This is a genomic window from Erwinia sp. QL-Z3, from assembly GCF_004551645.1.
In the GTDB taxonomy this organism is placed as follows: Bacteria; Pseudomonadota; Gammaproteobacteria; order Enterobacterales; family Enterobacteriaceae; genus Erwinia; species Erwinia billingiae.
Genome location: NZ_CP037950.1, coordinates 3,852,060 through 4,082,745, shown reverse-complemented (window position 1 = coordinate 4,082,745; position 230,686 = coordinate 3,852,060). Strand labels below are relative to the sequence as shown.

Genomic DNA, 230,686 nt, shown 5'->3' with positions numbered 1-230,686 from the left:
AGGCCAAAGGTCAGGGCATTCATAATTGCGCTGGGAATATCAAAGCGCTGCTCTTTCGATTTCTGCGTGTTATCCGGCAAGAAGCGGAAGGCGAGATAAAGCGCCGCCAGGCCGACCGGCACGTTGATCAGGAACAACCATTTCCACGAGGCGACAGATAGCACCGCGGCCGCCACGGTGGGTCCGGCAGCGGTAGATACGGCCACGATCAGCGAGTTGATGCCCATTCCACGCCCGAGAAAGCGCTGCGGATAGATTATCCGAATCAATGCGGTGTTGACGCTCATCAACGCGGCGCCACCAAAGCCCTGTAATACGCGGGCAAAGGTCAGCATTTCCAGCGAGCTGGAAAGGGCGCAAAACAGCGAGGTGCAGGTGAACAGCACCAGACCGGCCTGATAGATACGGCGGTAGCCCAGAATATCGCCGAGGAACGACAGTGACAGCAGCGAGATGATAATGGCCAGCTGATAGGCGTTAACAATCCAGATGGATTCTGCCGGGCTGGCGTGCAGCTCGCGAGCGATGGTCGGCAGCGCCACGTTGGCAATGGCACCGTCAAGCACAGCAACGGTAATGCCTAAGGCAATCGCCATTATCGCGCCGTAGCGCTGCGGGATGGGTAATCCGTCGGGTTGAGTTGTTTGCGGCATGGACCAAATTAGTCAGAAGAGTGAATATCATTATGCTAATGATTTTTCACTGACTATTCCAGGTTGTTACGCGGCGAAAACTATCAGCAGATATGTCAGGGCAATTTACCCACTGAGCATTGCACCTGCCAGGCCGCAAAACGTATACTAGAAATACCGTTCCATTTTTTATAAAACAAAAATAAGGTTCTGTCATGGCGAATGGCGATGTGGATAAACAGCCGGATTCAGTCTCATCGGTGTTGAAGGTTTTCGGTATCCTGCAGGCACTGGGCGAGGATCGTGAGCATGGCATTACCGAGCTTTCACAGCGGGTAATGATGTCGAAGAGTACCGTTTACCGTTTTCTGCAAACGATGAAATCCCTCGGTTATGTGGATCAGGAAGGCGAGTCAGAAAAATATTCGCTGACCCTAAAGCTGTTCGAACTGGGCGCCAAGGCGCTGCAAAATGTCGATTTGATCCGTAGCGCGGACATCCAGATGCGCGACATTTCTCGCCAGACCAAAGAAACCATCCATCTTGGCGCGCTGGAAGAAGACAGCATTGTCTATATTCACAAAATTGACTCCCTGTATAACCTGCGAATGTATTCACGCATTGGCCGCCGTAATCCGTTATACAGCACGGCTATTGGCAAGGTGCTACTTGCCTGGCGTGACGTCTCAGAAGTGAAAGACATCATGGCCAACGTGACCTATAACCGCAGCACGCCCAGAACGGTCGGCAGCACCGAAGCGCTTCTGCCGGTGCTGGAGAAAGTCCGGTCGCAGGGGTATGGGGAAGATAATGAAGAGCAGGAAGAGGGGCTGCGGTGTATCGCGGTACCGGTCTTTGACCGTTTTGGCGTGGTGATTGCCGGGCTGAGTATCTCCTTCCCGACCATCCGTTTCTCTGAGGAAGAGAAAAGCAGCTATGTGGCGATGCTGCATCGTTCTGCAAAACGGCTTTCAGAGCAGATGGGCTATCACGACTACCCGTTCTGACAAAAGGGCCAGAGTTCTCTGGCCCTTATTCACTCAGTTATCGACGACTTCGGTGCTTTTCTTCAGCAACGGGCAATCGGTCACGCCAACAACACCGCTGTCAGTGTGCAGGTACTGTGCGGTAACCATGCCGCGCGCGGTCATGTACTGACACTGTAATCCCAACCCAGCCACATTTTTAGTGCTTCCGGCCAGAACACCGTAACCGGTGACTAACAGGGCAAGCCAGATAATGACCAGCAGCGCAACAATGCGAATTAAAAATCTCATGTATTCCCCTTTATTGTTTGTCAGACAGCAATCCTGGCGTTACCACCTCGCTGCCAGCGTTTATCATAGCAGTAAGCTGCGAGCCTGTACGTACTTAGCGCTGAGGATACACAAAGCCTGGGACAACGGCTGCGCGAAGGTTCTTAAATTTGTGTGAGCTGGCTATCAATTCGCGTCTGACCTGGTAGAATCTTCGCTGGTCTGCATCAGTCAGTATTGCAGTAACACCCGCATTTTTGAGGCATGTATGAACGAAATAACAAATGGCGCGATGGGCTTGGCATCGATGGGGTTTAGCGTAGCGCTGGTGATCGTCGGGCTGATTGCATGGTTTTTTGTCAATCGCGCCAGCGTTAAGGCCAGCCAGCAGGTCCAGTTACTTGAGGCGCTGCTTGAAGAGCAGAAGCGTCAGAATGTGTTATTACGCCGTTTGACCGATTCGGTTGCCGGAAAAGAGAAAGCCGCCAGCACCGAACCGGATAATAAAGATTTCACCCGACTGATCCCTGAACGTTAAGTATTCACTCAAGGAAGCGTGACTATGGCCTGGAAAAATCCCTGGTACGATGCCGATAAATCGCACCATACGCCTGACGGATTCCGCAATCCCGAGCCTGAGCTGCGACAGAATGGCGATCTGAAGCGCTGGCGTAAAGAGCGCAAGGCGGCGGGATTACCTTTCCCGCCGGCTAAAGGTTACGACCATTTCACCCAACGCTGGTGGCAGCGCGCTGACCTGACGGGGATTGACGATGCCATCTGGTGGCTGGGTCATGCCTGCCTGTTGTTGCGCGTTAACAGCCGCTACACGCTCATCGATCCGGTATTATCGCGCAGAGCCTCGCCGGTCAGTTTCTTCGGCCCGGAACGTAAAACCCCCACGGCACTCGAGATTGACGATTTGCCTGCACTGGACTGCGTGCTGATTTCTCACAGCCATTACGATCATCTCGACAGGCCTACCATCAAAAAAATCCTGAAGCGTTTTCCGCAGGTTGAATTTGTGGTGCCATTAGGGCTTGAACGCTGGTTTAAGGCGTTGGGCGCGATGAACGTCACGCCCCTCGACTGGTGGGGCAATAAAGAGGTCGCGGGAATGTCTGTTCATGCTGTGCCTGCGCGTCACTGGAGCATGCGTACGCCGTGGGATCGCAATCGCTCACTGTGGTGCGGTTGGGTGATCCAGGCCGGTGAACTGAATTTCTGGTTTACCGGTGACAGCGGCTACAGCGAAAACCTTTTGGAAATCCCGCGCAGGCTGGGGCCGTTCAATCTGGCCGCCTTACCGGTCGGCGCGTATGCACCAAAATGGTTCATGCGCGGTCAACATATGGATCCTGAACATGCCGTTTCCCTGCACCAATCACTTGGCGCACCGCTGAGCATCCCCATTCACTGGGGTGTTTTTGAACTGGCTGACGAATCCCTGGATGAGCCGCCGATTGTGCTGTCAGAGGCGATGCGCGCAGCAGGATTGGATGAAAGCCGCTTCCAGGCATGGCGAATAGGTGCGAAAAAGTCACTGAATAATATTGCCCAGGATTAATCCTAAAACGGTTAATTTAACATTTGGCTAAAATGAGAGCAGCGTCTAATAAAGCAAATAGACTGATGGTACGACCGGCAATTAATTGATGCCACAAGATGCGTTTAAATGGGGCAGGCGGGAATACAGTTTCCTGATTTTGGTGCAATTAAAATTCATATTGTACCAATAGCTTCTTTTTGCATCCGTTGATCCTCCAAACGTTTATCCCCTGACCGTATCAGGATAATGAAGAATTTTGAGTAAGCTATGCCACATTTATGCAATGAATTCAGCTTATACTCTGCGCTATAGCGGTATAGGTAATAGACTTAAGCAAAGCGGCAGGCTATGATACACCCCTATGTTTTGAGCATGAATGAGACCCGGGGTTAACAGGTTTCGCGTTAAACGTTTCAGCTCTCCATACGTAATGTGCAATATGTGCCTAAGCCGTTTCAATAGTGTGCGACATCTCTATCAGCGTTTAAAAATGACTTGCCATTAATAAACGAATATGTGATAACGCTTTTGGGTAAAACGAGGTACAGTTCTGTTTATGTATGGCATCTTCAGTAAAGAAGTTTTGAGTAAAGACGTTGACGTTGAATACCACTTCCTTGCCGAGCTTTTATATCGTGCCTCATGCAGTAACTTTTTCTGGTTTTTCTGTACGTAAAGCCCACGGGCGAATAAACACTCTAAGGAATTTGCAAAATGGCAAAGATTAAAGGTCAGGTTAAGTGGTTCAACGAGTCTAAAGGTTTTGGTTTCATCACCCCTGCAGACGGCAGCAAAGACGTGTTCGTACACTTCTCTGCAATCCAGGGTAATGGCTTCAAAACTCTGGCTGAAGGCCAGAACGTTGAGTTCGAAATCCAGGACGGCCAGAAAGGCCCTGCTGCAGTGAACGTCACCGCTATCTAATTTTCGATCTGAGCCTGCTACAGCCCGCGTGGCGCGTAATCCAGGCACGAATCTGAATGCAAAAGCTCTGCCAGCAATGGCAGAGCTTTTTCCATTCTGCGGCCAATAAGGTCTGCCGCTGAACGTCACTTTCCGGTAAACTGCCGCCCGGACCGTTTATGGAGAGTTGTTATGTCTTACCTTTGCCCCCTTTGTCATCTGCCCCTGCTGCCGCTGGCAACGGGTTTGCGCTGCGAAAATCAGCACCAGTTTGATCGGGCGAAGGAGGGCTACATCAACCTGTTGCCGGTACAATACAAGCGTTCGAAGCAGCCCGGTGACAGTGCTGATATGATGCTGGCCCGCCGCGAGTTTCTGGATGCCGGGCATTATCAGCCGTTGCAGGAAAGGGTGTGCGAAATCTTCGAACGGATCCTGCCTGTGCACGCGTCGTCAGTGTTAGATATTGGCTGTGGTGAGGGCTACTACACCCACGCTGTCGCCAGCAGGCTGCAGGCGAGGGGAGAGAGTACGGTGTTCGGCCTCGACGTCTCTAAAGTGGCGGTACGCTTTGGTGCCCGGCGTTATCACAATGTAGACTTTTGCGTCGCCTCAAGCCACCGTCTGCCTTTTGCCAAACAGCAATTTGATGCCGTGCTGCGGATATACGCCCCGTGTAAAGCTGAAGAGCTGGCGCGCGTAGTGAAAGAGAGTGGCTATGTACTGACTGTCACTCCTGGCCCGCGTCATCTGATCCAGTTTAAGGCGTTAATTTATCAGGACGTGAAGCTGCATGACGAGACGCCAGAAGAGATGGCCGGTTTTGAGCTGGTCGAACAGCACTCGCTGAATTATCCAATGCAGCTGACCAGCGAGGAGTCCGGCGCTCTGTTGCAGATGACGCCGTTTGCCTGGCGTGCCCGTCCGGAAGTGTGGGGCGTGCTGGCGACCACCACGCAGTTTGACTGTGAAACCGACTTTACTCTGCGACTGTGGCAGCGCAAGAGCGTCGAAGCGGACGTTATCGCGCCGCTGGCGTCCGCTGAGGAAGCCGTCGTCGAGGCTCCAGCCACTGACGACGATACCGAGGGTGAGGGCGTAGCGTAAGCAGCAGCCCTGTGGCTACTGCTGTTGCACCATATAGTGATAAATGCTTTCCAGGTCATCCAGTTTTCTGACGTGGATTAGCAACCGACGGTTTTCAAGTTCGATCACCAGAATTCCGTCTTCAGACAGATTCATCGCTTTGATCCGCCGATAGTCGATAAAGATATTGGCGTAGTAAAACCCTTCGGGTTTGAACAGCAGCTTAGGCAGGCGGATCCAGAACAGATAAACAGACAGGAAGGCCAACGCCATCAGCAGTGTGGTGGTGATCCTCGGGCCCTGATTGTTGACGTTCTGATAAATCAGAATCGCCACCAGGCCAACAAAAATCAGGCTGTCCAGCTTGTTGCGGCGCTTCAGCAGCACCTTTAATTGTGTCGGCCCTTTCCGCCGGTCCATTATAAACTCATCGTAAATCGCATAAGCCAGAAACAGTGCGATAAACAACACGATGACGTAATCAGTAAGTGACATCTTATCTTCCCCTAAAAGAACAGCCGGCATCGTTCAGGCTAAGCGATGCCGGCTGGTCTCTGAAAAGCCGGGGTTTCCCCCGGCTGCAAACCTTACAGACCTAACAGCCCAATCCAGTAGCCGAAGATCCCAATCACGAAGAAGCCGATGATAATCCACAGCGCGTTCACTTTACGACGCAGCAGCCACATACAGCCGAAGGTCAGTAACAGCGGGATTAAGCCCGGCATCAGCTGATCGAGAATCGACTGCACGGTCGTCACGGTGGTTTTACCGGTCTGATCGGTAATGCGCGAGACAACAAGCGGTACGTTTACGTGCGTCCACTTGTTGACCAGCGCCCCCATCACAAACAGGCCCAGGATCGATGCCCCCTCGGTCAGTTTCTGCAGGAAGCCGCCGCCCATATCGCTAACGATATCGACACCTTTACGGTAGCCATACGCCACGCCGTAATAACGCACCAGCAAACGCACCACGTTAAACAGTACGAAGAACAGCAGCGGACCCAGCAGGCTGCCGCTCATGGCAATACCGGCACCCAGTGCCGCGAATACCGGACGCACCGTACCCCAGAAAATCGGGTCGCCTACGCCAGCCAGAGGCCCCATCAGACCCACTTTGATGCCGTTAATTGCGGCGTCATCGATAGGGGCACCGTTTGCACGCTGCTCTTCCATCGCCATGGTCACACCCAGAACCGGTGCAGCAACGTAAGGGTGGGTGTTGAAGAATTCCAGGTGACGTTTGATTGCCTGTTTGCGGTCGTCGTTATTCTCAGGGTAAAGGCGACGGATCACCGGAACCATGGAGTAACAGAAACCCAGCGCCTGCATACGTTCGAAGTTCCACGAACCCTGGAACAGGTTAGAGCGCAGGAATACACCACGCACATCGCCTGGCGTCAGTTTTTTCAGCGGAGCTGAGGTCGTTGTAGTTGTAGTGGTATCAACCATTTTACTCACCCTTTCCCTAATCTAATTCGTTATCAAGGTCGTTGGTCACTGGCCCGGAAGCCTGACCACCCGCCACGCGGTTATATTTCGGTGCCAGCTGGATATACAGCACCGCCATCACCACACCAATCACACCCAGCGCAACCAGGTTAAAGTTGGTGAAGGCCGCGGTAACGAAACCGAGATAGAAGAAAGGCATCAGATAGCCCGCACGCATCATGTTGATCACCATCGCATAACCGACGACAACGATCATACCACCGGCGATATTCAGTCCGTTGGTCACCACATCCGGGATCGATTCAAGCAGACCCTGAACGACGCTGGTACCCACTGACACTGCCACGATGATGGCCGGGATAGCGATACGCATCGCCTGCAGAACCAGTGCCGAGACATGGATCCAGGAAATCGCGGTCAGGTTCCCTTTTTCGGCGGCTTTATCGGCAGCATGCTGGAAGGCAACGGTAATGGTACGAACGATAATCGTCAGTACCTGACCCGCAGCGGCCAGTGGAATTGCCAGGGCAATACCGGCACCTACGCTTTGTCCGCCGGCAATAACCAGGATGGTAGAAATAATAGAGGCGAGGGCGGCATCCGGGGCCACGGCGGCACCGATGTTCATCCAACCCAGGGCGATCATTTCCAGCGTACCACCGATAATAATACCGGTTTTCATATCGCCCAGAACGGCACCAATTAAGGTACAAGCCACAAGTGGACGGTGGAACTGAAATTCATCGAGAATAGATCCCATACCTGCAATACAGGCAATAATAAATATCAGCACAATTTGAAGAGTGGTAATCTCCATTGTACTTCTCCTCTGACATTCGTGAACTGAGTTAAACCTGACAGATCAGGCAATAATAAGTGAAACTTACTGAGCCACTTTGGCTATCAGGTCCATCATCTTCAGGCGCTGGTCACTGGATACTTTACGCACTTCCAGTTCAATGCCACGTTCATTCAGCTTCTTGAATGCCGCAATATCCTTATCGTCAACGGAAACGGCATTGTTAACCTGCGTTTTACCCTGACGGAATGCCATACCACCAATATTGACGCTCGGGATTTTAACCCCTGCTTCAACCAGGCGTTCTACATCGGTAGGGTTGGTAAACAGCAACATTACGCGGTCGCCGCCATATTTCGGGTTATTCCACACGCGGATCATTTTTGCGATATCTACCACGTGGGCAGTCACGCCAGGCGGAGCAACCTGAGTCAGCAGTGTTTTACGCACATGGTCGGCAGCCACTTCGTCACTGACCACGATAATGCGGGTTACGTTGGTTTCTTTGGTCCAGCGAGTTGCCACCTGTCCGTGGATCAGACGGTCATCGATCCTCGCCAGGCCAATGTTCATATAGTCCTTTGGCCCCATCGGTTTCTGGGCTACCGGTGCGGCTTTTACCGGCGCGGCGGCAACAGGTGCGGCCACAACAGGCTCAGGCTCTTTCGCTTTTAACGCTCTGACGCCTTCGCGGCCGGTCTCAACAGCGACGGCGACCAGCCCATCAAAGCTTGGATCGTCATCTCGAGCCATAAAGGCTTCGACCAGCATCGGGATATTGACCCCGGCAATGACTTCATAATTCTCCTTGTCCACGACGATACGACTGGCGGCATTAAACGGACTGCCTCCCCAGGTATCGACAAGGAAAAGGACGCCTTTGCTGGTATCTAAATCGGTCAGTCTCGCCTGATATTTCTCAATCAGGGTTTCCGCATTTTCGCCGGGTACGAAATCAATCCACCCAACGTTTTGCTGTTCCCCAAGGAGCATTTCAGCTGTTTTTATCAGCTGCTCCGCGGCCCAGCCGTGCGTGCCGATCACAATAGCAATAGTCACTTGCTACCCTCCTTATCCAATTTTCAGCGACCCGGTAACACAGATGAGCCGCGCGAGTATCCGGTTTCAGGTTTTACCCTCAACGTGGATTGAACGTGCTGTTATTCTGGTGAGTGAGCAAAACCCCTAAAGTGGTTAGCGGCTTTTACCTGACCCATGGTTAAGACGGGATTTATTTTAGTCTGCGAAAAAATAAATTATGTGACCGTGCTCAGCTATTTAGATGCTGGGTACCCGCTTAAGCGCTATCGCTCAAAAGAGCAGCACGAAAAGCAGACTTTGAATGTAAATGTAATAAAATATTTTGACGAAGTGCAGGTGCCTGTTTACAGTAGTGATCCTTATTTAACACAGGAGTAACGGGCCTCAGCCCTCCCTATGGACTGTCACCGACGTCGCTTAATCACCTCACCGGTTCAACCGGCCAGTTTTACCTTGTCCTCTGACGACAATATTCATCCCCTCTGCGTTAATGTCCGCATCGTGTCCGTTCGAACGCCTGCTGCGCTTTCCCGTACCTGTTTCCGGAGTCTGTAATGGAATTTCTTTTAGACCCCTCGATCTGGGCCGGTCTGCTGACGCTGGTCGTGCTCGAAATCGTCCTGGGTATTGATAACCTGGTCTTTATTGCCATTCTGGCGGAAAAACTGCCGCCGAAGCAGCGTGACAAGGCCCGGCTAATCGGACTCTCGCTGGCGCTGGTCATGCGCCTGGGCTTGCTGTCACTGATTTCCTGGATGGTGACGTTAACCCGTCCGTTGTTCAGTGTAGGTGACTTCAGCTTTGCCGGCAGGGATTTGATCCTGTTGGCAGGCGGGATATTCCTGTTATTCAAAGCCACCATGGAACTGCACGAACGGCTCGAAAACCGTGAGCATGAAGGGGATGGCAACAAAGGCTACGCCAGCTTCTGGGCGGTTGTGGTCCAGATTGTGATCCTCGATGCCGTCTTCTCGCTTGATGCGGTGATCACCGCTGTCGGTATGGTGAACAACCTGGCGATTATGATGACCGCAGTAGTGATTGCCATGGGCGTGATGCTGCTGGCCTCGAAACCGCTGACCAACTTCGTCAACCAGCATCCAACGGTGGTGGTACTGTGCCTGAGCTTCCTGTTGATGATTGGTCTGAGCCTGGTTGCAGAAGGGTTTGGTTTCCATATTCCGAAAGGCTACCTGTACGCAGCGATTGGCTTCTCTATCCTGATTGAGCTGTTTAACCAGATTGCACGGGTTAACTTTATGCGTCATCAGGCGAGAAAGCCGATGCGTGAGCGCACGGCAGAAGCGATCCTTCGTCTGATGGGCGGCCGTCGTGGCCAGGAAAACGTCAGTGCGGAAGGCAGTGAAGTGGCTGCCATCATGCCGCAGGAAGCGTTTAAGGACGAAGAGCGCTACATGATTAACGGCGTGCTGACGCTGGCCTCGCGCTCGGTGCGCAGCATCATGACGCCGCGGGGTGAAATCTCCTGGGTTGATGCCAATCGTCCGCTGGACGAAGTGCGCATGCAGCTGCTGGATACGCCGCACAGCCTGTTCCCGGTTTGCCGTGGAGAGCTGGATGAAATTATCGGCGTGGTGCGTGCGAAAGAGCTGCTGGTGGCATTGGATCACGGCATTGACGTGGCAACCTTCGCTGCCGCCACGCCGCCAATCATCGTGCCGGAAACGCTGGACCCGATAAATCTGCTGGGCGTGTTACGCAGAGCGAAGGGCAGCTTCGTGGTGGTCACCAGTGAATTTGGCGTCGTGCAGGGGTTGATTACGCCGCTGGACGTGCTGGAAGCCATTGCCGGTGAGTTCCCGGATGAAGATGAAACCCCGGACATTATTGCTGACGGTGACGGCTGGCTGGTGAAGGGCGGAACGGATTTGCACTCGCTGCAACAGCTGCTGAACACCCAGGTGCTGGTCAATCCGGAAGACGATCATGCCTCGCTGGCCGGTCTGCTGATCGCGCAGAAAGGGCAGTTGCCGGTTGCCGGTGAAGTGATTGAGTTACCGCCCGTCAGCTTCCAGATTATCGAAGCGACGGATTACCGTATCGATCTGGTGCGTGTGACTCGGGCGCGGGAACGTCATGAAGAAGATGAAGACGAGTAATCGTTGAGAACAGGGGGGAAGGATCCCCCCCTTTGACACTCAGGCTGTAAGAGACAACTTGTGTTGGCTCAGCCATTCCGGGAAGTCGCCTAACGGCATCGGACGCGCATAGAAATACCCCTGCAAGACATCCACGCCTTTCTCCCGCAGATATTCCGCCTGCTCAGCCGTTTCCACGCCTTCAGCCACCAGGCTGATATTCAGGCGCTGGGCCAGAGAGATCACCATATCCGTTACCGTCGCATTGATGGCATCGGTGCCAATCGCCGCGGTAAAGACTTTATCGATCTTCAGCACATCCGGGCTCAATGTTTTCAGGTATGACAGCGAGCTGTGTCCGGTGCCGAAGTCGTCAATTGCCAGCTTCACGCCAATCTTATGCAGATGGGAAACCACGCGCTGATCCATTTCTGGCAGCGAATCACGTTCGGTCAGCTCTACCACCAGCTGCGGCACCGGATTGGCTGGCCACCACAGGCTTTGCAGATCGTCAATAATCTCGCGGTTATGGAAATGGCTGGCGGCAACGTTTATCGCGATATGGAACGTGGGGCAGTTCGGCATCTGCGGCAAATGGCGCACGATTTCACGCAGCACAAAGCGGGTCAGGGGCGCGATAAGATTCTGCCTTTCTGCCATTGGGATAAACACATCCGGCGGGATCCAGCCCTGACGTGGATTGTGCCAGCGAAGCAGCAGCTCTATACCATCACAATCGCCGGTCTTTGAATTGATCAGCGGCTGGCAATAGACCATAAATTCCCGGGCGGTAATGCCGTAACTGATTTGCCAGGAAAGGCTCATACGGTTGGCGGTTGCCAGCCAGACGATATAGCCCATCAACAGGCTTAACAGCAGCGCCAGAGGTAACTGGGATGGCAAGGTCGACAGCGCCAGGCGAGTCGGCGACGGACCGAAAAGGGTGATTGAGAACGGGTAGCGCAGAGACGCCTTCTCATAGCTGACTTCATCGTCGGACGGTAAGGCCTCTTCAATCATCGGGTTACCGTATTCGAGACTTTTGCCGCTAACATTGATCACCGCGCGTTCAACCCATGGCAGCGTTGGCTCAAGCAAATAGGTGCTCATCATCTCGATATTGATGATTTGCAGGATCCCGGAACGGTTGTTGTTATCGTGAGGCGTCCAAAGCAGCATGATAGGCGATCCCTTCAGCAAATGTTCATCGGTGCTGAGGATCATCCGCTGGTTATTTACCGCCAACTCAGGATAGAACTGACTAAAGGAGAGACTGCTTCTGCCAAAGATGCTGGAGCAATACATCTCGTCGTTATCCACCAGCACAATGGAACGCACGGTTTGTAACGATGCCAGCTTTTCAATCAGCGGGAAGCGGATCTGTTCGCAAGGCAAGCCGACCAGGCCAAGCGTATTGTTGGCCGCCACATCGAGCGGGGAAAACAGTCGATCGAAACGTTGAATTGCATTGTCCGCAAACGTACGCGAATGCTGCTCATTCCGCCCTTTTTCTTCCATAAAACGGAAGGTCAACGTAAGAATGAGCACCAACGCGGCAACCACCACAGCGATTAATAATCGCTTACGGCGAAACTGTCCGAAAACTTCCTGGGACATTTGCATCAGTAACCACCCTTAGATCAAGACGCGCACACAGAGACCGAATCGTTGTTATCGGCAAATGAAAAATTAAGTTTAGTCTTAGAAGTGATAAAAGCAGAATTAAGTAAAACAGTCACTTATCCTGCTTTATTCGCCTGAACACTCTAGCGGTTTCCGGCAATATCGGATAGCGGGGGAAAGAAATTTTTTTAGCGAAACGCGTAAAAGTGCCGCCGGAATGGCGGCACCGAAAATCAGCGGGGCAGCAGCTGATTGGAATCAGTCACACTGAACCTTAATTGCCAGACCACCGCGAGACGTTTCACGGTATTTGGCATTCATGTCCTTGCCCGTTTCATACATGGTTTCAATCACTTTATCTAATGACACGCGGGCTTCACTGGTACGGCGCATCGCCATACGCGCAGAGTTGATCGCTTTAACCGAAGCAATGGCATTGCGCTCTATGCAGGGAACCTGAACCTGGCCTGCCACCGGATCACAGGTCAGCCCCAGGTTATGTTCCATGCCAATTTCGGCCGCCACGCAAACCTGCTCCGGGCTGGCACCCAGCAGTTCAGCCAGACCGGCAGCGGCCATTGAGCAGGCGACACCGACTTCGCCCTGGCAACCGACTTCCGCGCCGGAAATAGAGGCGTTCATTTTATAAAGGATACCCACGGCACCGCAGGCAAGGAAATAGCGGATAAAGATATCCGGGCTGACCGGCTCAATAAAATGATCGTAGTAGGCCAGCACGGCAGGCACGATGCCACAGGCACCGTTAGTCGGTGCGGTGACCACGCGACCGCCCGCCGCATTCTCTTCGTTTACCGCCAGCGCAAACATGTTGACCCAGTCGATCACGTTCATCGGGTCTTTAGACAGCTTATCGGAAGAGACCAGCAGACGGCGCAGGGCAGAAGCACGACGAGGCACGCGCAGCGGACCCGGTAACACGCCCTCGGTATTCAGGCCGCGATCGATACAGTCACGCATGCTCTGCCAGATATCAGTGAAATAGGCTTCGATCTCGGCACGGCTGTGCAGCGCCAGCTCGTTCTTCATAATCATGCCGGAGAGAGACAGCCCGGTATGATGGCAGTTATCCAGCATCTCTTTGGCGGAATTGAACGGATAGGGCACGGTCACTTCATCCAGCGTTGACTGGCCGAAGTGCTCTTCATCAACGATAAAACCGCCGCCGATGGAATAATAGGTTTTGCTGAAAATGGCGTTGTCACCCGCCAGCGCAGTGATCCGCATGCCGTTTTCATGCAGCGACAGATTATCGCTGCGGAATACCATGCCACCTTCCCGTGGGAAGTCGACTTCATGGCGGCCATTCGCCAGCAACAGGCGCTGACGCTGTTCGACATCGCGGATAAACGCGGGAATGCCATCGATATCGACGCTTTCCGGCGAGGCGCCGGAGAGCCCCATAATAATGGCGATATCGGTATGGTGACCTTTGCCGGTCAGGGAGAGAGAGCCATAAACGTCCACGGCAACGCGCGTCACGCTATCCAACATGCCGTTAGCAACTAAATCGTCGACAAACAGTTTACCGGCTTTCATCGGCCCCACGGTATGGGAACTGGAAGGACCAATGCCGATTTTAAACATGTCGAAAACGCTAATCACACTACGCTCCTTAACTGAGCCTGAAGTTCGGTAAAATACTGCTTTAATAGTAATCATCCTGAGACGAATGATCGCATGAAATTAACTAATCATTATCAGACAAAAATGTGATGACAGAAGCGGGTCCAGTTGGTATTGCGGCTGATATTTGCCCAATTACAGCTAGGGCAAAAATAGTGGCTGGCCGTTGCACGCACATCTTGCGGTGTTAATGCGGTGCAATATAAATGATTCCCGCGCGTTGTGCAGTGATTTGACGCGAAGAATGTGCGCCAGGTTGGTGAAAAAAACTGCCTGAGGGGGATTGTGTAGCCGTTGTGTCGGAAAATTAGTCAGTTCGGGCGTGGTTTGCCACCTGCAGACTCAACTGACGAATGATCCCGGCGGTCATCCCCCAGATAAAATAGTCTTCAAACCAGGAGAGCCAGACGCGATGCGACGTGCCATAGCGCTGGATATCCAGGGGTGAATAGCGGCCAAGCCGTAACGCTTCCTGCAACGGCATCTCAAACAGGGATTCAACTTCGCCTTCATTAGGATGCCAGTCGAGCGACGGCGAAAGTATGCCGACGACCGGCGTTACCTGAAAACCGGTGCTGCTGGTCACGGCGGGCAAAACGCCCACCACCCGCACGCTGTCCGGTTGAATAGCCACTTCTTCCTGCGCCTCACGAAGCGCGGTGGCAATTAAAGAAGGATCTTCCGGGTCCATCATTCCACCGGGAAATGCCACCTGACCGGCATGCTTACGCAATGTGGCGGAGCGTCGGGTGAGCAACAGGGTCGGGCGGGGGCGATCGACGATTGGCACCAATACGGCAGCCCGGCGGGTGGGCAGTTGATTTGAGGTCACATCGGGTCGTTGCAGCATAAACCGACTGAGAAAATCGTTGAGCGTCAGGTGCGCATCAGACATCCGCTTGCTCCAGACAGGGTAGAATCCGCATTACCTTATCGAACGTCTCCTGGTATTCAGCCTGCTCCTGGCTGTCTGCGACGATCCCGCCGCCAGCCGTGCAGTAGAGGTTTCCCTGTTCGGCGGTCAGCGTGCGAATGGTAATACTGGTATCCATCTTGCCGCACACGCTGAGATAGCCAATGCTGCCACACCAGGCATTTCGTCGGTGCGGTTCCAGCTCATCGATGATTTCCATCGCTCTGACCTTCGGCGCGCCGGTAATTGAGCCGCCGGGGAAACAGGCGCGTAGCAGATCGCAGGCGCTTAACGCCGGTTTCAGTCTGGCGGTGATGGTGCTGACCAGATGATGTACCGCCGGGAAAGGTTCGACCACAAACAGTTCCGGCACGGCAACGCTGCCAGGCTGGGCAACGCGACCAATATCGTTGCGCAGCAGGTCAACAATCATCACGTTTTCCGCGCGGTCCTTAGGCGAATTTGCCAGCTTCTCCGCCTGTAAACGATCGGCCTCGGGATCGCTGAGCCTCGGCAACGTGCCTTTGATCGGCCGGGTTTCAATGCTGTCGCCGGTCATTTTCAGGAAGCGCTCCGGTGACAGGCTGAGAATAGCGCTGCCAGGCAGGCGCAGGAAAGCGCTGAAAGGCGCACGGTTTTGCTCATTCAACCGTTTGAACGCCTGCCACTCATCACCGCTGTAGCTGGCCTGGAAACGCTGAGCAAGGTTGATTTGATAACAGTCACCGCTGTGTAACCACTGCTGAACACGGCGGAATTTCTCACCGTACTCTTCCCGCGTCAGATTGGAACGCCACGGGCTGGTCAGACGGAAGGGCGTGGTGGGTTTACCTGCGCTCAAGGCGTTCAGCCAGTTGAGGCGGTTTTCCCCATCACCATGCACAATTAAGGTCAGTGCCTGCAGATGGTGGTCGGCGATGAGCGCCCAGTCATAAATGCCGACAGCCATGTCCGGCGTCTGTAAATCCTGTAATGCCACTTGCGGCAGTTGCTCAAAACGGCGGCCTAAATCGTAACCAAATAACCCTAACGCACCGCCCTGAAAAGGAAAATCCGGGTGTTCTTCGGCCTGCAATCCACTCTGTTTGAGCGTCTGATCCAGCAAGCTGAGCGGATCGTCTTCACTGGTTTCCACGCCATCGCCGTGCTGGATACGGGTGGTTTTCCCTTGCGTAATCAGCGTGGTGAGCGGATCGGCCACCATAATATCGAAGCGGTTATCGCTGTGATCGGCAAAACCTGAATGCAGCAGCATCGCCCAGGGTTGATGAGCAACAAAACCAAACAGATTCCCAAGGGCTTCCGGCGTATACTTAAGGGGATAACAGACAGGTGACATGATGATTCAGCAAACCAGACCAATAACAGGCGTTAAGCCTGGCATATTTTTTTGCTGCTGGCATCTGTTTGTTGCGCGTGGAATACGCCGCGCGCACGACCAGGAGTGGATATGATTACAGGTTTACCTTCGCTGTCCTATGAGCAGCAGCAACAGGCCGTTGAACGCATCCAGCAGCTGATGTCTGAAGGCATGAGTAGCGGGCAGGCAATCCAACTGGTTGCTGCCGAAATCCGTGAAAACCACACCGGCGAAATGATCACCGCTTCATTCGATGACGACGATGATGAAGACAACAATGAAGATGAAGAGATCAATCAGGATTACGGCGACGAAGACGAAGAAGACGAAAACTATTAATGCGCCTGCTGCGAACAGTCGGTAAAACGCTTTCGCGGCTGATGGTGCTGCTGGCTTGCTGGATACCCGTCATCCCGCAAGCATTAGCGGCCCCGCAGGCGTGGCCTGCCAGCGCCCGCGAACACACCTTTGCACTGACTGAGAACGCGGGCAACTTCCATTACTTCACGCTCGCGCCTGCCGGTGGCCAGGTGACCCGGGCGTTGATTGTCCTGCACGGTCATCCTCGTGACGTGGGCAACACGCTCACCGCGGCTGCGCAAGCAGCCAGCAATACACCAGACGCCAAAAACATCGCCATTGTTGCTCCGCTTTTCCAGGTATCCAGCACGGATGCCAGCCATTGTCACTCGGACGGCCTGCCTGAGGCTTTACCGGAAGACGCGCTGTGGAATTGTCATTCCTGGTTAGATGGCGGAAAGGATAACGCCGGGAACCTGTCGGCCTTTAGCGCATTGGATGAGACTATCGGCGATCTTAAACAGCGTTGGCCGGCTCTGAGCGAAATCACCGTGGCGGGTTTTTCAGCCGGTGGCCAGTTTGTGCAGCACTACATCGCCTTTTCCCATCCTCCCGCAGGCGTGACGCTGCGCTATGTGGTGGCCGATCCAGGAAGCTGGCTCTATTTTGATGCTTTAAATGCGGACGCCTGTCCTGCCGTAAGCGATTATAAATACGGCATGCACAATCTGCCGGCCTGGCTGCCGGACAATCCCATCAAGGCGAGAGACCGTTATCGTTCCGCAGAGGTTCGCTATCTTGAAGGGAGTGACGATCGGGGAAAAGGAAAAGGGCGCTACTGGCGGATACTGGATAAGTCGTGTGCGGCGATGGCACAGGGCGCGTCGAGGCTGGAACGCGGAGAGAATTACGCCCGCTACGATCGGGATGTATTGAAACCTGCCCGACCACACACCCTGGCGATAGTCGCCGGCTGTGCGCATGATGTGCGTTGCGTTTTTCCTTCAGCGGAAGGACGACAGGCGCTGTTTAAGCCTTAGACACCGCCTGCCAACGGCTTACAGAGCCGCAATAATTTTGATTTCGACCAGATACTTCGGGTTCATCAGGTTAGCCTGAACGGTGCAGCGCACGGGGGCATTACCGGGTGAAACCCAGGCATCCCAGGCACGGTTCATCGCCTGAAAATCCTCTTTGTGCACCAGGAAAATCGTCGCATCAAGAATTTTGCTCTTATCTGAACCCACGCGGGTCAGAAGACTGTCAATCACCGCCAGAGCATTGGCGGTCTGCGCTTCCGCGTCTTCATCCAGATTTTCCGGCACGCTGGTGTAATAGACGGTGTCATTGTGGATCACCGCTTCGGACATGCGGTGCTCTACAGGCTCAACTCTTGTGATTTCTTTCGACATTTTAATACCTTACTCATCATTGGTGCCACGCTTCGCATCGCTGCAGGGCATATTTGGAACATTCTGGTTAAAAATATCATCATTCCGCTTAACATGCTGAGACAAATGGCCTTAAGCCACGTCAGCGTAACCCATCCCGCTAAAGACATATCCGAATGTATGGCTTTCATGACGCAGGTTAAAACAATTCACACCCTGACTGTTACTGTCGGCTTACGGACTCCGTAACATCAGGAAAAATCATGGGCGATTACTACTATCTGGAAACCTTAAACGGACCAAGAGCGAGGAGAGTTGTGCATAAGACGGGTTGCATGGACATGACGCGGATTATAAACGACAGACTTTTTCTGGGAACATTTTACACCAGCAATGATGCGTTGAATGTTGCGATAAAAAGACGGCCTGGGGCAATTAAGTGCCTGAGGTGTTGCCCAAAATAAGCGTTTATAAGGCTGCTTGCACAGGGCCTTTTCCAACAACGTAGGGACTCGTTAAACTGGCAGGCCGCATGAAGCGGCCTGGTCGGAACCGGTATCAATCGACAGCGGGATCCTGATATTTGATGTACTGGCGGATCGTGTCGTTGATCTCACGGTTGCTGCCTTCCTCCAGCCCTCGGCTGGCATACTCTTTTGCCAGCGCCTCGAGAACGTCATCAAATTTACCCTTGTAGTTAAGATTGTTGAGCGCGATTTGCTGCCCAAGAATTTCCCTCAGCACCAGGGTCTCAACGTTCAACCTGTTGACGGTCTCCTCAAGCTTTTTAATTCTTTCTTCGTCTGACATAGCCCCTCCACGGTTAAATTATCAGGAAAACCAGCGCGCTGACTGACATTCAAAATAGAATCGCCGAACGTAAAGGTCAATACAATGAGCAGGTTAATTCCTTTTATGTGCCCAACAGCCAGGCGCGAGGCACAGCATTTGACTGGCCGTCACCTAAAGGGTGGAGCGTGGGCGCGGATACTGACATAATTACAGTGTTTTCTAAAACGTAGTGAGGACGTGTGGCAGACGATTTTGCAGCAGATGGCGCGCTGGCGCTGGCAATCCCAGGATTCAAACCGCGTGAACCGCAGCGACAGATGGCGCAGGCGGTCAGTGAAGCTATCGAAAATAAGCATGAACTGGTGGTAGAGGCGGGAACCGGCACCGGGAAAACCTACGCGTATCTGGCGCCGGCGCTGCGATCCGGTAAAAAAGTGATCATCTCCACCGGATCGAAAGCGTTGCAGGATCAGCTCTACAGTCGCGATCTTCCTACCGTCGCAAGAGCGCTGAAATTCAAAGGGCAGGTCGCGCTGTTAAAGGGGCGATCGAACTACCTCTGCCTGGAGCGGCTGGAGCAGCAGTCGATGGTCGGCGGCGAGTTGGCCGTGCAGGCGATGAGCGATCTGGTCCATCTGCGCGGCTGGTCCAGTGAAACGGTCGATGGCGATATCAGCACCTGTGGCGGTGTCGCGGAAGACAGTACCATCTGGCCGATGGTCACCAGCACCAATGACAACTGTCTGGGCAGCGATTGCCCGGTGTATAAAGACTGTTTTGTGGTGAAAGCCCGTCGCAAAGCGATGGATGCCGATGTGGTGGTGGTTAACCATCACCTGTTTCTGGCGGATATGGTGGTGAAAGAGAGTGGTTTTGCTGAACTGATCCCGGAAGCCGACGTGATGATCTTCGATGAAGCCCACCAGGTCCCGGACATTGCCAGCCAGTATTTTGGCCAGCAGCTCTCCAGCAAACAGCTTATCGATTTGGCGAAAGACATCACGATTGCCTACCGCACCGAAGTGCGTGACGTTCAGCAGCTGCAAAAATCCGCCGACCGATTATCACAAAGCGCACAGGATTTCCGCCTGGCGCTGGGCGACCCCGGCTTCCGCGGTAATCTGCGCGATATCATGAACAATCCCAACATTCAGCGTGCGCTGTTGCTGCTGGATGATGCGCTGGAGCTTTGTTATGACGTGGCAAAAATGTCGTTGGGGCGTTCTGCGCTGCTGGACGCCGCCTTTGACCGCGCGGCCCTTTACCGGGGACGTCTGAAGCGTCTGAAAGACGTCACGCAACCGGGTTTCAGCTATTGGTACGAATGCAATTCCCGCCACTTTATTCTGGCGCTGACGCCGCTCTCAGTATCAGATCGTTTTCGCGAAGTGATGGACGAACGTCCGGCAAGCTGGATATTTACCTCCGCCACGCTGGCGGTAAACGAGAAGATGACGCATTTTGTTGAGCGCCTTGGCGTCAGCAGTGCGAAAACGATGATCCTCGAGAGCCCGTTTGATTTCGCCAGCCAGGCACTCCTCTGCGTGCCGCGCAATCTGCCGTCACCCAATCAACCGGGTGGGGCAAAGCAGATGGCGCGGATGCTGCTACCGTTAATTGAAGCCAATAATGGCCGCTGCTTCTTCCTCTGCACGTCGCACCAGATGATGCGCGATCTGGCTGAACAGTTCCGTGCGATGTTAACGCTGCCGGTGCTACTGCAGGGGGAAACCAGTAAAGGTCAGTTGCTGAAGCAGTTTGTTGCTGCCGGCAACGCCTTGCTGGTGGCGACCAGCAGCTTCTGGGAAGGCGTGGACGTGCGCGGCGACGTGCTGTCGCTGGTGATCATCGATAAGCTGCCGTTTACCTCGCCGGATGACCCGCTGTTGAAAGCGCGCATGGAAGACTGCAAGCTGCGCGGCGGCGATCCTTTTGATGAGGTGCAGCTTCCTGACGCGGTGATCACCCTGAAACAGGGTGTGGGTCGATTGATCCGCGATGTGGACGATCGGGGCGTGCTGGTGATCTGCGATAACCGGCTGGTGATGCGTCCTTATGGCGCAGTGTTCCTCAACAGCCTGCCTCCGACCCCCAGAACGCGCGATATTCAGCAGGCGGTTGAATTTCTTAAACCGTCGGCACAACAGTAATCTGTGGCGCACTGTGCTATGCTGCGCGCCGAAAAATCTATCCCGCCAGAGGTGTGTATGTCCCCGCGTATTTTAGCGATTGATACGGCTACCGAAGCCTGTTCAGTTGCGTTGCTGAATGATGAAAACGTCACGGCCCATTTTGAGCTGTGTGCCCGTGAGCACACCCAGCGTATTTTGCCGATGGTGCAGGCATTGCTTCAGCAAGAAAACACCAGGCTTGCGGAGTTAAACGCGCTGGCCTTTGGTCAGGGGCCGGGCAGCTTTACCGGCGTCCGTATCGGCATCGGCATCGCGCAGGGCCTGGCGTTTGGTGCAGAACTGCCGATGATCGGCGTTTCCACGCTGAAAACCATGGCACAAAGTGCCTGGCGTCTGCACGGCGCGACGCGCGTGTTGGCGGCCATTGATGCCCGCATGGGTGAAGTGTATTGGGCCGAGTATCAGCGTGACGCACAGGGCGACTGGCAGGGTGCAGAAACCGAAGCCGTGCTGAAACCAGAAGCCGCGCAAGCCAGAATGGCCGCGCTGACCGGGCGTTGGGCGATGGTAGGAACCGGTTGGAAAGCCTGGCCGCAGCTGGCCGAAAACAGCGGGCTGGAGCTTACCGCTACGGACGTCGAACTGCCTTGCGCGGAAGATATGTTACCGCTGGCCGCCCTGGCTTACGCCGCGGGTCGAATGGTGGCGGTGGAACAGGCTGAACCGACCTATTTGCGTAATGAAGTGACATGGAAAAAATTGCCGGGCCGCGAGTAATCCGGGCAACTATTTATCAGGGAAGCAGTCAGAGTAATCAGTATCCTGGAGAACTTTATGCGTAAACGCGTTTTATTGCAGTTAGGTAGTCTGTTACTGGCCTCTGCACTGCTTTCTGGCTGCATGAGCGTGCCAGATTCGGTGAAAGGCACGTCTCCCACCCCACAGCAGGATTTGGTGCGGGTGATGAACGCGCCGCAAATCTATGTCGGTCAGGAATCTCGCTTCGGCGGGAAAGTGGTCAAAGTGGTGAATAAAGATGGTATGACCCGGCTGGAAATTGCCGCTCAGCGTCTTGATGACACCGCCAGACCGATATTAGGGACGCCGTCTATTGGCCGTATTTATGCCGATATCAAAGGGTTCGTCGATCCTATCGACTTCAACAATCAGATTGTCACCGTGGTCGGGCCGATAAAAGGCACCGAGAAAGGGGAAGTCGGCCAGGCGTCGTATAACTTTATTACTGTCGATGTGACCGGTTATCAGCGCTGGCATCTGACCCAGCAAATTGTCTCGCCACCACAGCCGATCGATCCGTGGATTTGGTACGGTCCACCACGCGGTAGTCGCCATGGTGGATACTGGGGACCGCCGCCGTTCGGTTACTACAATACCGGGCCAGCACAGGTACAAACTATCCTGACGGAATAGACAGATAGCAGACTCTCTTACGACCCGACGGCTTACGTCTTCGGGTCGTTTTTTATTGCCGATCTCAGGATGAGATTATTTTAGTGATGGGCTTCGCAACCTCAAAACAGATAACAGAGCAAACTGGTACGCTGAGTTAAAATAATGTTAAAAGATGCGACTGTTTGAGGCTGCGATGACAACAAATACGACTTTCCGAGGTGTTTCCTTGAATAAGGTTTGGTTAAACCGCTATCCGGCAGATGTTCCGGCAGAGATCACTGCTGACCGCTATACATCGCTGATTGATTTGTTTGAACACGCAGTTAAACGTTACGCAGACCAGCCCGCCTTCATTAATATGGGGCAGGCGATGACCTACCGTAAGCTGGAAGAGCGCAGCCGGGCTTTTGCCGCTTATCTGCAACAGGGGCTGGGCCTGAAAAAGGGCGATCGTGTGGCCCTGATGATGCCTAACCTGTTGCAGTACCCGATCGCGCTGTTTGGCATTCTGCGGGCAGGAATGATTGTGGTTAACGTCAATCCGCTTTACACCCCGCGCGAGCTGGAACATCAGCTGAACGACAGCGGTGCCAGTGCCATCGTCATTGTCTCGAACTTTGCCCACACGCTGGAAAAAGTGGTGGCCAAAACCCAGGTGAAGCACGTAATCCTCACGCGACTGGGCGATCAACTTACGCCGGCGAAAGGCACGCTGGTCAATTTTGTTGTCAAATACATCAAGCGGATGGTGCCGAAATACCATCTGCCCGATGCGATCTCCTTCCGCAGCGCGCTGCATGAGGGCTATCGCATGCAGTATGTGCGCCCGGACATCATTAACGACGATCTGGCGTTCCTGCAATATACCGGCGGGACTACCGGCGTCGCCAAAGGCGCGATGCTTACTCACCGCAATATGCAGGCGAATCTTGAGCAGACCAAAGCCACCTATGGCTCGCTGCTGAAAGAGGGCAAAGAAACGGTGGTCACCGCTTTACCGCTGTACCATATCTTCGCGCTGACGGTGAACTGCATGCTGTTTATCGATTTGGGCGGCGCAAACCTGCTGATCACCAATCCGCGTGATATTCCTGGCTTGGTGAAAGAGCTGTCCAAAGTGCGCTTCACCGCGATTACCGGCGTGAATACGCTGTTTAACGCCTTGCTGAACGATGAAGATTTCCAGAAGCTCGACTTCTCCAGCCTCAGCTTATCAGCCGGTGGCGGCATGTCGGTGCAGAAAGCGGTCGCCGAACGCTGGGAAAAGCTGACCGGGCACTATCTGCTGGAAGGTTACGGCCTGACCGAGTGCTCACCGCTGGTTTCCGTCAATCCCTACGACATTCGCTATCACAGTGGCAGCATTGGTTTGCCGGTGCCTTCCACTGACATCATGCTGGTGGATGATGAAGGCAATGAGGTCGCTGAAGGCGAGCCTGGCGAACTGTGCATCAAAGGACCGCAGGTGATGCTCGGTTACTGGCAACGGCCTGATGCAACTGATGAAGTGTTAAAAAATGGATGGCTTCGCAGCGGTGATATTGTTACCGTTGACCAGGAAGGTTTTATTCGCATTGTCGATCGCAAAAAAGACATGATCCTGGTTTCCGGTTTCAACGTCTATCCTAACGAAATCGAAGATGTTCTGATGCTGCATCCGAAAGTGCGTGAGGCTGCCGCCATTGGTGTTCCTAACGATGTGGCAGGAGAGACGGTGAAAATCTGCGTCGTGAAGAAAGATCCTTCACTGACTAAAGAAGAGCTGATCGCACACTGCAAAAAGAACCTGACGGGCTATAAAGTGCCTAAAATCGTTGAGTTTCGGGATGAGTTACCGAAAACTAACGTCGGCAAAATTCTGCGCCGTGAACTGCGTGATGAAGCGATAAAAGCGGCTAAAGCCAGCTGATTATCGCTGCGCTTTCCGAGAATGCTAAAACGCCGGTCATGCCGGCGTTTTTATTGTGATTAGACTGAGGCCGGAAAGGCCACAGCGAGAGGATCATTTTGAACTACACCATGATAACCACCAACGAGGCGCTGGCTGAACTTTGCCTGACCGCCCGTCAGTTTCCGGCGCTGGCGCTGGATACCGAATTCGTCAGAACCCGCACCTATTATCCTGGCCTTGGCCTGATCCAGATGTATGACGGCGAGAATATCGCGCTGATCGATCCGCTGCCGATCACCGAATGGGCGCCATTCCGCGATCTGCTGCTCGATGAGAAGGTGATCAAGTTCCTGCACGCTGGCAGTGAAGATCTGGAAGTCTTCCTGCATGAATATGGCGTGCTGCCGGTGCCGATGATTGATACGCAGATTCTGGCTGCCTTTATCGGCCGTCCACTTTCCTGCGGATTTGCCACCATTGTTGAATCCTTTACCGGTATCGCGCTGGATAAAAGCGAATCACGCACTGACTGGCTGGCGCGTCCGCTGACCGAGAAGCAGTGTCAGTATGCGGCCGCTGATGTGTTCTACCTGCTGCCGATTGCCCATAAGCTGCTGGCGGAAGCCGAAGAGTCGGGCAGGATTAATGCCGCACTGAACGAATGCAGCCTGCTGTGTCAACGCCGTCAAATGGTGGTGGCCCCACAAGAGGCTTACCGTGACATTACCAATGCCTGGCAACTGCGTCCGCGTCAGCTTGCTGCACTGCGTCTGATGGCGGCATGGCGGCTGGAGCTGGCACGTGAAAAGGACATGGCGGTGAATTTCGTGGTGCGCGAAGAGAACCTGTGGAAAGTGGCGCGCTATATGCCTGGTTCCCTCGGCGAGCTGGATCACCTTGGGCTTGCCGGTCAGGAAATTCGTTTCCACGGTAAAGCGCTGGTGGCGATGGTTGCTCAGGCGAATGCGCTGGAAGAGAGCGAGTTGCCGGAACCGGTCGCTAACCTGATTGATAATTCTGACTACAAGAAAGTCTTCAAAGAGCTGAAAGCGTTGATGGCGGAAGTGGCAGAAAAAGAGGGTATTAGTCAGGAGTTGTTGGCGTCACGTCGTCAGATTAACCAACTGCTGAGCTGGCACTGGAAATTAAAACCACGGGACAGAAAACCCGAGCTGATTGATGGATGGCGGGGCGAACTGCTTCACGACGGGATCGCTGAAATCCTGAAGGCATACTGACCGAGGTTTTCCCCTGCCTGAGAGCAGGGGAAAATCAGGAGCAGGAGAGGATCATTTCGGTGCTTCTTCTGCCTCCGGGAGCGTCACGTTGAGCTCCAGAATCGAAATATCATCGTCCTTTTGATCCAGCTTAACGCTCAGCATTTCCGGATCGATCTTCACGTATTTGCAGATAACTTCCAAAATATCCCTTTTCAGCTGTGGCAGATAGTGGGGCTCACTGTCGCCCCTCCTGCGCTCTGCCACAATGATCTGCAGCCGTTCCTTGGCTATATTGGCTGTCGGCTTTTTACGGGATAAAAAGAAATCGAGTAAGGCCATGGTTTATCCCCCAAACAGGCGTTTCAGGAAACCCTTCTTCTCTTCTTCAATGAAGCGGAAGGGACGTTCTTCACCGAGAATACGGTCAACGGTATCAGCATAGGCTTTGCCTGCATCGGATTCGGCATCCAGAATCACCGGCTCACCCTGGTTAGAGGCGCGCAGCACCGACTGATCTTCCGGGATCACACCCGCCAGTGGAATACGTAAAATTTCCAGCACGTCTTCCATGCTCAGCATGTCGCCACGGTTCACACGACCCGGGTTATAACGCGTCAGCAGCAGGTGCTCTTTAATCGGATCCTGACCATTTTCCGCACGGCGGGATTTGGACGAAAGAATGCCCAAAATGCGGTCTGAATCGCGAACTGAAGAGACTTCCGGGTTAGTGGTAATGATAGCTTCATCGGCGAAATACAGCGCCATCAGTGCGCCGGTTTCGATCCCTGCCGGTGAGTCACAGACAATAAAGTCGAAATCCATCTTACCGAGGTCATTCAGGATTTTTTCAACGCCATCACGCGTTAATGCATCTTTATCACGTGTCTGTGACGCAGGCAGAATGAACAGGTTCTCAGTACGCTTATCTTTGATCAGCGCCTGGTTCAGCGTGGCATCACCCTGAATCACGTTCACAAAGTCATACACCACGCGACGCTCACAACCCATAATCAAATCGAGATTACGCAGGCCGATGTCAAAGTCGATAACCACGGTTTTTTTGCCCTTCTGGGCTAAACCGGTAGCGATGGCCGCGCTGGACGTGGTCTTGCCAACGCCCCCTTTACCCGATGTAACTACAATAATGCGTGCCATAAAATGATTTCCTTAAGAAAAGAAAGGGCTCGTGAGCCTGGCTCAGTTCAGTGTCTGTATAGTCAGGGCGCCGTCTCTTAAACAGAGGCGTGACGCTTTTCCAAAAAATTCAGCCGGAATATGATCCATCATCCAGTATTCACCGGCGATAGAGACCAACTCAGCTGACAAACTGGTACAAAAAATCTGGCAATCACGGTCACCGCTGGCACCAGCCAGTGCACGGCCACGCATCATGCCATAAATATGGATATTGCCATCGGCGACCAGTTCTGCACCGGCGCTGACGCTATTGGTCACGATCAGATCGCAATTCTTGGCATAAATCTGCTGGCCAGAGCGGACTGGCGTATTGATTACCCGGGTTTTAACAGGCGGGAGTTCAGCGGGTTTAACCGGTTCAATCACCTCGACGGCTTGTTTCTGCTCTTTACCTTCCGATAACAGCGGCAGACCGGCGCGAGTAATGATGCGTTTTAACGGTTCATCTTTGCAGCCGCTGACACCAACGATATGCAGACCGGTAGAGGTGACGGCTTGTTGCATCAGTCTCCAGTTAACCTCACTGGTCAGTGAAGCTACGTTCAACACCACCGGAGCATTTTTCAGAAAGGCCGGAGCCTGATTGACTTTATCCTGAAGCGCCTGACGAACCACGTCTGGGTCAGCGTGGTGAAGGTGCACAACAGACAGAGTAAAACTGCTGCCCTTTAACTCGATTGGCGTTTGTGACATCTGTCCCGGCTCAGTCCTGTTAATTCTGGTCCCGGCTAATTTATGTCGTTAAACGAACATATAATCGCGTTGGGACAATATTCCGAAGTTCTGCAAGCATGTTATAGTTACTACTATATCCAGGCAAGTCACCATCCAGGTTAATTCGAGTAAAAAATATGTTTTGTGTGATCTACAGAAGCCCCAAGCGTGACCAGACTTATCTTTATGTCGAAAAAAAAGACGATTTCTCCCGCGTTCCTGCGGAACTGATGCAAGGTTTTGGTAAACCGCAGCTGGCGATGCTGCTGCCGCTGGACGGCACCAAAAAGCTGGCTAACGCGGATCTCACCAAAGTGAAGGCCGCGCTCGAAGAGCAGGGATTTTATTTACAGGTGCCTCCTCCAATCGAAAGTCTGCTTAAGATGCATCTGGAAAAAGAGTAAAAAAGATTAATTAGGAACTATCTGCAAAATATATCGCCGCCGCAACGGCAATCCACTGGATTTAAATTGTGGCGGCGACGGCAAAAAAAGGATGCCCGCATGAAGCTTACATCCCTCAGTAGCATTATTTTTTCCCTGTTATTGGCCGGATGCGCCAGTAAAAACAGCGCAGCCCCTGCGCCGGAAACCCCCGTTCCCGCTAAACCGCCCGCCAGCGCACCTTCCCAGGGCGGCTTTCTGCAGCAGCCCAGCAAAACCACGCTGGCTGCTTCGGGCCGCGACCCGGCTGAATTCCCCGGCTACGTCGAGCAACTGAAAGCGCAGGCGCTACAGCAAGGAATCGACCGCGCCACCGTCGATGCTGCTTTTGCCAATGTGCATTTCGTTGACCACGTAATTACCTCCGATCGGAACCAGTTAGAGAAAAAGGTTACGTTAAGCGATTACCTGTCACGGGTGATGACTGATAAGAAGAACCAACAGGGCCGTGACAATCTGCAGCTATATCAAGGGCAGCTGATGCCGGTCAGCCAGCAGACCGGCGTCCAGCCGCAATATATCGTTGCGCTTTGGGCGATGGAGAGTAGCTTTGGTAAAATTCAGGGCAGAGAAGATGTGATTTCATCGCTCTCGACGCTGGCGTTTGAAGGACGACGCGAAGCGTTCTTCACCAAAGAGCTGATTGCCGCGCTGAAAATTATTCAGCAGCAGCACATTGCGCCAGAGGAGATGAAAGGCTCCTGGGCAGGCGCGATGGGACAGAACCAGTTTATGCCAAGTTCCTTTATGCAGTACGGAGCTGATGGCGATGGTGATGGCAAAATTGATATCTGGAACAACGTCGACGATGTCTTTGCTTCCACCGCCAATTATCTGTCGAAAGAGGGCTGGAAAGCGGGCGAAAGCTGGGGTAGGGAAATTGTGCTGCCGGTTGATTTCGTGACCGGTCAGGCCGGCATCAAAGATGCACAGGCCAAAACCGTCGGCGAGTGGGAGAAACTCGGCGTGCGAATGACCAGCGATAGCGCGCTGCCAGATACCCATCAGCGTGCCTGGATTATTCTGCCGGACGATACGCCAGGCCGTGCATTCATGGTTTATGACAATTTTCGCACCATCATGCACTGGAATCGGTCTTATTATTTCGCCATCAGCATCGGCATGATGGCTGACGCTATTTCGCAATAGCGCGAAGGCAGGAATGGACAAATGGCTCAAACCGGGCCATTCACTCTCAACTCAGGCAGGGGAACAGTATGTATCAGCATCATAACTGGCAGGGCGCTTTGTTGGACTATCCGGTAAGCAAAGTGGTGTGCGTGGGAAGCAACTATGCCAAACACATCAAAGAGATGGGCAGCGCCACGCCCTCTGAGCCTGTGCTGTTTATCAAACCAGAAACCGCGATTTGTGATATCCGCCAGCCGCTGTCGATCCCGAAAGATCTCGGCGCGGTACACCACGAAGTCGAGTTGGCCGTTCTGATTGGCTCAACGCTGAAGCATGCGACCGAAGAGCATGTGGCTAAAGCGATTGCCGGTTACGGTATCGCGCTGGATTTAACCCTGCGTGATGTGCAGGCTGGCTGCAAAAAGGCCGGACAGCCGTGGGAGAAAGCCAAGGGATTTGACAACTCTTGCCCGATTTCAGGCTTTATTCCGGTCAGCGAGTTCGGGGCAGATCCGCAGAATATCGAGCTGAAGCTGGTGGTCAACGGTGAAGTGCGTCAGCACGGCAATACTGAAGACATGATCCACAAAATCCTGCCGCTGATTGCCTATATGAGCAAATTCTTTACCCTGCGCGCCGGTGACGTTATTCTGACCGGCACGCCTGAAGGCGTTGGCCCGATGGCCTCCGGTGATACGCTGGAAGTGTCTCTGGGCGGTCGTGGCGTCGCCACCCGCGTGCTGTAAGACTTGCATCTGAAGCCCGAACTGTTTATAAGGTGCGGGCTTTTACTTAAACGGGACACCGAACATGACTGATACCCCTTTCTGGCAGCGGAAAACGCTGGAACAAATGAGTGATGAGGAATGGGAATCCTTGTGTGACGGTTGTGGCCAGTGCTGTCTTAACAAGCTGCAGGATGCTGACACCGACGAAATCTACTTTACCAACGTCGCGTGTAACCAACTCAACATTAAAACCTGCCAGTGCCGTAACTATGAGCGTCGCTTCGAATATGAAGAAGACTGCATCAAGTTAACGCGCGATAATTTGCCGACTTTCTCCTGGCTGCCGCCGAGCTGTGCCTATCGGGTGCTGGCGGAAGGTAAAAATTTACCGGTCTGGCATCCTTTACGCACCGGCTCTAAATCGGCGATGCATGCCGAGCGTATTTCGGTACGTCATATTGCCGTGCGGGAAAGTGAAGTGCGGGACTGGGAAGACCATATTATTAACCGGCCTCACCGCTGAGCATAAAAAAGCCGCCGCTGAATAAACAGGGCGGGTTTTTTGATCCCACCTGAAAAGTCCGCGTTAAGCCTGAGGCTGACCCGATGGGTCGCTGCCGCCAGGCGCGCCGGGAAGTTGATGACCACCCGGTGGTGCAGGTGGCGGAGCATGCAGGTTGTCCCTTGGGGCACAGCCTGCAAGGACAGCAGAAGAGAGAGCCAGTGCCAGCACAAATACGATTCGTTTCATAACACTCCTTGGACTTTTCTTGCGTATTTTCAGCTTAGTAGCGCAATCACCATCCGACAAATATTTTGCCTGACCATGTGATTTTCAGCCACAAAAAAGCCCGCGAGAGGCGGGCTTGATCTTGCTGGGGTCGCTTAACGCTTAGCGCGAGAACAAATCCCGGCGCTTCGGCTTGAAGGGTTGCGCTATCAATACCAGCACACCCACAATCAGGTACGCGGCAAAGACCACAACTAACCACTGTGGCATGCCCAGCGTCAGAAACGTCCACAGCTTCTCGGTGCAGTCACCTGTTGCTACAAATACGGATGGCAGCCATTTATCCAGTGGCAGCCAGCCTGGGAAACGGGCGGCAAAATCACAGGTGACAAACGGGTTCGGGTGCAGCTGGATCATGGTGTGCTCCCATGAAAGGCGGACGCCTTCCCAGGCGCTGTAGAGCCACACCAGAATGGCGACCCAGCGCAGCGGAGTTTTTGGCGCAATCGCGCCGACCAGGCCAGCACCCATCACGCCAAACAGGGCACAACGCTCATAAATACACATTACGCAGGGTTTCAGCATCATGACATGCTGAAAGTAGAGTGCGGCCATTTCCAGGGCAAAAGCGGTGAAGGCCAGCAGTAACCAGGCACCACGGCCGCGGGAACAGCTATTCAGATATCGCAACATATTCATTCCATGTGAAGGGCGTTCAAACGGCAGTGTAAACTAAATGACTCACCGTGCCAGCCACAGGGGAAGAAATTTTATTGCATAAAATGACTTAAGTTAAACAGAGTGGCAATAAACCTGCTTTTGAGCGATGGCAGCGAGTAAGGCGATTCAGGACGAAAAATGGCCCGTTAAAGCGTCGGCTCTTTTTTCGGATATTTGCGGGATGGGTGCCGTTTTAGGCCAGTGGCGGTCTATGTCATCGCCAGGGCATCTGGTATGATGAGCCCAATATTTGCAGTCATGAACGCAACGGAAACAAAACGCTATGGTCATTAAGGCGCAGAGCCCTGCGGGTTTCGCTGAAGAGTACATTATAGAAAGCATCTGGAACAGTCGCTTCCCGCCGGGTTCGATTTTGCCCGCAGAGCGTGAGCTTTCTGAATTGATTGGTGTCACCCGTACTACCTTGCGTGAAGTGCTCCAACGTCTGGCACGCGATGGCTGGCTAACCATTCAGCACGGCAAACCGACCAAAGTGAATAACTTCTGGGAGACCTCCGGCCTGAGCATTCTGGAAACGCTGGCGCGCCTCGATCACGATAGCGTTCCACAGCTGATCGATAATCTGCTGTCGGTTCGCACCAACATCTCCTCAATCTTTATCCGCCGTGCGATCCGCACCTATCCGGATAAAGCCAAAGAAGTGCTGTTGACCGCGCAGAATGTAGAAGACAAAGCCGAAGCCTATACCGACCTCGATTACAGCATTTTCCGCGGTCTGGCGTTTGCCTCAGGCAACCCTATTTATGGTTTGATCCTGAACGGCCTGAAAGGGCTGTATACGCGGGTAGGACGGCATTATTTTTCCAACCCGGAAGCGCGTCAGCTGGCACGTGATTTTTATCAGCAGTTACTGACCATTTGTCAGAACGAACAGTTTGATAAAATTGTCGATTCCGTCCGTGACTACGGTCGCCGGAGCGGCGAGATCTGGCACGGTATGCAGAATACTATGCCAACGGATTTGCCCCCGCAGCGTCGTTAACAGCAGCGCAAAAAAAAGCCGGTTCAGTTGAACCGGCTTTTTTTATACGCAAAATCTACAGGGTAGAGGTGCGCGGCGGACAGCGATCGAGTAACTCGGTGCTGCCATCGTCGTTAAGCTGCTCAAGATGGATGTCAAAGCCCCACAGACGGTGTACATGCTTCAACACTTCTCTGCGGCTCTTGTCTAACGGCGCACGACTGTTAGGCACATAGCGCAGCGTCAGAGAGCGATCGCCACGCAGGTCAACATCATAGACCTGAATATTCGGTTCAAGGTTACTGAGGTTGTACTGCGCTGAAAGCTGCTGGCGAATAGCCCGATAGCCGGCTTCATCATGGATGGCAGCAATCTCGAGGAAATTATTGCGGTCATCGTCCATTACCGTAAACAGGCGGAAATCGCGCATTACTTTCGGCGACAGGAACTGGCTGATAAAGCTCTCGTCCTTAAACTCGCGCATGGCAAAGTGCATCGTTTCCAGCCAGTCGCTGCCGGCAATATCCGGGAACCAGTAACGATCTTCTTCAGTCGGTTCCTGACAGATACGTTTGATATCCTGGAACATGGCAAAGCCCAGCGCATAAGGGTTGATGCCGTTATACCACTGGCTGTTGTAAGGCGGCTGGAACACCACATTGGTGTGGCTGTGCAGGAACTCCAGCATAAAGCGTTCGGAAACTTTACCCTCGTCATACAAGTGATTGAGGATGGTGTAATGCCAGAATGTTGCCCAGCCCTCATTCATGACCTGAGTCTGTTTCTGCGGATAAAAATACTGGCTGACTTTACGCACAATACGCAAAATCTCACGCTGCCATGATTCCAGCAACGGCGCATTTTTTTCCATAAAATAGAGCAGGTTTTCCTGTGGCTCAGAAGGGTAGCGTGCGGCTTCCGCCTGCGAGGATTCCTTCTCGCGGCGCGGCAAGGTACGCCACAGCATGTTCACCTGGCTTTGCAGATATTCTTCACGGCTCTGCTGGCGAGCGGTCTCTTCCTGCAGGGAGATTTTTTGTGGACGCTTATAGCGGTCGACACCGTAATTCATCAGCGCGTGGCAGGAGTCGAGCAGTTTTTCGACTTCCTCAAGACCGTAGCGCTCTTCGCACTTGGCAATGTAGTTACGGGCGAAGATCAGGTAATCGACAATCGAACTGGCATCGGTCCAGCTGCGGAACAGGTAGTTGTTTCTGAAAAAAGAATTATGCCCATAACAGGCATGAGCCATCACCAGCGCCTGCATGGTTATGGTGTTCTCTTCCATCAGATAGGCGATACAAGGATTGGAGTTAATGACGATTTCATACGCCAGGCCTTGCTGACCATGTTTGTAGCGCTGTTCGGTTTCAATGAATTTTTTGCCGAAGGACCAGTGCGCATAGTTGATAGGCATCCCCACGCTGGAGTAGGCATCCATCATTTGCTCAGATGTGATCACTTCGATCTGATGAGGGTAGGTTTCAAGCCGGTAGAGCTTAGCGACGCGATCGATCTCTTTCAGGTAATCATCAAGCAGATCGAAGGTCCAGTCTGGTCCATCACTGAGTCGTTTGCTGTCCTTTATGGGACCGTCAAAGATAGTCGTCATAGCGCACCCCTTTTTAAAAACCGGTTTTCGACGTTACAACACGTAGCGGCAAAACATCCGTTTTCATGTCGACCTGCCGCTGCACTGCGACCGCAAAGGCAAGCCTGGAATTAAAGCCAATACCTCAATGATAGTTCACTCTCTCTGATTGCTCTGATGAATACAATGGAAATTTTCGACAGAAAATAGAGTCGCCAGGGGAAAATAATTTTAACGTCAGGTGAAATGCGAGAAATGGCTCACAAAACAGAATTATGTGCTGTATATAAGCGAAAGATCTGAACGGATCACTTTCTGCTGAGAAAAGTGAAAAATGCCTGATTTGGACTGATATGCTGCTTTCAACCGCTGTTTGGCAGTATTAAATTCCGAATATAACCGCTCATCTTCTTTTTATTACCCTTCAGAGTAAAAAACATGTGAAATATGTCAGTGCGATGTTGCTGATGTGGTTGCAGTGTTTTAAACCGTAGCACTCGCAGTAATCCAGTTAATTCCTCTTTTCTCAACGGCGGTGGTGCGGTTATGCGAGTTGTCATTCTGGGTAGTGGTGTGGTCGGCGTGGCAAGCGCCTGGTATCTGGCACAGGCCGGGCATGAAGTGACGGTGATTGACCGTCAACCGGGCGTGGCGATGGAAACCAGTGCGGGCAACGCCGGGCAGATTTCTCCGGGTTATGCCGCTCCCTGGGCTGCACCAGGCGTGCCGTTAAAAGCCATTAAATGGATGTTCCAGCGCCATGCACCGCTGGCGATCCGTCCGGATGGCAGTCGTTTTCAGCTGGAGTGGATGTGGCAGATGCTGCGTAACTGCGATATGCACCACTATCAGGAAAACAAAAGCCGCATGGTGCGGATTGCTGAATATAGCCGGGACTGCCTGAAAGCCTTGCGCCAGCAAACCGGTATTGCTTATGAAGGACGGCAGGGCGGCACGCTGCAACTGTTCCGCACCAGTCAGCAGTTTGAAAGCGCCACCAAAGACATCGCCGTGCTGAAAGAGGCCGGTGTACCTTATGAACTGCTGGAAGCGGCGCAGCTGGCGGATGCGGAGCCCGCACTTGCCACCACTCAGCATAAGCTAACCGGGGGTTTGCGCCTGCCGAATGACGAAACGGGCGACTGCCAGCTGTTTACTCAGCGTCTGGCGGAAATGGCCGCCAGCGCTGGCGTGACTTTCCGCTTTAATACCCCGGTTGATGCGTTGCTGCAGGAAGGCAATCAGATTACGGGCGTCAAATGCGGTGCTGAAACGGTGACGGCAGATGCCTATGTGGTGGCCTTCGGCTCTTACTCAACCGCGCTGTTAAACGATATCGTCAAGGTGCCCGTCTACCCGCTGAAAGGCTATTCGCTGACCATTCCGATCAAAAATGAACAGGCTTCACCGGTCTCTACCGTGCTCGACGAAACCTATAAAGTGGCCATCACGCGTTTTGACGATCGTATTCGCGTCGGCGGGATGGCGGAAATTGTTGGCTACAACACTAAGCTGTTGCCAGCCCGGCGGGAAACGCTGGAAATGGTGGTCGGCGACCTTTACCCGGAAGGTGGGCATATTGAGCAGGCGACGTTCTGGACCGGGCTGCGTCCGATGACGCCGGACGGTACGCCAATCGTTGGCCGCACGCCGCTGAAGAATCTTTTCCTCAACACTGGTCACGGAACGCTCGGTTGGACCATGGCCTGCGGTTCCGGGCAGCTGCTTTCTGATATCATCTCCGGACGCACCCCTGCCATTGCTGCAGACGATCTGTCGGTGATGCGTTATCTGCCGGGATTTTACCCGACACCGGGCCACACGCTCCACGCGGCCCGCTGATCTTCCCGTATTGAGAACCAGGAGAAGTTATGTCTCGTCCGATTGTCGCAACTGTCGACACCAGCGCGTTGCGGCATAACCTGGCGGTTGCCCGCCAGGCTGCACCTCATTCCCGTGTGTGGTCCGTGGTGAAAGCGAATGCCTATGGCCACGGTATTGACCGCGTCTGGCAGAGTTTTGCCGCTACGGATGGCTTCGCGTTGTTGAACCTTGAAGAAGCGATCCTGCTGCGCGAGCGCGGCTGGAAGAAGCCGATCCTGCTGCTGGAAGGATTTTTCCATGCTGATGAGCTGGCGATCCTCGACCAGTATCGGCTGACCACCAGCGTGCACAGCAACTGGCAGATCCAGGCGCTGGCAAAAGCGAAGCTCTCTGCACCGCTCGATATCTATCTGAAAGTGAACAGCGGCATGAATCGGCTGGGCTTTGCACCGGAGCAGGTGCAGCAGGCCTGGAACAAGCTGCGCGGTCTGGAAAATGTGGGCGAAATGACGCTGATGGCGCACTTCGCCGAAGCCGAGACCAGCGAAGGCATTGAACAACCGCTCAGACGTATTGAGCAGGCAGCCGAAGGGCTGGATTGCCCGCGTTCACTGGCGAACTCGGCCGCGACGCTGTGGCATCCTCACACGCATCATGACTGGGTTCGGCCGGGTATAATTCTGTATGGCGCGTCACCCAGCGGAAAGTGGCAGGACATCGCCAGCAGTGGGCTGCAACCGGTGATGTCGCTGAACAGCGAAATCATCGCTATCCAGAACTTAAAGACCGGTGACGGAGTCGGTTACGGTTCACGCTATCGTGCTCAGGGCGAACAGCGTATTGGCGTGGTGGCCTGCGGTTATGCGGATGGCTATCCGCGCCATGCGCCAACCGGAACGCCGGTGTGGGTCGATGGCGTGAGAACGCATACCGTTGGCGCGATTTCAATGGACATGATTACCGTGGATTTAACCCCTTGCCTGCAGGCAGGGATTGGGAGTCAGGTTGAACTTTGGGGCAGTAACATCAAGATTGATGAAGTGGCTGAAGCAGCCGGCACGGTAGGTTACGAGCTGATGTGCGCTCTGGCCACCCGCGTGCCGGTCAAAATTAGCTAGTTTTCAACGCGGTCAAAGTACCGCGTACTTTCTTACTGCTGATCCACGCCAGTGAGGTCAGCACCGCACCAATGATCATCATGGCACTGAGCGCAAACTTTTCGTTCAGCGGCAGTGCCATCGCCAGCAAGCCCGCCGATGAACCGCCTGCCATCTGAATAAATCCTGCCAGCGCCGACGCAACGCCCGCCTGCTGTTGATAAGGCTCAAGCGCATAGCTGGTGGCAGGGCCAACGGTAAACGCCAGTCCGGCTACCGAGATCGCCACCGGGAACATATACAGCGCCCAGCTGGTCTGCATCCCGGCCGGAAAAATCAGCATACCGCCCAGCATAGTCAGTGCACCTGCCGCCATCGCCAGACTGCCGATGGCCAGGCAGATGGGGCGGCCCAGCTTACGGATCATTTTATTTACCAGCACGCTGACTAACATGATCCAGAAACCGTTCGCGCCAAAGGCAATCGAGAATTGCAGTGCGGTCAGCTTGCCTTCGGTCATCAGTACCTCCGGTGCCAGCGAAACATAGGTCAGCACCATGCCCATCGCACCGGCATTGGCAAAGGTAAACGCCAGGAAGCGGGGTTCACGCAGTATCTGTGCGTACTGGCGCAAAGGGATCCCTTTCACCGCCAGTGTGCCCGCAGGACGCGTTTCCGGCAGGAAGCGCCAAATCATCAGGCCAATCACCAGCGCATAACCGGTCAGGAACCAGAAAGGCGCCCGCCAGCCATAGGCATCCGCCAGGAAGCCGCCGAGCATCGGTGCCAGCGCCGGAACGATATTTAACGCCCCATTAAGGAAGCCGTAAGCTCTGGCTGCTTCATCACCTTCCAGACGGTCACGGACGCCGCTGAAGGCCACCACAGCCGTACAGCATACGGCACAGCCCTGAACGATACGCGCGGTGAGGAATTGCGGCCAACCGGTCGCCGTCGCCGCCAGAATACTGCCCAGCAGATACAGCAACAGACCGGCAATGGCAATCGGCTTTCTGCCGAAGTTATCGACCAGCGGTCCCGCCACAATCTGACCTAAGCCCATGACCAGCAGAAACAGCGGAATGGTGGTCTGAATCGTGGTCACCGGCGTATTCAAACCGAGAGCGATATCGGGCAGTGTCGGCAGGTAGAGGTCAATGCCCAGCGGCGCCAGAAGCACCAGGCTGAGAAGAAGAAGGGTGAATTTTTGCATCGTGCGTGACGGCATCCGTTTAAAAGCAAGCCGCACAGGGTAGAGATAACGGCTGGAAAAGAAAAGGGGAGTTGGAAGAATTTTATGGAAAGGCGAGAGTCATGCCAACACGGGCGGGCATGACTCTCACTTATCTGACTGTTTTAATAAGCACCATCGCGACGCAGCACCACACCGGCTGTTTTGAACAGGATGGCGATATCGGTCCACAATGCCCAGTTCTTAACGTACCAGGAGTCAAAGTACACGCGGGTGTCGTAGTCGATATCATTACGGCCACTGACCTGCCACAACCCGGTCATGCCCGGTTTGGCCATCAGGTAGTAATCAACGTCACCGGCATAGCGCTCAAGTTCTGCTTCAATGACCGGACGCGGACCCACCAGACTCATTTCGCCCCGCAGCACGTTCCACAGCTGAGGCAGCTCATCAAGACTGGTTTTACGCAGGAACGCCCCGATCTTCGTCACGCGCGGATCGTTTTTCAGCTTAAAGTCTTTATCCCACTCAATACGTGCTTCTTCGCTGGTGGCCAGCAGTTCTTCCAGCACTTCCTTCGAGTTGGTGACCATAGAACGGAACTTCAGGCATTTAAATTTGTGACCATCCTGACCGACGCGTTCATGACCGTAAATCTTGTTACCGCCATCACGGCCCACCATCCAGCAAATCAGACCGAATGCAGGAGCCAGGAACAGCAGCAGCATAGAGGCAACCACCACGTCAAAGGTACGCTTGAGGAAACGGGAAGAACGTTTTGCCAGGTTGTTACTGACCCGCAGGATCATCACTTCATGGCTGAAGATAAAGGACATATCGGTGCCGTACAGCGGCACACCGCGCAGAGTAGGCACCACCGAAACTGAACGACACTTCTTCTTCGACAGCAGCTTCAGCCACTTATCCCGCATCCCTTGCTGCTCATATTCCATGGCCACGATAAACTGGGTGTTTTCCAGGTCAACCGTATCCCAGACAATGTCTTTCGAGGTGATGACCGGAACGCCATTCATACTTTCGGCGCCGGTATGGCCGTTGGGAGCAACAAACGCCGTGACTTCATAGCCCAGCAGCTCTTCACTTTGCAGCGCAGCATAGGCTTCGCGGGCATTTTTGCCGGAACCGATGATGATGGTTTGCTTCTGCCACTGGCCCGCCTTGAGGATGGCATGCTTAACGCTTGAGCGCAGCAGCGGCACCAATACCAGCGCGTAAGCCCAGGTGAAGCTCCACAGCATGCGGGAGAAGTCCCACTTGGAAAAGGCAATCAGCGCCAAATCAAGCAGAGAGAAAATCACCAGGGTTTTAATTATTTCTTTTAATTCAAACCAGAATGGTTTGCGGTAGGTGTAATGACGTAACCGCATCCAAAACCAGGCGGTACAAACCACCGACATAACGAATTGCGCAATGAAGCGAATTTTCACTTCCTGAGGCGGGATAAATATATCTAAGTCACCCCAAATACCTTGCACAGTAGCCGCGGATAAAAACAGGGCCAGATTAATAGAGATTAAATCTGAAAGACTTAACGTGATCTTGGCAATAATGTTTTTTCGGGTGCCGCTAAACGCACGGCGACGGTCATTCAGTACAAGAGTACTTGCCATAGTGCCTGCTCTCTTTTCTTTAAGAATCAGTAACCTGACGAGGTTAATGCACGCGTTCAGGAGTAAAGGTATTGATACTAATTCCACTAGAATCAATAAATTATTCTTGGTAGCTCGCCGCATTCAGAGCGAGAAGAACAAATGGGACAGTAATGAAACATACAGCAGCGTGAATATCACTCTGTTTCACCATGAAGCAGTAGGACGAGTATGCAGGAGTTGTTTGAGTTAGTTAATACGGGAAAATCCTAAAAGTGGCGGGAAAGTGAGCAAAATAAAATTAGGATTAATACGCGTTAACCGAAGCGGTTAAATAGAGAGAAAAGCCAGGCAGTATGACGGTTTAATAACAAAGAGAGGGTATTTAAATGAAGGCTTCACCGCCACGAAAATTCGTCACGGTGAGCAGGGCAGAAAGGATCAGGCCGGTTTTTTTAGTATCCAGCGATCCTGCTGTTTGTCATAATGCCCGATGGCCAGATCAACAGGCTCGCCGTCAATCCACGCCGGTACGCTGGTTTCACCATCCCATCCGTCCAACTGATAGCTCAGGTCGGGGTTGGTCTGACAGGGAATGCTGACGGTCTCCACATTCTGCGCATCCAGCTCTGCATCGATGATTTCATAACGGCCAATCTTGACGATATGTCCCATGATAGTCTCCTCTTTAGTCCAGACACGAACTTTAAGCGTAGACGTTAACGTCAGGAGAGCGAGCATTCAGGACCAGGATTAGTCTTTATCTTAACTATTGACCGGTTATTCTTTCTCTTCGGCTACCCGCACACCAATCTTCACAATCTCGTTGGCTTCTTTCTCTGCCACGGTCCAGATCATGTTTTTCCACTCCACCTGGTCACCCACGACCGGTGCGCCACCGATCATGCCCGCAATCAGATGGCCCAGCGTCTGCTGAACATTCGTCTCTTCATCCAGATCGATGCCGTAAATTTCAGAAACATCATGCAGTCGGGCATCGGCTTGCAGAATAAAGTCGCCGAAGAAACGTTGATCGAGCGATACCGGCGGAGACTGGCTGAAGAGTTTTCCTAACTCCGGCAGGTCTTTCTCGCGACCGATGATGCACAACACGTCGCCTTCCCTCAGGCGGGTATTGCCGGTGGGATGCAGCAGAAGATTATCGCGGAACAGCGCCGCAATCCGGGTTTCCCTCGGCATCTTCAGGTCACGTAATGCGGCACCTACGCACCATTTGTCTGCACCCAACTGGTAGACAAACTGCTCCCAGGGATTTTCTGGATGGATATCCAAACCCACGCGAGAGATTGGCGAAGCCGTAGGTGGGATTACCACGCGGGCTTTTCGCGCGGCATAGCCCAGAGAGGTGCCCTGAACCATCAGGGAAACCAACACCACAAAGAATGCGATATTGAAGAACAGCGACGCGTGCGGCAGTCCGGCCATCATTGGGAACACCGCCAGGATGATCGGCACTGCGCCTCGCAGTCCCACCCAGCTGATGAAAAAGCGCTCGCGGGTACTGAAGCCCCGGAACGGCAACAGGCCAATGTAAACGGACAGCGGGCGGGCAAACAGGATAAGCCAGGCTGACAGCATCATCGCTGGCAGTGCAATGTTCCACAGGTCTTTAGGATTGACCAGCAGCCCCAGCACCAAAAACATGCCAATCTGGCTCAGCCAGGCCATGCCGTCAAAGGTTTGCAGGATGCCGTGACGGTTACGAATAGGGCGGTTACCCAGCAGGAAGCCACACAGATACACCGCCAGAATGCCGCTGCCTTCCAGAACGGTGGTCAGCGCGAATACCAGGATGCCCCCACTAACCGCCAGCAGCGGATAAAGACCGCTGGCCAGGGAGATGCGGTTGATCAGCTGTTGCAACGCCCAGCCCCCACCGAGCCCCAGTACAATCCCCAAACCGAATTGCTGAATCAGATGAACGACAAACATCCAGTCAATGCCGGTCTGGCCTTGCTGGATCATCTCAATCAGGGTAATGGTCAGGAACACGGCCATCGGGTCGTTACTGCCGGATTCGATTTCAAGCGTCGCGCTGACGCGTTCGTTAAGGCCTTTGCCGCCCAGCAGCGAGAATACCGCTGCGGCATCGGTCGACCCAATAATGGCACCCACCAGGAAGCCATCAATCATGTTCAGATTAAACAACCAGGCCGCGGCCATGCCGGTCAGACCTGCGGTAATCAATACGCCGACCGTGGCCAGAGACAATGCCGGGCCCAGCGCCACTTTGAATGAGCTGGCCTGCGTTCGCATGCCGCCATCAAGCAGGATCACCGCTAAGGCAAGGTTACTGATCAGATAGGCGGCCGGGTAGTTATCGAAGACAATTCCGCCGATGCCATCGACGCCAGCCAGCATTCCCAGCGCAAGGAAAATCACCAAAATTGGAATACCAAGCTTTGAAGAGAAGGAACTCAGCAAAATACTCGCAGCAACCAGCACGGAACCGATGATAAACAAACTGTAAATTGCGCTGGCTTCCAAGGGGGCACTCTCCTGTAGGTGGTAAAGGCTTTCTTTAACAGTCTGTTGTAATAACCCGGTGAATGTCAAAACATCGGTGCATTTCATTTAACCAATGTGGACATTTTTCTTAAGGATAGAGAATAACGCAAAAACGAGGCGGGTAAATGCCGTTCAGTGCGCATGAAATGTGGGTTATTTACAGGATTGAATGAAAAAAGTAGAGCAAGAGGGGATTTTAGCACAGTTGAGAGGGGCAATGGTGGAGTAAAGCCAGTAAAAATCTTACTGGCTTAAGGAAAAAAGCGGCGTGATTAGTGGTTCTCTTCAGCCTGTTTGTGGAACAGTGCACGGAATACCGGGTAGATATCTTCCGGCTCGCGAATATGCTGAATAGCAAAGTTATCGAACGTGGCTTGCAGATGCTCATACTCCCGCCACAGGGTCTGGTGAGCGCGTCGGGTTATCTCGATGTAACTGTAATAACGCACCACCGGCAGGATGTTTTTAGCAAGGATCTCATGGCAAAGTGGGGAGTCATCTGCCCAGTTATCGCCATCGGACGCCTGTGCCGCATAAATATTCCATTGCGCCGGGTCGTAACGCTCTTTCACCACTTCATCCATTAACTTCAATGCGCTGGAAACGATAGTGCCGCCGGTTTCCTGCGAATAGAAGAATTCCTGCTCATCGACTTCCTTCGCCTGAGTATGGTGACGTATATACACCACATCGACATTCTTGTAGGTGCGGCTCAGGAAAAGATACAACAGGATATAGAAGCGCTTGGCCATATCTTTGGTGGCCTGATCCATCGAACCTGAAACGTCCATCAGACAGAACATCACCGCCTGACTGGAAGGCTCAGGACGCTTTTCAAAGTTTTTGTAACGCAAGTCAAAGGTGTCGATAAACGGCACGCGCTTGATCCGCGCGCGAAGCTCAGCAATCTCTTTGCGTAAACGGTCTTCTTCCAGCAACTGCGCGGGTTCGGCGTTTTCAATCTCCTTGAGGGCAGTTTCCAGTTCCCCAAGCATGCGGCGCTTACCGGCGGTCATCGCAGTACGACGAGCCAGCGAGTTTTGCAGCGATTTAACCACGCTGATATTTGCCGGCACACCGTTGGCGGTATAGCCCGCACGGTGCACTTTGTACTCGTTGAGCTGACGATGCTGATTTTTCTTCAGGTTTGGCAGCGCCAAATCTTCAAACAGCAGGTCGAGATATTCATCTTTGGAGATATTGAAGACAAACTCATCTGAACCCTCACCGTCCTGACTGGCATTGCCCTGACCACTGCCACCACCGCCGCTGCCACCCTGAGGGCGCTCGACGCGATCGTTTTGCACAAAATGGTCGTTGCCAGGATGGACGCGATGGCGCTGGCCGCCGCGGCCCTGATGGAAACTCGGTTCATTAATGTCATCAATGGGAATAGAAACGGATTCGCCGCTTTCGACGTCAGTTACCGAACGCTTATTGATGGCCTCGGAGATCGACTGTTTTATTTGCGACTTGTAGCGGCGCAAGAAACGCTGGCGATTCACCGCGCTCTTGTTTTTGCCGTTGAGACGCCGATCGATAAAATAGGCCATAACTCCCCCAAACATCGTTGCAAGCAGGGTCGGATTTTACCGACCCCTTGTAAAAAACTTCTCAGGCAACTATCAGGATGATTTTCTGACGCGCAGATACCATTCGCACAGCAGGCGAACCTGTTTGCGGGTGTACCCTTTTTCCATCATGCGATCAACGAAATCATCGTGCTTTTTCTGCTCATCCGTAGAGGTTTTAGCGTTAAAGGAAATGACCGGCAACAGCTCTTCGGTGTTAGAGAACATTTTCTTCTCAATCACCGTCCGCAGTTTCTCGTAACTGGTCCAGTTCGGGTTGCGGCCGCTGTTATGAGCGCGGGCACGCAGCACAAAGTTGACGATTTCATTACGGAAGTCTTTAGGATTACTGATCCCCGCAGGCTTCTCGATTTTTTCCAGTTCCGCATTCAGTGATTCACGGTCAAACAGCTGGCCGGTATCCGGATCGCGGTATTCCTGATCCTGGATCCAGAAATCTGCGTAGGTGACATAACGATCGAAAATGTTCTGCCCGTATTCAGAATAGGATTCCAGATAAGCCGTCTGGATCTCTTTGCCAATAAACTCAGCGTATTTCGGGATCAGATAGCCTTTCAGGTGCTCAAGAAGCTTCTCGGACTGCTCCTGTGGGAACTGCTCACGTTCAATCTGCTGTTCCAGAACATAGAACAGATGTACCGGGTTTGCTGCGACCTCGGCATGATCGAAGTTGAACACCCGCGAGAGGATTTTAAAGGCAAAACGCGTCGACAGACCGTTCATGCCTTCGTCCACACCGGCGTAGTCGCGGTACTCCTGATAGGACTTGGCCTTCGGATCGGTATCCTTCAGGCTTTCGCCATCATACACCCGCATTTTAGAGTAGGTGCTGGAGTTTTCCGGCTCTTTCAAGCGTGAAAGAATCGAGAAGCGAGCCAGGGTTTCCAGGGTGCCCGGCGCGCAAGGCGCATGGGTCAGCTCACTGTGATCCAGCAGTTTGGTGTAGATCTTGATCTCTTCAGAGACCCGCAGGCAGTAAGGCACCTTGACGATATAAACACGGTCAAGGAACGCTTCGTTGTTTTTGTTATTACGGAAGGTGACCCACTCAGATTCGTTGGAGTGCGCCAGGATAATCCCGTTAAACGGCAGGGCGGAAATCCCCTCAGTCCCGTTATAGTTACCTTCCTGAGTCGCGGTCAGCAGTGGGTGGAGCACTTTGATCGGGGCTTTAAACATCTCCACGAATTCCATGATCCCCTGGTTCGCCCGGCACAGTGCACCAGAGTAGCCGTAGGCATCAGGATCGTTTTGCGCGTGGTTTTCGAGTTTACGGATATCAACTTTACCGACCAGCGCGGAAATGTCCTGGTTGTTCTCATCACCAGGTTCAGTTTTGGCAATCGCCAGCTGTTCAAGAATGGACGGCCAGACTTTCACCACCTTAAAGCGGGAAATATCACCGCCAAAATCGTTCAGGCGTTTTGCCGCCCAAGGCGACATGATGGTGCCAAGGTAACGACGAGGCACGCCATACTCTTTCTCAAGAATATTGGCATCCTCCTGCGGATTAAACAGGCACAGCGGATGGTCATTGACCGGGCTGCGCTCGCCATCGGCACTGAGGACATAAATAGGCACTCGCTGCATCAGCGATTTCAGTCGCTCTGCCAGAGAGGATTTACCGCCACCCACCGGACCCAGCAGATAGAGGATCTGTTTCTTCTCCTCTAAACCCTGAGCGGCATGTTTAAGATAGGAAACGATCTGTTCAATCGCTTCTTCCATACCGTAGAACTCTTCAAAAGCAGGGTAGCGTGCAATGACACGGTTAGAGAACAGGCGGGAAAGGCGTGGCTCCTGAGCAGTATCAACCATTTGTGGCTCACCAATAGCCATTAACAGTCTTTCTGCCGCGTTTACGTATGCACTGCGATCCTGCCGACAAACGGTAAGAAATTCCTGCAGTGTGAACTCTTCGTCCTTGGCAGCTTCGTAACGCTGACGATAGTGATCGAATATATTCATAGCGATGCCCGTCCTTTCTTTTTTAGCACAGGTACCAGGAGCCGAATTGAAGTTAGCCCCTGAAGGAACTTATCAATGAGTACAGCAACCCTTATGCCAACCTGACGTTTTTTTATCGGGATACACAAAAATCAGGGTTACTTTGACCGGTAAAAATTAGCTTCTTTCAATAAAGCGTAGTTGGCATTTAAGAAATTTCCTGACCCCCAGGTTATTTTCAATGATATTTCAATAACAAAGTCAGAATCCGGGACAGCGATAACCTTGTCTGATGCGGGTTAGCCGAATTTTGTAAATAAGCCAAAACCCTCAATGAGCGTCCCACCCCCTAAAATTGATTCTACGTGCTACAGAACGTGTAAATTTTTAACCAAAGCCCGGTTGACTGATAAACTAGCCTCTTGATTGTTATATTTATGGAATGAATTAATTGTGAACTATTTCAAAGTTAGCGCGCTTGCTGTGCTTTTACCTTGCTCTTTTGCTGCCTTCACGGCAACGGCCAACCCGCTTACCCTTGGTGCCTCGGTGATTTACAGCCAGAGCCCGTATAAAGGAGGCGAGGGGCGTTACTACCCATTCCCTATTGTTAACTACGAAGGCGACAGCTTCTATGTCCGCAGCCTGACCGCCGGTTATTACCTGTGGAAGGACCAGCAGGATCAGCTTTCTCTGACGATCCTCGGTTCACCGCAAAACTTCGATCCCGATGACACCAAAGACAAGCGTCTGAAGGCGTTAGATAAACGCCATATGACCATGATGGGCGGTGTGACTTACCGTCATACGGCGGATTGGGGGATTGTGCGTACCGTGTTGGCTGGCGATCTGCTGGGCAACAGTGATGGCTTCATTTGGGATGCAACCTACCTTTATCGCTTCCAGTTTGGCGATCTGAGCCTGACGCCGGGCATTGGTGCGCTTTACAGCAGCGACAACCAGAATGACTACTATTATGGTGTGTCGAAGAGCGAATCACGTCGCAGCGGGCTGAGCAGCTATCAGGCTGATGGCAGCTGGAACCCGTATCTGGAACTGACGGCGGCCTACAGCATCAACCAGAGCTGGAACGCCACGCTGTCTGGACGCTATACCCGATTAAGTTCTGAAGTGAAAGACAGTCCAATGGTGGACAATAATTCTCAGGTCACAATCTGGACCGGAGTCAGTTACACCTTCTGATCCGCTTTCATTGCACTAAATAAGGGCGCTTTGCGCCCTTTTGCACGATTGTGGCGATCAAAATCAGTGCAGGAGGTTCAAATGAGCAAATCCGTTATTTTTTCCGGTGATTCCCGTATACCTGCCATCGGTCAGGGAACCTGGTACATGGGCGAAAACGCCAACCAACGCAAACAAGAGGTCGCTGCATTACAGGCCGGTCTCGAGTTGGGCCTGAAGCTTATCGACACGGCGGAAATGTATGCCGAAGGCGGTGCCGAGGAAGTGGTGGGTGAAGCGCTGCAAGGCCGACGCGAAAGCGCCTGGTTAGTATCAAAGGTCTACCCGTGGAATGCCGGTGCTGTCGATGCGGTAGACGCCTGTGAAAGAAGCCTGCGGCGTTTAAAGACCGATTATCTGGATCTTTATCTGCTGCACTGGCGGGGAAATGTGCCGCTGGAGGAAACCATCCTTGCAATGCAGTCGCTACAACGTCAGGGAAAAATTTTACGTTGGGGAGTGTCGAATTTTGACAGCGACGATTTGAGCGAGTTGTTGTCAGAGGAGGGCGGCACGGACTGTGCGGCAAATCAGGTCCTGTATCACCTCGCATCACGCGGGATCGAATACGATCTTATTCCAGACTGCCAACAGCAGCAGATACCCATAATGGCCTATTGCCCGCTGGCTCAGGCAGGGAAACTACGCCATGCACTGCTCACGCACCCGGTGCTTACGGCAATTGCACAACAAAAGGGCATCAGCGTGGCTCAGGTATTGTTGGCTTGGGCGATCCGTAAAGAAGGGATAGTTGCTATTCCTAAAGCCAGTTCGATAGCGCATGTCGCTGAAAATGGCGCTGCGCTGGAGGTGACGTTAAGCAATGAAGAGTTGGGGATGATCAATCAGGCTTTCCCACCACCGACAGAAAAAATGCCGTTAGACGTGGTTTAAACACGCCAGGGGAAGAGTGATTTCCCCTGGGTGCGTCTGCATGACTTATCAACTACCTTTTCGTACCCGGATCGTCGCGGCAAGGCGCGAAGGGGATTCCCCAGCGCTGACCATCGGCTGAGAAATATGGGCCGTCTCAACACAAACCATCGTTTTGTAACCTTCGTTCGCCATATCTCCCATACTGCAGGAGAGTTCCGGACCCGGATTCCAGGTGACAACGTCACTTTGATGGTGGTGATAAACTTCAATTACTCGCTTACCGATTTTGTCGTTGATAACGCTACAATCTTCCGGTTGCGTATGAATACGGTCAACACGATCGGGATAGGTTTGTTTGCCGTCCGGTGAGCTGCCGACGCTGCCGTTAGCCACTTTATCGATAAAGCTGTTACCTAAGCCAGTCACTTCCACACCGTCAATATCGGCTACGCAGAAATAGCTGTGCAGGGCAGCAGTCGCCTCGAAGTCACCGTGGGCTTCCAGTTCAATCTCACAACGGTCAGCAAAGCGGAAACGGGCAAACAGCGTGAAGTCATGCGGCCACAACTTTTTCGTCTGCTCATTACTTTCCAGCACCAGCGTCAGCATCACGCTGTCGTCGTTTTCATCATGCGCCGACAACGTCCAGGGAAGCGTTCGGGCGAAACCGTGCGCCGGTTCACCTGCCGGACCGAACCATGGCCAGCAGATCGGCACGCCACCACGAATCGCTTTGCCGGCCGTCCAGGCGGTTTTCTCGCTCAGCCAAATCACCGGCTTTTCGTCAGCGGGCTGCCAGGCTATCAGCTGGGCACCCTGTAGGGTGACGGCGGCACGAACTTTAGGATGTGCGATCACCACAACGGGCAGGTCGCCAATTTTTCGCTGGGAAATATAGGGCGTTATCTGGGTAATAACCGGAAGCGAAAAGATTTTTTCGTTCATCTGTTTTCCTTAGCGTCAGCCAAAAAAAAGGGCGACCGTAGTCGCCCTCATCATCAGTTCACGTCGCTTATTTAGCGATGTGAGCAACCAGGTCCAGGACCTTGTTGGAGTAACCAGTTTCGTTATCGTACCAGGAAACCAGTTTGACGAAAGTGTCGCTCAGTGCGATACCGGCTTTCGCATCGAAGATAGAAGTCAGCGTTTCACCGTTGAAATCGGTAGAAACCACTTCGTCTTCGGTGTAGCCCAGAACGCCTTTCATTTCGCCTTCAGCGGCGGCTTTGATTGCTGCACAAATTTCTTTGTAAGAAGCAGGCTTAGCCAGACGTGCAGTCAGGTCAACAACGGAAACGTTAGGGGTAGGAACGCGGAACGCCATACCCGTCAGTTTGCCGTTCAGCTCAGGGATCACTTTACCTACTGCTTTAGCAGCACCGGTAGATGAAGGGATGATGTTCTGAGATGCGCCGCGGCCGCCGCGCCAGTCTTTGTGAGACGGGCCATCAACGGTTTTCTGAGTTGCGGTAGTTGCGTGAACAGTGGTCATCAGTGCTTCAACGATGCCGAACTTGTCGTTGATAACTTTAGCCAGTGGTGCCAGGCAGTTAGTGGTGCAAGATGCGTTAGAAACGATATCCTGGCCAGCGTAAGATTTGTGGTTTACGCCCATCACGAACATTGGGGTGTCATCTTTCGATGGACCAGTCAGCACGACTTTTTTGGCGCCAGCTTCAATGTGTTTACGCGCGGTTTCGTCGGTCAGGAAGATACCTGTTGCTTCAGCAACAACATCAACACCGATTTCGCCCCACTTCAGGTTAGCTGGATCACGTTCAGCGGTAACACGGATGGTTTTGCCGTTAACAACCAGATGGCCGTCTTTAACTTCTACCGTGCCGTCGAAACGACCGTGAGTAGAGTCATACTTCAGCATGTAAGCCATGTACTCTGCGTCCAGCAGATCGTTGATTGCAACGATTTCTACATCAGAACGCTGCTGAGCAGCACGGAAAACGATGCGACCGATACGGCCAAAACCGTTGATACCTACTTTGATAGTCATATATTCCACCAGCTGTTGTTAGTGAATAAAAGGTTGGCTGTAAAATTACAAAAACCTTACCAGGCGTCAAGCGGAATCGCTTCAATAGTTGCGACAAATCAAACCTTCACACAGGAATATTCGTCAAAAAGCACATTCCGTGACCACCACTAAACCTTGATCTTGGGTCGTCTTGCCCGAATATAAAGGGGTGATGAATTCAAAGGGTGATCTGAATCACATTTTCGTCTTCGGATCACTTTCAGACTCCGCCTGAGAAGAAAAAAAGCCCTGACGTTGTTAAGTATTTGTTAGAATACTAGCCGATATTTTCAGTTTCACACTGCCAGAGACCCCTAAAATGGCTAAAGACCCGAACGAATTTACTCCAGAGACCGACCTGAACGAGATGCAGCGCTATGTGACGCAGCAGCGTGGCACCGAGCCGCCTTTCTCAGGCAAGCTGTTACACAACAAAGGCGAGGGGATTTATCACTGCCTTGTGTGTAATTCACCGCTGTTCCTGTCGGAATCCAAATATGATTCTGGCTGCGGCTGGCCGAGTTTTTACCAGCCTTATCATGATGATTCTATTAAGTATATTGAAGATGAATCTCATGGTATGCAGCGCATTGAAATCCGCTGTGGCAACTGTGATGCCCATCTGGGACATGTGTTCCCGGACGGCCCACAACCAACTGGCGAGCGCTATTGCGTGAACTCCGCGTCGTTAAGCTTCTCCGACGACGATGGTAATAACATTAAGGGATAACGGCGATGGAACTTGATGAGATGATCGGCACGCTGACCCCGGAAGTCTATCAACGGTTGGTGACCGCGGTTGAAACCGGGAAATGGGCCGATGGCGTCGCGCTTACGCCAGAGCAGAAAGAGAACAGCCTGCAGTTAGTGATGCTCTGGCAGGCTCGCCATAACGATAATCCGCAACATATGAGTGTGGGTAAGGGCGGCGAGATGGTGATGAAGAGTAAAAAACAGCTCAAAGAAGAGTTTGGCATCACCGATGATCACGTGACTCGCATCAAGCTCCAGTAATTATTCCTGCAGGAATAAGCTGCGACGAAGGGGCTCATTGTGGCCCCTAAAATGCCACTGACGACGTTTGAGGGGATCTTTAAAGAACGATCGCCCCTTTAGTCGCCATTTCTTCCAGAGCGCGTTCAGCGTCGCCTGCGGCCAGGTTTACACCCCGACAGCCGGCAGAGAGCACCGTGACGGTATAGCCCAGCGCGAGCGCGTCCAGCACGCTGTACTTCACGCAGTAATCCGTCGCCAGCCCCATCACGGTCAATGCGGTAATCCCCTGCGCTTTTAATACGCTATCCAGACGCGTTTTCTTGCGCCGGCCGTTATCAAAAAAACCACTGTAACTGTCTATCAGGGGATCGTCACCCTTGTAGACACGCTCAGTGATATAGCGTTGCTCCAGCGCTGGATGTAGCTCCGCACCATAGCTGTGCTGGATACAATGATCGGGCCACCAGACCTGCGGCAATCCCGCCAGTTCGCCTTCGGTCCAGGGTTGATGTCCTGCATTCGACGCAAAGCTGCCGTGACTGGCAGGGTGCCAGTCAATCGTGGCTACCACAGGCTGCTGTCGCTGGCTGAACTCTGCCGCATACAGGTTGGCAATCGCGAGGGTGTCATCGCCATCCTTCACCGCCAGCGCGCCACCGCTGCAAAAGTCATTCTGTAAGTCAATCAGAAGCAGAGCCTGCCGGGTAGCCATCATTTTTTATCACTTCTCGTCAGGAGTCAGTTCACCGCGCAGATTGAGCTGCATCAGTCGCCGCACCTCATCACTGGAGAGGTTCTGGCTGAGCAGGAAGTGCAGCTTGGTCAGCGTCGCTTCCACCGTTAAATCATAGCCACTGATCACACCCGCCAGCGCCAGCGCATTGCCCGTGGCGTAACCGCCCATATTCACTTTACCGGACATACACTGCGTCAGGTTTACCACCACAATGCCCCGCGCGGAAGCTTCTTTCAGTTCTTTCAGGAAAGCCGGGTTCTGTGGGGCATTGCCGACGCCATAAGAGCGCAGGATCAGTGCCTTCACCGGTTGTAGCAGGAAGTTGCTGACCACGTCCGAGGAAATACCCGGATAGATGGTGACTACACCAATCGGCTGAGGGGTAATCGGATGAACGATTAATTCGCCATCCCTGGTAGGTGCGGGTGGTGTATTAAGGCGACGAATATGAATACCGGCTTCCAGCAAGGGAGCCAGATTCGGTGAAGCAAAGGCGTTGAATCCATCGGCATGTGCTTTGGTGGTACGGTTTCCGCGGTACAGGGTGTTGTTGAAGAACAACGCCACTTCATTAATTGGATAATTAGCGGCGACGAAAAGGGCGTTTAGCAGGTTTTGCTGCCCATCCGAACGCAGCTGTTCAAGCGGAATTTGTGACCCTGTCACGATTACCGGCTTGGCAAGATTCTCCAGCATAAATGACAATGCCGAAGCAGTGAACGCCATGGTGTCGGTGCCATGCAGGATCACAAAGCCGTCGTATTGATCGTAATTTTTACGAATATCATCCGCAATCGATTGCCAGTCCAGCGGCGTCATGTCTGAAGAATCAATCAGCGGCTGGTATTCATGAATGGTGAAGTCGGGCATTTCGGCGCGATGGAACTCTGGCATATTGGCCAGCTGTTGCTGCAAATGTCCGGAAACAGGGATGAAGCCCTGATCGGAACGCTGCATGCCAATGGTTCCGCCGGTATAGGCGACGTAAATAGATTTCTTTTGCATGAATTCACTCAGGCTTGCCGAAAAGGCGAAGTATAAGGGGAAAGAAGAGGAAAAGCAGCCCGACCAGATGGCCGGGCTGGATGTTTTATTTCACCTGCGCGCAGGTCAGGCACATCGCATAGCGGTTTTGCGGATCGTTCAGGTTATCAAACAGACCCGGCTGGTTTCTCATTGACGCCATTACGTCGACCATCGGTGCCGGCATCCAGGCCTTAAGGGTTTCAGGCAGTGCGGCACGCACAGATACGTCCATCTGGCTGAACAGCAGATCCATAAAGTTTGGATCGTCCTGATACCAGCTCAGTTTGGCGTCCTTCAGTTTTGCCAGCTCGGCGGCTTTGGCGACGGCATCGTCGAAATCACCCATCGCATCCACCAGACCGTTAGCCTTGGCATCCGTACCCGTCCAGACGTGGCCCTGAGCAATCTGATCGATCTGCTCTGGCGTCTTGTTACGGGAATGAGCGACCAGACCGAGGAAGTTCTTATAGCCGTTCTCGATGCTCATCTGCATCATCTGCTGCACTTCCGGCGGTAACGCCTTAGTGGTAGAAATATCAGCCAGAGGCGAGGTGGACACGCCATCGGTGTGCACGCCAATTGAATCCAGCGTGTTCTCAACGGTGTTAATCACGCCGAAGATGCCGATAGAGCCGGTCAAGGTGCTTGGGCTGGCGATGATGTAGTTAGCTGGCGTGGAAATCCAGTAACCACCCGATGCCGCCATGCCACCCATGGAAACCACCACCGGTTTCCCGGCTTCTTTCGCTGCTGCCAGCTCTTCACGGATCGTTTCGGAGGCCGTCACGCTGCCGCCTGGGCTGTTGACGCGGAAGACAATCGCTTTGATTTTAGGATCAAGGCGGGCTTCACGGATCTCCATGGCCGTCGTGTCGCCACCGACGCTACCCGCGGTTTCGTCACCATCCATGATGGCGCCGCTGGCCATGATCACCGCGATATTGCCGTCTGTTGAGCCGTTATCCTTCACCTGGTAATCGTAGATGCTGGTGCCTTTGTAATCTTTAGCCTGCTTATCCCAGCCGAAAATTTTGGTCAGCTGTTGATCGACCAGCGAGCGGGAAGCCAGTTCATCAACCAGTTTGCTGTCTTTGGCATACACCGCAGTATCGCCGCCGACTTTTTGCAGTCCATCCAGCACGCCCTGCGCGCCAGGGAACAGCTGTTCCGGCGTAATCTGGCGGTTAGCCGAAACGGTATTGAGGTAGTTCTGCCACAGCTCACCAATCCAGCGGCTGTCTGCATCACGGGCAGCAGGGGACATATCGTCACGCAGGAAAGGTTCAACTGCGGATTTATAGGTACCGACACGGAAGACATGTGAGCTGACTTTCAGCTTATCCAGCAGCGATTTGTAGTACAGGCCGTTAGTGGCAAAGCCGTGAAGGTCAACGGTTCCCTGCGGAGAAAGGTAGATTTTGTTGGCGAAGCTGGCGAGATAATATTGCGCCTGGCTGTAGCTGTCGCCGGTGGCATAAATCTGCTTGCCGCTGTCACGGAATTCGCGCAGCGCTTTGCCGATGTACTGCAGGGAAGGCTGATCGGCCCCGGCGAAGTCACGCAGATCTAACACCATACCGGTGATATTGGCGTCACCTTTGGCCTGACGGATGGCATCGACAACGTCAAACAACGAGTTCTCTTTCAGCTTGTCGCTGCTGGAGCCCAGTAACTGACGCCCGATCTTACTGAGCTTATTGCTGACGGAAGGCTTATCAACCACCACGCCATTCAGATCAACAATCAGCGCACCTTTTTGCGGTTCCGCAGGGGTTGAAGAGCTGCTGAACTGGAAATAGATGCCCGTGCAGATCAGGATCAGCACCACTAAAAACAGGTTGAGAATAAATTCCCGGACGAAATTCAGTAATCGCCAGGTCCATTTAAAAAATCCAGCGATAAATCGCCACAAAGTGCGCATATTATCTCCATAATCGCGATAAAAAAGCCCGGAAAAGGGGCGATGCCAGCGGGCTGAGCGGCCCAAACCGGGTGGGAATGCTGACATCCTAAATAGCAGGGGCCAAATTGTCAGCAGGAAAAAGCGGAATGCTGTAACAAATCATCATCCTGTGCTAGTTTCAGCTAAATGAAACTCATTATCAGGAGGAATTATGGACGCTCTGGATTTATTGGTTAACCGCCGTTCCGCGTCACGTTTAAGCGAGCCGGCACCCGCCGGAGAGGCCCTTGAGAACATCATGCGAGCCGGCATGCGCGCACCAGACCACGGCACGATGCAGCCATGGCGTTTTATCGTCATCGAGAATGAAGGCCGTGAGCGTTTCAGCGCATTACTGGAAAATGCTGCGCGTGAAGATCGCATGGAAGAGAAGGCGATTGAAAAAGCGAAGCAGTCGCCTTTCCGTGCACCGATGATCATCACCGTGGTGGCACATTGTGAAGAGAACGCGAAGGTTCCGCATTGGGAACAGGTTGTCTCAGCAGGCTGTGCGGTGATGGCCATGCAGATGGCGGCTCTTGCTCAGGGCTTCAACGGCATCTGGCGCAGCGGTGCCTGGACTGAGCATCAGGATGTGCGTCAGGCATTCGACTGTCGCGAGCAGGATGTGATTGTCGGTTTCCTCTACCTTGGCACGCCGCAGCTAAAATCTTCCACCACGGTTATTCCTCCCGATACGGCGCCATTTATCCGTTATTTCTGAGTGACAACGCTCTTCTGAACGGTCAGGGTGAACGCCAGCCCTGATTTTTGTCGGGATAATGAGCGAACGGTCGCGGAAAAATACCCTGAGACTTACTCCCGCCAGACGAAAGCGCTACCATATTGCCGGTAAACCAGGAGGGAGGTTGCCCATGAGTGAGAACGCGATACGCCTGACGCAGTACAGCCATGGCGCTGGCTGCGGCTGTAAGATTTCACCCAGCGTGCTGGAGACCATACTGCACAGCGATCATCCGCTGCGCAGCGATCCCAATCTGCTGGTGGGCAACGAAACGCGGGATGACGCGGCGGTCTACGATCTGGGGAACGGCACGGCGGTGGTCAGCACCACCGACTTCTTTATGCCAATCGTCGACGATCCGTTCGATTTTGGCCGTATCGCCGCGACCAATGCCATCAGTGATATCTACGCGATGGGCGGTAAGCCAATTATGGCAATTGCGATCCTTGGCTGGCCGCTGGACAAGCTGGCGCCTGAAATTGCCCGAAAAGTGATTGAAGGGGGGCGCAGCGTCTGTGCCAGGGCTGGGATTTCACTGGCGGGCGGTCATTCCATTGACGCACCCGAGCCGATTTTTGGTCTTGCCGTCACCGGCGTGATCGCACCTGATAAAGTGAAAAAGAACAGCTCTGCGCAGGCCGGCTGTAAACTCTTCCTCACGAAACCGCTTGGCATTGGCGTGCTGACCACCGCGGAAAAACGCGCAAAACTTAAGCCTGAACATCAAGGGCTGGCAACGGAAGTGATGTGCCAGCTGAACAGCGCGGGCGCGGTTTTCGCCGACATCGACGGGGTAACCGCGATGACTGACGTGACCGGCTTTGGCCTGATGGGCCACCTCAGCGAGATCTGCACCGGCTCCAACCTGCATGCCAATGTCTGGTTTGATCGGGTGCCAAGACTGGCTGGCGTCGACGAATACATTGCGCAAGGCTGCGTGCCGGGCGGCACGGACCGTAATTTTGCCAGCTACGGCCATTTATTGGGCGCAATGCGTGACGAACAGCGTAAACTGCTATGCGATCCCCAAACCTCAGGTGGCCTGCTGTTAGCGGTCAGACCTGAAGCGGAAGCGGTTGTTATCGAAAGCGCCGGGGCAATGGGGATCACCCTCACGGCTATCGGGGAACTGCTGCCGGCTAGTGCCGGACGTGCGTTAATTGAATTAGTTTCCTGAAGGAAGTCACTGCCGGATGCGTTTGTTTATTGCCGAAAAACCCAGTCTTGCCCGCGCTATCGCGGATGTCCTCCCTAAACCTCATCGCCGGGGCGACGGCTTTATTGCCTGCGGCCAGGATCAGATGGTCACCTGGTGCGTCGGTCACCTGTTGGAGCAGGCGCAACCAGACAGTTACAACAGCCGTTTTGCGCGTTGGTCACTGGCCGATCTGCCCATCGTGCCGGAAAAATGGCAGCTAAAACCGCGTCCCTCAGTGGCAAAACAGCTGAACGTCATTAAAGGCTTGCTGGAGCAGGCGACGGAAGTGGTTCACGCAGGTGACCCGGACCGTGAAGGTCAGCTACTGGTGGACGAGGTGCTGGACTATCTGTCTCTGCCGCCGGAAAAGCGCGCCAATGTTCAGCGCTGCCTGATTAACGATCTCAATCCCTCCGCCGTGGAGCGTGCCGTCAGCCGCTTGCGCGAGAATAAAGAATTTATCCCGCTGTGTGTTTCCGCCCTGGCGAGAGCACGGGCCGACTGGCTGTACGGCATCAACATGACGCGCGCCTACACTTTGCTGGGCCGTAACGCCGGCTACGATGGCCTGCTGTCCGTGGGACGTGTCCAGACGCCCGTTCTGGGGCTGGTGGTTCGCCGTGATGAGGAGATCGAAAACTTCATCGCCAAAGACTTCTTTGAAGTCAAAGCCCATATCGTCACACCGAAAGATGAACGCTTTGTTGCCTTATGGCAGCCCAGCGATTCTTGTGAACCCTATCAGGATGAAGAAGGGCGTTTGCTGCACCGTCCGCTGGCGGATCATGTGCTGGCGCGGATTGGTGGTCAACCGGCCAATGTCACCAGCTATAACGATAAAAGAGAGAATGACACCGCACCCTTGCCGTTCTCCCTTTCCAGCCTGCAGATTGAAGCCGGGAAACGCTTTGGCATGAGCGCACAAACGGTGCTGGATACCTGCCAGAAGCTGTATGAAACCCACAAGCTGATCACCTATCCACGTTCCGACAGTCGCTATCTGCCCGATGAGCACTTTGCCGGACGCCATGCGGTACTCAACGCCATCAATGCCCATCAACCCGATCTGACGCCGCCCGCGGATTTTGACAGCGATCGCCGTAATCGCTGCTGGGATGACAAAAAGGTCGATGCTCACCACGCTATCGTCCCGACAGCCAGAAGTTCTCAGGTCAGGCTGACCGAGAACGAAAGCACGATTTATCGTCTGATTGCCACGCAATACCTGATGCAGTTCTGCCCTGATGCCGTGTACCGCAAATGCGTGATCGAGCTGGATATTGCCGGCGGGAAATTTGTCGCCAAGGCTCGCTTCCTGGCGGAGGCCGGCTGGCGATCGCTGTTGGGCAGTAAAGAACGCGATGAGGAAAATGACGGCACGCCGCTGCCGGTGGTTGCCAAAGGTGACGAGCTGTTATGTGAACGGGGAGAAGTGGTAGAGAAGCAGACTCAGCCGCCGCGACCGTTCACCGATGCGACCTTATTATCTGCGATGACCGGCATTGCGCGATTTGTTCAGGATAAAGATCTAAAGAAAGTGCTGCGTGCGACCGATGGTTTAGGGACAGAAGCTACGCGCGCCGGGATTATTGAATTGTTGTTCAAGCGCGCCTTTTTGTTTAAAAAAGGGCGCTATATTCACTCCAGTCCCGCCGGGCGGGCGCTGATCCACTCGCTGCCAGAAATGGCGGCGCGTCCCGACATGACCGCCCATTGGGAATCCACGCTGACTAAAATCAGTGAAAAGCAGTGCCGCTACCAGGACTTTATGTTGCCGCTGGTTGAGACGCTGCATAATCTGATTTATCAGGCACGGCAGCAACCTGCTGCGCATGCCTTCCGTGGGCTTCCGGCGGCTGAACCGAAAAAGCCGCGCCGTAAGGCGACTAAAGCGAAGGAAACTGAGTGATGAAATTATCAGGCGCATTAATGCTGGCCGGGATGTTGCTGGTGAGCCCATTGCATGCCGCCGGTGAGGGCTGGAATCTCGGCACTGGCCACGGCAATAACGGCGGTAATCATAGCGGTAACAATCAGGGAAATAACAGCAACAGCCCGAATGCGGATGTGGTGGTGGATATGCCGCCGGAAGTCTGGACGCAAGGGCAGAACAACAATCAGCCGCCGTGCAATACCTGCTGCACCTACGAAAATCGGAGCTATACCGAAGGATCGGTGGTGAAGATGGAAGGGGTGTTATTACAGTGTTCGCGGGATGAAAAATCTTACGGGACTAATAACCTGATCTGGAAAACCATCAAGTAATCCACCGTTAAGCATTCTGAGATAGTAACCACAGAAGCCCGTGCCTCTGTGGTTATTTTTCACGATGACCTGACGGTCTGAAGCAAGCGAAACTTACTTCGCCTCATCCAGGTTGAACTGTGCCCAGATTGGCGCATGGTCTGAAGGCTTTTCCATACTGCGAATATCATAGTCGATGCCGGTTGCCACACAGCGGGCAGCCAGAGGCTGACTGGCCAGCACCAGATCGATACGCAGTCCACGGTTATCATCAAACCCTTTTGAGCGGTAATCAAACCACGAGAAGCGATCGTTAGCTTCCGCATTCTCTGCGCGCCAGGTATCCACCAGTCCCCAACCCATCAGACGGTCCATCCACTCACGCTCTTCTGGCAGGAATGAACATTTGCCGGTGCGCAGCCAGCGCTTGCGGTTATCTTCACCAATACCGATATCCAGGTCAGTGGCGCTGATGTTCATGTCGCCCATAATCACCACCGGATTTGTCGGTTTCTGATCGTTTTCCAGGTAGCTCTGCAGATCGCGGTAGAACTTCTCTTTTGCCGGGAATTTAGTCGGGTGGTCGCGGCTTTCGCCCTGTGGGAAGTAGCCGTTAAGCACGGTCAGGGTACCCACAGGCGTGGCAATGTCGGCCATAATCATCCGGCGCTGAGATTCCTCATCATCGCCGGCAAAACCGCGACGTACGGCAAGAGGCTCGTCTTTAGTTAACAGGGCAACGCCATAGTGACCTTTCTGGCCATGATAGAAGACGTGATAACCCAGCTTTGACACTTCTTCCAACGGGAACATATCGTCATGCACTTTGGTTTCTTGCAGGCCAATCACGTCTGGCTGGTGCTGCTCAATGATGGCGGCAAGCTGATGCGGACGGGCGCGCAGCCCATTGATATTAAAAGAAACAAATTTCATTGTGCTGACCAGATATCGAAGGAAACAGGGTTGGGATGGTAGCAAAAAAAGCGGGAGTTAAAAACCTATTTAGTGGAGGGAGTCGGTAGGGTAAAGGGAAGTAAAAGACGTGAGGGGTTGGTTGGGTTGGGGCTGATTGGGTAAGTGGATGGGAGGGTGGTCAAGGGAATTGAAAAAGTTGGTTAGGTAGGGATTTGGTGGTTTATGCAGAAGGTGAAAAGTTCGCGGCTGCGGAGCAGGAAGTATTTTTCGTCGCTTTGCGACTCACCCTTCGGGTCAAACCTTCGAGGTCGAAGCTTCTCATCCTCCCCCGTGGGGAATATGGAAAAGGGTACTTTGCATAGGAGTGCGGGAGATAAATGAGATGGTGGTGGGGGAAGGATTCGAACCTTCGAAGTCGATGACGGCAGATTTACAGTCTGATCCCTTTGGCCACTCGGGAACCCCACCACAGGGTTTTGCTTTATTTCTCAATTACTGCGCTTCAGTCACTGGCCTTACTGCTGTGCCTGTAAGCGGGGCGCATCATATCAAATGAGAGGAGGCTGTAAAGCCTGAATTTAACGAAAAAGGTTTGTTTGCCGCTTTTTTATTCTGGCTGCTGCTTTGTCATACAAAACAGCAGCCTTGCTACAAATGAAATGCGTTGCTGCTTATAGAATAATGGTGCGGTTGCCGTAAACAAATACACGTTGCGCCAGTACCTGATACAGCGCGCGGCTTAACGCGTTCTTCTCAACGTCACGGCCTGCACGCATCATATCTTCTGCCGTGTAGGTGTGATCAACGTGGATGACGTCCTGCATGATGATCGGACCTTCATCAAGATTATCATTCACATAGTGTGCCGTCGCACCGATGATTTTCACGCCGCGCTCATACGCCTGATGATAAGGACGTGCACCAATAAAGGCGGGCAGGAACGAATGATGAATGTTGATGATCTGATTTGGGTAACGCTGCACGAATCCTGGGGTCAGTACACGCATATACTTGGCCAGAACCACGTAATCAGGCTGGTAGCGATCGATCTCTGCCGCCATATTGTTATCGTGATCTTCGCGGGAAAGCCCTTCATGGCTGACCAGGATAAACGGAATATCAAAACGCTCAACCAGCGTGCGCAAGGTTTCGTGGTTACCAATCACCGCAGCGATCTCAACATCCAACCCGCCGTAGGTGCTCTTCATCAGCAAATCACCCAGACAATGGGCTTCTTTGGTAACCAGAATAACGATACGGCGACGACCCGCTGAATTTAACTCGCGAATGGAGCCGGTTGGCAGCGCACTGTCCAGGTCCGCCAACAGCGTGGTGTCGTTAAATATCCCTTCCAGCTCGGTACGCATGAAAAAGCGTCCGGTGCGATGATCGACGAACTCATTGTTCTGTACGATATTCAGCTCGTGCTTGTAGCAAATATTGGTGATCTTGGCGATCAGACCTTTTGCGTCTGGGCAGATGGTCCGTAATACTTTTCGTTGCAGTGTTTGCGCTTGCATTGCAGTGGTGATCCTGTCGAAGCAATTCTTTATAAGATCAGCGACCTTACTGGCCGCAGCATTTCTTGAATTTTTTGCCGGAGCCGCAGGGGCAGCGGTCATTTCGCCCTGTTTCAGGGTAAGTGCCGTCAATATAGTACCAGCGTTGTTCTACCCGGACAAAGCGGGAACGCTCATGAATAAAGCTTTCGCGCTGATTTTCAGAGAAACGAGCAAAGAATGTCACAAACCCTTCGGATTTATCCCCAGGTTCTTCTGCCGAAATAATCTGTAAACTCAACCAGCGGGTCGCCTCAAAGCTTTGCTCAAGGCTGGCATGAAAACGTTGCGGATCGCAGGAGGGATGCCAGGTGGCGACCAAATAGTCGGCATCTTTCAGCACATAGGCAGTGTAGCGCGAACGCATTAAGGCTTCTGGTATGGCAGGAATGTCGTCACCTTTAAGAAAGGGCTGGCAACATACGCTATACTGCATTCCGCTTCCGCACGGGCAAAGTTCTGACACGTTGACTCCAGTGAGTGTAAAAGTCGAAAGATTTTGGGCGTCATGGTAACCGAGCAGTCACGATGATGCCATTTGTAAGTTAAGCAATCGTCAGGGGTAGAATGAGACAGGTAAAAATTGGACTGGCACTGGGATCGGGTGCCGCCAAGGGATGGGCGCATATTGGTGTTATCAATGCGCTGGAGCGGGCTGGGATTAAAGTCGATGTGGTCGCGGGGTGCTCCGTTGGGGCGCTGGTGGGCGCAGCGTATGCCAGTAAACGTCTTCCCATCCTCGAAACCTGGGTTCGTTCCTTCAGCTATTGGGATGTGATCCGCCTGATGGATTTCTCGTGGCGTCGCGGTGGCCTGCTGCGGGGAGAACGGGTGTTCAACCACGTTCGCCGGCTGGTTAATCACGAAAACATTGAAGAGTGCGATCTGCCTTTCGGCGCGGTGGCGACCAACCTCAGCACCGGGCGTGAGCTGTGGCTGACTGAAGGCGATCTGCATATGGCGGTGCGGGCGTCATGCAGCATGCCCGGTCTGTTAGCCCCGGTAGCCTATAACGGTTACTGGCTGGTGGACGGCGCGGTGGTCAATCCGGTGCCGGTGTCGCTGACCCGGGCACTGGGCGCCGATATCGTTATTGCCGTTGACCTGCAACACGACGCGCACCTGATGCAACAGGATCTGCTGTCAGTGACGCCGCAATCCGCAGATGAAGTCGAAGCTGCAGCAACCAGCTGGGGAGGGCGCCTGCGTCAGAGCCTCGCCAGAGTAGCCCACCGCAAGGTTAATCAAACGCCTGGCGCGATGGAAATCATGTCCACCTCTATTCAGGTGCTTGAGAACCGGTTGAAGAGAAATCGTATGGCAGGCGATCCGCCAGACGTATTGATCCAGCCATTCTGCCCTCAGATTTCCACACTGGATTTCCATCGCGCAGAAGAGGCTATCGAGGCGGGTAAGCTGGCGGTAGAGAAGAAGATGGATGAATTACTGCCGCTGGTTCGTCAAGCTGCGTTTCCGGATGAGTGAAATATGACTCTTCAGGCAATTCTTAGAGGCGAGAATGTGGATTATGAGCCACTATTGACTAATCCGGTGTACAGGGGGGGATGATGGACAAGCCATTAAGCGGAAAAAAGATTCTGATTGTTGAAGACGAAGTCGTTTTCCGCTCTCTTCTTGACAACTATCTAGCGGCTCTTGGGGCTGAGATAATGCTGGCAGACGATGGACTGCAAGCGCTTGAAAAACTCAATGAGTCTGCGCATGACCTGATGATTTGCGACCTGGCTATGCCAAAGATGGACGGGTTGAAGCTGGTTGAACATATGCGTAGTAAAGGCAACACCATGCCGATACTGGTGATCTCCGCAACGGAAAACATGGCTGACATTGCCCAGGTGTTACGCCTCGGGGTGCAGGACGTGTTGTTAAAACCGCTGAAAGATCTGGCCCGCTTACGCGAGGCCGTCTACGAATGCCTTTATCCATCGATGTTCACTTCAAAAGTGGAAGAAGACGAACAGCTATTCCAGGACTGGGATGCGCTGGTGCGGGATCCGAATGCCGCGTCGAAACTGCTTAAGCAACTGCAGCCGCCTGTACAGCAGGTTATCGCCAACTGTCGCATCAATTACCGTCAGCTGACGATGGCCGAAGAGCCGGGCCTGGTATTGGATATCGCCGCGCTGTCCGAGAAAGATCTGGCATTCTATTGCCTGGACGTGACCCGCGCGGGCGATAATGGCGTGCTGGCCGCTTTATTACTGCGCGCGCTGTTCAACGGACTGTTGCAGGATCAATTATCAGGCCAGTCGCCACGACTGCCTGAATTAAATGGCTTGTTAAAACAGGTCAATTTGCTGTTACGCCAGGCCAATCTAAAAGGGCAGTTCCCACTGCTGGTCGGCTATTACCATCAAGGATTAAAGAATTTGATCCTCGTTTCCGCTGGTTTAAACGCCACCCTTAACGTCAACACCCATCAAATTCAACTCAGCAACGGTGTTCCACTTGGTACATTGGGCAGCACCCACCTAAATCAAATAAGCCAGCGTTGTGAAGCCTGGCAATGCCAGGTTTGGGGCGCTGGTGGCAGGCTGCGCCTGATGTTGTCCACGGATTAACCACTCGTCAGAAATCCTGTTTGCTGCTGGCAGACAGGGCCAAAGATAAGCTTTACACTTGGGTAATAGTCTTAATTTTTGCTGAAAGGGTTCATCCAGGATAAATCCGTCAGGGTTCCACTGGTATACTCATCTCGTTTTTAACTCGACATATCAAGTAATAACTTGAACGGCCTATAAAGAGAGGTACTTAGATGTCTGCCTATAAGTCCAAAGTAAAAAAAGCGGTTATCCCTGTAGCTGGTTTGGGAACGCGTATGTTGCCTGCAACCAAAGCCATTCCAAAAGAAATGTTGCCACTGGTTGATAAGCCGTTAATTCAGTATGTCGTTAACGAATGTATCGCAGCTGGGATCACTGAGATTGTGCTGGTAACGCACTCCTCTAAAAACGCCATCGAAAACCACTTCGACACCAGTTTCGAGCTGGAATCGATGTTGGAAAAACGTGTTAAGCGTCAGTTGCTGGAAGAAATCCAGTCTATCTGCCCGCCACACGTAACCATCATGCAGGTCCGTCAGGGTCTGGCTAAAGGTCTGGGCCACGCAGTAATGTGTGCTTACCCGGTTGTCGGTGACGAACCTTTCGCCGTTATCCTGCCTGACGTAATCATCGATGAATACGAATCAAACCTGGCTACTGAGAACCTGGCCGATATGATGCGTCGTTTCGATGAAACCGGCCGCAGCCAGATCATGGTTGAGCCAGTTGCTGACGTAACAGCTTACGGTGTGGTTGACTGCCAGGGTGCTGAACTGTCTGCTGGTCAGAGCGCACCGATGGTCGGTGTGGTTGAGAAGCCTAAAGCGGATAAAGCCCCTTCAAACCTGGCGGTTGTTGGCCGTTATGTTCTGTCTGCTGATATCTGGCCACTGCTGGCGAAAACGCCTCCAGGTGCAGGTGATGAAATTCAGCTGACTGACTCCATCGCTATGCTGATGGAAAAATCGACTGTAGAAGCTTATCACCTGAAAGGCGTGAGCCATGACTGTGGTAACAAGCTGGGCTACATGCAGGCTTTCGTTGAATACGGCGTACGTCACGATTCTCTGGGTAGCGACTTTAAAGAGTGGCTCGAAAGCACTGTTGGCAATAGTAAGTAAATTTAATTTCTAACCGGGACAATTCAATGAAAGTCACCGTATTTGGTATCGGCTATGTTGGTCTGGTTCAGGCTGCGGTTCTGGCCGAAGTCGGACATGACGTTCTTTGTATCGATGTCGACGCAAGTAAAGTCGAGAATCTGAAGAAAGGGATCATTCCTATTTTTGAACCGGGCCTGACGCCTCTGGTGATGCAGAACTATGAGAGCGGTCGCCTCAAGTTCTCCACCAACGCGGAAGAAGGTGTGAATCACGGTACGATGCAGTTTATCGCCGTGGGAACACCTCCGGATGAAGACGGCTCTGCGGATCTGAAATATGTTACCGCTGTAGCACGCACCATCGCAGAACACATGCAGGATCACAAAGTTGTGATCGACAAGTCTACGGTTCCTGTTGGAACGGCAGACCGTGTTCGTGCGGTAATGGAAGAGACGCTGAAAGCACGTGGTGCTGAGATTGCGTTTGATGTGGTGTCTAACCCTGAATTCCTCAAGGAAGGTGCAGCAGTCAGCGACTGTATGCGTCCTGAGCGTATTGTTGTGGGTACAGACAATGATGAAGTTGTTGAGCTGCTGCGCGAGCTGTACGAGCCCTTCAACCGCAATCATGATCGCATGATTTTAATGGATATTCGTAGTGCTGAGCTGACCAAGTATGCGGCAAACTGCATGCTGGCCACTAAAATCAGCTTTATGAATGAGATCTCCAACCTGGCAGAACGCCTGGGTGCAGATATCGAGAAAGTGCGTCAGGGCATTGGTTCTGACTCCCGTATCGGTTACTCCTTCATCTATCCTGGCTGCGGCTATGGCGGATCCTGCTTCCCGAAAGACGTTCAGGCGCTGATCCGCACTGCAGAACAGATTGGTTACAAGCCACGTCTGTTGCAGGCGGTTGAAGACGTCAACGATTCGCAGAAGAACAAGCTGCCAACCTTCATCAAACGTCATTTCGGTGACAATCTGCAGGGCAAAACTTTTGCACTGTGGGGGCTTTCTTTCAAGCCAAACACCGATGACATGCGTGAAGCGTCAAGCCGTGTGCTGATGGAAGCACTCTGGCAGGCAGGTGCTTCCGTTCAGGCTTTCGACCCGGAAGCAATGGACGAAGCACAGCGCGTCTATGGCCATCGCAGCGATTTGAAGCTGATGGGAACCAAAGAAGCCGCTCTGCAAGGTGCTGATGGCCTGGTCATCTGTACCGAATGGCAGAACTTCCGTGCACCGGATTTTGATGTCATTAAAAATGCTCTGAAAGAACCCGTGATTTTTGATGGTCGTAACCTGTATGATCCAGAAAGAATCAGTAAGCGCGGTTTTGTTTATTATGCAATCGGCCGCGGCGCTTCTATCCAAATTGCATAACTAACGAGGGCAGTATGAAATATCTGGTAACCGGCGCAGCAGGATTTATTGGCTTCCACGTAGCGGAGCGCCTGCTGTCCGCCGGTCACCAGGTTGTCGGTATCGACAACCTGAATGACTATTATGACGTTAACCTGAAACTTGCCCGCCTCAAACTTCTTGAGCCTCATGCGCAGTTTACCTTTATCAAGCTGGATCTTGCTGACAGAGAGGGCATCGCCCAACTGTTCCGCGACCAGGCTTTTGAGCGTGTTATTCATTTGGGTGCTCAGGCTGGTGTACGTTATTCGCTCGATAATCCTTTAGCTTATGCAGATGCGAATCTGATTGGTCACCTGAATATTCTTGAAGGGTGCCGACATAATCACATTGGCCACTTATTGTATGCCTCATCCAGTTCCGTTTATGGGCTGAACAATAAGATGCCATTCTCTACCGATGACTCCGTTGACCATCCTGTGTCGCTGTATGCGGCAACCAAGAAGGCCAACGAATTAATGTCCCACACCTATTCTCACCTGTACGGTATTCCAACCACCGGGCTGCGGTTCTTCACCGTATATGGCCCATGGGGAAGGCCGGACATGGCTTTATTTAAGTTCACCCGCGCCATGCTGGCCGGAGAACAAATTGATGTCTACAACAATGGCCAGATGCGCCGCGACTTCACCTACATTGATGATATCGCCGAAGCGATTGTTCGCCTGCAGGATGTGATCCCGCAAGCGAACCCAGACTGGACCGTTGAGCAGGGGAGCCCTGCAAGCAGCTCAGCGCCGTATTGCGTATACAATATTGGTAACAGCAACCCTGTCACGCTGATGGCGTATATAGAGGCGCTGGAGAAGGCGTTAGGCATCAGTGCGAAGAAGAACATGCTGCCAATGCAACCGGGTGACGTGCTGGAAACCAGCGCTGATACTCGTGCGCTGTTTAATGCCATTGGCTTTAAACCTCAAACCGGTGTCGAAGAAGGGATTGCTAACTTTGTCAGTTGGTATCGTTCTTTCTATAAGGTCTGAACGATCGGCAGCGTAGGATAAAGGGGCTGAGGCTCCTTTTTTTTTTGCTTTGGGAAAAGTGATGGCTTGAAAATGGGTAATAAAAAACCCATCGCAAGGATGGGTTTCTCAGAAGCACTTGAAGTCACGATTACAGCAGGAAATCGTCCAGCTGCTTACCTTGTTCTTCGATAGCTTTTTTGATCACGGCTGGAGTACGACCCTGACCTGTCCAGGTTTTCGCTTCGCCATTTTCATCAGTATATTTGTATTTGGCCGGACGGGCAGCGCGTTTTGCTTTGCCTGGTGCTTTAACAGCGGCCAGGGTGGACAGCAATTCGTTAGGATCGATGCCATCAGCAATCAGCATTTCGCGATACTGCTGCAGCTTGCGTGTGCGTTCCTGGTTTTCAGCCTGAGCATGGCTTTCTTCTTCGCGGCGCTCATTAACAACAACTTCCAGTTTTTCCAGCATCTCTTCCAGCGTTTCCAGGGTACATTCTCTGGCTTGAGCACGCAGGGTACGAATGTTGTTCAAAATTTTAAGTGCTTCGCTCATTATATGAATCTCAAAAATTATAAAGGTGGGAGAATTGTTCTGCCCGATAATAATAGAGTGCGTAAATACGAACTGCAATAGTTAATTTTGTAAGGATTTCAGAATAAGGAAAATCCGCCAACTGCCCCTGTTGTAATTAATCCGCATAAAAGGCTGGCTGCTAAAAATAATGCCTGCTTTGTAATCGCTATCAGATGTAAGACAAAGCCCGACGGGCGTTCACGCCTTGTATAATAAAATCAGCCAGGTAAACCGCGGACATTTTTTCAGGTTTACAGCAATATCTTTCAGGAAATTCCGCGAATATTAGCAGAGTCGATTTAGCCTTTTTATTCGTTTAATGCCTAAAAGTGACAAAGACTGGAAAAACTAAATCTGGAAAAAGAAGGGATATTTCAACAACATTGTCAGCAGGTTGTACATTTTCTCACGCCCGTCGCGTCACCGTTGCGTGATGATTAAAGCCCTTTCGACCGTAGTACCCTGTGGTACAATTCTGAGCATTCTTCGAAACATTCCTAAGGGAGCGAGCGCAAATGGCTCAGCTGTATTTCTACTATTCCGCGATGAACGCCGGCAAATCTACCGCCCTGTTGCAGTCGTCTTATAACTACCAGGAGCGGGGGATGCGGACTATCGTCTACACCGCCGAGATTGACAACCGATTCGGTTCGGGCAAGGTGAGTTCGAGAATAGGCCTGTCTTCACCCGCGAAATTGTATAATAACGAGTCGGCACTTTTTGATGAGATTAGCGCTCAGCATCTGCTGGAACCGGTTCACTGTGTGTTAGTCGATGAAAGCCAGTTTCTTACCCGTGAACAGGTAAAAGCCTTATCTGATGTAGTAGATAATCTGGATATACCTGTACTCTGTTATGGATTGCGTACAGATTTTCGCGGTGAATTATTTACCGGTAGCCAGTACTTATTAGCCTGGTCAGATAAGCTGGTTGAATTAAAAACCGTTTGTCACTGCGGAAGAAAAGCGGGAATGGTATTAAGGTTAGATCAAAATGGCGCACCTTTTAAAGAAGGTGAACAGGTTGTCATTGGTGGCAATGAGCGTTACGTGTCCGTCTGTAGAAAGCATTACAAAGCAGCGATAGAGCAGGGATGTTTACAGGCAGTACATGGTAAGAACGGGATTAAATAAAGACCGTCATCCAGGTAGTTTATGAGAAAACTAAGCCTGCATGTTATTTCAAAGGTTGATTAGTTTTTCTTACGAATTGCGCCAATAAAAAACCCGCCGGTTGGCGGGTTTTTTTTAAGCAACTTTTACTTTTTCACTTTCTTTTCGACTTGCTTAACCGCGACCGGTTGGGCTTCAATCGCTTCGGCGATGTTGGCAAACACTTCCTGGTACTCAACGCCGTAGAAAGTATCCAGCATGATTTGTTTTAGCTCAGCAATCAGCGGATAGCGTGGGTTAGCACCGGTACACTGGTCATCGAAGGCATCTTCAGCCAGCTTATCGACTTTCGCCAGGAAATCAGCTTCCTGTACGCCAGCCTCGCGGATTGATTTAGGGATACCCAGTTGCGCTTTCATCTCTTCCAGCCAGGCCAGCAGTTTCTCAATTTTCTGCGCCGTACGGTCACCAGGTGCGCTCAGACGCAGATGGTCAGCCACTTCGGCATAACGACGACGAGCCTGCGGACGATCGTACTGACTGAATGCTGTCTGTTTGGTTGGGTTATCGTTAGCGTTATAGCGGATAACGTTACAAATCAGCAGGGCGTTAGCCAGACCGTGTGGAATATGGAACTCTGAACCCAGTTTGTGGGCCATTGAGTGGCAAACCCCAAGGAAGGCGTTGGCAAACGCGATACCGGCGATGGTGGCAGCATTGTGCACACGCTCACGGGCTACCGGGTTTTTCGCGCCTTCGTTGTAACTGGCCGGCAGGTTTTCCTGCAACAGTTTCAGCGCTTGCAGCGCCTGACCATCAGAGTACTCATTGGCCAGCACAGACACATAGGCTTCCAGAGAGTGGGTAACCGCATCCAGACCGCCGAAGGCACAGAGTGACTTAGGCATGTTCATCACCAGGTTGGCATCGACAATCGCCATGTCCGGGGTCAGGGCATAGTCAGCCAGCGGATATTTCTGGCCAGTTGCATCGTCGGTCACTACCGCAAATGGTGTCACTTCTGAACCGGTACCGGAGGTGGTAGTGATAGCAATCATTTTTGCTTTCACGCCCATTTTCGGGAATTTGTAGATGCGTTTACGGATATCCATAAAGCGCAGCGCCAGTTCTTCAAAGTGGGTTTCCGGATGTTCGTACATCACCCACATGATTTTCGCGGCGTCCATCGGTGAACCGCCGCCCAGGGCGATAATCACATCAGGTTTGAAGGAGTTCATCTGCTCAGCCCCTTTACGCACAATGCTCAGCGTTGGGTCAGCTTCTACTTCGAAGAACACTTCAGTTTCAATGCCGTGAGATTTCAGCACTGACACCACCTGATCGGCGTAACCGTTGTTGAACAGATAGCGGTCAGTGACGATAAAGGCGCGTTTTGCTCCATCGGTCGCCACTTCTTCAAGAGCGATAGGCAATGAGCCGCGACGGAAGTAGATAGACTTAGGAAGTTTATGCCACAACATATTCTCTGCTCGCTTAGCCACGGTTTTCTTGTTGATCAGATGTTTAGGTCCGACGTTTTCAGAAATGGAGTTACCACCCCAGGAACCACAGCCCAGCGTCAGAGACGGCGCCAGTTTAAAGTTGTACAGGTCACCGATACCACCCTGTGAAGCCGGGGTGTTAATCAGGATACGTGCGGTCTTCATTTTGTCGCCGAAGTAGTTAACACGCTCACGCTCGTTATCCTGGTCGGTGTACAGACAAGAGGTGTGACCGATACCGCCCATAGCGACCAGTTTTTCCGCTTTGCTAACCGCATCGTGGAAATCTTTCGCACGGTACATGGCAAGGGTAGGAGAGAGTTTTTCATGGGCGAAGGGCTCGGATTCATCAACCAGCTGCACTTCGCCAATCAGAATCTTGGTGCTTGGAGGCACGTTGATGCCGGCCATCTCGGCAATTTTCACCGCTGGCTGGCCCACGATAGCGGCATTCAGCCCACCGTTTTTCAGGATGATATCCTGCACAGCTTTTAAATCGCTGCCCTGCAGCATGTAGCCGCCGTGGCTGGCGAAACGCTCGCGAACCGCGTCATAAGCGGAGTCGACCACGATGACGGACTGCTCAGACGCACAGATTACGCCGTTATCGAAGGTTTTGGACATCAGGATAGATGCCACAGCACGCTTGATATCTGCCGTTTCATCGATAACTACCGGGGTATTACCTGCACCCACACCAATTGCTGGTTTACCGGAGCTGTAGGCCGCTTTAACCATGCCTGGACCACCGGTCGCAAGGATCAGGTTTATCTCTGGGTGGTGCATCAGCTGGTTTGACAGCTCAACAGACGGGGCATCGATCCAGCCGATGATATCTTTTGGCGCACCGGCGGCGATAGCAGCCTGCAGCACAATATCGGCCGCTTTATTGGTCGCGTCTTTCGCTCTTGGATGTGGTGAGAAGATAATGCCGTTACGGGTTTTGAGGCTGATCAGCGCTTTGAAGATGGCGGTAGAAGTTGGGTTAGTCGTTGGCACGATACCGCAGATCAGGCCGATAGGTTCAGCGATAGTGATGGTGCCGAAGGTCTCATCAGTACCGAGAATACCGCAGGTTTTTTCGTCTTTGTAAGCGTTATAGATGTATTCGGAAGCGAAGTGGTTTTTGATAACTTTGTCTTCAACGATCCCCATACCGGATTCCGCAACGGCCATTTTGGCCAGTGGAATGCGTGCATCTGCTGCAGCTAACGCTGCGGCACGGAAAATTTTGTCGACCTGCTCTTGAGTGAAGTTGGCGTATTCGCGCTGTGCTTTTTTAACACGTTCAACAAGTGCGTTAAGTTCAGCAACATTAGTAACGGCCATAATGCATCTCCTGATGGAAGTTAAACTCTATTAGTAAACAAGTCAGAATCAGGAAGTATAGTCATGCGTTGTTAATGTGTTGTGATCTCGCTGTGACTAACTTGAATTCCTGCTAAAAAGTTCTACAGGTTTACTGAAAGAGTCTGCACCTGACTTTACTCACCACGACCAGGGCATCGACTTACCACTCCATTTGGTGATTCAAAGCTTACTCACTTAGAGGTAAGCCAATTTTGATTTAGATCATCTTTACCCCAAGCTGACACCTTTCAGCAGCAACAATTATCGCCTTTGCGAGGATGGGGTTTGAATAAGTGTCGTTACGTTTTGCGCGGCAGATCTTAAGAACCTTATGCAGCCTGAAAGACAGTGAAAAGCACTGATAAATGCGCGTTAATCCAGATGAAAATTCGAAGTAATGCCATGGCAAACCCAGGGGTTTTCCCGTACATTAGCCGCCAGTAAATTGGCCCTTTCAGGAGCATCACGTGAATCCGGCACTTTTAGACCTTTCCGGCTATATCAAATTTTTTGTTGGGCTGTTTGCTCTGGTGAATCCGGTGGGGATCATTCCGGTGTTTATCAGCATGACCAGTTATCAGGTTGCAGCTGCCCGTAATAAAACCAATCTGACCGCCAACGTATCGGTGGCGATTATCCTCTGGACCTCGCTGTTTCTCGGTGATGGCATCCTGCATATCTTTGGCATCTCTATCGATTCCTTCCGTATTGCCGGCGGGATCCTGGTGGTGACGATTGCGATGTCTATGATCAGCGGGAAACTGGGCGAAGATAAGCAGAACAAACAAGAAAAATCAGAGTCTGCAATCAGAGAAAGTATTGGCGTGGTTCCGCTGGCGTTACCTTTAATGGCTGGGCCGGGTGCGATCAGCTCAACCATCGTCTGGAGTACCCGTTATCACAGCTGGCAAAACCTGTTGGGATTCAGCGTGGCAATTGCGCTGTTTGCGTTCTGCTGCTGGCTGTTATTCAGGGCTGCCCCTCTGATGGTCAGAGTGCTGGGTCAGACGGGTATAAACGTCATCACCCGTATTATGGGCCTGTTGCTGATGGCATTAGGTATTGAGTTTGTGGTCACCGGATTGCGGGCTTTATTCCCGGGATTAGTCACGTAAATAAACCCACACTGAAAAACCCCCTGAAAAGCGCATAATCTGCGCTTTTTTTTTGGCTGCAACAAAATGAAGCACCAAATCAGTGCAAATGAGCCTTTTTAAGCACTGTGTTAGTGCAATTATTCATTTCGCTTAACTTGCCGTTGCGGTTATTAATGTAATTACTGCAAACGTCTGCAACTCCCTCACCCAGCAATGCTTATTGATGAATTGTTACTTTTTTAACACTGTATATCGCCGTGTCAGTTGCGCATTACCAGATTTATATCCTGCAAAAAACCATTAATGTAATATCTAAAGCTGAAAACAGCGCAAAGTTAAGAAATTAGATTAAATTTTGCACTATGACACCAGTCAAAGTGGGTGTTTTATAGGCGTTAATGCACTTAACTATCTATTTATCATTAGGTTGTGTGTTAATTTCACTTGTTAAATAACATTTCATCATATTAATTAGTTGTGATAAAAGAGAATTAGGTAACATTTTTGTCATTTTGCTTTGGCGTAAAAATCAGCGTTCTGATAGTTTTCGAATGCTTTGTTTAAAACTGGCATCGGATGTGCAATTGACTACCACTTTTTCCGATTTGGCTGCCGATCCACGAACACAGGTTATCAACGCTTAATGAAATGCATTCCGTTTTCCCGTCAGCATCTGAGTCAGGCCGTTATCTTGAGTTTGACTATCGGTACCGGCAGCGCAATGGCCGCTTCAGTACCCGCAGGCATTAACCTGGCCGCACAGCAGTCCATGGTGATAAACAACGGCACGGAAGTGTCTTCACTGGATCCGCAAAAAGTTGAGGGTGTGCCGGAAAGCAACATCATTCTGAACCTGCTGGAAGGTCTGACAACCACTGACAACAACGGGCATGTGGTTCCGGGCGTGGCGGAAAGCTGGCAAAGCGAGCAGGGGAAAGTCTGGACGTTCACCCTGCGTGCCGACGCAAAGTGGAGCAATGGTGAGCCTGTCACCGCCGCTGATTTTGTCTACAGCTGGCAGCGTCTGGTCGATCCAAAAACGGCTTCGCCTTATGCCAGCTACCTGCAATATGCCCACATTGAAAATATCGATGACATTCTGGCGGGGAAGAAGCCGGCCAGTGAGCTGGGCGTGAAGGCGCTGGACGACCGCCACCTTCAGGTGACCCTGAGCGAACCCGTTCCTTATTTTATCGCCCTAACCGCGCATACCTCGCTGAAGCCGGTCTATCGCAAGGCGATAGAGCAGTGGGGCGAGCAGTGGACACTGCCGGGGCACTATGTTGGTAACGGCGCTTATACGCTAGGTGAGTGGGTGATTAACGAGAAGATCGTGGTCAAGCGCAACCCGCTGTATTGGAACAATGCCAAATCGGTGATTGAAACCGCCACCTTCCTGCCGATCGCGTCAGAGTCCGGCGACGTTAACCGCTACCGTAGCGGTGAAATCGACATGACCAACAGCGCTTTACCGCCGGATTTATTCCCAACGCTGAAGAAAACGCTGGGCACGCAGGTGCGCATCAGCCCGCTGCTTTGCACCTTCTATTATGAGCTGAACAACAAACGCGCGCCGTTTAACGATCCCCGGGTACGTACCGCGGTGAAGTTGACGCTCGACCGCAGCATCATCACCGACAAAATTATGGGCCAGGGACAGATCCCGGCCGGTGGCTTCACGCCGCCGTTTATTGATGGTGCCGAATTAACCCAGCCAGACTGGATGAAGCTGACTCAGCAGCAGCGTAACGAGCAGGCCAAAAAACTGCTGGCGGAAGCCGGTTACAGCAGCGCGAAACCACTGACCTTCAGCCTGCTCTACAACACCTCTGATGTGAATAAAAAGCAGGCCATTGCCGCTGCATCAATGTGGAGTAAAAACCTGGGGGCCAAAGTCTCGCTGGATAACCAGGAATGGAAAACCATGCTCGATACCCGTCATCAGGGGAATTTCGACGTGGCGCGTGCAACCTGGTGTTCGGATTACAACGAGCCCTCGACTTTCCTCAACGCCATGTTAAGCAACTCTTCCAGCAATACGGCGTTTTATAAAAGCGACAAATTCGATGCGCTGATCGCGAAATCACTGACCGTTTCTGATCGTGAGCGTCCGGCCGTTTATCAGCAGGCTGAACAGCAGCTCGATCGTGATTCGGCTATCGTGCCGGTTTATTATCGCGTCAGCGCACGCTTGGTAAAACCCTGGGTTGGCGGGTTTACCGGCAAAGATCCTCAGGATCTGACCGACGTGAAGTATTTTTACATCGTTAAGCATTGAGATTGGGCGAACGTTTTCGACCGATCGCAAAGAAAGAAACAGGCAGGGTAAAGCACCATCACCAGGCGGATCCACGTTCCGGTTCGCCAGGCAAATAACCCGATAACGGGGGTAGCTGATGATTATTCAGACCACATTAGCAATGATAAAAACTGGAGTAGGTAACTCATGACCAACATCACGAAAAAAAGCCTGATTGCTCTTGGCATTATGACTGCGCTGGCAGGCAATCTGGCTATGGCTGCTACGGTGCCTGCGGGCGTCGATTTAGCGGCAAAACAGGAGCTGGTAAAGGGCAATGGCGATGAAGTTCAGTCCCTTGACCCACACAAAATTGAAGGTGTGCCTGAATCCAACGTCAGCCGTGACCTGCTCGAAGGTCTGGTGATCAGTGATACTCAGGGGCATCCAATCCCTGGCGTGGCAGAAAGCTGGGAAAACAAAGACGGCAAAGTCTGGACGTTCCATCTGCGTAAGAATGCCAAATGGTCCAACGGTGAGCCTGTAACCGCGCAGGACTTCGTTTATAGCTGGCAACGCCTGGCCGATCCTAAAACCGCGTCGCCCTATGCCAGTTACCTGCAATACGGTCATCTTGAAAACATCGATGACATCATCGCCGGCAAGAAAAGCCCTGACACACTGGGCGTGAAGGCGCTGGATGCCAACACCTTACAGGTGACGCTGAGCGAAGCGGTTCCTTACTTCTTCAAATTACTGATCCACCCATCCATGTCTCCGGTTTACAAACCAGCCGTGGACAAATTCGGTGAGAAGTGGACTCAGCCGGAAAACTGGGTCGGTAACGGCGCGTTCAAATTACAGGCGCACGTGATCAACGAACGTATTGTGGTCGTGCGTAACCCGGACTACTGGGACAACGCCAACACCAAACTGGATAAAGTGACTTTCCTGCCAATTTCGTCTGAAGTCAGCGACGTTAACCGCTACTTCAGTAACGATGGCAGCGACATGACCTACAACAACATGCCAATCGAGCTGTTCAAAAAACTGCAGCGCGATAACCCGAAAGAGCTGCATGTTGATCCGTACCTGTGTACTTACTACTACGAAATCAACAACCAGAAAGCACCATTCACCGACCCACGCGTTCGTGAAGCGCTGAAGCTGGGCCTGGACCGTGACATCATGGTTAACAAGGTGCTGGCACAGGGTCAGCTGCCGGCCTACAGCTACACGCCGCCAGCCACCGACGGTGCCAACCTGACCAAACCAGAGTGGTTCAGCTGGTCTCAGGACAAACGTAATGCCGAAGCGAAAAAACTGCTGGCGGAAGCGGGCTACACTGCCGACAAGCCACTGACCTTCGAGCTGCTGTATAACACTTCCGATCTGCACAAAAAGCTGGCGATTGCCGCCTCGTCGATCTGGAAGAAAAACCTCGGCGTGAACATCAAGCTGAACAACCAGGAGTGGAAAACCTTCCTGGATACGCGTCACCAGGGCAACTTTGACGTTTCCCGTGCCGCATGGTGTGCGGACTACAACGAACCTAGCTCGTTCCTGAACACCATGATCTCTGACAGCAGCTCCAACACGGCTCACTATAAGTCAGCGGCATTCGATAAAGTGATGGCCGATTCTGCGAAAGCCAGTGATGAGAAAAGCCGTAGCGACCTGTACGCCAAAGCTGAGCAAATCCTTGATAAAGACTCAGCAATCGTTCCGGTCTACTACTACGTGAACGCCCGTCTGGTGAAAACCTACGTCGGTGGCTACACCGGTAAAGATGCGCTGGACAACGTGTACGACAAAAATCTGTATATCATCAAGCATTAATCGCAACAATTTGGGGGAAGGGCGACCTTCCCCCAGCGTGTATATTTTAAGCAGTGCTGAGGCACAAGCCAGCAGGTACGGGCAATGGTAAAATTCATCTTTCGTCGTTTTCTGGAAGCGATTCCGACGTTACTTATTCTGATTACTATCTCCTTCTTTATGATGCGCTTAGCACCGGGAAGTCCTTTTACCGGTGAACGCACGCTGTCGCCTGAGGTGATGGCCAATATCGAAGCCAAATACCATCTGAACGATCCGATCTGGAAGCAGTACACCAACTATCTGGTGCAGCTGGCCCACGGTGATTTCGGTCCTTCGTTCAAATACAAAGACTATTCGGTTAACTATCTTGTCGGCCATGCGTTCCCGGTCTCCGCAAAACTGGGACTGGCTGCATTTCTTCTCGCGGTGATCCTCGGGGTAGCTGCTGGCGTCATCGCCGCATTAAAGCAGAACACCAAGTGGGACTTTGTGGTGATGGGGGTGGCAATGACCGGCGTGGTGATACCCAGCTTCGTGGTTGCGCCGTTGCTGGTTCTGATCTTTGCGATAGCGTTGAAATGGCTGCCGGGCGGTGGCTGGAACGGTGGCGAGGTCAAATATATGATCCTGCCGATGGTCGCTCTGTCACTGGCCTATATCGCCAGCATCGCGCGTATTACCCGCGGCTCAATGATTGAGGTTTTGCACTCTAACTTTATCCGTACGGCACGCGCCAAAGGGTTACCGATGCGCCGCATCGTGCTGCGCCATGCGCTGAAACCCGCCATGCTGCCGGTGCTCTCATACCTCGGCCCGGCCTTTGTCGGGATCATCACCGGTTCGATGGTGATCGAAACCATTTATGGTCTGCCGGGTATCGGTCAGCTGTTTGTGAATGGCGCATTAAACCGCGACTACTCGCTGGTGCTGAGCCTGACCATTCTGGTTGGTGTGCTGACCATTCTGTTCAATGCGATTGTTGACGTGCTGTATGCCGTTATCGATCCGAAAATTCGTTATTAATCGCGGAGCTCGCCATGATGTTGAGTAAGAAAAAGAGCGAAGCTCTCGAAGCCTTCAGCGAAAAGCTGGAAATAGAAGGCCGTAGCCTGTGGCAGGATGCGCGTCGACGCTTTATCCACAACCGTGCCGCCTTAGCCAGCCTGGTCGTGCTGCTGTTGATTGCCCTGTTTGTCATCTTTGCGCCGATGTTGTCGTCCTTTACCTATGACGATACCGACTGGGGCATGATGTCAGCTGCGCCGGATATGGTGTCAAAACACTACTTCGGCACCGATTCATCGGGCCGCGATCTGCTGGTGCGTGTGGCGATTGGCGGACGTATCTCGCTGATGGTGGGGATTGCCTCCGCGCTGGTGGCCGTGCTGGTCGGCACGCTGTACGGCTCGCTGGCAGGCTATCTGGGCGGCAAAACCGACTCGGTGATGATGCGCCTGCTGGAAATCCTTAACTCCTTCCCGTTCATGTTCTTCGTGATCCTGTTGGTGACCTTCTTCGGCCGCAATATTCTGCTGATTTTCGTCGCTATCGGCCTGGTTTCCTGGCTGGATATGGCGCGTATTGTGCGCGGCCAAACCCTGAGCCTGAAGCGCAAAGAGTTTATCGAAGCTGCCCACGTTGGCGGTGTCTCCACCTTCAGCATCGTACTGCGTCACATCGTGCCGAACGTACTGGGTGTGGTGGTGGTGTACGCCTCGCTGCTGGTGCCAAGCATGATCCTGTTTGAGTCCTTCCTGAGCTTCCTTGGATTGGGCACCCAGGAGCCGCTAAGTAGCTGGGGCGCGCTGCTGAGCGACGGGGCGAACTCCATGGAAGTCTCGCCATGGCTGCTGATGTTCCCGGCCGGTTTCCTGGTGGTGACGCTGTTCTGTTTCAACTTTATCGGCGATGGCCTGCGTGATGCCCTCGACCCGAAAGATCGTTAAGGAGTTTCCCGATGAGCGTAATTGAAATGCAGCCAGCAATGGCAAAAAAAGCGGGAACCGACCTTCTGCTGGACGTAAAAGATCTGCGCGTCACCTTTGGTACGCCAGACGGTGATGTCACTGCCGTGAACGATTTGAACTTCAATCTGCGTGCCGGTGAAACCCTTGGCATCGTGGGTGAGTCCGGTTCCGGAAAATCCCAGACGGCCTTTGCCCTGATGGGGCTGTTGGCGAACAACGGCCGTATTGGCGGCTCTGCGCTGTTTAATGGCAATGAAATCCTCAATCTGCCAGAGAATAAGCTGAACAGACTGCGTGCCGAGCAGATTGCGATGATCTTCCAGGACCCGATGACCTCACTGAACCCGTATATGAAGGTCGGTGAACAGCTGATGGAAGTGCTGAAGCTGCACAAGGGCATGAACAGTGCTCAGGCCTTCGAAGAGTCAGTGCGTATGCTGGATGCGGTGAAAATGCCGGAAGCGCGCAAGCGAATGAAAATGTATCCACATGAATTCTCCGGCGGCATGCGCCAGCGCGTAATGATTGCCATGGCGCTGCTGTGCAAGCCGAAGCTGCTGATTGCAGATGAGCCGACCACCGCGCTGGATGTGACGGTGCAGGCGCAGATCATGACGCTGCTGAACGATCTGAAGCGCGAATTCAATACCGCCATCATTATGATCACCCACGATCTGGGCGTCGTCGCCGGGATCTGTGACCGCGTGCTGGTAATGTATGCCGGAAGAACGATGGAATATGGCACTGCGCGTGACGTGTTCTATCAGCCAACGCATCCTTACTCGATTGGTTTACTGAATGCGGTGCCCCGTCTGGATGCAGAGGAAGGTGACTCGTTAGTGACCATCTCCGGTAATCCACCAAACCTGCTGCGTTTACCAAAAGGCTGTCCGTTCCAGCCTCGTTGCCAACATGCGATGGAAATCTGTTCCACCGCGCCGCCGCTGGAGCCATTTGGTGAAGGACGCCTGCGTGCCTGCTTTAAACCCGTGGAGGAGCTGGTATGAGCGCGGTAGCCGAAAAGAAAGTTCTGTTAGAAATTGCCGATCTCAAAGTCCATTTTGATATCAAAGACGGTAAGCAGTGGTTCTGGCAGCCGTCAAAAACCCTGAAAGCCGTAGATGGTGTCAGCCTGCGCCTGTACGAAGGTGAGACGTTAGGCGTGGTTGGTGAATCAGGTTGCGGCAAGTCGACGCTGGCTCGCGCCATCATCGGACTGGTCAAGGCTACCGAAGGGCGCGTTGCCTGGCTGGGTCGCGATCTGCTGGGGCAGAGTGAAGAAGAGTGGCGCAGAGCGCGCAGCGATATCCAGATGATTTTCCAGGATCCGCTGGCTTCACTGAATCCACGTATGAACATTGGCGATATCATCGCTGAGCCATTGCGCACCTACCATCCTAAAATGCCGCGCCAGGAAGTGAAGGAGCGGGTAAAAACGATGATGATGAAGGTGGGCCTGCTGCCAAACCTGATCAACCGTTATCCCCATGAATTCTCCGGCGGCCAGTGTCAGCGAATCGGTATTGCCCGTGCGTTGATCCTCGAGCCAAAACTGATCATCTGTGATGAACCGGTTTCTGCGCTGGACGTATCGATTCAGGCGCAGGTGGTCAATCTGTTGCAGAAACTGCAGCGTGAAATGGGCCTGTCACTGATCTTCATCGCGCATGACCTGGCGGTGGTTAAGCATATTTCCGACCGCGTTCTGGTGATGTATCTGGGCCATGCGGTGGAGCTGGGTACCTATAAAGAGGTGTATCAGAATCCACAGCATCCTTACACCAGAGCCTTGATGTCAGCCGTGCCGATCCCCGATCCGGACCTGGAAAAAAACAAGGTGATTCAGCTGCTGGAAGGGGAACTGCCTTCGCCAATCAATCCGCCGTCAGGCTGCGTATTCAGAACGCGCTGCCCGATTGCCGGACCGGAATGCGCGATAACCCGTCCGTTGCTGGAGGGAAGCTTCCATCATGCGGTGTCCTGTCTGAAGGTCGATCCGCTATAAGCCAAACGAAAAAGGCCGGGCAATTTGCCCGGCCTTTTAACTGTCTGCGCTGAAAAAATTATTCACGCCACAGGATATGGCACAGCTTGTTGTCTTTCTCACGGCACAGCAGCACGCGGGCAAAGACATCATTGATCGGCTCGCCATCAGCATCGCCCAGACCAATCACCACTTCACAGAAGAAGTCCGGGTTCAGATCATAATCCACATGCTCAGACCAGTCTTCTGAAGGATCGAAGAGTTCGGCGCCGCCGCGCTCCTCAAACTGAAGATTGAACAAAATGATATCGGCTGGATCAAGATTATCCCCCGCCAGCTCCAGGAAAATATCGTAGGCCTGTTCAAGGGTTTCATCTTCGGTAAGGCGGTTATTTAAATCCATAACATTTCCCATAATGCCCCTGCGGGCGCTGTGCAATTCCGCTCGTTTTACAGCAACGGACTAAAGAAGTAAAACAGTCGTTCAACAATACGCTGCCAGTAGGCACGTCTTGACCAACGCTGGCCATCAACCAGCCGCGATCGGGCGATATAATCGTCCTGTACGCGGGCCAGATCGCCACCAAAACCATCATCGTCAATCACCATAGTGATTTCAAAATTCAGCCACAGGCTGCGCATATCGAGATTCACCGTGCCCACCAGACTGAGCTGACCATCGACCAGCACGCTCTTGGTATGCAGCAGACCGTCTTCAAACTGGTAAATCTTCACGCCGGCGGCCAGCAGCTCGGCAAAAAAGGCCCGGCTCGCCCAGCCAACCAGCATTGAATCGTTATGGCGCGGCACAATAATGCTGACGTCGACGCCGCGCAGCGCGGCGGTGCAGATGGCATGCAGTAAATCATCGCTGGGCACAAAGTAGGGCGTGGTCATAATCAGCTGCTCACGGGCGGCATACACCGCGGTAAGCAACGCCTGATGGATCAGGTCTTCCGGGAAGCCGGGCCCGGAAGCGATCACCTGGATGGTATGACCGCTTTCCTCTTCAAACGGCATGATGTTGCCGTCGGGCGGTGGCGGCAAAATGCGTTTACCGGTCTCAATCTCCCAGTCACAGGAGTAGATGATGCCCATGGCGGTGGCAACGGGGCCTTCCATACGGGCCATCAAATCGAACCACTGACCTACGCCGGCATCCTGCTTAAAGTAACGCGGATCGACCAGGTTCATACTGCCGGTATACGCGATGTAATTATCAATTAGCACGATTTTGCGGTGCTGACGCAGATCCATGCGGCGTAAAAACACGCGCCACAGGCTGACCTTAAGTGACTCCACCACATCCACACCGGCATTGCGCATCATTGCCGCCCACGGGCTACGGAAGAACTGCACGCTACCGGCTGAATCCAGCATCAGTCGGCAATGCACGCCACGACGCGCTGCGGCCATCAGGCATTCTGCAACTTCATCGGCCAGGCCGCCAGGCTGCCAGATATAGAACACCATCTCGATATTATGGCGTGCCAACTGGATATCACGCACTAACGCCTTAAGCGTTTCATCGGTAGACGTGAGCAGCTGCAGCTGATTGCCTTTCACGCCGGCAATGCCCTGACGATTTTCACACAGCTGGAACAGGGAACGTGCCACATCGCTGTTTTCATGCGAGAAGATGTGGTGACAGGACTTTAAATCATTCAGCCACCGGGCGGTTGACGGCCACATGGTGCGGGCGCGCTCGGCGCGGCGTTTACCCAGATGCAGCTCACCGAACGACAGATAGGCGATGATCCCTACAAGCGGCAGAATATAAATAATCAGTAGCCAGGCCATGGCAGACGGTACGGCGCGGCGCTTCATCAGGATACGTAGCGTAACCCCGGCGATCAGCAGCCAGTAGCCAAATACCAGCAGCCAGCTGAGTACTGAATAAAATGTCGTCATGTAAGTGGAAGTCCTGTTCACGCTTGAATAGAGGGAGTTTACGTGTTGATGACAGCAGGCGAAACCTTTTCCTTTTTAAAGTCATCGGACCTGGCGGGCATTAAGAAAGGTCTATAATGCGGCGCGAGTTTTTCAAGCGAAGAGGGCAAGATGAGACGGAGTAGAAATGAAGTTGCACGCTGGCGCATGTCACGGCAGATTCAGCGGCGCAGAGCACGCTGGCTGGAAGGGCAATCCCGCAGATATGGCCGGATGCATCTCATCCGCCACCAGGTGAGCCAGCAACAACGCCGGTCTATTCTTTTCATTACCCAGATCCCTTGAAATAATTTGCCGGGACGATCGCTTTCCAGGTAATGTACCCGGCAAACACCAGGCGCGTCATTAAATAGGCGTTTGTCGGCTTCAACTCGGTGACAAGGGGTGACGAGAACGTGTTTTGATGTTAGGGTGTTGTCTCTTAAGCAAAAAAAGTAGGTTTCTATCTCTAAGTTAAAATACCAATGCCCATCATGTTGCGGCAGCCAGTTTCGTTTCTCCATGCACAATGTCACCAGCAAGAATCCCCACGGCGCGCTCTGCATCTTCTGCAAATCCATAATGACAGTGAGTTACTCTTTATTGCCTGTCTCATAATGCAGAACAGATAATGCGTGCCGACCATCGCTGAGCAGAACCCTCAAATCAGCTCTGCGATGTCATTTTTATTTTTACATCTGTGATAACCCCTCCACGTTAATTACGCCACCTCCCATAAAGAGCTTGATTCGTTTTACGCAATAAGAGCCGAACGTAAGCAAGAGAGGGGAAAAACCGATAGGGATCAGGGCATGATCACAGGCATTAATTATGTAAGTAATGATACCTATTCTCATCATCAAAATGGCCCGTATAATGGCTGCGGCATTTTTTCGAAACAGAAGTTCCTGGGGATGTGGAGAGTTTGATGAGTAAGATGCAGCCCGGAGGGTTGGCGATGATCATTTCCGCCAATGTTTCAGAAAACATAGGTAAAATTGTCGAACTGATCAATTTTTTAGGCCCAAGTAAAAGCGATATCAGTGGTGAGGTCGCTCCCGCCTGGTACGTGAAGTGTGAGTCAGGACTTCTAACAACGGAAGGGAGCAATATTATGCGTGCGGGCATTTTTAGCCGGCGTTTAATGCCCCTCAGTGGCCAGGACAAACTTCATACGCAACTCCGACAAGTGGAGAGGGTGAATGACTGAAGGCACCAGGTTGTTGAAACCGTAGAAATGCAAATGCGGCTCCACCACGTTTAGCCCCCGGCAAGAGCGCCCATTCCGTCTGCTCTCCCCAATATGCCATCGAACCCGCTAACCCACCGCAGCCCTATTCATAGGTCAATTATCCGCCCTTTCATTGCCCGTTACTGATGCGCCGGCTGACGATATAAACGTGAATATGAAATGATGAGCCAGAAAAACGGTGGGTACTTAGATGTGTACCGATTGGATTTTCTGGCTCTATTCAATCATCACAACCGATTGAATATCCTGATTTATCCGCGTAATCAGAACACGCGTTTGAAAGGCTTCACCGCAACCTGCTTATACACGCCTGCGGCGATATAAGGGTCATCCTGCGCCCAGGACTGCGCCTCTTCCAGTGACGGGAACTCAGCAATAACCGTTGAGCCGCTAAAGCCCGCTTTGCCTGGCTCGTTACTGTCCACCACTGGCATTGGGCCAGCCACAATCAGCCGACCTTCATCCTGCAATAGTTGCAGACGCGCAAGGTGAGCAGGGCGTACAGCGGTACGCTTCTCGAGAGAATCAGCATTGTCTTCCGCGTAAATTACATAGAGCACGTTTACAACTCCTGTCAGGTCAATATCGTCGGCACTCACGTTAAGTGATCGTTAACCAATCTGCAAACTAAAGCGCACTCTGGCTTGATTAGGCGCAGCTCAGGGCGTTTTTCTTGTTAAATCGCCGCGGTTAAGCCGAGAGGTTGTTGAAACTGATTGCTATTTGCATTTACAATTGCGCTTCAACACTAACAGCAGAAATATTATGACGACGCTTGCAGAACATTCTTTACCCCGCCGTATTTCACTGCCGACGCTGTTCTCATTAGGACTGCATGCCGCGGTGATTGGGGGGATCCTTTATGCTTCTTTTCACCAGGTTGTTGAAGTGCCCAAAGCGTCTCAGCCGATTAGCGTCTCCCTGGTCGCACCTGAAGTGCAGCCGGAACCTCAGCCTGCACCGCAACCTGCGCCCGAGCCAGTCGCAGAGCCCGAGCCAGAACCGGTGCCTGAACCTGCACCAGAACCGCCGAAGCCTGAGCCGGTGCCAATCCCTAAACCGGTGCCGAAGCCCAAGCCTAAACCGGTGAAGAAGGAAGTGGTAAAACCGAAGAAAGAGGTTAAGCCGCACACTGAACCGCGTCAGGCTTCGCCGTTCAACAACGAGAAGACGGCGGTGGCGCCTAAGCCTTCAACCGCGCCGAAAACGTCGCCAGCGCCATCCACAGCGGTTTCTACCGGACCTAAGGCCCTGAGCGTTGGCAAGCCTGCCTATCCCGCACGTGCCTTTGCACTGCGGATGGAAGGCCGGGTGCGTGTGCAGTTCGACGTAGACAGTTCTGGTGAGGTGGGTAACATTCGCATTCTGTCGGCTGAGCCGCGCAATATGTTTGAGCGTGAAGTGAAGCAGGCGATGAAGAAATGGCGTTATGAAGCCAATAAGCCGGGCAAAGACATGACCATGAATATCGTGTTCAAGATTAACGGCGGCAGCAGCATCGAATAGAAAAAGGCGGGGAGACCCGCCTTTTTGTTGTCCGATCAACAGGTAAACCCGACAACCTTAACCCTGTTCGACGTAGCTGAAGTTGCTTTTCCCTTCAGGCAGCGGACGCGATTTCCCGGCACCATCAACGGCAACATAGACAAATACCGCTTCCGTGGTGCAGTAGCGCTGACCAATGGGTTCAGAAGAGACTTTCTTGATCCACACTTCGATATTGATGGTGATCGAGCTGGTGCCGGTGCGGATGCAACGTGCGTGACAGCTCACCACATCGCCAACGGCAACCGGCTTCAGAAAGGTCATGCCATCGGCCCGCACGGTCACCACGCGACCACCGGCAATCTCTTTCGCCAGGATCGCACCACCCATATCCATTTGTGACATCAGCCAGCCACCAAAAATATCGCCATTGGCGTTGGTATCAGCAGGCATGGCTAGCGTACGCAGCACCATCTCGCCCTGCGGCACTCTGTTGTTGTCATCATTCATTGTCAGGCTTCTCAGTAAAAAAGGGCAAAAAGCCCGGACGATTGCCGGGCTCTGTGATTATTTTTCTTCTTGTGGCATAAGACGATAAATATACAGACCGCTGACGACGGTAAAGAGCAGGGTGAGTCCGGTCAGACCGAACACTTTAAAATTAACCCAAAACTCCTGAGATAACCAAAACGCCACGTAGATATTTGCCAGACCGCAGGCGAAGAAGAAAATCGCCCAGGCAATATTCAGTTTTTTCCAGGCGAAAGACGGCAGGGTCAGCTCTTTACCCAACATGCTCTGGATCAACGGCTGCTTCATCCAGAACTGGCTGAACAGCAACGCAACGGCAAATAACGTGTAGATCACGGTCACTTTCCACTTGATGAACTCATCGTTATGGAACACCAGCGTCAGGGTGCCAAACACGGCAACCAGCACGAAAGTGATAATGGTCATTTTTTCCAGCTTGCGATACAGCACCCAACTGATGACTAAGGTCAGCGCGGTAGCGGCGATTAAGGCGCCTGAGGCGACAAAAATATCGTACAGCTTATAGAAGATGAAAAAGACCACGAGTGGAAGGAAATCGAGTAACTGCTTCATAAAGGCTTCCGGATACCAGGCTTAGAAATTACGTAGCGACTGCGAGCCCTGAAGCTCGCAGCGGCCATTAACGTAATAGCATATACAGGCGATAGAGGTAAATGATCAGTATCGCTGAGACAAGGTTACTGAGCGCGTTCAGTAACACCGAGGCGACATTGGCCGGCAGGATGGTCAGTGAAGAGGCGAGGAACAGCACCACCACTTTAGCCAGCAGCCAGACGGCAATCGCCGGAGCAACCACCTTCATCTGGCTCCATACCAGACGGGTACTGGTCCGCATGGCGGCAAAGATACCGACCTTCTCTGTTGACAGGATCACCGGTGCCAGCGACAGCACCACGGCCAGAATTAGTCCGGGTACAACCAGCGCCATAAACCCAAGCTGAATAATCAGCGTCATCAGGAACACCAGCAGCAGCAAGCGTGGCAGCGTCGGTGCAGAGGCACCAATCGCACGCAGTGCACTGACGCGCTGACCGGCTGACACCATCGGCAGCAGGCTGAGCATACCGCCGAGCAGCAAAGTGTTGCCTACCAGCGAGGCAAAGGTGCCGGCCGCAGAGGCTTTCAGCAGGACGCGTTGCTGATCGGGCGACATATTTTGCACCATTTCGATCAGGCTCATGCCAGAACCATTGTCACCGTCGGTCAGGATCGATAACTGATCGGCGCCAGGCGTGAGCGCATGACCAATCAGCACGGTAATAAAAGAGGTGAGCAGTGCCATCAGAATGATGGTAACCAGTTGATGGCGGAAAAAATTCCCCGTGTCACGGTATAACGAACCTGCCGTGAATGACATGTAGACTCCTTGAACAGCCGATTATTGCGATCCGGCGATTGTACATGGTCTGCGGGCAACCTGGCACCCTGACTTACATAACTTTCGATTAAAGAAGGTATTAGCGGTCAGTAAAGCGCATTTTTCAGCGCACTCCAATTTACCGTGATTTGACCCGCAGAGGGGAAAGACTGGCGACGCGGTGTTGAATAAAGCCAGAAAATTGATCTAAATCAACTCTATGTTTTTTAAGGACTTTGAAAGAATTGATTTGGGTGATCTTTGCAAAAATTAACGTAAAACTGTCGCCAATAAAAACAACGATTGCGCGATAGCGTATTTTTTTGCAAAGGAGTGGATATGAAAGTGAAAGCGTTGGTTCTGGCGGTGGTGGCATTACTGCCCGTGGCGGCTTCTGCTCATCAGGCAGGGGATTTCTTTATGCGTGCAGGCTCTGCCACGGTTCGACCTACCGGTGGATCGGATAACGTGCTTGGCCTCGGAGAATTCGACGTCAGTAATAATACCCAGCTTGGTTTGACGTTTACCTACATGGCGACCGACAACATTGGTATTGAACTGCTTGGCGCGACGCCGTTCCGCCATAAGGTCGGCCTGGGTGCTACCGGGACGCTGGCTACCGTTCATCAGCTGCCGCCAACGCTGATGGCACAATGGTATTTCATGGGCAATACCAGCAAAGTACAGCCGTATATGGGCATCGGTGTTAACTACACCATGTTCTATGATAACGATTTCAACCAGACAGGTCGTGACGCAGGATTAAGTAATCTGAGCGTGAAAAACTCGTGGGGACTCGCCGGTCAGGTGGGCCTGGATTATCAACTGACCCCGGACTGGATGCTGAATGCGTCGGTGTGGTACATGGACATCGACACCAAAGTCGGCTTCGATTCCCCTGCCGGCCATCAGAGCATCGATACGCGCATCAACCCAGTGGTGTTCTTCTTCGGTGCGGGATACCGTTTCTAATCTGCTGCTCAAAATGAAAAAAGGCGCTAATCAGCGCCTTTTGTTTTCAGCAGACAAAAATTACTTAATCTGCATATTGTTGGTTACAGCGGTAACGCCTTTAACAGTACGGGTCACCTGCACCGCACGGTTAGCTGCTGCTGAGCTGGAAACGAAGCCGCTCAGCTGTACGCGACCCTTAAAGGTTTCTACGTTGATTTCAGTAGATTTCAGGTCTTTAGCATTAAGCAGTTCGGATTTCACTTTAGTGGTAATCACGGTGTCATCGAGGTAACCGCCAGTGCCTTCTTTCGTTGGCGTAGGCGCACAGGCGCTGACTGTGATAGCGACAACAGCCGCAATAACCATACCCGTCAGGACTTTAAACAACTTCATTGTAATCTCCCTGTCATTCACTATTTGGCTTAAGCCGTGTGTACAGAATCGCTCTGTCTCAGAAGCTTAGCCAGAGTCCGGAATATTTCCAGCGCAGGATGTAATAAAGAGTGAAAAAATAATGCCTTACCCGGACGGATAAGGCATTTAAGGCAAATTAACGCGTGGCCGCTTTCAGCGAGCTGACGAAAGCCTTCAGTTCAGCCAGCATCACCGGTGGGTTGGCATGGTTTTTCTCGATGATCTTCACCACGGCAGAACCGGAGATAGCACCGGCCGCACCGGCCTGCAGCGCCTCTGTGACCTGGCCTGGCTCAGAGATACCAAAGCCCTGAATGGGAGGAGCGGCATGATACTCGTGCAGCTTATCCACCAGATGCTGCAGCGAATGGCTGACGCCACGGCTTTCCGTGCCGGTTACGCCCGCACGGGACAGCAGGTAGGTGTAGCCACGGCCATGAGAAGCAATCTCACGCAGCAGGTCATCACTGGCGTTAGGCGGACAGATAAAGATCGGTGCCACGTTGTGACGCATGGCTGACTGACGGAACGGAGCAGACTCTTCAATCGGCACGTCGGCGACCAGCACCGAATCCACACCCACTTCTTCGCAACGCGCATAGAAGTTATCGATGCCGTTGGAGAATACCAGGTTGGCGTACATCAGCAGACCAATCGGGATCTCCGGATATTTCTGGCGAATGGTTTTCAGCATTTCAAAGCATTGTGATGGTGTCACGCCGGCCGCGAAGGCACGCAGGGCTGCACCCTGAATCGTTGGTCCATCCGCCAGCGGATCCGAGAATGGGATGCCTAACTCCAGCGCATCTGCGCCGCCTTCTACCAGCGCATCAATGATCTGCAGGGAGAGTTCCGGCGTGGGATCGCCCAGCGTCACGAAAGGGACAAACGCACCTTCTTTCTTCTCAGCAAGGCGTTTAAAAAGCAGGTCGTAACGCTCCATTAAATTTCTCCCTTAGCGGTCAGAATGTCATGAACGGTGAAGATATCTTTATCGCCGCGTCCGGAAAGATTTACCACCAGAAGCTGTTCTTTCTCTGGCGCGTCACGCATCATTTTCAAGGCGTGGGCAAGGGCGTGGGAAGATTCCAGCGCCGGGATGATACCTTCGCTGCGACAGAGGATTTTAAAGGCATCCATCGCTTCATCATCGGTAATCGAAACATATTCCGCACGACCGATGCTGTTCAGATAGGCGTGCTGCGGGCCGACTGAAGGGAAGTCGAGGCCTGCAGAAATGGAGTAGGACTCTTCAATCTGTCCATCCTCGGTCTGCATCATTGGCGACTTCATGCCAAAGTAGATGCCCACGCGGCCATGTTTTAACGGCGCGCCGTGCTCACCAGACTCAATACCGTGACCGGCTGGCTCGACACCAATCAGGCCGACCGACGCGTCATCGATGAAATCAGCAAACATTCCGATAGCGTTCGAGCCGCCACCGACACAGGCGATCACCGCATCCGGCAGGCGACCTTCGCGATCGAGGATCTGCGCTTTAGTCTCTTCACCAATCATGCGCTGGAATTCGCGAACGATAGTGGGGAACGGGTGCGGGCCCGCAGCGGTGCCAAGCATATAGTGTGCAGTATCATAGCTGCCGGACCAGTCGCGCAGCGCCTCATTACAGGCATCTTTCAGCGTTGACGAACCGCTGTGTACCGGGATCACTTCTGCACCCATCAGACGCATTCTGAAGACGTTAGGCGACTGACGTTCGATGTCCTTGGCGCCCATATAAATGCGGCATTTCAGACCCAGTAACGCGCTGGCTAAGGCAGAAGCAACGCCGTGCTGTCCGGCGCCGGTCTCCGCGATGATTTCGGTTTTGCCCATGCGCTTGGCCAGCAACGCCTGTCCCAACACCTGGTTGGTCTTGTGCGCGCCACCGTGCAGCAAATCTTCACGTTTCAGGTACAAACGGGTTTTGGTGCCCGCGGTAAGGTTCTTACACAGCGTCAGCGCGGTAGGGCGACCGGCATAGTTTTTCAGCAGGTCGGTAAATTCAGCCTGAAATTCCGGGTCGCGCTGGGCGCTGACAAAGGCTTCTTCCAGCTGATTCAGGGCTGGCATCAGGATTTGCGGCACATACATGCCGCCAAACTCACCAAAATAGGGATTTAATAAGGTCATTTCGCTTCTCTTATCGTTACAGGGGCCGCAGTTTGTCGCCGCCCCAACGGTCAGTACGCCTTCAGGGTATGGAACACCGAGGCAATCTTCGAGGCATCTTTAATTCCAGGGGCACTTTCCACCCCGGAATTGAAATCAAGACCGGCACAGCCGAGCTGGGCGGCTTCAACACAGTTGTCTGCACCCAGACCACCGGCAAGCAGCACATTGTTCAGCGATTCGCCCTGCAGCAGGGACCAGTCAAAGCGTTTGCCGCTGCCGCCGTTACCGTTATCCAACACGTAACGATCGATGTGTGGCCAGTCACGGGCAGGGAGCGATTCTTTGATGCTGAAGGCTTTCCAGATCTTCACCGTTTCAGGCAGTTCGGCGCGCAAGGCGGCAACAAATGCCGGGTCTTCATCGCCGTGCAGTTGCACCGCCTGCAGGTTAAGGGCATCAGCATAAGTGACAATGTCACTGACGGTGTTATTACGGAACACGCCAACGTACTTCAGCGGTGCGCCAGCCATGACCAGACGGGCCTGCTCAACATCTACCTGACGAGGAGAACCTTCGGCGAAGATCAGTCCGCCAAAAATGGCACCGGCTTCATGCGCGCTGCGGGCATCTTCTTCACGCGTCAGCCCACAGACTTTGTTGTCACCGAGGATCACCCTGCGAATCGCAGCAGAGAGGTCGTCTTCGGACATCAGGGCAGAGCCAATCAGGAAGCCGTTAGCAAAATGGCTAAGGTCGCGCACCTGAGAATAACGGTTAATACCGGATTCACTGATCACCGTAACGCCATGCGCCACTTTAGGCGCGAGGCGACGCGTGCGATCCAAGTCGATCGACAGGTCGCGCAAATCGCGGTTGTTGATGCCGATGACTTTTGCGCCTAATGCGGTAGCGCGTTCAAGCTCTTCATCACTGATCACTTCCGTCAGCACGCCCATATTCAGGCTGTGCGCCACGGCCGCTAGCTGGCGGTACTGGTCATCATTCAATACTGAAAGCATCAGTAAGATGGCATCAGCCTGATAGAAACGTGCCAGGTACACCTGATACGGATCGATCATAAAGTCTTTACACAGTACCGGCTGGGTGATCGCGGCACTGACGATTGGCAGGAAATCAAAACTTCCCTGGAAATATTTCTCGTCGGTCAGTACTGAAACCGCAGACGCGTAGTGCTTGTAGATCCCGGCGATGGTCGCAGGATCAAAGTCTTCGCGGATCAGCCCTTTGGACGGCGAGGCTTTTTTGCATTCAAGAATGAAAACGGTCCTGGCGCCCTGCAGCGCATGGTAAAAGCTGCGGGTGGACGGTTTGACGTCATTTTGAAAGGAGGACAGCGGCTGCTGTTGCTGGCGTTCGCTCAACCAGACCGCTTTGTCCTGCACAATTTTATTCAGTACGGTTTCCTGCATGATTATCCTCTTGCTGCCAGAGCGACAACGCGCTCGTAAGCCTGACCACTCCGTATGGTGCGCAGCGCGTGCTGAGCATTCTCACGTAAATCTTCATGACCAAAAATTTTCAATAGCAGAGCGACGTTAGCGGCAACCGCTTCTTCGTGCGCGCGCTCGCCTTTACCCTGGAGTAATCGGGTCAGAATGTCACGGTTTTCTTCCGGCGTTCCACCTGCCAGCGCCTCCTGCGGGTAGCTGTTCAGACCAAAGTCTTCTGGCGTCAGCTGGTAGCTGGTAATTTCGCCTTCGCGCAGTTCCGCAACGTGGGTTGCGCTGTGCAACGCCACTTCATCCATGCCGCCGCCGTGAACCACCGCAGCACGCTGATAGCCTAACACTTTCAATGTCTGCGCAATCGGCAGCACCAGCTCAGGGCTGTAAACGCCAATCACCGCCAGTGGCGGACGCGCCGGGTTGATCAGCGGACCAAGCACGTTGAATATTGTGCGGGTCTTTAACTGCTGGCGAACCGGCATCGCATGGCGGAAGCCGGTGTGATACTGCGGCGCAAACAGGAAGCAGACATTCAGATCATCCAGCGCCTGACGAGCCTGCTCAGCCGGCAGATCCAGACTGATGCCGAAAGCGGCCAGCAAATCAGAGGAACCGGATTTGCTGGAGACGCTGCGGTTACCGTGCTTGGCGACTTTCAGGCCGCAGGCCGCGGCCACAAAGGCGCTGGCGGTCGAAATATTAATGCTGTTGCTGCCGTCACCACCGGTACCGACGATATCGGCAAAGGCATACTCCGGGCGCGGGAAGGGTTTCGCATCTTCCAGCAGTGCGGTTGCGGCACCGGCAATTTCCTCCGGACGTTCGCCGCGGACTTTCATCGCAATCAGCGCGGCGGCCAACTGAGTGGGTTCCAGCTGTCCGGTAATAATGGCTGAAAACAGCTGGTGGCTTTCCGCCTGCGTCAGGGTGTTGGCCTGGTAAAGTTTTTCAAGAATAGCGTTCATCAGTGTCTCCTTGTTTTACGCCAGCGCCCAGGCGAGTGTTTGTTCCAGCAAAATTGCGCCTTGCGTGGTGAGAATGGATTCCGGATGGAACTGGAAGCCACAAACCCGGTCCTTATCGTGACGAACGGCCATCACCATGCCATTAAAGGTGGCGTTAACCGTCAGCTCTTCTGGCACGTTGCTGCCGACCAGCGAGTGATAGCGGGCGACGGGCAGTGGGTTGGTCAACCCGGCAAACATGCCGCAATCGTCATGCGCAATCGCCGACGCCTTACCGTGCAGGATTTCGCCTGCCTGGCCCACATGGCCGCCGTAAGCCTCCACAATCGCCTGGTGGCCTAAGCAAATGCCGATAATCGGCAGGCGGCCGCGCAGGCGGGTCAGCATTTCTGGCATACAGCCCGCTTCAGACGGCGCGCCAGGGCCAGGTGACAGCATCAGCACCGGATTTTCCATGCTCTGCAGGCGTTCAATCAGCGTATCTGCAGGCACGTTGTTCCGATAAATCACCACGTTATGGCCAAAGGCGCGTAACTGGTCGACGAGGTTGTAAGTAAACGAGTCAATATTGTCGAGCAGCAGAATATCGGCCATCAGAAAATCTCCTTGCAGTGATGTGCGGTTGCGATAGCGCGCAACACTGCGCGAGCTTTATTGCGGCTCTCATCGGCTTCAGCCTGAGGCACAGAGTCCAGAACCACGCCGGCGCCGGCCTGAACCGTTGCCACGCCGTCTTCCACATAGGCTGAACGGATAACAATACAGGTATCCAGATCGCCGCTGGCGGTGAAGTAGCCCACCGCGCCACCGTAGCTACCGCGACGGGTGCCTTCCGCGCCGGCAATCAGCTGCATCGCACGCACTTTCGGCGCGCCGCTCAGCGTGCCCATATTCATGCAGGCGCTGTAAGCGTGCAGCACATCCAGATCTTCACGCAGGGTTCCCACCACGCGTGACACCAGATGCATCACAAACGAGTAGCGGTCGACTTTGGTCAGGTCGGCAACGTAGCGGCTGCCGGGTTCACAAATCCGGGCCAGGTCGTTACGCGCCAGGTCAACCAGCATCAGATGCTCAGCCAGCTCTTTATGGTCAGTCCGCATTTCCAGCTCGATGCGGCTGTCCAGATCGCGATTCAGGGACCCATCCGCGTGGCGACCGCGTGGGCGCGTACCGGCAATAGGATAGATTTCAATTTGACGGCTGATGGCATCATATTTCAGCGAGCTTTCTGGTGACGCGCCGAACAGACTGAAGTCCTGATCCTGCATAAAGAACATATAAGGACTTGGGTTGCTGTTTTTCAGCGTGTCATAAGCGGCCAGCGGAGAAGGGCAAGGCAGCGAGAAGCGGCGGGAAGGCACCACCTGGAAGATCTCTCCAATGCGGATAGCGTCCTGCATCTGGCGAACCACTGCGCAATACTCTTCATCACTCTGGTTGACGCTCAGCGCCATCTCTTCAACCTGCTGAACCGGCAGCGGGTGAGCAGGTTGCAACATCTGAGCGTGTAACTGTTCGATACGGCTTTGCAGACGTAAGAACTCGTTTGGGGCAGGCGTAAACAAAGAAGCCTGCAGGCGCGCCGTCTGGTTTTGATGGTCAATCACCAGCAGGGTTTCGGCCAGATAGAAGCAGTAATCCGGGCAGCGTTGCTGGTTCTCCAGCGCCGGCAGGTCTTCAAAACTGGCGACCAGGTCATAGGCGAACAGACCGCCTAACAGCACAGCTTTGCGCTCTTCTGCCGGGCTGTTAACCAGCTGCGGGATCAGGCGCAGCGCATCAAACACCGAGGTGGCTTTCAGGCGGGAATCTTCATCCTGCACTTCGGTGTTGGCCGGGAAGGTCAGTTCGCGCCCATCGGGGCGGACGGTGCTGATGACCGAAGCTGGCAGTGCGGCATCAAGCAAAGGCAGGATGGCGCGGCCATTCTCTGAAAGCGCCTGAACGGTCACGCTGTTTCCCAGCGCCTTGATGCGCAGCGCGCTGTCGACGATCAGCAGGCTTTGCAGATTTTTTTTGCTGTCGATGTCAGCAGACTCAAGCAGCAGCGTAGCCGGGCGCGCACCACACAACTGATGAAACACGGCGGCCGGATCCTCGCGATAAGGTGCGTTGCCGGTAATCAACTTCACTGTAGGTTTGGCATTTTGCATGAGGTCTGTTCTCTACATTTTACTAAAAAAAAGGCCCGCTTTTGGCGGGCCTGGGTATCTGCACAACGTCTGGTTGCGTGCATGACTCCTTCGCCCATTCAGGGAGAAGTGCGCCACCAACCAGTCATCATCGTCTGTGTCATAGTCATGATTGCGATACCCTTTCATGTGAACTTGCGTACTAGTTAACTGGTTCGCGGTAAAAAAGTCAATACTCTTTTTCCCCGCGCAGATAATTCTGGGTATCATGCTGCGACATTTATCCGCCAACGCCGGAGCCGTTTTGACCGATCCAACCCCGCTGAATCCCTACCCAATTTATGATCTACACAGCCACACCCGTGCTTCCGATGGGCTGCTTACGCCTGAAGAGCTGGTATTGCGGGCGGTAGAGCATCGCGTTGGCGTGCTGGCAATTACCGACCACGACACCATTGACGGTGTGCAGCCCGCGCGTGAGGCGATTGCTAAGCATCAGCTGCCACTGAAGTTAATGGCCGGGGTGGAAGTCTCGACGCTGTGGGAAAACCACGAGATTCATATTGTCGGCCTGGGCGTCGATTGCGCCAGCCCGATCCTGACCGAATTTCTACAGCAGCAAACCGAACGCCGCATGGCGAGAGCCGAACTGATTGCTGAGCGTTTAGAGAAAGCACATATCCCCGATGCGCTGGCCGGCGCGCTGGCGCTGGCAGAAGGTGGCGCCATCACCCGTGGACACTTTGCCCGCTTCCTGATTGCGCAGGGCAAGGCCGATAATATGGCGCAGGTTTTCAAAAACTACCTGGCCCGCGGCAAAACCGGTTACGCTCCGCCACAGTGGTGTACAATTAAACAAGCCATTGATGCCATTCATCATTCTGGCGGGCGCACCGTACTGGCCCATCCAGGTCGATACGGGCTTTCTGCCAAGTGGCTGAAGCGACTGATCGCTCACTTCAGTGAAGAGGGCGGCGATGCGATGGAAGTGGCTCAGTGTCAGCAGGCGCCGAACGAGCGCACGCAGCTGGCACGTTATGCACAGGATTATCAACTCGCGGCCTCGCAAGGCTCTGATTTCCATCAGCCTTGCCCGTGGATCGAGTTGGGAAAAAAATTATGGCTTCCGGGTGGCGTCGAAGCAGTCTGGCTTCGCTTCCCGGAAATCGCACCCGAGTGATCTCTCTGCGGTGCGTCAGATAAGAGGTTAGTTATGAGTCAATTTTTCTATATTCATCCGGAAAACCCGCAGCCAAGACTGATTAAGCAGGCCGTTGAGTTACTGAATAAAGGCAGCGTGATTGTCTACCCGACGGATTCGGGGTATGCGCTGGGATGTAAGCTGGAAGATAAAAGTGCGATGGAACGGATTTGTAAGATCAGGAAGCTGGATGGTAACCACAACTTCACGCTGGTTTGCCGCGACCTGTCTGAGTTATCGACCTATGCGCATGTGGACAACACCGCTTTCAGGCTGATCAAAAACAATACGCCAGGCAACTACACCTTCATTCTGAAGGCGACCAAAGAGGTGCCACGCCGTTTAATGAACGACAAGCGTAAGACGATTGGACTGCGTGTACCGTCGAATCCGATTGCGCTGGCGCTGCTGGAAGCACTGAATGAGCCGATGATGTCGACGTCGTTGATGTTACCCGGTAATGACTTTACCGAGTCGGATCCGGAAGCCATTCAGGACAGCATTGGTAAGCTGGTGGAGTTGATTATTCACGGCGGCTATCTTGGGCAGCATCCCACCACGGTGATCGACCTTACCGAAAATACGCCAGAAGTTGTGCGTGAGGGTGTCGGCGACGTCCAGCCGTTCTTATAATATTAGCGGGCTCACCAAAGGAATTATTCTTCGGTGGGCCCGGATTTAATAAGCTTCATTTAATCGTCCGTTAAATGTGTGAATCCATCTTATTTGCGTTAAGTCGTCGACTTGGTCAGCCAGTCCTTAAAGTCTTCATACGGAATATAAAGCGAGACATCCTTAAGAGGAACTGCTGAATTCTTGTGGCGTTTTATCTCTTTGGTGAAGCCAACGATCACACCGCCAATGGTGTCATCGTGATTATAAACGGCACCGCCTGACATCCCTTTTACCACGCCCGCATTCGAAACCATCGCCACGCATGGGCGTTTATTCCATTCATTACGAATACCAGTCAGGGCCAGATTTACCCCAGACGATTCCACCGGCATGGCGCTAATAAAGCTGTAGCCGTACATCTTTACCGGGTCGCCAATTTCGCCATTACGGAATTTGGGTAAGGATTTAAGATCGTTCTTATGATAAATAATCGCGAGGTCGCAATAGGGATGGTAGGCCTTTACTTTTTCTACAGAAAGCTTCGCCACGTGGGCCGCGGTGAGGCTGTACTCAGGGGTGATGGGGATGCTGGTGCCAAGCGCGCCGATGCCCAGGATGGTGGGGATCCCGGTAAAGTTCATATCGACACGTTTCATGGCTTCACTGCTGTACTCATATTTACCGACAGAGCAGCCGGTCAGCATTAGCACAGCTAATGCCGGAAGGGTCATTATAGTTTTCATGATGATCACACTTAGTCGGACACGTCAGTAAATCCCTGGTGAAGATAGATGACGTGTAATGCCGATGCTGACACAAGTTCAGCGTATTTTTTTGAGGAGTCGGGCTCCTCTTTTATTAATAAACTAGCAATAAGTCTTATGTTTTAAATTTTACGTACTTAAACTAAATTATAATATTTATTTAACAATCCAGTTAATTCATTACCGAATTGCTTGAGTGAATTCTACACAAACTTATTAATGCCGCAAATATAATAAATGCACGGCAGAGTTAAAAATAGTGATGATCAAGATTTAACTCAACCTTCTATATAATTGGTCTGAATATTTTGATTTAACCTGACTTATATCAAGGTGCATTTTAATTACGACAGAACAATCTGCTATTGTTGCATTTAAAAGTGGTGTTAACAGCTATCGATACTTTTAAAGCTGGTTGAGTCAGCTACATGATGGTCTATTTGGCTTTATCTTCATGCGAAAACGAGCGCTGGCGGGCGTTAAGGCTTAATGACAAGGATCATTATTATCGGCGAAATCCATCTAATATTATTTAACAGGTTAGTAACATTGGTTATTTTTTCCAATGAAATCATTAGCGTGACAGCGGGTTTGTGGCAAGCCTCTGTTAAGTCAGACAAATGAGTCTGTCCGGCGGTAATGGCTGATTGCGTTGTCGCCGCGACGGTAAAACGGCCTGTTTCGTTGCGGTGAAACTGATGTATCTGCGAGGGTGTTGAAACACGCGCATACCGTTATCAATAGAAGTCAACTTAGTGTAGAATGCGCTTCCCCTGAAAAAGGGCAGAGGATCGGTGGTGTGCATCGCGCAGGGCGCGGCACAGCAACCTCTGCTGCTGTCACGGGCCACTTGAATAGCATGACGCCTGGGAAGGCGACACAGAGGTTAGCGCCATGAGCGAAAAATTACAGAAAGTATTAGCACGCGCCGGACACGGTTCCCGCCGCGAAATTGAAACCATGATTTCTGCCGGACGCGTCAGCGTGGACGGCAAACTCGCCACGCTGGGTGACCGCGTGGACTCCAGCCCTTCTATTAAGATCCGCGTTGATGGCCATCTGGTCTCCGTAGCAGAATCCACCGCAGAAGTTTGTCGTGTACTGGCGTACTACAAGCCAGAAGGCGAGCTTTGCACGCGTAACGATCCTGAAGGGCGTCCTACCGTATTTGACCGTTTACCCAAACTGCGCGGCGCGCGCTGGATTGCCGTTGGCCGTCTGGATGTGAACACCTGCGGTCTGCTGCTGTTTACCACTGATGGTGAACTGGCCAACCGTCTGATGCACCCAAGCCGTGAAGTTGAAAGGGAATATGCCGTGCGCGTATTCGGCGCCATTGATGATGATAAAATCCGTCAGCTGAGCCGTGGCGTTCAGCTGGAAGATGGCCCGGCCTCTTTCAAAACCCTGAAATTCACCGGCGGTGAAGGCATCAACCAGTGGTACACCGTTACCCTGACCGAAGGCCGTAACCGCGAAGTGCGTCGTCTGTGGGAATCCGTCGGCGTGCAGGTTAGCCGTCTGATCCGTACCCGTTACGGCGACATCCAGTTACCGAAAGGCTTGCCACGTGGCGGTTGGACTGAGCTGGAGCTGGCTCCAACCAACTATCTGCGTGAACTGGTCGACTTGCCGCCAGAAATCACCAGTAAAGTTGCGGTAGAAAAAGATCGCCGTCGCACCAAAGCCAACCAGATCCGCCGTGCGGTTAAGCGCCACTCGCAAGTTGCGCCGGGTAGCCGTCGCCCTTCGGGCAAAGCATCCGGTAAAGCGGCTGCGGCTAAACCCGCAGGCAAATCTTCAGCGCGTACCTCAGGCAAACCGTCCGCTAAACGGGGTTAAACGCCGGTAACCTGACCTGAAGAAAAAACCCCCTGATGTTTTGCATCAGGGGGTTTTTTATTTGCTAGCAGGCACGACATTCGTTACCAGTCGATGCCTTGCTGAGCCTGAATGCCGGCATCAAAAGCATGCCTCGTCGGTCGCATCTCGGTAATGGTATCTGCAAGATCCAGAATGTCACGGTGACAACCTCTGCCAGTGATAATCACGCTTTGATGAGCAGGGCGATTAGTCAGCGCGGTGAGGACCTCTTCCAGCGGCAGGTAATCAAAACTGACCATATAGGTCAGCTCATCCAGCACCACCAAATCCAACGTCTCATCTTGCAGCATGCGCTTGCCGTGCTGCCACACCTGCAAACAGGCTGCTGTATCGGTTTCGCGGTTCTGGGTGTCCCAGGTAAAGCCAGTGGCCATCACCTGAAACTCGACGCCATGCGGCTCCAGCAAATTCCGCTCGCCGTTAGGCCATTCACCTTTAATGAACTGGATCACACCCGCGCGTTTCTGGTGGCCAACCGCACGTGTGGCGGTGCCAAATGCTGCAGTGGTTTTGCCTTTGCCGTTTCCGGTAAAGACCATCAAAATGCCGCGCACTTCCGTCGCTGAGGCGATACGCGCATCGACTTTTTCTTTTAACTTTTGCTGGCGCTGCTGGTGCCGATCTTCTGTCATTATTCGGCTGCTCCAGGTTTACGTCCAGGTTGGGCATCGTAGCTGATCCCGGTTTTACGCTTGCTGTCATCGCCCATCAGGAACAGATACAGCGGCATGATATCAGCCGGCGTTTTCAGCTTGTTGGCATCTTCTTCCGGGAAGGCACTGGCGCGCATTTTGGTGCGCGTGCCGCCAGGATTGATGCAATTAACCCGCAAATGTTTGCTGTCGTATTCGTCAGCCAGCACCTGCATCATGCCTTCAGTGGCGAATTTCGACACGGAGTAAGCTCCCCATCCGGCGCGGCCCTGGCGTCCCACGCTGGACGTGGTAAACACCAGCGAGGCGCAAGAGGATTTAAGCAGCAACGGCAGCAGCGCCTGGGTCAGAAAGAAAGTGGCATCAATGTTGACGCGCATCACCTGCTGCCAGACCTGAGGATCCTGCTTTTCCATGGACACAATATCGCCCAGCAGGCCGGCATTGTGCAGCACACCATCGAGGCGCGGCACATGTTGCGCCACCTCTGCGGCCAACTGCTGGCAACGCGCGGGAGAAGCCTGCTCTAAATCCAGAATGAACCACTGCGGTGCCGGCTTACCGGTCGCCGCAATGTCATCGGCCACGGCCTGCAGTTTCTCTGCATTACGGCCCAACAGGACGACCTCAGCACCATAACGTGCATAGGTCACGGCGGCCTCGCGGCCAATTCCATCGCTGGCTCCGGTGACCAGAATGATTCGGCCAGTGAGCAGGTTGTCTTTAGGTTGATAGTACACGTTGAATTCCTCTGGCGGTGGTGATGGATCGCGCTGGCAGCTTCGCTGCTAAGCCATTGCCCGCAATAGATAATGTGCTTTATGCCCTAAATTGGTGAGCAGTTCAATCTTCAATAAGGGTAAAAGCGTGCGGCAGGAAGGGGATTCGGGCGACTCCTGGCCGTGACTCGGCTACAATAGCTGCTGATATAATACGATGTTAAATAAGGCGGAATGAGTGGATTTACTCTCTTATTATGGGCTTTTTCTGGCCAAAACGGTCACCGTAGTGGTTGCTATCGCAGCAATTGCCATTCTGATCACTAACCTGGCGATGCGCAAGCGTGCTCAGGGCGGGCAGTTAAAGCTGACTCACCTGGGTGAAAACTACCAGGAAATGAAAGATGACATGATGCTGGCAAAAATGAAGCATCAGGATCAAAAACTGTGGCACAAAGAGCAAAAGAAGAAGGATAAACAGGAAGCAAAAGCCGCCAAACAACGGGCGAAGCAGGGCCTGAAAAGCGAGAGTACTAAGCCTACGCTGTACGTGCTGGATTTCAAAGGCAGCATGGATGCCCATGAAGTCAGCTCGCTGCGTGAAGAAGTCTCTGCCGTAATGGCGGTGGCGAAACCGCAGGACGAAGTGCTGCTGCGTCTGGAAAGCCCGGGCGGCGTTGTACATGGTTACGGTCTGGCGTCTTCACAGCTTCAGCGCCTGCGGGATAAAGGTATTCGCCTGACCGTCGCCGTAGACAAAGTTGCCGCCAGCGGTGGTTATATGATGGCGTGTGTGGCCGATCGTATCGTTGCGGCGCCATTCTCCATTGTCGGTTCGATTGGGGTGGTGGCGCAAATCCCTAACTTCAATCGCTTACTGAAGCGCAATGAAATTGATGTAGAGCTGCACACGGCTGGCGAGTACAAGCGCACGCTGACGTTGTTTGGTGAGAACACGGAACAGGGGCGTGAGAAATTCCGTGAAGATCTGAATGAAACGCATCTGCTGTTCAAACAGTTTGTGCATCAGATGCGTCCTTCTCTGGATATCGACAGCGTTGCCACCGGCGAACACTGGTTCGGTACTCAGGCACTTGAGAAAGGGCTGGTTGATGCCATCGGCACCAGTGATGATTTGATTATCGATCAGATGGCCAATCATGAGGTGATTTCCGTTCGGTTCACCCGTCGTAAGAAAATGATCGACCGTTTTACCCAGAGTGCCGCCGGTAGCGCAGAACGTCTGCTGCTGCGTCTCTGGCAGCGTGGTGAAAAACCCCTGCTGTAAAAGACACTGCGCCCGCTCAGCGGGCGCGGTTAAGCGATCCGGTACAGGGGAGAGAGCTCAACCGCCAGATACTTGAACACGTTAAACACCACCGTACTTTTCTCGCCAGGTAATCCCTGTTCATCTAAAAAGTAGTCGCCGCGAAATATCAGCACGTCCCCTTTCTGTTCCACATCGGTCGCCACTAATCCTGGGAAGACATCCTTATGCCCGGCAATCAGCTCATTGGCAATCACCAGCAGGGCGGGACGATCTATCGTCTGGGTCTGATTCACGTTTTCTCTCCTTTATAGTAGGCGTGTGCGTAAGAGTATATTACGTCCGCGCTTAACAATTCCACATGCTTTATAGGTGTATGCGCCAGCCGACTCTTTTTAGCCGACTTTCTGGCGTAAATCGCGGGCAGATGCTAATTAAGTTGCGTATCGAATTTTATCAGGTACAGTGTGGGCGTTTCGGGTTCCGGGCGTAAAACTAGCTTTACGCAATGTTTGAAATGCACAGAACAGGTTGTAAAAAGTGTCGTTAATCAGCAGGTTGGCTTCTTAAGCAGGGAGCATCAACAGAGCAGAAAGCGTCGGGTTGAAAATTATTTCCCCGGTCGCCATATCGTTAACGCGTCTCGCTTGCTCTGGCAAACGGCACATTTTACTCTCGGATGTTTTAATCAGGTAAAGGTAAATATGGGCAAAGCTCTCGTAATAGTTGAGTCCCCGGCAAAAGCCAAAACGATCAATAAATATCTTGGAAATGACTACGTGGTGAAGTCCAGCGTCGGTCATATCCGGGATTTGCCGACCAGTGGATCAACAGTTAAAAAGAGCGCTGACTCTACAACCAGTAAACCAGCAAAAAAAGTCAAAAAGGACGAGAAAGCGGCGCTTGTCAGCCGCATGGGCGTCGATCCTTTTCATGGTTGGGAAGCGGATTACCAAATCCTTCCTGGCAAAGAGAAAGTGGTTGCAGAGCTGAAGGCTCTGGCCGAAAACGCTGACCACATCTATCTCGCAACGGACCTTGACCGCGAAGGGGAAGCCATTGCCTGGCACCTGCGGGAAGTGATCGGTGGCGATGACTCACGCTTCAGCCGCGTGGTGTTTAACGAAATCACCAAGAATGCGATTCGTCAGGCGTTTGAAAAGCCGGGTGAACTGAATATTGACCGTGTGAATGCGCAACAGGCACGCCGGTTTATGGACCGCGTAGTGGGCTATATGGTTTCCCCGCTGCTGTGGAAAAAAATTGCCCGTGGACTGTCTGCCGGCCGCGTCCAGTCTGTGGCCGTGCGTCTGGTGGTTGAGCGTGAGCGCGAAATTAAAGCGTTCACCCCAGAAGAATACTGGGAACTGCACGCCGACCTGAACACGCCGAAAGGCACCGGTCTGCCGATGGAAGTCACGCATCAGCATGACAAGCCATTCCGCCCGGTCAACGGCGAGCAGACCCATGCTGCGGTTAGTCTGCTGGAAAAAGCCCGCTATGTGGTGGCCGATCGTGAAGATAAGCCAACCAGCAGCAAGCCAGGCGCGCCGTTTATCACCTCCACGCTGCAACAGGCGGCAAGTACCCGTTTGGGTTACGGCGTGAAGAAAACCATGATGATGGCACAGCGTTTGTATGAAGCGGGTCACATCACTTACATGCGTACTGATTCAACGAATTTGAGCCAGGATGCGGTTAGCATGGTTCGCGGCTACATTGAAACTGAGTTTGGCGCGAAGTACCTGCCGAAAGCCGCCAATGTGTACAGCAGCAAAGAAAACTCGCAGGAAGCGCACGAAGCGATTCGTCCTTCTGATGTGGCTATTCAGTCCGAGCAGTTGAAGGATATGGAAGCCGATGCGCAGAAATTATATCAGCTGATCTGGCGCCAGTTTGTCGCCTGTCAGATGATGCCAGCGCAGTATGACTCCACCACGCTGACCGTGGCGGCTGGAGACTTCAAACTGAAGGCCAAAGGCCGTACGCTGCGTTTTGATGGCTGGACGGCGGTGATGCCTGCGCTGCGTAAAGGCGATGAAGACCGGACCTTACCACCGGTTGAAGTGGGCGAAGAGCTGAAGCTGCAACAGCTGAAGCCAAGTCAGCACTTCACCAAGCCACCGGCTCGCTTCAGCGAAGCGTCGCTGGTGCGCGAGCTGGAAAAACGCGGTATCGGTCGTCCTTCTACCTATGCGTCGATTATCTCGACCATTCAGGATCGTGGTTACGTCCGCGTTGAGAGCCGTCGTTTCTATGCGGAGAAAATGGGTGAAATCGTTACCGATCGTCTGGAAGCTAACTTCCGCGAGCTGATGAACTACGATTTTACCGCGCATATGGAAGACAACCTCGATAAGGTTGCGAATAACGAAGCGCAGTGGAAAGGCGTGCTGGATCAGTTCTTTGCTGACTTCAGCCAGCAGCTGGAAAAAGCGGATAAGGATCCTGAAGAGGGCGGCATGCAGCCGAACCAGATGATCCTGACCTCGATCGACTGCCCGACCTGTAACCGCAAAATGGGTATCCGTACCGCAAGTACCGGTGTGTTCCTCGGCTGTTCAGGTTATGCATTACCACCCAAAGAGCGTTGTAAGCAGACCATCAACTTAATCCCTGAGAATGAAGTGCTGAATATTCTTGAGGGTGATGATGCTGAAACCAACGCGCTGCGTGCCCGTCATCGTTGCCAGAAGTGTGGCACTGCGATGGACAGCTATCTGATCGATAACCAGCGTAAGCTGCACGTCTGTGGTAACAATCCAGGCTGTGATGGTTACGAGATCGAACAGGGTGAATTCCGCATCAAGGGCTACGATGGCCCGATTGTTGAGTGCGAAAAATGTGGTTCTGAAATGCACCTGAAAATGGGACGTTTCGGTAAGTACATGGCCTGTACCAACGAGGAATGCAAAAACACCCGTAAGATCCTGCGTAATGGCGATGTTGCACCACCGAAAGAAGATCCGGTGCCGTTGCCAGAACTGATCTGTGAGAAGTCAGATGCGTATTTCGTGCTGCGTGACGGTGCTGCTGGCGTGTTCCTGGCCGCCAACACCTTCCCGAAATCACGTGAAACTCGTGCGCCGCTGGTGGAAGAGCTGCAACGCTTCCGCGATCGTCTGCCTGAAAAACTGAGCTACCTGGCCGATGCGCCGGTCAGCGATGAAGAAGGCAACAAAGCGGTCGTGCGTTTCAGCCGCAAAACCAAACAGCAGTACGTCAGTACCGAGAAAGACGGGAAGGCGACGGGTTGGTCAGCGTTTTACGTTGATGGCAAATGGGAAGTCGCCAGCAAAGCGACCGCGACCAAAGCCGCTCCGGTTAAAGCTGCCGCCAATAAAGCCACGGCCACCAAAGCCACTGCGAAAAAAGCGGCGAAGAAGTAATCTGATGGGCCAGCGCCAGCTGGCCCTTTCTTCCTCCACTGCGCCTTGCTGAGCTATACATCTCCCCTGATTTTGTTATAGTTGTTATAGATATCCCTTTCCTTATTATAAAATCGCATTAGACCGGACTCCCCACTGCTGCAGCGATGTTTTCACCGCTTTCTGCATGGACTTCGGCGCGTAGCTTCAAACCTCAGATGGAATGAAAAATGAAATTGCAGCAGCTGCGTTACATTGTTGAAGTGGTCAATCACAACCTGAACGTCTCCTCCACCGCAGAAGGGCTCTACACCTCTCAACCGGGCATCAGTAAGCAGGTGCGCATGCTGGAGGATGAGCTGGGGATCCAGATTTTTGCCCGCAGTGGCAAACACCTGACTCAGGTGACGCCGGCAGGGCAAGAAATTATCCGTATCGCCCGTGAAGTGCTGTCTAAAGTCGATGCCATTAAGTCTGTCGCCGGTGAGCATACCTGGCCTGATAAAGGTTCGCTGTATGTAGCCACCACGCACACCCAGGCACGCTATGCGCTGCCTAACGTAATTAAAGGCTTTATTGAACGCTATCCTCGCGTGTCGCTGCATATGCATCAGGGCTCGCCAACGCAGATTGCTGAAGCCGTTTCTAAAGGCAACGCGGACTTTGCGATTGCCACAGAAGCGCTGCATTTGTACGATGATTTGATCATGCTCCCTTGCTATCACTGGAACCGGGCGATAGTCGTTACCCCCGATCATCCGCTGGCGGGTAAGGCCAAAGTATCGATTGAAGAACTTGCAGAATACCCATTAGTCACCTATACGTTCGGATTTACGGGCCGTTCAGAACTGGACACTGCCTTTAACCGTGCAGGGCTGACGCCACGGATAGTCTTTACTGCCACCGATGCGGATGTGATTAAAACCTATGTACGCCTGGGACTGGGTGTTGGGGTGATTGCGAGCATGGCGGTCGATCCGGTTTCCGATCCTGACCTGGTAAGGATTGAAGCAACTGATGTATTTAGCTTCAGTACGACCAAAATCGGTTTCCGCCGCAGCACCTTCCTGCGCAGCTATATGTATGACTTTATCCAACGATTCGCACCGCACCTGACGCGCGATGTGGTTGATACTGCAGTAGGTTTACGCTCCAATGAAGACATTGAAGCGATGTTTAAAGACATTAAACTTCCTGCAAGATAATTTCCCCCGTGAATATTAGTGTTATGTCAAGGGCCGCTCATGCGGCCCTTTTTATTTCAATGGACCTTTAAATTGCTCTTAACGATTAACCCTTTTTATTCTTTTTACGTAAATGAAACATGTATCACATGTTTTCTGATTGTTATTCATTAAATGAGAATTGGTACACACTTTTGGTCGACGGACTTTGCGTCTGTCTAGGATGATTCTCATACTCTTGTTATAGAACAGCGGAGAAGGGCGGTTCTTAAGGGAAGGTAAAGAAAACTCTAGTTTTAAATGGATCTGAAAGCTGATGAGATCAATGTTATTTGGGTTAAGGCGTAATTAATTGACTTAAGTTTGATTAATCACAAAGGATATAGTTTTTCTTGTTTGATAAATGCCATTAATCGTTTTGTTCAATAAAAATTACTGGATTTCGCTCAGAATAATGTTTAGGATTCATCCTAATTTCTGATTGGTTCAAACAATCGTTTTCAATGAGAGTGATTATCAAAAACTATGAACACTAAATTAACAGTACAACCCGTTTTCGGTCATAAGACCATGAAAGTTCAGCGTAGCGCTAACATGAAACGCAAAGCCTGGCTGGCAGTATTCGCTGGTTCAGCGGTGTTTTGGATTGCAGCTGCATTCATGATTTGGCGTGTGTGGGGTTAACTATGCATCTTCAGACTTGCAATCAGAAGTCACAGCAAACCAGCAAGATGAAAGACCGCTTTTGCAAAGGCAAATCTTCCGATGAAGTCATTGTTCCAGAGTCATGGGGCCTGAGTGAATTGCAGCGCAGTTTTATAGATTCAATGATCGACAAGAAAACCAAATAATAATAAGCGTCTAATTCTTTCTTCGGCCAGTTGGCTGAAAATTATAATACAAATAGTTACCTACGTTGCAATTGGCCACCTAATCTGGCCGGGCACTTTACTGCCTGAATGATGGGAAAACCATCAAAAAAACGGTGAAATCATTCGCATTTAGCAATGGTTTATATGAAGTACGTTTTTAAGGTCGCAGAGACCTGGGGAGTGCAAATGAATTTAACTCAAATGACCTGGTTCAGTACCTGGACTTTTTCCGCCTTATTCTGGACAAGCGCCGTCTGGGCAGGATTATTGATGCATCTTTAATGCATACATAAACAAACGAATTTATATAGAAACGCCTCACTGGCTAGTACAGTGGGGCGTTTTTGTTTTTACCGGTTGTTTCCAATGTTGTCGTTTCGTGTTGTTATCAAAACGTTACCTTTCGTTTGTACTATCTTTAAATCAGACCCTGTAATAACTCAGGTTATGATTTGAGTTGAAAAAAGGAGGAGTAATGTCGTCGACCCTACATAATAAAGCCAGGACAACACTGGATGTTAAAGGCCAACGTTATAGCTACTACAGTTTGCCCCGCGTCGCGGAGCAACTGGGTGACCTGACACGTTTGCCTAAATCCCTGAAAGTCCTGATGGAAAACCTGCTTCGTTGGCAGGATGAAGACTCAGTCACTGAAGCCGATATCGTGGCGCTGGCCGGCTGGCTAAAACAGGCGCATGCCGATCGTGAAATTGCTTATCGTCCGGCGCGGGTGCTGATGCAGGACTTTACCGGCGTGCCGGCAGTCGTCGATCTGGCGGCGATGCGCGAGGCGGTTAAACGGCTGGGTGGCGATGTTGCCAAGGTGAATCCGTTATCGCCCGTCGATCTGGTGATTGACCACTCGGTCACCGTGGATCGCTTTGGTGACGACGATGCGTTTGAAGAAAACGTCCGGCTGGAGATGGAACGTAACCATGAGCGTTACGTTTTCTTACGCTGGGGGCAGAAAGCCTTTAATAAATTTAGCGTGGTTCCGCCAGGCACCGGAATTTGCCATCAGGTCAATCTGGAATATCTCGGCAAAGCGGTATGGCATGAGCAGCAAGATGGTGAAGAGCTTGCTTATCCAGATACCCTTGTGGGGACCGATTCCCACACCACAATGATCAATGCGCTGGGCGTTCTCGGTTGGGGCGTCGGTGGGATTGAGGCCGAAGCCGCAATGCTCGGCCAACCGGTCTCGATGCTGATCCCGGACGTGGTCGGCTTTAAGCTTACCGGCAAACTTAAACCCGGCATCACCGCCACTGACTTAGTGCTGACCGTTACGCAAATGCTGCGTAAACATGGGGTGGTAGGCAAATTCGTCGAGTTTTATGGCGACGGGCTGGACGACCTCCCGCTGGCTGACCGCGCGACCATTGCCAATATGGCGCCAGAATACGGTGCAACCTGTGGCTTCTTCCCGGTGGATGCGGTTACGCTGGGATATATGACCCTGACAGGCAGAAGTAGCGAACAGGTCTCGCTGGTTGAAGCCTATGCCAAAGCTCAGGGAATGTGGCGCAACCCTGGCGATGAACCGGTGTTCACCAGCTCGCTGGCGCTGGACATGAATGAAGTCGAAGCCAGTCTGGCCGGACCGAAACGTCCTCAGGATCGTGTGGCGCTGGGCGATGTGCCTAAAGCCTTCCAGGCCAGTAACGAGCTTGAAATCAATCAGTCGCAGAAACAGCACAAGGCCATTACCTATACCGACAGCAAAACCGGCCTGCAGCAAACGTTGAAAGACGGTGCTGTGGTTATCTCCGCCATCACCTCCTGTACCAATACCTCAAACCCAAGCGTATTAATGGCCGCCGGATTACTGGCGAAGAAAGCCGTTTCGCTGGGCCTGAAACGCCAGCCCTGGGCGAAAGCGTCCCTTGCGCCGGGTTCCAAAGTGGTTTCGGATTATCTCGCGACCGCAGGCTTAACAACCTATCTGGATCAGCTGGGTTTTAACCTTGTGGGCTATGGCTGTACCACCTGTATCGGTAACTCAGGCCCGCTGCCTGACGAAGTGGAAACCGCCATCAAACAGGGCGATTTGACCGTTGGCGCCGTATTGTCCGGCAACCGTAACTTCGAAGGTCGTATTCACCCTTATGTGAAAACGAACTGGCTGGCATCACCGCCATTAGTGGTGGCTTATGCGCTCGCCGGTAACATGAATATCAACCTGCAACAGGATCCCATCGGGCAAGATAAGGCCGGTAATCCGGTCTACCTGAAAGATATCTGGCCTTCGCCGGAAGAGATTGCCGAAGCTGTGCAGCTGGTGTCGACCGATATGTTCCATAAAGAGTACGCCGAGGTGTTTGAAGGCACGCCAGAATGGCAGCAAATCAAAGTCAGCGAAGCCGCGACCTATGACTGGGATGAAGGATCGACCTATATTCGCCTGTCACCGTTCTTTGATCATATGGGCAAAGTGCCCGATCCGGTTAAAGACATTAAAGGTGCGCGGATCCTGGCAATGCTGGGCGATTCGGTGACCACTGACCACATCTCTCCTGCGGGCAGTATCAAAGCGGAAAGTCCGGCAGGGCGCTATTTACTCGATCATGGCGTAGAACGTAACGACTTCAACTCCTACGGTTCGCGTCGTGGTAACCATGAAGTGATGATGCGCGGGACCTTCGCGAACATTCGTATTCGCAACGAAATGGTGCCGGGTGTGGAAGGTGGCGTAACCCGATTTGTGCCGGGTGATGAGCAGTTAGCCATTTACGATGCGGCGATGAAATATCAGCAGCAAGGTACGCCTCTGGCCGTCATCGCGGGTAAAGAGTACGGATCCGGCTCAAGTCGTGACTGGGCCGCCAAAGGACCGCGTTTGTTGGGTGTACGCGTGGTGATCTCTGAATCCTTCGAACGTATCCACCGATCCAACCTGATCGGTATGGGGATCCTGCCGCTGGAATTCCCGCAGGGCGTAACCCGTAAAACGTTGGGATTAACCGGCGACGAATGGATTGACGTGGAAAATCTGACGCAGCTTAAGCCTGGCGGAACGGTGAACGTGACGCTGACCTATGCTGATGGCCGCAAGGAAGTGCTGGAAACCCGCTGCCGCATCGATACCGGCAATGAACTGACCTATTACAAAAACGATGGCATTTTGCACTATGTCATCCGTAATATGCTGGACGCGTAGTCATCAAAAGCAATCTGAAATGAAAAAGGGCCGATCTCAGTCGGCCCTTTTTTTGTGCTAATCGCGGCTCAGTCTTTTGACAGCAGATGGCCCATTTTGGCCGCCTTGGTATCCAGATAGTGCGCGTTTTCGGGATTACGCCCGACGATCAGCGGGACGCGTTCAACGATGTTGATCCCGGCTTCGCTGAGGATCTCAACTTTCCGCGGATTATTGGTCAGCAGACGCACTTCGTTCACGCCTAACAGCTTGAACATATCGGCGCACAGGGTGAAGTCGCGTTCATCAGCAGCAAAGCCAAGCTGGTGGTTAGCTTCAACCGTGTCATAGCCTTTATCCTGCAAGGCATAGGCGCGGATCTTGTTTAGCAAACCAATATTGCGTCCTTCCTGACGATGGTAGAGCAGCACGCCCCGTCCTTCTTCGGCGATGTGGTTCAGTGCAGCTTCAAGCTGGAAGCCACAGTCACAGCGCAGGCTGAACAGCGCATCGCCGGTCAGACATTCAGAATGTACGCGAGCAAGTACCGCATCGCTGTTGGTAATATCTCCATAAACCAGTGCCACATGATCGTGACCGGTTGCCAGTTCTTCAAAACCAACCATCAGGAAATCTCCCCATGGCGTGGGCAGTTTGGCTTCTGCTACCCGTTTAAGCTGCATGTGACTCTCCAGAACCATCAAGTGTTGCGCTATCATCATGGTAGCGCGCTGTCAGCAAACTGACACAATTCATAACGCTTATTTTGCCACAATCAGGGCGAAGGCGGTTAACGAGTTAGAGCGATTGTAGTGATACCGCACAATTATCACCTTGTCAGTCAGTATGTTATTATTTTTTATCATAAACTTATCTTGTTTTGATCAAACACTTGGTTCGGTAAAGGATGACTATGAGAGAAATTGCGCTGCGCACCACATTGGGTGCACTGATATTGCTTATTATGCCAGCAGCCGTCTGGCTATCGGGTTGGCACTGGCAACCGGTTGAAATGGGCATCGGTTATAAAATGCTGTTCTGGTTGACCGAAACGGTGACCAGCCCGTGGGGAACGCTGACCAGTGCGGTGCTGTGTGGCTGGTTTTTATGGTGCCTGCGTTTTCGTTTCAAACCGGCACTCCTGTTGCTGGTGATTGTGATTTCGGCCATTCTGGTCGGGCAGTATGCCAAGAGCTTTATAAAGGAGCAGGTGCAGGAGCCTCGTCCTTATGTTCTGTGGCTTGAACACAGTAATGGGCTTGATGAAAAAACGTTCTACGAGCAGAAACGCCCGGAACGCAGCACGTTGGTGCGCAATGCACTGATCAACAATACGCAGCTGCCTGACTGGTTAAAGCAACATTGGGAATTTGAGACCGGTTATGCGTTTCCCTCAGGCCATACGATGTTTGCCGCCAGCTGGGCATTGCTGGGGATTGGGCTGCTCTGGCCGCGTCGCCGCATCGTCACGGTGGTGATATTAGTGGCGTGGGCCGTCGGTGTGATGGGCAGTCGACTGGTGCTGGGCATGCATTGGCCACAGGATCTGATTACCGCTACCGCGATCAGCTGGGCGCTGGTTACCCTGGCAACCTGGCTGGTGCAGCGCTATTGCGGACCGTTGACCGTGCCGCCGCAGGAAGAGCAGGAAATCGAGCAGCGCGATGCGGAGTGATTGAATTTCTGGCTTTTGTCCCCATAACTGAGGGATGTGCAGGAATTTTTCATGGTCTCCGCGTTTCCAGACGCATCGGACAAGCAACAGCGCTTTTTTTTTGGCATAATTCATCTGGTTAACACCAGACTATGGGATGGACTGTGAAATATTTGCTGATTTTTTTACTGGTATTGGTGATCTTTATCATCTCTATTACGCTTGGGGCGCACAACGATCAGGTTGTTTCATTCAACTACCTGTTAGCGCAGGGAGAATACCGCATATCCACGCTGCTGGCCGTACTGTTTGCCGTCGGATTCTTACTTGGTTGGGCTATTTGCGGTCTGTTCTGGCTGCGCGTACGTGTTTCACTGGGCCACACTCAGCGTAAATTAAAACGCCTTCAGCAACAGCTGGGGCAGGCAGAAGAGACCGTGACAGTGTCACAAGTCCCTGCCGTTAAGGAATAATCTCTTATGTTGGAACTGCTGTTTCTGTTATTACCTGTTGCCGCCGCCTACGGCTGGTATATGGGGCGCCGTAGTGCGCAACAGGACAAGCAACAGGAAGCAAGCCGCCTGTCACGCGATTATGTGGCGGGCGTTAACTTCCTGCTCTCCAATCAGCAGGACAAAGCGGTCGATCTGTTCCTTGATATGCTGAAAGAGGACAGTGGCACCGTTGAAGCGCACCTGACGTTAGGCAACCTTTTCCGCTCGCGTGGCGAAGTTGACCGCGCTATCCGTATCCACCAGGCATTAATGGAAAGTGCCTCACTCACTTACGATCAGCGCCTGTTAGCGGTACAACAGCTGGGCCGCGACTATATGGCCGCCGGCTTTTACGATCGTGCAGAAGAGATGTTCAGCCAGCTGGTAGATGAAACGGATTTCCGCGTGGGTGCCTTACAACAGCTGTTGATCATCCATCAGGCAACCAGCGACTGGCCTAAAGCGATTGAAGTGGCCGAGCGCCTGGTGAAGCTGGGCAAAGATAAGCAGCGGATGGAAATTGCGCATTTCTATTGCGAACTGGCCTTGCAGGCAATGGGCAGTGACGATCTCGATCGCGCAATGGGCCTGCTGCGGAAGGGTGAGTCAGCCGACCGGCAGAGCGCACGCGTGTCAATCATGATGGGCCGTATCCATATGGCCAAAGGCGAGTATGCCAAAGCCGTTGGGCACCTGCAGCGCGTGCTTGAGCAGGATAAAGAGCTAGTCAGTGAAACGCTGGAAATGCTGGAAACCTGTTATCAGCAGCTCGATCAGCCGAATGCCTGGGCAGAGTACCTCAAGCGTTGCGTGGAAGAGAATACCGGAGCGGCGGCAGAGCTGTACCTGTCTGATGTGATTGAACATGACGAGGGCGGGGAAGTGGCTCAGTTGTATATCAATCGTCAGCTTCAGCGCCATCCGACGATGCGGGTGTTCCATCGTTTGATGGATTATCACCTGCATGAAGCGGAAGATGGCAGGGCGAAAGAGAGCCTGATGGTGCTGCGTGATATGGTTGGCGAGCAAATCCGCACCAAGCCCCGTTATCGCTGCCACAAATGTGGCTTCACCGCCCATGCACTTTACTGGCATTGTCCTTCATGCCGTGCGTGGTCTTCGGTAAAACCTATTCGCGGTCTCGACGGCCAGTAACCCGTAATTGGGTCACTGGCCTGTTTTACACCCCAACTTTAGTTACAACATACTAAATAATATTATTAATAACATACCTGTGGCATCGGCGTTGTTTGCGGTCTGACAGGGCAGGCTCACGAAAACTGACGCGCCAACCTGTGATTTTGCCGATGTCGCAGGTAGAATGCTTGCCGTTTATCTCTTGTGCCAAAGGCGCATCACTCTTAAGAGGGCTCTTCTATGCAATCACTTTCGGTCACCGGTTCCCCCATTCTGGTCGCGCTGGATTATAACGATCGCGCTGCCGCTATGGCTTTTGTGGATCGTATTGACCCACAGAGCTGCCGGTTGAAAGTAGGCAAAGAGATGTTCACCCTTTTCGGACCTGAGCTGGTGAAAGACCTGCACAAGCGGGGTTTTGACGTCTTCCTCGACCTGAAATTCCACGATATCCCTAATACTACCGCGCACGCCGTTGCGGCGGCCGCAGAGCTGGGTGTCTGGATGGTCAATGTCCACGCCAGCGGCGGAGCGCGGATGATGACCGCCGCGCGTGAGGCGCTTCTGCCTTTTGGCAAAGATGCGCCGCAGCTGATTGCCGTCACCGTGCTGACCAGCATGGAGGCTTCAGACCTGAAAGATATTGGTATCGATGCGTCCCCGGCTGACCATGCCGAGCGTTTAGCGCGTCTGACCCAGCATTGCGGGCTGGACGGTGTGGTTTGCTCAGCGCATGAAGCGGTTCGCTTTAAACAGGCTTTTGGCTCAGACTTCAAGCTGGTGACGCCGGGGATTCGTCCTGCAGGCAGCGACGCGGGCGACCAGCGTCGGATCATGACGCCGCAACAGGCGCAGCAGGCTGGCGTGGATTATATGGTGATCGGGCGTCCAATTACCCAATCGGCCGATCCGCAAGCCACGCTGAAAACCATTCTTGCATCATTACAGGAGGCATAATGGCCGATAATAACAGTCGCCTCGTTTACTCGACGGAGTCAGGCCGTATTGATGAGCCTAAGCAGGAAGTCCAGCGGCCTAAGGGCGACGGCATCGTGCGGCTGCAACGGCAAACCAGCGGCAGAAAGGGCAAGGGTGTTTGCCTGATTACCGGGCTGGAGATGAATGATGTAGAAATCGAAAAGCTGGCGGCGGAATTGAAGAAAAAATGTGGCTGCGGCGGCTCGGTGAAAGAGGGCGTGATTGAAATACAGGGCGACAAGCGCGACCTGTTAAAAACGTTACTTGAAGCAAAGGGTTTGAAGGTGAAGCTGGCAGGAGGCTGAAGCGACATCGTTGCAGCACTCCCCCTAAGGCGGGTCATCTTAAGCCATATTAAAGGCCGCGAATTTCGCGGCCTTTTGCTGTAGATGCATTGCATAGTCTGAATTTATTATGGTTATTATTTGCTGATTTGGTGGCCGATAATACCACCAACAGCGGCACCACCCACGGTACCCAGTCCGCTACCGTTGGACAGAATATTTCCGCCAATAGCACCAGCACCAGCACCAATTGCCGTATTACGATCGCGTTTAGACCAGTTCGAGCATGCGCTCAGTGAAAGCACCAGAGTTGCGGCTAACACGCCAGCGGTAATACGTTTTGCGGTCATTGACATCATCAATTCTCCTTAATGTCTTTTACAGAGATATCTTTCTCAGTATAGCGTCTGCTTTGCGTTGAAGGCCCAATCCGGGCATATTTATGAGTGGTTTATCTCACTTAAAGGAAATTAACCGCTATAAAAAATGCTGTGCATAGCCCGCAGTTGGAACGCAATTAATCGCTGACAACAGAGCGGATATAGATAGAAGTCTAACTATAACCTCGGGTTCTATTGCCTTTCTGTATTGTATTCACCGCTGATCATCTTCACAGGTAAAAAATCCTAAATGCTTAGACATTTCTGGTCCTAAAACGCATTCCCCTGAACCATCCAGTTTCCGCCATCAAATCGCGCACCCCGTTCCCTGAGATGCATGGCCACTGAAACACTCTGTTAGCGATCGTTTCGTTGCGCTAACCGGGCATGTTTAACGACCTCATCAACCACCGTCAGCGTCAATACCCGATCGCCCTGATACCAGCGTCCGTTCTGCGGCTTCCAGCCCTCTGCCAGCAGACGTTCGGCAGTGTCACTGATTGGCTGTCCAATCATCGCATCAATCTCTTCAGGTTGCGTCTGCCGTGAGGCGTTCTGCGCCTTGGTTTTATGGATATCGCAGCTCACGCCATCGGTCATCTGCGTACAGCCGCTTGCCTCGAGTTGAGCGCGATATTTAGCACTAATGGCATAGGCTGGCCCGGCAGACATTGCGGTAATCGCCAGGATCAACAGCGCGCGTGAAAGGTAACGGCTTGGGATGTGGGTCATTTTGTACCTCGGTTTATTGCATTCAGTTAATCAGCAATCAGAGACCATGCGCACGGCCATTAGGGCTGTTATGCGCTGATGCCTGGGCATTCTCTGCGCCACGACCCTGATGGCCAATGCTGCCTTTGTTATGGCCCGCTTTGTCGTGGCGGTTACCGGTGTGGCTAATCTGGAAGGCTGAGACGTAAGGAACCGCCACCTGTACGCCGGGCATCGTCGCAGCAAGTTGCGCGGCGGTTGTTACCTGCGTAACGCCGTTGATCGTTACTGAAACCTGCGTTGACGGGTTTAGGGTTGATGCCGCGACGTTGATAGTTGGCACGCGCTGGTTAACTGCAACAGGTGCAACCGGCGTTTTTTGTAATACTGTCATATAGACATTGATGCGGGTTGGCGTTCGCTGTGGTACCGACTGAGGCACGGCCTGCGGTACTAAAGGCTGCAATTGCGCGATCGGCGTTTGTTGCTGGATCTGCGGAGTAGTCTGTGGCACGGCTTGCGGTACTGAAGGCTGCAATTGCGCGATCGGCGTTTGTTGCTGGATCTGCGGAGTAGTCTGCGGCACGGCCTGCGGTACTGAAGGCTGCAATTGAGCGACCGGCGTTTGTTGTTGGATCTGTGGAGTAGTCTGCGGCACGCTTTGCAGTACTGATGGCTGCAACTGAGCAACTGGTGTTTTTTGTTGTATCTGTGGCGTGGCCTGTGGAATTGCCTGCGGAACATTCATCCGCTGTGGTACTGATTGCACCATTGCAACAGGAGTTTTCTGCGGTGTGCGTTGTGGTGAAATCTGCGGCACCTGTGGCTGTTTTGATGGAACTGCGTCAGGAGTTGCGTAGCCTACGCCCTGGGTATTTTTAGCATTGGTGTATGAATTGCCAAAATTGTTGTTAATTGAATCAGACAACGCGCCACCTGTTAAACCAGTGAGTGACGGTGATTCTGGTGCCGCAACAGCAGCAAAGGTTGAAACAGTGGCAACAGCCAGGGCGAGCATTTTGATACTGGTTTTCATTTTCAGGTATTCCGTAATTTGGGTTTGTGCGCATTCATGACGGCCAGATTCCGCATTTGACGGTGATAACAGGGCATCAACATCTAACCGAAACTTATTTCACTGCCCGGAAAAAGCCCCCTGATACCTGCCAGGCATTCAGGGGGAAAGCTCACCAGGAATGAAAACGATGGAAACAATGTCGGAATGGAATCGACATGCCATTTCTCGTCGGTGCGCAAATTACGCCGTTTAGGATTGGTTTAAGTTGATATAAATCAATCGCGAGTGGAAACGATTACACTCGTAAAGTAATGTCTTATTTTGTAAAGAGAAAAATGTTTACGCACTGTTTTTGATTATTCGTGCGCAGAGGGGATCCCTGTTGTTCACGCATTTACTGGCCTACAGCGAGTTCCTGCCGGGCATCCAGCGAATAGCTCCATAGCCAGTCCGTAAGTCGCGGGGGAAAATGGAGAAAATGGGGCTGGAGAAGAAAAATGTTAGAACAGTTAAAACAACAGGTATTGGAAGCCAATCTGGCGCTGCCAAAACACGGTCTGGTGGTCTTTACCTGGGGTAACGTCAGTGCGCTGGATCGCGACAGTGGGCTGATGGTGATTAAACCGTCGGGTGTCAGCTATGACGTTATGCAGCGTGACGATATGGTGGTGGTTAACGTCGCCACGGGGGAGGTGGTTGAAGGCAGCAAACGACCTTCGTCTGATACTGATACCCATCGCGCGCTCTATCAGGCCTGGCCTGAGGTAGGCAGTATCGTCCATACCCATTCCCGCCATGCGACGATCTGGGCCCAGGCTGGCCGCGATATCCCTGCCTGGGGAACCACCCATGCGGATGATTTCTACGGCGCCATTCCCTGCACCCGACAAATGACGCCTGAAGAGATTCAGACGCGATACGAGTGGGAAACCGGGCAAGTGATTATCGAAACCTTCCAGCAGCGTGAAATCGATCCGCTGGCGGTTCCTGCGGTGCTGGTGAATTCGCATGGGCCATTCTGTTGGGGCAAAACAGCAGATGAGGCCGTTCACTCAGCCGTGGTGTTGGAAGAAGTGGCCTACATGGGGATCTTCAGTCAGCAACTCACGGCCAACCTGCCTGCCATCCAGCAACCACTGCTGGATAATCACTATTTGCGTAAGCACGGCACTAACGCCTGGTATGGTCAGAAAAAATAATTTTATCAGGCCCGTTAACGTAATTCAGGCAAACGTTTTGTCTGAATTACGGTCTGGCAATATTTAGCACTATTTTTCGCTTGACTGCTCATCCTGCCCACCTGTTTTATCTTAAAAATCAAAACCAGATTTTGTGATTACCCGCTCTGGATTACGCTGGAACCGCGCTTAAGCGCTCCCATAACCAGAGGATAAGATAATGACAGTAATTAATCAGACTACATGCAGGTTGTTTAGCGAAGTTGGACAAACCACACAGCTCTCCGCGTACTACGAGGAAGGGCGTCGCACCATGTGGATGTTACTTCGCGCGCAACCGCGTCCAAGCTTCAATCACGAGCTGATCGAAGAGATCATGAACCTCAGTTATGCCGCTCAGCGTTCTGGCTTACCCATCGACTTTTGGGTGACCGGTTCGCTGGTTCCGACGATGTTTAACGCCGGTGGCGATCTGCGGTTCTTTGTTGAATCGATTAAAAATGGACGGCGTGAAGCACTGAGGGCGTATGCCCGGGCCTGCGTGGACTGCATTCATGCCGCCGCACGCGGCTTTGATACCGGCGCAGTCAGTATTGCTATGATTGAAGGCAGCGCTTTGGGTGGTGGCTTCGAGGCTGCATTGGCCCACCACTTTATCCTGGCGCAAAACACCGCCCGCATGGGCTTCCCGGAAATTGCGTTCAACCTGTTTCCTGGCATGGGGGGCTATTCACTGGTCGCCCGTCGTTCAGGGATGAAACTGGCGGAAGAGCTGATCTGTGAAGGGGAGTCACATACCGCCGAATGGTTTGAACAACGAGGACTGGTCGATAAGCTGTTCCAGCCGGGTGATGGTTACCAGGCGACGCGTACGTTTATCGACACCATGAAGCCAAAACTGAACGGCGTGAAGGCGATGCTGAAAGCGCGTCAGCGTGTGTTACAGCTGACGCGCGCAGAGCTGATGGATATCACGGAAGACTGGGTAGACTTCGCGTTCACCATTGAACCGAAAGATATTGCCTATATGGAACGTCTGGTACAGTTGCAGAACCGTCACAGTGCGCAGGTTTTACGTAAAGTCGGCTAAGCATTAGTCCGGTTCGCCAGCCAGTGCTCGATATCGTCGGCGGGCATGGGTCTGGCATATAAATAACCCTGGCGGGTATCCACACCACTCGCCAGGACAAAGGCCTCTTCCTCTTTGGTTTCGATCCCTTCAGCAATAACCTGCAAATCCAGCGCCTTCGCCACCGCCACAATCGCCTTAACTAACGACTGCGATACCGGCTGATCGTTTACGTTGCGGACAAAACTCTGGTCGAGCTTAATTGCGTCAATGGGCACGCGAGCCAGCTGTGAAAGCGAGGAATATCCGGTACCGAAGTCGTCCAGATGCACCTCTGCGCCCAGCTGCTGGAACTGCAACATCAACGCCAGCGCCTTTTCTTCATTTTCGATCAGGCAACTTTCAGTCAGTTCAATATCAATCGGGCAGCGTGACAGATTCAACTGCTCCAGCGCCAGTTTCAGATCGGTATAAATACTCTGATCGGTCAGCTGACGGGCGGAGACATTCACCGCCACGCGTAAATCGATGCCTTTCTCCCGCCAGCGAACGACCTGTTCAAGCGCAGTCAGCATCACCCAGCGACCGAGCGGCACAATTAATCCCGACTCTTCGGCATAAGAGATAAAATCACCTGGTGGCACCAGACCACGTTCCGGCGAAAGCCAGCGCACCAGCGCCTCCACGCTTTTCACCTCGCCATTTCCGTCAACTTTTGGCTGATAATGGATAATCAGCTGATTCTGATCCAGCGCTTTGCGCAGGTTGGTATCCAGCCATAGATATTCAAATACCCGTTGGTTCATTTCGGCAGAGAAGATGCAGAATTTACCACGACCATTTTCTTTGGCTGTATACATGGCGGTGTCAGCATTGCGCATCAGGCTTTCTTTATCTTCGCCGTGCTGCGGGCTGACCGCGATGCCAATGGAGCAACCTGAATAGACTTCAATCAGGCCGATACGGAACGGCTGTTTCAGACGATCGAGGATGCGCGATGCCATCGCTTCCAGTGAAGCCTGACTGGCGGCGGTGGCCAGCACGATGAATTCATCACCGCCCAGGCGAGCCAGGGTCTGATCTTTATCCAGACAGCTTAAAATCGCCAGCGAGACCGCCTGCAACAGCTGATCGCCAAACATGTGCCCGTAGGCATCGTTGACCTTCTTAAAGTTGTCGAGGTCGAGATAGACGATGCCAATCTGCTGCTCAACACGCTGTTCCAGCGCCTCAGCGATAGCGTGGTTAATCGCATTGCGGTTTGGCAGGCCGGTAATGGTGTCGGTATTCGCCAGCACGCGCAGGCGCTCCTGAGCGCGACGTTCTTCAGTAATGTCTGTCCCTGAGCAGATCAGGTAGATCTCATTTTTCCCGCTGCCGCTGTGGACAAATTTATTGCGGAACAGGAACAGGCGCTGGCCCTTTTTGGTTTTGATCCAGCGTTCAACTTCGTAAGAGCTGCCATCGCGGAAAAAGCCGCTGATATTACGGCGGGACGACGAGGCTTCCTGCTTGGTCATAAACAGCTGGAACACATTACGGCCAATGACTTCTTGTTCTTTCAGGCCGGTATATTCTTCGCTCAATCGATTAAAGCGCTGAATGTTGCCGCGCTGATCGACAATCACAATCACCGAATTGGCTTCAGAAACCACCTGTTCGGCAAATGAGAGTCCCAGTACCAGATCGCGCGCCACGGCGGAGGTATCTCCCCACGCAGACGCGCTGCCGGCCCATGAGGTTTGGTTAACTCTTCTGCCGACCAGATGCATAGAAAGAGGCTCACCGTACAGGGACAGTGTCAGGTTAACGCTGGACGTAATTACCGTCATGCTGCGGATCAGGCTGGCCTGTGGGCCAGTCAGCGCCACGGCGATATGTGTACTTGCCTGTTCATCCTCAGCAAAAAGGAGTGCATCGCTGTCTGCCATTAAACGCCAATGAGGGCTGGTGGTACCAAAATAGGTATAAAGTAATGATTGCCCCGGTTCATCGGTCATCTGGTGTCTCCTTGAGGGATGCAATGAAGGCTGTATCTTCTTATTTTAGCAACAGTATTCGGCAACCAGTATAATCTCAAGGTGTATCTCAGATATATTTTTCGAGCAGAAATTAACGGGGAGAATAAAATGCCCCGATCTGGCGATCGGGGGCGGGGATTAGCAGGGGCATTTGCCTAACTTCCCAGCTTTGCTCGGGAAGCGGGCATCAAGACAGTAGCGATGAAACTCTTTCTCTGTCATAGGTTTAGTCTGAGGATGTTGCTGATTCATGTGCCGAAGATAACCAGGATAATCCTGTACGCCCACCATCAGACGGAAGGTTTGCGCCACACGTGACATAAGAAGGCGTAACGTTAATTTCTCTGGTGATTTTGTGCTATTCATCGCCAGGCAGCGATAAATGATCAGAGAACGTCGTTTAGGTATCGCATAAATAGCATCAGACATGGCGAGCCTCACTGCGCAAGGAAACGGCGGTTTCGTGAGTGGTCGGTGTTGCGCTGTTCAGCGCGCGACGGATCACGAAGAAGGCAGAAATCAACATTGTCACCGCCACCAGCATAAAGAAGGCGCAGAGCGCGGCGTTGATTTGATTGCTGAAGACGATGGTTTGCATATCTGCCACGGATTTTGCCGGGGCAATAATGATGCCGTTATCGATCCCTTTAGAGAACTTATTGGCCTGCGCCAGGAAACCAATGCTCGGCTTCTCATGGAAAATCTTCTGCCAGCCCGCGGTCATCGAGGTGATAAACAGCCAGACGGTCGGCAGGATGGTCACCCAGGCATAACGCTGCTTCTTCATTTTGAACAACACCACGGTGCCGAGGATCAAAGCCATCGACGCCAGCATCTGGTTACCAATGCCGAACAGCGGCCACAGCGTGTTGATGCCGCCCAGCGGATCGACCACGCCCTGATAAACGAAGAAGCCCCAGCCGGCCACCGCCACCGTAGTGCCGGCCATATTGCCTAACCAGGAACGGTTGTTGGCCAATGAAGGCACCACCACGCCGACCAAATCCTGCACCATAAAACGACAGGCGCGCGTGCCGGCATCGACCGCAGTAAGAATAAACAGCGCTTCGAACAGGATTGCGAAGTGATACCAGAACGCCATCATCACCCGGCTGTTAAACACTTCGGTAATGATATGCGCCATGCCTACCGCGAAGGTTGGCGCACCGCCGGCACGTGAGAGGATAGTGCTTTCGCCTACGTCCCGGGCAATGCCGGTCAGCATTTCAGGCGTCACCACAAAGCCCCAGCTGTTGATCGCCTGCGAGGCGGTTTCCACCGTGGTGCCAATTAATGCGGCGGGTGAGTTCATCGCGAAGTACACGCCAGGTTCAATCACCGAGGCGCAAATCAACGCCATGATGGCTACGAAAGACTCCATCAGCATCGCGCCGTAGCCGATAAAACGAATATGGCTCTCACGCTCAATCAGCTTCGGCGTGGTCCCGCTGGAAACCAGCGCATGGAACCCGGAGATCGCGCCGCAGGCGATGGTGATAAACAGGAACGGGAACAAGGCACCGGAAAACACCGGGCCGCTACCGTCGATAAAGCGGGTTACCGCCGGCATTTTCATTTCCGGCATGGCAAACAGAATCCCAACCGCGAGGCCCGCAATAACGCCTATTTTCAGGAAGGTAGACAGATAATCACGCGGCGCCAGTAACAGCCACACCGGCAGAACCGAAGCAATAAAGCCGTAAATAACCAGCACCCAGGTCAGGGTCGTGCCTTTCAGCGTGAAGAACGGTCCCCAGTAGGGATGTTGCGCGATATCACCGCCATAGATAATCGCTGCCATCATCAGCACAAAGCCAATCAGTGACACTTCCGCGATTTTTCCGGGGCGAATAAAACGCATATAAATGCCCATAAACAGCGCAATCGGGATGGTTGCCGCGATGGTGAACAATCCCCACGGACTGTTTGCCAGCGCCTTAACCACCACCAGCGCGAGGGCGGAAAGAATAATGATCATCACGCCCAACGCCCCGAGCATGGTGACCACACCGGCAAAGGCACCGAGCTCCTGTTTAGCCATTTCACCGAGTGAGCGTCCGTCTCTGCGGGTCGAAATAAACAGGATCAGGAAGTCCTGCACCGCACCGGCCATCATCACGCCCACCAGGATCCAGATGGTGCCGGGCAGAAAGCCCATCTGCGCGGCGAGGATCGGCCCAACCAGCGGACCGGCACCGGCGATGGCGGCAAAATGGTGGCCGAACAGCACCCATTTATTGGTGGGAACATAATCCAGACCATCGTTATTGCATTCCGCCGGTGTGCGGCGACGGTCGTCTAACTCAAAGATATTTTTAGCGATAAACAGGCTGTAAAAACGGTAAGCAATGCTGTAGCACGCGATGGAAGCCACCACCAACCACAATGCATTAACATGTTCGCCACGGCTGAGCGCCAGCATAGCAAACGCCCCGGCTCCGATTAACGCCACCGCGGACCAGGTGACGCCGGTTTTGACGTTTTTCATCACATTACTCCTTGCAGGATCCATAAGAAGGACTGAACAAGAACTTAAAGTAATGTAATTGTTTGTTAATGAAAGCGAAGGCAGGGAGAAGTGTGAGGCGAGAAGCTTTTTTTCTGTTGCGGAGGAGGGGAAGAGATGTCAGGTGGGATAACGGACGCTATCCCACCTGAAAAGCCGTTACGCTACCGGGCGTGCAACCACGCTGCGGTTTTCCATACGGACTTCAGCAATGGTCACTTCGATCAAATCGGTCACGCGGTAAGCCACTTCACCTTTGATCTGCACGGTGCCATTTTCCTGGCTGCATACCAGCTCATCACGCACGGCGTGGATGAACGGTGCCGGAATAAAGGCAACCGCGCCGTTCGCCGTCAGACGGACGCGCATGCCGCCGCGAGAAACGTCGATGACTTCTGCACCGAAACGCTGGTCGGTGCCCGCCGCGCTCTGCAGGAAGCGCGAGTACAGCCAGTCACCAACGTCACGTTCCGCCATGCGGTTCTGACGGCGACGTTCGCCCATCTTCACCGTGATGTCATCATTTGGACGGCGGGCTTCTTCCCCTTTGATCATCGCTTTAAGCAGGCGATGGTTGATCATATCGCCATACTTACGGATCGGTGATGTCCAGGTGGCATACGCCTCCAGACCCAGGCCAAAGTGCGGGCCCGGCTCGGTGCTGACTTCAGCAAACGACTGGAAACGACGGATGCGGCTGTCCAGGAACTGTGTCGGCTGTGAATCCAGCTCGCGGCGCAGTTCGCGGAAGCCTGACAGGGTGGCGATCGCCAGCGGATCCACTTTCAGGCCGTGGTTTTCCAGCATGGTGGCCGCCAGTTCCGCTTTCTCGGCATCAAAGCCCAGATGGATGTTGTAGATGCCGAAGCCCAGTTTCTGACGCAGCACGGTGCCGGCACAGATATTGGCGGTGATCATCGCTTCTTCCACAATGCGGTTAGCAATGCGGCGGTGCTCAGCCACGATATCCAGCACTTCGCCTTTCTCGCCCAACAGGAAGCGGAAATCAGGGCGATCTTTGAACACCAGCGCATGGGTTTGACGCCATTCGCTGCGCGCCAGGCACAGGCGATGCAGCAGACGGATCTGCGCCGCAATCGCGTCGTTCTCAGGCTGCCATTCGCTGGCACCGTCGCTTTCCAGCCAGTCGGAGACGTTGTCGTAAGCCAGTTTCGCTTTGGACTCAATCCACGCGGCAAAGAAGTGAATCTCTTCACTCAGGGTGCCGTCTGCTGCCACGTTCACGCGGCAAGCCAGCACCGGGCGGCGCTCGTTCGGGCGCAGCGAACAGATGTCATCAGACAGCTGACGCGGCAACATTGGGATGTTGAAGCCCGGCAGATAGTTAGTGAATGAACGCTCAGCGGCAATGGCATCCAGCTCGCTACCGGCAGCCACATAGGCGGTCGGATCGGCGATGGCGATGGTCAGACGCAGCGCACCGTCGGCGGCTTCTTCCACATACAGCGCATCATCCATATCTTCTGTGCTGGCGCTGTCGATGGTAACGAATTCAAGGGCAGTGAGGTCTTCACGTTCCAGCTGCTCGTCCAGCATCTCGCCGGCGGTGGCGTCTGGCGCCTCACGCTCAAGATTGTGACGGGAGAGGGTGACCCACCAGGGGGCTAAGTGATCGTCAGCCGTGGTGATAAACGCCGTCAGTTCAGCGTAGAAAGTGCGATCGCCTTTCAGCGGGTGGCGGCGCATTTCCGCCACGGCCCAGTCGCCATTCTGGAAATCATGCGTCACGTTACGATCGGCACGACACTGAATCGCGTCTTTCATCAGGGGATGATCGGGAACGATCGACAGGCGATCGTCTTTGCGCTGTACGCGGCCAACAAAACGGGTCAGGAAAGGCTCAATCAGCTTTTCCGGATCGGCAACTTCACGATCCTTATCGGTTTGCAGGACGGCGACCACGCGATCGCCGTGCATGACTTTTTTCATGAACGGCGGTGGAATGAAGTAACTTTTTTGTGCGTCGACTTCCAGGAAGCCAAAGCCTTTTTCGGTGCCTTTCACTACCCCTTCAACACGCGGCGTCTGGGAGTGGAGTTTCTCTTTGAGCTGCGCGAGCAGCGGGTTATCCTGGAACATAATCTCAACAGTTTTCGTGGCCTAAGAGCGGCAGACAGTTTTACGCGATTAACCGCTTCGCGGCAAGTAAAAAGCCGGGAAACCCGGCTTTGATTAATTTCTGAAAACGCAGTGAACTCAGGCGATGCGCAGGCCCGGTTTCGCCTCGGAGAAGGTGATTTTCACCGGCACCGATTTGGAGGTTGGCGTCCCGCTGCCGTCACCGAAGCTGGAAAGGGGAACCAGCGGATTGGTTTCCGGATAATAGGCGGCAAGGTTGCCCTGAGGAATATTGTAAGAGACCAACTTGAAGTTGAACACTTTACGGATAATACCGTCATTCCACAGGGTTTCGATATCGACATCATCGCCGGCGGTGAAGCCCATTTTTGCCATATCGTCCGGGTGCATAAACAGCACTTCGCGCTGACCATAAACGCCACGATAACGGTCATCAAGGCCGTAGATGGTGGTGTTGTACTGGTCATGCGAACGCAGCGTCTGCAGGGTGAACGGCACCTCAACATCGCCCAACTGCGGGAACAGAGAGTCCGGCAAGCGTGCGCTGCTGAACTGGGCCTTATTGTTCAGGGTGTTGAAGCGGAATTCGGCTGCGGCATTGCCGAGGTAGAATCCGCCTTTAATGTCGCACTTCTTATTGAAGTCGGCGAAGCCCGGAATGGTGGCGGCGATATGGTCACGGATCTTGTTGTAATCGGCGGCCAGTTCCAGCCAGTCCAGCTTCTGATTGCCGAGCACGGCGTTGGCGATGCCGGCGACAATCGCCGTTTCTGAACGCTGGGTATCGGCAATCGGTTTGCCCACGCCTTCAGAGGCGTGAACCATACTGAAGGAGTCTTCAACGGTGATGAACTGCGGACCGGACGCCTGGATATCCTGCTCGGTACGGCCAATGGTTGGCAGGATCAGCGCATCAACCGCACCCGGGCACAGGTGGCTGCGATTCAGTTTGGTGCTGATTTGCACCGTCAGTTCGCAGCGACGCAGCGCTTCTTCAGTGCGCGGGCTGTCCGGTGCCGCAGCGGCAAGGTTGCCACCCAACGCAATTAGCACTTTAATTTCATTTCGCAGCATCGCTTCCAGCGCTTCAACGGTGTTATGACCGATGTTGCGTGGCGGCTCGAAGCCAAAATGCGCCGCCATGCTGTCGAGGAAGGCCTTGGAAGGCTTTTCATCGATGCCCATGGTACGGTTGCCCTGCACATTACTGTGGCCACGCACCGGACAAAGGCCCGCGCCTTTTTTTCCTAACTGTCCAAACAGCAGTTGCAGGTTGGTGATTTCACGCACCGTATCAACCGAGTGTTTGTGCTGGGTAATGCCCATTGCCCAGGTACAGATCACCCGCTCGGCGCTTTGGTAAATCGCCGCCGCTTCCCGGATTTGCTGCTCGGTAAGCCCCGACTGCTGGACAATTTGCGCCCAGTCTGTCGCTTCAACCACCGCCAGATATTCTTCCATCCCTTCGGTTTTGGCATTGATGAACACTTCATCAAACAGGCCTTTTTCACCGGCGGCAATCAGTTCGTTATGGGATTGCGACAGGGCTTTGACCATGCCACGGATCGCCGCCATATCACCACCGAGGTTCGGCTGGTAATATGTCGAGCTGATGGTGCCGGCTTTGCTGGTGACCACTTCCAGCGGTTTTTGCGGATCGGCAAAGCGTTCCAGACCGCGTTCGCGCAGGGTATTGAAGGTGACGATTTTCGCGCCGTGATCGGCAGCGTGACGCAGGCTGTGCAGCATACGTGGATGGTTGGTGCCCGGGTTCTGACCGAAGACGAAAATCGCATCAGCATGGTCAAAATCGTCCAGACGGATGGTGCCTTTACCCACGCCAATGCTGCGTTTAAGGCCGGTGCCGCTGGCTTCATGACACATATTGGAGCAGTCAGGGAAGTTATTGCTGCCGTTCATGCGACCAAACAGCTGATACAGCCAGGACGCTTCATTACTGGCGCGGCCAGAAGTATACAACTCCATTTGATCCGGATTGTCCATCGCCTTGATATGTTTGGCGATCAGTTTGAAGGCATCATCCCAGCTAATCGGTTCGTAGTGATCCGTTTCGCGGTTATACCGCAAGGGTTCAGTCAAACGCCCCTGATACTCAAGGAAGTAGTCACTCTGCTGATACAGGGAAGCGACGCTGTACTTTTCAAAGAAGCTGGCATCGACATAACGGCGGGTCGCTTCCCAGGTCACCGCTTTCGCGCCGTTTTCGCAGAAGCTGAAGGTGCTTTTATTGTCATCACCCCAGGCGCAGCCCGGGCAGTCAAAGCCTTTGGCTTTGTTCATGCGCATCAGGTTACGCATGTTTTTAAGGACTTGTTTGCTGTCAAAGACAAAACGGGTGGTGGCTTCAAGAGATCCCCAGCCGCCTGCCGCAGCCTTGTACGGCTTAATTTCAGTTTTAAATTTCATTGGGCTTCACAGGTGTCTTAATTGTTTTAGAGTTGTTAAGAAACTATTGCTTCTTTTGTCGGATTAGTCTGCAACCCGGTAAAAAAATTGTCTAATTGATTGGTTTAATGGTGCGATAGGCGCTGTTTATCGCAAAAGCGTGAACTGACTCAAAGAATCGCCCGTCGCATTGTGTATTTACCAGACTCCTTGCCAGGAACAGGCTAATAATTAACCTTTCTTCAGTGACGACGAGGTGCCTGTGAAAGAATTTGCCAGCAAAATCCATGCGTTCGGCAAGGCGCTGATGATGCCGATTTCGGTAATCGCCGCCGCCGGTATTTTCCTTGGTGTGGCGGCTGCGATGCAGAACCCGGCGATCACTGGCGAAGCCTTTGCCAGCCTGCATACGCCGCAGTTAATCATTGGTTTTATTCGTAAGGTGGCCGGGGCGCTGTTTGCCAATCTGCCGTTGTTCTTTGCGGTAGCCAGCGCCATTGGCCTGGCGAAGGCCGAAAAACCTACGGCGGCGTTTGCGGCGGTGATCGGCTTTATCGCCATGCATGTTGGGGTAAGCGCCACGCTGGGTGCGCAGGGACTGACTGCGGCAACCACCACGCCAGACGCGTTGCAGGCCAAAGGCATGGCGCAGACGGCCGCGATGATGACCTCCGCCGAATACATTCAGATGCTGGGCATCTTTACTTACAATATGAGCGTGCTGGGTGGGGTAATTTCCGGGCTGTTGACGGTAATGATTCATAACCGTTTCTATACCACGCAGTTGCCAACGGCAATCAGCTTCTTTGGCGGCAGGCGGCTGGTGCCGATTATCACCGTGCTGGTGCTGCCGCTGGTGGGTGTGTTGCTGGCGATGATCTGGCCGACCATCGGCGCAGGCATTGCCTGGGTTGGCGAGCTGATTGGTAAAAGCGGCCAGTATGGCGCATTCCTTTATGGCACCAGTGAGCGGCTGCTCATCCCAACCGGTCTGCACCATATTCTGAATGAAACGGTGCGCTTTACCCCCATCGGCGGGGTGGCGACCGTAAACAATGAGACCATTGTCGGCGCGCTGAACATCTTCAACACCGCCTTAACCCATCCGGGTTCGATCCCCGATGAAACGGTACAAAATGCCACTAAGTTCCTCGCCCAGGGCAAAATTCCGGTAATGATGTTTGGTCTGCCTGCCGCCGCGCTGGCGATGTACCACACCGCGCGACCGGAGCATAAGCAGCGTGTGAAAGCCCTGGTGCTGGCGGGTGCGCTTACCTCCTTCACCACCGGGATCACCGAGCCGCTGGAATTCTGCTTTATCTTTGTCTCGCCGGTGCTCTATCTGTTCCACGCGGTGCTCAGCGGGCTCTCATTTATGCTGATGTCCGCGCTGCATTTGATGATTGGCAACATCCAGGGGGGCGCCATCGATCTGGTGGTGTTCGGTATTCTCGGCGGCAGTAAAACGCAGTGGTGGTGGGCCATCGTGCTCGGACTGATTTATGTGCCGGTTTACTACTATGGCTTTAAGTTTGTCATCACCAAAATGCGTGTTGAAACGCCAGGGCGGGAGTCGGATGAAGCCGAAACCGTGCCGCAAAAAGTCAGCCCCGACCAGCGAACCCAGGTGATCATCAGCGGCCTTGGCGGCGAAGCCAATATAGAGGACGTCGATTGCTGTTTCACCCGCCTCCGTGTGCGGGTAAAGGAAATGCGGGAAGTGGTCGATCAAACCTTACTGTCGACGGGTGCCAATGGCGTTAACCGGGTCAGCGATCATGATGTGCAGGTAATTTACGGTCCGCAGGTGGAAAAAATTGCCCATGAGGTAAAAACAGCGCTGGGCGTTGGCTGAAATCTGCCGATAAAAAAATACCGGCTGCGAAGCCGGTATGATGAACAGCATCTTGTGAAGACTGTTAAGGGGAGTAAACTTCAGCGGGTTTTCCAGAAAATAGCCCGCTCATTCAATCTGATAACGCGAATGCCAGCATTAAGGACCGCCTTCACCACATGAAAGTTAACAACGATGGACATTAAACAGCTTATCTATCTGGTCAATCTGGAGCGCGAGCGCCACTTTGGTCGTGCGGCGGAAGCCAGCTTTGTCAGTCAGCCTACGCTGTCGATGCGTCTGAAGAATCTGGAAAAAGAGCTGGGATTATCGCTGATCAACCGCAGCAATAACTTTGATGGCTTCACCGCAGAAGGTGAGCGCGTGCTCTCCTGGGCGCGTGAAATCGTCTCGGTATATCAGGGACTGAAACTGGAAGTGGAATCACTCAAGCACGGCGTGAAAGGTACGCTGCGCATCGGCGTGGTGCCGCAGTGCAGTATTTCCCTGCCGTTGATGCTGAAGGGCATCAGCGAACGCTATCCCCAGCTGGATTATCGCGTCGCGGTGTTAAGCGCGGACCAATTGCTGGATGCGCTTAACAGCCACACGGTGGATGTCGGCATCGGTTTCTTTGAGCTGGCCACCCTGCGCGAGCTGCATTTTCAGGCTGAACCCTTGCGGGATGACGGCGTGGAAGTGGTGTTTCATCCGCAGCATTTTCCCCAGCTGGTTGGGGACACGCCGCTGGAATTGAGCGATCTTGCCGATGTACCGCTGTGCCTTGCCGAGCAGACGCGCTATTTCCGCCGCTATCTGGATACGCATTTTCGTGAAGCGGATATCCGGCTGCGCGTGGTGCTGGAAACCACCTCGATATTTCAGCTGGTGCAGGGGATTCAGGTGGGGCTGGGCTGTCTGATTTCGCCATGCGGCCATTTGCTGCCGGAAATGACCCCGGAACTGCACAGCCGCAAGCTGGCGATTGCGCCGATGTCACGTCAGGCTGCGGTGGTGATTGCTGAACCGGGCAGGGCGACGCCGCTTGCGCAGCACTTCTTCGATGAGGTGCGTCGCTGGTTAAGCGAAGGACAGGGCGGAAGGCTATCCGCCCCGAGTTTAACGGGCTGAATCCACTGCGGGCGCGGTGGAGCCCAAAGCCTGCATCAGGCGATTGTTCCACGCCGCCAGCGCGATACTTTGCACAATACTGAACACCGCGCGATCGCTAAAACCGGCTTCTTTCAGCGGTTGTAGGTGGGCGGCACTGAACCGCTCAGGAGAGCGGGTCAACTGGGCCGCGCAGTGGATCACCGCTTTTTGTTCCGCTGTGGCTTTATTCAGCGCCTGTTCCACGCCTTCAAGCAACGCTTCACGTAACGACGCATCGGCAAACTGCTGGAAACAGAGCGGGCTTCCGTTAATGCGTGCACTGACGGCGGAGGCCAGCCGACCGGCTTCAGTGCCGGTCACGTCCTGCATCGCGTTGAGTAAATTTCCCCAGCCATACAACGCTTCACCATCGTGGGCCAGCAGCCAGGCGCTATCACGCAACAGTTCCTGAGGCTGGCACCAGGTTAAGGCTTCCAGCTGACTGGCGGAGGCGTAACGTAACTCAACCGGCGGTAAAAACGGGCGCCAGGCGTCCCGATGCTGGAAGCAGTCGGACTCCGCATCTTCTGGCAGGGTAACGCCGGGGATCCAGCGCACCGGCAACGCCAGCAGGGCATTCATGCCCGCCACAATACGCGCCTGATAGCTGACAAAACCGATCAGCTGATGGAAGGTGACGATATCCGGTGCCGTTAATCCCACTTCATCCAGACGGGCCAGCGCCACGTTGTCGACCAGGGTTGGCTGGCTAGCCAGTTGACGGGCGTATTCGGTGATCTGGGTAAGGCGTCGATTGCTCTCGCGGGAAGAGTCGGGGCCGGACAGGGGATTCAGACGCGCGGCATAGTGGTTACACAAGCGCTGAATGCCGGTGACCTGAGCCACGGTCAGCGCGGTGCTCAGACGATCGTAAATGGTCAGCGTATGGGTTTTGCTGGTGGTCAGCTGCTGCGGCAACAGCAGCTGATACAAATCTCGCGAAGCCAGCATCGCAGGCTGACATTGGCTGATGGTCGGCCCTAAGGTGTCGGCATACTGCTGAGCCAGACCAAGCAGAAAGCGGTCTTCAATCTCGGCCGCTTCTGGAAACAGCGGCGCAGCATGGGGCGTTAATGTGGACTGCGTTTCATGATACCAGTGGCTGTTGCCGGGAAAACGGCGCTGTTCCATGATCATTCCTTTTCAAGTTAACCGGCCCGGTGAACCAAAGAAAGAGGGGTATGCGCGTCAACGGGCCTGAAGAGCCTGACTATCCTCGCGCAAGCGCTGAGGTGAACCAAAGAATGATCGGTGCTAACACATAGCGGAATGGTATAACGGCGCGGGAGTGGGCGTGAACCGTGCAGAAATCAGACATTCCGCACGGTTCTGGCAAAGCTTAGCGGAATTTATGCCAGGTCTTTACGCCAGGCGTCGGCTTTTAACGGTTCGCCGAAGTGGCTGTTAATCAGGCGTTTGGTCAGATCGTGGAGCGGGCAGGCCAGCACCTCTGCCGTGCTGCCGCGTTCCACCACTTCGCCCTGGTGCATCACAATCACCTGGTCGCTGATGTGCTTCATCATCCCCAGATGCTGGGTAACGTAGATATACGAAATTCCGTGCTTATCCTGCAGCTCCAGCATCAGATTGATCAGCTGCGAACGCATCGACATATCCAGCGACGCCATCGCCTCATCGGCAATAATCACTTTGGGTTGCAGGATCAGCGCACGCGCCAGGCCAACACGCTGTTTCTGACCCGGTGCCAGCATATGTGGATAGTACGCCGCATGATCGCGCAGCAGGCCGACCTGGCGCAGCGTGGCAATAATCCGTTTCTCGCGTGCTTCCGTAGAGAGTTCGGTGTTTAAGCGCAGCGGAAAATCGAGGATCTGGCCAATGCGCTGGCGCGGATTAAGCGAGGTTGACGGGTCCTGAAAAATCATCCGGATACGCTGGCTGCGATAACCATAATCGCCATACTCCAGCGGATGGTCGTCGATCAGAATATCGCCGGTGCTGGGCGCCACCATGCCGCTGAGCATTTTCGCCAGCGTTGATTTGCCCGAGCCGTTTTCACCAATAATTGCCAGCGTTTGCCGCTCTCTCAGCGTAAAGCTGACCTCTTTGACCGCCTCAACATGCTGACGACGAAACAGCCCGGTGCGATAGCGGAACGTTTTGCTGAGATTGCGCACTTCCAGTAGCGTTTCAACCATTACTGACTCTCCATGTTAAGTGGGAAGTGGCAGGCAAACAGATGGGATTTGGCGCCGGACAACCTTGGCGTTTCAATACACTTCTTCTGCGCATAGGGGCAACGCGGCCCCAGCCGACAGCCGATCGGCAAGTGTTCCAGTGACGGGATGGCACCGGGCAAGGTGTTCAGCCGGCTTTTATGGGGCATCGCAAGACCAAAATCGGGCATCGCGCGGATCAGCGCCTGAGTATAAGGATGGTGCGGCGCGATAATCAGCGCTTCGCTCGGGGCGGTCTCGACCGTTTGCCCGCAATACATCACGTTAATGCGGTCGGCCCAGTGACTGAGCATCTGCAAGTCATGGCTGATCAGCAGAATAGTGGTGTTGTTGTTTTGGTTCAGACGCGCCAGCAGGCGGAAAATCTGGGCCTGAGTGGTCGGTTCCATGGCGTTGGTGGGTTCATCCGCAATCAGCAGGCGCGGCTGGTTTGCCAGCGCGATGGCAATCATCACTTTCTGGCACTCGCCGTCGGTCAGCTCATACGGGAAGCTGCCCATAATATCTTTATGATCCTTGATGCCGACGCGGTGCAACAATTCAATCGCCCGGCGGTGACGCCAGCGGAATCGCTGATACCAGCGACCCTTGTAGGTCCATCCGGGAATGGCCTGCACGATTTGCTGGCCAATGCTTTCGGACGGATCCAGACAGGACTGCGGCTCCTGGAAAATCATCGAGACGTTGTGGCCGATGATCTTACGTCTTTCACGCGGGGAGAGATGCAGCAGATCGATATCATCAAAACGCATCCGATCGGCGGTGACACGCCAGTTATCTTTTGTCACGCCGCAGATCGCTTTCGCAATCAGGCTTTTGCCGGAACCCGATTCGCCCACCAGCCCGCGCACTTCGCCTTCGGTCAGCGTGATGCTGACGCGGTCCACCGCCTTCACCGGACCGTCGGCGGTCATAAATTCAATCGTCAGGTTACGAATATCAAGCAACGGCATCTATTCAACTCCCGCAACGATGGCCCGACGAATACCGTCACCCAACAGGTTAACGATTAGCACGCTGAGCATAATCGCCGCGCCAGGCAGCATCACCGTCCACGGGGCAACATAGATCAGTTCCAGCGCATCGCCCAGCATCGCGCCCCATTCGGGTGAAGGGAGCTGGGCACCCAGATCCAGGAACCCCAGCGCGGCAATATCGAGGATCGCCATCGACAGGGCGCGGGTAAATTCAGAAACCAGCAGGGCGAGGATATTCGGCAGGATGGCATACCAGAGAATATTCAGGCTGCTTGCGCCGTCCAGCCTGGCGGCAATCACATAGTCTTTCTCCAGCTCGTCATGCACCGCGGTATAAATGGCGCGAACCAGCCGGGGAATGATCGCCAGGAACACCGCCAGCAGGGCATGTTCGAGGCGCGGCCCGAGAAACGCCACCACGATAATCGCCAGTAACAGCGACGGGATGGAAAGCAGCGTATCGAGGATATGGTTCATTATCGCCGAGCGTAATCCTTTGGTCAGGCCGGCCAGCACCCCTAAAACCATGGCACATGCTGCAGCAAAAAACGTGACCAGGATCGCTGAACCGACGGTCGGCGCAGCGCCGCTTATCAGGCGGCTGAGAATATCCCGCCCGAGATCGTCCGTGCCGAGGAAGAACGACACGTCGCCATAACGCGACCAGGAAGGTGGCAGCAATTGGTAACCGAGGAACTGTTGATCCAGCCCGTAAGGCGCCAGCAAGCGGCCAAAGATGCAAATCAGCAGCAGCGCAATAAAGGCATAGAAACCGACCATCGCGCTGGTGTCGTGATAGAACAGACGCCAGGCGTTGCGTAGCGTGCTGGGGAGCCGCTCTTCGGCATAAATATTATCAGCGGGCATGTGATGCCACGTGATGCGGGGTAATCAGGCCTGGGCGTGGGTTAAATTCTTTATTCATATCAGTAATTTGCTCTCTTTTATGCTTCGCGCGGGCTCAATGTCAGGCTATCCGCCACCGGCAGCGTCACAAGCGCGACGCGGGTGAAGATCGGCCCGTACAACTCAGCATAGGCGATTATCCTTCTATATCACTGTCGCAGGCAAGGGAACGCAGAGAACAATTTCACTGATGGATTACAGAAGCTTACGAACGCTGGCGGAATATTGTTAACGCCAGCGCATGCGACGGTTGCTTTTAGCGGACGCGATTTCCCGCGTTTTTGCATGTGAAGTGGCGAGGAATAAAATCATCTCAGCCCGCCGAAATTATTTTTCAGACGTGTTGGTTTTTAATCTAATAACGCCATCCCAAGAAAAAATTTTTGGAAAAACGCTTCCCACTATTTAGCTGATGTAAATCAGGGCACTGTAAAGACATCAACGCCTTAAGTTTTTCATTACCCTCTCTTTGATAATAAATATCATGCAAGATTTAATTTTATTAAAATCCATACTATTCAGTATGTTGTGAATTTTATCTGGCCGGAAAGGAATATTTTATCGCAGCCTGCGGTGATAAGTTGGCAGTGCAGTAATGGCATTTAAGTGCTAGCGGAAAAATGAATGAAAAAACCATGCCAGGATTAATCTTAATCGTCCATTTATTCCTGCAATATCCAAAGTAATTGTTAAATGCCATCTACGATGATTGTACTGATGAAATAAAGTGAACCCCATCCTGCACGGGAAATTAATATTTAAATTAAGGGGCACAACATCAACCTGAGAGGATCATCATGACGCATTTAGAAAACTATCTCGCCTGGGTAAAAGATGCCCATGCGATGGAAATGCAGGCTGAAAGCATGCTGGAGAAAATGTCCGATCGGCTTGAGCACTATCCCGACCTTAAGGCGCGTATCGACCAGCATATTGAGGAAACCCGGCAGCAGCAGGGGCTGGTCCAGTCCGTCATCGACCGTTACGACACCTCCAGTTCCACCTTCAAGGACGCGATGGGCAAACTGACGGCCATGGGTCAGGCGATGGGCGGGATGATGGCCGATGATGAAGTGGTGAAAGGTGCCATCAGCGGGTATGTCTTTGAGAACCTCGAAATCGCGAGCTACACCTCGCTGATTGCGGCGGCAAAACTGGTCGGTGACGCCGAAGGCGTGCGTGTTTTCACCCAAATTCGTGAGCAGGAAATCGCCATGTCCGAATGGTGTCTGCAGCATCTCCCTGACGTCACAGAACAATTTATGATCCGCTCCGCCACCCCCGGCGTGGAAGCAAAAAAATAAGCCTGTTCCTTTATGCCCGCTACGGTGGGCATTTTTTCGTTATTAATACTGGTTATCCGGAGTAAGCAATGTTCAGACATGTAAAACAACTGCAGTATACGGTTCGCGTGGCAGGCCCAAATCCGGGGCTGGCAAATCTGTTGCTGGAACAGTTTGGTGGACCTCAGGGAGAACTTGCGGCGGCCTGCCGTTACTTCACTCAGGGACTGGGTGATGAGGATCCGGGACGCAAAGATATGCTGATGGATATTGCGACCGAGGAACTGAGCCATCTGGAAATTATTGGTTCGCTGGTCGGGATGCTGAACAAAGGCGCCAAGGGTGACCTGGCAGAAGGCACCGAGAAGGAAGGGGATCTGTACCGCAGTATTACCGGCAACGGCAATGACAGCCATCTGACTGCGCTGCTGTACGGAGGCGGACCGGCGTTAACCAATTCTGCCGGGGTTCCCTGGACTGCGGCATACGTCGATACCATCGGCGAAGTTACCGCTGACCTGCGTTCCAATATTGCTGCCGAAGCAAGAGCGAAGATTTTATATGAACGCCTGATCAATATGACCGACGATCCGGGCGTTAAGGATGCGCTTGGCTTCCTGATGACCCGTGAAGTCGCGCACCAGATTTCCTTCGAAAAAGCGCTCTATTCCATCCGCAATAACTTCCCACCGGGCAAACTCCCGCCGATTGAGAAATACGCCAGTGCCTATTACAACATGTCTGCCGACGGGGACGTCAGAGGCAGTTGGAACTCGGATGAAAACTTCGATTACGTTGCCGATCCGGCCCCTGCCGTGGAGGGCGGAGACGGAACGGCAAGCGTGACGCTTCCTGCGAAACAGCAGGCGGCGTTGGATGCCCTTGCGGCCCGAACAGCCTCCGATCCCCAGGTCAATCCGGTGACCGGTGCCGATATTGGTGCCGTCCCACCGATTGAAAATGAAACGGCATCGGAACCGCCAGCCGGCAAGCCGGCGAAAAAATAGCATTCAGTGCAAGGGCAGGGAAGCCTTTAAGGGCGACGGGTTAAATCCATTTGGACTTTCTGAGCTTCCGCCACATCAGCACGCACAATAACAGCGTGCCGACCAGCGTTGCCGGATAGCCATAGCGCGCCTGCAGTTCCGGCATATGGGTAAAATTCATGCCGTACATGCTGAATACCACCGTTGGAACCACCAAAATGGCACCCCAACCGGCCAGCTTTTTCACCACCTCATTCTGCTGAACCGTCACCAGCGCCAGATTCACATGCATGGCGCTGGTCAGCATTTCCCGCATGTCATCGGTATCCGCCACCACATGGCTGGCATGATCCTGCACGTCACGAATATAGGCCCGCAGCGGTTTGGGAATGATGTGTTCATGAATGCGGATCAGCTGGGTGCAGATTTCCTCAACCGGCGCGGCGGCATTCTTCAGTGCCAGCAGATGACGTCGCATGCTGTAAACAACCTGCACCGCGTCCCGATCAAAATCGCTGCGGAACATTGATTCTTCCATATCGCTGATTTTTTCGCCCAGCGCGGCAGTCAGTTCGGAATAACGATCGGTAATGAAATCGAGGATGCAATACAGCGGATAGCCCGGACCATGCGACAGCATCTCCGGATTCTGCGCGGCGCGGGCGCGGACCGGGGCATAGCTTTCAGACGCGCCGTGGCGGATGGTAATCAGAAAGTTTTTACCGGCAAAGAGATGCGTTTCGCCAAAGCTGAAGTCACCTTCATGCTCCTTCACCGTTTTCACTACGATAAACAGGGAGTCGCCGTACTGCTCGATCTTAGGGCGCTGATGGGCAGTCAGGGCGTCTTCGACTGCCAGCTCATGCAGGCCGAACTCTTCCTGCACCTTATACATAAAATCGGGCTCGGGCTGGTAAAGACCCAGCCAGACAAAGGCGTCAGGCTCTTTGATCACCTCGCTAATATCTTCCATGTCCACGACTTCATCCTGCCGGCCAGGCCGGTAAACCATGCTGTTGATTATCATATTGTTCCGGGGAGTGCTGCTGAGATGCTAACAGCATAATGCCTGTTGTGCGTTTATGCCTTCTGACAATGACAGGATTCAGTCCGCCAGGCTGGCTTTTATGATGGCAGCCAACTTTAGGAAAGCAGGTTCAAGCTCTTGCTCATCCATATGAGCAAATCCCAGCAGTAATCCCCTTGATGTCACCGTGCCGACAAAATAGCGCGATAAGGGCCGCACCAGCAGGCCACTGTTGTTGGCTTGCCGTGCAATGTCAGCATCATCGCTATCAATGGGCAGTTGCAAAATCAGATGAAGACCGGCGTTACTGTTGTACAGCCCCAGGGCATCGATCCCCATAACGCGGGTAATCAAATCGACCAGAATCTGCCTGCGGCGTCCATAGAGCTGGCGCATCTTGCGAATATGCGCCGCGTAATATCCTTCACCAATAAATTCGGCCAGCGCCGCCTGAACCTGCAGGTGTCCACCGCGATACAGTTCACTGTGCATCTTTTTAAGCGGTGCTGAGAGCGTTTTGGGCAACACCACATAGCCGAGCCGCAGTGCCGGATAAAGGGTTTTACTGAAGGTGCCGATATAGATAACCGGACTGTTCTCTTCAAGTCCCTGCAAGGAGGGAACGGGCTGGCCGGAAAAACGGAACTCACTGTCATAATCATCTTCAACGATCCAACTCCCTGAGGTCCGGGCGATCGACAACAGGTGCTGTCTGCGACTCAGGCTCATCACCGACCCCAAAGGATACTGATGAGACGGGGTGACGAAGATAAGCTTGGGCGAGGCACCCACCTTCTGCTCGGGAATAAGACCCTGTTCATCCACCGACATCGGCGTAATGCCGACGTCGTTGATGCGCAGGATATTCTTTATTCCCCAATACCCCGGCTCCTCGGTCCATGCGCTGTCACCGGGATTGCACAACGAACGCGTCACCAGGTCCAGCGCCTGATGAATACCTTGGGTGATGAGGATCTGATCGGGCGTACATTGCACCCCACGCGCCGTCCGCAGATAGTCGGTCAGGGCCACCTTCAGCACCTCCGCGCCGCCGGTGGAATCGTAGGTCAGGTGCTGCGGAAGGGGATGACGTACCTGACGATCCTGGAACTTCTTCATCACCCGATGAGGAAAATGAATGACGTCCGGTACGCCGGGAAGAAAAGGCCCCCACTGGCTGGGACTTGCGCTGGCATGATGCAGCAACTGCAGGCATCGGTCTGAAAGCACCGAACGATCTTCTGCCACGGGGTGTTCGGCATTGACCGACGCCTGGGGCCGGGCATCCAGATTATCCAGTACGCTGTGGGTGACGAACGTTCCATTGCTTTGCTGGGTAGAAATATACCCTTCGGCCTGCAATTGCTCATACACCCGCAGCACGGTATTGCGGGAGATCTCAAGTTCGTTTGCCAGATCGCGCGTCGGCGGCATGCGGGCAGCGGGGTTGAGGTTGCCATTCAGAATCGACTCAGAGATCGCCGAATAGAGTCGCTTATGCAGTTTTTCTTCCACACGGTGAAAAAATGCCTGTCTGATCACATCTCCAGCAAGTGAACGCATTTGGATCCTATAAATAAAACAGTCTGGCTCTCGTTTAAGGTACCAAACGCTGACAGATTGTCTCTGGTATTACAAACACTTTGTAAAGAGATGAGGCAATGACTATGAACAATAACGAGCTGCAGCAGCGTCGTCTGAGTGCCACTCCGCGCGGTGTTGGCGTCATGTGTGATTTTTACGCTGCGTCGGCTGAAAACAGCACGATCACCGACGTCGAAGGGAAGACCTATATCGATTTTGCGGCGGGCATTGCGGTTCTGAACACCGGCCATCGGCATCCCCGGCTGGTGAAGGCGATGGAGCAGCAGCTGCAAGCCTTCACCCATACCGCCTATCAAATTGTGCCTTACGAGAGCTACGTTTCGCTGGCTGAGAAAATTAATGCTGCCGTGCCGATCCCCGGCCCACTGAAAACCGCCTTCTTCTCAACCGGAGCGGAAGCGGTGGAAAACGCCATTAAGATTGCACGCGCGCATACCGGGCGTCCGGGCGTTATCGCCTTTAGCGGCGGTTTCCACGGTCGCACCTACATGACGATGGCCCTGACCGGTAAAGTGGCGCCCTATAAAAAAGGGTTTGGCCCATTCCCCGGATCCGTTTACCACGTGCCGTATCCTTCCGAGCTGCAAAACATTTCAACAGCCGATGCTTTGATCGCCATTGAACGTCTGTTTAAAGCGGATATTGATCCCAGCCAGGTGGCCGCCATTATATTTGAGCCGGTACAGGGTGAAGGCGGATTTAATGTCGCGCCTGCTGAGCTTATCGCCGCCATTCGTCATCTTTGTGATGAGCACGGCATCGTGATGATTGCCGATGAAGTGCAGAGCGGTTTTGCCCGCACCGGGAAACTCTTCGCCATGGATCATTATGCCCATCAGCCAGACCTGATGACCATGGCCAAGAGCCTGGCGGGAGGGATGCCGCTGTCAGGTGTGGTGGGTAAGGCAGAAATAATGGATGCGCCGTCACCGGGCGGATTAGGCGGCACCTATGCCGGCAACCCACTGGCGGTTGCTGCTGCCCATGCGGTGCTGGATGTTATTGACGATGAAAAACTCTGCCAGCGTGCGGACGTTCTTGGCGACCGTTTACGTGTTGCGCTGGTGGAATGCAAAGAGTCCTGTGCGGAACTGGTGCAGGTGCGCGGCCTGGGTTCGATGATTGCGGCGGAATTTTGTGATGCGGAGACGGGTGCGCCTTCAGCAACCTTTGCCCAGCAGATCCAGAAACGCGCGCTGGAACAGGGGCTGCTGCTACTCACCTGTGGTCAATATGGCAATGTGATCCGCTTCCTTTATCCCTTGACCATTCCCGACGACCAGTTTGATGCCGCCCTCGAAATCCTTAAATCGGTGATAAAAAGCTGAAGGACTAACGCTTCCTCATTCCCTGTGCCGGAATACTTCGCTCACACGAGCGCCGACGAGTGTTATTACTCGTCGGTTTTTTTTATCCCGCTTTCCTTAGCAAGCCATTAACAAAAGTGTGACATACGCAATATACATATAACTTATTATGTTTTATAAATTAGTCACTATCGCCTGCGATTATGCCCCAACAGAGAGCGACATATGGAACAGACATCTGAAAAAAATAGCCATAACCATCAACCTGAAAGCAAAGAGCAGTTCAACCGGTCAATCGGTCTGATTTCCAACTTTGCGCTCGGTTTTACCTACCTTTCTCCTTTAACCGCCGTGTACTCGCTCTTTGCACTGGCCATTACCTTAGCCGGGCCGCCCGCAGTGTGGTGGATCCTGATTGTTGCCTGTGGTCAGCTACTGGTTGCCTTAGTATTTGGTGAAGTGGCATCGCAATATCCGATCACCGGAGGCCTTTACCCGTGGGCGAGACGGCTGTGGGGCAAAAAGTTTGCCTGGATTACTGCCTGGATCTACCTGTGGGCGCTGGTGGTGACCATCACCTCAATTGCGGAATACACCTCGACCTTCGTGGCGTCGCTATTTCACTTTGTTCAGTCACCGCTCAATTTGCTGATGACCTCAGTGGTGCTGTTATTGATGATGATGGGCGTCAACATGTCGGGGACGAAGAACCTGGCGCGGGTGGCAAAAATAGGTTTTTGGTGTGAAATCGTCAGCGTTATCGCGCTGGGGATTTATCTGTTGATCTTCCACCGGTCGCAGCCGTTCTCTGTGGTGTTTGATTCAATGGGCATGTTGGCAAAGGACGGCAGCTATACCACCGCATTTATGTCGGCGTCGCTGATGGGCCTGTTTATGTTTTTCGGTTTCGAAGCCTGCGGCAATGTGGCGGAAGAGGTTAAGAACCCCGGCAAGCAGATCCCGGTAGCGATGATCCTGAGTATTATATTCGGCGCAATTTCGGCCGTAATTTCCGTCATGGGATATTTGCTGTCTTCACCCGATCTGGCCAGCATTGTCTCCGGTAAAACCGCCGATCCTATCCCGGTGATCCTTAATGAAGCATTGGGCAGCACCGGCGCCACCGTTTTCATCGTCATCGCCATCATCGCCATGCTGTCGTGTATTCTTTCGCTTCAGGCTGCGCTGAGCCGTCTTATCTTCTCTTTCTCACGCGATAAAATGCTGCCGGGCAGTCAGTGGATGTCCAGAATCTCTAAAAATAGCGTGCCGGACAATGCCATGCTGGTCAGTTGCATTCTGCCGGTGATCATCTGCGTCTGGGTCTATTTCCAGCCGGATAACCTCTCGCGGATCACCGCTTTTGCCGTGATTGGCATTTACATCTCTTTCCAACTGGTGGTGCTTGCCGCGTTACGTCAGCGCCTGAAAGGCTGGAAGCCAGCAGGGGAATGGTCGTTGGGTGCATGGGGCATCCTGGTGAATGTCTTCGCCTTACTTTATGGTCTCTGCGGCATCTGGCTGCTGGCGCAGCCTGCTGATAGCGCGGGCTTCCTGGACCGCTGGACGGTGTTGATTGGACTCGCAGTCGTGCTGCTGACCGGGCTGGTTTATATGACTGTCGCAAACCCGTTCGGTCGTTCAAGCGCGCCGGAAAACGATGCTATCGAATATGCCAGCAAGCTCAGAGCAAAAGAGGAGTTCTGAGGGCTGCCGGGCTGATGTTCTTATAAGACGTGCGACTAAAACCGTAGCCTGACGCTACGGTTTTTTTGCACTGCATGACGTGGGAGGGTGACTCGTTTGGCGCGGCGCAATGCGTTTGCACGTCGTGCAGGATTACAGCCAGTACAGTACCGCATAGCTGTTTTGGTAAGCCCGTTGTTGCGCTTCACCCTTAAACAGTTCGCCAATGCGCAGCCGGGGATTTGACGAAAAAATGATGCGGCCTTCAAGGTTAGTCAGGACGACTTTTTCGTTCGCACACAACGGCAGCAGTTCTTCCTCAATCCGACTCACCAGAATATCCAGCGCGGCAACCCCCAAAACGTTTCCTGCAACCCGAACGGGTACCGCAACGGTCAGCGTCAGCGAGGTATTGCAGATATAGTCAACGTAAGGGCCATGGATATAGGGTTTACCTTCGGCGATCGGGGTTTGGAACCAGGCAAAGGTGCGGAAATCCAGCCGTTGCTGGGTAGACTGATCGAGGTCCAGACTGACCTGTTTTAAGCCGTTATCTTTTTTATACCACCATTCCAGCACCCAGTATTCGCCCACTGAGGCGGTGCTTTCAATGTGGCTGGCAACGCCAGCGCCCGAGCAGTAGGGGTTTTCATCCAGCGTCAGTTTGATGATCGGTTGAATGGCCGCTTTTACGCCTGTTTCCAGCAATGCTTCGGGCCCCGGTTGCGGATGAGCGGAAAGGCAATGGGCGATCTTCTCAGCTAATAAACCGGTACTGTCGACAGATGACTGAAAGATGTCGTCAATTTTGAGGGTTAGCGCATGAATGTGCTCTGAATAATTCATTTTCGACATTGCCTATACGGGTTATTTTTCAGAAGGGTAATTCATTTTCTTTTCTAATAAATAGACGGTGAAGGTATCAATCAGCTGCGAAGCGGCTTGAACGGTTGCCTGTTCTGAATGCGAGGCCAGGGCATCGGTAAGCGTGGCATAAAGCCCGGTTACCTCACGATGCACGTCATCAGAGCGATAAAGCACCGCAATCAACGACGCCCATTCGGCCTGCAGTTGCAGTTCCTGATTTGCCAGCCTGGCAGATTGTGAACTTGCCGCGATGGCAAGCAGGCAACGCATGTCGGCCTGCGTTCGCTGTTCCGGGCTTTCTGCCGAGGCCAGCAATGCCGTAAATTCACGCAGTCGCTGCAAATCTACGTCGGTCATCCTACGTGAGGCCAGCCTGGCGCTGTGGCTGATAACAGCACTGTGCATCTCTCCCAGATCGGAAAGATAATCGGTACTGATGCCCCTGAAAGGGTGGAGGTTCCTGCCAGAATGCAGAACATTTTCACAGACAAAACTGCCGCCATTTCGGCCCCGGACGGTGTGTATCAGTTCATTAGCCCGCAGGGTATTTAGCGCTTCCCGGATGGTAATGTGCGACACGCCCATCATCTTTGCCAAATCCGTTTCATTCGGCAGCTGTTCGTGCGGTTCTAACAGTCCGGTAACAATGGCATTGGAGAGCCGCTGAACAATCTGATCAGAACGGCTGGCCTGTCCTATCGGTGCGAAAATTACCGCGTGAGTAATCATAATCTTCTCTGAAAATCCCTTATGCAGGCCGCCATACTTAACATAAACCACCCTGGCAAGGAAGCAGTAAATAGGGGCGTCTTTTGCCAGGCATACCGCAGAAATGGGGTGTGAAATCCGTTATTTACCGCAGGCCTGATGCCAATTCACTGCATCGGGTTTCCCCCAAAATGCCAGAGGGAAGGGCAATATTGTAATCATTTTGTTAAAAATGCGAGGCGCTTCATGTTGTCAGGAGAGAGTCATTGAAAAAAACCACGCCAATATATATTACATAATATCTTATATGTATTAACCGACGTGGAGAATGCGATGCAAATCTTACAGCACTTTATCAACGGACAGTATGTCCCGAATCAGCGGGAGGATTTTTTTGAGCTGATCAGTCCGGTTGATGGTGAAACCTATGCCATTTCACCAGACGGGGGAACGGCGGAGGTGGATCTTGCCTATGCTGCGGCTGAAGAGGCGTTTGCGGTGTGGAAAAAGTCCACGCCTGCCCAGCGGCAAAAGGCGCTGCTTGGTCTGGCAGATGAAATTGAACGAAACGTGACGCGACTGGCCGAGTTGCAGAGTAAAGAAACAGGACAGCTCAGGCATTTTATTGAGAAAGAAGAGATCGCAGCGTCATGCGATGCCATCCGCTTTTTTGCCGGCGCCGCGCGTTGCCTGGAAGGTAAAGCCGCCGGCGAATACGCAGAGGGATTCACCTCGGTGATCCGCCGCGAGCCGCTGGGGATTGTCGGGCAGGTCACGCCATGGAATTACCCCTTTATGATGGCGGTCTGGAAGATCGCCCCGGCATTAGCGGCAGGGAATACGGTGGTGTTGAAGCCAAGTGATACCACGCCCATCAGCACACTTTTGCTGGCGGAATTAGCGGCGCCATTCTTCCCAGCGGGCGCCTTTAACGTGGTGCTGGGAAAAGCCAATACCGGATCGCTGGTGGTGTCGAATCCTGTCGCCTCACTGGTGTCGATCACCGGCTCGGTGCGGGCTGGCCTGCAGGTCGCTGCGTCTGCCGCCGCCAACCTCACTAAATCCCACCTTGAGCTGGGTGGCAAAGCGCCGGTGATCGTGTTTGCCGACGCCGATATGAACAAAGCCGTGGACATCATCACCACCGCCGGATTTTTCAATGCGGGGCAGGACTGCACGGCGGCAACCCGCATCCTCGTTGAGGATTCGGCCTATCAGGATTTCCTGGAAAAACTGGTGTCGCGAACGCGGGAGATCACATTTGGCCTGCCTGATGACCGCGACGCCCTTTACGGATCGCTGAACAGTCGCAGTCAGCTCGAGCAGGTTAAAGGCTTTATTGAACGCCTGCCGTCACACGCCACCATTGAAGCCGGCGGCCATCCGGGCCAGGGGCCTGGCTTCTACTTTGAACCCACCATTATTTCCGGTCTGCAACAGCACGACGAAGCCATACAGCATGAGGTTTTTGGCCCGGTGATGACCATCCAGCGCTTCTCTGACGAGGCGGATGCGCTGAATAAAGCGAATGACGTCGAATATGGTCTTGCCGCCAGCATCTGGACCAGCAGCCATGCCCGCGCGCAGCGATTCAGTATCGATCTGGAGTTTGGCACGGTGTGGATCAACAACCACATCCCGCTGTGTGCAGAAATGCCCCATGGAGGGTTCAAAAAATCGGGTTACGGCAAGGACCTGTCGTCCTATTCCCTCGATGAGTACACCCGCATAAAACACATTATGTGCGACATCAACGATTAGAGGCTCACCATGAAATTACTAAAAATCGCGGCAATGACGGTTGTGCTGAGTTCATTTAGCGTACTGGCAGAAGAGTCACCGCAATCGGTGGTTAACGATTATATGGCCGCCTGGAATGGACACAACGCGTCGCAGGCGTCGCGTTATCTGGCTAACGATGTCATTTATTATGACGCGGCAACGGGTTCACCCGTTAACGGCAAGGACAGGGCAGAAAAAGAGGTGATTGGCGCGTTTATTCATGCGGTGCCCGACCTGCAATGGAAAATGACCAGCAAGCCCGTTTACAACAAAGACACCATTGCCTTTCAGTGGACGTTTACAGGAACCAATTCGGGTGAGTGGGCGGGGAGTCCTGCAACAAATAACAAAATCAAATTTGAAGGCGTCAGCTTTATTAAGGTGGTAAAGGGCAAAATTACCTATCAGGGCGATTATTACGATTCAAAAAAACTGGATGCTGAGCTGCAATCCTCGAAGTGATAACGCCACCTTGACGCTCTTTTCCATCAGGCGCGGCGGAAAAGAGTGGGTCACATTTAAGCATTTTGCTTCACCCGATAATTAACAGACTTTAAAGGTTAAAAATGTCCATTACCCGACGTGATTTTCTTAACGGTGTTGCGCTGACGGTCGTTGCCGGGTTAACGCCCTGGGATCTGGCCAGGGCGGAAGAAAACGGTATAGCTGAGAAAGCCGGGGAGTATTATCCTCCCTCTTTGATGGGGTTGCGCGGAAATCACCCCGGTTCATTTGAGATGGCGCATGCCCTCGGACGTGAGCACCAAAAATTCGACTTCGATTCCCTGACGGTTGAGGAAGAATACGATCTGGTGATCGTGGGTGGCGGCATCAGCGGTCTTGCGTCCGCTTGTTTCTGGCAGCAGGTGGCAGGCAAAGATAAAAAGATCCTGATCCTCGATAATCATGACGATTTTGGCGGACATGCTAAACGCAACGAATTTACTGCGGGAAAAAGCACACTGATTGGATACGGTGGCAGTGAATCCTTTCAATCGCCAAAACATAATTTCAGTCCTGAAGTGAATAAACTGCTGGCCGATGTCGGCATCAGCGTCGTTAAAATGAAAGCGGGCTTTGACCAAAACTTTTATCCCGACCTGAATCTGAGTCGTGGGGTATTCTTCGATAAAAAGAACTTCGGGGAAACCCGCATAGTCAGCGGCGATCCGGGACGGGCAGTATCAGACGATATTCCCGCTGACAGACTGAACGGCCGTAAAATTGAAGATTTCATCAACGATTTCCCGCTCGGTGAAACCGACAAAGCCGCGTTAATCGAACTGCATGTCAGACCAAAAGACTATCTGCCGGGGATGAAAGTCGACGAAAAACTCGCGTGGATGGATAAGCACAGTTACAGCGAATTTCTCTCTGAAAAAGTCGGTCTGAGCAAAATGGCGTTGCTCTATTTTCAGCAGCGTACCAATGATTTTTTCGCCATCGGCATTGAGGGCATTTCCTGCAGTGACGCACGGGTATGTGCCTTGCCAGGCATGGAGGCAATGCATCTGCCGCCGCTGGATGAGGAATCCCTTGCCGATCTGGAAGAACCCTACACCTATCATTTCCCGGATGGCAATGCAGGCCTGACGCGGATGCTGGTCAGGCATCTGATACCGGATGCGTTACCCGGAGAGTCGATGGCAGACGCCGTGACCTCAACGCTTGATTACAGCCGTCTGGACACGAAAGAAAATAGCACGCGTCTGCGCCTGAACAGCATCGTAATCAATGCGAAAAATACCGACAACGGCGTTATCGTCACCTATATCCATCAGGGACACCCTTATCGCGTACGCGGTCGCAATAGCATCATGGCCGGTTATAACATGATGATTCCGTTCCTCGTCCCCGAAACGCCGGAGGAACAGAAAGCCTATTTGCGAATGAACGTTAAGGCGCCACTGGTGTATACCAACGTGGCCATCCGCAACTGGCGATCCTTTACCGATCTGGGGATCCATGAATTTTATTCTCCTGCCGCGCCGTACAGCCGGGTCAAACTTGATTATCCCGTCAGTATGGGGAAATACCATCACCCGCAAAATGCGGATGACCCGATGATTATTCATATGGTCTACGTTCCCACCTATCCCGGCAGTAACCTCACCGCCCGCGAGCAGTTTCAACGCGGACGTGCCTGGTTATTAGGAACAACCTTCGAGACTCACGAACAGATGATCCGTGAGCAGTTGCAGGAAATGCTCGGCTCGACAGGATTTGATCATCAACGGGATATTGCGGGCATCACGGTTAACCGTTGGGCCCATGGCTACGCCTATTATGCCAGTTCACTTTTCGATGACATGGATAAAATGCCGGAGATCATCAAAGAAGCACGCAAGCCTATTGGGCGTATCGCCATCGCCAATTCTGACTCCGACTGGAGTGCTTATGCTCATGCAGCCATTGATCAGGCATGGCGAGCCGTCAATGAACTGAAGAACCTGGGTTAACGCCATGATTAAAATTATCCTGACAAGCGCATTGATTATCTCTGCCAGCAGTTTCGCCGCGTCTCCAGAGGGAGAGTATGTGGCGCGTATTTCGGACTGCGTCGCATGCCATACCAAAGAGGGCGGCGATGTAATGGCGGGAGGTAAACGATTTCATACTCCCCTAGGGGATATTTTTTCAACCAACATTACGCCGGATGTGAAAGAAGGAATCGGTTTATACAGTTATGCGGATTTTGAAAAAGCGGTCAGAAAAGGCGTGGCCCGTGATGGGCATTATCTTTATCCGGCGATGCCCTATCCGTCATATGCCAAAATGAACGATGAAGATATGCACGCGCTCTACACCTATTTCAAACAGGATGTGAAGGCATCCGCACAAAAAAATAGTCCGGGAGAAATACCGTGGATATTCTCTCCGCGTTGGCCACTGGGTATCTGGAACTGGATGTTCACCGATAGCAACGAAGAGGTTAACACCCCGGCGGGAGTCGACGACGGGGTAATTCAGCGCGGTAAATACCTTGTCGAAGGTCCTGGCCATTGTGGTGCCTGCCATACGCCAAGGGGGATTGGCATGCAGGAAAAATCGTACGACAGTTCTGATGCTACCTTCCTGAGTGGTGCGATGATTGATGGTTGGTATGCACCCTCGCTCAGGAATGGGGCTATTCCGGCTGAAGAAATAAAAGATTTACTGAAAACAGGGCGAAGCAAGCACTCCGCTATTTCGGGCCCGATGAGCGACGTTGTGACACAAAGTACCCAGTATCTGAATAACAATGACCTGAATGCCATCAGCAGTTACCTGGTCAGCCTCAGCGGTAAAAAACCGGCCTCACATACCCATGCGGCTGCAACGCAAACTCGCGGGGCGATCGCTGCAGGCGGTTCCGGGCAGACGCTCTATTTGCGTTATTGCTCAACCTGTCACGGTACAACCGGGCAGGGAACCGATGACAATGTCCCTTCATTGGTGAATAACCCGTCTGTCAGCGCTGAGGAGCCCGACAATCTGATCAAGGTCATCGCGTTCGGCACAGAAACACCGGTCACCCAGGGAAACATTCCCTACAAAATGCCTGCTTATCATGGCCTGCTTCAGCCACAGCAGATGCGGGATATTGTCAATTACGTCAGAGGTCAGTGGGGGAACCCTCCCCATCCGGTTGATGAAGACCACATTAAGGACGTTTTAAACGCGGATAAACAATAACTGTACAGGCCGGGAAGGTGGGAGGTGATCGGCCGGGAAGAGCGCGGGAAGACAATCTGGGAAATTTCAGATATTTGAGAGAAAAATTGAGTGAGCTATCAATGTCGTTGAATATAGCTAGCAATTACAACACGGAGCTAACTCATGAACACTTTCCCTAAAATTGTCTTTCTATCGCTTTTCGCCGCCTCCTGCACAGCCGGTGCTGCGCAAACTGCGCCCGTTGCCAATCCGCTCAGCGTCCATGTCCTCAACCTGGAAACGGGTACGCCAACGCCGGGCGTGGAAGTTGAACTCCAACAGCGCCAAAAAGACAACTGGGTTAACCTGGCGTCAGGCAAAACGGATAGCCATGGGCGCATCGCTGCACTGTTTCCGCAGGATAAGCCGATGACTGAAGGCGATTACAAGGTGGTATTCAAAACCGGCGATTACTATAAGAGCGCGGGCAAGCCAACGTTTTTCCCTGAGATCCCGGTGTTGTTCCATGTGGAAAATGGCGGGCATTACCATATCCCGTTACTTCTGAGCCAGTACGGTTATTCGACCTATCGCGGTAACTAACGGAAACCGTCTTGTTTACCGAGCGGTCTTTTTTCGCAAATGGGCCCGTTGCCTGAGGTGACGGGCCCTTTTGGGTCAGAGGCTCAGGATGCGGTACGGAAAACGGCCACCATGTCCCGAAGGTGAGCCGCACGGTGTGCCAGATCATCTGCAGAGGTGGCCGATTCCTCAACCAGCACGGCGTTTTGTTGGGTTACCTGATCCATTTGATTTACGGCGATATTAATCTGCGTTATACCGCTGCTTTGCTCAGCGGATGAGGTTGAAATATCGCGGATCAATTGTGAGGTCTGCTCAATGGCCTCCACGCTCTGCCTGACCCTATCTCCTGCATTCTTAGCCATAGCGATCCCCTCATGAGCATGATCAACCGACTGCTCAATTAACCCTTTAATCTCTTTCGCTGCAGCAGCCGAACGTTGCGCAAGGGCGCGTACTTCAGAGGCGACCACCGCAAATCCTTTGCCTGATTCCCCGGCACGCGCCGCTTCAACCGCGGCATTCAGCGCCAGAATATTGGTCTGGAAAGCGATGCCGTCAATCACGCTGGTAATCTCTTCAATTTTTCCGGAACTGCCGCGGATCTTATGCATTGTTTCCATCACGGATTCCATGGCATTCCCACTGAGAAGGGCAGCATTGGTTGCCGATTCTGCCATGGTGGACGCGTAGCGGGTATTTTCTGCGTTATGACTAATGATGGACGCTAACTGCTCCATACTCGCGGCAGTCTCAGCAAGCGAAGCCGCCTGCTGTTCGGTACGAGAAGAGAGATCGCCGTTACCGCTGGCTATCTCTTCGGAAGAGGTTGCGATGGTGACAGCATTGGATTTGATGCCCGATACAAGCTCTGCCAAACGGTTCTGCATCAGTAGCAACGCGTTTAACAACGTGGACATCTCATTCGTTCCTGTCACCGTAAATGAGGTCGTTAAATCGCCTGCAGCCACTTTGCTTGCCGCATTAACCGCCAATTCCACCGGTCCGGTGACCGATCGCGAAATCATAACCGCCGTATACACCGCGAGTAACGCGATACTGAATAAGCCGGCCAGCAGCCAAAATTGAGCATGGCGTTTTTCGGTTGCCTGACTTTCCAGCATCTGGGACAGTTTATCCGCGCTATTCGACCCTAACTCTGCGTAACGGTTTATTGACTGGGTGAAAACGCGAATGTATTCGTCGGGCGCGACGGTAACGCTTTTACTGACAAAGATATGCTCCGCCAGTTGCAGGGCGTCATTGGCCTGCTTATTCGCATCCTGATCTGAACGGGCAAAGATTTCACGCAGGCTGGGTTCGATAGTGAACACTTTTTCCATATTGCTATTGAACTGTGCGAGGGCGGTTTTGCCACTTTCGATTTGAAACGCCATACGACTGCGATCCGCGTCGGTGACGTTATTGCCCGCAGCAATCACAGACGCGCCACTGGCTCTGATTTGTCCGAGGGTTTCGGTCAGCTGAGGTAAGCGACTAAAAATACTGATAATAAACTGATAAGTATTGAGATCGGCATCCAGCGTTAAGCCATAAAAATCCAGCACATTCTGATTCGCTATCAGCAGTTTTTGAATCAGGCTGGCGTGGCGCTGCAGGCTGTCAGACAGGCTCAGTCTCCCGGCTAAAATATCGTTTTGCAACTGCTGCCAATCATCATTGAACGTCGCCAAACTGGTCAGCGGCTGGGCAGTGTTATCCACCTGCTTGAGGTCGGTGATGATCGTTGTGAGATCCCGGCTGGCATCTTCAGCCAACGCCAGGCGAGGCGCGTTGTCAGGTTTATGTTGAGAAATCGCAATGGCGCTTTCGGCGCGGTGACGCTGGATTTTATTAAGCAGCGTCAGCATTTTTTTCTCTACCGGAATGCCGCTGAGTTCAATTTTTTTTGCATCAATAGCCTGACTGCCGCTTTGAATGAATAAAGCCGTGGGCAAAAAAAACAGAATCGCTGAAAACAGCCCAAGCAGTAAAAACTTAGCAGGCAAACTGGTGCGGTTAAGTAGGTTTTTCATTCTTATTTCCTGGTGTAAGAGTACTGATTGTTTTTGGTCAGACAGACCCATTAGGCAATTTTTTTAGTTATTTTTTATCCATTAACATCAATCTTTGCAGGTGTGGATACGCTAATTTTTATCTTTTAGTGGATGCTTCAGAGGTTTATTCATCCTCCCCGCTTAATCAGAAAAATTGTATTATAGGTGGCGATCAGGGAATTGACAGGTGAATAAACGACTAAATTTACTGGAGGTAAAAATAAAGCCAAATTAATTTTTAGTATTGTTTTTCAGGGTGTTATGGTTTTATTTTTCGGGCCTTTGCGACGTTGCGCGCTCTATCAGTGAGAAACAATCATTCATTATCAGCCTAAGGAATTGCTGAGGCGCGGATGAAGGGCGGGAAATGGACTTTAATTTTGGATAGGGTTCAATACAACATTACAAGCCTCAGGAACCCTGTGAGCAGAACGGCTTATTTTTTCTTTTGAGACAAAAGGGCAAAATTAGGATGCTCTCCGGCCAGTAACAAAAGCAATTCGTATTCTCCCTGGCTGAGCGGGGTTGGATTCTTTCCCGTCTCTTTCATCTGCCAGACCCGCAGGCTGAGATCGAAACGCTCTGCGGCAGTTTGCTGAGAGAAGCCGGCGGCGATCCTGAGTTCACGAATGTTATGCTTTACGGCCACCGGCCGTTCTATAAGTTGATTTCTCATAAAGATTTTCCTGATGCCTCTCGCAGGGTGGCGCCGGTTATGTCGTTGTTAATACGTCATTTTATATTCGCGTCTGACTGTATTCTGCGGAGGCAATTTTATGTGTTTGGGGTTGTAGTGTAGGTATTCCCTGGTGCTGTCATTACAAATGATAAGGGTTATCGCTTAACTACATAGTGCACTTTATAATAGCGTGCTACTTATGTCGTATGTCTATTGTGGCACTCAACTGAAAAAAGTAAAACATTCCCGTGATTAAATAAATGTATCGTCTCCGTATAAATATTTCGTTAAAGAAAATGAAAACGTCATCCGTCAAACTGCATTTACTCTTCGCGGGAAAATGGCGGCGTGGCTTCAGGAGAAGTTGCGGGGCAGTGTGAAACCCCGGCGTTTTATTGAGATCGAGAGGTGAACAATGTCAGGACAACCGCACTAAGCAGCAACAGACCGCTCAGTCCAAACGCGCTCAGCCAGCCCAGATGATCAAACACCATCCCGCCAGCCGTTGACCCCAGGGCGATCGACAGCTGTACGACGGCCACCATCAGACCGCCGCCTGCCTCGGCATTCTCCGGCAGCGTCCGTGCAATCCATGTCCACCATCCCGTTGGTGCGGCAGTTGCAAGCATTCCCCAAAGCCCTAATAGCGGCGCAACCAACCAGACGTTGTGACCCGCTAGCATTAACAGTCCGGCGATAATGGCCATAAGAAAAGGGATGGCAATGAGCGTCGGGTAAAACCGCGCGTTGAGAAAGAGGGAAACGATTAACGTCCCAACCAAACCTGAAACACCGATAATAAGCAAAATCAGTGATAAGCCGGACGGGTTTACCTGAGTGACGGTTTCCAGAAACGGGCGCACATAGGTAAATAAGGTAAACTGCCCCATAAAAAATAAACCACACGCCAGCATACCAATTAAAACAACAGGACGGCTTAATAGCCTAAAAACGCTCCCGCGAGGCTGATTTGTCTTATTACCGGGCATATCTGGCAGACTCAAGCATTGCCAGATGAAGGCGACCAGCGCAACAGGGACAATGCAGATGAAGGCGCCGCGCCACCCGATGGTTGCGCCAAGATAGCTCCCCAAGGGGGCTGCCACGACAGTCGCCAGCGCATTGCCGCCATTAAAAATAGCCAGCGCATGGGATACCCGATGCGAGGGCACCAGACGAATGGCCGTTGCCGCAGACAGAGACCAGAATCCACCGATGGCAATACCAATCAGCGCACGTCCTGACATATAGACCAGATAGCTGGAAGCCTGCGCGATGATCATCCCCGATATGGCCATTAATACCGTCATCCCCAGCAGAAGGTGTTTGCGGTTAATATTGGCGGCAATGTCAGAAATTGTCAGACTGGTCAATACCGCCAGTGCGCCGGAGATGGCGATTCCAAGCCCAGCCAGCCCTTCGGTGACGTCTAAATCGTTGGCAACCGGCGTGAGCAGGCTGACCGGCAAAAATTCAGAAGCAACCAGGACGAAAGCGCAGAGGGTCATCGCAAAAATACCATTCCAGTTTGCACGCTGCGGGTTAAGGGATGTTTTAACTATCGACATAGTATTAACTTCTCTAAATATCAGTCCCGAATGAGAAACCGCCTGTCGCTGACAGGAGGTTTTATAAACCAATCATTCTCGGGAGGTTAACGTAAGCGGGTTTTAAAGAACGTATCAAAGCGGGTGAAAGGTATCTTACCGGCAACGTTGTCGTATAAATCGACATGGTTAGCGCCCGGGACAATCACCAGTTCTTTATCTTTGCTGCCAACCGCCTTAAAGGCATCTTCCGCAAAATAGCGTGAATGGGCTTTTTCACCGGTAACAATTAACGTTGGAATCGTGATTTCATTGGCATAGCTCAGCAATGGCATATTCATAAACGATAAGGGCGTTGTGGCTGTCCAGGCACCGGCAGAGTTAACCGAACGCGGATGGAACCCGCGCGGCATACGGTAATAATCGAAGAACTCTTTCAACACCGGATTGGGATTTGCGGGTAAGGTTTCCGGTAGAATACGTTCGGAAGTCGTTACTTTCCCGCTCTCATCAACGTAAATATCATGACCCGCATAGGCGGTTTTGCCGCTTTCTGCATCCTTCCAACGCTGCTCGTTCAGATAGTGTAATACCGCACGGCGATCGGCCGTTGAATAGCGGTCTTTTCCGTCGCCAACACCATGGCCCATGGCGCGGCTCATGTCGTACATAACGCTGGTCGCGACCGCTTTGACGCGGGTATCCATTGCTGCTGCATTCAGCGCCATACCTCCCCAGCCGCAGATGCCGAGAATACCGATGCGGTTGCGATCGACCTCTTTTTGTAAACCAAGGAAATCTACCGCAGCACTAAAGTCTTCGGTATTGATATCCGGAGAGGCAACATTGCGGGGCGAGCCGCCGCTTTCCCCGGTATAGGAGGGATCAAAGGCCAGGGTAACAAACCCATCTTCTGCCAGAGTCTGCGCGTATAAACCGCTGGATTGCTCTTTAACTGCGCCAAAGGGACCGCTGACCGCAATTGCCGCAAGCTTGCGGTCTCCACGATCTTTAGGAATATACAGATCGCCGACCAGAGTGATCCCGTAACGGGTTGGGAAGGTCACCTTACGATGTTCGACCTTACTGCTTTCAACAAAGGTTTTGTCCCATTTCGCCACCATCGACACGGGCGCATTTGGATTGGTTGATTCAGCGTGACTCATTGTTGTAACACCACTTAATGACGTGCATAGCAGTAATGCGGGTATAACAGCTGTGACTTTACGGGTGAAAATTTTCATAAAAGACTCCCCTTGAAAAACACGGTGTGAATGCAGTTTCCGCAAGGGAAGGCGCTGCATTTGAGCTCGAAAGGGGGATTATACTTAGCGTAAATAGTGCTGATTAGACGGTGAAGAGTGCTAGGATTCATACCCTATTGGTATAGATCGAGATGCACGGAGACGGTGATGGCCAAACGGGAAAACTACAATGAGCTTTACCTGTTTATGCAGGTGGTGCGGGAAGGCAGTTTTACTGCCGCAGCGCAGCGGCTTGGGCTCGCTCAGTCTGGCATTAGCCGTTCTGTCCGCGAGCTTGAGGAAAGGTTAGGGGTACAACTTTTGGTCCGTACCACACGCAGGCTATCGCTGACCCAGGCCGGTGAGCAGCTCTACAAGACGGCGGAGACCGGATTCGATGCTCTGAATAGTGGACTGGCCACACTGGCACATTATCGTCAGACGCCTTCTGGCACCGTGCGTATTAATGCCAGCCAGCATGCCATAGATAAAGTCCTCCTGCCCAAGCTGGCGGTTTTTCAACAACGTTATCCGGATATCCGGCTGGAACTGATCAGCGAAAGCCGGTTTGTCGATATCATTGCGGAAAGATTCGATGCTGGCATACGCCTTGGTCCTGAGGTCGGACAGGGCATGATCGCGGTGCGGATTACGCCCGATATGGAGATGGCGATTGTTGCTACACCTGAACATTTTCGTCGTTATGGTTTTCCACAAACTCCTGAGGATTTAGTGGCCCATCCCTGTATTGCCTACCAGTTTGCCGACGGCAGCGTGTATGCATGGGAACTTAACCAGCAGGCAAAAAAAATCACCCACCGGCCTCAGGGACAATGGGCCTTTTCTGACAGTTATATGGAGGCCGAAGCCGCCAGGCGTGGTCTTGGATTGGCATATGTTCCAGAGGAACTGGTATCCGATGATCTGCAGCGGGGGAGATTGGTCAGAGTGTTACAGCGTTTCAGCCAACGCCTCGACGGTTCATTCCTCTATTATCCGCATCGGAATGTGTCACCGGCATTAAGAATCGTGATTGATGCATTAAAAACCTGAAGGTTGAGGGTGGGGGTATTGGTGAAGCCGTTCCCCTCTGGCAAACTGTCCGCTATCGTCCATCACTGAAGGCGTTAAGGTCTTTCTGGGGGAATAATTTATCCTGTCAGTTTTCGCCCATATCAGTTATAACGTCATGTCATAATATACCCCGGTACCCTATATGAGGATGTATGCCACACTCCCCCGAAGATAAGAAACGCGCGCTAAACAGAATAAAAAGGATTCAGGGGCAATGCGAAGGGATACAGCGTTCGCTGGAAGCGGGTGCGGATTGTGCCCCGGTACTGATGCAAATGGCAGCAGTCAGAGGCGCGATGAATGGCCTGATGACCGAAATCCTCGAAAGCTATATAAAAGAAGAGTTTGCCGGGAAACTGAAGCCTGACAGCGAGGCGGGTGAAGATATCGGTGAGCTGGTCAAGCTGGTCAAATCCTACTTCAAATAACGTCCTGTTAGTATGTTCAGTCATCTCAATGCAGGCAGCCAACCCACAGGCTGCTTTATGCCCAAAAATCAGCGCATCTTCTCAGTCAGCCAAAAATCAGGGGCACCCGCCAGAATATCGTCACAACCCTTCAGCGACATTTAAATTCTTTTTATAACAATCAATTAATTCATTAAGCACTATTTAATACCCAGAGCCTATATACCCCGTAGGGGTATGCGATCTATACTCTTCCCCATGATGAATCATTCATCCCTGCAGAGAGCGGCGAAACTGAGACTCACGATCTCTCCCTCCGCTTCCTCTAACCCTATTTATGTGGAGTGCAATATATGAAATCTCGTGCTGCGGTTGCGTTTGGTCCAGGCAAGCCTTTAGAAATTGTCGAGCTCGATGTTGAGCCGCCGCGTGCTGGCGAAGTGCTGGTGAAAATCAGCCACACCGGCGTGTGTCATACCGATGCCTTCACCTTGTCTGGCGACGATCCTGAAGGGGTGTTCCCTGCAGTGCTGGGCCATGAAGGTGCAGGTGTGGTGGTTGAAGTGGGTGAAGGGGTCACCAGCGTTAAGCCAGGCGATCACGTCATCCCGCTGTACACCGCTGAATGTGGCGAGTGCCTGTTCTGTAAATCCGGCAAAACCAATCTGTGTACCGCCGTCCGTGCCACCCAGGGCAAAGGCCTGATGCCAGATGGCACCACGCGTTTCTCCTATAACGGCCAGCCTATCTATCACTATATGGGCTGTTCAACATTCAGCGAGTACACCGTGGTTGCTGAAGTCTCGCTGGCGAAGATCAATCCGGAAGCCAATCACGAGCACGTTTGCCTGTTGGGTTGTGGCGTGACCACCGGTATTGGTGCGGTTCACAATACGGCTAAAGTGCAGGCAGGCGATTCGGTAGCAATCTTTGGCCTGGGCGGTATCGGCCTTGCAGCGATTCAGGGCGCGCGTCAGGCGAAAGCGGGTCGCATCATTGCTATCGACACCAACCCAGGCAAGTTTGAGCTGGCTAAACAATTCGGCGCGACCGACTGCATTAACCCAAACGATTTCGACAAGCCCATTCAGGAAGTCATTATTGAAATGACCGGCTGGGGTGTTGATCACTCATTTGAATGTATTGGCAATGTGAACGTGATGCGTGCCGCGCTTGAGTCTTCACACCGTGGTTGGGGTCAGTCCATCATTATTGGCGTCGCCGGTGCAGGTAAAGAGATCTCCACGCGTCCGTTCCAGTTGGTAACCGGTCGTCAGTGGAAAGGCTCGGCGTTCGGTGGCGTTAAAGGCCGCAGTCAGTTGCCTGGAATGGTTGAAGACGCGATGAAAGGGGATATTGAGCTTGAGCCGTTTGTCACGCATACCATGGGTCTGGATGACATCAACGATGCATTCGATCTGATGCACGAAGGTAAATCTATCCGCACCGTTATCCATTACTGATATCAGCCCGTCTTTTGAGGTAATGATCGCCCCTAAAATAACCGCTGCTTAGACCTGTTACCGGTTACCCCTGCTGGGAGTAACCGGTTTTTTTATGCCTGAAAGTCATGCGTAGTGGATGCCCGTAATAGCCAGGTGGTGTGTTATCTCACGGATAAATACCAACCCTGCCAGCACCTGTAGTGCATCCGTCGATAATGACAGCGGATGGTAGGAAAGTTCATCGGCCAGTTTAGTAAATGCCGCTTCAATAGGCTCCGGCGTGGCGGGGGATTCGCCCGCAAGATAGCTGTCACAGATGGCCCGTAATAAAGGACCGTGGCTGATCGCCGCACCGTGAATCGGTTGGATTGTCGAATCAGATTCAATAATCTCTTCGGTTCGGTAAATCATCATTTCAAGATGCCAGGCGGTGAGCGACGTCTCGGCGGTAATGCCGGACAGGATGTAATCCAGTCCTTTCGCCACATCAATTCGTTTCCCCGAATCTGGCCAGATAAACTGTGTGCTTTCAGGCAATAGCGAATATTCGACATTAAACATTTTTACACTCTCTTGCGATTTCAAAATACCAACTCGTCCAATGCATATTCTGCATGCAGCGGATTGCCGACTTATGCCTGACGTACGGAGTTTTCTCGATTTCGCCGCCGATCGCTTTGGTTCCGGGCGACGTTAACTCTTCGTCACCCGCAGACCGGCATTATATAGCGATATCGTCGTTGAGATTGACCTGAGATCGCAGGGCAATCTCTCTGCGCCAGGCATCAACCCGTGGCGGCCAGTGCATTCCCTTGACGATGGATAATGAACGCAGCAGGGGGAAAAGGCGAATATCGGTCAGTGATAATGTCTCACTGTCACGCTTCGTCACTGATATTAACGTTTCCAGCGCGGCAAGTTTCTCATTCATTTCCGCAACCAGCGAATCGGTTTGTTCAAGTAAAGACGGGAACGGGCCAAAAACAGCTTCTTTCTTAGCGGTAAAATACTGCCTTGCTGGCGCTTGACGAAACTCTTCAAAATCTGAACTCGCCCAGCGCGGGATCGCCAGTTGATAAATGCGTGTCGAAGCGTCATCCATCCAGCTTTCAATCGCTGAGTTTACAGATCCAGTCAGCATCGGCGAACCGTAGGTGGCATCAATATAGTTAACGATATCCAGACTCTCACCAATCGCCTCCTTGCTCTCGGTGACCAGCACTGGCAGCATTTTTTTCCCAATGAGTCGCGTTGGCGTGGCTTCATCATCATTTGGCAGCGTAACGATTTCACAGGCAACGTCTTTTAAGCCAAAAATCATGCGTGAACGCACGCAGAACGGGCAGTGATCGTAAACATACAGTTTCATAGCAGTGTCTTTTTTGGTCTGTTGAAGGAGTTTAGCGGGTAAAGCCATCGAAGGGTTTCATATACACGGCACCGAATGGGTTCAATCGTGCACGAATTTCATCATCCGGCTCACCGTAAACCGTCAGGCCGGTGATGGTGACCAAAGAGAGGAAGGCTTCGGCGAAAGGCGCGAACGTGATGTCGACATGGCTTACCACATCCTGCTGGCGATAACGCTCAACAATGTGGGCCGTTTTCTGGTCGTCGCTGACGCTGTAAACATAGCTGAGGGTGCCGGGCTCTTTGCTGGTGGCTTCGACCACACGGGAAACTAACTCTTTAAACGCCGGAAATTGTCCGTCATTGACGGCCAGGTGGAATACGCAGGTAATTTCATTTTTCATGAAGATCTCCAGAGATCGGGGAGGAGGCGGAAGTACAACGGAGAAAGCGGGGAGTGCGCACTGAAGTGGCACAGGCCGTTACGGACAAAGACATAACGGCCGGCATGGCTGCATCTCAGCCCGATTTTTTCAGCGTCTCAGCAAAAATCTCACCTGAAATTGCCCAGTTGTCGGTGGTGACGTCGTTGAAAATGACGTAGACATACTGTGGATCAACGTTGGCATGGGTGGCGATAGCGTCGGTCACCGCTTTAGCGATAGCCGGTTTGGCATCATCACGACCGTCGAACATCTGAATATTAACTACTGGCATGGTTAGACCCCTTCAAAAGTAGATGAACTGTCAGAACACCTGACGTTGAAGAAATCCTACGCCGAACGTGGAAGTGGATAAACAGGCTGAAAGGGCACAGAGTGTAGAATTAAATTCTACAATCACGCGAAGGCCTTTTGTCCGGCTAACGCGATAAGCTCATCAATGATAAAGCGCACGCCGGGCAGTAAATGACGGGCGCGTGGCCAGATCACATTCAGCTCGGTGGGGGCGGGATTGCAGGCCGAAAGTATCGGCACTAACTTGCCGCTTTGTATATGAGGCCGCAACAATGCTTGCGGAAACTGAATCAGGCCCGCGCCGGCAATGCAGGCATCGATCATCGCATCGCCATCACTTATTTGATGAAAAGGTGTGGGCTTAAGTCTGACATCTCTCCCCTCAGCATCACGAATCAACCAGCTGAGCGGTGCACCACCGCGCCAGGCGAGCACACAGCGATGATGATTGAGATCGTCCAGTGTCTCCGGCTTGCCGTAAGCCGACAGATAGTCAGGAGACGCGCAAATGATCAGCTGCTGGTCGTTCAGCTTGCGGGCGATAAGATCGGTGGTGTCTTTTACTGCGCCAAAACGAATCGCGAGATCGAAGCCAATATCCAGTGGGTCGATGATGCGGTCATTAAAGATGATCGTCAGCTTCAGGTGGGGATAGCGCTTTGTCATATCCATCAAAATCGGCATCATTACCGATCGGCCAAATGCCGCCGGCAAATCCATCCTCACCGTGCCCGTGGGTTCCGTCAGCTTAGAGCGCAATGCCATCTCGGCCATTTGCAGCGTTTCCAGCGCGCTCTGGCAACTGGCGAGATAGGCTTCACCTTCCGTCGTCAGGCTGATTTTTCGGGTGGTACGGTGGAACAGCGCGGTACCCAGATTATGTTCAAGGCGCTGAATACTTTTCCCAATTGCCGATTTCGACACCCCCAGCTGTTCAGCGGCTTCGGTAAAGCTGTTGGAGTTTGCCGCCGTCACAAAATGAACGATGCTGTTGAAGGATTCTGTGGAAATAACTGCTGGCATAGTGGGCGCCCGGATGAAAATCAGTGAGTTACTTTAGCGTAAACGCTAATTACCTACACGTTAATGATGACAGTGAAAAAGATAAATCAGGCAGGAAGAACAACAGGAGAAATGAATTGTTGAGAATAGAGGGGCCGTTAATAACAAGCCGCCTGGCGGCGGCCTGAAGAGGTTTTACTTTGCAATGATGAAGCGCTGGTCGTCATCAATGTAGGTTTTTTCGCCTGCTGGCGCTTCAATTGAGCCAAAGTTCATGTGTGCCCTCAATTTCCACGAGTCGGGGATCTGCCAGGCAGTCTTCACATCGCTGTCTATCAGGGGATTGTAGTGCTGCAGGTTAGCGCCAATGCCTTTTTCGGCCAGTGCCAGCCATACGGCGTACTGTGCAATGCCGGTACTGTGTTCAGACCAGACCGGGAAATTATCGGCATAAGAAGCAAACTGCTCCTGAAGCGTTTTCACCACGTCCTGATCTTCGAAAAACAGCACCGAGCCTGCTGCAGCGGCAAAGCCATCGACTTTGGCAGAGGTTCCCGCAAAGTGATCCGCCGGTACGATTTTTCTTAGCTGCTCACGGGTGATTTCCCAGAAACGGTTATGCTCATTTCCCAGCAGGATAACGATACGGGAACTTTGGGAGTTAAAGGCAGAAGGGGCCTGTTTCACCGCCTCTTTGATCGTATCGATCAGTTCTTCATCCGCGACAGGAATATCTTTACCCAGTGCATAAATAGTCCGGCGTTGTTTTGCCAGGGCCAGAAAGTGATTAGACATCGTATTTTCCTGTTGCTGAGTAGTATCGAAATGCATTTCCGTGGAATTTTCATTCCCGCTTTTGAAAATGCTGCTGAGTAGTTTGCTGAACATAGACAGGTATTCCTTCCGAAGTCACTGTGCGGGCAGAATTTAACGCTATCAGGGCCGCCGGACGGGCGACCCGAAGCGTTTTATTATTTAATCAGCTCTGCGGTCATGTGCACGAAATTGTTAGAGCTTGCTTCGGTGATTTTATATTTTGCACCGAGTTCCTGTGCCTGGGCGGCGATTTGTGCTTCTGCACCATCCAGAGAAGAGGCTGAAGCGGTGATGCTTTGCGCAAAGCTACCGAAAGAAATTGTAGAGAAGGCAATAATCGCAACTAAATTTTTGACTGATTTCATGATCGTTTCCTGAGTTTTTTTTATTCATAATGAGGCGTTCTGCCTCGATGTGAAGAATGATACTCCTGATGATTATTTTGCGAAAGGCGGGTTATTTGCTGGTGTTTGTCAAAATATCTGAATGAGATTTGGGTGTGTTAACTGCTGCTACAACGTGGGCTAACGTTAATACCCTAAGGGTGACCGCTTCACCCGCCACCACGCGTCCATCCCATCCCAGCCACTGCCGTTCCGCTGGTTCGCGCGATCGGTGATCCTCGAGTAGGGTTAGTTAAAGGCTAACTATCGGGAGAAAAAGTGATGGCAGAAGAATCCGTGACCCACGAACTGGCGCTGCTGGATAAATACTGGCGTGCTGCAAACTATCTTTCGGTGGGGCAGATTTACCTGATGGGTAATCCGTTATTACGCAATCCTCTTTTGCCAGAGCACATCAAGCCCCGCCTGCTTGGGCACTGGGGAACCACGCCCGGCCTGAATTTTATTTACGCCCATTTGAACCGCATTATCCGTCAGCGCGATCGGGACCTGCTGTTTATCTGTGGGCCGGGCCACGGTGGGCCCGCGATGGTGGCAAACACCTGGCTTGAAGGCAGTTACAGTGAAATTTACCCCGACGTCAGCGAAGACGAAGCGGGTATGCAGCGACTGTTTAAACAGTTTTCATTTCCCGGCGGCATTCCCAGTCATGCAGCACCGGAAACGCCGGGTTCAATCAATGAAGGGGGCGAGCTGGGGTATTCTTTATCCCATGCCTTTGGCGCCGCTTTCGATCATCCCGAACTGATTGTGCCTTGTGTGATTGGTGACGGTGAAGCGGAAACCGGGCCGCTCGCCTCAAGCTGGCACGGTATAAAATTTCTTAATGCCCAGCGTGATGGCGCGGTACTGCCCATCTTGCATCTTAATGGCTATAAAATTGCCAGCCCGACCATTCTCGGGCGCAGCAGTGACGATGACCTCACACAGCTGTTTAGCGGCTATGGCTATGAGCCGCTGTTTGTCTCGGGGCACGAACCTGCCGACATGCATCAGCAAATGGCATCGGCACTGGATTCGGCTTTCTCCAAAATTGCCGATATCCAGCAGGAAGCCCGTTCGGGTAATGGCTCAGAGACTGTTCCACGATGGCCAATGATTGTGTTTCGCAGCCCGAAAGGCTGGACCGGGCCAAAAGAGGTAGATGGCAAAAAGGTCGAGGATTTCTGGCGTGCGCATCAGGTGCCGGTCTCGGCCTGTCGGGAAAACGACGCGCATCGGGAAATTTTAGAGAACTGGATGCGCAGTTATCAGCCGCAGGAACTGTTTGACGATAATGGCTCACTGATAGCTGAACTCCGCGCGCTGGTGCCTGCGGCGAATAAACGGATGGGGTCGTCACCTTATGCCAACGGCGGTCGCCTTCGTCGCGAGCTGAGCGCACCCGATATCCATGCGTTCGCGCTGGAGACCGGTCAGCCAGGCAGCACAACCGGCGGCGCTACGGAACAGTTGGGTCATTATCTCGCGGAGATATTCCACCGCAATCCTGATAATTTCCGTCTTTTTGGTCCGGATGAAACCGCATCGAACCGGCTCACCCCGGTATTCGACGCCACCAGCCGCAGCTGGATGGCGCCGCTGAAGACATATGATGAGCAGTTAGCCCGCGATGGCAGAGTGATGGAGATCCTCAGCGAACATCAGTGTCAGGGCTGGTTGGAGGGCTATCTTCTGACGGGCCGTCACGGCCTGTTTAACTGCTATGAAGCGTTTATTCATATCGTAGATTCGATGTTCAACCAGCACGCGAAATGGCTGAAGGTGACGCGCAAACTGGGGTGGCGCAAGCCGGTGTCGTCGCTGAATTATCTGCTTTCTTCACACGTCTGGCGGCAGGACCACAACGGTTACAGCCATCAGGATCCCGGCTTTATCGATCATGTTGCCAATAAGAAAGCCGACATCGTGCGGATTTACCTGCCGCCGGATGCCAACACGCTGCTGTGGGTAGGCGATCACTGTCTGCGCACCTGGGATCGCATTAATGTGATCGTGGCCGGCAAGCAGCCTTCACCGCAATGGCTGGATATGCCAGCTGCGATTGCCCATTGCGAAGCCGGTATGAGTGAGTGGCGTTGGGCGAGCAGTGAGGGCGAACCTGATGTGGTGATGGCCTGTGCCGGCGATGTGCCAACGCTGGAAACGCTGGCGGCAGTCGACCTGTTAGGTGAGATTTTGCCGGAATTACGCGTCCGCGTGGTTAATGTGGTCGACCTGCTGGCATTGCAAACCCAGCAGCAACATCCTCATGGCAAATCTGAGACGGAGTTTGATGCGCTGTTCACCCGCGATAAGCCGGTCGTTTTCGCTTTCCATGGTTATCCCAACCTGGTTCACCGACTGACCTATCAGCGTAACAATCATCATAACTTCCACGTGCATGGATTTAATGAAGAGGGGACCACCACTACGCCATTTGATATGACGGTGCTGAATGAGCTGGATCGTTATCACCTGGCGCTGTCGGCCATCCGCCATGTTCCGGGAGTGGCCGACCGTCATCCACAGGCCGTTGACGATCTGCAGCAACGTCTGCAGAAACACCATCATTACGTGCGCGAATATGGCGAAGACCTGCCGGAAATTCAGCACTGGGTGTGGTCGGGCACAAAAAAATAAACCGCCGGGCGGCGGTTCAGGTCAGCATAATGCGTGAGAATTTTCAGCAAGCCGCATCAGGATTTCCAGCGTTAAGGCCTTCTGATTACGATGACTTTTTATGCCACTTATCATCGTCGCCTTTTTCGTACTGATGCTTAACCGCCGCCCAGGCCACTTTATGGGCCACTTCTTCCCGCGAGCTGTCATCCTTGCGGTCTTTTTTATCTTTATACTCATTCCAGGCACTGTTAAATGCGGCCATATAAATGTCCTGGGCATGAGCAGGAAGCACATGCTGAACGCTGTCGGGTAAGGCACTTCGTGAATCGTAGGGCATGACTGACCTCCTTTAATCGATGCCTAAAGTCTGGCGCAGTCAGGCGATTTTTCAAGCTGCCCTGCGATTGCGCCTAGCGGACGGCGTTCCATTCCTTATGCTTCAGCGGCGTCAACGCGGCACCCAGAATATCGGCCAGCACGTTTACCGTGATCACCAGACCGCCCACCATCATCACCCCGGCGGAAATCGCCGCGTAATCCTGCTGACGAATGGCATCCACCAGCCAGCGACCAAGTCCCGGCCAGCTGAACACCACTTCGGTAATCATCGCCAGCGTTAGCATGGTGGAAAATTGCAGGCCCAGGCGTGGGATCACCGGTGGCAGGGCGTTATGCAGCACGTGGCGGCGAATGATGGTAAACCGTGACAGGCCGCGGGTGGCAGCCGCCTTAATATAGTTCTGCTCCATCACTTCGCGGGTACTGATGCGCAGCAGACGCACTACTTCCGTGGTCGGCGCGACGGCGAGGGCGGTGACCGGCAAAATCAGGTGCATCAGTGCACTGACCAGCATCTCATGGCGCCACGGCGAAGGACTGATCCAAGCATCAATCAGCGCGAAGCCGGTGACATTCTTCACCGGGTACAGCAGGTCAAAGCGCCCAGAAACCGGCAGCCAGCCGAGGTTCAGCGAGAAGAACAGCGTCAGTAGCAGCGCCAGCCAGAATACCGGCATCGAAAAACCCAGCAACGCCAGCGCGCTGATGGTTTTATCCTGCCATTTATTGCGCATCACGCCGGCGGCAATTCCCAGCGGAATACCAATAAACATCGCCAGCGCGAAAGCCATAATGCACAGCTCCAGCGTGGCGGGAAACACCTCGCGGATCTGCTGACCAATTGGTTCGCCGTTAATGCTTGAAACGCCAAAGTCCAGCTGGAACAGGCCTTTGTACCAGAAGAAGAAGGCGTCTGAGAGCGAGGCCCCTTGTAAAGGCGCATGCGGCGTAAAGTAACTGAGGCTGAAGCCCACCAGCGTCAGCATAAACAGGGTAACCAGCCACAGCACCAGGCGTCGCAGCGTATAAATCACCATGGTTATTTCTCCTCGCCTTTATCACGGTGCACGCCGGCAAACGACGCGTTACCGAACGGGCTCAACACCAGGCCCTGAATATCGTGGCGATAGGCCTGCAGGCGAAGGGAATAGGCCAGAGGCAGCACCGGCAGCGACTGGGCAAGCATGCGTTGTGCCTGATCGTAATAGTCAATGCGCGAAGCCAGCTGCTGAGAAAGCAACGCCTTATGCAGCACCTCGTCAAAGGCCGGGTCGCACCAGTGAGCATAGTTGGTCTGCGAGCCGATCGCCGCGCAGCTTAACAGCGGACGGAAGAAGCTGTCCGGGTCGTTACTGTCCGTCGACCAGCCCGTCAGCGTCAGGTCATGATTCATCTGCATCAGGCGCGCTTCCTGGAACCGGCCTTCAACCGAGACGATGGTTACCGTGACGCCGATTTGCGCCAGATCGGCCTGAATCAGCTCAGCCGTTTTTAACGGGCTGGGATTCCACGACTGGGACGCTGACGGCACCCATAAATTCAGATGCAGATCGGTCACGCCCAGCGCCTTTAGCTCTTCACGGGCTTTTTTCGGATTATATTCGGTCACTCTGGCTTCATTATCGTAAGCCCAGGACGCGCGCGGCAGAATAGATGCCGCGGTTTCCGCCGTGCCGTAATAAATGGATTCCATCAGACGTTCGTTGTTGATCGCCAGCGCCAGCGCCTGACGCACCTCAACGCGATCCAGCGGCGCTTTGCGGGTGTTAAACGCCAGATAGGCAATATTCATCCCCGGACGCAAGGTCAGACGCAGACGCGGATCGTCGCGCAGAATCGAAATCTGGCTGGCGGCAGGATAGGCCAGCACGTCGCACTCGCCGGTCAGTAACTTCGACAGGCGGCCCGTACCGCCAGCGCCCATATCAATCACTACCTGCGGCATGCGCGGCAGGCCTTTCCAGTACTCCGGATTACGCGCCAGACGGATATATTGCCCGGTGCGATAGCTGCTTAACATAAACGGACCGGTGCCGACCGGCTGGCGATCCATCTGTTCCTGGCGATCTTCCTTGGTCAAGCGATCGGCATATTCGGCGGAAAGCACCGGCGCATAATGGGTGGCGATGTGCCAGAGGAATGAGGCGTCCGGGTTGTGCAGGCGGATCTCAACGGTATTTTTATCCAGCTTCTTCACGCTTTGCACGGCATCGGCGAACTGCAGGCTGTCGAAATAGGGATAGCTGCCGCCATTGACGTTATGCCACGGCGACTGGCGGTCAAAAATGCGCTGAAAGCTGAACACCACATCGTCGGCATTCAGCGTGCGGGTAGGGGAGAACCAGGCTGTTTTCTGGAAATGGACATTGTCCCGCAGATGAAAACGGTAGGTGGCGCCGTTATCCAGCACTTCCCAGCTTTGCGCCAGTTCCGGGATCAGCCGGTAGGTATAGGGGTCAACATCCAGCAGACGGTCATACAGCTGGGCCGCCAGCGTATCAACCACCAGGCCGCCGCTGGCTAACTGTGGGTTAAAGGTGGTGACCGCGCCGTTGACGCAATAGACAAAACCGCTCTGACGAATATCGCCGGGCGAAGCGGACCAGGTTGAGGCACTGAACAGGCTCAGCCCCAGCAGAAGCGTGGAGAATAATGTGCGCATAAGTCATCTGAAAAATCAGGCAATAGTCAGAGTGTACCGCACTCTCCGGTCTGCCCCAAAGTTTGCCGGGATAACTGACGTTTTTTCCGACAAAAAGGGAATAAAAGGTTTCCCTGCACTGTTCAGGGGTGTTCAGAATACGCCCAATGTTACTATGGTAATGAGAAATATTCTCAACAAAGTACTTTACAGTTGATACTGCGAATGATTATTATTCTCCTGCGCTTCGACGGTGGCTCTACCGAAGAAGAGCACGACATTGCTCACATTGCTTCCAGTATTTTTTAGCCCGCCTCGAGCGGGCTTTTTTTTGTCTGCCGTCAGGGCTTACTTATCGACATTGATGCCGTGCTTTTTCATCATCGCGCGCAGCTGGTGATAGGTAACGCCCAGTAATTCCGCCGCGCGACGCTGGCTATAGCGGGCCTGAGCCAGGCTTTTATCCAGCAGATCTTTCTCCTGCTGATTCTGCCAGCGGCGCAGATCCAGAGGTAAATCAGGCAGGCTGCCAGCCTCAGCCACTTCAGTCTCCCTGGCAGGCTGCTGGCGCTTAAAAGGGTTGATAATGATGCTGTCCAGCTCCTGATCGACTTCGCTATGGCGATAGACCGAGCGCTCAACCACATTCTTTAACTCGCGGACGTTACCCGGCCAGCCGTAGTCCAGCAGGATCTGCTTTGCCTGCGCCGAAAAGCCGGGGAACAGCGGCAGGCCAAGCTCGCGGCACATCTGAATGGCAAAATGCTCGGCCATCACCAGAATATCGCTGCGTCGTTCGCGCAATGGCGGCAACTGAACCACATCAAACGCCAGGCGATCGAGCAGGTCGGCGCGGAATTTCCCCTCCTGCGCCAGCAGCGGCAAATCATCGTTGGTGGCACAGACCAGCCGCACGCTCACCTGCAGCGGCTGGCTGCCGCCAACGCGCTCCAAATGCCCGTACTCAATTACTCGCAGCAGTTTTTCCTGTACCAGCATCGGTGCGGTGGCCAGCTCATCGAGGAATAGGGTGCCGCCATCAGCACGTTCGAAGCGGCCCAGATGGCGCTTTTGCGCGCCGGTAAAGGCGCCGGCTTCATGGCCGAACAGTTCCGAATCCAGCAGGTTTTCATTCAGCGCCGCACAGTTGAGGGAGATAAACGGCCCCTGCCAGCGGTCGGACAGGTAATGCAGACGGCTGGCGATCAGCTCTTTCCCGGTTCCCCGCTCGCCAATGACCAACACCGGCTTGTTCAACGGCGCCAGACGGGAAACCTGCTCAAGCACTTCGAGAAAGTTATTTGACTCGCCGAGCAGCGTCTCGTTATTTTCGCTCATGAAATTCACCAGATGTTAGTTATTTACACCACATTAACCAATCGGCATCAGCCTGTAAACAGTGAGAATGCCCATAAATCAATAAGATAAAAGTTGGCACGCGATTTGAATAGGTAATAGCGTCGACGCAGATGACTGCGCACATTCAATAAGACACTACCGAGGACTTTGATTATGGGTATTTTTTCTCGCTTTGCCGATATCGTGAACGCCAATATCAATTCGCTGCTGGAGAAAGCAGAGGATCCGCAAAAGCTGGTACGCCTGATGATTCAGGAAATGGAAGACACGCTGGTCGAAGTGCGCTCGACCTCCGCCCGTGCGCTGGCAGAAAAGAAACAGCTGGTGCGTCGTATCGACCAGGCTGAAGTACAGCAGACCGAATGGCAGGACAAAGCCGAGCTGGCGCTGCGTAAAGAGAAAGACGATCTGGCCCGTGCGGCGCTGATCGAAAAACAGAAGCTGACCGAGCTGATTGTGTCACTGAAGCGTGAAGCTGAGCAGGTTGAAGAGACGCTGACCCGTATGAAAGGCGAAATTGGCGAGCTGGAGAAAAAACTCACCGAAACCCGCGCCCGTCAGCAGGCCCTGACCTTACGCCATCAGGCCGCTTCTTCTTCACGTGACGTGCGTCGTCAGCTGGACAGCGGTAAAATTGATGAAGCGATGGCCCGTTTCGAATCCTTTGAACGCCGTATCGATCATATGGAAGCCGAAGCAGAAAGCCAGAGCTTTGGTAAAAAGAAAACGCTGGATCAGGAATTTGCTGACCTGCACGCCGATGATGAAATCAGTGAGCAGCTGGCGGCGTTAAAAGCCAAAATGAACCGCAGTGAGTAATGCCTGTGCCCGGCATCCCTGGCTGGATGCCCGTTCCTGAAAATGTTCAGGTCGATATTTCAAGGAGAATGAATGAGCGCGTTATTTCTGGCCATACCCCTGACGATTTTCGTGCTGTTTGTGGCACCGATCTGGTTATGGCTTCATTACAGCAACCGTCAGAACAACGGCGCTGAGCTGTCACAAGGTGAACTGCAGCGTTTGCAGCAGTTAACTCAGGATGCTAAACGGATGCGTGAGCGTGTGCAGGCGCTGGAAGAAATTCTGGATGCAGAGCACCCGAACTGGAGGCAGCCATGAGCGGCGTAACCATTAAGGGCAAAAAGCTTTACCGCATTCCTGCTCGCGGCAAAGTGAAGGGCGTTTGCGCCGGCGTGGCCGAATATCTGGATATCCCGGTACGTCTGGTGCGGGTGATTGTGGTGCTGTCGATGTTCTTTGGCCTGTTTTTCTTCACCCTGATCGCCTATTTCGGCCTGGCGTTTGTGCTGGATGAGATGCCAGATGAACTGGACAGAAATGGCGAAAGAGCGCCAACTGCGCACCAGCTGCTGGATCAACTGGGCGCCGAGCTGAACGGTGGCGAAGCCAGCCTGAGGAACATGGAGCGTTACGTTACCTCGGAAACCTTCAGCGTCCGCAGCCGTTTTCGTCAGCTATAATCCCTCTGAGCGGGCTCGTTCGCGGGCCTTTCTCTTCTTTTCAGGAGTACATTTATGCGTAACTGGCAATCATCTGTAAAAAGTAACGCCGCGCCCGCGTTCAAGAGGGTGGGGAAATTTGTGCTGATTAGCGCACTGACTTACGGACCTGGCGGTCTGGCCGGTTGGGCGGTTAAATCTGTCGCCCACCGTCCGCTGAAAATCTTCCTTGCCTGGGCACTGGAACCCTTACTGCGTCGTGCCGTGCGTGGCGCTACCGCCCGCTGGAATAAGTCTAAAACCTTGCCTTAATTTGCTACACTTGCCGTCCCGAATACTGCTGTAAACAGAACAATAAAAGGTGCCGACACCACAATGAACCGACTTCAAAATGAATTGCTGTCGCTGGTGAATCGGGGCGCGGATCGCCACCTGCGCCTTGCTGTCACTGGCCTCAGCCGCAGCGGGAAAACCGCTTTTATCACCTCTCTGGTTAATCAACTCCTCAACGTCAATTCCGGCGCGCGCCTGCCGATGTTTTCCGCCGTTCGCGAAGAGCGGCTGTTAGGCGTTAAGCGCGTGCCACAGCGTGATATGGGCATTCAGCGCTTCACCTACGACGAAGGTCTCTCCCAGCTTTATGCGTCGCCGCCGGACTGGCCAACGCCAACCCGCGGCGTCAGCGAAATGCGTCTGGCGCTGCGCTATCGCTCACGAGAATCGCTGCTGCGGCATTTCAAAGATACTTCAACGCTCTATCTGGAAATTGTCGACTATCCCGGCGAGTGGCTGCTGGATTTGCCGATGCTGGCCCAGGATTACCTCGGCTGGTCGCGGCAGATGACCGGTTTGTTGCAGGGCGATCGCGCCAGCTGGTCTGAACGCTGGAAAACCCTGTGCCAAGGTCTGGATCCGCTGGCACCGGCTGATGAAAATCGGCTGGGTGAAATTGCGGCGGCCTGGACAGAATACCTGCTGAAATGTAAGCAGGAAGGCCTGCATTTTATTCAGCCCGGTCGCTTTGTGCTGCCCGGCGATATGGCCGGCGCGCCCGCGCTGCAGTTCTTCCCGTGGCCACAGCTGGATGAGAGTCATGAAGCCCGGTTGGCGCAGGCGGATGCCAGTACCAACATCGGTATGCTGCGCGCGCGCTTTAACTACTATTGCCAGCATGTGGTCAAAGGTTTCTATAAAAACTACTTCCTGAAATTCGACCGCCAGATCGTGCTGGTCGACTGTCTGCAACCGCTGAACAGTGGCCCGCAGGCGTTTAACGATATGCGCCTCGCGTTGACCCAGTTGATGCAGAGCTTCTCCTACGGCCAGCGCACGCTGTTTCGCCGCCTGTTCTCGCCGGTAATCGATAAGCTGCTGTTTGCCGCCACCAAATCCGATCACGTCACCGCGGATCAGCACGCCAATCTGGTGTCACTGCTGCAGCAGCTGGTGCAGGACGCCTGGCAGAACGCGGCGTTTGAAGGCATCACCATGGACTGTATGGGCCTGGCCTCGGTGCAGGCGACCCAAAGTGGCTTGGTGGATCATCAGGGTGAGAAGATCCCGGCATTGCGCGGTCATCGCCTGGCGGATAATGAACCGCTCACCGTCTATCCCGGTGAAGTGCCGCCACGCCTGCCGGGCAATGCATTCTGGCAGCAACAGGGTTTTCACTTTGAACAATTCCGGCCACAGGATTTGGATGTGGATCGTCCACTGCCGCACATCAGGATGGATGCCGCGCTGGAGTTTTTACTGGGAGATAAATTGCGATGAATACGCCAATTAAACCTCGAATTGATTTTGCTAAGCCACTGGAAGCCGAAACGCTGCCGAATCTGAAGGCGGCACAGGCATTTGAGCAGCAGAATGCGGTTTTCGTCCCGGAAGATCCCGATCTTGAGCCTGTCGAAGAGGGCGAAGGTGAACGCGTGGTTGAAGCGGCCCTGCGGCCAAAACGCAGTCTGTGGCGCAAAATGGTCAAGGCCGGTCTGGCAGTGCTGGGGGCAAGCGTGGTCGCGCAGGGCGTGCAGTGGGCGCACAATGCCTGGCTCCAGCAGGACTGGATAGCGATGGGCGGCTGTGTCGCCGGTGGATTAATTGTGTTTGCCGGCGCGGGTTCACTGATTGCCGAATGGCGTCGCCTGTATCGCCTGCGTGAGCGTGCGGAAGAAAGGGATGTGGCGCGGGAATTACTCGCCAGTCACGGCATGGGCAAAGGGCGGGCGTTCTGTGAAAAGCTGGCCAGACAGGCCGGGCTGGATCAGGGACACCCGGCGCTGCAACGCTGGCATGCCTCGCTGCATGAAACCCACAACGATCGCGAAATCGTTGGTCTGTATGCCCAGCTGGTTCAACCGGTGTTAGATCGTCAGGCCAGGCGTGAAATTGGCCGTAGTTCGGCTGAGTCGACCCTGATGATCGCCGTCAGCCCGCTGGCGCTGGTGGCGATGGCGTTTATCGCCTGGCGAAACCTGCGTCTGGTGAACCGTATCGCCGCCATTTATGGCATTGAATTGGGCTACTTTAGCCGTATCCGCCTGTTCCGTCTGGTGCTGCTTAATATCGCGTTTGCCGGTGCGTCCGAACTGGTCAGGGAAGTGGGGATGGACTGGATGTCTCAGGATCTGGCCGCGCGCTTTTCCGCCCGTGCCGCGCAGGGGATTGGTGCCGGGCTGCTGACCGCCAGGTTGGGGATCAAAACCATGGAATTGTGCCGTCCGCTGCCGTGGATTGAAGGTGACAAACCCCGTCTGGGTGATTTCCGTCGCGATCTGATTGTCCAGCTGAAAGAAACCCTGCAGAAAGGGCCAGTAACCCCCGAAAAATAGTCGAAAGTTTACGCGCCAACCCGGATTATTGCTGGGTTGGTGCGCATTCAGCACGGTCCCTGTCAACTTTTCATTCCAGACCACTACTGGCGCTCACGCCGATAGAGTATCATCAGACAAAGCCCGAATAATGAAAGGTTGCCCCTTATGCGTCTGGAAGTTTTTTGCCAGGACCGACTTGGTCTTACCCGCGAATTGCTCGATCTCCTGGTGGAGCGAAACATCGATTTGCGCGGAATTGAAATTGCCTCAATCGGGCGCATCTACCTCAACTTCAGTCCGGTTGAATTTGAATTGTTCAGCCAGCTGATGGCAGAAATCCGCCGTATTCCCAGCGTAACCGATGTCAGAACGGTCAACTTCCTTCCTTCGGAACGTGAACACCGTGCGCTCAGCGCGCTGCTGGTCGCGCTGCCGGAACCGGTGTTTTCTATCGATATGAAAAGCAAAGTGGAGCTGGCGAACCCGGCGGCACAGGGATTGTTTGCGCTCAACGAAGAGAAGATGCGTAATTTTGGCGCCGGTGCATTGATCCCCGGTTTCAACTTTCAACGCTGGCTGGAGAATGAGCGCATTGAACCTCAGGCTCACCATGTGGTGATTCAGGGGCGCGATTTCCTGATGGAGATCACCCCGATTTACGCCGCGGGTGAGGTGGTTAACCCGGTGGGTGCGGTGGTCATGTTGAAATCCACCGCCAGAATGGGCCAGCAGTTGCAAAACCTGGCGGTGAATGACGACAGCGAATTTGACCACATCGTCGCGGTGACGCCGAAAATGCGTCAGGTGGTCGATCAGGCGCGCAAACTGGCGATGCTTGATGCACCGTTGCTGATTGTCGGCGATACCGGCACCGGCAAAGATATGCTGGCCCGTGCCTGTCATCTGCGCAGTGCGCGGGGCAAAAAGCCGTTCCTGGCGCTGAACTGCGCCTCGTTGCCGGACGATGTGGCCGAAAGCGAACTGTTTGGCCATGCGGCCGGGGCCTATCCGAACGCGCTGGAAGGCAAGAAGGGCTTCTTCGAACAGGCCAGCGGCGGCTCCGTGCTACTGGATGAAATTGGCGAAATGACCCCAAGGATGCAGACCAAGCTGCTGCGTTTCCTCAATGACGGCACCTTCCGCCGCGTGGGCGAAGAACATGAAGTGCATGTGGATGTGCGGGTGATCTGTGCCACGCAGAAGAATCTGACCGAAATGGTGCATCGCGGGGAGTTCCGCGAAGATCTGTTCTACCGCCTCAATGTCCTGACGCTAAACCTGCCACCGCTGCGCGATCGACCGCAGGATATTCTGCCGTTGACCGAAATGTTTGTGGCCCGGTTTGCCGATGAGCAGGGCGTGGCCAGACCAAAACTCGCGCCACAGCTGAATGCGTTCCTCAGCCGTTATACTTGGCCGGGTAACGTGCGCCAGTTAAAGAATGCGTTGTATCGGGCGCTGACTCAGCTTGAAGGTCATGAACTGCGTCCGCAGGATATCATCCTGCCGGAGTTCGCCATGGAGATGCCGTTAGGCGAGGAAGTGATGGAAGGGTCGCTGGATGAGATTACCAGCCGCTTTGAGCGTTCAATCTTAACCCGGCTTTATCTCTCGTATCCCAGCACGCGCAAACTGGCAAAACGACTGGGCGTGTCTCACACCGCAATTGCCAATAAACTGCGTGAATACGGGCTGAGCCAAAAGAAAGTGGATCCAGAGAGTAAATAAAAAAGCAGGGCGGAAACACGCCGCCCTGCCTTAACACGTCGCGGTGACGAGGGGAGGTAGACTCCCTTCACGCAACGTTTGCCATTATTTTAAGGCAGCAAGCGCGGCGTCATATTCCGGTTCGGTGGTAATTTCGTTAACCAACTGACTGTAAATGACCTTGTCCTGCTCATCCAGAATCACCACTGCGCGCGCCGCCAGACCTTTCAACGGGCCATCAGCAATCGCCACACCATAATCCTGTTTGAAATCACTGCCACGCAGCGTGGAAAGGGTGACCACGTTGCTTAAGCCTTCAGAGCCGCAGAAGCGGGACTGAGCAAAAGGTAAGTCGGCAGAGATACACAGCACGACCGTGTTGCTCACTTCACCTGCCAGCTGGTTAAATTTGCGTACGGAAGTGGCACACACGCCGGTATCGACGCTTGGGAAGATGTTAAGCACTTTACGCTTGCCGGCATACTGAGTCAGCGAGACTTCCGACAGGTCTTTAGCGACCAGTGTAAATGGCTTAGCGACTTCGCCCTTCTCGGGGATCTGACCTGCAACGGCAACCGGGTTGCCTTGAAAATGAACTGTCTGAGACATAATTTTTCCTTATAAGCGCAGTAAACCCAGCACTGAGTGTATGTCATGCTAGCGATCGCACACAGATAAATCCGTAACAAACAGCGTATCAGAGCACGTCTTCGTTCAGTTCAGGCCAGGCCACCGCAGGGACTGCCTCAAGTTTTGGGGTCGCAAACAGGAAGCCCTGGAAATGACTGATCCCGGCGGACTCCAGCCACATCCACTCTTCCGGCTGCTCGACACCTTCCGCAATCACCCCGATGTTCAGCGACTGACAACACTTAATGATGGCGTGCACAATCGCCTGTTTTGGGCCGCTTTTATGCACGTCATTAATAATGTAGCGATCGATTTTGACGCGGTCCGGTTGGAACCGGGCCAGCAGTAATAAACCGGCGGATCCAGCACCAAAATCATCAATGGCCAGATTGAAGCCTGCGGCTCTTAACTGTTTTATGGCCAGCGAAAACTCGTCCGGGCGCGAGATAACTTCGTTTTCGGTTACCTCAATCACGATTTGCTCGGGCACTAAGCCGTTGGCATCGATCTGCTGGATCAGGAAATCTACCGCATTGGGCACCATCACCAGTGACATCGGCAGTAAATTAATGGAAAGCGTCAGTCCCTCGATGCCCATTTTTTTAGCCAGTTCAAACACCACTTTCTTGGACTTGATATCCAGTTCGTAAAGTTCATTACGAGGCAGGGTGTCGAAATAGTCCAGCGGGCTCAGGCCGGAAGCATTACGCATCAGCGCTTCAAGAGAAACGATCTTTTGTGACAGTGGATCGACGATCGGCTGGAAGGCAAAGCTGTATCCCTGTTCAGGGAACTGGCGTTCATTTGTGTCAGGCTCAACCTCGCTGACAAAGTTCCAGTTAACGGCAGGCGGAATTTCAAAATACTCTTCACTTTCACGCGCCTCGACAAAAGAGCGCAGAAACTGTAACGCGCGGTCGTCGTAAGTCAGTTGATACTTAGAGGTCCCTTTATCCAACACCGCCTGCAGCACCGTATCGCGATCGTGAAGGCGCAAATCGAACAGTTCCATTCCGGCATTGCCAAAGCGGCGGGAAGGGGCATAGTCGCGCATCAACTCGACCAGATTATGGTGACGTTTATCGAGGCAAATATGGTCGTAAATGGTTTTAACGGCCTGTTCAGGGCCTTCCAGCAGCTGGAAGAAATGGGTGCCGTTAAACAGCAGGATCCCGGTAACCTCGTTTAATTCATTATTTTTATTGGCTTTTAATAAGAGGTTCTTCAGTGCTTTGACCGGAACATCATCACAAATATGGCTGCGGTAGAGAAGAGTAGACAGCATTGAGGATTCCATAAAATTGTTTTTATATAGTCAGGATGTTGAGTGCCATGGTCTGACAGCGGTTCCAGTATAGAGGTTTTTTATTCGGATGAGAATGTTGTTCAAATTTTGACTGGCAGGCAACAGGTCAGAGAAATATCGGCATGAAACGCTGGAATACTTTTCAGGCAATTAATTAAATATAATTAATACTTTCAAGAGGGTGCCGTAAATAATATTCCCGGTTTGTGCAGAATGTCTATAATGATAAAGGCACGTATAGGAAGTATCTGTATCTGCTTATTCCGGGTTTTTTGAACCCTTATCTGATGATAAAATGTTGAGTCTGGCCAGTCTGATACGGAGGAGATGTGCAGGGCAAAGATAAAGATTATCCTTCAGAAATCTATGCGGTGATTGGCAGAGCGGTATCTGCATTGTTGGAAGCGGGCGAGCCTTTGGAAAAGAAGAATGTGTTAATTATGCTGCAAGCCCACAGCACGGCAACCCGTGATGAGCATCTTCAATCTATCTATCAGCAGGCCTTCCGATATCTGCTGGAAAGTTTTCACTAAATCTGACCGGTAAAACCGCAATTGCTAGCAATTATCATTCACTGCTAGCAATTGACGAGTCTCTTATGCGTCGTCTGGCGTACGGCCTACGACCACTTCCAGCGCCTGGCGGTAGATATCCAACTGAACCACATCGGACGTCGTTTCCAGTTTCTCAATAAGCTTGAGGATAATCGCCTTGTTATTAACATGCTGTCCTTTGGTGGCAATCTCGCGGATTACCATGCCGATGACAGCCGTTTCCTGCGCGAGGACGTCACCTTCTGCCTGAAAGAACGAGAGGATTTCGGATTCTGTGCTTTGCTGTTGCATGTGTAAGACCTTATAAAGTAACAAAAACTGGCGTAATGCCAGCGTAAAATTAAATCAATGTTTTTTGCTGCCGTCTGGTGGCCCTTGATTTACAAGGGGCCGTTTCTTGTCACGATTGTGAACTTGATGACGGGGTAGTGGCGTGCCGGCAGAAGCATAGTTTCTCACTTCACTTACCGCCAGTCGGTAAGCACGCTTTTGTCGCGGGTCCGTTTCCATTTCGGACTGGAGCCTCAGCTGCTTGATCAACGCAGCATTACTGATTGCCGCATCTTCCTTAAGCAAGACCATCACTGCTTCGCCCAGTAGAATATCAACCCGTTTTTCTTCGTCGTTTTTATCCATACCAACATCTCTGAATCATTAAGACTGCGTTCAGCCCCGGCGGCCGAATAGCAGACCAATCAGTTCGTGGTAGTGTTGCTCCTGCTCCGGACCTGACGCCAGTTCCAGCCGGGTGAGCAGTTTAGAACAAAGTGATTTACGGTTAAGATTTTTGCCTGAACGCAAAATCTCCACCACTATCTGGCCCAATGTTTCCTGCTGAGAAGGCAACACGGCCTCATTAAAATAACGACTGATGTCATTTTCAGTCTTTGGGTGCGATCCGCCCTGATGCATTAAGCTGCCCTCTCAGTCATAAAGTTCAAATTTTATCCACGTTTTCGGCGTTAAAGTTATACATGTAAAGCAAGCTTGTACAGAATTTCCGGGTTATCCAGGGATGCTATTTTAGGCATAAAGTGCTAGCTATTTGTTATCAGGGAGTTACAAAGAGAATTTTTAGTGTTGCTGCGGCGACGACAGCCTGTTTTGCAGAAAAACTGGATGCATTTCAAGCGGTGAGGGGATTTGGGAGGGATGGGAAATACAGGGGGAAGGAGCAGAGCCGCCTCCCCGGATACAGGCTGTTTACTTTTCCGCTTCGTCAGACTGTGATGAGCGTGGTCGGTTATCAGCGCCACGGGATTCTGGATCGTTCTGGCTATCCGAAGCCGTAACCGCATTTTTTGCAGGAGTGCCGGCATGGTGGTTCTTTTGCGTAACCAGCCATTTTCTCGTCTGCGCGATCTGCAACAGCCTGTCATCGTCGTCTTCATCAACGGCCATTACCTGCAGTTGGTGCAGTAATGCTGCCGGACTTATTTCTTGCCTGCTGAAGATAAGACTCATCGCTGCTTCGCCAAGCATAACGTGGTGCTCCTGATCTTCGTCAGTAATAGTCAAAACGAACCTCCCTCACTGATGCTGAATAATGATTAACCCCTGTTATTTTAAAACAGGATCGGCAATTTGTGAAATTGGCTCACACATTGCCAAACCCTTCCAGTCAGGACTATGTTGATGGTGTATTTTCACTTTCTTCCCCGCAATAAGGATTTGTTGATGAGAGCAGTAAAGGTGTACCCGGAAGCCTGGCCATTGCATACGCCTTTTGTGATTGCCCGTGGCTCACGCAACGAGGCCGGTGTGGTGGTGGTGGAACTGGAGGAAGGGGGAATTAAAGGGGTCGGTGAATGCACGCCGTATCCCCGTTACGGAGAAACTGAAGCGTCGGTGCTGGCGCAAATTGCGGCGTTATACACTCAGCTTGAACAGGGAATGACCCGCGAACAGCTTCAGCAGGCGCTTCCTGCTGGCGCGGCGCGTAATGCGATTGACTCCGCGCTGTGGGATTTGCAGGCCAGAAAGCTGTCCACCAACCTCTGGCATCTGACCGGGACCACGCAACCCTTCATTATCGATATGGCGCAAACCGTCAGTATTGATGCGCCGGAAATGATGGCCAGCTCGGCGCTGGCGCTGTGGGAAAATGGCGCAAGGCTGCTGAAAATCAAAATGGATAATGCGTTGATCACCGAAAGGCTGGTGGCGATCAGAACCGCCGTGCCGCAGGCAACGCTGATCGTTGATGCTAACGAATCCTGGCACAGTGAAGGACTGGCTGCGCGCTGTCAGCTGCTGGCTGACCTTGGCGTGGCGATGCTGGAGCAGCCGCTGCCGGCGGGCGATGACGCCTCGCTGGCAAACTTCATCCATCCGTTGCCGGTTTGTGCCGATGAGAGTTGCCACACCCGTGAAAGCCTGGCGGGGTTGAAAGGTCGCTATGAGATGGTCAACATCAAACTGGATAAAACCGGCGGTCTGACCGAAGCGCTGGCCCTGGCGCAGGAAGCCAGAGCGGCCGGCTTTGAGATCATGCTGGGATGCATGCTTTGTACTTCACGTGCCATCGCCGCCGCGCTGCCGTTGGTTAATTCGGCCCGTTTTATCGATCTGGATGGGCCCACCTGGCTGGCGGTGGATGTGGACCCGGCGCTACCTTTCAGCTGCGGCCGGATCGCTTTTTAAGGCTGCCAGCTGAGGAGATCGACCATGGCGCCGAGATATTTCTCCGTCGATTCATCGGCGGAGATCGGCGGCAATTCAGCGGTGATCACCGGCAGGCTCAGGTCGGCACACCAGCTGCCAAAAGAACCCGGGGTGGCATAACCGACGCTGGTCACCAGCGGCAGTTCCATCTTCTTCGCCAGCCAGTGACCTAACGGGCTGGTATCCGGATCTTCAATGCAGGCCAGCGGCTCGTGGAAGGTGACGATCCAACTCGGCTTCAGCGCATGAATCAAATCACATAAGGCCTGCGTTTCGGGTTCTGACGCCGGTTTTTCGCCGGTAGACAGCACAACATCCCGCTCATCGGCCTCGCTGTTCCAGCGATAGACCGTGTCGCCCGGCTGCCAGTTAGCCGCGGGGAAGTTGCGGTTCAAATCCACGCCGCGTGAATTGGCCCGCAGCCCCAGCTGGCAACCGTCGGGATTCACCGCCAGCACCACATGATGTCGGCGATGCGGTTCCAGCAAGGTGCGCATCGCACAGGAGAGCGTCACCACCGCAGCCGTCTCATCACCGTGCGTTCCCGCCAGGATCAATCCGCTGTCTTCGTCAGCCGCCGGAGCAGGAAACCATAACAGCGGCGCACCGAGTACCGAGGCACCATAAACCTTACTGACTGCATCAAGCTTGCCGCGTAACGGGCGCGGATGGATCGGGGACATGATTTTACACTCCTGGACGGTTTATCTAACCTGGAAGGTTTGTCTAACCTGGACGGTCTACTTAAAACTAGCGTAAACGCGCCGGGAACAAAAGGGCTGTCAGGTCACGGTTTTCCGAACCCATGACCAATGTAGCGAAAAATGCTATTTATCTATCAACGATTTGCGCTAAAGTCGGAATATCTGCCCGTTTAATTGCCCCTACGTTGAGGTGTCCTGATGAACAATTCCTCCCGTTTCACGCTGGCTATGCTGGCGCTGGCTGTCACTGCTTCTGTCTCTGCTGCTGAGGTTCCGCCCGGAACGGCACTGGCCTCACGTCAGGAAATTGTCCGTCATATAAAAGACGAGCCTGCCTCGCTCGATCCGGCAAAAGCGGTTGGCCTGCCCGAAATTCAGGTGATCCGCGATCTGTTCGAGGGCCTGACCAATCAGGATGCCAAAGGCAACATTATTCCCGGCGTGGCAACGCAGTGGCAGACCACCGATAACAAAACCTGGATTTTCACCCTGCGTAAGGACGCCAAATGGTCGAATGGCGATCCGGTGACCGCCAATGATTTTGTGTATAGCTGGCGCAGGTTAGTCGACCCGAAAATCGGCTCTACGTTTGCCTGGTTTGCGGAGCTGGCCGGCATCCAGAACGCCGGAGCGATCACCAAAGGGCAGATGACGCCGGATAAGCTTGGCGTCACCGCACTGGACGATCATCGTCTTAAGGTCTCGCTGGATAAACCGGTGCCGTATTTCGTCAGCCTGACCGCCAACTTCAGCCTCTATCCGGTACCGGAAAAGGTGATTGAAAAAGCAGGGAAAGAGTGGGTGCAGCCGGGTACGCTGGTCGGCAACGGCGCGTATAAGCTGCAGGAGCGTGTGGTCAATGAAAAGCTGGTGCTGGTGCGCAACGACCACTATTGGGATAACGCCCACAGCGTGCTGACCAAAGTCACCTTTGTGCCGATCAACGAAGAATCCAGCGCCACCAAACGCTACCGCGCTGACGATATTGATATCACCGAATCCTTCCCGAAAAATATGTACAGCATGTTGAAGAAGGATCTGCCGGGCCAGGTCTACACGCCGGATCAGCTGGGAACCTACTACTACGCGTTTAATACCACCAAGGGGCCGACGGCCGACGTGCGCGTACGTAAGGCGCTTACGTGGAGTATTGATCGCAAAATCATCGCCGAGAAAGTATTGGGAACCGGCGAGAAGCCGGCCTGGCACTTTACGGCCGATGTGACGGCGGGCTTCAAACCGAAACCCGGTTTCCTGCAGCAGCATTCTCAGGAAGAGCTGAACCAGCAGGCAAAAGCGTTGCTGGCCGCCGCGGGCTATGGCCCAAACCATCCGCTGGATCTGACCTTGCTGTATAACAGCTCAGAGAATAACCAGAAGGTGGCCATTGCGGTCGCCTCCATGTGGAAGAAGAATCTTGGGGTGTCGGTTAAGCTGCAAAATCAGGAATGGAAAACCTATATCGACAGCCGTAACACCGGCAACTTTGATGTGATCCGCGCGTCCTGGGTGGGGGATTACAACGAGCCGTCGACCTTCCTCAGCCTGCTGACCTCGACTCACAGCGGCAACATCGCGAAGTTCAAAAGCCCGGAATATGATGCGCTGATTGATAAAGCCAGTCGGGAAACCAACAGCGAAGCGCGTAACGGCGATTACAACCGTGCCGAGCAGATCATTGCCGACCAGTCGCCTATTGCGCCAATTTATCAGTACACCAATGGACGTCTGATTAAGCCGTGGGTGAAAGGCTATCCGATCACCAACCCGGAAGATGTGGCCTACAGCCGCACGATGTACATCATTAAGCACTGATGACCGGCCGGCGCGGGGCTTTCGCTGCCGCGCCGGCAAGCTGATTGTGTAATAAGCCAGCAAATTAGCCAATTGTTCATGGCATCGGATGAGATGTTGATAACGGATACTGTTCCGGTCAACGTTGTTCTTCAACCCGGATCAGGTACTTTATGCTGAAGTCAGTTTGCTTACTTACTGCGTCTCTGTTGCTGTCAGGCTGTGCCCTGAAGCAATATCCTTCCTCACCTCCTGTCAGTAACGTTCAGGCGACCACCCTGGACTGCACCGGCATCGAGTCACAAATCGCCTCGCAGCAACAAACCCAGGCAAAAATCAATAAAACCGGCGAGTTCGACGGCCTTACGGTGCTTGGATTTATCGGTGATTTTGGCATCGGCAATGGCGTGGCAAAAAGCCTGGCACAAAAGCATGCTGACCAGCGCATGACCCAGCTGAAAGCGCTGGAGCAAACCAAGTGTCAGGGTGGCGCGCAGAGCTGACGGTTTCCTGCCGGGTGTAATGAATATTTGCCTTTCTCCGCTCGGGTTGCCGGGCGGGCGCGTATCTGTTCGCATATTGACATGCTTTTTAACGCTCCCAGGAATATGGCCATTTTGCAACGACGAGCGGGCAGGCTAGACTGTATCGTATTGATTATGCTTAATGCGGAGCAGTTGTGGACGTTATTGAAGGCAAGGCGTTACAGATATCGGATGCCATAATTTCCTGTCAGCTGGATGGCAAAGGCGGGTTAATCCCCATCGACGACAAAGATGTGATTCATTGCGACAGACCTTGCTGGTTGCATTTGAATTACACCCATCGCGAGAGTGCCGACTGGCTGGTTTCAACGCCGCTATTACCTGATTCGGTGCGCGATGCGCTCGGGGGCGACAGTATGCGGCCACGGGTCAACCGCCTGGGCGATGGCACGATGATTACGCTGCGCAGCGTGAATCTGAACAGCGAATCCCGCCCCGATCAGCTGGTGGTTATTCGGGTGTTTATTAATGACAAGCTGATTGTTTCTACCCGCCAGCGCAAGGTATTCGCCATTGATGAAGTGCTGACCGATCTGCAAAACGGCAACGGTCCGTTAAACGGCGGCGGCTGGCTGGTGGACGTGTGTGATGCGTTGACCGATCACACCAGTGAATTTATTGAAGAACTGCATGATAAAATTATCGACCTGGAAGATGCGGTGGTCGATCAGCAGATCCCACCCCGTGGTGAACTGGCGTTAATTCGTAAACAGCTGATTATCATGCGCCGCTACATGTCGCCGCAACGTGATGTGTTTTCCCGCATCGCCAGCGAGCGTCTGCCGTGGATGAGCGACGACGACCGCCGCAGAATGCAGGATATCGCTGACAGGTTAGGGCGCGGGCTGGACGATCTGGATGCCAGCGTGTCGAGAACTGCGGTGTTGTCGGATGAAATCAGCACGGTGATGGCGGAGTCGATGAACCGCAGAACCTACACCATGTCGCTAATGGCGATGGTGTTCCTGCCAACCACCTTCCTGACCGGCTTGTTTGGGGTGAACCTCGGTGGCATTCCGGGTGGAAGTTGGGGATACGGATTTGGCACCTTCTGCTTCCTGCTGGTGGTGTTGGTGCTTGGCGTTGCGTGGTGGTTAAAAAGACGTAAATGGTTGTGAGATGATGGAAAAATCAGCCTGAAAAAGATAAAAAGGTCGCTTAAAACTGACCCAAATCAATATTCACCGGGCAGCGTTGGGGCAAACTCTTTCCCGCAGGTGAATGCAACGTCAAGCGATGGGCGTTGCGCTCCATATTGTCTTACTTCCTTTTTATTTGAATTACTGCATAGCACATTGATTCGTACAAGCCGGGGATTCCCGGCTTTTTTTTGTCCATTTGCCAGCTCAGGCTGGGGTGCCTATGCTTTAAGGACATGCCACGTCTGAGGAGGAAGACATGTTACTCAACACAATGGACACTCCACACGCATCCGATCCCATTCCGACCGACCCGGTCCCGATCCCTGAACCGATCCCAACCCCACAACCGATGCCGGATCCGCCGATCGATCCCGATCCAATTTTAGATCCGCCACCCTATGCCTGATGGCGATGCCTGCCCCTCACCGGGCAGGTTGGCTGACAGGGACGTCATCCTTAGCTTCTGGCGCTGCCCGCCACCAGGATTATTTAAACCTGCACTAAAAACCCGTATACTCCCCGCCAGAAAAGTGTCCAACCAGGAAATCGACCGTCGACCCGCTTCGACGTTATGAGAAGTCGCTATGAATCAAACAGATACAAGAAAAGAATCGCTCGAATACAACAAGTTGCAGAAACGTCTGCGCAGAAACGTTGGCAACGCCATCATCGACTACAACATGATTGAAGAAAATGATGTGGTGATGGCCTGTATGAGCGGCGGCAAAGATTCATTCGCCATGTTGGATATCCTGCTGAATTTAAAAAAGGTCGCCCCCATTCATTTCGACGTGGTGGCGGTTAACCTCGACCAAAAACAACCCGGTTTCCCCGAGCATATTTTGCCGGCGTATTTCGAGAAACTGGATATTCCTTATTACATCGTCGATAAAGACACCTATTCCGTCGTCAGAGAGAAGATCCCTGAAGGCAAAACCACCTGCGGTCTGTGTTCCCGCCTGCGTCGCGGCACGCTTTACTCTTTTGCCGAGCGGATTGGCGCCACCAAAATCGCGCTGGGCCACCATATGGATGACATCGTTGAGACGCTGTTCCTCAACATCTTCCACGGCGCGCGCATGAAGGCGATGCCGCCGAAGCTGCGTTCAGACGACGGACGCAACGTGGTGATCCGCCCGCTGGCGTACTGCCGCGAGAAAGACCTGATTGAATACTCGGAACACAAAGCCTTCCCAATCATTCCGTGCAACCTTTGCGGGTCGCAGGAAAATCTGCAGCGTCAGGCGATCAAATCGATGCTGACCGACTGGGATAAGAAAGAACCTGGCCGCGTGGAAAGCGTGTTTAAATCGATTCAGAACGTCAGCCCAAGCCAGCTGGCTGACCGCAATCTGTTCGACTTTGTTAACCTGCCGCTGGATCGTGAAGGCGACAGGGAAGAGTACGCGTTTTCCGAAGCGACGGTTTCTTCGACCAACATCGACAAATCCATGTTTATCGATGTGACTAACCTCTAATCTTTTTATTAAGCGGCGACGGTTGCCGCTTAATCTTCCTTAGCTGGCCGGTTACCCACCCGGCCGCCACCTGCGGGCAGGGTTTTCTGCTACACTCAGCGCCAATCCGCCCGCCGGTTTTATCAGAGAGTAATGTGTGACTTCTTTTGCAACCCTGACAGCCCTGCCAGCCAGCCAGATCGATAATCTGAATGAGCTTGGCTACCATACGATGACCCCAGTCCAGGCGGCCGCTTTGCCGGCGATCCTGGAAGGGAAGGACGTTCGCGCTCAGGCCAAAACCGGCAGCGGAAAAACGGCCGCCTTTGGCCTCGGCGTGCTGCATCGCATTGATGTGACCCAGTTTGTCACGCAATCGCTGGTGTTATGCCCAACGCGTGAACTGGCTGACCAGGTGGCGAAAGAGCTGCGTCGTCTGGCCCGTTTTGCCGCGAATATCAAAATTCTGACCCTGTGCGGCGGCCAGCCAATGGGTGCTCAGCGTGATTCGCTGGTGCATGCGCCGCATATCGTGGTCGGTACGCCAGGCCGTATCCTTGATCACCTTAAGCGCGAAACGCTGAAACTGGATCAGATCGGCACCCTGGTGCTGGATGAAGCGGACCGGATGCTGGAAATGGGCTTCCGCGAAGATATTGAAGAAATCATCAAATACTGTCCGGCATCGCGCCAGACGCTACTGTTCTCGGCAACCTGGCCGCAGGATATCGCGCGCATCAGCCAGAATATTCAGCGTGAGCCGGTCGCGGTTGAAACCGACGTGGTATCTGACTTACCGACTATCGACCAGCGCTTTTATGAAGCCGGCGCGCGTGAAAAGTTAACCGCGCTGATCGGTCTGTTGAGCGATGAGAAACCAAGCTCCTGCGTGGTGTTCTGTAACACCAAACGCGAATGTGACGACGTCGCTTATGCGCTGGACAGCGCCAAAATCAGCGCACTGGCGCTGCACGGCGATTTAGAACAGCGCGATCGTGATCAGGTATTGATTCAGTTCGCTAACGGCAGCTGCCGCGTGCTGGTCGCCACCGATGTTGCCGCGCGTGGGCTGGACATTAAATCCCTGGCGATGGTGGTTAACTATCAACTCTCCTTTGACCCGGAAGTGCATGTCCACCGTATTGGCCGTACCGCGCGTGCCGGCGCAGAAGGGTGCGCAATCAGCTTTGTAGCGCCAGATGAGATGGTGCGAGCCCATGCGCTGGAAGATTTCCTGCAGATGAAGCTGAGCTGGCATAAGGTGTCCGAGCTGAAATCGGTTGCCGCACAGCCGCTGCTGGCCGAAATGGCGACCCTGAGCCTGGACGGTGGCCGTAAGGCGAAAATCCGTCCTGGCGACATTCTCGGGGCACTGACCGGCGATGCCGGTCTGAGCAGCGACGTGATTGGTAAAATCGATATCGCGCCAACCCAGGCGTATGTCGCAATCCGTCAGGACACCGCGCGTCAGGCGATGAAGCAGTTACAGCAGGTGAAAATTAAAGGCAAATCTTGCCGGGCGCGCTTGCTGAAATAGCCGCTTTATCACCCGCAATAAAAAAGGCCTGAGCGAATCAGGCCTTTTTTTATCAGTGGGTAAACATCAGATTTTATGCACTTCAGGCGGTTGCGCCAGCAATGGTTCGGCGTCGGCCATCAGCGTTTTGAAGTGCGGCTGTCCGCCATGAATTTCGACTGCTTCGGCATTTTTCCAGGTTTCGTGGAACAGAAACACGTTCCCGTCTTCAACACTGCGATACAGATCGTAATGCAGGCAACCCGCTTCAGCACGGGCCGGTTTGACACCGTTGTTCAGCACTTTTTTTAACTCATCCGCTTTGCCAGGCCGGGCAGTGAACTTTGCCACGATGAGGATATTTTTATCGGTCATCCACTTCTCCTTTTAGTTACCTTGCCAGTCAGGCCGGAAATCCCACCTGACCCTGTAAACTGCTGCTTTAGATACGCATTCTTTGCCATCTTCATTCACTTTCAGGCGATGCATCAACGCATCATGCCACATTTGTCAGGCGACTACAGGCCGCGTGCGCACAGGCTGATAAATTGGCAGGCGTTTATTGCATCTCGACCGACGTCACGCCTTTAATCTCTAACAACGCGTCATAAATCTGATGCGGAGCGATATTGCGTGACAATGTCACGTCAATCGTCATTTCACACAGCCCGGTTTCAACATCCCGGTTAACCACCGATACCTGGCCGGTGCGAACGCGCTCCTTTTCTAACGCGATTAACACCAGCGGCACGCTTTTGGGCTTAAGGTGGAAGATCAGGGTGTGGTGGCGGCCAATAAGCCAGTGGCTGATGCGGCGAAACGTCTCCAGCACGATCAGCGCCAGCAGGGTGCCATAAATGCCAATTTCATACAGTCCGCTACCAATCACCAGACCGATGGCGGCGGTGACCCACAGGCCTGCCGCGGTGGTCAGGCCTTTAACCACCTGCTTTTGAATAATGATGGTGCCGGCACCGAGGAAGCCCATGCCGCTGACGACCTGAGCGGCGATACGGCTGGGATCCAGACCAATATGCGTCTGAGCAATAATGTCATCAAAACCGTACTTAGAGACGATCATAAACATCGCGCTGCCAATGCCGACGAGAATATGGGTGCGTAAACCGGCCTCTTTAGCGCGGAGCTGGCGCTCAAGGCCGATCAATCCTCCCAACGCTCCCGCTAAGGCGATACGCAGCAGCAGATCCATTAACATAGATTATCCTTCTGATTTGTAGGCACTTTCAGTTGCTTAATTTTACCCGTTATAAAATGAGACGGCAGGCTATTGCTATTTCAGGCATTTTAATTTGGTAAATATTCGTGACAGCTATCGACCCGCCTGGGATCGTAGCTTATGCTGGCTTTCTGCATAATTACCGTTCCCCGGAGAATAAATGAAAGCAGCGACCTTTCTGCTTGTCGGTTGTGCGCTGTTGCTGTCCGCTTGCAGCAGCAATGAAGCCGACAACGAACCGCCGCAACAGGCTACCAGTGCGCATGTGCCACCTCGCGTGGTGATGTCCGACTTAGCGTCCAGCACCTGTGCAAACGCCGGAGGAACCTTAGCCTTATCTCGTCAGTTAGACGGCAGCTCTGTTGGCATGTGCCAGCTGGCAAATGGCCGACGCTGTGGTGAAAATGCGCTGGCAAGCGGCACCTGCGCACGGTAATACCGGCCAGAGATCCTGACCGGTTCAGCGCATTCAGTCCGCCGTAAGTTCATTCGGGCAGGGTTGATTATTGGTCAGCTGCCTGAGGTTTTCCAGCGTGGTTTCCGCAATGCTGGTCAGCGCTTCAGCGGTCAGGAACGCCTGATGACCGGTAAACAACACGTTATGGCAGGATGAGAGGCGGCGGAAGATATCATCCTGAATCACGTCATTCGATTTATCTTCAAAGAACAGATCGCGCTCGTTCTCATACACGTCCATTCCCAGCGAACCAATCTTTTGCAGCTTCAGTGCATCAATCGCCGCCTGCGAGTCAATCAGCCCGCCGCGGCTGGTGTTGATGATCATCACACCATCTTTCATTTTCTGAAATGCTGACATATCCAGTAAATGATGATTTTCGGGCGTTAACGGGCAGTGCAGGGAGATGACGTCCGATTGCTTAAACAGCGTGTCGATATCGACATATTCGGCACCCAGCTCAATGGCCAGTGGATTCGGATAGGGATCGAACGCCAGCAGCTTCATGCCGAAGCCTTTCAGGATGCGCAGCGTGGCCAGACCGATCTTACCGGTACCCACCACACCGGCCGTGCGGCCGTGCATATTGAAGCCGATCAATCCTTCCAGGGAAAAGTTAGCATCACGGGTGCGCTGATAGGCGCGGTGGATTCGGCGGTTAAGCGTCATCATCATGCCGACGGCATGTTCCGCCACCGCTTCCGGGGAATAGGCCGGTACGCGAACGACCTTAATGCCCAGCTCTTTCGCCGCAGCCAGATCGACGTTGTTAAAGCCGGCGCAACGCAGTGCGATAAACTTGATGCCCAGTTCGGCAAGCTCTTCCAGCACCACGCGGCTGCCGTCGTCGTTAACGAAGATGCAGATGCCATCGCAGCCCACCGCCGTTTTGGCCGTTTTTTCAGTCAGCAGAAAGTCGAAAAATTCCAGTTCATAGCCGTAGTCTTCATTGACCTGCTCAAGGTATTTCCGGTCGTACTGTTTCGTACTGTACACCGCAAGTTTCATGATCTCTCTCCTGTGACCGTAAAGGGAATAGCGCTGACAGCATAGTAACAATAATTCTCAATACGCGGCGACCCTGAGATGACGGACGGCGGATATTTGCGCTGAATGCGTTGATTATCTGTTAAAAACTTCTCCCTTGTGACATTCCGTGCCATCATTTCACCCTATGATATTCACGGATGGAGCGGAATGTTGACTGGCCTTTCGCGTGGCTGGAAGGTAGCGATAGCGATCGTGCTGGTCGTTGTGCTGCTGATTGCCAGCCTGTTGCTGACTGTAACCCACTGGCTTCCGCGGCTGGCTGGGGTGTGGCTGCCTGCCAACACCGCTCTGGTGCTGGACAGCAATCCCCGCTGGCAGTCCGGTAAGCTCCAGATCCCGGGCGTGCGCTACCGCGTAGGCGACTGTGAACTTGCCGCCGTTCAGGATCTGTCACTGGGCCGCGCAAACGGACGTTGGGCGGTCAATGCCGCGACGGTGCAGGTCGACAGCACCTGTGCCAGCCAGCTCCCGGCCAGTGAAACGCCTTCGGCACCGCGTTCCATCGCCGACTGGCAGGCCATGCTGCCGGGTGCGGATATCACCATCAACAGTCTGGCTATTTCGCCGTGGCAAAGCTGGGGTGGAGAGCTGAAGCTCAACCTCGACAGCGCGCGACAGATCGTCCGTTACCGCAGTCCGAATCTCTCGCTGGACGCTGAACTCAGCGGCCAGCAGCTGGCGATCCATTCGCTGACCGTTAAAGCCCCAGGCGTCCCCGAGCCAATTACGGTTGCCGGCACGCTCAACCTGCCAAAAATCCCTGACACCTTGCCTGATGCCGGAAAACTGACTGCCGATATGACGCTGCAGGGCATTCCTGCGCCGCTCAACATCAATCTGGACTGGCAACAGCAGCAGGGGCAACTGGTGGTGCATCAGCAGGGCGATGATGCGCCGCTGGTGACCTTGCCATGGGCCATCTCAGACCAACAGATCCTGATCCAGCAAGGGCAATGGCGCTGGCCTTATGCGGCGCAACCGTTGTCCGGCGGCATTACCCTGGCACTGAAAAACTGGAAGCAGGGGATTCCGGCAACCGAGATCATCGGCCGACTCAACGTGCTCACCCAGGGAAGAGGCGGCAAAGGCAACGTGGTGTTGTCGCTGGGGCCGGGCCATCTTGACTGGACCAACAGCCAGCTGCCATTCCGCCTGACCGGCGAAAGTAAACTGGCGCAGCTGCAATTCTACGCCGGGCTGCCTGGCGAGGTTCAGGGGCCGCTGCTGGACCCAACGCTGCTGTTACAGCCGGGCGCGTTGCTGCGAATGCGCGGGCGATTGCTTTCGACGCTGGAAGTCGATGAGGCGCGCTGGCCGCTGGCCGGGGTGAAAGTCTCATCCGCCGGCATTGACGGACGCCTGCAGGCCATTCTTACCGCACACGATCCGCAGATGGGGCGTTTTAAGCTGCATCTGGATGGTCGGGCCAACGACTTCTGGCCAGATAAAGGTCAGTGGTTCTGGCGCTATTGGGGCGAGGGCTATATGGCGCCGCTGTCGGCGAAATGGGACATGAATGGCAAGGGCCGCTGGCAGGATTCATTGATTGAGCTGACGTCGCTTTCAACCGGCTTTGATCAAATCAGTTATGGCAACGTTAACGTTCGTGCGCCGCGTTTAACGCTGGCGGCGCCGGTATCGTGGCAGCGTGATGTTGAGCATCCTGCCTTTGCAGGGAAATTCCGCCTGGATGCGCAGCAAACCACCTTCAGCAGCGGCGGTTATCTGCCGCCTTCGACGCTGACCCTGGCGGTGAAAGGGCAGGATCCGGCGGCATTCCTCTATAACGGCAGCTTGCAGGCAGAGGATATTGGCCCCGTTCGCGTTCAGGGCCGCTGGGACGGCGAACGTTTGCGCGGTCAGGCCTGGTGGCCGCAACAATCGCTGTCGGTTTTCCAGCCGCTGCTCAGTAATGACCTGAAGATGAAAATCCAGGGCGGAACCCTCAAGGCGCAGGTTGCCTTCTCCGCCGCCGCCGATCAGGGCTTCGAGGCCGGAGGTCACTGGGTGGTGAACAACGGTAGCGTATGGATGCCGGACAACGAAATTAACGGTATCGACTTTTCGCTGCCGTTCAGGCTGAAGGCGCACCAGTGGTATTTCGGTGCCAAAGGGCCGGTCTCGCTGCGGATTAAAGAGGTGAAAAATCAGTTTGCCTTGCAGAATATCACCGCCGATTTGCAGGGCTGGTATCCATGGAGCGATCGCCAGCCGCTGCGCTTAAGCAACGTTGCTGTTGAGGTGCTGGGCGGCCAGCTCAGCATGGAAAGTCTGCAGATGCCGCAGACCGAAGCCGCGACGCTGCGCTTACGAAATATCAGCATGAGCGAACTGGTCACGGCGATGAAGCCCAAACAGATTGCCATGTCCGGTCATATTAATGGCGCACTGCCGCTGTGGCTGACCAATTCCCACTGGCTGATCAAAGACGGCTGGATTGCCAATAACGGGCCTCTGACCGTCAGGATGGATAAGGATTTTGCCGATGCCATCGCCAGCAACAATATTGCGGCCGGCGCCGCAATAGACTGGCTGCGCTATATGGAGATCACCCGCAGCTGGGCGACCGTCGACATTGATAATCTGGGGGCGATGACCATGAAGGCGCAGGTCAACGGCACCAGCCGCTTTAGCGACAAAAACCAGCGGGTGACGCTGAACTACACCCAGCGCGAAAACCTGTTCCAGCTGTGGCGCAGCCTGCGCTTTGGCGATAATTTGCAATCGTGGGTAGAGCAAAACGCTGCACTGCCGACTCAAAAGGAAACGACCGATGAAACGCATTAGCCTGCTGATGCCTGCCGGGATTTTGCTGCTTAGCGGCTGCGTCCCGCGTATTGAGGTGGCTGCGCCAAAAGAGCCGATCACCATCAATATGAACGTGAAAATTGAGCATGAGATCCATATCAAGGTCGATAAAGACGTTGAGGCGCTGTTAAAAAATCAGAGCGGACTGTTCTGAGGGGACGATGATGAAAAAGCTAAAAGCGCTGGCGCTGGTGTTCCTGTTGTTGTCACCGGCAGCGATGGCCCTGACGCTGGATGAGGCCCGTCAGCAAGGCCTGGTCGGCGAAACCTTAAGCGGCTACATCGCTGCCGTTACCCAGAACGCTGACGCTCAGGCCCTGGTCGATCGTATCAACCAGGGCCGTCAGCAGCAGTATCAGGCACTGGCGCTGCGCAATAATATGACCGCCGCTGAAGTCGGGCGCATCGCCGGACAAAAGCTGGTTGAGCGCGCTGCCGCCGGGCAATACGTGCGCGGCATCAACGGTCAGTGGCTGAAGAAAGGGCAATAAAAAACCGGTCCCTTGCGGTGACCGGCTTTTATTCAGGCTTACCCTTTACGGCAAGATCACGACTTAAGCAGCAACGATCTGCTTCAGCACGTCTTTTGCATCGTTAGCGGCTTTGGTCGCCACTTCCGGACCGTAAGCGATGCCTTCAGCGAAGACGAACTCAACGTCTGACATACCCAGGAAACCGAGGAACAGTTTCAGGTAAGGGGTCAGCAGATCGCTTGGGGTATCTTTATGGATGCCACCACGGCTGGAAATCACGACCACTTTCTTACCGGTGATCAGGCCTTCCGGGCCGTTTTCGCTGTAGCGGAACGTCACGCCAGCACGGGCAACCAGGTCAAAGTAGTTTTTCAGCTGCGTTGGGATGTTGAAGTTGTACATGGGGGCAGTGATCACGATGGTGTCGTGAGCCTGAATTTCAGCAATCAGTTCGTTGGACAGATCCAATGCTTCCTGCTGACGTGGGGTCAGAGTGGCATCAGAAGGGCGCAGCGCGCCAACCAGTTCACCATCCAGTACCGGGATTGGGTTCATTGCCAGGTCACGTACGGTGATTTCGTCGCTACCGTGAGCGGCTTTCCACTCTGCAATAAAGTGATCGGCCAGCTGATTTGACTGAGAATAACCGGCAAGAATACTGGATTTCAGAACTAAAACTTTGCTCATGATAATTTCCTGTGTGATACGTGAAAGGGATTTCACTCAATGATTTACACTCTAGGGGTAAACATCCCTCAGTGATAGTGCAATATTCTGAGGCCTATGTTCGAATTTACTGAACAAGGTTAACGGCAGGGAGTCATGGCTAAGTGGTTGTCTGTGCTACACTACGCAAAATTTTTATCCTTCGAATCATCTGTTGTTTGCCGGAGTGACGGCGATTAGCGAGTTTATACCTTTATGTCGACAACACCTCAATCTCCCCTGACCGCGCTCTTCCCACGCCTGGACTCGCTGATGCTGCGCGATCGCCAGCGTCTGCTGAAGCGCCTGCACGGGGCTAAAAAAGTCAGCAAGCCTGAGGCGATGCAGGCGATCGCTGACGAGCTGGCGGCGGAAATTACCGTAGCTGAACAGCGTGTGGCCAGCCGTCGTGCGGCCACGCCGACGATTCGCTACCCGGAAAATTTGCCGGTCAGTCAGAAGAAGCAGGACATTGCCGACGCGATCCGCGATAACCAGGTGGTGATCGTCGCCGGTGAAACCGGCTCAGGTAAAACCACCCAGCTGCCGAAGATTTGTCTGGAGCTGGGCCGGGGCATTACCGGGCTGATTGGCCACACGCAGCCCCGACGTCTGGCGGCGCGCACCGTGGCCGATCGCATCGCCGACGAGCTGGAAACCAGCCTCGGTGGCTGCATTGGCTATAAGGTGCGTTTTAACGATCAAGTCAGCGACACCACTCAGGTCAAGCTGATGACCGACGGTATTCTGCTGGCGGAGATCCAGCAGGACCGGCTGCTGTTGCAGTACGACACCATCATTATTGATGAAGCGCATGAACGCAGTCTGAACATCGACTTTTTACTCGGCTATCTGCGTGAGCTGCTGCCGCGTCGCCCGGATTTAAAAGTGATCATCACCTCGGCGACCATCGATCCGCAGCGCTTCTCCAAACATTTCCACAATGCGCCGGTAATCGAAGTCTCCGGCCGCACCTATCCGGTGGAGGTTCGCTATCGTCCGGTGGTGGAAGACGCGGATGATACCGATCGCGATCAGCTGCAGGCCATTTTCGATGCGGTCGATGAGCTGGGGCAGGAGAGCCGTGGCGATATCCTGATCTTTATGAGCGGTGAACGGGAAATCCGCGACACGGCGGATGCCTTAAACCGCCGCGATCTTCCTCATACCGAAATTCTGCCGCTGTATGCGCGCCTGTCGAATGCTGAGCAGAACCGCGTGTTCCAGTCGCACACCGGCCGCCGTATCGTGCTGGCCACCAACGTGGCGGAAACCTCGCTGACCGTACCGGGCATCAAATACGTCATCGATCCCGGTACCGCGCGTATCAGCCGCTACAGCTTCCGCACCAAGGTTCAGCGTCTGCCGATCGAGCCGGTGTCACAGGCCTCGGCCAATCAACGTAAGGGCCGTTGCGGTCGTGTCTCTGAAGGGATCTGTATTCGTCTCTATTCAGAAGACGATTTCATTAACCGCCCGGAATTTACCGACCCGGAAATTCTGCGCACCAACCTGGCGTCAGTCATTCTGCAGATGACGGCGTTGGGACTGGGCGATATCGCCGCGTTTCCGTTTGTCGAAGCGCCGGACAAGCGCAACATCCAGGATGGCGTCAAGCTACTGGAAGAGCTGGGTGCCATCACCCAAAGCGAGGATCAGCATTATAAGCTGACCCCGTCGGGCCGCTCGCTGGCGCAGCTACCGGTCGATCCACGACTGGCCAAAATGGTGCTGGAAGCGCAGCGCTATGCCTGTACGCGCGAAGTGATGATCATCACCTCGGCGCTGTCCATTCAGGACCCGCGCGAGCGTCCGGCAGACAAGCAGCAGGCGTCAGACGAGAAGCATCGCCGCTTTGCCGACAAAGAGTCCGATTTCCTCTCCTTTGTGAACCTGTGGGATTACCTGCAGGAGCAGCAGAAAGCGTTGTCGTCCAGCCAGTTCCGCCGCTTGTGTAAGATGGAATACCTTAACTATCTGCGCGTGCGCGAGTGGCAGGATATCTACACCCAGCTGCGTCAGGTGGTGCGTGAACAGGGCATCCCATTGAACAGCGAGCCCGCCGATTTCCGTGGCGTGCATACCGCGCTGCTAACCGGTTTGCTGTCGCATATCGGTCAGAAAGACGCCGATAAGCAGGAATATACCGGCGCGCGTAACGCCCGTTTCTCGATCTTCCCTGGCTCGGGGCTGTTTAAGAAGCCGCCGAAATGGACCATCGTCGCGGAGCTGGTGGAAACCAGCCGGCTGTGGGGCCGCATTGCCGCACGTATCGATCCGGAGTGGATCGAGCCGGTGGCTCAGCATCTGATCAAACGCAGCTACAGCGAACCGCACTGGGAGAAAGCGCAGGGCGCGGTAATGGCCAGTGAAAAAGTCACCCTGTATGGCTTGCCGATTGTTGCCGCACGCAAGGTGAACTACAGCCAGATCGATCCGGTCCTGTCCCGTGAGCTGTTTATCCGTAACGCGCTGGTGGAAGGGGAATGGCAGACGCGTCACGCGTTCTTCAAAGCCAACCTCAAGCTGCGTGAAGAAGTGGAAGAGCTGGAGCATAAGTCCCGCCGTCGCGACATTCTGGTGGATGACGAGACGCTGTTCGCCTTTTACGATATGCGCATTCCGCAGGACGTGGTGTCTGCCCGGCATTTCGACAGCTGGTGGAAGCTAACCAGCCGCGAACAGCCTGAACTGCTGAACTTCGCCAAAGAGATGCTGATTAAAGAGGGCGCCAGCAACGTCAGCAAGCTGGATTACCCGAACGTCTGGCAACAGGGCAACCTCAAGCTGCGCCTGAGCTACCAGTTTGAGCCCGGCACCGAAGCCGATGGCGTGACGGTGCACGTGCCGTTACCGTTGCTGAATCAGGTTGAGGAGAACGGCTTCGAGTGGCAAATTCCGGGCGTGCGCCGCGAGTTGATTATCGCGCTGATCAAATCGCTGCCAAAACCCGTTCGCCGCAATCTGGTGCCCGCGCCAAACTATGCGGATGCCTTCCTTGGCCGGGTGACGCCAATGGAATTGCCGCTGCTGGAGTCGCTGGAACGCGAATTCCGGCGTATGACCGGGATTACCATTGACCGTGAAGCCTGGCAGTGGGATCAGGTGCCCGATCACCTGAAAATCACCTACCGGGTGGTGGATGAAAACAACCGCAAGCTGAACGAAGGGCGCGATCTCGCCGCGCTGAAGCTGGCGCTGAAAGGAAAAGTGCAGGAAACGCTTTCGCTGGTCGCCGATGACGGGCTGGAGCAGAGCGGTCTGCATATCTGGAGCTTTGGCGACCTGCCGGATCATTTTGAGCAGAAGCGCGGAAATTACAGCGTGAAGGCCTGGCCGGCGTTGGTGGATGAGAAAGACAGCGTGGCGATCCGCCTGTTTGACTCGCAGCATGAGCAGCAGAAGGCCATGTGGCGCGGCCAGCGGCGTTTGCTGCTGCTTAATATTCCGTCGCCGATCAAATATCTGCATGAAAAGCTGCCGAACAAAGCCAAGCTGGGGCTCTATTTCAACCCGTATGGCAAGGTGCTGGATCTGATTGATGACTGCATTGCCTGTGGTATTGATAAGCTGATTGATGAACACGGCGGCCCAACCTGGCAGGAAGCGGGTTACAACAAACTGCATGATAAGGTTCGCGCCGAGCTGAACGACACGGTGGTCGACATCGCGAAAAAGGTCGAGCAGATCCTCACCGCGGTGTTCAATATCAACAAACGTCTGAAAGGGCGCGTGGATATGAGTATGGCGCTGGCGCTGTCTGACGTTAAGGCGCAGTTAGGCGGCCTGGTGTACAAAGGCTTTGTCACCCAGAACGGCTGGAAGCGACTGTCGGATACCTTGCGTTATCTGACGGCAATGGAGCGCCGGCTGGAAAAAATGCCGATCGATCCGCACAGCGATCGCGCCAGAATGCTGAAAATTGAAAAAATTCAGCAGGCCTGGTCCACCTGGTACAACAAGTTGCCCGCCGTTCGCCGCGAAGATGAAGACGTGAAGGACGTGCGTTGGATGATTGAAGAGTTGCGGGTGAGCTATTTTGCCCAGCAGCTTGGCACGCCCTATCCGGTTTCGGAGAAGCGTATCCAGCAGGCGATGGATGAGATCGTGATTTAACCGCGTGTGGTAAATGAAAACAGGCTGCATCTGCAGCCTGTTTTGATCGTTATCGCGCGAGCGTTTGCGCGCCGTCTAACGTTACGCCTTATGCACCTTCAAACCTGCCAGCGTCTGACCGACTGGCATCATCTCCAGCGTATTGATATTGACGTGCTTAGGCAGGTTCGCCACCCAGTACACCGCTTCGGTCACGTCCTCTGCCGTTAACGGTTCCGCGCCGTCATACACGCTATCCGCTTTGGCATCGTCGCCCTTGAAGCGCACGTTAGAAAACTCGGTGCCGCCAACCAGGCCTGGTTCAATATTGGTGACGCGCAGCGCGGTGCCATGCAAATCGGCGCGCAGATTCAGGCTGAACTGACGCACGAAGGCTTTGGTGGCGCCATACACGTTGCCGCCGGCGTAAGGCCAGCTGCCGGCAATCGAACCGATATTGATGATGTGGCCAACGTTGCGTTCAACCATGGCCGGCAACACCGCGCGGGTCATATACACCAGGCCTTTGTTATTGGTGTCGATCATCAGATCCCAGTCATCGACGTTGGCTTTATGCGCCGGCTCGATGCCCAACGCCAGACCGGCGTTGTTGACCAACACGTCGATATTGCGCCAGTCGGCGGGCAGGCTGGCCAGCGCTTCTTCAATACCGGCACGGTTGCACACGTCCAGTTGCAGGGTATAAACAGCGTCACCCAGCTCCTCTTTCAGCGCCTGTAAACGCTCCTGACGGCGGCCGGTGGCGATCACTTTATGCCCCTGAGCAATAAAGCGGCGGGTGATATCTTCTCCGAATCCTGCGGTAGCGCCAGTAACAAATACAATCATCTCACTGTTCCTCAAGGTATTTTCAATTCCAGCCACCTTACCATTTCAAAGGTAAGCTGATAAGGACGAAAAGGTTATGATTTATTTACTAAACCGATCTGCACACTGTTGGTGCGTTTAATTCGCACGCTGCCTTTTTTTAGTGCGCCTTTTTGCCGCGCAGTGCCAATAGTTGCGGTGTTTAAATAATAATCCCTCAATGCAACCGTTTGCGGAGGAAAGCAACCGGTTGCGCACACGATTAACTGGCAGGCAGACATGAGCTTGTCATAAAACCCCATTAACTTGTTGATTATTAATCATAAATAACGCTATCGCGATCTGGCATAACAATTGCAATTTGAAATAAAGGTCATCACCTGCAATAACAAAAGAAAGGGTTGAACTCTTTCCCCAAGGAATCGCTATGTCAGTTACCTGTACTCAGGCTATTCGCGGAAGCTTTTTTGATATTACTGCCGTTGTGGACATGCCGACGCAGCTTCCCGAACAGGCTCGTTATATTGAAGATGGATTGCTGCTGCTGAACGGCGGTGAAATCGTATCGCTGCAGCCGTGGGAAGAAGGGCGCCTTCAGCTTGCCGACGACGTTCCCGTGCTCGACTATCGCGGCAAGCTGATCGTTCCCGGTTTTGTCGATACGCATATTCACTACCCGCAAACCGAAATGATCGGTGCCTATGGCGAGCAGCTGCTGGAATGGCTGCAGCAGTACACCTTCCCGGTGGAGAGCCAGTACCATTGCCCGCAGCACGCCGCCAAAATGTCGGCCTTCTTCCTGCGCCAGCTGCTGAGCAATGGCACCACCACGGCGCTGGTGTTTGGCACCGTGCATCCCGAGTCGGTCGATGCGCTGTTTACCGCCGCCGACGGGCTGGGGATGCGGCTGATTGCCGGTAAGGTAATGATGGATCGCAATGCGCCAGATTACCTGACCGAAACGCCGGAGCAGAGCTATCAACAAACGCGTGCGCTGATTGAGCGCTGGCACAACAAGGGTCGCCTCAGCTATGCGCTGACGCCACGCTTTGCGCCGACCTCTTCGCCGGAACTGCTGAGCAAGGTCAGCCAGCTGAAGGCCGAATTTCCGGATACCTGGATGCATACCCACCTCAGCGAAAATCCGCAGGAAATTGAATGGGTGAAGTCGCTGTTCCCGGCGCATAAAAATTATCTCGATGTGTATGACGCCTATCAGCTGACCGGTCGCCGCAGCGTCTTTGCACATTGCCTGCATCTGGAAGAGGAAGAGTGGGATTGCCTGCACAAAACCGACTCCGCCGTGGCATTTTGCCCGACCTCCAACCTGTTTTTGGGCAGCGGCCTGTTCGACCTGAACACCTGCTGGCAGAAAAGGGTGAAAATGGGTGTGGGTACCGATGTCGGCGCAGGGACCACCTTTAGCATGCTGCAAACGCTGGGCGAGGCCTACAAAGTGGGCCAGCTCCAGCGCTACAAGCTGGCGGCCTGTGAAGCCTTCTATCATGCCACGCTGGGCGGCGCGCATGCGCTGGATCTGGACAGCCGCATCGGCAACTTCAGCCCCGGAAAAGAAGCCGACTTCGTGGTGCTGGATCCGGCGGTTTCCGCCTTACAACAGATGCGCCATGCCAACAGCAAAGATATCTGGGAAAAACTCTTTGTGCTGATGACGCTGGGCGACGATCGCAATATCGCTGCAACCTGGGTAAACGGGCAGTGCGTCTGGCAGACACTCAGTGAGGTAAAAGCCGCATGATCCAATTTTTACTGAATCAGACGCTGGTGACCGAAGAGTCGCTGGATCCCAATCTGACCGTGCTGAACTACCTGCGTCAGAATAAACGCCGAAGCGGCACCAAAGAAGGCTGTGCCTCGGGTGACTGTGGCGCCTGTACGGTCACCCTGGGCCGGGTGGAAAACGGCGAAATGGTGTATGAAACCGCTAACAGCTGCCTGACCTTTGTCAGCAGCCTGCAGGGCAAACAGCTGATCACCGTCGAGGATTTAAAGCAGGGCAATAAACTGCACTCGGTGCAGCGGGCGATGGTGGATTGCCACGCGTCACAGTGCGGATTCTGCACGCCCGGCTTTGTGATGTCGCTGTTCACGCTGCAAAAAAACAGCGATGGCTGGCAGCATAAGCAGGCTGAACAGGCGCTGGCGGGCAACTTATGCCGCTGCACCGGCTACCGTCCAATTGTCGATGCCGCGCGCCAGGCCTGCGAACAGCCTGAAGTTGACAGTTTCCAGTTGCAGAGTGCGGACACGGCGAAGCGCCTGAGCGCGCTGAAAAACACGGAGCTGCAAACCCTGACCTTCAAGGGCAACCGCTGCTATGTGCCGAAAACCGTGGCACAGCTGGCCGGGTTGCTGCAGGAATTTCCGCAGGCGAAGCTGCTGGCCGGCGGCACCGATCTGGCGCTGCAGGTTACGCAGTTCTACAAACCGTTACCGCTGATGATCGCCCTTGAGCAGATTGATGAGCTGAAAGCGTGCCAGATAGCTGAGCACGAGATTGTGCTGGGCGCCGGTGCGTCTCTGCATCATTGCTATCAGCTGCTGGCAGCGCACATTCCGCCGTTCTCCGAGATGCTGGAGCGCTTTGCCTCATTGCAGATCCGCCATCAGGGCACGCTGGGCGGCAACATCGCCAACGGTTCGCCGATCGGTGATACGCCGCCGATGCTCCTGGCGCTGAATGCCTCGCTGGAACTGCAACACGGCCAGCGCGTTCGTCGTCTGCCGCTGAAGGAGTTCTTCCTTTCCTATCGCAAAACCGCCTTACAGGAAGGGGAATTTATCCGCGCGATCGTTATCCCTAAAGTGACGCTGTCACAAACATTCGCCGCGTGGAAAGTCTCCAAACGGCTGGAAGATGATATCTCGGCGGTGTTTGCCGCGCTGCTGGTCGACACCGACAGCAGCGGCGTGGTGACCGAAGCACGCATCGCCTTTGGCGGCATGGCCGAAATTGCCAAACGTGCCAGCCATAGCGAACGGCTGCTGATGGGTAAACCGCTGACGCTGACGTCAATCGAACAGGCCTGTGCCGCCCTTGAGCAGGACTTCAAACCGCTGAGCGATTTCCGCGCCAGCGCGGATTACCGCCTGCAAATCGCCAAAAACTTATTACGCCGTTTCTATGCTTCCCGTTCGGGTGAGCTGACGTTGCTGGAGGTATCGCGCTATGTCTCATAATCGACCGGTAGTGGCAGAAGACGTGATCGCCCGGCAATACCGGGAAGGGATCCAGAGCGGCGTGGGCAAAAGTAACAAGCACGAAAGCGCCGATAAACATGTCTCCGGTGAAGCCCTGTACATCGATGACAAGCTCGAGCTGCCGGGCATGCTGCATCTCTGCCCACGGCTGAGTGAACACGCCCATGCGCGCATTCTGCATATCAATGTTGAACCCTGCTACGCCATTCCCGGTGTGGTGCAGGTGTTAACCTGGCATCAGGTGCCGGGCGAGCTGGATATCGGCCCACTGGAGCCGGGCGATCCGCTGCTGGCGAAGGAGGTGGTGGAGTACGCCGGTCAGGTGGTGCTTGCCGTGGCGGCTGAAACGCCCGACGCGGCGCGGCAGGCTGCCGAAGCCGCCATCATTGAGTATGAGGTGCTGACGCCCATGCTCGACGTCAAGGAAGCGCTGGAAAAGCAGCACTTTGTCCAGCAGCCGCATGTTCATCAGCGCGGTGATGCGCAGGCCGCGCTGGCGCGTGCCGCTCACCGTTTACAGGGTGAATTCCATATCGGTGGTCAGGAACATTTCTACCTCGAAACGCAGGTGGCGATGGTCATTCCCGGAGAAGACAACTCGCTGCAGGTCTTTTCTTCCACGCAAAACCCGACGGAAGTGCAGAAGCTGGTGGCCTCGGTGATGGGCATCACCATGAATAAAGTCACCATCGATATGCGCCGCATGGGTGGCGGCTTCGGCGGCAAAGAGACCCAGGCGGCGGGCGTGGCCTGTTTGTGTGCCGTGGCGGCGAGGATGACCAACCGTCCGGTGAAAATGCGTCTGGCGCGGCGCGACGATATGCGCATGACCGGCAAGCGCCATCCGTTCTTCGTGCGCTATGACATCGGCGTGGATGAGACCGGACGATTCTGCGGCGTGGAAATCGATCTGGCGGGTAACTGCGGCTATTCGCTGGACCTGTCAGGCTCCATTATCGATCGTGCGATGTTCCATGCGGACAACGCCTACTATCTCGGCGATGCGCGGGTTACCGGTTATCGCTGCCGGACCAACATCGCGTCGAACACCGCCTATCGCGGCTTCGGCGGTCCGCAGGGCATGGTGGCGATTGAACAGATCATGGATCACATCGCCCGTGAACTGAAACTGGATCCGCTTGAAGTGCGTAAGCGCAACTATTACGGCAAGGAAGAGCGCAATATCACCCATTACCACCAGAAGGTTGAAGACAATCTGATGGCGGAAATGACTGAACAGCTGGAAGTCAGTGCGTCTTATGCCCAGCGGCGTGAAGAGATCCGCGCCTTCAATGCGGCCAGCCCGTATCTGAAACGCGGGCTGGCGCTGACGCCGGTCAAATTCGGCATCTCCTTTACCTCAAGCTTCCTGAACCAGGCGGGCGCACTGATCCTGATCTACACCGACGGCACCGTGCAGTTAAACCACGGCGGTACCGAGATGGGCCAGGGGTTAAACACCAAGGTGGCGCAGATTGTCGCCGAAGTGCTGCAGATCGATGTCGATCAGATTCAGATCACCGCCACCGATACCGGAAAAGTGCCGAACACCTCACCGACGGCGGCCTCCAGCGGCACCGATCTTAACGGTAAAGCGGCGCAGAATGCGGCGGAAATCCTGCGAGACCGCCTGACCGAAATGCTCTGTAAGCTGCACAGCTGCAGCGTCGAAGAGGTGACTTTCAGCAACGGCATCGTGCGGGTAAAAGACCAGCACTTCACCTTCCCGGACGTGGCGCAAATGGCGTGGTTTAACCAGGTGCCGCTATCGGCAACCGGCTATTACAAGGTGCCGGGCGTTCACTACGATCGCCAGGCCGGGCGCGGCACGCCGTTCTATTACTTCGCCTATGGTGCGGCCTGCGCCGAGGTCATTATCGACACCCTGACCGGGGAATATCGCCTGTTGCGGGCGGACATTCTGCATGACGTGGGCGCATCGCTGAACCCGGCGATCGACATCGGTCAGGTGGAAGGCGGTTTTGTGCAGGGCGTCGGCTGGCTGACCTGCGAAGAGCTGGTGTGGAACGACAAAGGGCGCTTAATGACCGATGGCCCGGCGAGTTACAAAATTCCCGCCATTGGCGACGTGCCGGCAGATATGCGGGTGACGCTGGTTGAAAACCGTAAGAACCCCAAAGATACGGTGTTCCATTCGAAAGCCGTGGGTGAACCGCCGTTTATGCTGGGCATCGCGGCCTGGTGCGCCTTGCAGGATGCGGTATCCAGCGTCAGCAACTATCAGCAACATCCGCTGCTGGATGCGCCCGCGACGCCGGAAAGGGTGTTCTGGGGCGCGGATAAACTCAGAGCCGGGGTGACCGATGCGCACTGATGACTGGATTATGGTGTTGGCGCAGCTGCATGAGCGGCGCGAACCCTGCGTGCTGCTCACCGTGCTGGACGAAAAAGGCTCGGTGCCACGCGATCGCGGCAGCAAAATGGTGGTGTCTGCGAGCAAAACCTGGCTGACCATTGGCGGCGGCCATCTGGAATTTAAGTGCGTTGCCACCGCCAGAGAGATGTTAAGCGCCAGGCAGGCGCAGCCCTACAGCGAGCATTTCAATCTGGGCGCAAAGTTGGGTCAGTGCTGCGGCGGCATGACCACCGTACTGTTTGAGCCGTTGCTGCAGATCCAGCCGCAAATCGTGGTATTTGGTGCCGGGCACGTCGGTCAGGCGCTGGTGAATCTGCTGGCGACGTTACCCTGTAACGTATTTTGGGTGGATGAACGCCGCGAGCAGTTTTCCAGCGTGCCGGAAGGAGTCACCGTTTGCTGCCTGGACGATCCCACCGAGCAGGTGGATTTGATGCCGCCAGACAGCTATTTTGTGGTGATGACCCATCATCATCCGCGCGACTTAGAACTGTGTGAAGCGATCCTTAAGCGCGGCGATTATCGTTATTTTGGCGTGATTGGATCGCAAACCAAGCGTCAGCGTTTCGACTATCGCCTTGAAGGTAAAGGCTTCACCCGGCAGCAGCTGGACAGCATGCGCTGCCCGATTGGCCTGCCGGATATCACCGGCAAACTGCCGGCGGAGATTGCCGTGGCGGTGGCGGGAGAAATTATTGCCACTTATCAACGGGCTGATACTGATTGAGTTGGCTTAGGCGGATTAACCGCCTATGCTGAAGGTCACCCATGACAAGGAGATCTGCGATGCAAGCCAATCCGTTCAGTCAGCCAAGTACACTGCCTTATCAGGCACCGCCGTTCGATCGGATTTCCGATGCCGACTACCGTCCCGCACTGGAACAGGCAATGGCCGAAAAGCGTGCGGAAGTGCAGCAGATTGCCGAAAACCCCGACGCACCGAGCTTCGAAAATACCTATGAAGCGCTGGAAAAGTGCGGGCTGATGCTGCGCCGCGTCGAGAATGTCTTTGGCGCGATGACCTCCGCCAACACCAACGCCACCTTACAGGCGCTGGATGAAGAGATGTCGCCACGGCTTGCCGCGTTGAATGATGAAATCCGGCTGAACAGCAAACTGTTTGCCCGCCTGGACAGCGTTTATCAGCAGCGCGAATCGCTGGAGCTGCCGGCCGAAGCGCTCAGGCTGGTCGAGGTGGTCTGGCAGACCTTCCAGTTGGCCGGTGCCAGCCTCAGTGACGATCAAAAGACCGCACTGAAAGCCCTCAATCAACAGTCCGCCACCTTAAGCACCCAGTTTACCAATCGCCTGCTGGCTGGCACCAAAGCCGGTGGCTTAAGCCTCAGCAGCGCCGATTCCCTTGCCGGGTTAAGCGAAGCCGAGCTGACCGTCGCAGCCCAGGCCGCAGCGGAGCGCGGCCTGCAGGGACAATGGTGGCTGGCACTGCAAAACACCACGCAACAGCCGGTATTGCAGGATTTGAGCGATCGCCAGACGCGCGAAAATTTATTCGATCTCGCGTGGCGTCGAACGGAGAAAGGCGATGCGAATGACACCCGCGAACTAATCGTCAAACTGGCTGCGGTCCGCGCGGAACAGGCGCAGCTGCTCGGTTTCAGCAGCTTTGCCGAATGGAAGTTGCAGGATCAGATGGCGAAAACCCCGGACGCCGCGCTGGCGTTTATGCGGGCAATCGTGCCTGCTGCCACCGCCCGCGCAAAACGCGAAGCGGCCGATATCCAGGCGCTGATCGACCAACAGCAGGGCGGGTTTACGCTTGAGCCCTGGGACTGGTTGTTCTATGCCGAACAGGTTCGTCGGGCGAAATACGATCTCGATGAAAGCCAGATCAAGCCGTACTTTGAAGTCACGTCGGTGCTGGAAAACGGCGTGTTTTATGCCGCCACCCAGTTGTTTGGCATTACCTTTGCCCGTCGCGACGATATCCCGGTATGGCATCCCGACGTCACCGTGTATGAAATTATCGACAACAATGGTTTGCCGATGGCGTTGTTCTACACCGACTTCTTTAAGCGCGAGAGCAAGGGCGGCGGTGCCTGGATGAGTAATTTTGTCGACCAGTCGAAACTGCTGGGCACCCATCCGGTGATCTATAACGTCTGCAACTACAGCAAACCGGCCGAAGGGCAACCGGCGCTGATCGCCTGGGACGATGTGATCACACTGTTCCACGAATTTGGCCATACGCTGCATGGTCTGTTTGCTGAACAGACTTATCCAACGCTGTCCGGCACCAATACGCCACGGGATTTCGTCGAGTTCCCGTCGCAGATAAATGAGCACTGGGCCAGCAATGAAAAGGTGTATATGAATTACGCCCGCCATTATCAAACCGGTGAGCCGATGCCGCAGGCGCTGCGCGACAAAATTGTTAAAGCCAGCAAGTTTAATAAAGGCTATGACATGACCGAACTGCTGGCGGCGGCGTTGCTGGATCTCCACTGGCACAGTCTGGGCGCGGAGGATAAACCCGCAGACGTGGCGGCGTTTGAGCAACAGGCGTTGCAGGCGGACAACATCAATTTGCCACAGGTTCCGCCGCGCTATCGCTCAAGCTATTTCCAGCATATCTGGGGGAATGGCTATGCCGCGGGCTATTACGCCTATATCTGGACGCAGATGCTGGCAGACGATGGCTTCGAATGGTTTAACGAGCAGGGCGGATTAACCGCGGAAAACGGTCAAATCTTCCGTGAGAAAATCCTGTCGAAGGGTAACAGCGAAGATTTGAAGCAGTTGTATGCTGACTGGCGCGGGCAGGATCCGGTGATTGAACCGATGCTGATTAATCGCGGCCTGAAAGAAGCCTGATAGCGGCGTTTAACCGGGGCGGTAAGGGGGAACGGCTCTCACAGTCTGAGGATCGTTTCTCCCTTTCCGCCCCGTTTTATTATCAGGCCAGCGGACCCCCCTGAATGGTGTCGCACATGCCATGGATAATGCGCTCACCGGTTTCGCTCTTCAGATCTTCGTACCACTGTTGCGTGACGTCCATCTCTTTACCGTGGGTCACGTCGCAGCGTTTACGGGCTTTCAACACCAGATCCTTGACCCGATCCGCACGCTTAAACTGATAGCGCAGCAGCGCGTCTTCAATGCCTAAGGCGTTCGTTTGCAGGCAATTCGCCAGCACCACCGCATCTTCCATCGCCGCACAGCCGCCCTGACCGATATCCGGCGTGGTGCTGTGAGCCGCATCACCCAGCAGCGCCACACGACCTTTAACCAGCTCCGGGAACGGATCGATATCGTGGATCTCCACGCGGTTAGTGGTTTCCGGGTTAATCTGCCCAATCAGTTTTTGCACCGGCGATGCCCAACCGCTGAAGTAGCGGCTGAGATCGTCGCGCACGCTGCTGCGATCTTCCGCTAATCCTGCCGGTAGCGGCACATCAAAGAAGAAGTAGAAACGGTTATTGGCCACCGGCATCAGCGACACGCGTTTACCTTCGCCGACAAAGGTCGTCCACTGCTCAGCCGGCGCAATGCTTTCATCAATATCTACCAGCCCGTTCCAGTTAACGTAGCCGGCATAGCGCCGCTCAACCGTGCGGCCCAGTACATATTTGCGCACCACCGAGTGGGTGCCGTCACAGGCAATCAGCAGGTCGCCATGGGCTTCGCTGCCATCTTCAAACCAGGCCGTTACGCCATTTTCATCCTGCTCCACGCGGGCGACGCGTTTGCCAAACTGGACTTTTTCGCGACCGTAGGTGTCCAGCAGCATCGCCTGCAACTCCGCGCGGGCGACCGGATAGGGGCGCTCGCCAGAATCTGCCACCAACGGATCGAGGCTGAACTGCGTCAGCGTGGTGCCCGACTGAAAATCGTTATAGGCCATCGCACGCATCGGGCCGCCAAGCTTGCGCAGGGGCTCTTTCATCCCAAGGAAATTCAGGCACTTTACGCCGTTCGGCCAGATGGAAATGGCGGCGCCAACCGGCTTGATCTCTTTAACGGCTTCAAACACCTCGGTCTGAATGCCGAAACGGTGCAGGGCAATCGCTGTGCACATGCCGCCAATGCCGGCACCAATGATAATCGCTTTCATCTGTCTCTCCTTTCTGTCATAAGATTTATTAAGCAATTTCTATACCAATTTCTTATGACCGCTCAGGTGGCGTCAGCGGCGGATTTTTGCGTCAGTGAAACGATAGTTTCACTGAAATCCTGCATTATTGTGATGCATTGCACCATGATGGTGAGTTGCAGGTGAAACGCCTGCAATTATGCCGCACGAAACGTTGGCAAATTCGGCGATCTTTGTCACAGTAATGGCAACCCTCTCCCGGAGATACCCCCATGGCCATTATTGCCTGCCTGCATGCCGCACGAAGTAACATCGACGTATTTGAAACCGCTCTGCGTTCGCTGGATTTTGGTGATATTCAGCTGCTGCACCGGGTTGAGGATGGCTTGTTCGAGCAGGCCGTGGCAGCCAATGAAGTAACACCTGCCATCGCCGCCGCCACGCGACTGGCCATTGAGGAACTGTGCGAGCACGCCGATGCGGTGATCGTCACCTGCACCACCCTGGGCGTGGTGGCCTGGGATGCAAAGCAGTTCAGCAAGCCGGTATTGCGCGTGGATGCCACGCTGGCCAAGGTCGCCTCACGCTATCACGGCTCAATTTTGGTGCTCTGCACCGCGCACAGTACGCTGGAAGCCACAAAGCAGCTTTTCGAGGCCTTTATTCCCGGCGAACGTCTGGCCGTGGAGCTGATCCCGCGCGCCTGGGCTTACTTTAACCATGACGATATTGAAGGCTATCACCGCGAAATTGCTCACTATATTCAGCAGCGCCCCGAATGTTCGCTGGGCTGCATCGTGCTGGCACAGGCCTCGATGGCCGGGGCGGAGAAATATATCAACAGCACGCTGGCGGTGCTGACCGGGCCTCAGGTCTGTCTGCAGGCCGCTATCGAAACCATCTTGTAAAACAAAGTTAATGAAACGTTAAAAAAGTCTCAACCTGAGCCGGAAAGTGTTTTATGCTGACGGCACAACAGGTTACGCCTTACTACAGGGATTTTTTATGTTCGATCTGACGCTCTTCATTTTGCTGGTTCTGGCCGGTCTCAGCTACTTCAGTAACAACCTAACGGTGGCGATTGCGCTGCTGGTGCTGATTATTGTGCGCATGACGCCGCTTAACACCTTCTTTCCGTGGATTGAAAAACAGGGCGTGACGGTGGGGATCATCATTCTGACCATCGGCGTGATGGCACCGATTGCCAGCGGCACCATTCCCAGTACCACCTTGATGCATTCCTTTCTGCACTGGAAATCCCTGCTGGCTATCGCTATCGGGATCTTTGTTTCCTGGGTAGGCGGCCGTGGCGTCACGCTGATGAGCAGCCAGCCAAGCGTGGTCGGCGGTTTACTGATCGGCACCATCATTGGCGTATCGCTGTTCCGTGGCGTGCCGGTCGGTCCGTTAATCGCCGCAGGTCTGGTTTCATTATTTATCGGCAAAATGTAGCCAGCGTCCCGGCGGACGGTCTGCTATTATTGCGCTCTTTTTTAGATGCGAGAAATGACCGGTGAGTAATAAACAAGACAAGCGTGCGAAACGCGCCAAAACCAAAGCGAAACAGGCGAATAACAAGCGTTCGCGCGGCAAGCAGCTGGATGCCGTTGGCCGTCAGAGCTATATCGCCACGCCTGAGATGCTGGCGCTGTTTGCCACGCTGCCGCCGCTGGACGAGAACGGCGAGATGCCGTTTGTTGCCGACGTTTATCGCTGGTCGGATGAAGAGTACGGTTTTGAAGGCAACGGCAGCAGTGAAGAAGACATGTTGCAGGTTGGCGCACTGTGCGTGTTGTATATTCACTGGCGCACCAGCGGTCAAACCTCACTGATGCAGAACGACATGATCGAAGCCGCTATTCGTCTTACCGAAGACAATGAGGCGTTCAAAACGCAGTATGCCGCAGCAGTTGCTGCCGCACAGGCTGAATAAAACCGACCATCCGCAGAGGGGCAACAGGTCATGGCTTCAACTCCGACAATGACTGATATTGCCAGAGAAGCCGGCGTGGGTGTGGCAACGGTCGATCGGGTGATCAATCAACGGGCACCCGTCAAAGTCGCAACCCGTCAACGCGTGCTGGCGGCAGCGCGAACGCTGGGCTTTATCTCTGACAAAATCAGCCTCTCTGCAGATTCACCGCCATCCTGCCGTACCGCCTATATTTTGCTCGACTCCGGAGCGGTTTTTTACCGCGAGTTCAGTGAACAGCTGCTGTTGCATACTGCGCGCTGCGATCGGCTCGCCAACGATCCCGAGTTGATTTATCTCAACGTCAATGCCACGGAATCCATCGCTGCAACCCTTATTGCCCTTAGCGACCGGGTCGATGTGATTGGCCTGGTGGCCATCGATCATCCGCTGGTGAATCAGGCCATTGGCGTCGCCCGCGAGAAGGGCGTGCGCGTCTATAGCCTGTTTAGCGAGCTGACCGCCAGCGGCTGCGCCGGCTATATCGGCCTCGATAACCGTAAGGCGGGGCGTACCGCGGCCTGGGCGCTATCCCGTTTGTGCCAACAGCCGGGCAAGATTGGCATTCTGCTGGGCGATCACCGTTTTCTCTGTCAGGAAACCTCGGAGATCAGCTTCCGCTCCTATTTCCGTGAAAAAACCAGCGGGTTCACGATTCTGGAACCGCTGCGCTGTCATGAGGACGATCGCCTGGCTGAACAGGCCACGCGCGATCTGCTGGCAAACCATCCCGATCTCGTTGCGCTGTATGTGCCCAGCGGCGGCGTGGAAGGGGTGGTTAACGCCTTGCTGGCGGAAAAGCAGCGCAGCCACCGGCTGCTGACCGTGGTGTGTCACGGTCCCATTGCCAGCGCACAGCGTGCGTTGCTGGAGGGCGTGGTGGAGGTGTTTATCTGGCACCGGATGGCAACGCTGGCAGCGGGGATCACCGGGGCGATTGCCGAGGATTTTGACAGCCAGGCGCGCGGCAATCAGCAACGCTATCTGCCGTTCGAACTGATGACCTTAGAAAACTTCTGAGTGCCGAAAAAATGATACCGCCACGGCCTGCCCGTGACGGTTGACCAAGAGGCTAGCGAGTCCAGGCGTCTTCCCGACCCGTAGCGACGCTTTAACGCATTATCGTTCCCCGTCTCGCGCCGTGCTCCAGTACCGTATGATGCATTACGTCTTATCAGAAACCGACGCTGCGCAGATAGTGCAGGCTGGCGGTGACATCTTTTAAGCTGCCCGCCACATCGCGCGGATCGCGCTCCTGTTCGATGGTGATCCAACCTTGCCAGCCCAGCTCGGCGAGCAGGGCTCTCACCGCCGGGTAATCGACATCGCCACTGCCCAGTGGACACATCACGCCCGCGGCACAGGCGCTGAAGAAATCCTGTTGCTGTTTGATGGCCGTTTCAAATACTGCCTTATTCACATCTTTAAAGTGCAGATAGTCGATGCGGTCGGCATATTTTCGTAACCAGGTCACCGGATCTAATCCGGCGTAATAGAGGTGGCCGGTATCGAGGCACAGTCCGGCTTCGGCCGCCGGGATATCACTGGCGATACGATCGATTTCATCACCAAACTCAATAAACCCGCCCGCATGCGGATGGATCACCGGCCGCACGCCATATTCCTGCCAGGCAATGCGGCTCAGCTCGCGGATATTGGCGACCATGCGCTGCCAGTCGGCTTCCGGCAGGCGTTTGGCACGATCCGACTGGCCGGCACAGCGGGCGCGCTCTGCGTCGCCGAAGTCGATGATCACCAGGTAAGGCGGTGGCACGTCGCTGTCCGCACTGCTGACCGGGACCTTTTGCAGATTGGCGCAAATGGCATGGGTCAGTTCCACCATCTTGCTGAAGTTGGCTTCGGACATCAGGTCATCAAACAGCGTGCCGGCCACCAGCGACAGCTGATGGCTTTCCAGCGCCTGCTTAAGGGCCACAGGATCGGTTGGAAGGTAGCCCCACGGACCGAGTTCAATGCTGCGGTAGCCCGCTTCACGCGCTTCGGTCAGCACTTTATTCCACGGTGGCAGGAACGGGTTTTTAGGATCGTCGACGCCCCAGCTGCAGGGGGCATTAGCGATTGAATAGGTTCGTGTCATTATTCTGTCCTGTAAGGAAAAGAGTCTTAATGAAACGAGCCTATTTTATATGGAATCAATTTTCCATTTAAAGAATAAATGAAATATTGATTCTTTGAAGTCCATCATAGTTTGATAGGTTATGATGGTAATTTGATAGAAAATGATAGATTTATTGGTGGCCGGTGCCTTTCGCTTAGCGCAGATGTGAACGCCTGAGCTGAAGCTGGTCGTGATGCTGGTATTGCCGTGGCTCGCTGTCAGGTGCGGTCAGACGAAAAACCGCCTCCTGCAACATATCGCTCAACGGCTGAGCGAAGGTCGTGAGCTGATAACGGCTGGAGCCTGCCAGCTCGATATTGTCATAACCGACGATGCCTAAGTGATGATCGGGCGCGGTGCTGGCCAACGCATCCAGCACGCCAATGGCAAGGATATCGTTCTCGCAGAACATCGCCTCAGCCCAGGCCTGTTGCGGGGTGGACGTCAGGTATTGATGATAAGCGTTATAGCCGCTGGCCCGGTTGTAATGGTTGGCCTTCAGCAGCGTAATCCCGGCTTCAGCCACGCCAAGTTCCACCAGCCGATCGCGATAGCCTTCGAACCTTAACAGCTGGGTGGATTCGGTATCCGGGCCTTTCATATAACTGAAACGCCGGTAGCCCTGCTGATGGAGGAGGTCGGCGGTGTGATAGCCGGCCTGATAGCCATCGGTATTGATAATCTGAATGTAGGGATTGTCATCGTTGCGGCAAAGTTGAACCAACGGAATGCGGTGAATATCGCGGGCGAGGGCGATCAGCTCATCGCTCAACAGCGTGCCGAGAAACAGTAAGCCATCAACCTGCAGCTGATCGGCCAGCGTCAGCACCGCTTCTTCGCTTTTTTGCGCGCTGATATTGATCAACAGCGCCATATACCCCCGCAGCTGCAGCTGCTGAGTCACCTGATCCAGCAAGGTCAGCAGGTTGGGATTGAGCATTTCATCGACCACCACACCAATCAGATGCGAGCTTCGCTTCGACAAACTTCGCGCCAGCAGGTTAGGGCGGTAACCCAAATCTTTCGCCGCCTGCTGCACCCGCGCCATGGCGGTTTCCGAGATCGACGCGCCATCGGTGAATGCCCGTGATACGGTCCATTTAGACACGCCAGCGCGTTTCGCCACATCGCTGGCGGTGACCTTACGTGCAAGAGGCTGGTGGGGCATTTTTTCGCTCATTGTCTCTGCTCATTTACAACCAGGACACCAGTGTAATGCACAATGCGATCCGCTTTATGCAACCGGGTGCAAAAAAGTTGATTACTGTGATCGGGTCGCTGTATTCATCATGCTGGCGTTTACTTCTTTCCCATCCTCCCGGAAAGTCAGGCCGTTATCTGCGCTGTTTACCCACATTTGCACCCGGTTGCACTGTTCATTTTGCACCCGGTTGCAAACATCAGCGGAGAGTCTCTTACCCCGTATAAACCCGATAAAAGAGGTCGTTATGTTGAATGGAGAGAAAAAAATTGCCCGTCCGCTGCGCTGGGCGATGGTTGGCGGTGGCAGATTAAGCCAGGTCGGGTATAAACACCGCGGCGGTGCGCTACGTGATAACACTGCGTATCAGCTGGTGGCAGGTGCCTTTGATATTGATGCGCCGCGCGGACGTGATTTCGGCGTCAACATTGGCGTGGAGGCCAGCCGTTGTTATGACAGCTATCCGGAAATGTTTGCTGAAGAGGCGAAGCGCGCCGATGGCATTGAAGTGGTGACCATCGCCACGCCAAACGGCACGCATTACGAGATCACCAAAGCCGCGCTGAATGCCGGGCTGCATGTGATTTGCGAAAAGCCGCTGTTCTTCACCAGTGCCGAAGTAAAAGAAGTGAAGCAGCTGGCCGAAGAGAAGGGGCTGATCGTTGGCGTCACCTACGGCTATTCAGGCCATCAGATGCTGCTGCAAATGCGCAAAATGATCGCGCAGGGGGATATTGGCGACGTGCGCATGGTGGAATTGCAATATACCCACGGTTTCAGCGCCAATGACAGCGCCGACAAATTCTCCGATGCCCAGAAATGGCGGGTGGATCCGAAGATTGCCGGGCCAAGTTTTGTGTTGGGCGATCTCTCCACCCATACCTTCTATATCTCGCAGCTGGTGCTGCCGGAGCTAAAGCTGCAATCGTTGCTGTGCGACCGGCAGAGCTTTATCTCCTCCCGCGCGCCGCTGGAGGATAACGCCATGGTGCTGATGCATTATCACGGTGGCGCGGTCGGCCGCTTGTGGACCTCGGCGATTAACGCCGGTTCGATGAACAGCCAGTTTATTCGCGTGGTGGGATCAAAGGCCAGCCTGCAATGGGGCGATTACCAGCCAAACGAACTGGTGTATGAAGTTCAGGGTCAGCCGAACCAAGTGATGCACCACGGCATGCCGTATCTGGATGAATCGGCCATAGCCGACGATCGTCTGGGCGCGTTGCACACCGAAGGCCTGATTGATTCCTGGTCGAATATCTATCTGAAGTTTGCCGTCGCCATTGATGCGAAACAGCGTGGCGATGAGGCTGCGCTGGCTGAAATGGTCTATCCGGGTATTGATGCGGGGCTGGACGGCGTGCGTTGGGTGGAGAACTGCGTGCGCTCGGCGGACAGCGGCGCGGTGTGGGTGAACTTCGAGTAAGGTAAACAGGGCGGATTGCTCCGCCCTTAACAGCTTAACCTGGGTAGATTCCCCGGTCTTTACGGGCCATCAGAATGCGTTCGCAGGCCACGATATAGGCAGCGGTACGCAGGCTGCACGATTTCTCGCTGGCTTTATCCCAGACGTGGATCATCGCTTCGGTCATGATTTTATCCATACGATCGTTGATCTCACTTTCGCTCCAGAAGAAGCTGGCCATATCCTGCACCCATTCGAAGTAACTGACCGTTACGCCGCCGGCATTACAGATGACATCCGGCACCACGGTGACGCCGCGTGATGTCAGCATATCGTCCGCATCCGGATAGGTCGGGCCGTTAGCGCCTTCCAGCACCAGCTTACAGCTGAGGATCTCAGCGCGCTCACGGGTGATCTGTCCTTCCAGCGCAGCAGGGATAAGAATATCCATTTGCGTGGACCAGAACGCTTCGCTGGCAATTTCTTCCGCGCCAGGGAAGCCCGCAATATTTTTGTTGCTGGCCTGCCACTCGCTGAGTGCGGTTAAATCGATGCCATTGGCGTTGAATAAGGTCGCGGAGTGATCCTGAATCACCACCACACGCGCACCCGCCGCCACAAACAACCGTGCGGCTTCACTGCCAACGTTACCGAAGCCCTGAACGGCGATTTTCGCGCCTTCAATTTCGATGCCGGACCGGCGGGCAACTTCACGGCCGGTAATATACACGCCACGGCCGGTGGCCTTTTCACGGCCTAACGAACCGCCGAGGTGGATAGGTTTGCCGGTGACAACCCCGGTAATGGTGGTGCCGTGATTCATGGAATAGGTATCCATCATCCACGCCATCACTTTTGCATTGGTGCCGACATCCGGCGCAGGAATGTCTTTCTGCGGTCCAATAATCAGCCCGATTTCGCTGGTATAGCGACGGGTCAGACGTTCCAGTTCACCTTCGGACAGTTTAAAAGGATCGACACGAATGCCGCCTTTGGCACCGCCATAAGGCAGGTTTACCGCAGCACACTTAATGGTCATCCAGGCTGACAGCGCCATCACTTCATTCAAATCGACGTTAGGGTGATAACGCACGCCGCCTTTACCCGGTCCGCGGGAAAGGTTGTGCTGCACGCGGAAACCTTCGAAGTGGCGGATGCTGCCATCGTCCATCTGCAGCGGGATATCAACAATCAGCGCGCGTTTAGGATGGCGGAGTGTATCAATCCAGCGGGTAAGGTCGCCGAGGTAAGGGGCGACGCGGTCGATTTGCTGCAGGTAGGTAGACCAGGCCGTTGTGCTGCCTTCTGAAACGTAAGATAGCTTATCCATAACAAACCTTTCATTAATTAGTTATATGTACTGCGAAACCAGCGAGTGGTTAGTTGATACGACTTCTTCGCGACAGAATCTACCACTAAAACGACGTTTCCAAATCGTTAATTTAGTGTGAAATTTGTGGTTGGGGCCGGGTTTGGCAGGGCAGAAGCGAATAAATACTTACCCGCGAGGGCAGTTAAACAGAGAAGGTGAGAATTATTCTCATAGTTATGCAGTAAAAGTGCATAGTCGCCGCTTTGGCTTTATTTATCAGAACTTTGAATGCGATCAAATTATGCAATTTGAGGAAAGGGCTCGGACAACAATTTGTCGGAGAAGGGTCAGGACCGCAAATGACTGAAGTGATGGACACATTTCTTGTTACATTATAACAGCCATTTTTTTGCCGCTGCGTTAAACTCCGCCTTCTTTACTTTGTCTGACATTCTGCTAACGCATTTCTGTGGCAGTTTTCAGAACACTTACGCTCTGTTCCTGGCATGACATTCACCGGCATTAATGAAGAACCAGATGAAAAAACTGCATTTTCTGACCCAACACCGGGTCTGTTGTTTTATTGCTTTATACATTGGGATCCTGCTTAACCTACCGATCTTTTTCCGCCGTTTCCACCAGTTGCAGCATGACGCGATCCTGTCGACAGGCATCGAGCTGGTGGCCGCGTTTATGCTGGTCCTGTTTACCACCTTGCTGTTATCAATGACCGGGCGCTGGCTGTTCAGAATACTGACCACGCTGCTGGTGGTGTTCTCGGTTGCTGCCAGCTATTACATGATCTTCTTCAATGTTGATATCGGCTACGGCATTATCGCCTCGGTGATGGCTACCGACAGCCTGGACCTTTCGAAAGAGTCCGTTGGCTGGCACTTTATGGTGTGGGTGGTACTGGTGAGCGTCCTGCCGGTATTGATGTTATGGCTGACGCCGATGCCGGAAGCCTCGTTGCGCATAAAAAACGGCAAGGCGTTTCTGCGTCGTGCTGGGGTGATGCTGGCTGCGGCTGCCTGTTGCTGGGTGCCGCTGAAAGTGATGGGTGACCACCAGGATCAGCAGGATAAACAAAACAACCGCATGATGGCCAGCTATGGCGGCGTGGTTGCCGGAACCTACTCCCCGTCCAACTGGCTTTCGGGTATGGGGCTGCTGGCCTACAGCAGCTGGAGCCAGGCCGAGGACAGCCGCAATCTGTTCGACCCTGCGGCCCACTTCACCTATACGCCACCGAAGGACGTGAAGGATCTGTACGTGGTGTTTGTGATTGGTGAAAGTGCCCGTCGCGATCATATGGGGCTTTACGGTTACGACCGGGATAACACGCCGAATCTGGATAAAGAGCCAAACCTGGCCGCATTGCAGGGCTATTCCTGCGACACCTCAACCAAGCTTTCGCTGCGTTGTATGTTTGTCAGAGAAGGCGGCGCGTCTGAGGCACCTCAGCGCACGCTGAAAGAGATGAACGTGTTCTCGGTATTGAAAAAGCAGGGCTTCTCGTCAGAACTGTTCTCAATGCAGAGCGAGGCGTGGTTCTACAACAAAGTGATGGCGGATGATTATGCGCTGCGCGAAACCATCCAGTCTGAGAAGCGTAATGTCGGCAAGCCGATTGATGATATGGCGCTGGTTAACGAGCTTAAAGACTCCATCGATCGCCATCCGCAGGGCAAACATCTGGTGATCCTGCATACCAAAGGCTCGCACTATCTTTACACCGAACGCTATCCACGCTCGTTCGCGCGCTACAAGCCGGAGTGCCAGGGCATTGATGACCAGTGTTCTACCGAAGAAATGGTCAATTCCTACGATAACAGTCTGCTGTACACAGACCACGTATTGGAACAGGTGTTCAACCAGCTGCGGGACAAAAACGCGATTGTGTTTTATGCCTCGGATCACGGCGAATCCATCTCGAAAAATATGCACTTCCACGGCACACCGCGTGATGTCGCGCCGATGGCACAGCGCAGCGTTCCGATTATGGTATGGGCCTCGGATAAGTTCCTGCAACAGCCTGACAACGCCACGGCTTTCCAGCAGTTGAAAAAGCTGGCGAAGGATAAAACCCCGGTGTTCCACGAGAAGCTGTTCGACAGCATCCTCGGGTGTATTGGCTATACCTCGCCAGACGGCGGCATCAACGAATTACGCAACTGGTGCCACGTTAACCCGTAAGCCACACGCGTCACGTTAATCCGTCATTTTAAGGGAGGCCTCCGGGCCTCCCTGACTTTTTCATCGCGGTAAAATGTGTCTTAATCCTTTGTTATACGCTTTTAGTCACCTGTCGTTGATTATTTGCTGCATGAAGAGTGAGCAAACAACGGGGCTAAACGCGATCCTTTCGCCGATAGCTTTGCCTGAACCGGCACAAGCGGGTATTCTACTGCCCATATTTACTGTGACAGTATCAATTGAGGTCGACATGATTATTAAACCACGCATCCGTGGCTTTATCTGTGTTACTGCCCATCCGGCGGGTTGCAAAGCTAACGTTGAAAAACAAATCGAGTACGTGACCAGCCACGGCAAAATTGCCAATGGTCCGAAAAAGGTACTGGTGATTGGTGCTTCAACCGGTTACGGCCTTGCTGCCCGTATCTCTGCGGCGTTCGGTTGCGAAGCCGATACGCTGGGCGTGTTCTTTGAACGTGCTGGCGAAGAAACCAAACCGGCTACCGCTGGCTGGTACAACTCTGCCGCCTTTGAAGAGCTGGCTGAAGCGAAAGGCCTGTATGCAAAAAGCATCAACGGCGACGCTTACTCTGACGCCGTGAAGCAGAAGACTATTGAGCTGATCAAACAGGACCTGGGTCAGGTTGACCTGGTGGTTTACAGCCTGGCGTCTCCACGTCGTACTCACCCTAAAACCGGTGAAGTGTTCAACTCAACGCTGAAGCCAGTGGGTAAGACCCTGACCACGCGCGGCCTGAACACCGACAAAGAAACCATCTCCGACATCACGCTGGAACCGGCAACGCAGGAAGAGATCGACGGTACTGTTGCGGTTATGGGTGGTGAAGACTGGCAGATGTGGATTGACGATCTGAAAGCCGCAGGCGTTCTGGCTGATGGCGCGAAGACCACTGCCTTTACCTACCTGGGCGAGCAGATCACCCATGACATCTACTGGAACGGCTCCATCGGGGAAGCGAAGAAGGATCTGGACAAGCGCGTTCTGACCATTCGTGACACCCTGGCGGAAAAAGGCGGCGACGCGCGCGTTTCCGTGCTGAAAGCGGTCGTGACTCAGGCGAGTTCTGCCATCCCAGTGATGCCGCTGTATCTGTCATTGCTGTTTAAAGTGATGAAAGAGAAGGGTACGCACGAAGGCTGCATAGAGCAGGTTTACGGCCTGTTCAAGGACAGCCTGTACGGCGCATCGCCAATTCTGGATGACGTCGGCCGTCTGCGCGCGGACTACAAAGAGCTGACCCCAGAAGTGCAGGATGAAGTGGTAAAACTGTGGCCAACGGTGACCAACGAAAACCTGAACGAAATCTCTGATTTCGTCGGCTACAAAACCGAATTTATGCACCTGTTCGGTTTCGGCCTGCCGGGCGTGGACTACGATGCTGACGTTAACCCAGACGTTAAGATCAAAAATCTGGTGCAGATGTAATTCCTGTTCTGCATGCATAAAAAAGCCTGTCTTCGGACAGGCTTTTTTTTGGCTTAAACGTTTCCCTGGCAGGCGACAACAGGAAACTTCCGATGGTGTTGCCGCTGTATTTCGTCAGTCCGTTCAGCCCGCCACGGCAAGCGGTTCAAGCATGCTCGCCATCGCCTTGAGGTTTGCCGAACCATTGCCTTTTCGCCAAATCAGCCAGATATCCAGATGCCCACGATCGTCAGCCACTGGCCAGGCCATCACGCTGTCTCTGCCTGGCATATTCTCCAGCATACTCTTCGGGATCATCGCCAGGCCGGCACCGGCACTGACGCACGCCACGATGCCATGATACGACTCCATCTCGAAAATTTTGCCTGGCGCGGCGTTATCCAGCGCAAACCAGTTTTCAAACAGCCGCCGGTAAGAGCAGTTGGCGCGAAAAGCATAGATCGTCGAGCCGTTGATATCGGCTGCGCGGCTCACCGGCGGATGATTTAGGGAGGAGATCAGCACCATCTCTTCAGCGAAGGCCGCCACGCCTTCCAGCTGTGGGTGCTTCGGCGGCCCATCAATAAACACCGCGCTGAATCGGCCAGACAGCAGGCCATCGGTCATATCGCCAGACGGACCGGTGGAGAGATCCAGTTCCACCCCTGGCCACGCCTGATGATAGCGGGCGATCAGCGGAGGAAGGCGAACGGCGGCGGTGCTTTCGATGGCGCCCAGGGTGAAAATCCCGGCGGGATGCTGACTGGAGACCCGCTCACGGGCTTCCTCGGTCAGGGCCAGAATGCGGATGGCGTAATCCAGCAAGGTTCGGCCCGCGTCAGTAATATGCAGGCGTAACTTCTCGCGGCTGAACAGCATCACCCCGAGTTCGTCCTCCAGCTGGCGTAAGCGCGTGGAGATATTTGACGGCACGCGATGCAGTCGCTCAGCGGCAGCGGTAACGCTCCCTTCCTCCGCGATGGCGCGGAACACTTCCAGCTGGGTCAGATCCATAACATTCTCAATATGAGTAAGATATTTTCATTATTATTCATTTTTAAAGAAAGCTCCGCAAGCCTATGATGATGACATCAAGGTAATCCCTTTGCTTCGGGCAATGATGCCCACGGATCAGGAGAATTTTATGAACGCAACTACAGGTGCAGTCTCACGCAATCCCTTTACTGGCGACGTGTCACGTAACACGCCTTTTGCCTCCGCAGCCGATGTCGATACGGCGCTGCAGCAGACCTGGTCCGCTTTCCAGGGCTGGCGCGTCACCGATATCTCCGCCCGCAGCGCGCTGTTGCGGAATATCGCTGGCGGCCTGCGTCAACATGCCCGCGAGCTGGCAGAGATGATGACCGATGAAATGGGTAAGCCGGTGACGCAAGGTCTGGCTGAAGTCGAAAAAAGCGCGCGTCTGTGCGAATGGTATGCCGAGCAGGGCCCGGAATTCCTCAAGCCTGAGCCGACGCTGGTTGAGAACAATAAAGCCTTTGTGCAGTATCTGCCGCTGGGCCCGATTCTGGCCGTAATGCCGTGGAACTTCCCGGTCTGGCAAGTGCTGCGTGGCGCGGTCCCTATCATCTTGGCAGGTAACAGCTACCTGTTGAAACCTGCACCAAACGTGATGGGCTCAGCACTGCTGCTGCAATCGGTGCTGACTGCAGCCGGCGTGCCGGAAGGCTTGTTCAAAGTAGTGAATGCCGATAATGACGCGGTGGCTAAAATCATTAACGATCGCCGTGTTGCTGCGGTGACCTTAACGGGCAGCGTGCGTGCGGGTGCGGCAATTGCCGGTCTGGCGGGTGCGGCAATCAAGAAAAGCGTGCTGGAGCTGGGCGGTGCCGATGCCTTTATCGTACTGGCCGATGCCGACATTGATGCAGCCGTAAAAGGGGCAATTTCAGGCCGTTTTGCCAACAGCGGACAAATCTGTATTGCCGCGAAACGCATCATCGTTGAATCTGCGGTCTTCGAGGAGTTCCGTGACAAGTTTGTCGCCGCGGTAAAAGCGATGAAAGTGGGCGATCCGCGCGAAGAAGACACCTATATCGGCCCAATGGCGCGCTTCGATCTGCGTGATGAGCTGGATTCTCAGGTGCAGGCAACGCTGAAAGAAGGGGCCGAGTGCCTGTTAGGCGGCCATGTGATCCCAGGCGAGGCCAACTTCTATGCGCCGACCGTGTTAAGCAACGTGAAGCCCGGCATGACCAGCTTTAAGCAGGAGCTGTTTGGCCCGGTCGCCTCGCTGATTGTGGCCAAAGACGCCGCTGATGCCATTGCGATGGCTAACGACTCTGAGTTCGGCCTGGGCGGCAGCCTGTGGAGCAAGGATCTGGAAAAAGCACGCGAACTGGCGGGCCAGATTGAAACCGGCGGCGTGTTTATCAACTCGCCAAGCTTCTCGGATCCCCGTGTGCCGATTGGTGGCGTAAAGCACAGCGGATTTGGTCGTGAGCTGTCCCACTTCGGTATCCGCGAGTTCACCAATGCTCAGACGGTGTGGCAGGAAGCATAAATCGTTTTGTTAACGCGATGTAAGCCGGTGGATGCCCGTCCATCGGCTTTTTTTCGGCGTTTGAATCACTTAATGTCACATTTACAAACACAAAGTCATTAAGTTAACTAACCTTTTACAGTCGGGCACGTCGGCTTTTCCCTTCGCCGTGCACATTTTGTAAAAGGAGCCTGTGAATGTCATCTCATGCACCATCCCGTAATTCCGCCCTGGCTGTTGCCCTTTATTCGCTGTTGAATCCCGTGCCTCTTGGCTTTTTTGTTGCCGCCTGGATGTTCGATATTATTTATATCTACAGCACGGAGATCGTCTGGACCCGGGCCGCCAGCTGGCTGATTGCTTTTGGTCTGGTGATCGCCATTATCCCCCGTCTGATCAATCTGGTTCAGGTGTGGGTGGGGCATTCCTATCCGCAGGGATCGGCAATCAAAATTCATTTCTGGGCCTGGCTGCTGGCGATTGTGCTGGCGGTATTCAACGCCTTTGTTCACAGCCGTGATGCCTTTGCCGTCGTGCCGACTGGCGCAATCCTTTCCACGCTGGTGGTGCTACTGCTGCTGTTTGCGAATGTTCAGCTGGCTTTACGTACCCGCACTCAGGAGGTTTTATGATCCCTAAATCACTGATCCTCTCGTTGCTGGCCGTCTCAATTACCCTGGTCATTTCAGGCTGTGATGATGGCGCGAAAATCGATCCCTCCCGGCAGACCGGGGCAAATCCTGAACTTCCGGCAGCCAAAAACTTCCTGATCCCGCCGATGCAGGTGCCTGCGGGTGCCGCGTGGAAAGAGGGCGAAAAGCCAAAGGTGGCGGAAGGGCTGAACATCGAGAAAATTGCCGACGGCCTGCAACATCCACGGCAGCTTTATACTTTGCCGAACGGCGATATTCTGGTGGTTGAAGGCAGCGGGCCAAAAGCGCCGACCACCCAGCCAAAACAGCTGATCACCGGCCTCATTAAAAATGCGTCCGGCAAAGGCGGTGCGGGCGGCAACCGGATCACGCTGCTCAGAAACAGCAACGGCGATGGGAAAACCTGGGAAAAACACGTTTTCCTCGAAGGTCTTTATTCGCCGTTTGGTATCCAGCTGATTGGCGACAACCTGTATGTCGCCAACGCCGATGCGATTCGAAAATATCCGTATAAAAGCGGGGAAACGAAGATCGGTGACGCCGGCACCGAGCTGACCGAGCTGCCGGGCGGCCCAATCAATCACCACTGGACCAAGTCGCTGCTGGCCAGCCCGGACGGCAGTAAGCTGTATGCGGGGATTGGCTCCAACAGTAACATTACCGAGAACGGCATTGGCGCTGAATACCGCCGCGCGGACATTCTGGAAGTCGATGTTGCTTCCGGTGCCAGCCGTATTTACGCCAGCGGATTGCGCAATCCAACCGGTCTGCAATGGGAACCGAAAACCGGCAAGTTGTGGGCGATCGTCAACGAACGTGACGAGATCGGTGCCGATTTAGTGCCGGACTATATGACCTCAGTGCAGGAGGGCGGTTTCTACGGCTGGCCTTACAGTTACTACGGCCAGCATATCGACCAACGCGTCAGCCCGCAGCGTCCGGACCTGGTCGCCAAAGCGCTCAAGCCAGATTATGCCCTGAGTTCGCACGTAGCCCCGCTGGGATTGTGGTTCTACCAGGGCGATAACCTGGCAGACTATCGCGGTGGCGCCTTTATCAGTGAACACGGCAGCTGGAACCGTAAACCGTTGAATGGCTATCAGGTTGTCTGGGTTGCCTTTAAAGACGGCAAGCCGGTGGGCCAGCCTAAACCGGTGGTGACCGGATTCCTGACTGATGACCAGAAAGAGGTGCGCGGGTTGCCTGTCGGGCTAACCATGGATCGGCAGGGGGGATTACTGATTGCGGATGATGCCGGCAATGTGGTCTGGCGGGTAACCGCCGCAGCGAAACCCTGAGGATCTGGCGGCCCGTGCAAAGCGTTAAACGCGGGTCGATTTTCTGATTTTATAAAGCCGGTGGAGATAATCCCCGGCTTTTTTAGTGGCTGATTTGACTTCATCGCCTGGCAGTTCACCCCGTTGGCCTTGCTGTCGAGAATCTGATGCTCCGCCAGGGTGATTAAATCAGGTCAGACTCTTTGATTTTATCTAACCCAATTTCTTGCAGGTCGATATCGTAAATTTCGGCTTGCTGTTGCACCAGCGTGATGACCCGATGGAATGCCGAGAGATAACCGGTCTGAAAATCCTCATTACGGGTGCCTGTCGAAGCAACCTGCTGAGCCTTAGCATCCAGAGCCAGTTCGCTAAGCGCTTCTCCGAGTGTGGCAACCAAAGCTTCATATGCATTGAATTCCATTATTTACGCTCCTTAAGAATGTCTTTGGCAATCGACATATAAGCTTCATGTCGTTTAACATCTTGCTGCCAGTGATGCATTAAGTTTTCCTGATGCTGCGATGTTAAAGTATCCCAGCGCGGTACGTGAACTTTCCGCTTTATCGGATCATTCAAATACTCGGTGTGTTCAGTTATTTGCTTTGCATGCTTACTGATTGCTTTATCCAGGTTTTGGTCAGGTAACTTAGAGTACTGTTCATATTGCTTTGGGTATCGTTGTTTAGCTGCATTAGCCAGCGAATTCGCAGTGAGGACATCAGACTTAGCTAGCTTAGATAACCGTTCAGCCTCACTCAACGTACTTAATCGACCAAGTCCAAGTCCAGCTGCCACTGAGGCGATAGCAATCGCCGTACCAGCAGTGTTGCTATTCAGCACCTGCTTATAACCTGCCGGAGCATCTCCTCCAAGTTGTTGAGCTGTTTTGGAAAAATCTTCAGTGTTCCCATTATATAGACCTCCAGCAGCCAATAAGCGACCTGCTGCTTTACTGTTTATTGTCCTTGCAGTCTGTGCATGTTGCTTTGGTTCTGCACAGTAATTGCCATGATGGATACGTTCAGTCGGTGAGGCCTTAATACCACCTCGTCTGATAACCGCATCGTTGTAACCATCAATAACTTCGCAGACAAACCATTCGTGATACCGGTTCGGGGCTTCACAAACCAGATTACCTTTATCATCAACATAAAAAGGATTGTTGTAAGGACTCCAATCCTCCATAAAGTTAATGCCTATCAGCCAGCCTATTTGAAGAGATTCTTTGACGGTATCGTAAACCTGATCGCTGTATCCTGCTTGAGCGGGTTGCCAGGTTTGAGGGTTAGAAAATAAACGCGTTGGTAATTCGAAGGACCAGAAATGGCTGTAGTGGTTTTGATTAAGGTCATAATACTTCTTTGTCTGATCCATTGCTCTGTCAGGCGATAAAATGAAAGGGTAATCCTCGGGGGTTAACTCCCATTCAAGATCGCTATATCTATAAAGTAAAAACATACGGCACCTGCTAATCCTTGCGGGTGAGATTGAACGAATTTTCATCCTATCTCATTTCTGACTTAACTAAAAATCCACCCCTTCGCGTGCTCTACCTATCTGATAATTAACATCAAAAAAGGAAGGTGTGCAGGTGAGCTATCCGGCGGCCCGTGCCAAGCGTTAACAAATTAGCTTGTGATCAAGATATATCATAGATATATTTTAGCCCAAGCCAGTTGGCGCGTAATCACGGGTTCGCCACCCCATTTGGGAGAATGATCTTGTCTGAGTTCGCTGAAAAAAGTCGTCGCATCCCGCGCCGCGTAAGAAATGAACTGCGTTTTCGCCCGTTAGAAGTGGTCTCGAAGGAATTTATTGCCGGCAACTTCTACCGCATCGAATTTGGTGGCGAAGCCCTTGAAGGCTTCACTTCGCAAGGTTTTGATGATCACATTAAAGTCTTTTTCCCCGATCCTAAGACCGGTGAGTTTCACCTGCCGGAAATCACCGAGGATGGCGTGGTGTGGAAAGACGGCGTCCGGCCGGTCGCGCGTGATTACACGCCGTTGTTCTTTGATGGCCAGTCAACGCTGACGCTCGATTTCTATCTTCATCAGTCCGGCGTGGCCAGCGACTGGGCGGCGAAAGCGCAACCGGGCGACAAGCTGGCGGTCGGCGGCCCACGCGGTTCGCTGGTGGTGCCAGAGGATTATGATTTCCAGCTGTATGTCTGCGATGAAACCGGGCTTCCCGCCTTTAAGCGCCGTCTGGCAACAATGAGCGGCAGCAAGATTAGGCTGTTTGCCTGGGCTGATGAAGCCACCGGCACAGCATACCTGCCAGAGTTGGACGGGGTTGACGTCTGCTGGTTAGGCAGCGGCAACATGAATACCGCAATCGCCACGGATTTGATCGGCAAGCTGGATCAGATTGCCTTGCCAGATGAAGACTATTTTATCTGGCTGACCGGTGAGGGCGCAGCCGTCAAACTGCTGAGCGATTACTTTACCGGCCAACGGCAAAAAGAAGCCGACTTTGTGCGCGCGGTCGCTTACTGGCATCAGAAATAAGCACATGAAACTCTCCCCGCAATCGCCTCAGGATCCGGCCCAGCAGGAAGCCTGTGCCAAAGTACGCAGAAAACGGCGCGAAAAAATGCTGGATGCCAGCGATATCCGGCTGCTGATCCTGCACTTTATCGCGCAGGGTGCAGCGCATGGCTACGAGCTGATAAAGTCGATTGAGGAGCTATCGAAAGGCGAGTATTCGCCCAGCCCGGGCATCATCTACCCCAATCTGACGCTGCTGGAAGAGATGGACTGCATTCGGGTTAAGGATCCGCAGGCCGCGCGCAAGGCGTATGCTCTGGAGAAGGAAGGGGAACGCCAGCTCGAACAGGCTAAGGATAGCCTGCAAGCCATCATCGGCAGGCTGACCTCGATGGCGGTGCTGGTCAATAACCGCAGCATTCCGGAAATTGAGCGTGCCATTCATAATATGAAAATGGCCCTCAACACCCGCTTGTCCCATCCCGAGCTTTCCCAAGCCACGCTGTATGACATTATCGATGCGCTGGATGAAGCGGCCAAAAAGATTGAACGCAGCTGATTGTGGTCATGCCAATCATCAACGGTTAAGGGGTGAAATAAACCCTTAACCAGCCCTAATGTTACCGGTAACTATGCCGATAAATGTGATTTGTGTCACATTTAACAGGGTGCTGATATGTCAGTTTTCAACCGCATTAAAACCTCCTCTTTCCTGCTGTGTAGCATTGTCGCCTTCGGGGCATTACAGCTTATTGCAGGTGCTCTCTTTCTCTCTTCCCTTAGCGACAATAAAGACAGTTTTGAAACAGCCAGTTCGGCAAACGACAAGGTAATGGCGTTAACCAACGCCTGGTATGCGTTGAACGCCGCGCGCGCCGACAGCAATCGCGTCCTGATCTGGCTGCAGAAAGACGGGCCATCAAGCAGCAAAATCGAAGGCATGGTGCAGCATGGCAAAGAACAGATTGCGCTGGCAGACCGTTGGTTTAAGGATTACCAGTCAGGTCCGGCCATTCCTGGTCTGGATCCGGCGTTAAACGATCGGTTGGCCGCCACCTATCAGGTTTATTCCACGCAGCTATCGACGTTGATTGGCATTGCCGCTAACCGCGATATGCCGGGTCTGTTTGGGCTGAATATCGCCAACGATCAGCTGGCGATGGAAGCGGACTATAACCACTGGCGCGATGCGATCAGCAAGCTGTCCAAACAGGCGTCGACCCGCAGTAATCAGGCATTTGCCACCATGCTTTGGCTGCTCGGTTCCATTCTGCTGATTGTGGTGTTCTTTATTGGCCTGTGCTGGCGGGTAATGAGCCGGGTGTTAATTCAGCCA

Annotated in this window: 214 protein-coding genes, 1 tRNA gene, 1 other RNA gene, 1 pseudogene and 1 other annotated feature (2 of these 218 only partly in view); of the genes and pseudogenes, 114 read left to right on the top strand and 103 right to left on the bottom strand. The window is 53.5% G+C overall.

The genetic code is table 11. The annotated features are described in order from the left end of the window. A protein-coding gene (locus tag E2F51_RS19530) for an MFS transporter (RefSeq protein WP_013202486.1) crosses the window boundary here: on the bottom strand, positions 1-653 show its beginning. 724 nt of this gene lie to the left of the window's left edge; 653 of the gene's 1,377 nt are visible here — the first part of the coding sequence; the start codon lies at positions 651-653; its stop codon lies beyond the left edge, outside the window. 194 nt (positions 654-847) lie between these two features. On the opposite strand from E2F51_RS19530, the gene kdgR reads away from it, so the two are divergent. Continuing rightward, the gene (gene kdgR / locus E2F51_RS19525) at positions 848-1,639 is read left to right on the top strand and encodes a DNA-binding transcriptional regulator KdgR (protein WP_105759778.1); all 792 of its coding nucleotides are present in this window, start codon (positions 848-850) and stop codon (positions 1,637-1,639) included. Between the two features lie 33 nt (positions 1,640-1,672). Here kdgR and E2F51_RS19520 read toward each other — a convergent pair whose 3' ends face one another. After that, on the bottom strand, positions 1,673-1,909 hold the full coding sequence (locus E2F51_RS19520) for a YobH family protein (protein ID WP_013202484.1): 237 nt from the start codon (positions 1,907-1,909) through the stop codon (positions 1,673-1,675). Between the two features lie 247 nt (positions 1,910-2,156). Here E2F51_RS19520 and E2F51_RS19515 point away from each other — a divergent pair, with 247 nt between their 5' ends. The 5 genes from E2F51_RS19515 to rlmA all read left to right on the top strand — a co-directional run bounded on the left by E2F51_RS19515 (position 2,157) and on the right by rlmA (position 5,447). Next, a complete protein-coding gene (locus E2F51_RS19515; RefSeq protein ID WP_134824292.1) occupies positions 2,157-2,426 on the top strand; it encodes a YebO family protein in 270 nt (89 codons plus the stop codon). A 24-nt stretch (positions 2,427-2,450) separates the two neighbouring features. Next, positions 2,451-3,455: an MBL fold metallo-hydrolase gene (locus tag E2F51_RS19510; RefSeq protein ID WP_134824291.1), complete on the top strand. Its 1,005-nt coding sequence runs from the start codon at positions 2,451-2,453 to the stop codon at positions 3,453-3,455. A 538-nt stretch (positions 3,456-3,993) separates the two neighbouring features. Continuing rightward, positions 3,994-4,113 carry a DUF2627 domain-containing protein gene (locus E2F51_RS19505; protein WP_013202481.1) on the top strand — a complete coding sequence of 40 codons (120 nt, stop codon included), beginning with the start codon at positions 3,994-3,996 and terminating at the stop codon, positions 4,111-4,113. Between the two features lie 38 nt (positions 4,114-4,151). Next, positions 4,152-4,361, top strand: coding sequence for a transcription antiterminator/RNA stability regulator CspE (gene cspE, locus E2F51_RS19500; protein WP_001062678.1), 210 nt, complete (start codon positions 4,152-4,154; stop codon positions 4,359-4,361). Positions 4,362-4,532: 171 nt separating this feature from the next. Next, positions 4,533-5,447, top strand: a complete 915-nt coding sequence (gene rlmA, locus E2F51_RS19495) for a 23S rRNA (guanine(745)-N(1))-methyltransferase (protein WP_134824290.1) — start codon at positions 4,533-4,535, stop codon at positions 5,445-5,447. Between the two features lie 15 nt (positions 5,448-5,462). Here rlmA and E2F51_RS19490 read toward each other — a convergent pair whose 3' ends face one another. The 4 genes from E2F51_RS19490 to manX all read right to left on the bottom strand — a co-directional run bounded on the left by E2F51_RS19490 (position 5,463) and on the right by manX (position 8,735). Beyond that, positions 5,463-5,921, bottom strand: a complete 459-nt coding sequence (locus E2F51_RS19490; RefSeq protein WP_134824289.1) for a DUF986 family protein — start codon at positions 5,919-5,921, stop codon at positions 5,463-5,465. 92 nt (positions 5,922-6,013) lie between these two features. After that, on the bottom strand, positions 6,014-6,877 hold the full coding sequence (locus E2F51_RS19485; protein ID WP_013202478.1) for a PTS mannose transporter subunit IID: 864 nt from the start codon (positions 6,875-6,877) through the stop codon (positions 6,014-6,016). Positions 6,878-6,893: 16 nt separating this feature from the next. Further along, a complete protein-coding gene (locus E2F51_RS19480) occupies positions 6,894-7,694 on the bottom strand; it encodes a PTS mannose/fructose/sorbose transporter subunit IIC (RefSeq protein ID WP_013202477.1) in 801 nt (266 codons plus the stop codon). A 66-nt stretch (positions 7,695-7,760) separates the two neighbouring features. Further along, entirely contained in the window at positions 7,761-8,735 is a 975-nt protein-coding gene (gene manX, locus E2F51_RS19475; protein ID WP_134824288.1) for a PTS mannose transporter subunit IIAB, read from the bottom strand. A gap of 536 nt (positions 8,736-9,271) precedes the next feature. On the opposite strand from manX, the gene E2F51_RS19470 reads away from it, so the two are divergent. Then, on the top strand, positions 9,272-10,837 hold the full coding sequence (locus E2F51_RS19470) for a TerC family protein (protein WP_013202475.1): 1,566 nt from the start codon (positions 9,272-9,274) through the stop codon (positions 10,835-10,837). 39 nt (positions 10,838-10,876) lie between these two features. Here E2F51_RS19470 and E2F51_RS19465 read toward each other — a convergent pair whose 3' ends face one another. The 4 genes from E2F51_RS19465 to pabB all read right to left on the bottom strand — a co-directional run bounded on the left by E2F51_RS19465 (position 10,877) and on the right by pabB (position 16,335). Further along, on the bottom strand, positions 10,877-12,439 hold the full coding sequence (locus tag E2F51_RS19465) for an EAL domain-containing protein (protein WP_134824287.1): 1,563 nt from the start codon (positions 12,437-12,439) through the stop codon (positions 10,877-10,879). Positions 12,440-12,697: 258 nt separating this feature from the next. Further along, complete coding sequence (locus E2F51_RS19460; RefSeq protein ID WP_134824286.1) at positions 12,698-14,062, bottom strand: L-serine ammonia-lyase; 1,365 nt, start codon at positions 14,060-14,062, stop codon at positions 12,698-12,700. Positions 14,063-14,390: 328 nt separating this feature from the next. Next, a complete protein-coding gene (locus E2F51_RS19455; RefSeq protein WP_013202472.1) occupies positions 14,391-14,978 on the bottom strand; it encodes a CoA pyrophosphatase in 588 nt (195 codons plus the stop codon). Then, complete coding sequence (gene pabB, locus E2F51_RS19450; protein WP_013202471.1) at positions 14,971-16,335, bottom strand: aminodeoxychorismate synthase component 1; 1,365 nt, start codon at positions 16,333-16,335, stop codon at positions 14,971-14,973. Before pabB ends, E2F51_RS19455 begins: the two co-directional genes overlap by 8 nt. 111 nt (positions 16,336-16,446) lie before the next feature. On the opposite strand from pabB, the gene E2F51_RS19445 reads away from it, so the two are divergent. After that, positions 16,447-16,695 (top strand): YoaH family protein, encoded by a 249-nt coding sequence (locus tag E2F51_RS19445; RefSeq protein ID WP_013202470.1) that lies wholly within the window; start codon positions 16,447-16,449, stop codon positions 16,693-16,695. Continuing rightward, on the top strand, positions 16,695-17,696 hold the full coding sequence (locus E2F51_RS19440) for a hypothetical protein (RefSeq protein WP_134824285.1): 1,002 nt from the start codon (positions 16,695-16,697) through the stop codon (positions 17,694-17,696). The genes E2F51_RS19445 and E2F51_RS19440 overlap by 1 nt, the downstream gene beginning before the upstream one ends. Before the next feature lie 18 nt (positions 17,697-17,714). Here the strand turns inward: E2F51_RS19440 and E2F51_RS19435 are convergent, their stop codons facing one another. Further along, a complete protein-coding gene (locus tag E2F51_RS19435; protein WP_013202468.1) occupies positions 17,715-18,068 on the bottom strand; it encodes a RidA family protein in 354 nt (117 codons plus the stop codon). Between the two features lie 537 nt (positions 18,069-18,605). Further along, positions 18,606-18,857, bottom strand: coding sequence for a hypothetical protein (locus tag E2F51_RS19430; protein ID WP_134824284.1), 252 nt, complete (start codon positions 18,855-18,857; stop codon positions 18,606-18,608). 221 nt (positions 18,858-19,078) lie between these two features. Between E2F51_RS19430 and E2F51_RS19425 the strand changes: the two genes are divergently transcribed. The 5 genes from E2F51_RS19425 to rnd all read left to right on the top strand — a co-directional run bounded on the left by E2F51_RS19425 (position 19,079) and on the right by rnd (position 25,513). Then, positions 19,079-20,989 carry an ATP-dependent DNA helicase gene (locus E2F51_RS19425; protein ID WP_013202466.1) on the top strand — a complete coding sequence of 637 codons (1,911 nt, stop codon included), beginning with the start codon at positions 19,079-19,081 and terminating at the stop codon, positions 20,987-20,989. 57 nt (positions 20,990-21,046) lie between these two features. Beyond that, a complete protein-coding gene (gene tsaB / locus E2F51_RS19420; RefSeq protein ID WP_209215452.1) occupies positions 21,047-21,748 on the top strand; it encodes a tRNA (adenosine(37)-N6)-threonylcarbamoyltransferase complex dimerization subunit type 1 TsaB in 702 nt (233 codons plus the stop codon). Positions 21,749-21,805: 57 nt separating this feature from the next. Continuing rightward, a complete protein-coding gene (locus tag E2F51_RS19415; RefSeq protein ID WP_013202464.1) occupies positions 21,806-22,402 on the top strand; it encodes a Slp family lipoprotein in 597 nt (198 codons plus the stop codon). A 208-nt stretch (positions 22,403-22,610) separates the two neighbouring features. Next, positions 22,611-24,293, top strand: a complete 1,683-nt coding sequence (gene fadD, locus E2F51_RS19410) for a long-chain-fatty-acid--CoA ligase FadD (RefSeq protein ID WP_134824282.1) — start codon at positions 22,611-22,613, stop codon at positions 24,291-24,293. A gap of 110 nt (positions 24,294-24,403) precedes the next feature. Continuing rightward, positions 24,404-25,513, top strand: a complete 1,110-nt coding sequence (rnd, locus tag E2F51_RS19405) for a ribonuclease D (RefSeq protein ID WP_134824918.1) — start codon at positions 24,404-24,406, stop codon at positions 25,511-25,513. A 51-nt stretch (positions 25,514-25,564) separates the two neighbouring features. Here rnd and minE read toward each other — a convergent pair whose 3' ends face one another. From minE to minC, 3 genes are read right to left on the bottom strand one after another with little or no spacing between them, the layout of a single operon-like run. Continuing rightward, positions 25,565-25,834, bottom strand: a complete 270-nt coding sequence (gene minE, locus E2F51_RS19400; RefSeq protein WP_013202461.1) for a cell division topological specificity factor MinE — start codon at positions 25,832-25,834, stop codon at positions 25,565-25,567. Between the two features lie 3 nt (positions 25,835-25,837). Further along, on the bottom strand, positions 25,838-26,650 hold the full coding sequence (gene minD / locus E2F51_RS19395) for a septum site-determining protein MinD (protein WP_013202460.1): 813 nt from the start codon (positions 26,648-26,650) through the stop codon (positions 25,838-25,840). A 42-nt stretch (positions 26,651-26,692) separates the two neighbouring features. After that, complete coding sequence (gene minC / locus E2F51_RS19390) at positions 26,693-27,385, bottom strand: septum site-determining protein MinC (RefSeq protein WP_013202459.1); 693 nt, start codon at positions 27,383-27,385, stop codon at positions 26,693-26,695. A gap of 158 nt (positions 27,386-27,543) precedes the next feature. Between minC and E2F51_RS19385 the strand changes: the two genes are divergently transcribed. From E2F51_RS19385 to E2F51_RS19370, 4 genes are all read left to right on the top strand, one after another. After that, entirely contained in the window at positions 27,544-27,810 is a 267-nt protein-coding gene (locus E2F51_RS19385) for a YcgL domain-containing protein (protein WP_013202458.1), read from the top strand. 99 nt (positions 27,811-27,909) lie between these two features. Further along, positions 27,910-28,998, top strand: coding sequence for a lytic transglycosylase domain-containing protein (locus E2F51_RS19380; protein WP_134824281.1), 1,089 nt, complete (start codon positions 27,910-27,912; stop codon positions 28,996-28,998). Between the two features lie 68 nt (positions 28,999-29,066). Next, complete coding sequence (locus E2F51_RS19375) at positions 29,067-29,726, top strand: fumarylacetoacetate hydrolase family protein (protein WP_105759763.1); 660 nt, start codon at positions 29,067-29,069, stop codon at positions 29,724-29,726. Between the two features lie 64 nt (positions 29,727-29,790). Continuing rightward, complete coding sequence (locus tag E2F51_RS19370) at positions 29,791-30,231, top strand: YcgN family cysteine cluster protein (protein ID WP_013202455.1); 441 nt, start codon at positions 29,791-29,793, stop codon at positions 30,229-30,231. Positions 30,232-30,294: 63 nt separating this feature from the next. On the opposite strand, the gene E2F51_RS23895 is transcribed toward E2F51_RS19370, so the two are convergent. Beyond that, the gene (locus E2F51_RS23895; protein WP_167738416.1) at positions 30,295-30,459 is read right to left on the bottom strand and encodes a hypothetical protein; all 165 of its coding nucleotides are present in this window, start codon (positions 30,457-30,459) and stop codon (positions 30,295-30,297) included. A 141-nt stretch (positions 30,460-30,600) separates the two neighbouring features. Further along, positions 30,601-31,131: a disulfide bond formation protein DsbB gene (dsbB, locus tag E2F51_RS19365; RefSeq protein ID WP_013202453.1), complete on the bottom strand. Its 531-nt coding sequence runs from the start codon at positions 31,129-31,131 to the stop codon at positions 30,601-30,603. Positions 31,132-31,441: 310 nt separating this feature from the next. On the opposite strand from dsbB, the gene fadR reads away from it, so the two are divergent. Further along, positions 31,442-32,161 carry a fatty acid metabolism transcriptional regulator FadR gene (fadR, locus tag E2F51_RS19360; RefSeq protein WP_013202452.1) on the top strand — a complete coding sequence of 240 codons (720 nt, stop codon included), beginning with the start codon at positions 31,442-31,444 and terminating at the stop codon, positions 32,159-32,161. A 55-nt stretch (positions 32,162-32,216) separates the two neighbouring features. Here fadR and E2F51_RS19355 read toward each other — a convergent pair whose 3' ends face one another. Beyond that, positions 32,217-33,752, bottom strand: a complete 1,536-nt coding sequence (locus E2F51_RS19355) for a SpoVR family protein (protein ID WP_013202451.1) — start codon at positions 33,750-33,752, stop codon at positions 32,217-32,219. A 525-nt stretch (positions 33,753-34,277) separates the two neighbouring features. On the opposite strand from E2F51_RS19355, the gene E2F51_RS19350 reads away from it, so the two are divergent. After that, on the top strand, positions 34,278-35,573 hold the full coding sequence (locus E2F51_RS19350) for a D-amino acid dehydrogenase (RefSeq protein ID WP_013202450.1): 1,296 nt from the start codon (positions 34,278-34,280) through the stop codon (positions 35,571-35,573). 29 nt (positions 35,574-35,602) lie between these two features. Beyond that, the gene (gene dadX / locus E2F51_RS19345) at positions 35,603-36,673 is read left to right on the top strand and encodes a catabolic alanine racemase DadX (RefSeq protein ID WP_134824280.1); all 1,071 of its coding nucleotides are present in this window, start codon (positions 35,603-35,605) and stop codon (positions 36,671-36,673) included. On the opposite strand, the gene E2F51_RS19340 is transcribed toward dadX, so the two are convergent. The 6 genes from E2F51_RS19340 to yeaG all read right to left on the bottom strand — a co-directional run bounded on the left by E2F51_RS19340 (position 36,666) and on the right by yeaG (position 45,543). Then, the gene (locus tag E2F51_RS19340) at positions 36,666-37,865 is read right to left on the bottom strand and encodes a multidrug effflux MFS transporter (protein ID WP_134824279.1); all 1,200 of its coding nucleotides are present in this window, start codon (positions 37,863-37,865) and stop codon (positions 36,666-36,668) included. The two genes, dadX and E2F51_RS19340, sit on opposite strands and share 8 nt — an antisense overlap. 143 nt (positions 37,866-38,008) lie before the next feature. Continuing rightward, positions 38,009-39,475 carry an undecaprenyl-phosphate galactose phosphotransferase WbaP gene (gene wbaP / locus E2F51_RS19335; RefSeq protein ID WP_053142792.1) on the bottom strand — a complete coding sequence of 489 codons (1,467 nt, stop codon included), beginning with the start codon at positions 39,473-39,475 and terminating at the stop codon, positions 38,009-38,011. A gap of 420 nt (positions 39,476-39,895) precedes the next feature. Further along, positions 39,896-40,129 carry a DUF1480 family protein gene (locus E2F51_RS19330; RefSeq protein WP_013202446.1) on the bottom strand — a complete coding sequence of 78 codons (234 nt, stop codon included), beginning with the start codon at positions 40,127-40,129 and terminating at the stop codon, positions 39,896-39,898. 105 nt (positions 40,130-40,234) lie between these two features. Then, complete coding sequence (locus E2F51_RS19325; RefSeq protein WP_013202445.1) at positions 40,235-41,962, bottom strand: potassium/proton antiporter; 1,728 nt, start codon at positions 41,960-41,962, stop codon at positions 40,235-40,237. Positions 41,963-42,255: 293 nt separating this feature from the next. Next, the gene (locus E2F51_RS19320; RefSeq protein WP_013202444.1) at positions 42,256-43,536 is read right to left on the bottom strand and encodes a YeaH/YhbH family protein; all 1,281 of its coding nucleotides are present in this window, start codon (positions 43,534-43,536) and stop codon (positions 42,256-42,258) included. A 72-nt stretch (positions 43,537-43,608) separates the two neighbouring features. Next, complete coding sequence (gene yeaG / locus E2F51_RS19315; protein WP_013202443.1) at positions 43,609-45,543, bottom strand: protein kinase YeaG; 1,935 nt, start codon at positions 45,541-45,543, stop codon at positions 43,609-43,611. Positions 45,544-45,975: 432 nt separating this feature from the next. On the opposite strand from yeaG, the gene E2F51_RS19310 reads away from it, so the two are divergent. Together E2F51_RS19310 and E2F51_RS19305 are read left to right on the top strand one after the other, a co-directional pair. Beyond that, positions 45,976-46,725, top strand: a complete 750-nt coding sequence (locus tag E2F51_RS19310; RefSeq protein ID WP_013202442.1) for a MipA/OmpV family protein — start codon at positions 45,976-45,978, stop codon at positions 46,723-46,725. 81 nt (positions 46,726-46,806) lie between these two features. Next, on the top strand, positions 46,807-47,658 hold the full coding sequence (locus E2F51_RS19305) for an aldo/keto reductase (protein WP_134824278.1): 852 nt from the start codon (positions 46,807-46,809) through the stop codon (positions 47,656-47,658). A 48-nt stretch (positions 47,659-47,706) separates the two neighbouring features. Here the strand turns inward: E2F51_RS19305 and E2F51_RS19300 are convergent, their stop codons facing one another. Both E2F51_RS19300 and gapA read right to left on the bottom strand, forming a co-directional pair. Then, on the bottom strand, positions 47,707-48,585 hold the full coding sequence (locus tag E2F51_RS19300) for a D-hexose-6-phosphate mutarotase (RefSeq protein WP_134824277.1): 879 nt from the start codon (positions 48,583-48,585) through the stop codon (positions 47,707-47,709). A 67-nt stretch (positions 48,586-48,652) separates the two neighbouring features. Then, positions 48,653-49,648, bottom strand: a complete 996-nt coding sequence (gene gapA, locus E2F51_RS19295) for a glyceraldehyde-3-phosphate dehydrogenase (RefSeq protein WP_013202439.1) — start codon at positions 49,646-49,648, stop codon at positions 48,653-48,655. Between the two features lie 340 nt (positions 49,649-49,988). On the opposite strand from gapA, the gene msrB reads away from it, so the two are divergent. Together msrB and E2F51_RS19285 are read left to right on the top strand one after the other, a co-directional pair. Further along, the gene (gene msrB, locus E2F51_RS19290; RefSeq protein ID WP_013202438.1) at positions 49,989-50,399 is read left to right on the top strand and encodes a peptide-methionine (R)-S-oxide reductase MsrB; all 411 of its coding nucleotides are present in this window, start codon (positions 49,989-49,991) and stop codon (positions 50,397-50,399) included. Between the two features lie 5 nt (positions 50,400-50,404). Then, complete coding sequence (locus tag E2F51_RS19285; protein ID WP_013202437.1) at positions 50,405-50,683, top strand: YeaC family protein; 279 nt, start codon at positions 50,405-50,407, stop codon at positions 50,681-50,683. A 79-nt stretch (positions 50,684-50,762) separates the two neighbouring features. Here E2F51_RS19285 and pncA read toward each other — a convergent pair whose 3' ends face one another. From pncA to sppA, 3 genes are all read right to left on the bottom strand, one after another. Beyond that, positions 50,763-51,377, bottom strand: coding sequence for a bifunctional nicotinamidase/pyrazinamidase (gene pncA / locus E2F51_RS19280; protein ID WP_041692329.1), 615 nt, complete (start codon positions 51,375-51,377; stop codon positions 50,763-50,765). Positions 51,378-51,386: 9 nt separating this feature from the next. Further along, positions 51,387-52,406, bottom strand: coding sequence for an asparaginase (ansA, locus tag E2F51_RS19275; protein ID WP_134824276.1), 1,020 nt, complete (start codon positions 52,404-52,406; stop codon positions 51,387-51,389). A gap of 85 nt (positions 52,407-52,491) precedes the next feature. Continuing rightward, positions 52,492-54,348 carry a signal peptide peptidase SppA gene (sppA, locus tag E2F51_RS19270; RefSeq protein WP_134824275.1) on the bottom strand — a complete coding sequence of 619 codons (1,857 nt, stop codon included), beginning with the start codon at positions 54,346-54,348 and terminating at the stop codon, positions 52,492-52,494. Between the two features lie 193 nt (positions 54,349-54,541). Here sppA and E2F51_RS19265 point away from each other — a divergent pair, with 193 nt between their 5' ends. The 4 genes from E2F51_RS19265 (at position 54,542) to E2F51_RS19250 (ending at position 58,577) form a co-directional block, all read left to right on the top strand. Further along, on the top strand, positions 54,542-55,093 hold the full coding sequence (locus E2F51_RS19265; RefSeq protein ID WP_013202433.1) for an NAD(P)H nitroreductase: 552 nt from the start codon (positions 54,542-54,544) through the stop codon (positions 55,091-55,093). A 151-nt stretch (positions 55,094-55,244) separates the two neighbouring features. Continuing rightward, complete coding sequence (selD, locus tag E2F51_RS19260; protein ID WP_134824274.1) at positions 55,245-56,291, top strand: selenide, water dikinase SelD; 1,047 nt, start codon at positions 55,245-55,247, stop codon at positions 56,289-56,291. 16 nt (positions 56,292-56,307) lie between these two features. After that, positions 56,308-58,221 carry a DNA topoisomerase III gene (locus E2F51_RS19255; RefSeq protein ID WP_013202431.1) on the top strand — a complete coding sequence of 638 codons (1,914 nt, stop codon included), beginning with the start codon at positions 56,308-56,310 and terminating at the stop codon, positions 58,219-58,221. Continuing rightward, positions 58,221-58,577 carry a YnjH family protein gene (locus E2F51_RS19250; protein ID WP_134824917.1) on the top strand — a complete coding sequence of 119 codons (357 nt, stop codon included), beginning with the start codon at positions 58,221-58,223 and terminating at the stop codon, positions 58,575-58,577. Before E2F51_RS19255 ends, E2F51_RS19250 begins: the two co-directional genes overlap by 1 nt. Positions 58,578-58,670: 93 nt before the next feature. On the opposite strand, the gene xthA is transcribed toward E2F51_RS19250, so the two are convergent. The 5 genes from xthA to E2F51_RS19225 all read right to left on the bottom strand — a co-directional run bounded on the left by xthA (position 58,671) and on the right by E2F51_RS19225 (position 61,496). Further along, on the bottom strand, positions 58,671-59,489 hold the full coding sequence (gene xthA, locus E2F51_RS19245) for an exodeoxyribonuclease III (RefSeq protein WP_013202429.1): 819 nt from the start codon (positions 59,487-59,489) through the stop codon (positions 58,671-58,673). A 228-nt stretch (positions 59,490-59,717) separates the two neighbouring features. Further along, positions 59,718-59,814, bottom strand: a non-coding RNA gene (locus tag E2F51_RS19240) — RtT sRNA. Positions 59,815-59,854: 40 nt separating this feature from the next. Further along, positions 59,855-59,939, bottom strand: a tRNA-Tyr gene (locus tag E2F51_RS19235). Positions 59,940-60,142: 203 nt separating this feature from the next. Continuing rightward, positions 60,143-60,991 (bottom strand): formyltetrahydrofolate deformylase, encoded by an 849-nt coding sequence (purU, locus tag E2F51_RS19230; RefSeq protein ID WP_013202428.1) that lies wholly within the window; start codon positions 60,989-60,991, stop codon positions 60,143-60,145. 46 nt (positions 60,992-61,037) lie between these two features. After that, on the bottom strand, positions 61,038-61,496 hold the full coding sequence (locus E2F51_RS19225; protein WP_013202427.1) for a YchJ family protein: 459 nt from the start codon (positions 61,494-61,496) through the stop codon (positions 61,038-61,040). 101 nt (positions 61,497-61,597) lie between these two features. On the opposite strand from E2F51_RS19225, the gene rssA reads away from it, so the two are divergent. The 5 genes from rssA (at position 61,598) to E2F51_RS19200 (ending at position 67,104) form a co-directional block, all read left to right on the top strand. After that, positions 61,598-62,515: a patatin-like phospholipase RssA gene (rssA, locus tag E2F51_RS19220; RefSeq protein WP_134824273.1), complete on the top strand. Its 918-nt coding sequence runs from the start codon at positions 61,598-61,600 to the stop codon at positions 62,513-62,515. Positions 62,516-62,598: 83 nt separating this feature from the next. After that, positions 62,599-63,612 (top strand): two-component system response regulator RssB, encoded by a 1,014-nt coding sequence (gene rssB, locus E2F51_RS19215; RefSeq protein ID WP_013202425.1) that lies wholly within the window; start codon positions 62,599-62,601, stop codon positions 63,610-63,612. Positions 63,613-63,806: 194 nt separating this feature from the next. Continuing rightward, positions 63,807-64,715: a UTP--glucose-1-phosphate uridylyltransferase GalU gene (gene galU / locus E2F51_RS19210; protein ID WP_053142807.1), complete on the top strand. Its 909-nt coding sequence runs from the start codon at positions 63,807-63,809 to the stop codon at positions 64,713-64,715. A 26-nt stretch (positions 64,716-64,741) separates the two neighbouring features. Continuing rightward, complete coding sequence (locus E2F51_RS19205; protein ID WP_053142809.1) at positions 64,742-66,082, top strand: UDP-glucose/GDP-mannose dehydrogenase family protein; 1,341 nt, start codon at positions 64,742-64,744, stop codon at positions 66,080-66,082. 14 nt (positions 66,083-66,096) lie between these two features. Next, positions 66,097-67,104, top strand: a complete 1,008-nt coding sequence (locus E2F51_RS19200) for an NAD-dependent epimerase (protein WP_134824272.1) — start codon at positions 66,097-66,099, stop codon at positions 67,102-67,104. 130 nt (positions 67,105-67,234) lie between these two features. Here the strand turns inward: E2F51_RS19200 and hns are convergent, their stop codons facing one another. Further along, complete coding sequence (gene hns / locus E2F51_RS19195; protein ID WP_013202421.1) at positions 67,235-67,642, bottom strand: histone-like nucleoid-structuring protein H-NS; 408 nt, start codon at positions 67,640-67,642, stop codon at positions 67,235-67,237. A gap of 536 nt (positions 67,643-68,178) precedes the next feature. On the opposite strand from hns, the gene tdk reads away from it, so the two are divergent. After that, a complete protein-coding gene (tdk, locus tag E2F51_RS19190) occupies positions 68,179-68,796 on the top strand; it encodes a thymidine kinase (protein ID WP_013202420.1) in 618 nt (205 codons plus the stop codon). Between the two features lie 125 nt (positions 68,797-68,921). Here the strand turns inward: tdk and adhE are convergent, their stop codons facing one another. Then, the gene (gene adhE, locus E2F51_RS19185; protein WP_134824271.1) at positions 68,922-71,606 is read right to left on the bottom strand and encodes a bifunctional acetaldehyde-CoA/alcohol dehydrogenase; all 2,685 of its coding nucleotides are present in this window, start codon (positions 71,604-71,606) and stop codon (positions 68,922-68,924) included. Positions 71,607-72,094: 488 nt separating this feature from the next. Between adhE and E2F51_RS19180 the strand changes: the two genes are divergently transcribed. The 7 genes from E2F51_RS19180 to oppF all read left to right on the top strand — a co-directional run bounded on the left by E2F51_RS19180 (position 72,095) and on the right by oppF (position 80,756). After that, complete coding sequence (locus tag E2F51_RS19180; protein ID WP_013202418.1) at positions 72,095-72,742, top strand: YchE family NAAT transporter; 648 nt, start codon at positions 72,095-72,097, stop codon at positions 72,740-72,742. Positions 72,743-73,445: 703 nt separating this feature from the next. Further along, on the top strand, positions 73,446-75,002 hold the full coding sequence (locus E2F51_RS19175) for an ABC transporter substrate-binding protein (protein WP_371732192.1): 1,557 nt from the start codon (positions 73,446-73,448) through the stop codon (positions 75,000-75,002). A 168-nt stretch (positions 75,003-75,170) separates the two neighbouring features. Then, a complete protein-coding gene (oppA, locus tag E2F51_RS19170) occupies positions 75,171-76,802 on the top strand; it encodes an oligopeptide ABC transporter substrate-binding protein OppA (RefSeq protein ID WP_013202416.1) in 1,632 nt (543 codons plus the stop codon). Between the two features lie 84 nt (positions 76,803-76,886). Further along, positions 76,887-77,807: an oligopeptide ABC transporter permease OppB gene (gene oppB, locus E2F51_RS19165; protein ID WP_013202415.1), complete on the top strand. Its 921-nt coding sequence runs from the start codon at positions 76,887-76,889 to the stop codon at positions 77,805-77,807. Between the two features lie 14 nt (positions 77,808-77,821). Then, complete coding sequence (gene oppC / locus E2F51_RS19160; protein WP_053142822.1) at positions 77,822-78,730, top strand: oligopeptide ABC transporter permease OppC; 909 nt, start codon at positions 77,822-77,824, stop codon at positions 78,728-78,730. An 11-nt stretch (positions 78,731-78,741) separates the two neighbouring features. Continuing rightward, on the top strand, positions 78,742-79,758 hold the full coding sequence (locus E2F51_RS19155) for an ABC transporter ATP-binding protein (protein ID WP_013202413.1): 1,017 nt from the start codon (positions 78,742-78,744) through the stop codon (positions 79,756-79,758). Continuing rightward, positions 79,755-80,756 carry a murein tripeptide/oligopeptide ABC transporter ATP binding protein OppF gene (gene oppF / locus E2F51_RS19150; RefSeq protein ID WP_134824269.1) on the top strand — a complete coding sequence of 334 codons (1,002 nt, stop codon included), beginning with the start codon at positions 79,755-79,757 and terminating at the stop codon, positions 80,754-80,756. The genes E2F51_RS19155 and oppF overlap by 4 nt, the downstream gene beginning before the upstream one ends. Before the next feature lie 58 nt (positions 80,757-80,814). Here oppF and E2F51_RS19145 read toward each other — a convergent pair whose 3' ends face one another. Continuing rightward, positions 80,815-81,138, bottom strand: coding sequence for an HI1450 family dsDNA-mimic protein (locus E2F51_RS19145; protein ID WP_041692021.1), 324 nt, complete (start codon positions 81,136-81,138; stop codon positions 80,815-80,817). Positions 81,139-81,185: 47 nt separating this feature from the next. Next, positions 81,186-82,646, bottom strand: a complete 1,461-nt coding sequence (gene cls, locus E2F51_RS19140; protein ID WP_134824268.1) for a cardiolipin synthase — start codon at positions 82,644-82,646, stop codon at positions 81,186-81,188. A gap of 150 nt (positions 82,647-82,796) precedes the next feature. Between cls and E2F51_RS19135 the strand changes: the two genes are divergently transcribed. Next, entirely contained in the window at positions 82,797-82,970 is a 174-nt protein-coding gene (locus tag E2F51_RS19135) for a YciY family protein (RefSeq protein WP_134824267.1), read from the top strand. Positions 82,971-83,592: 622 nt separating this feature from the next. Continuing rightward, positions 83,593-83,874 (top strand): hypothetical protein, encoded by a 282-nt coding sequence (locus E2F51_RS19125; protein WP_134824266.1) that lies wholly within the window; start codon positions 83,593-83,595, stop codon positions 83,872-83,874. A gap of 305 nt (positions 83,875-84,179) precedes the next feature. Here the strand turns inward: E2F51_RS19125 and E2F51_RS19120 are convergent, their stop codons facing one another. After that, the gene (locus E2F51_RS19120; RefSeq protein WP_013202408.1) at positions 84,180-84,476 is read right to left on the bottom strand and encodes a YciI family protein; all 297 of its coding nucleotides are present in this window, start codon (positions 84,474-84,476) and stop codon (positions 84,180-84,182) included. Positions 84,477-84,681: 205 nt separating this feature from the next. Here E2F51_RS19120 and tonB point away from each other — a divergent pair, with 205 nt between their 5' ends. Continuing rightward, positions 84,682-85,422, top strand: coding sequence for a TonB system transport protein TonB (gene tonB, locus E2F51_RS19115; protein WP_134824265.1), 741 nt, complete (start codon positions 84,682-84,684; stop codon positions 85,420-85,422). A 57-nt stretch (positions 85,423-85,479) separates the two neighbouring features. Here the strand turns inward: tonB and yciA are convergent, their stop codons facing one another. The 3 genes from yciA to E2F51_RS19100 form a co-directional block, all read right to left on the bottom strand. Further along, complete coding sequence (gene yciA, locus E2F51_RS19110) at positions 85,480-85,911, bottom strand: acyl-CoA thioester hydrolase YciA (RefSeq protein WP_013202406.1); 432 nt, start codon at positions 85,909-85,911, stop codon at positions 85,480-85,482. Positions 85,912-85,968: 57 nt separating this feature from the next. Then, the gene (locus E2F51_RS19105) at positions 85,969-86,505 is read right to left on the bottom strand and encodes a septation protein A (RefSeq protein WP_013202405.1); all 537 of its coding nucleotides are present in this window, start codon (positions 86,503-86,505) and stop codon (positions 85,969-85,971) included. A gap of 67 nt (positions 86,506-86,572) precedes the next feature. Further along, complete coding sequence (locus E2F51_RS19100) at positions 86,573-87,310, bottom strand: YciC family protein (protein ID WP_053142834.1); 738 nt, start codon at positions 87,308-87,310, stop codon at positions 86,573-86,575. A 339-nt stretch (positions 87,311-87,649) separates the two neighbouring features. Here E2F51_RS19100 and ompW point away from each other — a divergent pair, with 339 nt between their 5' ends. After that, the gene (gene ompW, locus E2F51_RS19095) at positions 87,650-88,282 is read left to right on the top strand and encodes an outer membrane protein OmpW (RefSeq protein ID WP_013202403.1); all 633 of its coding nucleotides are present in this window, start codon (positions 87,650-87,652) and stop codon (positions 88,280-88,282) included. Between the two features lie 60 nt (positions 88,283-88,342). On the opposite strand, the gene E2F51_RS19090 is transcribed toward ompW, so the two are convergent. From E2F51_RS19090 to E2F51_RS19060, 6 genes and pseudogenes are all read right to left on the bottom strand, one after another. Continuing rightward, on the bottom strand, positions 88,343-88,657 hold the full coding sequence (locus E2F51_RS19090) for a BON domain-containing protein (RefSeq protein ID WP_013202402.1): 315 nt from the start codon (positions 88,655-88,657) through the stop codon (positions 88,343-88,345). A gap of 157 nt (positions 88,658-88,814) precedes the next feature. Next, positions 88,815-89,621: a tryptophan synthase subunit alpha gene (trpA, locus tag E2F51_RS19085; RefSeq protein WP_013202401.1), complete on the bottom strand. Its 807-nt coding sequence runs from the start codon at positions 89,619-89,621 to the stop codon at positions 88,815-88,817. Then, entirely contained in the window at positions 89,621-90,811 is a 1,191-nt protein-coding gene (gene trpB / locus E2F51_RS19080) for a tryptophan synthase subunit beta (RefSeq protein WP_013202400.1), read from the bottom strand. Before trpB ends, trpA begins: the two co-directional genes overlap by 1 nt. A gap of 50 nt (positions 90,812-90,861) precedes the next feature. Next, the gene (gene trpCF, locus E2F51_RS19075) at positions 90,862-92,223 is read right to left on the bottom strand and encodes a bifunctional indole-3-glycerol-phosphate synthase TrpC/phosphoribosylanthranilate isomerase TrpF (RefSeq protein ID WP_134824264.1); all 1,362 of its coding nucleotides are present in this window, start codon (positions 92,221-92,223) and stop codon (positions 90,862-90,864) included. 2 nt (positions 92,224-92,225) lie between these two features. Then, a pseudogene (gene trpD, locus E2F51_RS24120) lies at positions 92,226-93,818 on the bottom strand (bifunctional anthranilate synthase glutamate amidotransferase component TrpG/anthranilate phosphoribosyltransferase TrpD). Further along, the gene (locus tag E2F51_RS19060; RefSeq protein ID WP_134824263.1) at positions 93,818-95,380 is read right to left on the bottom strand and encodes an anthranilate synthase component 1; all 1,563 of its coding nucleotides are present in this window, start codon (positions 95,378-95,380) and stop codon (positions 93,818-93,820) included. The pseudogene trpD and the gene E2F51_RS19060 overlap by 1 nt, the downstream one beginning before the upstream one ends. 25 nt (positions 95,381-95,405) lie before the next feature. Continuing rightward, positions 95,406-95,505 (bottom strand) — a sequence feature (Trp leader region). A gap of 122 nt (positions 95,506-95,627) precedes the next feature. On the opposite strand from E2F51_RS19060, the gene E2F51_RS19055 reads away from it, so the two are divergent. Both E2F51_RS19055 and E2F51_RS19050 read left to right on the top strand, forming a co-directional pair. Further along, complete coding sequence (locus tag E2F51_RS19055) at positions 95,628-96,539, top strand: PHP domain-containing protein (RefSeq protein ID WP_013202394.1); 912 nt, start codon at positions 95,628-95,630, stop codon at positions 96,537-96,539. Positions 96,540-96,572: 33 nt separating this feature from the next. Continuing rightward, positions 96,573-97,193, top strand: coding sequence for an L-threonylcarbamoyladenylate synthase (locus E2F51_RS19050; protein ID WP_134824262.1), 621 nt, complete (start codon positions 96,573-96,575; stop codon positions 97,191-97,193). A gap of 98 nt (positions 97,194-97,291) precedes the next feature. On the opposite strand, the gene E2F51_RS19045 is transcribed toward E2F51_RS19050, so the two are convergent. Further along, positions 97,292-97,918 carry a trypsin-like peptidase domain-containing protein gene (locus E2F51_RS19045; RefSeq protein WP_041692018.1) on the bottom strand — a complete coding sequence of 209 codons (627 nt, stop codon included), beginning with the start codon at positions 97,916-97,918 and terminating at the stop codon, positions 97,292-97,294. Between the two features lie 915 nt (positions 97,919-98,833). On the opposite strand from E2F51_RS19045, the gene rluB reads away from it, so the two are divergent. After that, complete coding sequence (gene rluB / locus E2F51_RS19040) at positions 98,834-99,781, top strand: 23S rRNA pseudouridine(2605) synthase RluB (RefSeq protein ID WP_013202391.1); 948 nt, start codon at positions 98,834-98,836, stop codon at positions 99,779-99,781. An 83-nt stretch (positions 99,782-99,864) separates the two neighbouring features. Here rluB and cobO read toward each other — a convergent pair whose 3' ends face one another. Continuing rightward, a complete protein-coding gene (cobO, locus tag E2F51_RS19035) occupies positions 99,865-100,455 on the bottom strand; it encodes a cob(I)yrinic acid a,c-diamide adenosyltransferase (protein WP_013202390.1) in 591 nt (196 codons plus the stop codon). Next, positions 100,455-101,216 (bottom strand): YciK family oxidoreductase, encoded by a 762-nt coding sequence (locus E2F51_RS19030; protein WP_013202389.1) that lies wholly within the window; start codon positions 101,214-101,216, stop codon positions 100,455-100,457. The genes cobO and E2F51_RS19030 overlap by 1 nt, the downstream gene beginning before the upstream one ends. Positions 101,217-101,433: 217 nt before the next feature. Between E2F51_RS19030 and sohB the strand changes: the two genes are divergently transcribed. After that, a complete protein-coding gene (gene sohB / locus E2F51_RS19025) occupies positions 101,434-102,483 on the top strand; it encodes a protease SohB (RefSeq protein ID WP_013202388.1) in 1,050 nt (349 codons plus the stop codon). 29 nt (positions 102,484-102,512) lie between these two features. On the opposite strand, the gene E2F51_RS19020 is transcribed toward sohB, so the two are convergent. Then, positions 102,513-102,758 (bottom strand): YciN family protein, encoded by a 246-nt coding sequence (locus tag E2F51_RS19020; RefSeq protein ID WP_013202387.1) that lies wholly within the window; start codon positions 102,756-102,758, stop codon positions 102,513-102,515. Positions 102,759-103,166: 408 nt separating this feature from the next. Between E2F51_RS19020 and topA the strand changes: the two genes are divergently transcribed. The 4 genes from topA to acnA all read left to right on the top strand — a co-directional run bounded on the left by topA (position 103,167) and on the right by acnA (position 111,046). Further along, positions 103,167-105,851: a type I DNA topoisomerase gene (gene topA / locus E2F51_RS19015; RefSeq protein ID WP_134824261.1), complete on the top strand. Its 2,685-nt coding sequence runs from the start codon at positions 103,167-103,169 to the stop codon at positions 105,849-105,851. A 209-nt stretch (positions 105,852-106,060) separates the two neighbouring features. Beyond that, entirely contained in the window at positions 106,061-107,035 is a 975-nt protein-coding gene (gene cysB, locus E2F51_RS19010) for an HTH-type transcriptional regulator CysB (RefSeq protein ID WP_053142852.1), read from the top strand. Between the two features lie 504 nt (positions 107,036-107,539). After that, positions 107,540-107,698 (top strand): YmiA family putative membrane protein, encoded by a 159-nt coding sequence (locus E2F51_RS19005; RefSeq protein WP_013202384.1) that lies wholly within the window; start codon positions 107,540-107,542, stop codon positions 107,696-107,698. 663 nt (positions 107,699-108,361) lie between these two features. Further along, positions 108,362-111,046 (top strand): aconitate hydratase AcnA, encoded by a 2,685-nt coding sequence (acnA, locus tag E2F51_RS19000; protein ID WP_134824260.1) that lies wholly within the window; start codon positions 108,362-108,364, stop codon positions 111,044-111,046. Positions 111,047-111,114: 68 nt separating this feature from the next. Here acnA and ribA read toward each other — a convergent pair whose 3' ends face one another. Then, a complete protein-coding gene (gene ribA, locus E2F51_RS18995) occupies positions 111,115-111,708 on the bottom strand; it encodes a GTP cyclohydrolase II (RefSeq protein WP_013202380.1) in 594 nt (197 codons plus the stop codon). A gap of 230 nt (positions 111,709-111,938) precedes the next feature. Between ribA and pgpB the strand changes: the two genes are divergently transcribed. The 5 genes from pgpB to yciH all read left to right on the top strand — a co-directional run bounded on the left by pgpB (position 111,939) and on the right by yciH (position 115,593). Then, a complete protein-coding gene (pgpB, locus tag E2F51_RS18990; protein ID WP_134824259.1) occupies positions 111,939-112,700 on the top strand; it encodes a phosphatidylglycerophosphatase B in 762 nt (253 codons plus the stop codon). Between the two features lie 143 nt (positions 112,701-112,843). Beyond that, positions 112,844-113,152: a LapA family protein gene (locus E2F51_RS18985; RefSeq protein ID WP_134824258.1), complete on the top strand. Its 309-nt coding sequence runs from the start codon at positions 112,844-112,846 to the stop codon at positions 113,150-113,152. Between the two features lie 6 nt (positions 113,153-113,158). Continuing rightward, positions 113,159-114,328: a lipopolysaccharide assembly protein LapB gene (lapB, locus tag E2F51_RS18980; protein WP_013202377.1), complete on the top strand. Its 1,170-nt coding sequence runs from the start codon at positions 113,159-113,161 to the stop codon at positions 114,326-114,328. Between the two features lie 222 nt (positions 114,329-114,550). Continuing rightward, positions 114,551-115,267 carry an orotidine-5'-phosphate decarboxylase gene (gene pyrF, locus E2F51_RS18975; RefSeq protein ID WP_134824257.1) on the top strand — a complete coding sequence of 239 codons (717 nt, stop codon included), beginning with the start codon at positions 114,551-114,553 and terminating at the stop codon, positions 115,265-115,267. Beyond that, positions 115,267-115,593 carry a stress response translation initiation inhibitor YciH gene (gene yciH, locus E2F51_RS18970; protein ID WP_134824256.1) on the top strand — a complete coding sequence of 109 codons (327 nt, stop codon included), beginning with the start codon at positions 115,267-115,269 and terminating at the stop codon, positions 115,591-115,593. The genes pyrF and yciH overlap by 1 nt, the downstream gene beginning before the upstream one ends. Positions 115,594-115,709: 116 nt before the next feature. On the opposite strand, the gene osmB is transcribed toward yciH, so the two are convergent. From osmB to E2F51_RS18955, 3 genes are all read right to left on the bottom strand, one after another. After that, positions 115,710-115,928, bottom strand: coding sequence for an osmotically-inducible lipoprotein OsmB (gene osmB, locus E2F51_RS18965; protein WP_013202374.1), 219 nt, complete (start codon positions 115,926-115,928; stop codon positions 115,710-115,712). A 381-nt stretch (positions 115,929-116,309) separates the two neighbouring features. Continuing rightward, positions 116,310-116,684 carry a hypothetical protein gene (locus E2F51_RS24330; protein WP_013202373.1) on the bottom strand — a complete coding sequence of 125 codons (375 nt, stop codon included), beginning with the start codon at positions 116,682-116,684 and terminating at the stop codon, positions 116,310-116,312. A 37-nt stretch (positions 116,685-116,721) separates the two neighbouring features. Beyond that, the gene (locus tag E2F51_RS18955) at positions 116,722-117,699 is read right to left on the bottom strand and encodes a hypothetical protein (protein WP_134824255.1); all 978 of its coding nucleotides are present in this window, start codon (positions 117,697-117,699) and stop codon (positions 116,722-116,724) included. Positions 117,700-118,178: 479 nt separating this feature from the next. Here E2F51_RS18955 and araD point away from each other — a divergent pair, with 479 nt between their 5' ends. Then, complete coding sequence (gene araD, locus E2F51_RS18950) at positions 118,179-118,880, top strand: L-ribulose-5-phosphate 4-epimerase (protein WP_053142864.1); 702 nt, start codon at positions 118,179-118,181, stop codon at positions 118,878-118,880. Positions 118,881-119,079: 199 nt separating this feature from the next. After that, positions 119,080-119,949: a crotonase/enoyl-CoA hydratase family protein gene (locus E2F51_RS18945; RefSeq protein WP_013202370.1), complete on the top strand. Its 870-nt coding sequence runs from the start codon at positions 119,080-119,082 to the stop codon at positions 119,947-119,949. Here E2F51_RS18945 and pdeR read toward each other — a convergent pair. From pdeR to E2F51_RS18920, 5 genes are all read right to left on the bottom strand, one after another. After that, on the bottom strand, positions 119,946-121,928 hold the full coding sequence (pdeR, locus tag E2F51_RS18940) for a cyclic di-GMP phosphodiesterase (RefSeq protein ID WP_013202369.1): 1,983 nt from the start codon (positions 121,926-121,928) through the stop codon (positions 119,946-119,948). The two genes, E2F51_RS18945 and pdeR, sit on opposite strands and share 4 nt — an antisense overlap. Positions 121,929-122,087: 159 nt before the next feature. Further along, positions 122,088-122,378 carry a YbdD/YjiX family protein gene (locus E2F51_RS18935; RefSeq protein WP_013202368.1) on the bottom strand — a complete coding sequence of 97 codons (291 nt, stop codon included), beginning with the start codon at positions 122,376-122,378 and terminating at the stop codon, positions 122,088-122,090. Beyond that, positions 122,371-124,437, bottom strand: coding sequence for a carbon starvation CstA family protein (locus E2F51_RS18930; RefSeq protein WP_134824254.1), 2,067 nt, complete (start codon positions 124,435-124,437; stop codon positions 122,371-122,373). The genes E2F51_RS18935 and E2F51_RS18930 overlap by 8 nt, the downstream gene beginning before the upstream one ends. A 177-nt stretch (positions 124,438-124,614) precedes the next feature. Further along, entirely contained in the window at positions 124,615-126,555 is a 1,941-nt protein-coding gene (locus tag E2F51_RS18925; RefSeq protein WP_013202366.1) for an exoribonuclease II, read from the bottom strand. Positions 126,556-126,672: 117 nt separating this feature from the next. Continuing rightward, on the bottom strand, positions 126,673-128,982 hold the full coding sequence (locus E2F51_RS18920) for an FdhF/YdeP family oxidoreductase (RefSeq protein WP_134824253.1): 2,310 nt from the start codon (positions 128,980-128,982) through the stop codon (positions 126,673-126,675). Between the two features lie 286 nt (positions 128,983-129,268). Here E2F51_RS18920 and E2F51_RS18915 point away from each other — a divergent pair, with 286 nt between their 5' ends. Next, on the top strand, positions 129,269-130,816 hold the full coding sequence (locus tag E2F51_RS18915) for a PTS transporter subunit EIIC (protein WP_371732191.1): 1,548 nt from the start codon (positions 129,269-129,271) through the stop codon (positions 130,814-130,816). Between the two features lie 174 nt (positions 130,817-130,990). Further along, complete coding sequence (locus tag E2F51_RS18910) at positions 130,991-131,926, top strand: LysR family transcriptional regulator (protein WP_105759731.1); 936 nt, start codon at positions 130,991-130,993, stop codon at positions 131,924-131,926. Here E2F51_RS18910 and E2F51_RS18905 read toward each other — a convergent pair. The 4 genes from E2F51_RS18905 to sapC all read right to left on the bottom strand — a co-directional run bounded on the left by E2F51_RS18905 (position 131,915) and on the right by sapC (position 135,989). Further along, complete coding sequence (locus E2F51_RS18905) at positions 131,915-133,078, bottom strand: oxidoreductase (RefSeq protein WP_134824251.1); 1,164 nt, start codon at positions 133,076-133,078, stop codon at positions 131,915-131,917. The two genes, E2F51_RS18910 and E2F51_RS18905, sit on opposite strands and share 12 nt — an antisense overlap. A 218-nt stretch (positions 133,079-133,296) precedes the next feature. Next, positions 133,297-134,106 (bottom strand): putrescine export ABC transporter ATP-binding protein SapF, encoded by an 810-nt coding sequence (sapF, locus tag E2F51_RS18900; protein WP_013202361.1) that lies wholly within the window; start codon positions 134,104-134,106, stop codon positions 133,297-133,299. Further along, complete coding sequence (gene sapD, locus E2F51_RS18895; RefSeq protein WP_134824250.1) at positions 134,106-135,098, bottom strand: putrescine export ABC transporter ATP-binding protein SapD; 993 nt, start codon at positions 135,096-135,098, stop codon at positions 134,106-134,108. Before sapD ends, sapF begins: the two co-directional genes overlap by 1 nt. Then, positions 135,099-135,989, bottom strand: coding sequence for a putrescine export ABC transporter permease SapC (gene sapC, locus E2F51_RS18890; RefSeq protein WP_013202359.1), 891 nt, complete (start codon positions 135,987-135,989; stop codon positions 135,099-135,101). 836 nt (positions 135,990-136,825) lie between these two features. Between sapC and E2F51_RS18885 the strand changes: the two genes are divergently transcribed. Next, positions 136,826-137,332 carry a ferritin-like domain-containing protein gene (locus E2F51_RS18885; RefSeq protein ID WP_013202357.1) on the top strand — a complete coding sequence of 169 codons (507 nt, stop codon included), beginning with the start codon at positions 136,826-136,828 and terminating at the stop codon, positions 137,330-137,332. A gap of 68 nt (positions 137,333-137,400) precedes the next feature. Beyond that, a complete protein-coding gene (locus tag E2F51_RS18880; RefSeq protein WP_134824249.1) occupies positions 137,401-138,318 on the top strand; it encodes a manganese catalase family protein in 918 nt (305 codons plus the stop codon). A gap of 40 nt (positions 138,319-138,358) precedes the next feature. Here E2F51_RS18880 and E2F51_RS18875 read toward each other — a convergent pair whose 3' ends face one another. Both E2F51_RS18875 and E2F51_RS18870 read right to left on the bottom strand, forming a co-directional pair. Further along, complete coding sequence (locus E2F51_RS18875; RefSeq protein WP_013202355.1) at positions 138,359-139,324, bottom strand: magnesium and cobalt transport protein CorA; 966 nt, start codon at positions 139,322-139,324, stop codon at positions 138,359-138,361. Between the two features lie 78 nt (positions 139,325-139,402). Continuing rightward, on the bottom strand, positions 139,403-140,887 hold the full coding sequence (locus E2F51_RS18870) for a PLP-dependent aminotransferase family protein (protein WP_134824248.1): 1,485 nt from the start codon (positions 140,885-140,887) through the stop codon (positions 139,403-139,405). A gap of 104 nt (positions 140,888-140,991) precedes the next feature. On the opposite strand from E2F51_RS18870, the gene puuE reads away from it, so the two are divergent. Both puuE and E2F51_RS18860 read left to right on the top strand, forming a co-directional pair. Beyond that, positions 140,992-142,257, top strand: coding sequence for a 4-aminobutyrate transaminase (puuE, locus tag E2F51_RS18865; protein WP_134824916.1), 1,266 nt, complete (start codon positions 140,992-140,994; stop codon positions 142,255-142,257). 204 nt (positions 142,258-142,461) lie between these two features. Continuing rightward, positions 142,462-143,943: an APC family permease gene (locus E2F51_RS18860; protein ID WP_134824247.1), complete on the top strand. Its 1,482-nt coding sequence runs from the start codon at positions 142,462-142,464 to the stop codon at positions 143,941-143,943. Positions 143,944-144,075: 132 nt separating this feature from the next. On the opposite strand, the gene E2F51_RS18855 is transcribed toward E2F51_RS18860, so the two are convergent. Together E2F51_RS18855 and E2F51_RS18850 are read right to left on the bottom strand one after the other, a co-directional pair. Next, positions 144,076-144,768, bottom strand: coding sequence for a cache domain-containing protein (locus E2F51_RS18855; protein ID WP_245174133.1), 693 nt, complete (start codon positions 144,766-144,768; stop codon positions 144,076-144,078). Between the two features lie 21 nt (positions 144,769-144,789). Next, the gene (locus tag E2F51_RS18850; RefSeq protein ID WP_134824245.1) at positions 144,790-145,518 is read right to left on the bottom strand and encodes a FadR/GntR family transcriptional regulator; all 729 of its coding nucleotides are present in this window, start codon (positions 145,516-145,518) and stop codon (positions 144,790-144,792) included. A 312-nt stretch (positions 145,519-145,830) separates the two neighbouring features. Between E2F51_RS18850 and E2F51_RS18845 the strand changes: the two genes are divergently transcribed. The 5 genes from E2F51_RS18845 to uraH all read left to right on the top strand — a co-directional run bounded on the left by E2F51_RS18845 (position 145,831) and on the right by uraH (position 151,518). After that, entirely contained in the window at positions 145,831-147,258 is a 1,428-nt protein-coding gene (locus E2F51_RS18845) for a gamma-aminobutyraldehyde dehydrogenase (RefSeq protein ID WP_134824244.1), read from the top strand. A gap of 9 nt (positions 147,259-147,267) precedes the next feature. Beyond that, positions 147,268-147,741 (top strand): ester cyclase, encoded by a 474-nt coding sequence (locus E2F51_RS18840; protein ID WP_013202348.1) that lies wholly within the window; start codon positions 147,268-147,270, stop codon positions 147,739-147,741. A 104-nt stretch (positions 147,742-147,845) separates the two neighbouring features. Further along, entirely contained in the window at positions 147,846-149,738 is a 1,893-nt protein-coding gene (locus E2F51_RS18835; RefSeq protein ID WP_134824243.1) for an FAD/NAD(P)-binding protein, read from the top strand. 4 nt (positions 149,739-149,742) lie between these two features. After that, positions 149,743-150,954: a cytochrome c gene (locus E2F51_RS18830; protein WP_134824242.1), complete on the top strand. Its 1,212-nt coding sequence runs from the start codon at positions 149,743-149,745 to the stop codon at positions 150,952-150,954. Positions 150,955-151,098: 144 nt separating this feature from the next. Continuing rightward, entirely contained in the window at positions 151,099-151,518 is a 420-nt protein-coding gene (gene uraH, locus E2F51_RS18825) for a hydroxyisourate hydrolase (protein ID WP_134824241.1), read from the top strand. Positions 151,519-151,601: 83 nt separating this feature from the next. Here the strand turns inward: uraH and E2F51_RS18820 are convergent, their stop codons facing one another. The 4 genes from E2F51_RS18820 to E2F51_RS18805 all read right to left on the bottom strand — a co-directional run bounded on the left by E2F51_RS18820 (position 151,602) and on the right by E2F51_RS18805 (position 157,024). Next, positions 151,602-153,533 (bottom strand): methyl-accepting chemotaxis protein, encoded by a 1,932-nt coding sequence (locus E2F51_RS18820; RefSeq protein WP_134824915.1) that lies wholly within the window; start codon positions 153,531-153,533, stop codon positions 151,602-151,604. 457 nt (positions 153,534-153,990) lie between these two features. Continuing rightward, positions 153,991-154,230: a hypothetical protein gene (locus E2F51_RS18815; protein WP_013202343.1), complete on the bottom strand. Its 240-nt coding sequence runs from the start codon at positions 154,228-154,230 to the stop codon at positions 153,991-153,993. A 395-nt stretch (positions 154,231-154,625) separates the two neighbouring features. Further along, positions 154,626-155,801, bottom strand: a complete 1,176-nt coding sequence (locus E2F51_RS18810; RefSeq protein ID WP_134824240.1) for an MFS transporter — start codon at positions 155,799-155,801, stop codon at positions 154,626-154,628. An 86-nt stretch (positions 155,802-155,887) separates the two neighbouring features. After that, a complete protein-coding gene (locus E2F51_RS18805) occupies positions 155,888-157,024 on the bottom strand; it encodes an alpha/beta hydrolase (protein ID WP_134824239.1) in 1,137 nt (378 codons plus the stop codon). Positions 157,025-157,192: 168 nt separating this feature from the next. On the opposite strand from E2F51_RS18805, the gene E2F51_RS18800 reads away from it, so the two are divergent. The 3 genes from E2F51_RS18800 (at position 157,193) to E2F51_RS18790 (ending at position 159,968) form a co-directional block, all read left to right on the top strand. Next, a complete protein-coding gene (locus E2F51_RS18800) occupies positions 157,193-158,077 on the top strand; it encodes a LysR family transcriptional regulator (protein WP_134824238.1) in 885 nt (294 codons plus the stop codon). Between the two features lie 173 nt (positions 158,078-158,250). Continuing rightward, entirely contained in the window at positions 158,251-158,526 is a 276-nt protein-coding gene (locus E2F51_RS18795; protein ID WP_013202339.1) for a metal/formaldehyde-sensitive transcriptional repressor, read from the top strand. 332 nt (positions 158,527-158,858) lie between these two features. Further along, a complete protein-coding gene (locus tag E2F51_RS18790; RefSeq protein WP_134824237.1) occupies positions 158,859-159,968 on the top strand; it encodes an S-(hydroxymethyl)glutathione dehydrogenase/class III alcohol dehydrogenase in 1,110 nt (369 codons plus the stop codon). A gap of 105 nt (positions 159,969-160,073) precedes the next feature. Here the strand turns inward: E2F51_RS18790 and E2F51_RS18785 are convergent, their stop codons facing one another. From E2F51_RS18785 to E2F51_RS18750, 7 genes are all read right to left on the bottom strand, one after another. Continuing rightward, entirely contained in the window at positions 160,074-160,511 is a 438-nt protein-coding gene (locus tag E2F51_RS18785) for a hypothetical protein (RefSeq protein WP_167738415.1), read from the bottom strand. A gap of 160 nt (positions 160,512-160,671) precedes the next feature. Next, positions 160,672-161,319: a glutaredoxin 2 gene (grxB, locus tag E2F51_RS18775; RefSeq protein ID WP_134824914.1), complete on the bottom strand. Its 648-nt coding sequence runs from the start codon at positions 161,317-161,319 to the stop codon at positions 160,672-160,674. A 31-nt stretch (positions 161,320-161,350) separates the two neighbouring features. Next, positions 161,351-161,704 carry a putative quinol monooxygenase gene (locus E2F51_RS18770; RefSeq protein WP_134824235.1) on the bottom strand — a complete coding sequence of 118 codons (354 nt, stop codon included), beginning with the start codon at positions 161,702-161,704 and terminating at the stop codon, positions 161,351-161,353. Positions 161,705-161,819: 115 nt separating this feature from the next. Continuing rightward, positions 161,820-162,017 (bottom strand): 4-oxalocrotonate tautomerase family protein, encoded by a 198-nt coding sequence (locus E2F51_RS18765; RefSeq protein WP_013202334.1) that lies wholly within the window; start codon positions 162,015-162,017, stop codon positions 161,820-161,822. A gap of 122 nt (positions 162,018-162,139) precedes the next feature. Beyond that, complete coding sequence (locus E2F51_RS18760; RefSeq protein WP_134824234.1) at positions 162,140-163,060, bottom strand: LysR family transcriptional regulator; 921 nt, start codon at positions 163,058-163,060, stop codon at positions 162,140-162,142. A 174-nt stretch (positions 163,061-163,234) separates the two neighbouring features. Continuing rightward, positions 163,235-163,834, bottom strand: a complete 600-nt coding sequence (locus E2F51_RS18755) for a nitroreductase family protein (protein ID WP_134824233.1) — start codon at positions 163,832-163,834, stop codon at positions 163,235-163,237. Between the two features lie 176 nt (positions 163,835-164,010). Continuing rightward, entirely contained in the window at positions 164,011-164,220 is a 210-nt protein-coding gene (locus E2F51_RS18750) for a YdgH/BhsA/McbA-like domain containing protein (RefSeq protein ID WP_013202331.1), read from the bottom strand. Positions 164,221-164,520: 300 nt separating this feature from the next. Between E2F51_RS18750 and E2F51_RS18745 the strand changes: the two genes are divergently transcribed. Next, entirely contained in the window at positions 164,521-166,881 is a 2,361-nt protein-coding gene (locus E2F51_RS18745; protein WP_134824232.1) for a phosphoketolase, read from the top strand. 85 nt (positions 166,882-166,966) lie between these two features. Here E2F51_RS18745 and chaB read toward each other — a convergent pair whose 3' ends face one another. From chaB to pspF, 4 genes are all read right to left on the bottom strand, one after another. Next, positions 166,967-167,200, bottom strand: a complete 234-nt coding sequence (gene chaB / locus E2F51_RS18740) for a putative cation transport regulator ChaB (RefSeq protein ID WP_134824231.1) — start codon at positions 167,198-167,200, stop codon at positions 166,967-166,969. A gap of 73 nt (positions 167,201-167,273) precedes the next feature. Next, entirely contained in the window at positions 167,274-168,239 is a 966-nt protein-coding gene (gene sapB / locus E2F51_RS18735; protein WP_013202328.1) for a putrescine export ABC transporter permease SapB, read from the bottom strand. 2 nt (positions 168,240-168,241) lie between these two features. Then, positions 168,242-169,864, bottom strand: coding sequence for an ABC transporter substrate-binding protein SapA (sapA, locus tag E2F51_RS18730; RefSeq protein ID WP_134824230.1), 1,623 nt, complete (start codon positions 169,862-169,864; stop codon positions 168,242-168,244). A 327-nt stretch (positions 169,865-170,191) separates the two neighbouring features. Next, a complete protein-coding gene (gene pspF / locus E2F51_RS18725; protein ID WP_013202326.1) occupies positions 170,192-171,181 on the bottom strand; it encodes a phage shock protein operon transcriptional activator in 990 nt (329 codons plus the stop codon). A 174-nt stretch (positions 171,182-171,355) separates the two neighbouring features. Between pspF and pspA the strand changes: the two genes are divergently transcribed. The 7 genes from pspA (at position 171,356) to tyrR (ending at position 177,200) form a co-directional block, all read left to right on the top strand. Next, on the top strand, positions 171,356-172,021 hold the full coding sequence (gene pspA, locus E2F51_RS18720; RefSeq protein WP_134824229.1) for a phage shock protein PspA: 666 nt from the start codon (positions 171,356-171,358) through the stop codon (positions 172,019-172,021). Between the two features lie 72 nt (positions 172,022-172,093). After that, positions 172,094-172,321: an envelope stress response membrane protein PspB gene (pspB, locus tag E2F51_RS18715; protein ID WP_013202324.1), complete on the top strand. Its 228-nt coding sequence runs from the start codon at positions 172,094-172,096 to the stop codon at positions 172,319-172,321. Further along, positions 172,318-172,683, top strand: coding sequence for an envelope stress response membrane protein PspC (pspC, locus tag E2F51_RS18710; protein WP_134824228.1), 366 nt, complete (start codon positions 172,318-172,320; stop codon positions 172,681-172,683). The genes pspB and pspC overlap by 4 nt, the downstream gene beginning before the upstream one ends. A 54-nt stretch (positions 172,684-172,737) precedes the next feature. Further along, a complete protein-coding gene (gene pspD / locus E2F51_RS18705; RefSeq protein ID WP_134824227.1) occupies positions 172,738-172,974 on the top strand; it encodes a phage shock protein PspD in 237 nt (78 codons plus the stop codon). A gap of 63 nt (positions 172,975-173,037) precedes the next feature. Then, a complete protein-coding gene (locus tag E2F51_RS18700) occupies positions 173,038-174,435 on the top strand; it encodes a YcjX family protein (protein ID WP_134824226.1) in 1,398 nt (465 codons plus the stop codon). After that, complete coding sequence (locus tag E2F51_RS18695) at positions 174,432-175,490, top strand: YcjF family protein (RefSeq protein WP_134824225.1); 1,059 nt, start codon at positions 174,432-174,434, stop codon at positions 175,488-175,490. Before E2F51_RS18700 ends, E2F51_RS18695 begins: the two co-directional genes overlap by 4 nt. A 147-nt stretch (positions 175,491-175,637) precedes the next feature. Beyond that, a complete protein-coding gene (gene tyrR, locus E2F51_RS18690; protein WP_134824224.1) occupies positions 175,638-177,200 on the top strand; it encodes a transcriptional regulator TyrR in 1,563 nt (520 codons plus the stop codon). Positions 177,201-177,284: 84 nt separating this feature from the next. On the opposite strand, the gene tpx is transcribed toward tyrR, so the two are convergent. Together tpx and E2F51_RS18680 are read right to left on the bottom strand one after the other, a co-directional pair. Then, positions 177,285-177,788, bottom strand: a complete 504-nt coding sequence (tpx, locus tag E2F51_RS18685) for a thiol peroxidase (RefSeq protein WP_105759709.1) — start codon at positions 177,786-177,788, stop codon at positions 177,285-177,287. A gap of 88 nt (positions 177,789-177,876) precedes the next feature. Further along, positions 177,877-179,094, bottom strand: coding sequence for a diguanylate phosphodiesterase (locus E2F51_RS18680; RefSeq protein WP_134824223.1), 1,218 nt, complete (start codon positions 179,092-179,094; stop codon positions 177,877-177,879). 350 nt (positions 179,095-179,444) lie between these two features. Between E2F51_RS18680 and E2F51_RS18675 the strand changes: the two genes are divergently transcribed. Further along, entirely contained in the window at positions 179,445-179,648 is a 204-nt protein-coding gene (locus E2F51_RS18675; protein WP_134824222.1) for a hypothetical protein, read from the top strand. A 63-nt stretch (positions 179,649-179,711) separates the two neighbouring features. Here E2F51_RS18675 and E2F51_RS18670 read toward each other — a convergent pair whose 3' ends face one another. From E2F51_RS18670 to E2F51_RS18655, 4 genes are all read right to left on the bottom strand, one after another. Beyond that, positions 179,712-179,960 carry a biofilm/acid-resistance regulator YmgB/AriR gene (locus E2F51_RS18670; protein ID WP_053142932.1) on the bottom strand — a complete coding sequence of 83 codons (249 nt, stop codon included), beginning with the start codon at positions 179,958-179,960 and terminating at the stop codon, positions 179,712-179,714. Positions 179,961-180,014: 54 nt separating this feature from the next. After that, positions 180,015-180,305 (bottom strand): hypothetical protein, encoded by a 291-nt coding sequence (locus E2F51_RS18665; protein WP_053142934.1) that lies wholly within the window; start codon positions 180,303-180,305, stop codon positions 180,015-180,017. A 30-nt stretch (positions 180,306-180,335) separates the two neighbouring features. Continuing rightward, a complete protein-coding gene (gene ycgZ / locus E2F51_RS18660) occupies positions 180,336-180,581 on the bottom strand; it encodes a regulatory protein YcgZ (RefSeq protein WP_013202313.1) in 246 nt (81 codons plus the stop codon). A 291-nt stretch (positions 180,582-180,872) separates the two neighbouring features. Next, complete coding sequence (locus E2F51_RS18655; protein ID WP_134824221.1) at positions 180,873-181,187, bottom strand: hypothetical protein; 315 nt, start codon at positions 181,185-181,187, stop codon at positions 180,873-180,875. A gap of 159 nt (positions 181,188-181,346) precedes the next feature. On the opposite strand from E2F51_RS18655, the gene ycjG reads away from it, so the two are divergent. Next, on the top strand, positions 181,347-182,312 hold the full coding sequence (ycjG, locus tag E2F51_RS18650; protein ID WP_013202311.1) for an L-Ala-D/L-Glu epimerase: 966 nt from the start codon (positions 181,347-181,349) through the stop codon (positions 182,310-182,312). On the opposite strand, the gene mpaA is transcribed toward ycjG, so the two are convergent. Further along, a complete protein-coding gene (gene mpaA, locus E2F51_RS18645) occupies positions 182,309-183,016 on the bottom strand; it encodes a murein tripeptide amidase MpaA (protein ID WP_013202310.1) in 708 nt (235 codons plus the stop codon). The two genes, ycjG and mpaA, sit on opposite strands and share 4 nt — an antisense overlap. 219 nt (positions 183,017-183,235) lie before the next feature. On the opposite strand from mpaA, the gene E2F51_RS18640 reads away from it, so the two are divergent. The 6 genes from E2F51_RS18640 (at position 183,236) to dbpA (ending at position 189,512) form a co-directional block, all read left to right on the top strand. Then, positions 183,236-184,852: an ABC transporter substrate-binding protein gene (locus E2F51_RS18640; protein ID WP_134824220.1), complete on the top strand. Its 1,617-nt coding sequence runs from the start codon at positions 183,236-183,238 to the stop codon at positions 184,850-184,852. 152 nt (positions 184,853-185,004) lie between these two features. Next, positions 185,005-185,334 (top strand): hypothetical protein, encoded by a 330-nt coding sequence (locus E2F51_RS18635; protein WP_013202308.1) that lies wholly within the window; start codon positions 185,005-185,007, stop codon positions 185,332-185,334. Between the two features lie 176 nt (positions 185,335-185,510). Further along, a complete protein-coding gene (zntB, locus tag E2F51_RS18630; protein ID WP_013202307.1) occupies positions 185,511-186,494 on the top strand; it encodes a zinc transporter ZntB in 984 nt (327 codons plus the stop codon). 280 nt (positions 186,495-186,774) lie between these two features. Further along, positions 186,775-186,924, top strand: a complete 150-nt coding sequence (locus E2F51_RS23890) for a hypothetical protein (RefSeq protein ID WP_013202306.1) — start codon at positions 186,775-186,777, stop codon at positions 186,922-186,924. 178 nt (positions 186,925-187,102) lie between these two features. Then, positions 187,103-187,996: a tRNA 2-thiocytidine(32) synthetase TtcA gene (gene ttcA, locus E2F51_RS18625; RefSeq protein WP_013202305.1), complete on the top strand. Its 894-nt coding sequence runs from the start codon at positions 187,103-187,105 to the stop codon at positions 187,994-187,996. Positions 187,997-188,132: 136 nt separating this feature from the next. Then, the gene (gene dbpA, locus E2F51_RS18620; RefSeq protein ID WP_013202304.1) at positions 188,133-189,512 is read left to right on the top strand and encodes an ATP-dependent RNA helicase DbpA; all 1,380 of its coding nucleotides are present in this window, start codon (positions 188,133-188,135) and stop codon (positions 189,510-189,512) included. Positions 189,513-189,578: 66 nt separating this feature from the next. Here dbpA and E2F51_RS18615 read toward each other — a convergent pair whose 3' ends face one another. Further along, on the bottom strand, positions 189,579-189,866 hold the full coding sequence (locus tag E2F51_RS18615; protein WP_013202303.1) for a putative quinol monooxygenase: 288 nt from the start codon (positions 189,864-189,866) through the stop codon (positions 189,579-189,581). A gap of 184 nt (positions 189,867-190,050) precedes the next feature. Then, positions 190,051-190,707, bottom strand: coding sequence for an MgtC/SapB family protein (locus tag E2F51_RS18610; RefSeq protein WP_013202301.1), 657 nt, complete (start codon positions 190,705-190,707; stop codon positions 190,051-190,053). Between the two features lie 181 nt (positions 190,708-190,888). On the opposite strand from E2F51_RS18610, the gene E2F51_RS18605 reads away from it, so the two are divergent. Next, positions 190,889-191,164, top strand: coding sequence for a DUF333 domain-containing protein (locus E2F51_RS18605; protein ID WP_013202300.1), 276 nt, complete (start codon positions 190,889-190,891; stop codon positions 191,162-191,164). 33 nt (positions 191,165-191,197) lie between these two features. Here E2F51_RS18605 and E2F51_RS18600 read toward each other — a convergent pair whose 3' ends face one another. After that, the gene (locus tag E2F51_RS18600) at positions 191,198-192,193 is read right to left on the bottom strand and encodes a 2-hydroxyacid dehydrogenase (protein ID WP_013202299.1); all 996 of its coding nucleotides are present in this window, start codon (positions 192,191-192,193) and stop codon (positions 191,198-191,200) included. A gap of 189 nt (positions 192,194-192,382) precedes the next feature. Between E2F51_RS18600 and E2F51_RS18595 the strand changes: the two genes are divergently transcribed. From E2F51_RS18595 to E2F51_RS18585, 3 genes are read left to right on the top strand one after another with little or no spacing between them, the layout of a single operon-like run. Beyond that, a complete protein-coding gene (locus E2F51_RS18595; RefSeq protein ID WP_134824219.1) occupies positions 192,383-195,022 on the top strand; it encodes a YdbH family protein in 2,640 nt (879 codons plus the stop codon). After that, positions 195,009-195,197: a YnbE family lipoprotein gene (locus E2F51_RS18590; RefSeq protein ID WP_041692015.1), complete on the top strand. Its 189-nt coding sequence runs from the start codon at positions 195,009-195,011 to the stop codon at positions 195,195-195,197. The genes E2F51_RS18595 and E2F51_RS18590 overlap by 14 nt, the downstream gene beginning before the upstream one ends. A 10-nt stretch (positions 195,198-195,207) precedes the next feature. Continuing rightward, positions 195,208-195,534, top strand: a complete 327-nt coding sequence (locus E2F51_RS18585) for a YdbL family protein (protein ID WP_041692014.1) — start codon at positions 195,208-195,210, stop codon at positions 195,532-195,534. 63 nt (positions 195,535-195,597) lie between these two features. On the opposite strand, the gene E2F51_RS18580 is transcribed toward E2F51_RS18585, so the two are convergent. After that, entirely contained in the window at positions 195,598-196,203 is a 606-nt protein-coding gene (locus E2F51_RS18580) for an FMN-dependent NADH-azoreductase (RefSeq protein WP_013202295.1), read from the bottom strand. 234 nt (positions 196,204-196,437) lie between these two features. Here E2F51_RS18580 and hrpA point away from each other — a divergent pair, with 234 nt between their 5' ends. Then, the gene (hrpA, locus tag E2F51_RS18575; protein ID WP_134824218.1) at positions 196,438-200,337 is read left to right on the top strand and encodes an ATP-dependent RNA helicase HrpA; all 3,900 of its coding nucleotides are present in this window, start codon (positions 196,438-196,440) and stop codon (positions 200,335-200,337) included. An 81-nt stretch (positions 200,338-200,418) separates the two neighbouring features. Here the strand turns inward: hrpA and ydfG are convergent, their stop codons facing one another. Then, a complete protein-coding gene (gene ydfG, locus E2F51_RS18570; protein ID WP_013202293.1) occupies positions 200,419-201,165 on the bottom strand; it encodes a bifunctional NADP-dependent 3-hydroxy acid dehydrogenase/3-hydroxypropionate dehydrogenase YdfG in 747 nt (248 codons plus the stop codon). Between the two features lie 406 nt (positions 201,166-201,571). Here ydfG and guaD point away from each other — a divergent pair, with 406 nt between their 5' ends. The 5 genes from guaD to dcp are packed head-to-tail and all read left to right on the top strand — an operon-like array spanning position 201,572 to position 209,575. Beyond that, positions 201,572-202,903, top strand: a complete 1,332-nt coding sequence (gene guaD / locus E2F51_RS18565; RefSeq protein WP_134824217.1) for a guanine deaminase — start codon at positions 201,572-201,574, stop codon at positions 202,901-202,903. After that, the gene (xdhA, locus tag E2F51_RS18560) at positions 202,900-204,345 is read left to right on the top strand and encodes a xanthine dehydrogenase small subunit (protein ID WP_134824216.1); all 1,446 of its coding nucleotides are present in this window, start codon (positions 202,900-202,902) and stop codon (positions 204,343-204,345) included. The genes guaD and xdhA overlap by 4 nt, the downstream gene beginning before the upstream one ends. Continuing rightward, positions 204,335-206,701, top strand: a complete 2,367-nt coding sequence (gene xdhB, locus E2F51_RS18555; protein ID WP_134824215.1) for a xanthine dehydrogenase molybdopterin binding subunit — start codon at positions 204,335-204,337, stop codon at positions 206,699-206,701. Before xdhA ends, xdhB begins: the two co-directional genes overlap by 11 nt. Further along, a complete protein-coding gene (xdhC, locus tag E2F51_RS18550) occupies positions 206,691-207,470 on the top strand; it encodes a xanthine dehydrogenase accessory protein XdhC (RefSeq protein ID WP_013202289.1) in 780 nt (259 codons plus the stop codon). The genes xdhB and xdhC overlap by 11 nt, the downstream gene beginning before the upstream one ends. A gap of 59 nt (positions 207,471-207,529) precedes the next feature. Beyond that, the gene (gene dcp, locus E2F51_RS18545; RefSeq protein ID WP_134824214.1) at positions 207,530-209,575 is read left to right on the top strand and encodes a peptidyl-dipeptidase Dcp; all 2,046 of its coding nucleotides are present in this window, start codon (positions 207,530-207,532) and stop codon (positions 209,573-209,575) included. An 82-nt stretch (positions 209,576-209,657) separates the two neighbouring features. Here dcp and hpxO read toward each other — a convergent pair whose 3' ends face one another. Next, positions 209,658-210,815, bottom strand: coding sequence for an FAD-dependent urate hydroxylase HpxO (gene hpxO / locus E2F51_RS18540; RefSeq protein ID WP_134824213.1), 1,158 nt, complete (start codon positions 210,813-210,815; stop codon positions 209,658-209,660). A 251-nt stretch (positions 210,816-211,066) separates the two neighbouring features. On the opposite strand from hpxO, the gene E2F51_RS18535 reads away from it, so the two are divergent. From E2F51_RS18535 to E2F51_RS18520, 4 genes are all read left to right on the top strand, one after another. After that, the gene (locus E2F51_RS18535) at positions 211,067-211,702 is read left to right on the top strand and encodes a hypothetical protein (RefSeq protein ID WP_134824212.1); all 636 of its coding nucleotides are present in this window, start codon (positions 211,067-211,069) and stop codon (positions 211,700-211,702) included. Between the two features lie 97 nt (positions 211,703-211,799). Next, positions 211,800-212,246 carry a DUF441 domain-containing protein gene (locus E2F51_RS18530; protein ID WP_013202285.1) on the top strand — a complete coding sequence of 149 codons (447 nt, stop codon included), beginning with the start codon at positions 211,800-211,802 and terminating at the stop codon, positions 212,244-212,246. Between the two features lie 61 nt (positions 212,247-212,307). Beyond that, positions 212,308-212,727 (top strand): hypothetical protein, encoded by a 420-nt coding sequence (locus E2F51_RS18525; protein ID WP_013202284.1) that lies wholly within the window; start codon positions 212,308-212,310, stop codon positions 212,725-212,727. A 30-nt stretch (positions 212,728-212,757) separates the two neighbouring features. Further along, positions 212,758-213,786, top strand: coding sequence for a LacI family DNA-binding transcriptional regulator (locus E2F51_RS18520; protein WP_134824211.1), 1,029 nt, complete (start codon positions 212,758-212,760; stop codon positions 213,784-213,786). A 154-nt stretch (positions 213,787-213,940) separates the two neighbouring features. Here the strand turns inward: E2F51_RS18520 and E2F51_RS18515 are convergent, their stop codons facing one another. Further along, positions 213,941-214,864, bottom strand: a complete 924-nt coding sequence (locus E2F51_RS18515; RefSeq protein ID WP_134824210.1) for a TIM barrel protein — start codon at positions 214,862-214,864, stop codon at positions 213,941-213,943. 175 nt (positions 214,865-215,039) lie between these two features. After that, on the bottom strand, positions 215,040-216,065 hold the full coding sequence (locus tag E2F51_RS18510; RefSeq protein WP_134824209.1) for a LacI family DNA-binding transcriptional regulator: 1,026 nt from the start codon (positions 216,063-216,065) through the stop codon (positions 215,040-215,042). Positions 216,066-216,333: 268 nt separating this feature from the next. On the opposite strand from E2F51_RS18510, the gene E2F51_RS18505 reads away from it, so the two are divergent. Continuing rightward, positions 216,334-217,512 (top strand): Gfo/Idh/MocA family protein, encoded by a 1,179-nt coding sequence (locus E2F51_RS18505; RefSeq protein WP_134824208.1) that lies wholly within the window; start codon positions 216,334-216,336, stop codon positions 217,510-217,512. 34 nt (positions 217,513-217,546) lie between these two features. On the opposite strand, the gene E2F51_RS18500 is transcribed toward E2F51_RS18505, so the two are convergent. After that, positions 217,547-218,821 (bottom strand): Glu/Leu/Phe/Val dehydrogenase, encoded by a 1,275-nt coding sequence (locus E2F51_RS18500; RefSeq protein WP_013202278.1) that lies wholly within the window; start codon positions 218,819-218,821, stop codon positions 217,547-217,549. Positions 218,822-219,340: 519 nt separating this feature from the next. Here E2F51_RS18500 and eptB point away from each other — a divergent pair. After that, on the top strand, positions 219,341-220,999 hold the full coding sequence (gene eptB, locus E2F51_RS18495) for a kdo(2)-lipid A phosphoethanolamine 7''-transferase (RefSeq protein WP_013202277.1): 1,659 nt from the start codon (positions 219,341-219,343) through the stop codon (positions 220,997-220,999). Between the two features lie 250 nt (positions 221,000-221,249). Next, a complete protein-coding gene (gene fabV / locus E2F51_RS18490; protein WP_013202276.1) occupies positions 221,250-222,446 on the top strand; it encodes an enoyl-ACP reductase FabV in 1,197 nt (398 codons plus the stop codon). 123 nt (positions 222,447-222,569) lie between these two features. Here the strand turns inward: fabV and E2F51_RS18485 are convergent, their stop codons facing one another. Then, positions 222,570-223,439: a LysR family transcriptional regulator gene (locus tag E2F51_RS18485; RefSeq protein WP_013202275.1), complete on the bottom strand. Its 870-nt coding sequence runs from the start codon at positions 223,437-223,439 to the stop codon at positions 222,570-222,572. Between the two features lie 130 nt (positions 223,440-223,569). Here E2F51_RS18485 and E2F51_RS18480 point away from each other — a divergent pair, with 130 nt between their 5' ends. The 3 genes from E2F51_RS18480 (at position 223,570) to E2F51_RS18470 (ending at position 226,879) form a co-directional block, all read left to right on the top strand. Continuing rightward, the gene (locus E2F51_RS18480; RefSeq protein ID WP_134824207.1) at positions 223,570-224,949 is read left to right on the top strand and encodes an NAD-dependent succinate-semialdehyde dehydrogenase; all 1,380 of its coding nucleotides are present in this window, start codon (positions 223,570-223,572) and stop codon (positions 224,947-224,949) included. A gap of 176 nt (positions 224,950-225,125) precedes the next feature. Next, positions 225,126-225,560 (top strand): DUF2231 domain-containing protein, encoded by a 435-nt coding sequence (locus E2F51_RS18475; protein ID WP_013202273.1) that lies wholly within the window; start codon positions 225,126-225,128, stop codon positions 225,558-225,560. Beyond that, positions 225,557-226,879, top strand: coding sequence for a sorbosone dehydrogenase family protein (locus tag E2F51_RS18470; protein ID WP_134824206.1), 1,323 nt, complete (start codon positions 225,557-225,559; stop codon positions 226,877-226,879). The genes E2F51_RS18475 and E2F51_RS18470 overlap by 4 nt, the downstream gene beginning before the upstream one ends. A 163-nt stretch (positions 226,880-227,042) precedes the next feature. Here the strand turns inward: E2F51_RS18470 and E2F51_RS18465 are convergent, their stop codons facing one another. Continuing rightward, a complete protein-coding gene (locus tag E2F51_RS18465; RefSeq protein WP_134824205.1) occupies positions 227,043-227,282 on the bottom strand; it encodes a hypothetical protein in 240 nt (79 codons plus the stop codon). Next, a complete protein-coding gene (locus E2F51_RS18460; protein ID WP_134824204.1) occupies positions 227,282-228,319 on the bottom strand; it encodes a hypothetical protein in 1,038 nt (345 codons plus the stop codon). The genes E2F51_RS18465 and E2F51_RS18460 overlap by 1 nt, the downstream gene beginning before the upstream one ends. A 257-nt stretch (positions 228,320-228,576) precedes the next feature. On the opposite strand from E2F51_RS18460, the gene E2F51_RS18455 reads away from it, so the two are divergent. The 3 genes from E2F51_RS18455 to E2F51_RS18445 all read left to right on the top strand — a co-directional run. After that, on the top strand, positions 228,577-229,371 hold the full coding sequence (locus E2F51_RS18455; RefSeq protein WP_134824203.1) for a siderophore-interacting protein: 795 nt from the start codon (positions 228,577-228,579) through the stop codon (positions 229,369-229,371). Between the two features lie 4 nt (positions 229,372-229,375). Then, a complete protein-coding gene (locus E2F51_RS18450) occupies positions 229,376-229,909 on the top strand; it encodes a PadR family transcriptional regulator (RefSeq protein WP_134824202.1) in 534 nt (177 codons plus the stop codon). A gap of 117 nt (positions 229,910-230,026) precedes the next feature. Further along, positions 230,027-230,686, top strand: the start of a protein-coding gene (locus tag E2F51_RS18445) for a methyl-accepting chemotaxis protein (protein WP_134824201.1). The gene runs 1,008 nt beyond the window's last position; the window shows 660 of its 1,668 coding nt (coding positions 1-660); the start codon lies at positions 230,027-230,029; the stop codon falls past the right edge of the window.

Bases quoted from the DNA above. Each gene is read 5' to 3' on its own strand.
- E2F51_RS19105 (WP_013202405.1), bottom strand. From the start codon at position 86,505: ATGAAGCAGTTACTCGATTTCCTTCCACTCGTGGTCTTTTTCATCTTC.
- E2F51_RS18585 (WP_041692014.1), top strand. From the start codon at position 195,208: ATGAAAAAGCTAAAAGCGCTGGCGCTGGTGTTCCTGTTGTTGTCACCG.
- E2F51_RS19250 (WP_134824917.1), top strand. From the start codon at position 58,221: ATGAAATTATCAGGCGCATTAATGCTGGCCGGGATGTTGCTGGTGAGC.
- E2F51_RS19045 (WP_041692018.1), bottom strand. From the start codon at position 97,918: ATGAAAACTATAATGACCCTTCCGGCATTAGCTGTGCTAATGCTGACC.
- sapF (WP_013202361.1), bottom strand. From the start codon at position 134,106: ATGGTTGAAACGCTACTGGAAGTGCGCAATCTCAGCAAAACGTTCCGC.
- hrpA (WP_134824218.1), top strand. From the start codon at position 196,438: ATGTCGACAACACCTCAATCTCCCCTGACCGCGCTCTTCCCACGCCTG.
- E2F51_RS19465 (WP_134824287.1), bottom strand. From the start codon at position 12,439: ATGCAAATGTCCCAGGAAGTTTTCGGACAGTTTCGCCGTAAGCGATTA.
- yeaG (WP_013202443.1), bottom strand. From the start codon at position 45,543: ATGAATATATTCGATCACTATCGTCAGCGTTACGAAGCTGCCAAGGAC.
- E2F51_RS18635 (WP_013202308.1), top strand. From the start codon at position 185,005: ATGCTGAAGTCAGTTTGCTTACTTACTGCGTCTCTGTTGCTGTCAGGC.
- cspE (WP_001062678.1), top strand. From the start codon at position 4,152: ATGGCAAAGATTAAAGGTCAGGTTAAGTGGTTCAACGAGTCTAAAGGT.
- trpB (WP_013202400.1), bottom strand. From the start codon at position 90,811: ATGACCTTATTAAATCCCTATTTTGGTGAGTTTGGCGGCATGTATGTG.
- acnA (WP_134824260.1), top strand. From the start codon at position 108,362: ATGTCGTCGACCCTACATAATAAAGCCAGGACAACACTGGATGTTAAA.
- E2F51_RS24330 (WP_013202373.1), bottom strand. From the start codon at position 116,684: ATGACCCACATCCCAAGCCGTTACCTTTCACGCGCGCTGTTGATCCTG.
- E2F51_RS19340 (WP_134824279.1), bottom strand. From the start codon at position 37,865: ATGCAAAAATTCACCCTTCTTCTTCTCAGCCTGGTGCTTCTGGCGCCG.
- yciA (WP_013202406.1), bottom strand. From the start codon at position 85,911: ATGAATGATGACAACAACAGAGTGCCGCAGGGCGAGATGGTGCTGCGT.
- chaB (WP_134824231.1), bottom strand. From the start codon at position 167,200: ATGCCCTACGATTCACGAAGTGCCTTACCCGACAGCGTTCAGCATGTG.
- E2F51_RS18480 (WP_134824207.1), top strand. From the start codon at position 223,570: ATGAACGCAACTACAGGTGCAGTCTCACGCAATCCCTTTACTGGCGAC.
- E2F51_RS19265 (WP_013202433.1), top strand. From the start codon at position 54,542: ATGGACGCTCTGGATTTATTGGTTAACCGCCGTTCCGCGTCACGTTTA.
- galU (WP_053142807.1), top strand. From the start codon at position 63,807: ATGTCTGCCTATAAGTCCAAAGTAAAAAAAGCGGTTATCCCTGTAGCT.
- E2F51_RS19515 (WP_134824292.1), top strand. From the start codon at position 2,157: ATGAACGAAATAACAAATGGCGCGATGGGCTTGGCATCGATGGGGTTT.
- mpaA (WP_013202310.1), bottom strand. From the start codon at position 183,016: ATGTCCCCGATCCATCCGCGCCCGTTACGCGGCAAGCTTGATGCAGTC.
- rssB (WP_013202425.1), top strand. From the start codon at position 62,599: ATGGACAAGCCATTAAGCGGAAAAAAGATTCTGATTGTTGAAGACGAA.
- E2F51_RS18805 (WP_134824239.1), bottom strand. From the start codon at position 157,024: ATGAAAATTTTCACCCGTAAAGTCACAGCTGTTATACCCGCATTACTG.
- E2F51_RS19480 (WP_013202477.1), bottom strand. From the start codon at position 7,694: ATGGAGATTACCACTCTTCAAATTGTGCTGATATTTATTATTGCCTGT.
- E2F51_RS19470 (WP_013202475.1), top strand. From the start codon at position 9,272: ATGGAATTTCTTTTAGACCCCTCGATCTGGGCCGGTCTGCTGACGCTG.
- E2F51_RS19430 (WP_134824284.1), bottom strand. From the start codon at position 18,857: ATGTCAGACGAAGAAAGAATTAAAAAGCTTGAGGAGACCGTCAACAGG.
- E2F51_RS19175 (WP_371732192.1), top strand. From the start codon at position 73,446: ATGGCCGCTTCAGTACCCGCAGGCATTAACCTGGCCGCACAGCAGTCC.
- E2F51_RS19145 (WP_041692021.1), bottom strand. From the start codon at position 81,138: ATGGATTTAAATAACCGCCTTACCGAAGATGAAACCCTTGAACAGGCC.
- E2F51_RS18530 (WP_013202285.1), top strand. From the start codon at position 211,800: ATGTTCGATCTGACGCTCTTCATTTTGCTGGTTCTGGCCGGTCTCAGC.
- E2F51_RS18770 (WP_134824235.1), bottom strand. From the start codon at position 161,704: ATGAAAAATGAAATTACCTGCGTATTCCACCTGGCCGTCAATGACGGA.
- dsbB (WP_013202453.1), bottom strand. From the start codon at position 31,131: ATGTTGCGATATCTGAATAGCTGTTCCCGCGGCCGTGGTGCCTGGTTA.
- E2F51_RS19055 (WP_013202394.1), top strand. From the start codon at position 95,628: ATGCTGCGACATTTATCCGCCAACGCCGGAGCCGTTTTGACCGATCCA.
- E2F51_RS19445 (WP_013202470.1), top strand. From the start codon at position 16,447: ATGATTACAGGTTTACCTTCGCTGTCCTATGAGCAGCAGCAACAGGCC.
- E2F51_RS18800 (WP_134824238.1), top strand. From the start codon at position 157,193: ATGGCCAAACGGGAAAACTACAATGAGCTTTACCTGTTTATGCAGGTG.
- adhE (WP_134824271.1), bottom strand. From the start codon at position 71,606: ATGGCCGTTACTAATGTTGCTGAACTTAACGCACTTGTTGAACGTGTT.
- E2F51_RS18750 (WP_013202331.1), bottom strand. From the start codon at position 164,220: ATGAAATCAGTCAAAAATTTAGTTGCGATTATTGCCTTCTCTACAATT.
- E2F51_RS19100 (WP_053142834.1), bottom strand. From the start codon at position 87,310: ATGTCATTCACGGCAGGTTCGTTATACCGTGACACGGGGAATTTTTTC.
- E2F51_RS18515 (WP_134824210.1), bottom strand. From the start codon at position 214,864: ATGACACGAACCTATTCAATCGCTAATGCCCCCTGCAGCTGGGGCGTC.
- E2F51_RS23895 (WP_167738416.1), bottom strand. From the start codon at position 30,459: ATGAAACGAATCGTATTTGTGCTGGCACTGGCTCTCTCTTCTGCTGTC.
- ribA (WP_013202380.1), bottom strand. From the start codon at position 111,708: ATGCAGCTTAAACGGGTAGCAGAAGCCAAACTGCCCACGCCATGGGGA.
- E2F51_RS18835 (WP_134824243.1), top strand. From the start codon at position 147,846: ATGTCCATTACCCGACGTGATTTTCTTAACGGTGTTGCGCTGACGGTC.
- ydfG (WP_013202293.1), bottom strand. From the start codon at position 201,165: ATGATTGTATTTGTTACTGGCGCTACCGCAGGATTCGGAGAAGATATC.
- E2F51_RS18510 (WP_134824209.1), bottom strand. From the start codon at position 216,065: ATGAGCGAAAAAATGCCCCACCAGCCTCTTGCACGTAAGGTCACCGCC.
- E2F51_RS19320 (WP_013202444.1), bottom strand. From the start codon at position 43,536: ATGGCCTATTTTATCGATCGGCGTCTCAACGGCAAAAACAAGAGCGCG.
- E2F51_RS18610 (WP_013202301.1), bottom strand. From the start codon at position 190,707: ATGTTAATGGATCTGCTGCTGCGTATCGCCTTAGCGGGAGCGTTGGGA.
- E2F51_RS18955 (WP_134824255.1), bottom strand. From the start codon at position 117,699: ATGAAAACCAGTATCAAAATGCTCGCCCTGGCTGTTGCCACTGTTTCA.
- tyrR (WP_134824224.1), top strand. From the start codon at position 175,638: ATGCGTCTGGAAGTTTTTTGCCAGGACCGACTTGGTCTTACCCGCGAA.
- E2F51_RS18915 (WP_371732191.1), top strand. From the start codon at position 129,269: ATGATGCCGATTTCGGTAATCGCCGCCGCCGGTATTTTCCTTGGTGTG.
- E2F51_RS18700 (WP_134824226.1), top strand. From the start codon at position 173,038: ATGAACCGACTTCAAAATGAATTGCTGTCGCTGGTGAATCGGGGCGCG.
- fabV (WP_013202276.1), top strand. From the start codon at position 221,250: ATGATTATTAAACCACGCATCCGTGGCTTTATCTGTGTTACTGCCCAT.
- E2F51_RS18695 (WP_134824225.1), top strand. From the start codon at position 174,432: ATGAATACGCCAATTAAACCTCGAATTGATTTTGCTAAGCCACTGGAA.
- E2F51_RS18520 (WP_134824211.1), top strand. From the start codon at position 212,758: ATGGCTTCAACTCCGACAATGACTGATATTGCCAGAGAAGCCGGCGTG.
- xthA (WP_013202429.1), bottom strand. From the start codon at position 59,489: ATGAAATTTGTTTCTTTTAATATCAATGGGCTGCGCGCCCGTCCGCAT.
- guaD (WP_134824217.1), top strand. From the start codon at position 201,572: ATGTCAGTTACCTGTACTCAGGCTATTCGCGGAAGCTTTTTTGATATT.
- E2F51_RS19505 (WP_013202481.1), top strand. From the start codon at position 3,994: ATGTATGGCATCTTCAGTAAAGAAGTTTTGAGTAAAGACGTTGACGTT.
- puuE (WP_134824916.1), top strand. From the start codon at position 140,992: ATGAACAATAACGAGCTGCAGCAGCGTCGTCTGAGTGCCACTCCGCGC.
- rluB (WP_013202391.1), top strand. From the start codon at position 98,834: ATGAGCGAAAAATTACAGAAAGTATTAGCACGCGCCGGACACGGTTCC.
- E2F51_RS18450 (WP_134824202.1), top strand. From the start codon at position 229,376: ATGAAACTCTCCCCGCAATCGCCTCAGGATCCGGCCCAGCAGGAAGCC.
- E2F51_RS18875 (WP_013202355.1), bottom strand. From the start codon at position 139,324: ATGATAATCAACAGCATGGTTTACCGGCCTGGCCGGCAGGATGAAGTC.
- minC (WP_013202459.1), bottom strand. From the start codon at position 27,385: ATGTCACAAACGCCAATCGAGTTAAAGGGCAGCAGTTTTACTCTGTCT.
- E2F51_RS19200 (WP_134824272.1), top strand. From the start codon at position 66,097: ATGAAATATCTGGTAACCGGCGCAGCAGGATTTATTGGCTTCCACGTA.
- E2F51_RS18920 (WP_134824253.1), bottom strand. From the start codon at position 128,982: ATGAAATTTAAAACTGAAATTAAGCCGTACAAGGCTGCGGCAGGCGGC.
- E2F51_RS19305 (WP_134824278.1), top strand. From the start codon at position 46,807: ATGAGCAAATCCGTTATTTTTTCCGGTGATTCCCGTATACCTGCCATC.
- E2F51_RS19355 (WP_013202451.1), bottom strand. From the start codon at position 33,752: ATGACGACTATCTTTGACGGTCCCATAAAGGACAGCAAACGACTCAGT.
- sapC (WP_013202359.1), bottom strand. From the start codon at position 135,989: ATGCCCGCTGATAATATTTATGCCGAAGAGCGGCTCCCCAGCACGCTA.
- E2F51_RS18505 (WP_134824208.1), top strand. From the start codon at position 216,334: ATGTTGAATGGAGAGAAAAAAATTGCCCGTCCGCTGCGCTGGGCGATG.
- E2F51_RS18665 (WP_053142934.1), bottom strand. From the start codon at position 180,305: ATGGATAAAAACGACGAAGAAAAACGGGTTGATATTCTACTGGGCGAA.
- trpCF (WP_134824264.1), bottom strand. From the start codon at position 92,223: ATGCAGGAAACCGTACTGAATAAAATTGTGCAGGACAAAGCGGTCTGG.
- pabB (WP_013202471.1), bottom strand. From the start codon at position 16,335: ATGTCACCTGTCTGTTATCCCCTTAAGTATACGCCGGAAGCCCTTGGG.
- E2F51_RS18850 (WP_134824245.1), bottom strand. From the start codon at position 145,518: ATGATTACTCACGCGGTAATTTTCGCACCGATAGGACAGGCCAGCCGT.
- E2F51_RS18765 (WP_013202334.1), bottom strand. From the start codon at position 162,017: ATGCCAGTAGTTAATATTCAGATGTTCGACGGTCGTGATGATGCCAAA.
- pncA (WP_041692329.1), bottom strand. From the start codon at position 51,377: ATGGCTACCCGGCAGGCTCTGCTTCTGATTGACTTACAGAATGACTTT.
- E2F51_RS23890 (WP_013202306.1), top strand. From the start codon at position 186,775: ATGTTACTCAACACAATGGACACTCCACACGCATCCGATCCCATTCCG.
- E2F51_RS18755 (WP_134824233.1), bottom strand. From the start codon at position 163,834: ATGTCTAATCACTTTCTGGCCCTGGCAAAACAACGCCGGACTATTTAT.
- E2F51_RS19060 (WP_134824263.1), bottom strand. From the start codon at position 95,380: ATGCAAAATGCCAAACCTACAGTGAAGTTGATTACCGGCAACGCACCT.
- grxB (WP_134824914.1), bottom strand. From the start codon at position 161,319: ATGAAACTGTATGTTTACGATCACTGCCCGTTCTGCGTGCGTTCACGC.
- E2F51_RS18820 (WP_134824915.1), bottom strand. From the start codon at position 153,533: ATGAAAAACCTACTTAACCGCACCAGTTTGCCTGCTAAGTTTTTACTG.
- E2F51_RS19415 (WP_013202464.1), top strand. From the start codon at position 21,806: ATGCGTAAACGCGTTTTATTGCAGTTAGGTAGTCTGTTACTGGCCTCT.
- xdhC (WP_013202289.1), top strand. From the start codon at position 206,691: ATGCGCACTGATGACTGGATTATGGTGTTGGCGCAGCTGCATGAGCGG.
- pspA (WP_134824229.1), top strand. From the start codon at position 171,356: ATGGGTATTTTTTCTCGCTTTGCCGATATCGTGAACGCCAATATCAAT.
- xdhB (WP_134824215.1), top strand. From the start codon at position 204,335: ATGTCTCATAATCGACCGGTAGTGGCAGAAGACGTGATCGCCCGGCAA.
- E2F51_RS18925 (WP_013202366.1), bottom strand. From the start codon at position 126,555: ATGTTCCAGGATAACCCGCTGCTCGCGCAGCTCAAAGAGAAACTCCAC.
- ycjG (WP_013202311.1), top strand. From the start codon at position 181,347: ATGAGAGCAGTAAAGGTGTACCCGGAAGCCTGGCCATTGCATACGCCT.
- hpxO (WP_134824213.1), bottom strand. From the start codon at position 210,815: ATGAAAGCGATTATCATTGGTGCCGGCATTGGCGGCATGTGCACAGCG.
- E2F51_RS18930 (WP_134824254.1), bottom strand. From the start codon at position 124,437: ATGAAAAACGTCAAAACCGGCGTCACCTGGTCCGCGGTGGCGTTAATC.
- E2F51_RS19520 (WP_013202484.1), bottom strand. From the start codon at position 1,909: ATGAGATTTTTAATTCGCATTGTTGCGCTGCTGGTCATTATCTGGCTT.
- rssA (WP_134824273.1), top strand. From the start codon at position 61,598: ATGAGACAGGTAAAAATTGGACTGGCACTGGGATCGGGTGCCGCCAAG.
- E2F51_RS19485 (WP_013202478.1), bottom strand. From the start codon at position 6,877: ATGGTTGATACCACTACAACTACAACGACCTCAGCTCCGCTGAAAAAA.
- pyrF (WP_134824257.1), top strand. From the start codon at position 114,551: ATGCAATCACTTTCGGTCACCGGTTCCCCCATTCTGGTCGCGCTGGAT.
- E2F51_RS18870 (WP_134824248.1), bottom strand. From the start codon at position 140,887: ATGCGTTCACTTGCTGGAGATGTGATCAGACAGGCATTTTTTCACCGT.
- oppF (WP_134824269.1), top strand. From the start codon at position 79,755: ATGAGCGCGGTAGCCGAAAAGAAAGTTCTGTTAGAAATTGCCGATCTC.
- E2F51_RS19330 (WP_013202446.1), bottom strand. From the start codon at position 40,129: ATGGGACATATCGTCAAGATTGGCCGTTATGAAATCATCGATGCAGAG.
- cysB (WP_053142852.1), top strand. From the start codon at position 106,061: ATGAAATTGCAGCAGCTGCGTTACATTGTTGAAGTGGTCAATCACAAC.
- E2F51_RS18935 (WP_013202368.1), bottom strand. From the start codon at position 122,378: ATGTCTGATGCTATTTATGCGATACCTAAACGACGTTCTCTGATCATT.
- tsaB (WP_209215452.1), top strand. From the start codon at position 21,047: ATGTCCCCGCGTATTTTAGCGATTGATACGGCTACCGAAGCCTGTTCA.
- dadX (WP_134824280.1), top strand. From the start codon at position 35,603: ATGTCTCGTCCGATTGTCGCAACTGTCGACACCAGCGCGTTGCGGCAT.
- pgpB (WP_134824259.1), top strand. From the start codon at position 111,939: ATGAGAGAAATTGCGCTGCGCACCACATTGGGTGCACTGATATTGCTT.
- rlmA (WP_134824290.1), top strand. From the start codon at position 4,533: ATGTCTTACCTTTGCCCCCTTTGTCATCTGCCCCTGCTGCCGCTGGCA.
- gapA (WP_013202439.1), bottom strand. From the start codon at position 49,648: ATGACTATCAAAGTAGGTATCAACGGTTTTGGCCGTATCGGTCGCATC.
- tpx (WP_105759709.1), bottom strand. From the start codon at position 177,788: ATGTCTCAGACAGTTCATTTTCAAGGCAACCCGGTTGCCGTTGCAGGT.
- E2F51_RS18640 (WP_134824220.1), top strand. From the start codon at position 183,236: ATGAACAATTCCTCCCGTTTCACGCTGGCTATGCTGGCGCTGGCTGTC.
- E2F51_RS19370 (WP_013202455.1), top strand. From the start codon at position 29,791: ATGACTGATACCCCTTTCTGGCAGCGGAAAACGCTGGAACAAATGAGT.
- fadR (WP_013202452.1), top strand. From the start codon at position 31,442: ATGGTCATTAAGGCGCAGAGCCCTGCGGGTTTCGCTGAAGAGTACATT.
- pspB (WP_013202324.1), top strand. From the start codon at position 172,094: ATGAGCGCGTTATTTCTGGCCATACCCCTGACGATTTTCGTGCTGTTT.
- ttcA (WP_013202305.1), top strand. From the start codon at position 187,103: ATGAATCAAACAGATACAAGAAAAGAATCGCTCGAATACAACAAGTTG.
- ompW (WP_013202403.1), top strand. From the start codon at position 87,650: ATGAAAGTGAAAGCGTTGGTTCTGGCGGTGGTGGCATTACTGCCCGTG.
- E2F51_RS18860 (WP_134824247.1), top strand. From the start codon at position 142,462: ATGGAACAGACATCTGAAAAAAATAGCCATAACCATCAACCTGAAAGC.
- E2F51_RS19435 (WP_013202468.1), bottom strand. From the start codon at position 18,068: ATGTCGAAAGAAATCACAAGAGTTGAGCCTGTAGAGCACCGCATGTCC.
- minE (WP_013202461.1), bottom strand. From the start codon at position 25,834: ATGGCCTTACTCGATTTCTTTTTATCCCGTAAAAAGCCGACAGCCAAT.
- E2F51_RS18475 (WP_013202273.1), top strand. From the start codon at position 225,126: ATGTCATCTCATGCACCATCCCGTAATTCCGCCCTGGCTGTTGCCCTT.
- E2F51_RS18880 (WP_134824249.1), top strand. From the start codon at position 137,401: ATGTTCAGACATGTAAAACAACTGCAGTATACGGTTCGCGTGGCAGGC.
- E2F51_RS18670 (WP_053142932.1), bottom strand. From the start codon at position 179,960: ATGCAACAGCAAAGCACAGAATCCGAAATCCTCTCGTTCTTTCAGGCA.
- E2F51_RS19455 (WP_013202472.1), bottom strand. From the start codon at position 14,978: ATGTCTGATGCGCACCTGACGCTCAACGATTTTCTCAGTCGGTTTATG.
- E2F51_RS18470 (WP_134824206.1), top strand. From the start codon at position 225,557: ATGATCCCTAAATCACTGATCCTCTCGTTGCTGGCCGTCTCAATTACC.
- E2F51_RS18580 (WP_013202295.1), bottom strand. From the start codon at position 196,203: ATGAGCAAAGTTTTAGTTCTGAAATCCAGTATTCTTGCCGGTTATTCT.
- E2F51_RS18595 (WP_134824219.1), top strand. From the start codon at position 192,383: ATGTTGACTGGCCTTTCGCGTGGCTGGAAGGTAGCGATAGCGATCGTG.
- E2F51_RS18590 (WP_041692015.1), top strand. From the start codon at position 195,009: ATGAAACGCATTAGCCTGCTGATGCCTGCCGGGATTTTGCTGCTTAGC.
- E2F51_RS19490 (WP_134824289.1), bottom strand. From the start codon at position 5,921: ATGTCACTTACTGATTACGTCATCGTGTTGTTTATCGCACTGTTTCTG.
- E2F51_RS19135 (WP_134824267.1), top strand. From the start codon at position 82,797: ATGAGACGGAGTAGAAATGAAGTTGCACGCTGGCGCATGTCACGGCAG.
- uraH (WP_134824241.1), top strand. From the start codon at position 151,099: ATGAACACTTTCCCTAAAATTGTCTTTCTATCGCTTTTCGCCGCCTCC.
- oppC (WP_053142822.1), top strand. From the start codon at position 77,822: ATGATGTTGAGTAAGAAAAAGAGCGAAGCTCTCGAAGCCTTCAGCGAA.
- ansA (WP_134824276.1), bottom strand. From the start codon at position 52,406: ATGCAAAAGAAATCTATTTACGTCGCCTATACCGGCGGAACCATTGGC.
- E2F51_RS18745 (WP_134824232.1), top strand. From the start codon at position 164,521: ATGGCAGAAGAATCCGTGACCCACGAACTGGCGCTGCTGGATAAATAC.
- pdeR (WP_013202369.1), bottom strand. From the start codon at position 121,928: ATGACCGATGAACCGGGGCAATCATTACTTTATACCTATTTTGGTACC.
- osmB (WP_013202374.1), bottom strand. From the start codon at position 115,928: ATGTCAATGACCGCAAAACGTATTACCGCTGGCGTGTTAGCCGCAACT.
- E2F51_RS19300 (WP_134824277.1), bottom strand. From the start codon at position 48,585: ATGAACGAAAAAATCTTTTCGCTTCCGGTTATTACCCAGATAACGCCC.
- E2F51_RS19510 (WP_134824291.1), top strand. From the start codon at position 2,451: ATGGCCTGGAAAAATCCCTGGTACGATGCCGATAAATCGCACCATACG.
- E2F51_RS18535 (WP_134824212.1), top strand. From the start codon at position 211,067: ATGGCCATTATTGCCTGCCTGCATGCCGCACGAAGTAACATCGACGTA.
- E2F51_RS18945 (WP_013202370.1), top strand. From the start codon at position 119,080: ATGACAGTAATTAATCAGACTACATGCAGGTTGTTTAGCGAAGTTGGA.
- E2F51_RS18795 (WP_013202339.1), top strand. From the start codon at position 158,251: ATGCCACACTCCCCCGAAGATAAGAAACGCGCGCTAAACAGAATAAAA.
- msrB (WP_013202438.1), top strand. From the start codon at position 49,989: ATGGCTAAAGACCCGAACGAATTTACTCCAGAGACCGACCTGAACGAG.
- cobO (WP_013202390.1), bottom strand. From the start codon at position 100,455: ATGACAGAAGATCGGCACCAGCAGCGCCAGCAAAAGTTAAAAGAAAAA.
- E2F51_RS19375 (WP_105759763.1), top strand. From the start codon at position 29,067: ATGTATCAGCATCATAACTGGCAGGGCGCTTTGTTGGACTATCCGGTA.
- E2F51_RS18885 (WP_013202357.1), top strand. From the start codon at position 136,826: ATGACGCATTTAGAAAACTATCTCGCCTGGGTAAAAGATGCCCATGCG.
- oppA (WP_013202416.1), top strand. From the start codon at position 75,171: ATGACCAACATCACGAAAAAAAGCCTGATTGCTCTTGGCATTATGACT.
- tdk (WP_013202420.1), top strand. From the start codon at position 68,179: ATGGCTCAGCTGTATTTCTACTATTCCGCGATGAACGCCGGCAAATCT.
- sppA (WP_134824275.1), bottom strand. From the start codon at position 54,348: ATGCGCACTTTGTGGCGATTTATCGCTGGATTTTTTAAATGGACCTGG.
- araD (WP_053142864.1), top strand. From the start codon at position 118,179: ATGTTAGAACAGTTAAAACAACAGGTATTGGAAGCCAATCTGGCGCTG.
- E2F51_RS18615 (WP_013202303.1), bottom strand. From the start codon at position 189,866: ATGACCGATAAAAATATCCTCATCGTGGCAAAGTTCACTGCCCGGCCT.
- E2F51_RS18455 (WP_134824203.1), top strand. From the start codon at position 228,577: ATGATCTTGTCTGAGTTCGCTGAAAAAAGTCGTCGCATCCCGCGCCGC.
- purU (WP_013202428.1), bottom strand. From the start codon at position 60,991: ATGCAAGCGCAAACACTGCAACGAAAAGTATTACGGACCATCTGCCCA.
- kdgR (WP_105759778.1), top strand. From the start codon at position 848: ATGGCGAATGGCGATGTGGATAAACAGCCGGATTCAGTCTCATCGGTG.
- E2F51_RS19285 (WP_013202437.1), top strand. From the start codon at position 50,405: ATGGAACTTGATGAGATGATCGGCACGCTGACCCCGGAAGTCTATCAA.
- E2F51_RS18840 (WP_013202348.1), top strand. From the start codon at position 147,268: ATGAAATTACTAAAAATCGCGGCAATGACGGTTGTGCTGAGTTCATTT.
- ycgZ (WP_013202313.1), bottom strand. From the start codon at position 180,581: ATGCATCAGGGCGGATCGCACCCAAAGACTGAAAATGACATCAGTCGT.
- E2F51_RS18485 (WP_013202275.1), bottom strand. From the start codon at position 223,439: ATGGATCTGACCCAGCTGGAAGTGTTCCGCGCCATCGCGGAGGAAGGG.
- topA (WP_134824261.1), top strand. From the start codon at position 103,167: ATGGGCAAAGCTCTCGTAATAGTTGAGTCCCCGGCAAAAGCCAAAACG.
- pspD (WP_134824227.1), top strand. From the start codon at position 172,738: ATGCGTAACTGGCAATCATCTGTAAAAAGTAACGCCGCGCCCGCGTTC.
- sapA (WP_134824230.1), bottom strand. From the start codon at position 169,864: ATGCGCACATTATTCTCCACGCTTCTGCTGGGGCTGAGCCTGTTCAGT.
- E2F51_RS18910 (WP_105759731.1), top strand. From the start codon at position 130,991: ATGGACATTAAACAGCTTATCTATCTGGTCAATCTGGAGCGCGAGCGC.
- E2F51_RS19440 (WP_134824285.1), top strand. From the start codon at position 16,695: ATGCGCCTGCTGCGAACAGTCGGTAAAACGCTTTCGCGGCTGATGGTG.
- E2F51_RS18680 (WP_134824223.1), bottom strand. From the start codon at position 179,094: ATGCTGTCTACTCTTCTCTACCGCAGCCATATTTGTGATGATGTTCCG.
- E2F51_RS18855 (WP_245174133.1), bottom strand. From the start codon at position 144,768: ATGAATTATTCAGAGCACATTCATGCGCTAACCCTCAAAATTGACGAC.
- wbaP (WP_053142792.1), bottom strand. From the start codon at position 39,475: ATGGCAAGTACTCTTGTACTGAATGACCGTCGCCGTGCGTTTAGCGGC.
- selD (WP_134824274.1), top strand. From the start codon at position 55,245: ATGAGTGAGAACGCGATACGCCTGACGCAGTACAGCCATGGCGCTGGC.
- E2F51_RS19205 (WP_053142809.1), top strand. From the start codon at position 64,742: ATGAAAGTCACCGTATTTGGTATCGGCTATGTTGGTCTGGTTCAGGCT.
- xdhA (WP_134824216.1), top strand. From the start codon at position 202,900: ATGATCCAATTTTTACTGAATCAGACGCTGGTGACCGAAGAGTCGCTG.
- E2F51_RS18815 (WP_013202343.1), bottom strand. From the start codon at position 154,230: ATGAGAAATCAACTTATAGAACGGCCGGTGGCCGTAAAGCATAACATT.
- E2F51_RS18810 (WP_134824240.1), bottom strand. From the start codon at position 155,801: ATGTCGATAGTTAAAACATCCCTTAACCCGCAGCGTGCAAACTGGAAT.
- E2F51_RS18760 (WP_134824234.1), bottom strand. From the start codon at position 163,060: ATGCCAGCAGTTATTTCCACAGAATCCTTCAACAGCATCGTTCATTTT.
- trpA (WP_013202401.1), bottom strand. From the start codon at position 89,621: ATGGAGCGTTACGACCTGCTTTTTAAACGCCTTGCTGAGAAGAAAGAA.
- E2F51_RS18905 (WP_134824251.1), bottom strand. From the start codon at position 133,078: ATGGAACAGCGCCGTTTTCCCGGCAACAGCCACTGGTATCATGAAACG.
- E2F51_RS19005 (WP_013202384.1), top strand. From the start codon at position 107,540: ATGAACACTAAATTAACAGTACAACCCGTTTTCGGTCATAAGACCATG.
- oppB (WP_013202415.1), top strand. From the start codon at position 76,887: ATGGTAAAATTCATCTTTCGTCGTTTTCTGGAAGCGATTCCGACGTTA.
- E2F51_RS18600 (WP_013202299.1), bottom strand. From the start codon at position 192,193: ATGAAACTTGCGGTGTACAGTACGAAACAGTACGACCGGAAATACCTT.
- E2F51_RS19155 (WP_013202413.1), top strand. From the start codon at position 78,742: ATGAGCGTAATTGAAATGCAGCCAGCAATGGCAAAAAAAGCGGGAACC.
- minD (WP_013202460.1), bottom strand. From the start codon at position 26,650: ATGGCACGCATTATTGTAGTTACATCGGGTAAAGGGGGCGTTGGCAAG.
- E2F51_RS18790 (WP_134824237.1), top strand. From the start codon at position 158,859: ATGAAATCTCGTGCTGCGGTTGCGTTTGGTCCAGGCAAGCCTTTAGAA.
- dcp (WP_134824214.1), top strand. From the start codon at position 207,530: ATGCAAGCCAATCCGTTCAGTCAGCCAAGTACACTGCCTTATCAGGCA.
- E2F51_RS19350 (WP_013202450.1), top strand. From the start codon at position 34,278: ATGCGAGTTGTCATTCTGGGTAGTGGTGTGGTCGGCGTGGCAAGCGCC.
- rnd (WP_134824918.1), top strand. From the start codon at position 24,404: ATGATAACCACCAACGAGGCGCTGGCTGAACTTTGCCTGACCGCCCGT.
- E2F51_RS19385 (WP_013202458.1), top strand. From the start codon at position 27,544: ATGTTTTGTGTGATCTACAGAAGCCCCAAGCGTGACCAGACTTATCTT.
- cls (WP_134824268.1), bottom strand. From the start codon at position 82,646: ATGACGACATTTTATTCAGTACTCAGCTGGCTGCTGGTATTTGGCTAC.
- pspC (WP_134824228.1), top strand. From the start codon at position 172,318: ATGAGCGGCGTAACCATTAAGGGCAAAAAGCTTTACCGCATTCCTGCT.
- E2F51_RS19090 (WP_013202402.1), bottom strand. From the start codon at position 88,657: ATGAAGTTGTTTAAAGTCCTGACGGGTATGGTTATTGCGGCTGTTGTC.
- E2F51_RS19050 (WP_134824262.1), top strand. From the start codon at position 96,573: ATGAGTCAATTTTTCTATATTCATCCGGAAAACCCGCAGCCAAGACTG.
- E2F51_RS18845 (WP_134824244.1), top strand. From the start codon at position 145,831: ATGCAAATCTTACAGCACTTTATCAACGGACAGTATGTCCCGAATCAG.
- E2F51_RS18500 (WP_013202278.1), bottom strand. From the start codon at position 218,821: ATGGATAAGCTATCTTACGTTTCAGAAGGCAGCACAACGGCCTGGTCT.
- E2F51_RS18460 (WP_134824204.1), bottom strand. From the start codon at position 228,319: ATGTTTTTACTTTATAGATATAGCGATCTTGAATGGGAGTTAACCCCC.
- lapB (WP_013202377.1), top strand. From the start codon at position 113,159: ATGTTGGAACTGCTGTTTCTGTTATTACCTGTTGCCGCCGCCTACGGC.
- hns (WP_013202421.1), bottom strand. From the start codon at position 67,642: ATGAGCGAAGCACTTAAAATTTTGAACAACATTCGTACCCTGCGTGCT.
- sapB (WP_013202328.1), bottom strand. From the start codon at position 168,239: ATGGTGATTTATACGCTGCGACGCCTGGTGCTGTGGCTGGTTACCCTG.
- E2F51_RS19380 (WP_134824281.1), top strand. From the start codon at position 27,910: ATGAAGCTTACATCCCTCAGTAGCATTATTTTTTCCCTGTTATTGGCC.
- eptB (WP_013202277.1), top strand. From the start codon at position 219,341: ATGAAAAAACTGCATTTTCTGACCCAACACCGGGTCTGTTGTTTTATT.
- E2F51_RS18785 (WP_167738415.1), bottom strand. From the start codon at position 160,511: ATGTTTAATGTCGAATATTCGCTATTGCCTGAAAGCACACAGTTTATC.
- E2F51_RS18605 (WP_013202300.1), top strand. From the start codon at position 190,889: ATGAAAGCAGCGACCTTTCTGCTTGTCGGTTGTGCGCTGTTGCTGTCC.
- E2F51_RS19255 (WP_013202431.1), top strand. From the start codon at position 56,308: ATGCGTTTGTTTATTGCCGAAAAACCCAGTCTTGCCCGCGCTATCGCG.
- yciH (WP_134824256.1), top strand. From the start codon at position 115,267: ATGGCCGATAATAACAGTCGCCTCGTTTACTCGACGGAGTCAGGCCGT.
- E2F51_RS19125 (WP_134824266.1), top strand. From the start codon at position 83,593: ATGAGTAAGATGCAGCCCGGAGGGTTGGCGATGATCATTTCCGCCAAT.
- E2F51_RS18465 (WP_134824205.1), bottom strand. From the start codon at position 227,282: ATGGAATTCAATGCATATGAAGCTTTGGTTGCCACACTCGGAGAAGCG.
- E2F51_RS18830 (WP_134824242.1), top strand. From the start codon at position 149,743: ATGATTAAAATTATCCTGACAAGCGCATTGATTATCTCTGCCAGCAGT.
- tonB (WP_134824265.1), top strand. From the start codon at position 84,682: ATGACGACGCTTGCAGAACATTCTTTACCCCGCCGTATTTCACTGCCG.
- sapD (WP_134824250.1), bottom strand. From the start codon at position 135,098: ATGCCGTTGCTTGATATTCGTAACCTGACGATTGAATTTATGACCGCC.
- pspF (WP_013202326.1), bottom strand. From the start codon at position 171,181: ATGAGCGAAAATAACGAGACGCTGCTCGGCGAGTCAAATAACTTTCTC.